Source organism: Amycolatopsis sp. WQ 127309 (assembly GCF_023023025.1).
In the GTDB taxonomy this organism is placed as follows: Bacteria; Actinomycetota; Actinomycetes; order Mycobacteriales; family Pseudonocardiaceae; genus Amycolatopsis.
Genome location: NZ_CP095481.1, coordinates 2,654,158 through 2,883,578, shown reverse-complemented (window position 1 = coordinate 2,883,578; position 229,421 = coordinate 2,654,158). Strand labels below are relative to the sequence as shown.

Annotated in this window: 208 protein-coding genes, 4 tRNA genes and 2 pseudogenes (1 of these 214 running past the window's edge); 82 read left to right on the top strand and 132 right to left on the bottom strand. The window is 70.8% G+C overall.

Annotation, left to right across the window (positions count from 1 at the left end; translation table 11 throughout):
- Both MUY22_RS13215 and MUY22_RS13210 read right to left on the bottom strand, forming a co-directional pair.
- Positions 1-1,055, bottom strand: partial view of a hypothetical protein gene (locus tag MUY22_RS13215; RefSeq protein ID WP_371827611.1) — the 5' portion only. 280 nt of this gene lie to the left of the window's left edge; only the first 1,055 of its 1,335 coding nucleotides appear in the window; the start codon lies at positions 1,053-1,055; the stop codon falls past the left edge of the window.
- An 88-nt stretch (positions 1,056-1,143) separates the two neighbouring features.
- A complete protein-coding gene (locus MUY22_RS13210) occupies positions 1,144-2,076 on the bottom strand; it encodes a nitrate- and nitrite sensing domain-containing protein (RefSeq protein ID WP_247059867.1) in 933 nt (310 codons plus the stop codon).
- Positions 2,077-2,212: 136 nt separating this feature from the next.
- Here MUY22_RS13210 and MUY22_RS13205 point away from each other — a divergent pair, with 136 nt between their 5' ends.
- On the top strand, positions 2,213-2,530 hold the full coding sequence (locus MUY22_RS13205; protein ID WP_247059866.1) for a nucleotide pyrophosphohydrolase: 318 nt from the start codon (positions 2,213-2,215) through the stop codon (positions 2,528-2,530).
- Here MUY22_RS13205 and MUY22_RS13200 read toward each other — a convergent pair.
- Both MUY22_RS13200 and MUY22_RS13195 read right to left on the bottom strand, forming a co-directional pair.
- A complete protein-coding gene (locus MUY22_RS13200) occupies positions 2,527-2,865 on the bottom strand; it encodes a DUF3024 domain-containing protein (RefSeq protein ID WP_247059865.1) in 339 nt (112 codons plus the stop codon). The genes MUY22_RS13205 and MUY22_RS13200 overlap by 4 nt on opposite strands.
- A gap of 61 nt (positions 2,866-2,926) precedes the next feature.
- Complete coding sequence (locus MUY22_RS13195; protein ID WP_247059864.1) at positions 2,927-4,312, bottom strand: 3'-5' exonuclease; 1,386 nt, start codon at positions 4,310-4,312, stop codon at positions 2,927-2,929.
- A gap of 192 nt (positions 4,313-4,504) precedes the next feature.
- On the opposite strand from MUY22_RS13195, the gene MUY22_RS13190 reads away from it, so the two are divergent.
- Positions 4,505-5,308, top strand: coding sequence for a thermonuclease family protein (locus tag MUY22_RS13190; RefSeq protein ID WP_247059863.1), 804 nt, complete (start codon positions 4,505-4,507; stop codon positions 5,306-5,308).
- 14 nt (positions 5,309-5,322) lie between these two features.
- Complete coding sequence (locus MUY22_RS13185; RefSeq protein WP_247059862.1) at positions 5,323-7,605, top strand: helicase-associated domain-containing protein; 2,283 nt, start codon at positions 5,323-5,325, stop codon at positions 7,603-7,605.
- Here the strand turns inward: MUY22_RS13185 and MUY22_RS13180 are convergent.
- Positions 7,602-8,255: a class F sortase gene (locus MUY22_RS13180; RefSeq protein ID WP_247059861.1), complete on the bottom strand. Its 654-nt coding sequence runs from the start codon at positions 8,253-8,255 to the stop codon at positions 7,602-7,604. The genes MUY22_RS13185 and MUY22_RS13180 overlap by 4 nt on opposite strands.
- Positions 8,252-8,749 (bottom strand): excalibur calcium-binding domain-containing protein, encoded by a 498-nt coding sequence (locus MUY22_RS13175; protein WP_247059860.1) that lies wholly within the window; start codon positions 8,747-8,749, stop codon positions 8,252-8,254. The genes MUY22_RS13180 and MUY22_RS13175 overlap by 4 nt, the downstream gene beginning before the upstream one ends.
- A gap of 302 nt (positions 8,750-9,051) precedes the next feature.
- On the opposite strand from MUY22_RS13175, the gene MUY22_RS13170 reads away from it, so the two are divergent.
- Positions 9,052-9,678 (top strand): response regulator transcription factor, encoded by a 627-nt coding sequence (locus MUY22_RS13170; RefSeq protein WP_247059859.1) that lies wholly within the window; start codon positions 9,052-9,054, stop codon positions 9,676-9,678.
- A 6-nt stretch (positions 9,679-9,684) separates the two neighbouring features.
- On the opposite strand, the gene MUY22_RS13165 is transcribed toward MUY22_RS13170, so the two are convergent.
- From MUY22_RS13165 to MUY22_RS13140, 6 genes are all read right to left on the bottom strand, one after another.
- The gene (locus tag MUY22_RS13165) at positions 9,685-10,881 is read right to left on the bottom strand and encodes a hypothetical protein (RefSeq protein WP_247059858.1); all 1,197 of its coding nucleotides are present in this window, start codon (positions 10,879-10,881) and stop codon (positions 9,685-9,687) included.
- Between the two features lie 276 nt (positions 10,882-11,157).
- Positions 11,158-12,588 carry a GAF domain-containing protein gene (locus tag MUY22_RS13160; protein ID WP_256475992.1) on the bottom strand — a complete coding sequence of 477 codons (1,431 nt, stop codon included), beginning with the start codon at positions 12,586-12,588 and terminating at the stop codon, positions 11,158-11,160.
- 64 nt (positions 12,589-12,652) lie between these two features.
- On the bottom strand, positions 12,653-15,961 hold the full coding sequence (gene cydC / locus MUY22_RS13155; RefSeq protein WP_247059857.1) for a thiol reductant ABC exporter subunit CydC: 3,309 nt from the start codon (positions 15,959-15,961) through the stop codon (positions 12,653-12,655).
- A gap of 44 nt (positions 15,962-16,005) precedes the next feature.
- Positions 16,006-17,013 carry a cytochrome d ubiquinol oxidase subunit II gene (gene cydB / locus MUY22_RS13150; RefSeq protein ID WP_247059855.1) on the bottom strand — a complete coding sequence of 336 codons (1,008 nt, stop codon included), beginning with the start codon at positions 17,011-17,013 and terminating at the stop codon, positions 16,006-16,008.
- A gap of 252 nt (positions 17,014-17,265) precedes the next feature.
- Positions 17,266-18,738 (bottom strand): cytochrome ubiquinol oxidase subunit I, encoded by a 1,473-nt coding sequence (locus MUY22_RS13145; RefSeq protein ID WP_247059852.1) that lies wholly within the window; start codon positions 18,736-18,738, stop codon positions 17,266-17,268.
- Positions 18,739-18,826: 88 nt separating this feature from the next.
- Positions 18,827-19,792: a S41 family peptidase gene (locus MUY22_RS13140; RefSeq protein ID WP_247059850.1), complete on the bottom strand. Its 966-nt coding sequence runs from the start codon at positions 19,790-19,792 to the stop codon at positions 18,827-18,829.
- Between the two features lie 184 nt (positions 19,793-19,976).
- Between MUY22_RS13140 and MUY22_RS13135 the strand changes: the two genes are divergently transcribed.
- Together MUY22_RS13135 and MUY22_RS13130 are read left to right on the top strand one after the other, a co-directional pair.
- Positions 19,977-20,564 (top strand): TMEM165/GDT1 family protein, encoded by a 588-nt coding sequence (locus MUY22_RS13135; protein WP_247063852.1) that lies wholly within the window; start codon positions 19,977-19,979, stop codon positions 20,562-20,564.
- A 116-nt stretch (positions 20,565-20,680) separates the two neighbouring features.
- The gene (locus MUY22_RS13130; RefSeq protein WP_247059848.1) at positions 20,681-21,349 is read left to right on the top strand and encodes a DUF998 domain-containing protein; all 669 of its coding nucleotides are present in this window, start codon (positions 20,681-20,683) and stop codon (positions 21,347-21,349) included.
- Here the strand turns inward: MUY22_RS13130 and MUY22_RS13125 are convergent.
- From MUY22_RS13125 to MUY22_RS13115, 3 genes are all read right to left on the bottom strand, one after another.
- Complete coding sequence (locus MUY22_RS13125; protein ID WP_247059846.1) at positions 21,346-21,726, bottom strand: DUF6188 family protein; 381 nt, start codon at positions 21,724-21,726, stop codon at positions 21,346-21,348. The genes MUY22_RS13130 and MUY22_RS13125 overlap by 4 nt on opposite strands.
- An 82-nt stretch (positions 21,727-21,808) precedes the next feature.
- Complete coding sequence (locus MUY22_RS13120; protein ID WP_247059844.1) at positions 21,809-22,450, bottom strand: IclR family transcriptional regulator; 642 nt, start codon at positions 22,448-22,450, stop codon at positions 21,809-21,811.
- Entirely contained in the window at positions 22,447-23,301 is an 855-nt protein-coding gene (locus MUY22_RS13115) for a hypothetical protein (protein WP_305879381.1), read from the bottom strand. Before MUY22_RS13115 ends, MUY22_RS13120 begins: the two co-directional genes overlap by 4 nt.
- An 85-nt stretch (positions 23,302-23,386) precedes the next feature.
- On the opposite strand from MUY22_RS13115, the gene MUY22_RS13110 reads away from it, so the two are divergent.
- The 3 genes from MUY22_RS13110 (at position 23,387) to MUY22_RS13100 (ending at position 27,185) form a co-directional block, all read left to right on the top strand.
- Positions 23,387-24,559, top strand: coding sequence for a homogentisate 1,2-dioxygenase (locus MUY22_RS13110; RefSeq protein WP_247059842.1), 1,173 nt, complete (start codon positions 23,387-23,389; stop codon positions 24,557-24,559).
- Positions 24,560-24,639: 80 nt separating this feature from the next.
- A complete protein-coding gene (locus MUY22_RS13105; RefSeq protein WP_371827610.1) occupies positions 24,640-26,448 on the top strand; it encodes a substrate-binding and VWA domain-containing protein in 1,809 nt (602 codons plus the stop codon).
- Positions 26,448-27,185, top strand: coding sequence for a hypothetical protein (locus tag MUY22_RS13100; RefSeq protein WP_247059838.1), 738 nt, complete (start codon positions 26,448-26,450; stop codon positions 27,183-27,185). The genes MUY22_RS13105 and MUY22_RS13100 overlap by 1 nt, the downstream gene beginning before the upstream one ends.
- A 179-nt stretch (positions 27,186-27,364) precedes the next feature.
- Here the strand turns inward: MUY22_RS13100 and MUY22_RS13095 are convergent.
- Positions 27,365-27,626, bottom strand: a pseudogene (locus tag MUY22_RS13095) (IS110 family transposase); the annotation flags it as partial.
- A 145-nt stretch (positions 27,627-27,771) separates the two neighbouring features.
- Here MUY22_RS13095 and MUY22_RS13090 point away from each other — a divergent pair.
- Positions 27,772-28,245, top strand: a complete 474-nt coding sequence (locus MUY22_RS13090; protein WP_247059836.1) for a DUF4231 domain-containing protein — start codon at positions 27,772-27,774, stop codon at positions 28,243-28,245.
- Here the strand turns inward: MUY22_RS13090 and MUY22_RS13085 are convergent.
- The gene (locus tag MUY22_RS13085) at positions 28,242-29,156 is read right to left on the bottom strand and encodes a LysR family transcriptional regulator (RefSeq protein WP_247059835.1); all 915 of its coding nucleotides are present in this window, start codon (positions 29,154-29,156) and stop codon (positions 28,242-28,244) included. The two genes, MUY22_RS13090 and MUY22_RS13085, sit on opposite strands and share 4 nt — an antisense overlap.
- 95 nt (positions 29,157-29,251) lie before the next feature.
- Between MUY22_RS13085 and MUY22_RS13080 the strand changes: the two genes are divergently transcribed.
- Complete coding sequence (locus MUY22_RS13080) at positions 29,252-30,490, top strand: MFS transporter (protein WP_247059834.1); 1,239 nt, start codon at positions 29,252-29,254, stop codon at positions 30,488-30,490.
- On the opposite strand, the gene MUY22_RS13075 is transcribed toward MUY22_RS13080, so the two are convergent.
- Positions 30,457-31,506 carry a hypothetical protein gene (locus tag MUY22_RS13075; protein ID WP_247059833.1) on the bottom strand — a complete coding sequence of 350 codons (1,050 nt, stop codon included), beginning with the start codon at positions 31,504-31,506 and terminating at the stop codon, positions 30,457-30,459. The two genes, MUY22_RS13080 and MUY22_RS13075, sit on opposite strands and share 34 nt — an antisense overlap.
- Positions 31,507-31,673: 167 nt before the next feature.
- On the opposite strand from MUY22_RS13075, the gene MUY22_RS13070 reads away from it, so the two are divergent.
- Complete coding sequence (locus MUY22_RS13070; RefSeq protein ID WP_247059832.1) at positions 31,674-32,468, top strand: DUF2470 domain-containing protein; 795 nt, start codon at positions 31,674-31,676, stop codon at positions 32,466-32,468.
- Here MUY22_RS13070 and MUY22_RS13065 read toward each other — a convergent pair.
- Positions 32,460-32,921, bottom strand: coding sequence for a PPOX class F420-dependent oxidoreductase (locus tag MUY22_RS13065; protein WP_247059831.1), 462 nt, complete (start codon positions 32,919-32,921; stop codon positions 32,460-32,462). The genes MUY22_RS13070 and MUY22_RS13065 overlap by 9 nt on opposite strands.
- A 22-nt stretch (positions 32,922-32,943) precedes the next feature.
- On the opposite strand from MUY22_RS13065, the gene MUY22_RS13060 reads away from it, so the two are divergent.
- The 3 genes from MUY22_RS13060 (at position 32,944) to MUY22_RS13050 (ending at position 35,686) form a co-directional block, all read left to right on the top strand.
- Positions 32,944-33,756 carry a CPBP family intramembrane glutamic endopeptidase gene (locus MUY22_RS13060; protein ID WP_247059830.1) on the top strand — a complete coding sequence of 271 codons (813 nt, stop codon included), beginning with the start codon at positions 32,944-32,946 and terminating at the stop codon, positions 33,754-33,756.
- Between the two features lie 40 nt (positions 33,757-33,796).
- On the top strand, positions 33,797-34,981 hold the full coding sequence (locus tag MUY22_RS13055; RefSeq protein WP_247063848.1) for an arginine deiminase: 1,185 nt from the start codon (positions 33,797-33,799) through the stop codon (positions 34,979-34,981).
- A gap of 150 nt (positions 34,982-35,131) precedes the next feature.
- Complete coding sequence (locus tag MUY22_RS13050) at positions 35,132-35,686, top strand: ferritin (protein WP_247059829.1); 555 nt, start codon at positions 35,132-35,134, stop codon at positions 35,684-35,686.
- Positions 35,687-35,787: 101 nt separating this feature from the next.
- Here the strand turns inward: MUY22_RS13050 and MUY22_RS13045 are convergent, their stop codons facing one another.
- The 4 genes from MUY22_RS13045 to MUY22_RS13030 form a co-directional block, all read right to left on the bottom strand.
- The gene (locus MUY22_RS13045) at positions 35,788-36,612 is read right to left on the bottom strand and encodes a hypothetical protein (protein ID WP_247059828.1); all 825 of its coding nucleotides are present in this window, start codon (positions 36,610-36,612) and stop codon (positions 35,788-35,790) included.
- Positions 36,609-37,121 (bottom strand): SigE family RNA polymerase sigma factor, encoded by a 513-nt coding sequence (locus MUY22_RS13040; RefSeq protein WP_247063846.1) that lies wholly within the window; start codon positions 37,119-37,121, stop codon positions 36,609-36,611. Before MUY22_RS13040 ends, MUY22_RS13045 begins: the two co-directional genes overlap by 4 nt.
- 202 nt (positions 37,122-37,323) lie before the next feature.
- Positions 37,324-37,677, bottom strand: coding sequence for a DUF952 domain-containing protein (locus tag MUY22_RS13035; RefSeq protein ID WP_247059826.1), 354 nt, complete (start codon positions 37,675-37,677; stop codon positions 37,324-37,326).
- A gap of 176 nt (positions 37,678-37,853) precedes the next feature.
- Positions 37,854-38,735 carry a DUF5926 family protein gene (locus tag MUY22_RS13030; RefSeq protein ID WP_247059825.1) on the bottom strand — a complete coding sequence of 294 codons (882 nt, stop codon included), beginning with the start codon at positions 38,733-38,735 and terminating at the stop codon, positions 37,854-37,856.
- Between the two features lie 53 nt (positions 38,736-38,788).
- Here MUY22_RS13030 and MUY22_RS13025 point away from each other — a divergent pair, with 53 nt between their 5' ends.
- A complete protein-coding gene (locus MUY22_RS13025; protein ID WP_247059824.1) occupies positions 38,789-39,955 on the top strand; it encodes a cytochrome P450 in 1,167 nt (388 codons plus the stop codon).
- A 512-nt stretch (positions 39,956-40,467) separates the two neighbouring features.
- Here the strand turns inward: MUY22_RS13025 and mca are convergent.
- Positions 40,468-41,307, bottom strand: coding sequence for a mycothiol conjugate amidase Mca (gene mca, locus MUY22_RS13020; protein WP_247059823.1), 840 nt, complete (start codon positions 41,305-41,307; stop codon positions 40,468-40,470).
- Positions 41,304-42,665: a DHA2 family efflux MFS transporter permease subunit gene (locus MUY22_RS13015; RefSeq protein WP_247059821.1), complete on the bottom strand. Its 1,362-nt coding sequence runs from the start codon at positions 42,663-42,665 to the stop codon at positions 41,304-41,306. Before MUY22_RS13015 ends, mca begins: the two co-directional genes overlap by 4 nt.
- Positions 42,666-42,759: 94 nt before the next feature.
- Between MUY22_RS13015 and MUY22_RS13010 the strand changes: the two genes are divergently transcribed.
- Complete coding sequence (locus tag MUY22_RS13010; protein ID WP_247059820.1) at positions 42,760-43,356, top strand: TetR/AcrR family transcriptional regulator; 597 nt, start codon at positions 42,760-42,762, stop codon at positions 43,354-43,356.
- Here MUY22_RS13010 and MUY22_RS13005 read toward each other — a convergent pair.
- From MUY22_RS13005 to MUY22_RS12925, 17 genes are all read right to left on the bottom strand, one after another.
- Positions 43,353-44,393, bottom strand: a complete 1,041-nt coding sequence (locus tag MUY22_RS13005) for a DUF4328 domain-containing protein (RefSeq protein ID WP_247059819.1) — start codon at positions 44,391-44,393, stop codon at positions 43,353-43,355. The genes MUY22_RS13010 and MUY22_RS13005 overlap by 4 nt on opposite strands.
- A 2-nt stretch (positions 44,394-44,395) precedes the next feature.
- Positions 44,396-44,755, bottom strand: coding sequence for a rhodanese-like domain-containing protein (locus MUY22_RS13000; protein ID WP_247059818.1), 360 nt, complete (start codon positions 44,753-44,755; stop codon positions 44,396-44,398).
- 246 nt (positions 44,756-45,001) lie between these two features.
- Positions 45,002-46,630: a cation acetate symporter gene (locus MUY22_RS12995; RefSeq protein ID WP_247059817.1), complete on the bottom strand. Its 1,629-nt coding sequence runs from the start codon at positions 46,628-46,630 to the stop codon at positions 45,002-45,004.
- The gene (locus MUY22_RS12990; RefSeq protein ID WP_247059816.1) at positions 46,627-46,977 is read right to left on the bottom strand and encodes a DUF485 domain-containing protein; all 351 of its coding nucleotides are present in this window, start codon (positions 46,975-46,977) and stop codon (positions 46,627-46,629) included. Before MUY22_RS12990 ends, MUY22_RS12995 begins: the two co-directional genes overlap by 4 nt.
- A 206-nt stretch (positions 46,978-47,183) precedes the next feature.
- Positions 47,184-48,974 (bottom strand): cation acetate symporter, encoded by a 1,791-nt coding sequence (locus MUY22_RS12985; RefSeq protein WP_247059815.1) that lies wholly within the window; start codon positions 48,972-48,974, stop codon positions 47,184-47,186.
- A gap of 30 nt (positions 48,975-49,004) precedes the next feature.
- A complete protein-coding gene (locus MUY22_RS12980; RefSeq protein WP_247059814.1) occupies positions 49,005-49,526 on the bottom strand; it encodes a hypothetical protein in 522 nt (173 codons plus the stop codon).
- Positions 49,527-49,539: 13 nt separating this feature from the next.
- Entirely contained in the window at positions 49,540-50,376 is an 837-nt protein-coding gene (locus tag MUY22_RS12975) for a LytTR family DNA-binding domain-containing protein (RefSeq protein WP_247059813.1), read from the bottom strand.
- Between the two features lie 89 nt (positions 50,377-50,465).
- Entirely contained in the window at positions 50,466-51,881 is a 1,416-nt protein-coding gene (locus MUY22_RS12970; RefSeq protein ID WP_247059812.1) for a carbohydrate-binding protein, read from the bottom strand.
- A 117-nt stretch (positions 51,882-51,998) separates the two neighbouring features.
- Entirely contained in the window at positions 51,999-53,111 is a 1,113-nt protein-coding gene (locus MUY22_RS12965; RefSeq protein ID WP_247059811.1) for a TetR/AcrR family transcriptional regulator, read from the bottom strand.
- Position 53,112: 1 nt separating this feature from the next.
- Positions 53,113-54,711, bottom strand: coding sequence for a long-chain-fatty-acid--CoA ligase (locus MUY22_RS12960; RefSeq protein ID WP_256475991.1), 1,599 nt, complete (start codon positions 54,709-54,711; stop codon positions 53,113-53,115).
- 49 nt (positions 54,712-54,760) lie between these two features.
- The gene (locus tag MUY22_RS12955) at positions 54,761-55,114 is read right to left on the bottom strand and encodes a hypothetical protein (protein ID WP_247059809.1); all 354 of its coding nucleotides are present in this window, start codon (positions 55,112-55,114) and stop codon (positions 54,761-54,763) included.
- Positions 55,115-55,117: 3 nt separating this feature from the next.
- Complete coding sequence (locus tag MUY22_RS12950) at positions 55,118-55,579, bottom strand: hypothetical protein (RefSeq protein ID WP_247059807.1); 462 nt, start codon at positions 55,577-55,579, stop codon at positions 55,118-55,120.
- Between the two features lie 69 nt (positions 55,580-55,648).
- A complete protein-coding gene (locus tag MUY22_RS12945; protein ID WP_247059805.1) occupies positions 55,649-56,494 on the bottom strand; it encodes a S49 family peptidase in 846 nt (281 codons plus the stop codon).
- A gap of 19 nt (positions 56,495-56,513) precedes the next feature.
- On the bottom strand, positions 56,514-57,833 hold the full coding sequence (locus tag MUY22_RS12940; RefSeq protein WP_247059804.1) for a histidine kinase: 1,320 nt from the start codon (positions 57,831-57,833) through the stop codon (positions 56,514-56,516).
- A 299-nt stretch (positions 57,834-58,132) separates the two neighbouring features.
- Positions 58,133-58,993, bottom strand: coding sequence for an Fpg/Nei family DNA glycosylase (locus tag MUY22_RS12935; protein WP_247059803.1), 861 nt, complete (start codon positions 58,991-58,993; stop codon positions 58,133-58,135).
- Positions 58,994-59,032: 39 nt separating this feature from the next.
- A complete protein-coding gene (locus MUY22_RS12930; RefSeq protein WP_247059802.1) occupies positions 59,033-59,473 on the bottom strand; it encodes a DUF983 domain-containing protein in 441 nt (146 codons plus the stop codon).
- A gap of 113 nt (positions 59,474-59,586) precedes the next feature.
- On the bottom strand, positions 59,587-61,167 hold the full coding sequence (locus MUY22_RS12925) for a sigma-70 family RNA polymerase sigma factor (RefSeq protein WP_247059801.1): 1,581 nt from the start codon (positions 61,165-61,167) through the stop codon (positions 59,587-59,589).
- 198 nt (positions 61,168-61,365) lie between these two features.
- Between MUY22_RS12925 and MUY22_RS12920 the strand changes: the two genes are divergently transcribed.
- The 3 genes from MUY22_RS12920 to MUY22_RS12910 all read left to right on the top strand — a co-directional run bounded on the left by MUY22_RS12920 (position 61,366) and on the right by MUY22_RS12910 (position 63,891).
- Positions 61,366-61,438 (top strand) — tRNA-Gly (locus MUY22_RS12920).
- A 300-nt stretch (positions 61,439-61,738) separates the two neighbouring features.
- Positions 61,739-62,323 (top strand): lytic polysaccharide monooxygenase, encoded by a 585-nt coding sequence (locus MUY22_RS12915; protein WP_247059800.1) that lies wholly within the window; start codon positions 61,739-61,741, stop codon positions 62,321-62,323.
- A 101-nt stretch (positions 62,324-62,424) separates the two neighbouring features.
- A complete protein-coding gene (locus tag MUY22_RS12910) occupies positions 62,425-63,891 on the top strand; it encodes a phosphocholine-specific phospholipase C (RefSeq protein WP_247059799.1) in 1,467 nt (488 codons plus the stop codon).
- Between the two features lie 46 nt (positions 63,892-63,937).
- Here the strand turns inward: MUY22_RS12910 and MUY22_RS12905 are convergent, their stop codons facing one another.
- The 5 genes from MUY22_RS12905 to MUY22_RS12885 all read right to left on the bottom strand — a co-directional run bounded on the left by MUY22_RS12905 (position 63,938) and on the right by MUY22_RS12885 (position 67,904).
- Positions 63,938-64,234, bottom strand: a complete 297-nt coding sequence (locus MUY22_RS12905; protein WP_247059797.1) for a YiaA/YiaB family inner membrane protein — start codon at positions 64,232-64,234, stop codon at positions 63,938-63,940.
- 260 nt (positions 64,235-64,494) lie between these two features.
- Complete coding sequence (locus MUY22_RS12900) at positions 64,495-64,896, bottom strand: immunity 7 family protein (protein WP_247059795.1); 402 nt, start codon at positions 64,894-64,896, stop codon at positions 64,495-64,497.
- 43 nt (positions 64,897-64,939) lie between these two features.
- The gene (locus tag MUY22_RS12895) at positions 64,940-65,479 is read right to left on the bottom strand and encodes a DUF2716 domain-containing protein (protein ID WP_247059794.1); all 540 of its coding nucleotides are present in this window, start codon (positions 65,477-65,479) and stop codon (positions 64,940-64,942) included.
- A gap of 193 nt (positions 65,480-65,672) precedes the next feature.
- The gene (locus tag MUY22_RS12890; RefSeq protein WP_247059793.1) at positions 65,673-67,166 is read right to left on the bottom strand and encodes a serine/threonine-protein kinase; all 1,494 of its coding nucleotides are present in this window, start codon (positions 67,164-67,166) and stop codon (positions 65,673-65,675) included.
- Positions 67,167-67,298: 132 nt separating this feature from the next.
- Positions 67,299-67,904 carry a hypothetical protein gene (locus MUY22_RS12885; protein WP_371827671.1) on the bottom strand — a complete coding sequence of 202 codons (606 nt, stop codon included), beginning with the start codon at positions 67,902-67,904 and terminating at the stop codon, positions 67,299-67,301.
- A 242-nt stretch (positions 67,905-68,146) separates the two neighbouring features.
- Between MUY22_RS12885 and MUY22_RS12880 the strand changes: the two genes are divergently transcribed.
- Positions 68,147-69,310, top strand: coding sequence for a hypothetical protein (locus MUY22_RS12880; RefSeq protein ID WP_247059791.1), 1,164 nt, complete (start codon positions 68,147-68,149; stop codon positions 69,308-69,310).
- Here the strand turns inward: MUY22_RS12880 and MUY22_RS12875 are convergent, their stop codons facing one another.
- Both MUY22_RS12875 and MUY22_RS12870 read right to left on the bottom strand, forming a co-directional pair.
- Complete coding sequence (locus MUY22_RS12875) at positions 69,311-72,487, bottom strand: glycosyltransferase (RefSeq protein WP_247059790.1); 3,177 nt, start codon at positions 72,485-72,487, stop codon at positions 69,311-69,313.
- Positions 72,488-72,530: 43 nt separating this feature from the next.
- Positions 72,531-73,952: a trans-aconitate 2-methyltransferase gene (locus tag MUY22_RS12870; protein ID WP_247059789.1), complete on the bottom strand. Its 1,422-nt coding sequence runs from the start codon at positions 73,950-73,952 to the stop codon at positions 72,531-72,533.
- Positions 73,953-74,017: 65 nt separating this feature from the next.
- On the opposite strand from MUY22_RS12870, the gene MUY22_RS12865 reads away from it, so the two are divergent.
- The 3 genes from MUY22_RS12865 (at position 74,018) to MUY22_RS12855 (ending at position 77,524) form a co-directional block, all read left to right on the top strand.
- Positions 74,018-75,334, top strand: a complete 1,317-nt coding sequence (locus tag MUY22_RS12865) for a hypothetical protein (protein WP_371827609.1) — start codon at positions 74,018-74,020, stop codon at positions 75,332-75,334.
- A gap of 154 nt (positions 75,335-75,488) precedes the next feature.
- Positions 75,489-76,718, top strand: a complete 1,230-nt coding sequence (locus MUY22_RS12860) for a DUF1707 domain-containing protein (protein ID WP_247059787.1) — start codon at positions 75,489-75,491, stop codon at positions 76,716-76,718.
- A 212-nt stretch (positions 76,719-76,930) separates the two neighbouring features.
- Positions 76,931-77,524 (top strand): hypothetical protein, encoded by a 594-nt coding sequence (locus MUY22_RS12855; RefSeq protein ID WP_247059785.1) that lies wholly within the window; start codon positions 76,931-76,933, stop codon positions 77,522-77,524.
- Here the strand turns inward: MUY22_RS12855 and MUY22_RS12850 are convergent.
- The 3 genes from MUY22_RS12850 to MUY22_RS12840 all read right to left on the bottom strand — a co-directional run bounded on the left by MUY22_RS12850 (position 77,505) and on the right by MUY22_RS12840 (position 80,201).
- Entirely contained in the window at positions 77,505-78,170 is a 666-nt protein-coding gene (locus tag MUY22_RS12850) for a response regulator transcription factor (protein WP_247059782.1), read from the bottom strand. The genes MUY22_RS12855 and MUY22_RS12850 overlap by 20 nt on opposite strands.
- Positions 78,167-79,291, bottom strand: coding sequence for a sensor histidine kinase (locus MUY22_RS12845; protein ID WP_247059780.1), 1,125 nt, complete (start codon positions 79,289-79,291; stop codon positions 78,167-78,169). Before MUY22_RS12845 ends, MUY22_RS12850 begins: the two co-directional genes overlap by 4 nt.
- Before the next feature lie 76 nt (positions 79,292-79,367).
- Complete coding sequence (locus MUY22_RS12840) at positions 79,368-80,201, bottom strand: helix-turn-helix transcriptional regulator (protein ID WP_247059778.1); 834 nt, start codon at positions 80,199-80,201, stop codon at positions 79,368-79,370.
- 101 nt (positions 80,202-80,302) lie between these two features.
- Here MUY22_RS12840 and MUY22_RS12835 point away from each other — a divergent pair, with 101 nt between their 5' ends.
- Positions 80,303-81,733: an MFS transporter gene (locus MUY22_RS12835; RefSeq protein WP_247059776.1), complete on the top strand. Its 1,431-nt coding sequence runs from the start codon at positions 80,303-80,305 to the stop codon at positions 81,731-81,733.
- Here MUY22_RS12835 and MUY22_RS12830 read toward each other — a convergent pair whose 3' ends face one another.
- The 5 genes from MUY22_RS12830 to MUY22_RS12810 form a co-directional block, all read right to left on the bottom strand.
- Positions 81,734-82,612, bottom strand: coding sequence for a VOC family protein (locus MUY22_RS12830; protein ID WP_247059774.1), 879 nt, complete (start codon positions 82,610-82,612; stop codon positions 81,734-81,736).
- Complete coding sequence (locus tag MUY22_RS12825) at positions 82,605-83,126, bottom strand: RNA polymerase sigma factor (protein WP_247059772.1); 522 nt, start codon at positions 83,124-83,126, stop codon at positions 82,605-82,607. Before MUY22_RS12825 ends, MUY22_RS12830 begins: the two co-directional genes overlap by 8 nt.
- Positions 83,127-83,190: 64 nt before the next feature.
- The gene (locus MUY22_RS12820; protein WP_247059770.1) at positions 83,191-84,957 is read right to left on the bottom strand and encodes a gamma-glutamyltransferase family protein; all 1,767 of its coding nucleotides are present in this window, start codon (positions 84,955-84,957) and stop codon (positions 83,191-83,193) included.
- 63 nt (positions 84,958-85,020) lie between these two features.
- The gene (locus MUY22_RS12815; RefSeq protein ID WP_247059769.1) at positions 85,021-85,404 is read right to left on the bottom strand and encodes a VOC family protein; all 384 of its coding nucleotides are present in this window, start codon (positions 85,402-85,404) and stop codon (positions 85,021-85,023) included.
- Between the two features lie 133 nt (positions 85,405-85,537).
- Positions 85,538-86,842 carry a UDP-glucose/GDP-mannose dehydrogenase family protein gene (locus MUY22_RS12810; RefSeq protein ID WP_247059768.1) on the bottom strand — a complete coding sequence of 435 codons (1,305 nt, stop codon included), beginning with the start codon at positions 86,840-86,842 and terminating at the stop codon, positions 85,538-85,540.
- Positions 86,843-86,983: 141 nt separating this feature from the next.
- On the opposite strand from MUY22_RS12810, the gene MUY22_RS12805 reads away from it, so the two are divergent.
- Positions 86,984-87,742, top strand: a complete 759-nt coding sequence (locus MUY22_RS12805) for an SDR family NAD(P)-dependent oxidoreductase (protein ID WP_247059767.1) — start codon at positions 86,984-86,986, stop codon at positions 87,740-87,742.
- A 78-nt stretch (positions 87,743-87,820) separates the two neighbouring features.
- On the opposite strand, the gene MUY22_RS12800 is transcribed toward MUY22_RS12805, so the two are convergent.
- The 3 genes from MUY22_RS12800 to MUY22_RS12790 all read right to left on the bottom strand — a co-directional run bounded on the left by MUY22_RS12800 (position 87,821) and on the right by MUY22_RS12790 (position 90,978).
- Positions 87,821-88,480 carry a class I SAM-dependent methyltransferase gene (locus MUY22_RS12800; protein ID WP_247059766.1) on the bottom strand — a complete coding sequence of 220 codons (660 nt, stop codon included), beginning with the start codon at positions 88,478-88,480 and terminating at the stop codon, positions 87,821-87,823.
- Between the two features lie 133 nt (positions 88,481-88,613).
- The gene (locus tag MUY22_RS12795) at positions 88,614-89,249 is read right to left on the bottom strand and encodes a PadR family transcriptional regulator (protein WP_247059765.1); all 636 of its coding nucleotides are present in this window, start codon (positions 89,247-89,249) and stop codon (positions 88,614-88,616) included.
- Positions 89,250-89,331: 82 nt separating this feature from the next.
- A complete protein-coding gene (locus MUY22_RS12790) occupies positions 89,332-90,978 on the bottom strand; it encodes a TM0106 family RecB-like putative nuclease (RefSeq protein WP_247059764.1) in 1,647 nt (548 codons plus the stop codon).
- Between MUY22_RS12790 and MUY22_RS12785 the strand changes: the two genes are divergently transcribed.
- Entirely contained in the window at positions 90,910-91,530 is a 621-nt protein-coding gene (locus MUY22_RS12785; protein WP_371827608.1) for a DUF6474 family protein, read from the top strand. The genes MUY22_RS12790 and MUY22_RS12785 overlap by 69 nt on opposite strands.
- 4 nt (positions 91,531-91,534) lie before the next feature.
- On the opposite strand, the gene MUY22_RS12780 is transcribed toward MUY22_RS12785, so the two are convergent.
- Both MUY22_RS12780 and MUY22_RS12775 read right to left on the bottom strand, forming a co-directional pair.
- Positions 91,535-91,918, bottom strand: coding sequence for a PPOX class F420-dependent oxidoreductase (locus MUY22_RS12780; RefSeq protein ID WP_247059762.1), 384 nt, complete (start codon positions 91,916-91,918; stop codon positions 91,535-91,537).
- 13 nt (positions 91,919-91,931) lie between these two features.
- Positions 91,932-92,525 (bottom strand): dihydrofolate reductase family protein, encoded by a 594-nt coding sequence (locus tag MUY22_RS12775; RefSeq protein WP_247063843.1) that lies wholly within the window; start codon positions 92,523-92,525, stop codon positions 91,932-91,934.
- Between the two features lie 89 nt (positions 92,526-92,614).
- Here MUY22_RS12775 and MUY22_RS12770 point away from each other — a divergent pair, with 89 nt between their 5' ends.
- Positions 92,615-93,067, top strand: coding sequence for a helix-turn-helix domain-containing protein (locus MUY22_RS12770; RefSeq protein WP_247059760.1), 453 nt, complete (start codon positions 92,615-92,617; stop codon positions 93,065-93,067).
- Between the two features lie 55 nt (positions 93,068-93,122).
- Here MUY22_RS12770 and MUY22_RS12765 read toward each other — a convergent pair whose 3' ends face one another.
- From MUY22_RS12765 to MUY22_RS12750, 4 genes are read right to left on the bottom strand one after another with little or no spacing between them, the layout of a single operon-like run.
- Positions 93,123-94,091, bottom strand: coding sequence for a glycine betaine ABC transporter substrate-binding protein (locus tag MUY22_RS12765; protein ID WP_247059759.1), 969 nt, complete (start codon positions 94,089-94,091; stop codon positions 93,123-93,125).
- Positions 94,088-94,867, bottom strand: coding sequence for an ABC transporter permease (locus tag MUY22_RS12760; protein WP_247059758.1), 780 nt, complete (start codon positions 94,865-94,867; stop codon positions 94,088-94,090). Before MUY22_RS12760 ends, MUY22_RS12765 begins: the two co-directional genes overlap by 4 nt.
- The gene (locus MUY22_RS12755; protein ID WP_247059757.1) at positions 94,864-96,051 is read right to left on the bottom strand and encodes an ABC transporter ATP-binding protein; all 1,188 of its coding nucleotides are present in this window, start codon (positions 96,049-96,051) and stop codon (positions 94,864-94,866) included. Before MUY22_RS12755 ends, MUY22_RS12760 begins: the two co-directional genes overlap by 4 nt.
- Positions 96,038-96,685 carry an ABC transporter permease gene (locus MUY22_RS12750; RefSeq protein ID WP_247059756.1) on the bottom strand — a complete coding sequence of 216 codons (648 nt, stop codon included), beginning with the start codon at positions 96,683-96,685 and terminating at the stop codon, positions 96,038-96,040. The genes MUY22_RS12755 and MUY22_RS12750 overlap by 14 nt, the downstream gene beginning before the upstream one ends.
- 371 nt (positions 96,686-97,056) lie before the next feature.
- Here MUY22_RS12750 and MUY22_RS12745 point away from each other — a divergent pair, with 371 nt between their 5' ends.
- From MUY22_RS12745 to MUY22_RS12730, 4 genes are all read left to right on the top strand, one after another.
- A complete protein-coding gene (locus MUY22_RS12745; protein ID WP_247063841.1) occupies positions 97,057-97,551 on the top strand; it encodes a hypothetical protein in 495 nt (164 codons plus the stop codon).
- A 74-nt stretch (positions 97,552-97,625) separates the two neighbouring features.
- Complete coding sequence (locus MUY22_RS12740; protein WP_247059755.1) at positions 97,626-98,390, top strand: YcnI family protein; 765 nt, start codon at positions 97,626-97,628, stop codon at positions 98,388-98,390.
- On the top strand, positions 98,391-98,942 hold the full coding sequence (locus MUY22_RS12735) for a copper resistance CopC family protein (RefSeq protein ID WP_247059754.1): 552 nt from the start codon (positions 98,391-98,393) through the stop codon (positions 98,940-98,942).
- A 4-nt stretch (positions 98,943-98,946) separates the two neighbouring features.
- A complete protein-coding gene (locus tag MUY22_RS12730) occupies positions 98,947-99,975 on the top strand; it encodes a copper resistance D family protein (RefSeq protein WP_247059753.1) in 1,029 nt (342 codons plus the stop codon).
- 211 nt (positions 99,976-100,186) lie between these two features.
- Here the strand turns inward: MUY22_RS12730 and MUY22_RS12725 are convergent, their stop codons facing one another.
- Positions 100,187-101,074 carry a phosphotransferase family protein gene (locus tag MUY22_RS12725; RefSeq protein WP_247059752.1) on the bottom strand — a complete coding sequence of 296 codons (888 nt, stop codon included), beginning with the start codon at positions 101,072-101,074 and terminating at the stop codon, positions 100,187-100,189.
- A 13-nt stretch (positions 101,075-101,087) separates the two neighbouring features.
- Positions 101,088-102,473, bottom strand: a complete 1,386-nt coding sequence (locus MUY22_RS12720) for a helix-turn-helix transcriptional regulator (RefSeq protein ID WP_247059750.1) — start codon at positions 102,471-102,473, stop codon at positions 101,088-101,090.
- Between the two features lie 328 nt (positions 102,474-102,801).
- Between MUY22_RS12720 and MUY22_RS12715 the strand changes: the two genes are divergently transcribed.
- Together MUY22_RS12715 and MUY22_RS12710 are read left to right on the top strand one after the other, a co-directional pair.
- Entirely contained in the window at positions 102,802-103,137 is a 336-nt protein-coding gene (locus tag MUY22_RS12715; protein ID WP_247059747.1) for a hypothetical protein, read from the top strand.
- A gap of 13 nt (positions 103,138-103,150) precedes the next feature.
- Positions 103,151-103,573 (top strand): hypothetical protein, encoded by a 423-nt coding sequence (locus MUY22_RS12710; RefSeq protein WP_247059745.1) that lies wholly within the window; start codon positions 103,151-103,153, stop codon positions 103,571-103,573.
- 338 nt (positions 103,574-103,911) lie between these two features.
- Here MUY22_RS12710 and MUY22_RS12705 read toward each other — a convergent pair whose 3' ends face one another.
- Complete coding sequence (locus tag MUY22_RS12705) at positions 103,912-105,180, bottom strand: MFS transporter (protein WP_247059743.1); 1,269 nt, start codon at positions 105,178-105,180, stop codon at positions 103,912-103,914.
- Complete coding sequence (locus MUY22_RS12700; RefSeq protein WP_247059741.1) at positions 105,170-106,495, bottom strand: GH1 family beta-glucosidase; 1,326 nt, start codon at positions 106,493-106,495, stop codon at positions 105,170-105,172. Before MUY22_RS12700 ends, MUY22_RS12705 begins: the two co-directional genes overlap by 11 nt.
- Positions 106,496-106,625: 130 nt before the next feature.
- Here MUY22_RS12700 and MUY22_RS12695 point away from each other — a divergent pair, with 130 nt between their 5' ends.
- Positions 106,626-107,273 (top strand): TetR/AcrR family transcriptional regulator, encoded by a 648-nt coding sequence (locus MUY22_RS12695; protein WP_247059740.1) that lies wholly within the window; start codon positions 106,626-106,628, stop codon positions 107,271-107,273.
- A gap of 434 nt (positions 107,274-107,707) precedes the next feature.
- Here MUY22_RS12695 and MUY22_RS12690 read toward each other — a convergent pair whose 3' ends face one another.
- The gene (locus tag MUY22_RS12690) at positions 107,708-108,892 is read right to left on the bottom strand and encodes an amino acid deaminase/aldolase (RefSeq protein ID WP_247059739.1); all 1,185 of its coding nucleotides are present in this window, start codon (positions 108,890-108,892) and stop codon (positions 107,708-107,710) included.
- Between the two features lie 85 nt (positions 108,893-108,977).
- Between MUY22_RS12690 and MUY22_RS12685 the strand changes: the two genes are divergently transcribed.
- The gene (locus MUY22_RS12685; protein WP_247059738.1) at positions 108,978-110,276 is read left to right on the top strand and encodes a D-arabinono-1,4-lactone oxidase; all 1,299 of its coding nucleotides are present in this window, start codon (positions 108,978-108,980) and stop codon (positions 110,274-110,276) included.
- A gap of 3 nt (positions 110,277-110,279) precedes the next feature.
- Here MUY22_RS12685 and MUY22_RS12680 read toward each other — a convergent pair whose 3' ends face one another.
- Genes MUY22_RS12680 through MUY22_RS12670 form a run of 3 tightly spaced genes read right to left on the bottom strand, consistent with a single transcriptional unit; the run spans position 110,280 to position 112,561 of the window.
- On the bottom strand, positions 110,280-111,227 hold the full coding sequence (locus tag MUY22_RS12680; protein WP_247059737.1) for a ribose-phosphate pyrophosphokinase: 948 nt from the start codon (positions 111,225-111,227) through the stop codon (positions 110,280-110,282).
- Entirely contained in the window at positions 111,224-111,874 is a 651-nt protein-coding gene (locus tag MUY22_RS12675) for an SDR family oxidoreductase (RefSeq protein ID WP_247059736.1), read from the bottom strand. Before MUY22_RS12675 ends, MUY22_RS12680 begins: the two co-directional genes overlap by 4 nt.
- 33 nt (positions 111,875-111,907) lie before the next feature.
- Complete coding sequence (locus MUY22_RS12670) at positions 111,908-112,561, bottom strand: hypothetical protein (protein WP_247059735.1); 654 nt, start codon at positions 112,559-112,561, stop codon at positions 111,908-111,910.
- A 432-nt stretch (positions 112,562-112,993) separates the two neighbouring features.
- On the opposite strand from MUY22_RS12670, the gene MUY22_RS12665 reads away from it, so the two are divergent.
- Complete coding sequence (locus MUY22_RS12665; protein ID WP_247059734.1) at positions 112,994-114,064, top strand: CoA ester lyase; 1,071 nt, start codon at positions 112,994-112,996, stop codon at positions 114,062-114,064.
- Positions 114,061-114,915 (top strand): CoA ester lyase, encoded by an 855-nt coding sequence (locus MUY22_RS12660; RefSeq protein WP_247059733.1) that lies wholly within the window; start codon positions 114,061-114,063, stop codon positions 114,913-114,915. Before MUY22_RS12665 ends, MUY22_RS12660 begins: the two co-directional genes overlap by 4 nt.
- Before the next feature lie 42 nt (positions 114,916-114,957).
- Here the strand turns inward: MUY22_RS12660 and MUY22_RS12655 are convergent, their stop codons facing one another.
- The 10 genes from MUY22_RS12655 to MUY22_RS12610 all read right to left on the bottom strand — a co-directional run bounded on the left by MUY22_RS12655 (position 114,958) and on the right by MUY22_RS12610 (position 124,717).
- Entirely contained in the window at positions 114,958-115,836 is an 879-nt protein-coding gene (locus MUY22_RS12655) for a CU044_5270 family protein (RefSeq protein WP_247059732.1), read from the bottom strand.
- The gene (locus MUY22_RS12650) at positions 115,829-116,341 is read right to left on the bottom strand and encodes an RNA polymerase sigma factor (RefSeq protein WP_247059731.1); all 513 of its coding nucleotides are present in this window, start codon (positions 116,339-116,341) and stop codon (positions 115,829-115,831) included. Before MUY22_RS12650 ends, MUY22_RS12655 begins: the two co-directional genes overlap by 8 nt.
- Before the next feature lie 87 nt (positions 116,342-116,428).
- Positions 116,429-117,814, bottom strand: coding sequence for an amidase (locus MUY22_RS12645; RefSeq protein ID WP_247059730.1), 1,386 nt, complete (start codon positions 117,812-117,814; stop codon positions 116,429-116,431).
- A 10-nt stretch (positions 117,815-117,824) separates the two neighbouring features.
- Positions 117,825-118,583 carry an SDR family NAD(P)-dependent oxidoreductase gene (locus MUY22_RS12640; protein ID WP_247059729.1) on the bottom strand — a complete coding sequence of 253 codons (759 nt, stop codon included), beginning with the start codon at positions 118,581-118,583 and terminating at the stop codon, positions 117,825-117,827.
- Positions 118,580-119,992: an aldehyde dehydrogenase family protein gene (locus MUY22_RS12635; RefSeq protein WP_247059728.1), complete on the bottom strand. Its 1,413-nt coding sequence runs from the start codon at positions 119,990-119,992 to the stop codon at positions 118,580-118,582. The genes MUY22_RS12640 and MUY22_RS12635 overlap by 4 nt, the downstream gene beginning before the upstream one ends.
- Positions 119,985-120,755 carry an ABC transporter ATP-binding protein gene (locus MUY22_RS12630; RefSeq protein ID WP_247059727.1) on the bottom strand — a complete coding sequence of 257 codons (771 nt, stop codon included), beginning with the start codon at positions 120,753-120,755 and terminating at the stop codon, positions 119,985-119,987. Before MUY22_RS12630 ends, MUY22_RS12635 begins: the two co-directional genes overlap by 8 nt.
- A complete protein-coding gene (locus MUY22_RS12625) occupies positions 120,752-121,483 on the bottom strand; it encodes an ABC transporter ATP-binding protein (RefSeq protein WP_247059726.1) in 732 nt (243 codons plus the stop codon). The genes MUY22_RS12630 and MUY22_RS12625 overlap by 4 nt, the downstream gene beginning before the upstream one ends.
- Positions 121,480-122,286: an ABC transporter permease gene (locus MUY22_RS12620; protein ID WP_247059725.1), complete on the bottom strand. Its 807-nt coding sequence runs from the start codon at positions 122,284-122,286 to the stop codon at positions 121,480-121,482. The genes MUY22_RS12625 and MUY22_RS12620 overlap by 4 nt, the downstream gene beginning before the upstream one ends.
- Positions 122,286-123,230, bottom strand: coding sequence for an ABC transporter permease (locus MUY22_RS12615; RefSeq protein ID WP_247059724.1), 945 nt, complete (start codon positions 123,228-123,230; stop codon positions 122,286-122,288). The genes MUY22_RS12620 and MUY22_RS12615 overlap by 1 nt, the downstream gene beginning before the upstream one ends.
- Positions 123,227-124,717, bottom strand: a complete 1,491-nt coding sequence (locus MUY22_RS12610) for an ABC transporter substrate-binding protein (RefSeq protein ID WP_247059722.1) — start codon at positions 124,715-124,717, stop codon at positions 123,227-123,229. The genes MUY22_RS12615 and MUY22_RS12610 overlap by 4 nt, the downstream gene beginning before the upstream one ends.
- Positions 124,718-124,782: 65 nt before the next feature.
- Here MUY22_RS12610 and MUY22_RS12605 point away from each other — a divergent pair, with 65 nt between their 5' ends.
- Positions 124,783-125,526, top strand: coding sequence for a FadR/GntR family transcriptional regulator (locus MUY22_RS12605; RefSeq protein ID WP_247059720.1), 744 nt, complete (start codon positions 124,783-124,785; stop codon positions 125,524-125,526).
- A gap of 13 nt (positions 125,527-125,539) precedes the next feature.
- On the top strand, positions 125,540-126,580 hold the full coding sequence (locus tag MUY22_RS12600) for a patatin-like phospholipase family protein (protein ID WP_256475887.1): 1,041 nt from the start codon (positions 125,540-125,542) through the stop codon (positions 126,578-126,580).
- Here MUY22_RS12600 and MUY22_RS12595 read toward each other — a convergent pair.
- The 4 genes from MUY22_RS12595 to MUY22_RS12580 form a co-directional block, all read right to left on the bottom strand.
- Positions 126,566-127,156 (bottom strand): class F sortase, encoded by a 591-nt coding sequence (locus tag MUY22_RS12595; RefSeq protein WP_247059718.1) that lies wholly within the window; start codon positions 127,154-127,156, stop codon positions 126,566-126,568. The genes MUY22_RS12600 and MUY22_RS12595 overlap by 15 nt on opposite strands.
- A complete protein-coding gene (locus MUY22_RS12590; protein ID WP_247059717.1) occupies positions 127,153-127,917 on the bottom strand; it encodes a hypothetical protein in 765 nt (254 codons plus the stop codon). Before MUY22_RS12590 ends, MUY22_RS12595 begins: the two co-directional genes overlap by 4 nt.
- Before the next feature lie 62 nt (positions 127,918-127,979).
- On the bottom strand, positions 127,980-129,020 hold the full coding sequence (locus MUY22_RS12585) for a PLP-dependent aspartate aminotransferase family protein (RefSeq protein ID WP_247059716.1): 1,041 nt from the start codon (positions 129,018-129,020) through the stop codon (positions 127,980-127,982).
- Positions 129,021-129,108: 88 nt separating this feature from the next.
- On the bottom strand, positions 129,109-132,327 hold the full coding sequence (locus tag MUY22_RS12580; RefSeq protein WP_247059715.1) for a penicillin acylase family protein: 3,219 nt from the start codon (positions 132,325-132,327) through the stop codon (positions 129,109-129,111).
- Positions 132,328-132,468: 141 nt separating this feature from the next.
- Here MUY22_RS12580 and MUY22_RS12575 point away from each other — a divergent pair, with 141 nt between their 5' ends.
- The 5 genes from MUY22_RS12575 to MUY22_RS49455 all read left to right on the top strand — a co-directional run bounded on the left by MUY22_RS12575 (position 132,469) and on the right by MUY22_RS49455 (position 135,839).
- Positions 132,469-132,843, top strand: a complete 375-nt coding sequence (locus tag MUY22_RS12575; protein ID WP_247059714.1) for an FKBP-type peptidyl-prolyl cis-trans isomerase — start codon at positions 132,469-132,471, stop codon at positions 132,841-132,843.
- Positions 132,844-132,942: 99 nt separating this feature from the next.
- On the top strand, positions 132,943-133,698 hold the full coding sequence (locus MUY22_RS12570; protein WP_247059713.1) for a trypsin-like serine protease: 756 nt from the start codon (positions 132,943-132,945) through the stop codon (positions 133,696-133,698).
- Positions 133,699-133,838: 140 nt separating this feature from the next.
- Positions 133,839-134,591 (top strand): trypsin-like serine protease, encoded by a 753-nt coding sequence (locus tag MUY22_RS12565; RefSeq protein WP_247059712.1) that lies wholly within the window; start codon positions 133,839-133,841, stop codon positions 134,589-134,591.
- Positions 134,592-134,706: 115 nt separating this feature from the next.
- On the top strand, positions 134,707-135,447 hold the full coding sequence (locus tag MUY22_RS12560) for a trypsin-like serine protease (RefSeq protein WP_247059710.1): 741 nt from the start codon (positions 134,707-134,709) through the stop codon (positions 135,445-135,447).
- Positions 135,372-135,839 carry a helix-turn-helix transcriptional regulator gene (locus MUY22_RS49455; RefSeq protein WP_256475990.1) on the top strand — a complete coding sequence of 156 codons (468 nt, stop codon included), beginning with the start codon at positions 135,372-135,374 and terminating at the stop codon, positions 135,837-135,839. The genes MUY22_RS12560 and MUY22_RS49455 overlap by 76 nt, the downstream gene beginning before the upstream one ends.
- Before the next feature lie 240 nt (positions 135,840-136,079).
- Here the strand turns inward: MUY22_RS49455 and MUY22_RS12550 are convergent.
- Positions 136,080-136,162: transfer RNA gene (locus MUY22_RS12550), tRNA-Leu, on the bottom strand.
- Between the two features lie 130 nt (positions 136,163-136,292).
- Here MUY22_RS12550 and MUY22_RS12545 point away from each other — a divergent pair.
- The 7 genes from MUY22_RS12545 (at position 136,293) to pknB (ending at position 145,748) form a co-directional block, all read left to right on the top strand.
- Entirely contained in the window at positions 136,293-137,540 is a 1,248-nt protein-coding gene (locus MUY22_RS12545) for a DUF3662 and FHA domain-containing protein (RefSeq protein WP_247059706.1), read from the top strand.
- 100 nt (positions 137,541-137,640) lie between these two features.
- Positions 137,641-138,102, top strand: coding sequence for an FHA domain-containing protein (locus MUY22_RS12540; RefSeq protein WP_247059705.1), 462 nt, complete (start codon positions 137,641-137,643; stop codon positions 138,100-138,102).
- Positions 138,099-139,496, top strand: a complete 1,398-nt coding sequence (locus MUY22_RS12535; protein ID WP_247059703.1) for a PP2C family serine/threonine-protein phosphatase — start codon at positions 138,099-138,101, stop codon at positions 139,494-139,496. The genes MUY22_RS12540 and MUY22_RS12535 overlap by 4 nt, the downstream gene beginning before the upstream one ends.
- Positions 139,496-140,980: an FtsW/RodA/SpoVE family cell cycle protein gene (locus MUY22_RS12530; protein ID WP_247059701.1), complete on the top strand. Its 1,485-nt coding sequence runs from the start codon at positions 139,496-139,498 to the stop codon at positions 140,978-140,980. Before MUY22_RS12535 ends, MUY22_RS12530 begins: the two co-directional genes overlap by 1 nt.
- Positions 140,977-142,446, top strand: coding sequence for a penicillin-binding protein 2 (locus MUY22_RS12525; RefSeq protein WP_247059700.1), 1,470 nt, complete (start codon positions 140,977-140,979; stop codon positions 142,444-142,446). Before MUY22_RS12530 ends, MUY22_RS12525 begins: the two co-directional genes overlap by 4 nt.
- A 3-nt stretch (positions 142,447-142,449) precedes the next feature.
- Entirely contained in the window at positions 142,450-143,781 is a 1,332-nt protein-coding gene (locus tag MUY22_RS12520; RefSeq protein ID WP_247059699.1) for a serine/threonine-protein kinase, read from the top strand.
- Positions 143,778-145,748 carry a Stk1 family PASTA domain-containing Ser/Thr kinase gene (gene pknB / locus MUY22_RS12515; protein ID WP_247059698.1) on the top strand — a complete coding sequence of 657 codons (1,971 nt, stop codon included), beginning with the start codon at positions 143,778-143,780 and terminating at the stop codon, positions 145,746-145,748. Before MUY22_RS12520 ends, pknB begins: the two co-directional genes overlap by 4 nt.
- 52 nt (positions 145,749-145,800) lie before the next feature.
- Here the strand turns inward: pknB and MUY22_RS12510 are convergent, their stop codons facing one another.
- The 6 genes from MUY22_RS12510 to MUY22_RS12485 all read right to left on the bottom strand — a co-directional run bounded on the left by MUY22_RS12510 (position 145,801) and on the right by MUY22_RS12485 (position 150,266).
- Complete coding sequence (locus MUY22_RS12510) at positions 145,801-146,115, bottom strand: hypothetical protein (protein ID WP_247059697.1); 315 nt, start codon at positions 146,113-146,115, stop codon at positions 145,801-145,803.
- Positions 146,116-146,215: 100 nt separating this feature from the next.
- Positions 146,216-147,706 (bottom strand): caspase family protein, encoded by a 1,491-nt coding sequence (locus tag MUY22_RS12505; protein ID WP_247059696.1) that lies wholly within the window; start codon positions 147,704-147,706, stop codon positions 146,216-146,218.
- 6 nt (positions 147,707-147,712) lie between these two features.
- Positions 147,713-148,072: a hypothetical protein gene (locus MUY22_RS12500; protein WP_247059694.1), complete on the bottom strand. Its 360-nt coding sequence runs from the start codon at positions 148,070-148,072 to the stop codon at positions 147,713-147,715.
- Positions 148,073-148,195: 123 nt separating this feature from the next.
- Positions 148,196-148,837 carry a hypothetical protein gene (locus MUY22_RS12495; protein WP_247059693.1) on the bottom strand — a complete coding sequence of 214 codons (642 nt, stop codon included), beginning with the start codon at positions 148,835-148,837 and terminating at the stop codon, positions 148,196-148,198.
- Positions 148,825-149,625, bottom strand: coding sequence for an ABC transporter ATP-binding protein (locus MUY22_RS12490; protein ID WP_247059692.1), 801 nt, complete (start codon positions 149,623-149,625; stop codon positions 148,825-148,827). The genes MUY22_RS12495 and MUY22_RS12490 overlap by 13 nt, the downstream gene beginning before the upstream one ends.
- Positions 149,622-150,266 (bottom strand): aminodeoxychorismate/anthranilate synthase component II, encoded by a 645-nt coding sequence (locus MUY22_RS12485; RefSeq protein ID WP_247059691.1) that lies wholly within the window; start codon positions 150,264-150,266, stop codon positions 149,622-149,624. The genes MUY22_RS12490 and MUY22_RS12485 overlap by 4 nt, the downstream gene beginning before the upstream one ends.
- A 111-nt stretch (positions 150,267-150,377) precedes the next feature.
- Between MUY22_RS12485 and MUY22_RS12480 the strand changes: the two genes are divergently transcribed.
- Positions 150,378-151,697 carry an FAD-dependent oxidoreductase gene (locus MUY22_RS12480; RefSeq protein ID WP_247063837.1) on the top strand — a complete coding sequence of 440 codons (1,320 nt, stop codon included), beginning with the start codon at positions 150,378-150,380 and terminating at the stop codon, positions 151,695-151,697.
- A 217-nt stretch (positions 151,698-151,914) separates the two neighbouring features.
- On the opposite strand, the gene MUY22_RS12475 is transcribed toward MUY22_RS12480, so the two are convergent.
- Together MUY22_RS12475 and MUY22_RS12470 are read right to left on the bottom strand one after the other, a co-directional pair.
- On the bottom strand, positions 151,915-152,571 hold the full coding sequence (locus MUY22_RS12475) for a response regulator transcription factor (protein ID WP_247059690.1): 657 nt from the start codon (positions 152,569-152,571) through the stop codon (positions 151,915-151,917).
- Positions 152,511-154,346 carry a histidine kinase gene (locus MUY22_RS12470; RefSeq protein ID WP_247059689.1) on the bottom strand — a complete coding sequence of 612 codons (1,836 nt, stop codon included), beginning with the start codon at positions 154,344-154,346 and terminating at the stop codon, positions 152,511-152,513. Before MUY22_RS12470 ends, MUY22_RS12475 begins: the two co-directional genes overlap by 61 nt.
- A gap of 168 nt (positions 154,347-154,514) precedes the next feature.
- On the opposite strand from MUY22_RS12470, the gene MUY22_RS12465 reads away from it, so the two are divergent.
- The 3 genes from MUY22_RS12465 to MUY22_RS12455 all read left to right on the top strand — a co-directional run bounded on the left by MUY22_RS12465 (position 154,515) and on the right by MUY22_RS12455 (position 156,452).
- Positions 154,515-155,228, top strand: a complete 714-nt coding sequence (locus tag MUY22_RS12465; protein WP_247059688.1) for an ABC transporter ATP-binding protein — start codon at positions 154,515-154,517, stop codon at positions 155,226-155,228.
- A complete protein-coding gene (locus tag MUY22_RS12460; protein WP_247059686.1) occupies positions 155,225-155,959 on the top strand; it encodes an ABC transporter permease in 735 nt (244 codons plus the stop codon). Before MUY22_RS12465 ends, MUY22_RS12460 begins: the two co-directional genes overlap by 4 nt.
- Positions 155,960-156,059: 100 nt before the next feature.
- Positions 156,060-156,452, top strand: coding sequence for an SCO5389 family protein (locus tag MUY22_RS12455; RefSeq protein WP_247059684.1), 393 nt, complete (start codon positions 156,060-156,062; stop codon positions 156,450-156,452).
- On the opposite strand, the gene MUY22_RS12450 is transcribed toward MUY22_RS12455, so the two are convergent.
- The 3 genes from MUY22_RS12450 to MUY22_RS12440 are packed head-to-tail and all read right to left on the bottom strand — an operon-like array spanning position 156,421 to position 158,626.
- Complete coding sequence (locus MUY22_RS12450) at positions 156,421-157,440, bottom strand: LLM class flavin-dependent oxidoreductase (protein WP_247059683.1); 1,020 nt, start codon at positions 157,438-157,440, stop codon at positions 156,421-156,423. The genes MUY22_RS12455 and MUY22_RS12450 overlap by 32 nt on opposite strands.
- Positions 157,413-157,568, bottom strand: coding sequence for a hypothetical protein (locus MUY22_RS12445; RefSeq protein WP_247059681.1), 156 nt, complete (start codon positions 157,566-157,568; stop codon positions 157,413-157,415). The genes MUY22_RS12450 and MUY22_RS12445 overlap by 28 nt, the downstream gene beginning before the upstream one ends.
- Positions 157,568-158,626, bottom strand: coding sequence for a class E sortase (locus MUY22_RS12440; protein WP_371827607.1), 1,059 nt, complete (start codon positions 158,624-158,626; stop codon positions 157,568-157,570). The genes MUY22_RS12445 and MUY22_RS12440 overlap by 1 nt, the downstream gene beginning before the upstream one ends.
- A gap of 186 nt (positions 158,627-158,812) precedes the next feature.
- On the opposite strand from MUY22_RS12440, the gene crgA reads away from it, so the two are divergent.
- Positions 158,813-159,079, top strand: coding sequence for a cell division protein CrgA (gene crgA / locus MUY22_RS12435; protein ID WP_176173814.1), 267 nt, complete (start codon positions 158,813-158,815; stop codon positions 159,077-159,079).
- 112 nt (positions 159,080-159,191) lie between these two features.
- On the top strand, positions 159,192-159,569 hold the full coding sequence (locus tag MUY22_RS12430) for a PH domain-containing protein (RefSeq protein WP_247059680.1): 378 nt from the start codon (positions 159,192-159,194) through the stop codon (positions 159,567-159,569).
- Here MUY22_RS12430 and MUY22_RS12425 read toward each other — a convergent pair.
- Together MUY22_RS12425 and MUY22_RS12420 are read right to left on the bottom strand one after the other, a co-directional pair.
- Entirely contained in the window at positions 159,566-160,360 is a 795-nt protein-coding gene (locus tag MUY22_RS12425) for a rhomboid family intramembrane serine protease (protein ID WP_247059679.1), read from the bottom strand. The genes MUY22_RS12430 and MUY22_RS12425 overlap by 4 nt on opposite strands.
- A gap of 195 nt (positions 160,361-160,555) precedes the next feature.
- On the bottom strand, positions 160,556-161,080 hold the full coding sequence (locus tag MUY22_RS12420) for a peptidylprolyl isomerase (protein WP_247059678.1): 525 nt from the start codon (positions 161,078-161,080) through the stop codon (positions 160,556-160,558).
- A gap of 89 nt (positions 161,081-161,169) precedes the next feature.
- Between MUY22_RS12420 and MUY22_RS12415 the strand changes: the two genes are divergently transcribed.
- Positions 161,170-161,733 carry a hypothetical protein gene (locus MUY22_RS12415; protein WP_247063832.1) on the top strand — a complete coding sequence of 188 codons (564 nt, stop codon included), beginning with the start codon at positions 161,170-161,172 and terminating at the stop codon, positions 161,731-161,733.
- 63 nt (positions 161,734-161,796) lie between these two features.
- On the opposite strand, the gene MUY22_RS12410 is transcribed toward MUY22_RS12415, so the two are convergent.
- Complete coding sequence (locus MUY22_RS12410; protein WP_247059677.1) at positions 161,797-162,249, bottom strand: hypothetical protein; 453 nt, start codon at positions 162,247-162,249, stop codon at positions 161,797-161,799.
- Positions 162,250-162,396: 147 nt separating this feature from the next.
- Positions 162,397-162,930 (bottom strand): DUF2020 domain-containing protein, encoded by a 534-nt coding sequence (locus MUY22_RS12405; protein WP_247059676.1) that lies wholly within the window; start codon positions 162,928-162,930, stop codon positions 162,397-162,399.
- Positions 162,931-163,091: 161 nt separating this feature from the next.
- Between MUY22_RS12405 and MUY22_RS12400 the strand changes: the two genes are divergently transcribed.
- The 5 genes from MUY22_RS12400 to MUY22_RS12380 all read left to right on the top strand — a co-directional run bounded on the left by MUY22_RS12400 (position 163,092) and on the right by MUY22_RS12380 (position 167,490).
- Entirely contained in the window at positions 163,092-163,502 is a 411-nt protein-coding gene (locus MUY22_RS12400) for a DoxX family protein (RefSeq protein WP_247059675.1), read from the top strand.
- 94 nt (positions 163,503-163,596) lie between these two features.
- The gene (locus tag MUY22_RS12395; protein ID WP_247059674.1) at positions 163,597-164,211 is read left to right on the top strand and encodes a hypothetical protein; all 615 of its coding nucleotides are present in this window, start codon (positions 163,597-163,599) and stop codon (positions 164,209-164,211) included.
- A gap of 1 nt (position 164,212) precedes the next feature.
- Complete coding sequence (locus tag MUY22_RS12390) at positions 164,213-164,851, top strand: pyridoxal 5'-phosphate synthase (RefSeq protein ID WP_247059673.1); 639 nt, start codon at positions 164,213-164,215, stop codon at positions 164,849-164,851.
- A gap of 66 nt (positions 164,852-164,917) precedes the next feature.
- Positions 164,918-166,045, top strand: a complete 1,128-nt coding sequence (locus MUY22_RS12385; RefSeq protein ID WP_247059671.1) for an SMP-30/gluconolactonase/LRE family protein — start codon at positions 164,918-164,920, stop codon at positions 166,043-166,045.
- A 53-nt stretch (positions 166,046-166,098) separates the two neighbouring features.
- On the top strand, positions 166,099-167,490 hold the full coding sequence (locus tag MUY22_RS12380) for an alpha/beta fold hydrolase (protein WP_247059669.1): 1,392 nt from the start codon (positions 166,099-166,101) through the stop codon (positions 167,488-167,490).
- Between the two features lie 46 nt (positions 167,491-167,536).
- Here MUY22_RS12380 and MUY22_RS12375 read toward each other — a convergent pair.
- A tRNA-Ala gene (locus MUY22_RS12375) sits at positions 167,537-167,609 on the bottom strand.
- Between the two features lie 32 nt (positions 167,610-167,641).
- Positions 167,642-167,809, bottom strand: coding sequence for a DLW-39 family protein (locus MUY22_RS12370; protein ID WP_086679331.1), 168 nt, complete (start codon positions 167,807-167,809; stop codon positions 167,642-167,644).
- 341 nt (positions 167,810-168,150) lie between these two features.
- Here MUY22_RS12370 and MUY22_RS12365 point away from each other — a divergent pair, with 341 nt between their 5' ends.
- From MUY22_RS12365 to MUY22_RS12340, 6 genes and pseudogenes are all read left to right on the top strand, one after another.
- Complete coding sequence (locus MUY22_RS12365) at positions 168,151-168,954, top strand: SDR family oxidoreductase (RefSeq protein ID WP_247059668.1); 804 nt, start codon at positions 168,151-168,153, stop codon at positions 168,952-168,954.
- A gap of 58 nt (positions 168,955-169,012) precedes the next feature.
- A complete protein-coding gene (locus MUY22_RS12360) occupies positions 169,013-169,885 on the top strand; it encodes a helix-turn-helix domain-containing protein (protein WP_247059666.1) in 873 nt (290 codons plus the stop codon).
- Positions 169,886-169,959: 74 nt separating this feature from the next.
- Positions 169,960-171,018, top strand: a pseudogene (locus MUY22_RS12355) (DUF3631 domain-containing protein); the annotation flags it as partial.
- Positions 171,015-171,245, top strand: coding sequence for a helix-turn-helix domain-containing protein (locus tag MUY22_RS12350; protein WP_247059664.1), 231 nt, complete (start codon positions 171,015-171,017; stop codon positions 171,243-171,245). The pseudogene MUY22_RS12355 and the gene MUY22_RS12350, both read left to right, overlap by 4 nt.
- Positions 171,229-172,416 (top strand): tyrosine recombinase XerC, encoded by a 1,188-nt coding sequence (xerC, locus tag MUY22_RS12345; protein ID WP_247059662.1) that lies wholly within the window; start codon positions 171,229-171,231, stop codon positions 172,414-172,416. The genes MUY22_RS12350 and xerC overlap by 17 nt, the downstream gene beginning before the upstream one ends.
- Before the next feature lie 136 nt (positions 172,417-172,552).
- Complete coding sequence (locus MUY22_RS12340) at positions 172,553-174,148, top strand: pentapeptide repeat-containing protein (RefSeq protein ID WP_247059660.1); 1,596 nt, start codon at positions 172,553-172,555, stop codon at positions 174,146-174,148.
- 73 nt (positions 174,149-174,221) lie between these two features.
- Here MUY22_RS12340 and MUY22_RS12335 read toward each other — a convergent pair.
- The 9 genes from MUY22_RS12335 to dnaA form a co-directional block, all read right to left on the bottom strand.
- Positions 174,222-174,295 (bottom strand) — tRNA-Ile (locus MUY22_RS12335).
- A 49-nt stretch (positions 174,296-174,344) separates the two neighbouring features.
- Positions 174,345-175,019, bottom strand: coding sequence for a DUF3566 domain-containing protein (locus tag MUY22_RS12330; RefSeq protein ID WP_247059658.1), 675 nt, complete (start codon positions 175,017-175,019; stop codon positions 174,345-174,347).
- A 38-nt stretch (positions 175,020-175,057) separates the two neighbouring features.
- The gene (gene gyrA / locus MUY22_RS12325; RefSeq protein WP_247059656.1) at positions 175,058-177,652 is read right to left on the bottom strand and encodes a DNA gyrase subunit A; all 2,595 of its coding nucleotides are present in this window, start codon (positions 177,650-177,652) and stop codon (positions 175,058-175,060) included.
- 51 nt (positions 177,653-177,703) lie between these two features.
- Positions 177,704-179,671, bottom strand: coding sequence for a DNA topoisomerase (ATP-hydrolyzing) subunit B (gene gyrB / locus MUY22_RS12320; protein WP_247059654.1), 1,968 nt, complete (start codon positions 179,669-179,671; stop codon positions 177,704-177,706).
- Between the two features lie 197 nt (positions 179,672-179,868).
- Complete coding sequence (locus MUY22_RS12315; RefSeq protein ID WP_247059652.1) at positions 179,869-180,372, bottom strand: DciA family protein; 504 nt, start codon at positions 180,370-180,372, stop codon at positions 179,869-179,871.
- A gap of 244 nt (positions 180,373-180,616) precedes the next feature.
- Complete coding sequence (gene recF, locus MUY22_RS12310; RefSeq protein ID WP_247059651.1) at positions 180,617-181,771, bottom strand: DNA replication/repair protein RecF; 1,155 nt, start codon at positions 181,769-181,771, stop codon at positions 180,617-180,619.
- 22 nt (positions 181,772-181,793) lie between these two features.
- A complete protein-coding gene (gnd, locus tag MUY22_RS12305; RefSeq protein WP_247059649.1) occupies positions 181,794-182,684 on the bottom strand; it encodes a phosphogluconate dehydrogenase (NAD(+)-dependent, decarboxylating) in 891 nt (296 codons plus the stop codon).
- A 34-nt stretch (positions 182,685-182,718) separates the two neighbouring features.
- Positions 182,719-183,852, bottom strand: a complete 1,134-nt coding sequence (dnaN, locus tag MUY22_RS12300; RefSeq protein ID WP_247059647.1) for a DNA polymerase III subunit beta — start codon at positions 183,850-183,852, stop codon at positions 182,719-182,721.
- Positions 183,853-184,719: 867 nt separating this feature from the next.
- Positions 184,720-186,330, bottom strand: coding sequence for a chromosomal replication initiator protein DnaA (dnaA, locus tag MUY22_RS12295; RefSeq protein WP_247059645.1), 1,611 nt, complete (start codon positions 186,328-186,330; stop codon positions 184,720-184,722).
- A 606-nt stretch (positions 186,331-186,936) separates the two neighbouring features.
- Between dnaA and rpmH the strand changes: the two genes are divergently transcribed.
- From rpmH to MUY22_RS12255, 8 genes are all read left to right on the top strand, one after another.
- Entirely contained in the window at positions 186,937-187,080 is a 144-nt protein-coding gene (gene rpmH, locus MUY22_RS12290) for a 50S ribosomal protein L34 (protein WP_247059643.1), read from the top strand.
- Positions 187,081-187,101: 21 nt separating this feature from the next.
- Positions 187,102-187,536 (top strand): ribonuclease P protein component, encoded by a 435-nt coding sequence (rnpA, locus tag MUY22_RS12285; RefSeq protein WP_247059642.1) that lies wholly within the window; start codon positions 187,102-187,104, stop codon positions 187,534-187,536.
- 5 nt (positions 187,537-187,541) lie between these two features.
- Positions 187,542-187,877, top strand: a complete 336-nt coding sequence (gene yidD, locus MUY22_RS12280; RefSeq protein ID WP_247059641.1) for a membrane protein insertion efficiency factor YidD — start codon at positions 187,542-187,544, stop codon at positions 187,875-187,877.
- A gap of 5 nt (positions 187,878-187,882) precedes the next feature.
- Positions 187,883-189,046 carry a membrane protein insertase YidC gene (gene yidC / locus MUY22_RS12275; RefSeq protein WP_247059640.1) on the top strand — a complete coding sequence of 388 codons (1,164 nt, stop codon included), beginning with the start codon at positions 187,883-187,885 and terminating at the stop codon, positions 189,044-189,046.
- A gap of 30 nt (positions 189,047-189,076) precedes the next feature.
- Positions 189,077-189,637 (top strand): R3H domain-containing nucleic acid-binding protein, encoded by a 561-nt coding sequence (locus MUY22_RS12270; protein ID WP_247059639.1) that lies wholly within the window; start codon positions 189,077-189,079, stop codon positions 189,635-189,637.
- A 3,257-nt stretch (positions 189,638-192,894) separates the two neighbouring features.
- Positions 192,895-193,575 carry a 16S rRNA (guanine(527)-N(7))-methyltransferase RsmG gene (gene rsmG, locus MUY22_RS12265; protein WP_247059638.1) on the top strand — a complete coding sequence of 227 codons (681 nt, stop codon included), beginning with the start codon at positions 192,895-192,897 and terminating at the stop codon, positions 193,573-193,575.
- Positions 193,576-193,661: 86 nt separating this feature from the next.
- Positions 193,662-194,585, top strand: a complete 924-nt coding sequence (locus tag MUY22_RS12260) for a ParA family protein (RefSeq protein ID WP_371827606.1) — start codon at positions 193,662-193,664, stop codon at positions 194,583-194,585.
- Positions 194,582-195,580, top strand: coding sequence for a ParB/RepB/Spo0J family partition protein (locus MUY22_RS12255; RefSeq protein WP_247059636.1), 999 nt, complete (start codon positions 194,582-194,584; stop codon positions 195,578-195,580). The genes MUY22_RS12260 and MUY22_RS12255 overlap by 4 nt, the downstream gene beginning before the upstream one ends.
- 132 nt (positions 195,581-195,712) lie before the next feature.
- On the opposite strand, the gene MUY22_RS12250 is transcribed toward MUY22_RS12255, so the two are convergent.
- Both MUY22_RS12250 and MUY22_RS12245 read right to left on the bottom strand, forming a co-directional pair.
- A complete protein-coding gene (locus MUY22_RS12250) occupies positions 195,713-196,657 on the bottom strand; it encodes a D-alanine--D-alanine ligase (protein WP_247059635.1) in 945 nt (314 codons plus the stop codon).
- 33 nt (positions 196,658-196,690) lie between these two features.
- Entirely contained in the window at positions 196,691-198,010 is a 1,320-nt protein-coding gene (locus tag MUY22_RS12245; protein ID WP_247059633.1) for a PLP-dependent aminotransferase family protein, read from the bottom strand.
- 212 nt (positions 198,011-198,222) lie between these two features.
- Here MUY22_RS12245 and MUY22_RS12240 point away from each other — a divergent pair, with 212 nt between their 5' ends.
- The gene (locus MUY22_RS12240) at positions 198,223-198,867 is read left to right on the top strand and encodes a GNAT family N-acetyltransferase (RefSeq protein ID WP_247059631.1); all 645 of its coding nucleotides are present in this window, start codon (positions 198,223-198,225) and stop codon (positions 198,865-198,867) included.
- Positions 198,868-199,083: 216 nt separating this feature from the next.
- Here MUY22_RS12240 and MUY22_RS12235 read toward each other — a convergent pair whose 3' ends face one another.
- From MUY22_RS12235 to MUY22_RS12190, 9 genes are all read right to left on the bottom strand, one after another.
- Entirely contained in the window at positions 199,084-200,232 is a 1,149-nt protein-coding gene (locus tag MUY22_RS12235; RefSeq protein WP_247059629.1) for an N-acetylmuramoyl-L-alanine amidase, read from the bottom strand.
- A 280-nt stretch (positions 200,233-200,512) separates the two neighbouring features.
- Positions 200,513-200,836: a thioredoxin gene (trxA, locus tag MUY22_RS12230; RefSeq protein ID WP_020642536.1), complete on the bottom strand. Its 324-nt coding sequence runs from the start codon at positions 200,834-200,836 to the stop codon at positions 200,513-200,515.
- Positions 200,837-200,870: 34 nt separating this feature from the next.
- On the bottom strand, positions 200,871-201,863 hold the full coding sequence (trxB, locus tag MUY22_RS12225; RefSeq protein ID WP_247059627.1) for a thioredoxin-disulfide reductase: 993 nt from the start codon (positions 201,861-201,863) through the stop codon (positions 200,871-200,873).
- 77 nt (positions 201,864-201,940) lie between these two features.
- Positions 201,941-202,747, bottom strand: a complete 807-nt coding sequence (locus MUY22_RS12220) for a hypothetical protein (RefSeq protein ID WP_247059625.1) — start codon at positions 202,745-202,747, stop codon at positions 201,941-201,943.
- Positions 202,744-203,367, bottom strand: coding sequence for an RNA polymerase sigma factor SigM (gene sigM, locus MUY22_RS12215; protein ID WP_247059624.1), 624 nt, complete (start codon positions 203,365-203,367; stop codon positions 202,744-202,746). Before sigM ends, MUY22_RS12220 begins: the two co-directional genes overlap by 4 nt.
- Positions 203,368-203,398: 31 nt before the next feature.
- Entirely contained in the window at positions 203,399-204,991 is a 1,593-nt protein-coding gene (locus MUY22_RS12210) for a hypothetical protein (protein WP_371827605.1), read from the bottom strand.
- 79 nt (positions 204,992-205,070) lie between these two features.
- The gene (gene murJ / locus MUY22_RS12205) at positions 205,071-206,942 is read right to left on the bottom strand and encodes a murein biosynthesis integral membrane protein MurJ (protein ID WP_247063830.1); all 1,872 of its coding nucleotides are present in this window, start codon (positions 206,940-206,942) and stop codon (positions 205,071-205,073) included.
- Positions 206,943-207,803: 861 nt separating this feature from the next.
- Positions 207,804-209,957, bottom strand: a complete 2,154-nt coding sequence (locus tag MUY22_RS12195) for a DUF6049 family protein (RefSeq protein WP_247059622.1) — start codon at positions 209,955-209,957, stop codon at positions 207,804-207,806.
- The gene (locus MUY22_RS12190; protein ID WP_247059621.1) at positions 209,954-210,496 is read right to left on the bottom strand and encodes an NUDIX hydrolase; all 543 of its coding nucleotides are present in this window, start codon (positions 210,494-210,496) and stop codon (positions 209,954-209,956) included. The genes MUY22_RS12195 and MUY22_RS12190 overlap by 4 nt, the downstream gene beginning before the upstream one ends.
- A gap of 99 nt (positions 210,497-210,595) precedes the next feature.
- Between MUY22_RS12190 and MUY22_RS12185 the strand changes: the two genes are divergently transcribed.
- The 3 genes from MUY22_RS12185 to MUY22_RS12175 all read left to right on the top strand — a co-directional run bounded on the left by MUY22_RS12185 (position 210,596) and on the right by MUY22_RS12175 (position 214,339).
- Positions 210,596-212,038 carry a CCA tRNA nucleotidyltransferase gene (locus MUY22_RS12185; protein ID WP_247059620.1) on the top strand — a complete coding sequence of 481 codons (1,443 nt, stop codon included), beginning with the start codon at positions 210,596-210,598 and terminating at the stop codon, positions 212,036-212,038.
- 101 nt (positions 212,039-212,139) lie between these two features.
- Positions 212,140-213,474: a sensor histidine kinase gene (locus MUY22_RS12180; RefSeq protein WP_247059618.1), complete on the top strand. Its 1,335-nt coding sequence runs from the start codon at positions 212,140-212,142 to the stop codon at positions 213,472-213,474.
- Between the two features lie 13 nt (positions 213,475-213,487).
- Positions 213,488-214,339 (top strand): class I SAM-dependent methyltransferase, encoded by an 852-nt coding sequence (locus MUY22_RS12175; protein ID WP_247059616.1) that lies wholly within the window; start codon positions 213,488-213,490, stop codon positions 214,337-214,339.
- A gap of 14 nt (positions 214,340-214,353) precedes the next feature.
- Here MUY22_RS12175 and MUY22_RS12170 read toward each other — a convergent pair whose 3' ends face one another.
- Genes MUY22_RS12170 through MUY22_RS12145 form a run of 6 tightly spaced genes read right to left on the bottom strand, consistent with a single transcriptional unit; the run spans position 214,354 to position 228,218 of the window.
- Positions 214,354-216,261: a TNT domain-containing protein gene (locus tag MUY22_RS12170; protein WP_247059614.1), complete on the bottom strand. Its 1,908-nt coding sequence runs from the start codon at positions 216,259-216,261 to the stop codon at positions 214,354-214,356.
- A gap of 36 nt (positions 216,262-216,297) precedes the next feature.
- Positions 216,298-219,204, bottom strand: a complete 2,907-nt coding sequence (locus MUY22_RS12165) for an ADP-ribosylglycohydrolase family protein (protein WP_247059612.1) — start codon at positions 219,202-219,204, stop codon at positions 216,298-216,300.
- Positions 219,205-219,220: 16 nt separating this feature from the next.
- Entirely contained in the window at positions 219,221-221,461 is a 2,241-nt protein-coding gene (locus MUY22_RS12160) for an ADP-ribosylglycohydrolase family protein (RefSeq protein ID WP_247059610.1), read from the bottom strand.
- On the bottom strand, positions 221,462-222,865 hold the full coding sequence (locus MUY22_RS12155; RefSeq protein ID WP_247059608.1) for a TNT domain-containing protein: 1,404 nt from the start codon (positions 222,863-222,865) through the stop codon (positions 221,462-221,464).
- Positions 222,862-223,308: a hypothetical protein gene (locus MUY22_RS12150; RefSeq protein WP_247059606.1), complete on the bottom strand. Its 447-nt coding sequence runs from the start codon at positions 223,306-223,308 to the stop codon at positions 222,862-222,864. Before MUY22_RS12150 ends, MUY22_RS12155 begins: the two co-directional genes overlap by 4 nt.
- Positions 223,308-228,218, bottom strand: a complete 4,911-nt coding sequence (locus MUY22_RS12145) for a toxin glutamine deamidase domain-containing protein (protein ID WP_247059605.1) — start codon at positions 228,216-228,218, stop codon at positions 223,308-223,310. The genes MUY22_RS12150 and MUY22_RS12145 overlap by 1 nt, the downstream gene beginning before the upstream one ends.
- Between the last annotated feature and the right edge of the window lie 1,203 nt (positions 228,219-229,421).

Genomic DNA, 229,421 nt, shown 5'->3' with positions numbered 1-229,421 from the left:
TCGGCCAGGTCGAGCCGGACCTGCGGCGATGCCTCGAACCGGACGCAGGCGCGCCAGGCCTCGTCGGGCCTGCCGTCCTCGAGCAGGACGCGCGCCAGCTCGTCGGCGCGCTCGACGCCGTCAGCGGCCAGCTCGCGCAGGCGGGCCAGCGCGGCCCGCCGCTGGACCGGCCACTTCCCGGCGTCCGCCGCGGCTTCGCGCAGCGCGGTGTAGGTCTCGCGGCCGGGCCGCTCGTCGAACTCCTTGCGGCGCCGCGAAACGTCGTCGTCCTGCTCCTGCGGGGGCGGCTGGACGACGTGCTTGTGCGGGGTGAGCGCGCGGGCGGCGTGCGCGATGGCCTCGCTGTGCCGGCCCGCGGCCCGCAGCACGCGCACGATCTTGAGGCTGACGTCGACGCGCGGCGGCTTGGCCGACAGGATCGCGACCAGCCCGTCGACGTCGCCGAGCACCTCGGCCAGCTGCTCCTGCAGGCGCTCGGCCACGTCGCGCCGGTGGCCGGGCCCGCTCGCGGCGAGTACGTCGTCCACAGTGGACTTGATCCGGCGGAGGCCGGGTTCGCCCAGCGCCGTCGCGAACTCGGCGAGGTCGATCACCGGGCGGCCGGGGCCGTCGAACTCGACCTCGATGATCCAGTCGGCCAGCTTCTCCGGGTCCGGCGGCCGGGCGGTGCACGCGCGGGCGTAGATCTCGACGGCCCGGTCCAGCCGGTCGCCGAGGTCGCCGGGGTGGTCGCCGGCCTGCTCGTACATCGCGCTGATGTCGTCGACCGTGCGCCGGGCCAGCGGCGCGAGATCGGCGCGGCTGCCGGCGTCGAGCATCCGCCGCAGGGTGTCGAGGACCGCGCCGACTTTCGCGGTGTATTCGACGTTCCCGTCGGACACCGCGGTGTCCAGGAGCCGGTGCGCCTCACTGACGTCACCGGATTGGGTCGCGGCCCGCAGTTCGAGTGAATGGCGTAGCTCAGGGTCACGCTCGGCCTGGGCGTGCAACAGGTCCGCCAACGTCTCCGCGTCCAAAGTGCGCAGGTAGGGGCGAAGATCCGAGGGGGGACTCACGCGCACCAGTCTGCCCCACGGCGACAAGGTGGCGTGTGGGCCAACCGCGTGCTCTTTTCGGAGTAGCCGATGACGTTCGGTGAGCGCCTCATCGGCGTCGCAGGCCTTCGAACACGGCTTTCATCGGCCACGGCTCGGGTTCCCGCGGCACCGGTGACCGTGTGTGGCGGGGCCGCGGGATCGCCGCGTGGGCCGCCGGGTGGATCGTCGGCACCATGATCGGCACGACCGGCACCGGCACCCGCGCCACCAACCGCCGGACGACGAGCAGCAGGAGCACGGCGCAGAGCAGGATCCCGGTGCTCGCCGCGAGCGCGCCGGCGAGGGTCCGGCGGCCGTCGTCGAGGGTCAGCTGCACGGCGTACTGGCTCTGCCGGGTGTAGAGCTGACCGAGCTGCAGCGAGACGGTGTAGGCGGCCCCGCGCCACGTGGATTCGGGGATGGGCAACGGTTCGGCGGCCGCGAGCGCGTCTTCGGCGGCGGCCAGCCTGCTCCAGTCGGCGCTGCGGGTGACGGCCTCGTAGGCCTCCCGGCCGGTCTCGGTGAGCTGCCCGGAGACCTGCGCGAGCTCGGCCCGGTAGGCGGCGACGGCCAGGACGAACGACCGCCGCGTCACGTCGTCGAGCCCCGCCAGCGCGAGGGAATCGGCGCGGTACATGCCTTCGGCCACGGAGAGCAGCTGGATCGCGGTGGTCTGCTGGTACCCGGATTCCGCGTCCGGCGCGCGTCGCGCGTAGTCGCGGAGCCCGGCGATCGTGGTGTCGATCCGCTGGGTGAAAATCGCGTACGCCGAGGACCGGTGGTCGGGCGTCGCCATCGCGGCCGCCCGCTGGCCCTGCAGGGAGACCACCGCCCGAGCCGTCCGATCGGCCGCGGCGGCCGTGTCCATCGCCTGCTCACGCGTCCGGACCGCTTGGTGGACCAGGAAACCCGCGATCACCAAAGCGACGACGACGAGAGCTGACCCGGGGATGAACGCGATGCCCAGCATGCGTCCACGCACGGATCGCAGGTACTTCAAGTACGTTCCCTTCCCAGCACCTGGCCCCGCAACCATCCCGACGGTGGTCAACCTATTGAGTGAGAGATTCACCGGTCAACGCCAGTCCGCCATACGGCCGTTAGCGGTCCGTGACCGCCCGGGGACAATCACCCCGGTGACCTTCGACGACGTGACCCAGCGCCTCCGCGACTTCGCGGCCGCCCGCTCCTGGGAGCCGTTCCACACCCCGAAGAACCTGGCGATGGCCTTGTCGGGCGAGGTGGGCGAGCTGACCTCGCTGTTCCAGTGGCTGACACCGGAGGAATCCGACGCGTGGCGCGCGGATCCCGCGCTGGAGAAGAACGTCCTGGACGAGATCGCCGACGTCACGCTGTACCTGCTCCAGCTGGCGGACCGCCTGGGCGTCGACCTCGCGGCGGCGGCGCACGCGAAGATCGACCGCAACGAGCTGCGCTTCCCCCCGCCGGCCTAACCCCAGAAGATCCCGTCGGGATTGCGATCGATCTCGGCCAGCAGGGGCGGCGGCGTACTGGCGACCGGCGCGTCCGGGTAGGTCAGCCACTTGCCGTTGCGATCGGCCCAGCGCACCGACCAGATCCCGTGCTCGTCGAGACGCAGCTGCGCGATCTTCTGTTCGGTCCACTCCGGCCCGGCTTCCGGCGACCAGGGCGCGCGGCACTCCAGGATCGTGACCGTCCGGCCCCGGGTCCGGCACTCGACCCGGACCTGGTCCAGGACCCGCTCGGGTACCCGCTGAGCGCACCACCGCTCGATCTGCCGCAGGGCCAGTTCCGGAATCGCCGCCATGGACCCAGTGAACCAGGCAGGACACTCGTTCAACCGAGCCGGTTCCGGCACCGGACCGAGGCTACCGAGTCTGCGGCTGCGCGAGCCACCAGCCGCCGAGCAGGGCGCCGACCCCGAAGATCGCGAAGAAGATCCCGGCGACCAGCGGAGTACCACCGAACATCGCGATGACGACGATGAACATCAGCAGCAGTCCGACGCCCATCAGGACCCGCCCGCCGACCCGCTTTCCCTGGACCGCCACGATCGGACGGGCCGCCGGCGGCGGCTCGAACCCGAGCGCGACCGGCGCTTCCCGGACGCCGAGCACCACGACGCCCAGTTCGCCGGCCCGCCCCAGCCGCGGCTCGTTCGACGCGACAGTCGTGTCCGCCACCAGGTGCGTGACGCTCCCGGTCAGCTTCTTCGCCAGCTGGACGCCTTCCGCGAGCACGCGGGCCCGCAGCTGGTCGGCCGCGGCCGTCGTGCCGAGCACGAGCACCCGCGTCGGCTTGCCGGCCGCAGTGGGCTGCAGGTCGCGGACGGTTTCCGCGACCCCGAGCGCCGTCGCGACCTGACGCAGTTCGCGTGCCTCCGCCGCGGTCACCACGCCGTCCCCTTCGGCGACCGCCCGCAACGCCGTCACGAACCGCTCGTGCGTCGCGCGCACGCTCTCGCCGTCCCAGCCCGCTTCGTCCGCCAGCGCGGCCAAGGCCGACACCTCGGGCGGCGACAGGTGCTGGTCGGCGACGACGCCGGCGAGCAGGTCCAGGTACGCGTCCTCGCCGGTCCGAGCGGCGACGACCCGCTCGACGGCTTCGGCCATCCAGCCCGGCTCGGCCGCCGGGACGTCTTCGCGTGGCCGCAACGGGCCCGCGGCGAACGTCGGCAGCGTGGGCAGCACCGGCCGCGCCGCGAAGGTGAAGCCGTGCCGTCCGAACAGGCCGGTCGCCAGCTGCGCGACGGTCCGCGCGCCGCTCAACGCGGACGGCCCGGGCCGCGGCACCCCGAACGCGGGAGCCACCGTCGCGAGCCGGTAGTTGGGCAGCCGGACGGCGGACCGCGCGGCCGTCAGCACGTCGACGCCCGGCAGCACCGGCACCCGGGCGCCGAGCCGCTCGGCCTCGCTGCCCAGGAACGCCGTGAGGAACGGCAGGTCGTGGGCGACGACGACGCTGCCGCGGCACAGGTTGAGCAGTGACCCCAGCACGGCGCCGAACGACGGCGCGGCGTCCAGCTCTTCCCGCGTGATGCCGTGCAGGACGACCGGGCCGGGCGGCACGCCGGGCCCCGGGTTCACCAGTGTCGTCAGCTCACCGGCGAGCACGCCGTCGGCGCGGACCCGCACCGCGGCCAGCTCGACCACGCGCCCGGGGCGCAGGCCGGTCGTCCGGATCTCGAGGGCGGTGAAGTCGACGCCCTGCGCGGGGTAGCCGCCGGCCCCGAGCAGCGGGAGGGATTCGATCACGTCCGCCAGGTCGCTCGACCGCGCGCCGTTGTGACGGTTTTCGCGACGAAAAGGGTGTTCGTGACGCGATCGTGACGGTTACATTCCGCCGGATAACGACTGGTGGTCGATCACGGTCCGCGGCGTAACAACGGCGGGAGATTTCCCGAGTACACCGTCGGCACGTCGCGTCGAAGAGCAAGGAAATCCGCCATGAAGCGCCTACCGAATTGGCTGAAGATCGTCCTGGCCGCTTTCGGCGTCCTGTTCGTGCTCGGCGCCGTCTTCGGGAAGGCGCCCGAGCCGAAGCTCACGGCCGCCGCACCGACGACCACGGCTCCCACCAGCACGACCAGCGCGACGCCGACCCCCACGCCGGTCGCCGTGACCTACACGGTGGAGACCGTGACGGACGGCGCGAACGTCGTGGTGAACGGCAGCGACGGCACCCGGAAAACGGTGCGCGTGCTCGGTGTCATCGCCCCCGTCACCACCGTCGGCTGTTACGCGGCGGAATCGCTGGCCTGGGCCGCGACGACCCTTTCCGGGAAAACCGTCCAGCTCGGCGCGGAAACCGTCGACGGCATCACCGTGACGCTGGCCGGCGGGCAGGATTACGCGACACTGGCGCTCCAAAACGGCTATCTCAAGTACGCGACGAGTGCCGCGGCGCCGGCACTGGCCGCCGCCGAAAACACGGCGCACCAGGCCGTCAGCGGACTGTGGGCGGCGCCGTGCAACGGCACGATCGACGTCCCGGCGCCGACCCCGACCCCGACACCGAGCCCGACGCCGATCCCGCAGCCGCCGGCCCCGGTGGCCACCAAGGCGGCCCCGAAGCCGCCGCCCGCGCCGGTGACCACCCAGGACGCACCGGCGCCGGAGCAGGATTCCGCCGCGTACTACAAGAACTGCACCGCCGCCAAGGCCGCCGGCGCCGCACCGCTGTACCGCGGCGAGCCCGGCTACCGGGCCGCGCTCGACCGTGACGGCGACGGCGTGGCCTGCGAACGGTGATCTAGCCTGGGCCGATGACCACCGCCGACGGATTGCTCGGGCGGCTCGCGGAGCTCGACCGGGGGCGCCTGGCGACGGTGCTGGCCCACCGGCCGGACGTGCTCGGGGAGCCGTGGCCGCGGCGGCTGGACGTCGTCGCCGCCCGGCTCGGCACCGCCGCCTCCCTGAACGAGGCCCTGCTCGGGTTGCCGACGCCGCACGCGCAGGTCGTGCGGGCCCTGCAGCTCTGTCACGCGCTGGGCACCGGACCCGCGCCGATCGCCGACGTCGCGCGGCTGCTCGGTACCGGTCCCGCCGTCGCCGAGTCCTTTGTGGACGAACTGGCGGACCGGGCGCTGGTCTGGCGCGAGCCCGGCGGCGTCACGCTGCCGGAGCTGCTGCACCGGACGAACTTCCGGGCGGACGGCCTCGGCGAACCGGCCGCGCACCTGCTCGGCGAGCTCGGCACGACGCGGCTCGCGCAGCTGTCGCGGGCCGTCGGCCTGCCGGACGACGTGCGCCGGACCGAGCTGCTGAGCGGCCTCGTGGAGTTCTTCCGGGACGCCGACGGCCTGCGCGAGCTGGCCGGCACAGCACCCGAGCCCGTCCAGAAACTGTTGCGGGACATGGCCGACGGCGTTCCCGAGATCAACGCCGTGACGCCGCTGCCGGGCACGCCGGAGGCCTGGGCGTTCGAGCGCGGCTTCCTGTTCGGGACGTACTACGGCAGCGCCGCCATGCCCGTCGAGGTGTCGCTGGCCCTGCGCGGCCCGGACCACCCCCTGCCGTTCACGCCGGTGGAGCCCGAAACCCCCGTCGTCCACATCGGCGCCGAGTCGGCCGAAGCCGCGTCGTCGGCCGCCGCGTTGCGGCTGCTCGACCGCGTCTCGGCGGTGCTCGAACTCGCCGCCGCCGAGCCGTTTCCGCTGCTCAAGGACGGCACGATCGGGTCGCGGCTGATCAAGAAGGTGGCCAAGGAGGTCCGCGCGACGCCCGCGGAGATCGAGCTGGCCATCGACCTCGCCGTGCAGACCGGGCTGCTGCTCGCCGAGGAGCCCAACCCGCCGCGCCGGGGCCAGAAGGCGCCGCCGCCCACGCTCGAACCGGACCCCGACGTCGTCCGCCCCGGCCCGGCGCTGCTCCACCGCCTGCTGCTCACGACCTGGTGGGAACCCGCGCCGCCGGTGGAAGGCCCGGGCCACGGCGCGCAGGTGCGACGGCTGGTCGTGCGGTTGCTGGCCCGGCTGGCACCCGGCACCGGGATCACCGACGTCGACGCGCTGACGCGGCTCGCCGAGTGGCACGCACCGATGCTGGCGGCCGAGGACTTCGCCGGGCACGTGCAGGCCGCGCTCGCCGAGGGCGAGCTGCTCGGCGCCGTCGCGCACGGCGCCGTCACCAAGGCCGGGCGCGCGCTGCTCGACCCGGGCAAGCTCGTGGCCGTCACCGAAGAACTGGTGGCCCACGCCCGCACGACGGCGTTGTTCGGCACCGACCTGACCGCGATCGTGCCCGGCTCCCCCGACGCCCGCCTCGCCGCGCAGCTGGACCGCGCCGCCGATCGCGAGACCCAGGGCACGGCGACGAGCTGGCGGTTCTCGCCGTCGACCGTCCGGCGGGCCTTCGACCAGGGCGCGACGGCGGCCGAGCTGCTCGGCGAACTGGGAGCGATCGCCGGCGGCGAGCTGCCGCAGCCGTTGGTGTACCTGGTCAACGACGTCGCGCGGCGGCACGGCGAGGCGCAGGTGTTCGACGTCGCGAGCGTCGTCACCGGTGAACCCGCGGTGCTCGCCGAAATCGCGGCGCACCGCAAGCTCGTGAAACTCGGCCTGCGCTCAGTGGCTCCGACGGTGTTGACGTCCACAGTGGACGCCTCACGCACGCTCGAAGCGTTGCGCGACGCCGGTTACGCGCCGACGCACCACGCCGCCGACGGGAGCGTCGTGCTGCCGGCGCGGGAGCAGGGCGAGCCGAAGGTCGCCATCCGCGATCCCGAAGCCGCCGACCGGAAACCCGACCCGCTGGACCACGCGGACCGGCTGCTGGCGGCCCCGCCGAGCGGCCCGAGCCTGCTGCGCGGGCAGCTCGCGCGGGCGATGAGCGACCGCTACGCGGGGCGGCTCACGCCGAAGCAGCAGCAACTCTGCTGGCAGCTCGAAGCCGGCATCCCGGTGGACGTCGTCTACCGCGCGGACGGCGCCGAGCCCGCGCGGCTCGTCATCGCGTACCCGGAGCTGGACGACGACGTCCTCGACGTCTGGTCGCTCCACGATCGCGCCTACCGCCGGCTCGAGCTGGCGCGGATCGACCTGGCTTAGGCCTCGACGGCGGTGAGCTTCGCGAAGGCCACGACGTTGTCGAGGTAGTTCCCGCTCGACCGGTCGAACGCGCCGCCGCAGGTGATGAGCCGCAGCTCGGGCTCGGTCGTGTCGCCGTAGACCTCGTCCGTCGGGAAGTCGGCCTTGGCGTAGCGGTCGACGCGGTAGACGGTGAAGACCGCCGTCCGGCCGTCGGTGCGGCCCACCCGCACCAGCTCGCCGGAGCGCAGGTCCTTCAGCTTGCCGAACGCGCCGGGCACGTGCTTGTAGTCGACGTGCGCGGCCAGCACCGCCGGCCCGACCTCGCCGGGCGACGGGGCGCCGGTGAACCAGCCGACGGTCGTCGCGTCGGGCGGGACCTGCAGCTCACCGCCGGGCGTGAGCCCGAGATCGGCGATCGACCCGGCGCGCACCCCGATCGCCGGGATGCTCAGCGACGCCGGTTTCGCCGCCGGGAGCCCGCCGTGCGGCGGGGCGGTCGTGGTGCCGGCGCTCCCCGCGGCGCTCGTGTAGGGCGGCGACGGCGGCGGCGCGACCTCGTCCGTCGCCGGAGAGGAGAAGGCCAGGACGAGTGCCACGACCACGACCACGCCGAGCGCGGCGGCCACCGCCGCGATCGCCGGCCACAGCGGTGGGTGCGGCCGCCTCAACTCGCGCGCCGGCGCAGGTAGAGCACCATCCCGCCGGACGTCGCCGCGGCCAGCAGCGCGCCGCTGAGCAGGAGGAACCCGGGGGTGCCTTCGTCGGGCTCGCCGCCGCCGGTGGCCACGCCGCCGACCGGCTTGACCTTGACCTGGCCGCCCGTCGTGGCCTTCTTGATGGTCGTCGACTTCGGGGTGGTGTGGGTCTTCGTCGAGGTCGACGGCTGTGCCGAGGTGGGCACGGGCTTGGTGGTGTTCTGCACCGGGCGGTGCGGCAGGGACTCGCAGGCGATGCCGTCCTTGTCGGAGTCCAGGTTGTTGGGGTCACCCGGCGTCGCGTCGAGGACCGCCTGCGCCTCCTCCTGGTACGTGAAGTTGCCGCAGTCCACGTCGCCGACCGCGAGGGGCGTCGCGAGTTGCGCGGAGGCGAGGGAGACGGGGCCGAGGAGAGCGAGCCCGGCGACGGCTGCGGCCGTCGTCAGGGCACGACGAAATAAGGACAACGGAAGTCCTTCCGGGGAAGAATCGGAGTCGAACACGGCTCTGGCGCCGCGATGCGTGGTTAATATCGCGGCGCCGTCGACGCCGTTACGGACATTTCCGAAATTCGTGCGGCCGCCGGGAAACGCCAGGGCTCAACCAAAAGCCGGGCGCCTCGTGATTCTTCGCCGGATTGATGATCGAATCGCGTTGACCAGCGTTTTCGGCCGTCCGGAAATTCGTCGCAATACGTACCGGTCGGAATGTCGGACGATCTCCGTCACCTCTTCGAGCGAATTGGCCGTCCACCCCGTAACCTGGGGGTATGCCGATCCAGGTACTGCTCGTCGACGACCACGAACTGGTCCGCCGCGGGCTCCGCGACCTCCTCGGCGACGAGCCCGACATCGAGGTCGTCGCCGAAGCGGGCAGCGTCGAAGAGGCGTTGGCGGTCGCGATGCACGTCGAGCCGGAGGTCGCGGTGGTCGACGTCCGCCTCGGCGACGGCGACGGCATCACGCTCTGCCGCGAGCTGCGGTCGAAACCGAACCCGCCGGCGTGCCTGATGCTCACGGCGTTCGACGACGAAGAGGCGATGGTCGGCGCGATCATGGCCGGCGCGGCGGGCTACCTGCTGAAACAGGTGCGCGGGCAGGACGTGGTGAACGCGGTCCGCGAAGTCGCGGCCGGCCGGTCGCTGCTGGACCCGGTGAGCACCGCGCGGGTGCTGGACAAGATGCGCCACCCGCCGACGGACGAGCTGGCCGCGCTGACCGAGCGCGAGCGGGACGTGCTCGAGCTGATCGGCCAGGGCCTGTCGAACCGGGAGATCGCGGAGCGGCTGTTCCTCGCCGAGAAGACGGTCAAGAACTACGTCACGTCGGTGCTGGCGAAGCTCGGCATGCAGCGCCGCACGCAGGCCGCCGCCTGGGTCGCGCGCCGGGAGAAGTAAACGCGGCTACTTCACCAAACCGCCAAGGGACGACCACTGCCCCGTCACCGCGAAGACGATGGCAAGAATCACGACGATGAGCAAGCTGATCGTCTTCCACCCGTTCTGCACGAAGGCATTGAACGCCTCGTAGCGCCGCCGCCCCGCCGAGCTGCGATCGGGTTGCTGCAGCACGTCGGCCACAAGCGGTTCGACCCGAGCGGGCAGAGAAGCTGGATCCTCGACCGTGAGCAGAGCGAGAGATGCCACGACGAGCTGCCGATAACCGAGAGTGCGTTCCTGATCGAATCCCGCTTTGATCGCGTGACTACGCAGCTCGCCAGTCACTCCGCGATAAGCAGCAGTGACCCTTTCGTGGTCACGGGGAGTCAACGTGTCGGCCATCCCCCGCGCACAGCGGTCCGTGTAGTGAGCCAACCCGAATCCGACACGGTGCGTGTAGTTCCGCCAGCGCGCAGCGATGAACGATCGCGGCAGTTGCGCGCCACGGATCGGTCGCTCCGAGAGGCGACGCTCGTCCAGGTACCACAACAGCCGGAACGCGTCGTGGATCAGCGTCCGATGCGGGAACACGTATCGCAGAGCCGACTGCACCAGGTACAACCCGAACACGGCCAGCCCGAGACTTGCGACCGTCCCAGCCTGGCTGAAGTCACTGACCTTGCCCGCGTCTGCGCGCGCCGGGAAAGTCACGACAGTGATCGTCCCCCCGGCCCACACCATTCCCGGCAAGAGAGCGGCCAGCAGTGTGAGACCGCTCATGCGGTTCGCCGTATAGGAAGCCGCCAGATCACGCAGGGTCTCGTCCCGATCGTGGTCGTCCAGGAGTGACCAGTCGCCCGCCTGATGTTTCGAGGCAGCGCGGAACGTACGGCTGCCCATGACCAGATAGCAGGCGATGTAGAACGGGGCGAAAAGGAATACGACCCAGACTGTGACCGCACCCATACCGACCCTGTACGCGACGAGCCCGAGAGTCTCGGCGACCAGTACGACGAAGAACACGCTGAAGCTCAGCCTGAGGAGACGAGTCCAGTGCGCGCGGCAGCTCCCGTCATGGAATCGCCGCCGGTACCGGACCCGCAGGAACCCTCGCAGCAGGCCGTCATGCTGGATGATCCGGCAACCGACGTGGCACCACGCCACCAAGGCCGCGAACAAGACCAAGCGAGCCGCGAATCCACGCATCATCGTCTCGAGCATTGGCCCCCCTCAACTCTTGATCGATCAGTCTAGGCCACGAACTCGCCGATTGGGGCAACATGAGCAAAGGTGCCGCAAGCCGCCGTTCGCTGCGTACTTTTCACGGCCGTGTCACCGAGCGCCACGTCAAGCGGGGTTTGCGGACTCCGGATTCACTCGAACGTGAGTCGAATATATGTTCGAGAATTCGATAAGATCCTTCCTGAGGACGTGGGAAGGAGGCTTGGATGACCCGAGAAGGGTGAGGCCGAGTCTTGTCGGTCGTGTGTGCCGGTTTCAGTCGAGTGGCAGGTCGAACGCGACGAGCGTGCCGAGGCTGGGCGAGGAGTTCAGGAAGAACTTCCCGCCCGCGGCGTCCGCGCGTTCGGCGAGGTGGCGCAGGCCACGGGTGGCGACACCTTGGGGGACCCCGGAACCGTTGTCCCGGACGCGGAGCTTCACGCCGTGCGAGTCCCGGGCCAAGGTGACGCGGGTTTCGCTCGCACCCGAGTGTCTGACCACATTGGACAGTGCTTCACGCAGGGCGGCCCGGATGTGGTCGGCCCGTTCGGCGGGGACGTCGGCGAACTCACCAGACAGCTCCAGGGTCGGCGGGTAACCGAGCAGCTCCCCCGCGATACGGACCTCGCCGCGCGCCGATTCGGCAAGATCGGCAGGCGTGCCGGTGTCGTGGCGAGGTTCTGCGGACCGCAGCGCGCGCACGGTCCCGCGGATCTCCTCGATGGTCTGGTCGAGCTGGTCGATCGCGTCGGACAGGCGAACACCGTCGGCCTGGGCGAACCGCTTGCGCATGTTGCGCCGCACCCGGTCGAGCTGCATCCCGGCGCCGTAGAGCCGTTGGACGATGACGTCGTGGAGCTCGCGAGCAATCCGCTCCCGCTCCTCGTACAGCGCGACGCGGTGGCGAGCATTGGCGCCCTCGGCAAGCGCGAGCACCACCCCGGCTTGCGCGGCGAAAGCGACGAGCATTTCGACGGTTCCCGCGGAGAAGGGCTCACGCCCCTGCTTCCGGTAGACGGTGAGAGCACCCAGCACGCGCCCCCCGGACCCAAAGGGAGCGGCGGCGAAGGGCCCATAGCCGTGAAGCTCGGCCGGGACGTAGGGCGCGGTCCGCGGATCAACGGTGAAGTCATCACTGGCGATCGGCTCACCACCCCGAGCCACCCGCCCGGCGGCGGAGTCGGCGGAGAGCGAAAGCCCACGAAGCGACTCACCGACGACGGGGCCAGCACCACCACTGTCAGCGGCTGACGCCGATTCAATGCCGCGCACGCCTGGCGCCGACGCGACTGGCGCCATTGCGCTTGGCGCCGGCACGGCTGCTGCCGTCGCGCCTAGCTCAGGCGTGCCTGGCGACATGCCGGGCGCCGCGGCGGGGTCGTCGCCCGACGCACCTGGCTCACCCACACGTCCGGCCTCACCCGGCGACCCGGCCCCTGAAGCGTCGGGGGCCGCATCGACATCGGTGGCTCCCGCACGCGTCGGCGCGGCGACCTCGCTCGGGTGCGGCGTCGCGTAGTGCGCGGCTTCGACGACGACGCGGCCGTCGTCGGCGCTGACCATGGCCAGGCCCAGGTCGGCGTCGGCGAGTTCGGCGGCGCGGGCGACGACCGTGTCCAGCACCGCGCCCGGGTCGTCGCCGGACAGGGCGGTGCTGGTGATCTCGGTGGCGGCGGACAGTGCCCGCGCGGCAAGCGTCGGATCCATGAGTTCCGTCATTATCGCGCGGCGCGGCGGCGGCGCGGCAAGGACACAGCGGGAATCGATCACGTCACCCCGCCACCGGCACTCGCGTGACGACCCGGCCGTCCCGGACCTCGAGCACCACGTCCGCGTGTTCGGCCTCGTCGGCGCGGTGGGTCACGTGCACCACGGTCCGCCCCGCGAGCACCGCACGCAGCTGTTCCCGCACGGCGCGCGCGGTCGGCTCGTCGAGGTGCGCGGTGGGCTCGTCGAGCAGGACGAGCCCCGCCGAAGACGCCCCGAGCAAGGCCCGCGACACTGCCACTCGCTGCGCCTGCCCACCGGAAAGCCCACTGCCACCACTGCCGAGCACGGTCTCCGGCCCGACGTCGTCGAGCGCGGCCTGGTGCAAGGCGTCCCGCAGTTCGTCCTCGGTGGCGGTCGGCCGCGCCAGCCGAAGGTTTTCGCCCACGGTGGTGGCGGCCAACATCGGCTCCTGCGGCGCCCAGGCGACACCATCGGGCACGTTGACGACGCCTCGCGAAGGCGAAAGAAAGCCGAGAAGCGCGGCAACCAGCGTCGACTTGCCGGCCCCACTGGGCCCGACGACGGCGGCATAGGTCCCGGGAGCAAGAGCCAGATCAACCCCACGAAGCACGACGGGCCCATCCGGCCAGCCGAGGTCAGCCCCACACAGTTCAACGGACGGCCGCTCGCCACCCCCGAACGCGCCCTGGTGCAACCCGCCGACCGCCACTTCGGTCCGGGGCCGAGCAGCATCGATCTCGGCCGGGCGCTGTTCGGTCTGGTGCGACCCCGCGGCCACCAGCCCGACCTGCGGCTTGGTTGGCACCATGTGGCCGGCCGTGGCTGGGGTGTCGGCCAGGCGGTGGCGGGCCTGCTTCAGCGTGTCCCAGTGCTGGGCCACCGGTGGCAGCAGCGCCAGCACTTCCGCCAGCGCCAGCGGCACCAGCGCCAACAGTGGCGCCAGCACCGGGTCGAGACGGCCGACCGCGACCGCTTGAGACGCGAATGCCATGCTCACGATCGCCGCCGTGCCGCAGGCTAGCGTCACCAAGGCTTCTGCCGCGCCGGCTCCGAATGCCTGGCGGCGGGCCTGGGTCACCAATCGGGTGTCCGCCTCGGCCAGGGCATGGCGACGATCGTGAGCACGGCCGAATGCCAGCAGCTCGGCCGCCGCGTCGAAGAGCACCAAGACCCGGGTAGCGACGTCGCGTCGGCCGGTTGCCAAGGCTGACGTTGCTCGGCGTTCGGCTCGCAGGGCGACCAGTGGGGCGCACAACCCCAGGGCGACCGCCGCCGCGAGGGTCCAGCCTGCCGCGGGGAGGACCCACGCCTCGACGGCGATCGCTCCGGCCGCGACCAGCGCGACCACCAGTGGCGGCGAAACCACCCGGGGCAGCAGGTCGCGCACCGTGTCGACGTCGGCGACCAAGCGCTGCTGGCCCTCGCCCGCTCGCAGGCTTCGCGCCGGTCCTAGGCGAACAAGGGACTTCCACAGCCTCACCCGAAGGCGGCCCGCGATGCGGAACGCGGCGTCGTGCGTGACCAGGCGTTCCACGTACCGGAGGCCGGCTCGGCCCAGGCCGAACGCGCGGACGCCGACCACCGCGACCGTCAGTGTCAGGATCGGCGGCTGCTGGGACGCCTTGGCGATCAGCCAGCCGGACGTCGCGGTCAGCGCGACGCCGGCCAGCAGCGCGACCGCGCCAAGCGCAGCGCCGCCGAAGAGCCGTCCGTCCAGCAGGGCACGCCAGGGCAGGCGCGAGCCAGAAGAGTCCACTGTGGACGCCTCAGGTGCGTCCACAAAAGAAATCGACATATCGACCGCTGCCGTGCGCTCGTGGGCCGCGATCACCGCCGCGGCTCCGTGGTCGACGGCGCGCTGCACCGCGTCCAGCACCAGGCATGCGTTGGCCTCGTCGAGGTGGGCCGTCGGCTCGTCCAGCAGGAGGAGCCAGGCGCCGTCGCGGACCCGCAGCAGTGCCCGCGCCACCGCGACGCGCTGTCGTTGGCCCAGGGAAAGCTTCGCCACCGGACGGTCCGCCAGCCCGGCCAGGCCGAGTTCGGCGAGGACGACGTCCGAGCCGACCTCTTCGCGGACCGTGCCGCCGGTGAACACCGGCGACTGCGGCACCCACGCGACCTGCTCCCGCCAGCGCGCGAGGTCGGCGTCGGCGAGGTTCGTCGTGCCGATCGTGATGCTTCCGTCGTGTGCGGGGACGAAGCCGAGGAGCGCCGAGAGCGTCGTCGACTTGCCGCCGCCGCTGGGGGCGCGCAACCAGACCGTCTCGCCGGGGCGGATCGCGAACGTTTCGCCGTCCGGGGCGAAACCGCCGCGCCGCGCCACCCGCAGAGCGGAAACTCGCAGGTCACGACCGTCGATAAGCGCGCTGCCGCGGGAAGGCGCGGGCACCGCCAGCAGGTCGACGACCCGGCGGACCGCTTCGACGCCGTCTTCGCTGGAGTGGAACGCCGCGCCGACCGCGCGCAGGGGCTGGTAGCACTCCGGCGCGAGGATCAGCACGCCGAGCCCGATGGCCAGCGGCAGGTGGCCGCCCGCGAGGCGGACGCCGATCACCACCGCGACGAGCGCGACCGACAGCGTCGCGATCAGTTCGAGCACGAACGCCGAGGAGAAGGCGACCTTCAACGTCTTGAGCGTCGCGCGGCGGTGGCGTTCGGAGAGCTTCCGGACCGTCTCGGCCTGGGCGTCCGCGCGGCGGAACGCGGTCAGCACCGGCAGCACGCGCACCAGTTCGAGGAGCCGCTCGGACATCCGGTGCGTCGCGTCGGTGGCGCCGGCGACGCGGCCGGCGGTGTACTTGCCGACCAGGATCGCGAACATCGGCAGCAGCGGCACGGTCAGCGCGACGATCACGCCCGACGGCCAGTCGGCGAACAGGATCGCCGCGCCGGCGCCGAGCGGGACGACGGCCGCCGTCACCAGCGCGGGCAGGTACTCGCGGAAGTACGCGTCGAGCGCGTCGAGGCCGCGGGTCGTCAACGCCGTCAGCTCGCCGTGGCCGCGGCGGGCGATCCACTCCGGACCGAGGCGCAACGCGTGGTCGACGGCTTTCGCGCGCAGTTCGCGTTGCGCCGTCGCGGCCGCGCGGGCGGCGACCGTGCGCACCGCCCAGCCGGTCAGCGCGCGCGTCGCGACGAGCGCGAGCAGCGCGGCCAGCTGGGCGGTGCGTCCCCCGAACCCTGCTCCGACGATCGCCGCGAGGACGTCGGCGAGCAGGAATGCCTGGGCCACCAGCGCGGCGGCGTTGAGGAAAGAGAGGATCCCCACCAGGGCCAGCGCTCGGCGCACGGCCGGCACGAGGGCCGGCAGTGCGCCGAGCGGGCCCTTTCCCGGCCGCGCCGAGTCCATTGTGGACTCCGAGGCGAGAAGAGGAGCGCGCCCGGGAAGCTGCGTCATGGTGCGTGGACCGCCGGGATGTGCTGGGTGCCGATGCGCTTGCGGAACACCCAGTACGTCCAGCCCTGGTAGATCAGCACGGCGGGAGCCCCGAAGACGGCGACCCAGGTCATCACCGTCAGCGTGTACGGGCTCGACGCCGTGTCGGCGATGGTCAGCGTGTTGGCGGCGTCGAGGGTCGAGGGCAGGACGTTCGGGAAGAGCGAGCCGAACATCGTGACGGCGGCCCCGGCGATGACGACGCCGAGCGCGGCGAACGCCTGGCCGTCGCGGTCGGCGCGCAGCTTCAGCCAGGCGACTACCGCGGCGAGAGCACTGATCCCAAACGCGAGCAGTGTCCACAGCGTGCCTTCGCGCCACTGGACGACGGCCAGGAAGGCGACGACCGGCACCATCGCGAGCGGCAACACGCGCAGCGCCAAGGTCCGGGCGCGTTCCCGGAGGTCACCGGTGGTTTTGAGGGCGAGGAACGCGGCGCCGTGGGTGATCGAGAAGGCGGCGACGGCGACCGCGCCGAGCAGGGTGTCCCAGCGGAACGCGGCGAACGCGGAGCCCACGCGGTTGCCTTCGGCGTCGAGGGGCAGGCCGAGGACGGTCGTCGCGAGGATCAGCCCGACGCCGAGCGGCGGGATCCACGAGCCGGCCACGATCACGCGGTCCCACGCGCGGCGCCAGCGGTCGGAGTCGACCTTGCCGCGGTATTCGAAGGCGACGCCGCGGCCGATCAAGGCGAGCAGCAGGAGGAGAAGCGGCAGGTAGGCGGCGGAAAAGAGGCTGGCGTACCACCCGGGGAAGGCGGCGAACATCGCCCCGCCGGCGACGATCACCCAGACTTCGTTGCCGTCCCAGACGGGCCCGATGGTGTTGACCATGACGCGGCGCTCGGTGTTGTCGCGCGCGAGCACCGGCAGCAGCATGCCGACGCCGAAGTCGAAGCCTTCGAGGAACAGGTAGCCGGCCCAGAAGAAGGCGATGACGCAGAACCAGATCGTCGGGAGGGTCATCGGACGCCGCCTAGCACGTCGGCCCGACGTTCGGCCGTGATCGAGCCTCGATCGCCGTGAGTTATCCACAAGTGGTCGAGTTGTCCACAGATTTGCTGTGGGTAACCCGTGAGAGTGACCAAGCCGATACGCTGGGTTCGGGGCCGCCCCCCGGGACGGGTGGGGGCTGCTTTGCGGGAGGTTGGGCCCGCAGCAGGGGGTTTTGCCTGGTCAGCGGGCTTGGGGTGGGTCAGGGTGCTCATCGTCGCCGCCTCAGTAGGCGAACGCGAGCGTGTCGCCCGGTTCGTTGTCGTCGTCTTGCTTCTTCGGGGGCATCACCGCGTCGACGCCGCCGCGGATGTACTTGCGCATCAGGTACAGCTCCACCACGCCCAGCACGGCGTACACCGTGGTCAGGGCGATGAGGGACGTCCAGACCTCGCCCGTCGACAACCGCGAGACCGCCTGGGCGGTGAACATCCAGACGCCGTCGACGCCCGACGGGTTCGGGGCCACCACGAACGGCTGACGGCCCATCTCCGTGAAGATCCAGCCCGCGCTGTTGCCCAGGAACGGGGTGGCCACGCCGGCCAGGACCAGCCACGGGAACCAGCGTGAGCCGGGGATCCGGTCGCGGCGGGTCAGCCACAGGGCCAGCAGGCCGATGCCCGCCGACACCGCGCCGAAGCCGATCATCATGCGGAAGCCCCAGTACGTCACCGGGAGGTTCGGGACGTAGTCGATCGGCTTTCCCGCGAGCGAGCCCAGGTCCGGGTCATTCGGGTAGTTCGTGCCGTACTTCGCCTGGTACTCCCCGATCAGGTCCTCGACGCCCTTGACCTCGGTCTTGAAGTCGTTGTGCGCCAAGAACGAGAGCAGCGCCGGCACGTTGAACGTCTTGACGTCTTCGCAGTTCGAGCCCGCGACGTCGCCGATCGCGATGATCGAGAAGCTCGCCGGTTGTTCCGTGTGGCACAACGCTTCCGCAGACGCCATCTTCATCGGCTGCTGCTCGAACATCAGCTTGCCCTGCGTGTCACCGGTGATCGCGAGGACGGCGAACGCGGCGATGCCGACCCAGCCGCCGAGGCGCAGCGACGTCCGCCAGACGTCCTGGTGGTCGCCGCGGCGCCAGAGGTGCCAGCCGGCGATGCCGACCAGGAAGGCCGCCGCCACCGAGAACGCGCCGGCCAGTGTGTGCGGGATCGCGGCCAGCGCCGTGTTGTTCGTCAGCACCGCCCAGATCGAGTTCATCGTCGGCTTGCCGTTCTCGAACGTGACGCCGACCGGGTGCTGCATCCACGAGTTCGCGGCCAGGATGAAGTACGCCGAAGCCATCGTGGCCAGCGAAAACGCCCACGCGCACGCCAGGTGCACCTTCTTCGGCAGCCGGTCCCAGCCGAAGATCCACAGGCCGAGGAACGTCGACTCGACGAAGAACGCGAGGAGCCCTTCCATGGCCAGCGGCGCGCCGAAGACGTCGCCGACGAAGCGGGAGTACGCGCTCCACGTCATCCCGAACTGGAACTCCTGGACGATGCCGGTCACCACGCCCATGGCGAAGTTGACCAGCAGCAGCTTGCCCCAGAACTTCGTCATCTTCAGGTGCCGCAGCTCGCCGGTGCGGACCCAGCGGGTCTGCATCGCCGCGACCAGGATCGACAGCCCGATGGTCAACGGGACCATCAGGAAGTGGTAGACGGTGGTGATGCCGAACTGCCACCGCGCTAGCTCAAGGACCTCCACGTAGCCCAGCGTGCTCCGGGCCCGGCGGCGCGACCAGTTCAACTGGTCCCGATGTGCCCAGGACCAACGTCCTGGGTGACTACATCCACTACATCCGGTCGAGCGCCGCCCGCGCTTCCTCGGCGACGGCCCGCCGCGGGCCGGTGTCGCCGAGGTCGAGCACGTGCTCCAGCGCCAGCGCGTACGCCGTGTCGAACGCCTTGTCCGCGTCGACCGGGATGTCCGGGCGGACGCCGGTGCCTTCCCAGTTGTCGCCGGTCACCGGGTGGAAGCCGCGCGCGATCGACACCGTCACGTCGAGGTGGGTGTCCACTTTGAACTGGTTGCGCGGGTGCGCGCCGCCCCGGGTCGCCGTGCCGACCGTCTTCGCGCGGCCCAGCCGCTGCAGCGAGAAGCTGACGTCCTCGCCGCCGGAGAACGTGTCCGGCCCGGTCAGCACCCACACCGGCTTGCCCGCGCCGAACAGCGTGCCCGGCACGTACGGCCAGGTCCACATCTCGCTGGTCTTGTTGCCTTCGCGCTCGTAGATGCTCAGGTAGTGCGTCGGCTCGTCGACGAGGTAGCTGATCAGCATCGCGACCGTGCGCGGGTCGCCGCCGCGGTTGCGGCGGACGTCGAGCAGCAGCGCGTCGGTGCCGGAGAGCAGCGTCATCGCCCCCGCGACCGCGTCCCGCACGATCTCCGCCGGGTAGAACATCGTCGTGTCGAGGTAACCGACGTTGCCCGCGAGCCGCCTCGCGGCCGCGAGGCCGTAACCCGAGAGCTGGGCTTCGAGGCGGTACGCCTCCATGTCGAAGGCCTCGTCGTCGCCTTCGGCGTCCGGGACCGGGTCGACGTGGTGGCGCAGCCGCACGTGCTTGTCGCCGTTCACCGACTGCAGATCCACTGTGACGACCGTCGCGAACTCGATGTCGTCGAGGTCCGCGTACGCGCCTTCGTCGAGACGCCGGCGAAGCACCTCCGCCAGCTTCGCCGCGACGTCCGGGAAGACGTAGTGCGCGTCCAGCCGGCGGATGACCTCGTTGACCTGCGCAGTACGCGCTTCCGTCCCCATGACCGCAATCTACCGCAGGCCACAACCGGAAATTCGGCGTGCCGAAGAAAATTGTGCAACCGACCGCGATGACAAATTCATGGGTACCGATTCGGCAATTTCGCAGAAGCCATCAGCTTGCGACTCGCTGAACCGCCCCTTTATCGTTGCAGCGAAAGGGGCGAGAATACTCATGACTACCGCGATGGTGGCGTTGATCAGCGCGTTCGGCCTGGTCCTCGCCGTGGAGCTGCCGGACAAGACGCTGGTCGCGACCTTGGTGCTGACCACCCGTTTCCGGGGCTGGCCGGTATTCGCCGGGGTGTGCGCCGCGTTCGCCGTGCAATGCGTCATCGCGGTCGCGTTCGGCAGTGTGTTGACGCTGTTGCCGGACGTCGTGCTTTCCCTGGTCGTCGCCACGATGTTCGGTCTCGGCTCTTTCATGCTCCTTCGCGAGGGATTCAGTGACGCGGACGAAGCGGGCGAAGACGCTTCGCGCACGGGCCCCTCGCCGGCGACCTTCTGGCGCTCCGCGCTGACGTCGTTCGGCGTGCTCTTCGCCGCCGAGTGGGGTGACGCCTCGCAGCTCGCGACGGCGAGCCTCGCCGCCCGGATCGGCAACCCGATCGCGGTCGGCGTCGGCTCGTTCGCCGCGCTCGTCGTGGTGGCCGGGCTCGCGGTGTTCATCGGCGGCAAGATCCGCGGCAAGATCCGGCCGAAGCTGATCCAGCGCGTCGCCGGGTTCGCGTTCGCCGGTTTCGCGGCGTTCGCCCTGCTCCAGCTGGCCTTCTGACCTGGACGTACGAGTTCTTCACAGGATCACGCGGTAACCTTTCGGGAACGAAAGGGTGAGGGCAAGGTGAACACCACCTTGCCCTTCTCCATGCCTCGACCAGCAGGAGACCGCAGGTGACCGCTCCGAAGCCGCAGACCGCCGTCTCGCCGGTGCACGGCAGGCTCGCGCTGGGCGGCATCGGCCTGGCCGTGGCCATCTCGATCGACCTGCACCTGCGCCTGTCCGGCCAGGTCAGCCCGATCTGGCAGACGCTGTCGGAGTACGTCTACGGCAAGCTCGGCGGCTCGTCGGCCGCGCCGCTGTTCAGCGCGATGTGCCTGGCGCTGGCCCTCGGCTCGGTCGCGCTGCTCACCGGCATCGCCAAGGCGCGCCGCCCGGGCACCACCGCCGTCTGCGTGCTGCTCGGCGTCTGGTCGGCCGGGCTGCTGGTGTGCGGGCTCGTGCCCGTCGACCCGGACGGCGAAGCGCGTTCGCTGTCCGGACAGGTGCACAACATCGCCGCGCTGACGGCGTTCGTCGCGCTGCCCGCGGCCGCGTTCGTGCTGACCCGCAGGGGCCGCGAGCGCTGCCCGTGGGAGCCGCGCCGCACCACGATCCGGCGCTTGGCCACGGCGAGCTTCGCCAGTGTCGGCGTCGTGCTCGGCGGCTTCGTCGTGACGCTGATCGTCGGCCCGGCGCACCAGGAGGTCACGCTCGGGCTGTTCGAGCGGCTCCTGTTCACCGTCGACGTCGCGCTGCTGCTGAGCATGGTCCGGCCGCTCGTGGCCGCGTCGCGGCGCTAGTTCGACTCCCCCGGCCCGACCAGGATCGGCTCGATGCCGTGCCCGGTCAGCCACCACGACTCGTACGCCGGATCCGGCCAGACGGACAGCTCGGCGCCGTTGTCGAACGTCAGCGCGAGGCTGCCGGACCGCAGCCGGACGGCCGTCACCGTGTGGCCGAACAGGTCGAGCACGGGCGCCAGCGCGGCCCCGGTCGCCGGTCTGAGGTCGTGGCAGCGGCCGTCGGCGTCACGCAGCCGGAACGACGTCTCGACGACGAGTTCGGCGTCGACGCGCGGCTCGTCGTCCTCCGGCTCGTCGACGAGTTCGAGACGCACCTGGAAGTCGAACGCGGTCCGGCGGACCGCGCAGCCGACGAGCTCTTCGGGAATCTTCACCGCACCCCCGGCCGGGTCACGACGGCTCCCCGCTGAGCCGCCTCTGACACCACGAGATCACATCCCAGCGCCGATGCGCCAACTACGCGTCCGTTCGGAGCACCTCGGTCAGCCGGGCGGCGGCCGCAACGACCTGCGGCCCGACCTCGGCGGCCTTGAGGGGTTCGAGGGAGACGACGCCGACGCTCGCCCGCAGCCCGGGCACCCCGCGCACCGGCGCGGCGACGCCGGACGCGCCCGCTTCCAGCTCGCCGGCCGAGGTCACCCAGCCGTCGCCGCCGGGGCGCAGGGTCATCGCCTTGCCGGCCGCGCCCGAGTTGAGCGCGTGCCGGCTGCCGACGCGGTAGGCGACGTGGAAACTCGTCCAGGACGGCTCCACGACGGCCACCGCAAGCGCTTGCGCCCCCTGTTCGACCGACAGGTGCGCGGTCGCGCCGACCTTCTCGGCCAGCTCGCGCAGCACCGGGCCGGCCGCGTCCCGCAGCTGCGGCAGGACCTGCCCGGCCAGCCGGAGCAGGCCGACGCCGAGCCGGACCTTGGTGCCGTCGCGCCAGACCAGCCCGCGCTCGGACAGTGGCACGAGCAGCCGGTAGACGGCCGCGCGGCTGGCCCCGATGGACACGGCCAGCTCGGAGATGGTCGCCGCGTCACCGCCGGCGTCGGCCACCGCTTGCAGCAGCGCCAAGCCCCGGTCGAGCGTCAGCGACCCCTCCCGGCCGGTCACAGCAAGCCGAGTTCGCCCATGTCGGCGACCGGCTCGTCGAACGAGGCCGCCGCGTACGACGCGAAGAGCTCTCGCACGGCCTTCGCGGCCGGCTCGGGCAGCGCGCGGGCCTCGTCGGCCAGCGCCTGGCCGTCGGTCTCCTCCAGAGCCGCCCGGACGTCCCCGCCGGACAGGCTGCGCGCGGACGCCACGAGCAGGTTGAGGAAGCCGTGGTGGACGAAGCCGGTGCCGGGGTCGGCGTGCCGGACCGCGCGGTGCAGGCTGTTCGTCGCCTTGAACGAGGCGCCGGCGGACCCGCTGACGACGGCCAGGAAGTCCGCCACCTCGTCGACGCTCGGGAAGTTCTCACCCGCCTTGCCGCCGCAGCGGATCTTCGGCCAGCTGCCGTGCTCGATCACCTTGCGGACACCCTCGAGCCAGCCGACGCCGCGCCGCGGCTCGACGACCCGGATGACGTCCTCGGGGACGAACTCCGAGACGCGTTCCAGCCACACCTCGTCGACGTCGGACGGCGCGGGCATCTCGACCATCCGCAGCGCGAGCAGCTCACTGCGCGACTCGACGATGGAGATCGCCTTCGGCACGCCGCCGAGCCCGGTGTCGATGATCAAGGAAAGCGGCAGCGGCTGCTTCGGCTTGATCTTGATCAACTCGGTGATCAGCTCGGGCAGACGGGACGCCTGGCAGAGAAAAACCCCCAGTACACCCGCGTGTTCGGACTCCCGGCTCGCGAAGTGCGCGCGCAGGGCTTCGGGCATGGCCGCATCGCCCGGCGGGAACAGCGCCGAGTCGTCGACGAGCCTCGCGAACAGGGGAGGGATCCCACGGGGGCCGGGGGGCGTGAGTTCCACAGCGCTTGACACGAATGACACGCTAGTAGCGTACGACATGAGGACAAAATCGTTCGCATAACGGACACGTCAGGAGGGGACATCGATGCCTTACTACCGGCGAGTAGGCGAGATCCCGCACAAGCGGCACACGGCCTTCCGCAAGCCGGACGGCGGGCTCTACGCCGAAGAGCTGATGGGCGTCGAAGGCTTCTCCGCCGACTCCGCGCTGCTCTACCACCGCGGGCTGCCGACGGCGATCGTCGACGCCGTGGCCGTCGAGGAGGACCGCGGGACGCTCACCCCGAACCACCCGCTCAAGCCGCGGGCCTACAAGACCGGCGAGCTCAAGTTCGGTGGTGACGCCGACGCGGTGACCGGCAGGCGGCGGCTGTTCGGCAACGCCGACGTCGCCATCGGGTTCGTCACGGCGACCGCGCCCAGCCCGCTGTACCGCAACGCGGCCGGCGACGAGCTGTTCTACGTCCAGGGCGGCTCCGCGACCGTCGAGACGATCTACGGCAGCCTCGAGATCGGCGACGGCGACTACCTGGTCATCCCGACGTCGTGCACCTACCGCGTCCTCCCCCACGGCGAGGTCGGCCTCTTCACGCTGGAAGCGCGCGGGCACATCGGGCCGCCGAAGCGCTACCTGTCCGCGAAGGGCCAGTTCCTGGAGCACTCGCCGTACTGCGAGCGCGACGTCCGCGGGCCCAGCGAGCCACTGCTGGCCGACGGCGAAGACGTCGAGGTGCTCGTCCGCCACCGCGCCGGGCTGACCCGCTACACGTACGCGACGCACCCCTTCGACGTCGTCGGCTGGGACGGCTGCCTGTACCCGTGGGTGTTCAACATCGACGACTTCGAGCCCATCACCGGCCGCGTGCACCAGCCGCCGCCCGTGCACCAGACGTTCGAGGGCCCGAACTTCGTGGTCTGCTCCTTCTGCCCGCGGAAGGTCGACTACCACCAGGATTCGATCCCGGTGCCGTACAACCACGCGAACGTCGACTCCGACGAGCTGATGTTCTACGTGCGCGGCAACTACGAGGCCCGCAAGGGCTCGGGGATCGGCGTCGGCTCACTGTCGCTGCACCCGTCCGGTTTCACGCACGGCCCGCAGCCGGGCGCGGCGGAGGCGTCGATCGGCGCGGAGTTCTTCGACGAGACCGCCGTCATGGTCGACACTTTCGCCCCGCTGGAACTGGGCGAAGCCGCCGACGCGTCCGAAGACCCCGGTTACGCGTGGACGTGGTCGCGCCGCGGCCCTAAGGGTTAGTCAAGTTTCGGCAACGCGCCCCCGGTGCTCCCCCGCCGACCGGATAATGGACTTTCCGGTCGGCGGAGGGGGCAATTTCGATGATCAATTCCCAGCCAGCGCGAAGAAAGCGGAAAATTCTTCCCTTCATCGCCGCGATTGTCGTGGCCGCGGGGTTGATCATCGGGATCCGGGCCTGGACCAGCAGCTCGGACGACGCGGCCGACGCGCCGAAGTGCACCGGCTCGGACGCGATCGCGTTGCACGTCGCGTCGTCGCCGGAAAAGGTCGGCATCGTCCAGGAAGCCGCGAAGGCCTACTCCGGGCGGTCGGTGGCCGGGCATTGCGTCGACGTCGTCGTGCAGTCGAAATCGTCGGGCGTCGCGATGCAGGCGCTGGCCAACGGCTGGAACGAAGCCACCGACGGCGCGCGCCCCGACGTCTGGACGCCGGCCGCGAGCGGCTGGGTCAACCTCCTGCGCGTCAACGCCAAGGGCGACAGCGCGTCGATCGTGCCGGACGGCGACACACAGTCGATCGCGAACTCGCCGCTGACCATCGCGATGCCGAAGCCGATGGCCGAGGCGCTCGGCTGGCCGGGCAAGCCGATCGGCTGGAAGGACCTGGCCGCGCTGGCCACGGACCCGGCGGGCTGGGCGAAGTTCGGGCACCCGGAGTGGGGCAAGTTCCGGCTGGGCAAGACGAACCCGAACATCTCCACGGCCGGCCTGAACGCCACGATCGGCGCGTACTACGCCGCGACCGGGACGTCGTCGGACCTCACCGCCGCCGCGCTCGAGAAGCCCCAGGCGAAGCAGTTCGTCACGAACATCGAGCAGGCGATCGTGCACTACGGCGACAACACGCTGACGTTCCTGACGAACCTGCAGAAGGCCGACGACAAGGGCGCGGCGCTGTCGTACGTCTCGGCGGTGACCGTCGAGGAGAGTTCGCTGATCGGCTACAACCAGGGCAACCCGACGAACGACCCGGCGAAGGTCGGCCAGCACGCGCCGCCGAAGGTGCCGATCGTCGCGATCTACCCGTCGGACGGCACGCTCAACTCCGACCACCCGTTCGTCACGCTGAACTGGGCCGACCCGACGCGCAAGCAGATCGCCACGGACTTCCTCGGCTACCTGCGCGGGCCGGAGACGCAGCAGAAGTTCGCCGCGCTGGGGTTCCGTTCCTTCGAAGGCAAGCCGGGCCCGCAGGTGACCACGGCCAACGGCGCGCAGCCGGACGCGAAGATCAGCTTCCTGCAGCCGCCGTCGCCGTCGGTGCTCTCGAAGCTGCTGACGACGTGGACCGAGCTGCGCAAGAAGGCGAACGTGCTGCTGGTCGTGGACGTTTCGGGCTCGATGGGTGACGAGGTCAAGGGCACCGGCAAGAGCAAGATCGACCTGGCCAAGCAGGCCGCGATCGACGCGCTCGGCCAGTTCGTGCCGCGCGACCAGGTCGGGCTCTGGCAGTTCTCGACCCAGCTCGACGGCGACCGGGACTACCAGGAGCTGCTCCCGGTGCAGGCGCTCGGGAACAGCGGCAAGGAGACGCTGGCGCAGCGGCTGAGCGGGCTGACGCCGCAGGCGGGCACGGGGCTGTACGACTCGTCGCTGGCCGCCTACGAGTACATGAAGGCGCACCTCGACCCGGCCGCCATCAACGCCGTGGTCGTGCTCACCGACGGCCGCAACGAGGACTCCGGCGGTGTCGACCTCGACCACCTGCTGCCGCAGCTGCGGCCCGAGGGCAACGCGGAGACGGTCCGGCTGTTCACCATCGCCTACGGCGGCGACGCCGACCAGGACGTGCTCAAGCAGATCGCCGAGTCGACCGAGGGGTCGGAATACGATTCGTCCAAACCGGACTCGATCAACCAGGTCTTCACGTCCGTGATCTCGAACTTCTGATGAGATTCGTCCGCGAGCTGGCCGAACCGTGGGGGCTGCTGCTCGGCGCCACGTCGGCCGGCGTGGCGTGGGCCGTGCAGCTGCCGGTGGTCGCCGCGCTCGGCGTCGGCGTCGCGGTACTGGCCGCCCGGGCCGGCGTCGCGCTCGCAACCCGCGAGAAGGAGCCTCAGCCGCGCGAAGCACGGGTCCTGGACGTCACGCCGGGGTCGGCGGAGGCCAACTGGCTGCAACGCGCCGAGCACGCCGCCGACGGGTTCGTTTCGCTGAGCGACTCCCTAAGCGCGGGCCCGCTGGCCGACCGCGTCGCGGACATGGAACCGGTGGTCCGCGAGACGCTGTCGACACTGGAACGGTTGGCAGGCCGCGCCTCGGCGACGGGAAAGGCGCTGTCCCGCGTCGACCTAGAGGCCGTCGCGCGGGAAAAGCGCCGGCTGCAAGGAGAGGTGAAGTCGGCCCACGAGGACGTCCGGGGTGACTTGGAGTCGGCGTTGAGCGCGGTCCAGGCCCAGGCGGACGTCCACGCGCGGCTGTCGGGGGCGCGGGACAAGCTGCTGGCGCAGCTGCAGTCGGGCGCGCTGGGCCTGGACAGCCTGGTGGCCCGGGTAGCGGAACTGACGGCGGCGACGACGGACTTCGCGGTGGACACGGGCGCGGTCCGCGAGCTGAGCGACCAGCTGGAGGGAATCCGCCAGGGAGTCCTGGAGACGGAACAGGCAACGCGCCGATCGCTGGGCTAGCCAGAATTTTGCCGGCCGCCCGGCCTAAGAGGGTCCAGACATCCCCCACCACTCCCAGGGGGGCGACCCCGGGACCAGTCTATCGGCGCCGACCGACCGGAAGGCCGGAAATCGTTCTGGCCCACGAAGTTGTCCACAACCTGCGCCGGGTGTGGACAACTGTGGCGGCCGGGTGAGACCGCGGCTGCGGTGCCCGGGACGGTGACGGTCTGCTCGGCCGGCGCGGTCATGATCGAGTCGATGAGCTTGTCGCCCACGCGAGGCGCGTGAACCTTCGCGATCGCGGTGAGGTGCGCCGCCCGGCCTTGGCGATCCCGGCGGGGCCGCCGCAGCGGGAGAGGATCTCCAGCACGGCCGGTGGCTGACCCGCGAGCCGAGGGCGTGGTCGAGGGCATGGTCGAGGGCGTGGTGAATGCCGGTGAGCAGGCCGCGGATCCGGCTGACCGGAAGGCCGGAAATCGTTCTGACCAAAGGAGTTGTCCACAACCTGCGCCGGGTGTGGACAAACGCCGCAACCGGGTGAGACCGCCGCCGAGCAGGCCCCGCGTGTTTGACCGGATCACCCGCTGGTGTGAACTTCCGTCCCATGAAGGCAGAGTCGCGAAGTCAGTGGGTCCTGGACGCGAAGGGCGTCGACGACGAGCCCGTGCCGCCGTCGGTGCTGGCCGAGTGGCGGCGCTACCAGCGGAACTCGTGGGCCGCGCGGCGCCGGCACTCCGTGGTCGAGATGTCGAGCCTGGTCGTCACCGCCACGATCCCCGTGCTGGCGGCCTTCGCCATCGACGCGCGGCTCATCGCCGCTGTCGGGTCGCTCGCGGTGCTGATCAACGGTGTCCGGGCGCTGGGCGGCTACAAGGAGAACTGGACCAGCCGGACGCGGGCGCGGTACGCGATCGAGAAGGAGATCGCGCTCTTCGCCGCCCACCACGGCACCTACGCCACCTCCGGTGCGGCCGCCGTCCTGGTGGAGACCGTCGAGGAGATCTGCGCCGGGGAGCGCGACGGCTGGGTCGCGCTCCGGCTCTCCTACGGCAGCTCCCGGGCGGCGAAGACGACCTAGCCGGCCCAGCTCGGCCGCCACGTCGTGGCGGCTCGGGCGCCCGGGCGCAGGTGCGCGCGCAGCCGGGCCAGCGCGGGGTGCGCGTTGTCGGCCCGCCAGATCAGCGAGTGCGGGTAGACCGGCGTCGGGTCTTCGAGCGGGACGCGGCGCAGGTCGAGGCCGGGCGGCCACGACAGGCGGATCTCCGCGCCGACCAGGGTGGCGACGTCGGGGGCGTCGGCGATGGTTTCGAGGAGGACCTCGGTGCCGAAGTTCGGGCCGAGCGCGTCGATCGAGAGGCCGAACGCGCTGGCCAGCTCGGCGTAGTAGGCGGTCCACTCGGCGCCGGGCACCAGGCCGGGCATCCAGATCCGGTGCCCGGCCAGCTGGTCGAGCCGCAGGACAGCAGCGTCCGCCAGCGGGTGCGCGGGGCCGGTGAGCAGCTGGAGCGGCTCGTCGAGGACCAAGGTCGCCTCGACGCCGTCGGGCAGCTCCCCGACGGCCACCGCGCGGAACGACGCGTCGATCGAGCCGTCCCGGACCGCCGCGACCGCCGCGTCGGCGTCGGACAACGTCGCGACTTCGAGGGCGACGTCCGGGTGCGCGCGGTGGAAGCCGCGCAGCAGTGTCGCCGTCCCCAGCCGCCGGCCGATGACGTCGACGCGCAGCGCGCGGCGGCCGGACCGCACGGAAGCCACCGCGCGCGCCTCGGCCAGCAGCAGCTCGCGGGCGTGCGGCAGGAACGCCTCGCCGTCGCCGGTCAGCCGCGCGCCGCGGGCGGTGCGCGTGAACAGCCGCACACCAAGGGTTTTCTCGAGCGCGGCGATGCGTTTGGAGACGGCCTGCTGGGTGACCGCGAGGTCGGTCGCGGCGTCCTGGAAGCGGCCCGCGTCCGCGGCGGCGACGAACGTGCGCACGGCATCGAGGTCCACGACAGCCGACTCTAGAACCACAACGCGCCGTTGTGGCTCGCCGCCACGGCGGTTGTTTGCCCCGCGGACGTCTTCTTCGCTTTGCTCTCCGGGTGATGCGCAGGCGGTCGCTGGGGCCGCGGTTCAGATGGCTGTGGACGGCTTACGCCGTCAGCACGCTCGGCACGTGGCTCGGGTTCGGCGCTTTTCCCCTGCTGGCGATCCTCGTGCTCCACAGCGGGCCGACGGCGGTTTCGGTGCTGGCCGCCGTCGGGCCCGCGGTGGGGGCGCTCGTGGCGGTGCCGCTGGGGCCGTGGATCGAGTTCCGGCCGAAGCGGCCGGTCATGGTGCTGATGGACGTGGTCCGGTTCGCCGCCCTGATGACCGTGCCGGTGGCCTACGCGCTCGGCTGGCTCGGTTTCACGCAGCTGCTTCTCGTGTCGGTCGTCGTCGCCTCCGCCGACATCGCCTTCACCGCGGCGAGCGGCGCTTTCCTGAAGGCGCTGGTGCCGCCGGAAGACCTGCTCGTCGCGAACGGGCGGTTCGAGTCGACGACCTGGACGGCCACCGCGCTCGGCCCGCCACTCGGCGGCGCGGCGTTCGGGCTGCTCGGGCCGGTGACGACGGTGGTCGCCAACGCCGTCAGCTTTTTGCTTTCGGCGCTGGGGATCCGGGCGATCGGCGGGACGGAACCGCCGCCCGCGCGCACGGCGTCGCGGCTGCGGGCGAGCGATCTGGCCGCGGGGTGGCGCTTCCTGCTGACGCACCCGGGCTTGCGGCCGCTGCTCCTCAACACGTTGCTGTTCAACGGCCTGATCATGGGGACCGAGCCGCTGCTGGCCGTGCTCATGCTCGGACAGCTCGGGTTCACGCCGTGGCAGTACGGGCTCGCGTTCGCGGTGCCGTGCCTCGGCGGACTCGTCGGCTCGCGGCTGACCCCGCGGCTCGTCGCGCGGTTCGGCCGGCACAACGTGCTGTGGACGTCGGGAGTGCTGCGCGCGTTCTGGCTGCTCGGGCTGGCTTTCCTGCCCGCGGGGCCCGGCGGGCTCGCCTTCGTGATGGCCATCGAGTTCGGCCTGATCTTCTTCTGCAGCGTCTACAACCCGGTCCTGGCCACCTACCGGCTCGACCAGATCCCCGCCGACCGCGTCGCGCGGGCGCTGTCGGCGTGGTCGGTCAGCACCCGGGCGAGCATCGCGGCGATGACCGCGCTCTGGGGTGTGCTCGCCGGCGTCACCGGCCCGCGCGTCGCGATCGGCGTCGCCGGCGTGCTGATCCTGGCGACGCCGTTCCTGCTGCCCCGCCGCGACCGCACGCCCGCTCAGCCGAGCCGGACCGTCCCCAGCACCGGGTAGCCGGGCACACCGGTGGCGGCCCGGCCCGGGCGCGGAACGCCGGCGATCCACAGCCGGCCGGTCGTCGCGACGTTCGCGGCCATCGACGCGTCGACGTCGCGCAGCCGGAACGGGACGACCCGGCCGTCGGCGAGCATCGTCAGGCCGCTCACCCGGGCAGAGCCGTGCGCGCTGATCCGCACCGGGCCGTCCAGCACCGCGCGCAGCTCGGTCCAGTGCTCCGCCGGCTGCGGCCGGAGGTAGCCGACCGAGCGCGTCAGCACGGCGATCGCGCCCGCCAGCGCGGCCACCGCGAACCCGGTGGCCGTCGAGACGGCGAACCCGGTCAGCCGGTCGTCCGCCGGGAAGTCGAGCCGCACCCAGGTCGCGAACCCGGCCAGGGCCAGCAGGAACGCGGCGGCTTCCCACAGCTCGCGGGCGAGCCGGCGCCGGTGCGCGGCGAGCACAGGGTCGAGCCGCGGCGAGCCGGACCACGCCGTGGGCGCGACGGCGACCGCGCCCGCGGGCGGCGCGTCGTGGATCCGGGCGCGGCGAACGCGCACGACGCCGGGGAAGCCGACGAACACCTTCGGGCCCGAGCCCAGCAGCCACACCCGCCGGTGCCCGGCCAGCAGCAGCCGGTACGCCTCGGTGAGCCGGATCCGCAGCCAGCGACCGTCCGGCAGCCGGACGCCGACCGTCCGGCCGACGGCGACCAGGCCGTCCGCGGTGATGTCGACCGGCCGGAACGGCACGCGCTTCAGCCGCGTCTCGGGCACCCAGGCGCGGCCGCGGTAGATCCAGAACAGCTCGAAGACGCCGAAGAGCGCGACGATGGACACCGGCAGCGCGATGCCCGTCCCGGTGAAGAACTGGGTGACGCCGAGGAACACGAACGGCAGGCCCACCAGCCGCTGGTTCGCGGTGCTGCGGCCGATCCGGTCGAGGTACTCGCCGAAGATCGGCACCGCGCCGGACGGCGTGGCGGGGTCGAACTCGAACGCGCGCACGCGTTCGGGAACCGGGACGATCTGCACGCTGGGCCCCCACCGTGTCGGCACTGGTCACCGACCCTTTCGGCAAACCGGTCATCGGCGTTACCGGATACTCCGTTCAGCGGAACGGCCCCGTGCGGCCCGCCGCAAACGAGCGACTACCCAGACCGGAGAATTCAGGTTAGGCTCACCTAAGTAGGAGGTGAGCCGTGACCGAAGCACCGACATCCATCCGCCGCCCGCCGGCCCCGAACCCCGCCGAGCGCGCGAAGACGATCGCGACTCGCAACGGCCCGGCGTCACTGATGCCCACCTGCGAACGCGCCGGACTAGAGTCCGAGCGCGTCGTCCCGGTCCTGCACCACGTGCACCACAGCGGCAGCGTGAGCGTGCTGCTGCCCGACGAGCACCCGATGGTCCGCGCGAGCAAGGAAACCCAGCGCGGCGAGCTGGCCGTGATGGTGGAGCTCGCCGACCAGGCGCCGGTCGACCTGCGCGAGCCGATCCGCGGCCTGCTCTGGATCACCGGCTGGCTGCGGCCGCTGTCGCCGGTCTCGGCCCGCGCGCGGGCGGTGGCGATCGCCGAAAGCCGGCCGGACGAGCGGCTCCTCGACGTCGGCCACGGCCTGACGCTGCTGCGGCTCACCCCCGCGTCACTCGTGCTCGCCGACGCCGAAGGCACGCACTCGCTGAGGCCGCACATGTTCAGCGCCGCGCCGCCGGACCCGTTCCACGACTACGAGGCCCAGTGGCTGCGGCACCTGGAAAGCGACCACTCCGACGTCGTCGAGCAGCTGGCCAAGCACCTGCCGGCAGACCTGCGCGGCGGCCGGATCCGGCCGCTCGGGCTGGACCGGTTCGGGCTGCGGCTGCGCGTCGAGTCCGACGCCGGCGACCACGACGTGCGGCTGGCGTTCTCGAAGTCCGTGGACAGCCCGCCGCAGCTCGCGGTGGAGCTGCGGCGGCTCGTCGGCTGCCCGTTCCTGCGGGGCGCGTCAGGCTAGTTCAGCGGGGAAGCCGCCCTTCGCGAGCGGACCCCAGCTCTCGATCGTCACGCGGATGATGCTCTTGCCCTGCTTGACCATGGCTTCGCGGTATTCGTCCCAGTCCGGGTGTTCGCCCGAAATGCTGCGGAAGTAGTCGACGAGCGGTTCGACCGAGTCCGGGATGTCCAGCACCTCGGCGGTGCCGTTGAGCTGGACCCACCGGTCGTTCCACTCGTCGGACAGGATGCAGGCCGACACCTGCGGGTTCCGCTTGATGTTCACGATCTTCGCGCGCTTCGGGTAGGTCGAGATGACCAGCCGGCCCTCGGCGTCGACGCCGCAGGTGACGGGCGAGAGCTGCGCGCCGCCGTCGGCCTTCGCGGTCAGCAGGATCGCGCGGTGGCGGGTGGACAGGAACTCGACCAGCTCGGCGCGGTCGACGGTCTCGTTGGTGGCGATAGTCCTGGGCATACGTCGAAGGTAGCGTGCGCGCATGACCTTCACCGCGCGATCGTGGCTGGCCCCGGCCCGCCCGGACTTCCCGGACGCGATCGAGGACCCGCGCGAGCGCAAGGCGATCAAGATCGAGCTGCTGATCGTCTTCGGGATCACACTCGGCCTGTCCGGGGTGCGCAGCCTGCTGTCCCTTGTGGACTCCCTGCTGCAGCCCGCACCGCTGGCGCAGCAGCAGGTGCAGCTCAACGTGCCCCAGGCCGCGGCGAGCCTGATCGACCTGCTCAAACAGCTGCTCTCGGCCGCGCAGCTGGTCGGCTGGGGCGCGCTCGGGCTGTACCTGCTGTGGCGCGCGGGCGTGAAGATCACCCAGGTGGGGCTGGACCGCCGCGCCCCCGGCCGCGACGCGCTGCTGACCGTCGCGCTCGCCGCCGTCATCGGGATTCCCGGGCTGGCGCTGTACTTCATCTCCTACCACCTCGGCTTCAGCCTGGCGGTGCAACCGTCCACTTTGAACGACACGTGGTGGCGGCCGATCTCGCTGACGCTCTCGGCGTTCGGCAACGCCTTCGCCGAGGAAGTGCTGGTGATCGGGTACCTGCTGACCCGGCTGCGCCAGCTCGGCGTCCGCGAGAACAACGCGCTGTTCGGCGCGGCCGTGCTGCGCGGTTCGTACCACCTCTACCAAGGCTTCGGCGGGTTCGTCGGCAACCTGATCATGGGCCTGGTGTTCGGGCGGCTGTGGCAGAAGACCAATCGCCTGTGGCCGCTCGTCGCCGCGCACACGCTGTTCGACTTCGTGTCCTTCGTCGGGTATGCCCTGTTGAAGGGTCACGTTTCCTGGTTGCCCTGACTAGAGTCGGGGGGTGATCGACGAAACGACACCTCCCCGGGTGGACAGCGAAGTCGGACCTCTGCGCGCGGTGCTGCTGCACCGGCCCGGCAACGAGCTCAAAAGGCTGACGCCCCGCAACAACGACCAGCTCCTGTTCGACTCGATCCCCTGGGTCGACCGGGCCCAGGCGGAGCACGACGCGTTCGCCGAAGTGCTGCGCGGCCGCGACGTCGAAGTCCTGCTGCTGGCCGACGCGCTCCGCACCGCCCTCGAGGACACCCGCGCGCACGCGTCGGGCGTCCACGCGGCGGTCGACGACCGGCGCCTCGGCGGCGACCTGGCCGACTCGCTGCGGTCGCACCTTTCGGGCGTCGACGCGGCCGGCCTCGCCGAGGTGCTGATGGCCGGGATGACGTTCGAGGAGCTGCCGTCGGCCGAAGGCGCGTCGCTGGTGCGGATGATGAACCACCCGCACGACTTCGCCGTCGACCCGCTGCCGAACCTGCTGTTCACGCGCGACTCGTCGGCGTGGATCGGCGACCGGGTGGCCATCTCGTCGCTGACCATGCCCGCACGGCGTCGCGAAACGGCCGTGCTGGACCTGATCTACGCCTACCACCCGTACTTCCGGCACGCCGCCCGCGCGTACGGCGCGCATTCGGCGCCCATCGAGGGCGGCGACGTCATGCTGCTGGCGCCGGGCGTGCTCGCCATCGGCGTCGGCGAGCGCACGACCGCGGCCGGCGCCGAGTCGCTGGCCCGCTCGGTGTTCGCCGACGGCATCGCGCACACCGTGCTGGCGGTGCCGATCGAGCAGTCCCGCGCGACCATGCACCTGGACACGGTGTGCACGATGGTCGACGCCGACGCGGTGGTGATGTACCCGCTGGCCCGCGACTCGCTGATGGCGTTCACCATCCGCCCGACCGGCGACGGCGGCGTCAAGGTGGCCGGCCCGACGCCGTTCCTGGCCGCCGCGGCCGAGGCGATGGAGATCGACCGGCTGCGCGTCATCGACACCGGCCTCGACCCGGTCACGGCCGAGCGCGAGCAGTGGGACGACGGCAACAACACGCTGGCCCTGGCGCCGGGCGTGGTCGTCGGCTACGAGCGGAACGTCGAGACGAACGAGCGTCTCGAGGCGGCCGGCATCGAGGTGCTGCCGATCGCCGGGTCCGAGCTGGGCTCCGGCCGGGGTGGCCCGCGCTGCATGTCCTGCCCGGTGCGCCGCGACCCTCTGTGAATGAAAGTAAGCCTTCCCTAAATGGCGTCGACAGTTTAGGGAAGGCTTACCAAAATTAGGTTCGTCTTTCTTTAGGAATGGTAACCTAATAGGGGGTAGATCACCACTCTGAAGTGGCATTGAATCGCATTCTGACGTACCGTAAGAGGCATGGCCCTCATCAACAAGAAAGAACCGCGCTCCAAGTTCTACGAACTGCTGCAGGCGCAGATCCACAACGAGTTCAACGCGTCCCAGCAGTACATCGCGCTCGCGGTGTGGTTCGACGCCGAGGACCTGCCGCAGCTGGCGAAGCACTTCTACAAGCAGTCGGTCGAAGAGCGCAACCACGCGATGGCGCTCGTGCAGTTCATGCTCGACCGCGACCACCACGTCGACATCCCCGGCACCGGGGAGGTGCGCAACGACTTCTCCGGCGTCACCGAGCTCATCGAGCTCGCGCTCGAGCAGGAGAAGGAGGTCGCCACCGACATCTCCACGATGGCCAAGGCGGCGCGCGCCGAAGAGGACTACATCAGCGAGCAGTTCACGCAGTGGTTCCTCAAGGAGCAGGTCGAAGAGATCTCGCAGATGAACACGCTGCTGACGATCGTCAAGCGCGCGAACGGCAACCTGTTCGAGGTCGAGGCGCACCTGCACCGCGAATCCGTCGGCGACGCCGGCGCGGACGCGCAGATGCCGCCGGTGGCCGGCGGGGCGCTCTGACGGCTCTTACTGACTTCCCACCACACTGCGCCCATTGCAAAAGCGCGAAAACCCGGGCTCTCCCCCTGTGGACAGCCCGGGTTTTCGCTGTGCGGCGCCGGTCAGCCGGCGCAGTCCTGGTTGAGGCTCATCAGACTGGTCTGCACGACCCCGGTGTCGTCGAGCCGGAAGTGGTACTCCGAAGTGCCGCGGGCCGGGGCGACGATGCCGCCCGGCTCGGGTTTGGCCTCGGGGTAGGTGGCGAGCACCTGCTCCTTCGTGGACCCGGCGCCGACGCCCTCGGCGGTGTGCGCCGCCTGTTCCGGCGTGACGACGGTGAGCCCGACGGCCTTCGAGATGACGACGGTCGCCGCAGCCGGCACTCCGCTGCCCTGCGCGGTGTACGTGGAGCAGCTCGCGCCGGCCTGCTCGTCGCTGAACGTGACCCCCTGGGCCGTCAGCTCGGCCTCGGACATCCCCAGCTTGAGGGCGCCGAAGCCGTCCGAGGCGAGCAGTGGCCCGCTCAGGACGGCCGGGAGCTTCGACGGCGGCTGGGCCGACGACGGCGGCGCCGTCCGCGAGGGCGACGACCCCGCCGGCGGGGAGACGTCGATGTCCTGCGTGCTGGTCGGCGCGGGGGCCGGCGGCTGGGGCTGCCGGCCGGGCGTGAGGTTCTCCGGCGGTTTGACGCTGATCGAGGCGCCGTCGGCGGACATCACCGCGGTGCCTTCGTCCGTGTGGAGCCGCACCACGGTGAGCCCCCCGGCGACGAACACCACGGCGGCCGCGACGCCGACCGCGGTCAGCGCGCCTTGACGACGGTGACGACGACGGCGCGCACCGGCGACGATGACCGTGCCGGCGTCGGGTGGCGGGGGCAAGTCGAGCCGCTCATCGGCGAACAGGGCGCGCAGGCGCTGCTCCAGTTCGTCCTCGGAGATGTTCAACCCGCGTCACTCCCTTCGCCTTCGCCGTCGGCCGCCTTGAGTTTCATCCGCAGCGACGCGATCGCCTTGCTGGCCTGGCTCTTGACGGTGCCCTGCGTGACACCGAGCGCACCGGCGATCTCCGCTTCCGAGAGACCTTCGTAGTAACGCAGCACCATCACGGCGCGTTGCCGCGGCGGCAGCGTTCGTAACGCGCGCCACAGCGGCTCGTGCTCGAACGGGTCGTCCGGGACGTGCGGATCGGTGTCCGGCAGGTCGGCCACCAGGTTCTCGCGGCGCGTGCGGCGCCAGCGGCTGACGTGCGCGTTCGCCATCGAGCGGCGGACGTAGGCCAGCGGGTCACCGGTCTTCTCGTGCACGTAGGTCCAGCGTGAACCCATCTTCTCGAGCACGGTCTGGACCAGGTCCGCCGCGTCGTGCGGGTTGCCGGTCAGCGCGTGGCCGTAGCGCAGCAACCCCGGCAGCACGGCCTGCACGAAGTCCCCGAAGTCGGCGAGCTCACCCGGCAACGTCGCGGCCCTCCCTCGGCCTGCGCTGGTCACCCAGGTATCTCCCCCGGTGAAGACGGGTGCCGCAGCGGTCACCGTATCGCCTCCCATCGGGGTCGGGTAGCCAGAAGCCGAGTCACCTTCCTCCCCAACACGCATCACAGCCCCCTCAGGTTGCCCGCGTCCCCGAACGAATGTCGGAGACGCTCTGACGTGCTCCGCGTCAGCGGAGCGCGAGCGACTCCGGCAGCCGGAAGCCGCCGTCCGCCACTTCGGTGAACTCGTGGACGTCCACGACGGCGGCACGCGGGATCGGGCCGTACACGTGCGGGAACCAGACCCCGGCCGGATGCGGCGGCTCGCCGTCCTCCCAGCGGACCGGGACGCCCAGCTTCGCCGGGTCGATCTCGAGCAGCACCAGGTCGGTACGGCCCTGGTAGAGCGCGTTGGCCGGCAGGTGCGCCGTACCGAAGTCGGAGCAGTGGATGAACCCGACGTCATCCAGCGACGGCGCCCGGTATTCACCGCCCTCGACGGCCTCGGCCCAGTCGGCCGCCCCGCAGATGTGGAGTATCACGCCGAGAATGGTCCCACCAGCGCGATCCGGCGGCGGTGTCTCGTGCGCCACATAATGCCTGGTTGAACGCTCATCGAGCGTGTGGAAGAGCACCCGGTGAAACCGGCAGTCCGGTGCCGGATGACGAAGGGCCGCCCCGTGTGGGACGGCCCTTTCGTGGCTTTCGTGGCTCCCGGTCAGCGCAGGGTGAGCTGACGGCCGATCAGGCCGTCGCGCGCCCGCCGCTCGGCGGCGTTCAGCGGCTCGGCGTCGAGGGACTTGAGCGCCGTGTCGAGACGGGCACCCAGGGCGTCCTTCGCGTCCGCCCACTCGCGGGCGTGGGCCTCGGAGTCGAGGTCCCAGACCGGGACGAGCAGGCCGTGCGCCCGGAACGAGCCCGCGTAGCGCGAGCCCTCACCGAGGCCCAGCTCACCGGCCGCGGACAGCCGCGCCAGGGCCTGGAGCAGCAGGTTCTCCGACTCGGGCCGGACCCAGCGCAGGTGCGCCTTCTCGCCGGCGAGCACCCAGTAGGCGCCGAAGCCGAGCCGCTCGGTCGGCATGATCGCGGCGTTGGCGCGCTCGAGGGACACCGCGACGTCACCGGTGGCGTCCGCGTCCTCGGGCAGCCACCACGCGAAGTCGCTGTGCAGCGTGACGTCGAGCTCGGCGCCCGGCGTCAGCAGGTCCTGCAGCCGGGTGTGCTCGTCGGCCTCCGGCGGGGTGGTGGTGTCCGGCACGCCGAGGACGTCGCCCTCCTTGGCGTCCAGCAGCCACTTCAGCGAGCGGCCGAGGTCGCGGCTGATGTCGGAGGACCGGGTCTGCACCTGCAGGCCGAGGTAGCGCTCGCCGTCGGAACGGACGAACGCGGCCGCGGCCATCGGCAGCACGGTGGCGATGGTGACGTCCCCGCCGTCGGCGAGGGTGAGCTTGGCCGTCGCGGACGGCACGAACTCACGCAGCGCGATCAGCTCGGGCTCCGCCGCCAGCCCTTCGAACGGCTGCCCGACGAAGACGTCGCGCACCTTCGGCTTGCGGTCCGACGCCTGCTTGGGACCCTTCTTGCGCGCGCCCTTGCCCACGGCTGCCTCCTCTGGCTCGGCCTGGAACGCTATCGAAGGGTTAGTCTCGCGACGTGTTCGACCCCCGCGATCCTGACTTCCTCGAAGACCCGTACCCCGCCTTCGCCGCCCTTCGCGCACAAGGCGACGTCCATTTCCACGAGGAGCTCGGCTTGGCGCTGGCGGTGTCGCACGCCGCGTCGTCGGCCGTGTTGCGCCACCGCGGGCTGGGCCGGATCTGGCAGGACGCCCAGCCGCTCGAACGGTTCGCCTCGTTCAACCTGCTGCACCGCAACTCGCTGCTGGAGAACGAGCCACCGGCCCACACCCGGCTGCGCCGCCTGATCGCGGGCGCGTTCGGCCGCGGCCACGTGCAGCGCCTGCGCCCGATGGTCGCGACGCTCGCCGCCAAGATGGTCGACGACCTGGCCGCGGCCATCGCCACCGACGGCGGCGCGGATCTGCTGGAGCACCTCGCCCAGCCGCTGCCGGTCGCGGTGATCGCCGAGCTGCTCGGCGTCCCGGGCACCGACGGGCCGCGGATGGTGCAGCTGTCCAACGCGATCGTGAAGATGTACGAGTACGACCTGCCCGAAGAGGGCCGCGACGCCGCCGAACAGGCCGCCGGCGAGTTCGTCTCGTACGTCCGCTCGGTCGCAGCTTCCCGGGCCGCCGCGCCCGGTGACGACATCATCAGTGACCTCCTGCGAAGTGAGCTGACGCCCGACGAGCTCGTCGCGACGGCGGTGCTGCTGCTGATGGCCGGCCACGAGGCGACGGTCAACGTGCTCGGTAACGGCATCACGGCCCTCCTCACCCATCGGGACCAATGGGATCGGCTGCTGGCGACGCCGACGTTGCTAGATCCGTGCGTCGAGGAGCTGATCCGGTTCGACGCGCCCCTGCAGCTGTTCGAGCGGACGGCGACCGAGGACGTCTCGATCTCCGGCTTCGAAGTGAAGCGCGGCCAGAAGATCGGCGCGCTGCTGGGCGCCGCGGCTCGCGACCCGAAGGTGTTCGAGGAGCCGGACCGCCTCGACATCGGCCGGACCCCGAACGCGCACCTCGGCTTCGGCATGGGGATTCACTACTGCGTGGGCGCTCCTCTCGCTCGGGTGGAGATCGCGGCGGCGCTGACCGCGTTGACAGAAAAGTTGCCGGGGCTGCGACTGGTGGAGACACCGCCGCGACGGCCGGAGTTCGTGATCCGCGGGTTGCGGGAGTTGCGGGTCACGGCCTGAGCTGCCGGACGCGGGCCTGGGACTGGGTGAGCCGCAGCTTGTACGGGCCCGCGGCTGCGGTGGTGCTCGTGTTGCCCGCGGCGCCGGTCCAGCCGGTGGCTGACCTGCTGCGGTGGTCGCCACGGTCGGCGGCGTGAGCCGCGGTCTGCGAGGGCGGTCGTCGTAGCGGGTTGGGGAGACCCGCGTGACGAACGCAGTGGCCCGACTGAAAGAACCTCCAGCCTGCATGGACAGGCGCCGCAGCGGGCTGGGAGACCCGCGCGGCGAACGCAGTGGGCCGACTGCAGAAACCTCCGGCCTGCGCGGACGGTCGGCGTAGCGAGGGGCGGAGGCCCGCGGGGCGAACGCGGTGCCTCGACTGCAGGAACCTCCGGTCTGCGTGGGCGGTCGTCGTAGCGGGCTGGGAGGCCTGCGTGGCGAACGTGGCGGCTCGGCTGGAGGAACCCTTGGCCTGCGTGGACAGTCGCCGTCGTGGGGTGGGCGAGCCGCGGCAGGTGGGCGTGGGTGGCGGGTCATGGGGTGAGTCCTGCGAACAGGTCTGTCTCCAGCTCCGGGCCCGGCGCTGGGTGGGCTCGGTGGTAGTCCTCGAAGGGCCAGGCCTCTCGCTCGATTTCGCGGGAGTGGCTAAAGAACGGGTGCGCCGGGTCGACCTGGGTGGTGTGGGCCAGGAGCGCACGGTCTCGGGTTGCGAAGTGCTTCTCGCAGCGGATTTGCGTGGTGATCGGCAGCTTGTCCTCGGGCGGTAGTTCGTCCAGGACTGGGCCCATGGCCGATGTGAGGCCTGCGGCGAGGGTGGCTTTGTGGATGGCCTCGAACCACGCTCGGCTCAGGGTTGCCTGGTAGTAGAGCTTTTGCGGTCGCCACGGGTTGCCGGGGTAGCGGGTGGGGTCAGCCGCCGCGGTGAGTGCCTCGATCGTCACCTCGTGGGTGCGGATGTGGTCCGGGTGGGGGTAGCCGCCCGTTTCGTCATATGTGATCACCACGTGCGGGCGGAACTCCCGGATCAGTGCGACCAGCGGGGCGGCCGCCTCGTCGAGTGGGAGGGCGGCGAACGAGCCTTCGGGTGGTGGCTCGCCTTCGGCCGGGAGGCCGGAGTCCGGGTGGCCCAGGAACTGCTGGCGGACGCCCAGGATCTCGGCCGCCGCGGCCATTTCCCGGCGGCGGATGGCCGGGAGGTCGGCGCGGGTTTCGGGGGTGTCGAGGGCCGGGTTGAGGACGTCGCCGCGTTCGCCGCCGGTGCAGGTTGCCACCAGGACGTCGACGCCTTCGGTGGCGTAGCGGGCGAGGGTTGCCGCGCCTTTGCTGGACTCGTCGTCGGGGTGGGCGTGGACGCTCAGGAGGCGGAAGGTCATGCCAGGCTCCTCTTCGGACTCGAGGACTTCGGGAAGAACGCTGCGGGGACGAGGGTCAAGGCCGACAACGCCAAGGTCCACGTGAAGGTGGTGCCGAACGCCGTGGGGGCGGCGGTTCCGGCCAGTTCGTGGTGGAGGATCGCCGCCAGGAGTGCGGTGCCCAGGGAACCGCCGATGCGGTTGACCACGTTGAACGCGCTCGCCGCTCGGGGGATGCGGGATCGCTCCAGGGAGCCGTAAAGCGTGGTCATGCCTGGGGTTGTCGCCGCGCCCAGGCCCGCGCCGCGGATCAGGAGCGACACGGTCAGCAGGACGCCGCCGGGCGACGAACCCAGCTGCGTGAACGCGATCGTGCCCAGCAGGGACAACGTGATCCCGGCCAGCATCATCGTGCGGGGGCCGAAGCGCGCCAGGAGCCGGCCACCTATGAGCAGCGCCGCTGCCGAGCCCACAGCTTGCGGGGCCAGGAGCAGGCCCGCCTGCAACGCGCTCGCGTGGTCCACCTGCTGGTAGTACAGCGGGAGCAGCAACATCGAGCTGTACAGCGACGCGCCCAGCAGGAACGTGCTCGCGCTGGCGACCGCGAAACCCTTGTCTCGGAACAATTTCAGGTCCAGCACCGCCGATCGGGCCCGGGCCGCGTGGACGCCGTACGCCAGCAGCAACGCCGCTCCGGCGACCGCGGCCACGATGACGCCTTCGGCCAAGCCGTACACGAACGCGCCCAGCCCTGGGGACAGCAGCGCGATCCCCCGGACGTCGAGTGGTTCGCGCACGCCACCAGGTGCTGGGGCCGGGAGCAGGCGGCGGGCGCACACGAACGTCGCCACGCCCAGCGGGACGATGCCGAAGAACATCCAGCGCCAGCCGAAGCCGGCGACGAGGGCGCCGCCGAGCATCGGGCCGAGGGCCGGGGCGACCGTGGCCGGCAGCGTGATCACGCCGATCATCCGCCCCAGCGCCGGGCCCGCTTCCTGCGCGAACACCGCCTGGCCGACCGGCTGCATCAGGCCGCCGCCCAGGCCGTGGAGCACCCGGAATCCGATCAGCGCGGGTGCCGACCACGCGAAGCCGCACAGCAGCGTGCCCGCCGTGAAGAGCGCGACCGCAGTCAGCCAGACCGCGCGGCCGCCGAACCGGTCGGTCAGCCAGCCCGACAGCGGGATCGCCGCCGAAGCCGCCAGCAGGTACGCGCTGGCGACCCACTGCACGGTCGTCAGCGGGCTGCGCAGGTCACGGGCGATCGAGTCGATCCCGACGGTCACGATCGTCGCGTCGAGGATCGACAGCACCGCGCCCATGATCAGCACACCGCCGAGCCGCCAGAGCGCTTTGTCCGGCCGGACTGCCGTGGTCATGCTCACCCCCATTCACTAGGTCCGACCTCAGATTAGGTCGAACCCACTCGATGGGTCAAGCACAAGTTTGGGTCCGACCCAGTAGGGTGACGGCATGAGCGAGGGACTCCGGGCCCAAAAGAAGCACGAGACCAGGAGGAACATCTCCGACGTCGCGACCGGCCTGTTCATCCGGAACGGCTTCGAGGACGTGACGATCGCGGAGATCGCCGCCGAGGCGCGGGTGGCCAAGATGACCGTGACGAACCACTTCCCGCGCAAGGAGGACCTGGTCTTCGACATTCGCGCGGACTTCGCGGCCTGGCCCGCGTCCCTGATCCACGACAGCGCCTTCCACGACACGCGTGAGATCTACTTCGAGGCCCTGGGTGCCGAACACGCGCTCGTCGGCTTTTCGGGCCGGGGGTTCGCGCGGATGATCAAGGAGAGCCAGGTCCTGACGAACGCGCTGCACGAGATGCACCGCGAGCGCGAGGAGGCGCTCACGCACCTCCTGATCGGCCGGCACCCCGAGCGGGAGCTCGGGCCGGTGCTGGCCGCCGCGCACCTCGCGACCGTGCTGCGGGTGCTCTTCCAGGAGGTCTTCGACCGGACGCTCGAAGACGAGCCCGCGAAGCAGATCGCCGACGCCGTGTGGCCCCTCGCCGAACAAGCCTTCGACCAGCTCGAACCGGTCTTCGGGACCTACTAGCGCGCCGCGCCGGCCGGGCGCTTGGTCCGCAGCTCGGGCTCGGGCGCGCCGTCGACCTTCAGCACGCGCAGCTCGCGCACGCCCATCGCGTCCGACGGCGCCAGCAACGCCGTGAACCGCCGCACGACCAGCGCCGTCACGACCGCGAGCGCGGCCGCCGCGAGGTCGGTCAGCGCGACCAGGACGACGCTGTCCGCCATCGACTGCACGTCGGTGCGGAAGCGCCAGACGATCGTCACGCCCAGCATGATCCAGTTCAGCAGCCAGGCGCCCCACCAGACGAGCACCTGACGGGACGGCTTCGGCCGGACGTCACGCGCGCGGCCCAGCACCGCGTGCTCCAGCTCGCCGACGATCGACAGCGCCATCGGCAGGTTTGCGATCGGCACCAGGATGCCGACCAGCACCTGCCACACCGGGCGCGGCGGGTCGTCGCCCGAGGCGTCCGCGGCCGCGTGCCGGGCGACCAGCAGCCACCAGACGGACAGCCCCGCCGGCAGCAGCGCGAGGATCGAGGCGAGCAGGCCCGCGGTGAGCACGAACCCGTCGGAGAAGGCGACGACCGAGCGGGTCAGCGCGGAGTCACGGCCCTGGACGAGCAGCACGTACCGCCAGACCTCGGCGCCGGCGGCGACCACCGTGAGCACGGCGAACGCGAAGAGGATGCCGACGAGGCTGCGGCTGAGCACGCGCACGCGGTCGATCGGGCGGACCGCGTCGGAGGCCGTGCCCGGGACCGACGTCGGCCGGCGCCAGACCAGGTTCGGGAAGCCCCAGCGCGGCGGCACCGGGTAGGACGGCGGGCCGTAGTAGCGCTCGGGGGCCACCGCCCGCCGACGCGGCCAGGCGCCGGGCGGCGGGGTGGCCACCCAGCGCAGCTTCGGCCGGTGGACCGGACGGCGGTGGTACGGGTACGGCTCCGGGTGCGCGGCGAGCGCGCGGCCCTGCAGCTGCTGCGGGTTCGGCGGCGGCACGGCCGGGCGCGGCCAGTACCCGGGTGGGTACGGCTGTCCCGCCGGAGGCTGACCCGGATGCAAGGCTAGATCACTTCGGGATCGATGCCGGGGTGCTCGCCGACCATCGGCCGCCCTTCGCGGTGCCACGCGCCCATGCCGCCGGCGACGTTCACCGCGTCCCAGCCGCTCTGGTTCAGCCACGCTGCCGCGCGGGCGGACCGGCCGCCGCTGCGGCAGATCACGTGGATCGGCTGGTCGTCGGGCAGGTCGGTCAGCTCGCCGACGCGGGCCGGGAGCTCCCCCATCGGGATGTGCACGGCGCCGGGCGCGTGCCCGGCGGCCCACTCGTCGTCCTCGCGGACGTCAAGCAGCACGAGACCGTCTTGGGGCAGGTCGCGGACCTCGGCGGTCGGCAGTTCAGCGGGGCTCACCACGTTGACCATGCTGCCATGTCAGGGCGTTGCCCGCGTGTGAGGTGTGCGTACGAACGGTCCGTTCGCGACGGAAGAGGCACGAACGGGCCGTTCGTGCCGGAAAGCGCGGCCGGATCCGGGTGCGGGAACCCGGATCTCGCGTGATCAGAGACGGATCTCGCGTGATTGGGGGCGGATCTCGCGTGATTGGCGGGGTCGACACGGCGAAGGGGGCCTTCCGCACGCCAGTGCGGAAGGCCCCTTCGTGACGTGGAGCTAGTGCGAGACGGCTTTTTCGGCGCCCGCGCCCGTCAAGGCCCGGACCTCCATCTCGGCGTACTTCTTCTTGTTGTGCTCCTTCGACAGGACCGTGCCCAGCCAGCCGAGGAAGAACGCGATCGGGATCGAGAACAGCCCCGGGTTGTCGAGCGGGAACCAGTGGAAGTCGACGCCCTGGATCATCGACGCGCTCTTGCCCGTCTTGGCGTCCACCGGCTTCCCGGAGACCGCCGGCGAGAACACGATCAGCACGATCGTCACCAGCAGACCGCCGTAGATCGACCACAGCGCGCCCTGGGTGTTGAACCGCTTCCAGAACAGCGAGTAGAGGATCGTCGGCAGGTTCGCCGACGCCGCCACCGCGAACGCCAGGGCCACGAGGAACGCCACGTTCTGCGTCTTCGCCAGGATGCCGCCGACGATCGCGACCGCGCCGATCACCAGCGCGGTGATCCGCGCGACGCGCACCTCCGAGCCCGGCGCCGGCTTGCCCCGCTTCACCACGCTGGCGTAGACGTCGTGCGCGAAGGACGCCGACGCCGTGATCGTCAGGCCCGCCACCACCGCGAGGATCGTGGCGAACGCGACGGCGGAGATGAACCCGAGCAGCACCGGGCCGCCCAGCTCCAGCGCCAGCAGCGGCGCCGCGGAGTTCGTCGTGCCCGGGGCCTTCGCGATCTTCTCCGGCCCGACGATCGCGCCGGCGCCGTAGCCCAGCACCAGCGTGAACAGGTAGAAGATGCCGATCAGCACGATGGCCCAGACCACCGAGCGCCGCGCGTCCTTGGCCGTGGGGACGGTGTAGAAGCGCATCAGCACGTGCGGCAGACCGGCGGTGCCCAGCACCAGCGCGACGCCGAGCGACAGGAAGTCCAGCTTGGTCGTGCCGGTCTTGCCGTACTGCTTGCCCGGGTCGAGCAGCGCCGCGCCGCCCTTGCCGCCCTTGTCGACGGCGGCCTGGAACAGGTCGGACAGGTTGAAGCCGTACTTCCCCAGCACCCACAGCGTCATCGCGAACGCGCCGACGATCAGCAGCGCGGCCTTGATGATCTGCACCCAGGTGGTGCCCTTCATGCCGCCGATCAAGACGTACAGGATCATGATCACGCCGACCACGGCGATCACCAGGTCCTGCCCGAGCTCGCTGTCGATGCCGAGCAGCAGGTTGACCAGACCACCCGCGCCCGCCATCTGCGCGAGCAGGTAGAAGAACGAAACGGCCAGCGTCGAGACGGCCGCGGCGGCGCGCACCGGACGTTGTTTCATCCGGAACGCGAGCACGTCGCCCATCGTGAACTTGCCGGTGTTGCGCAGCAGTTCCGCGACCAGCAGCAGCGCGACGAGCCAAGCGACCAGGAAGCCGATCGAATAGAGGAAGCCGTCGTAGCCGTTGACCGCGATCGCGCCCGCGATGCCGAGGAACGACGCCGCCGAAAGATAGTCACCGGAAATCGCGATGCCGTTCTGCGGGCCGGTGAACGCTCGCCCGGCGGCGTAGTAGTCGGACGCCGTCTTGGTGTTGCGGCTGGCCCGGAACACGATCACCAGCGTGATCGCGACGAAGACCAGGAAGATGATGATGTTGAGGGTGGAGTTGGAACCCTCCACGCCCGCGGCGAGGTTCATCGGCCGGGGTCTCCTTCGATGCTCGCGCGGATCTCGTCGGCCACCGGGTCGAGCTTCCGGTTGGCGTAGCGCACGTACAGGCCCGTGATGACGAACGTCGACACGAACTGCAGCAGGCCGAAGACCAGCCCGACGGTGATGTTGCCGGACAACCTGGTGCTCATGAACCCGTGCGCGTAGTCGGCGAGCAGGACGTAGAGCAGGTACCAGAGCAGGAACAACGCCGTCATCGGGAACACGAAGACGCGCAACCGCCGGCGCAGGCCGGTGAACTCGGGGCTTTCCTGGATCCTCTCCCACTCGGTCTGCGACTCCGCGCCACCGACGTCTTCCTCGGTGCTGCTCACAGAAGATCTCCACCTTTCCCGTTGTTTCGTACTGTCCGTACTGTTTGAAGCCAACGGACCGTAAAGAGTTAACGGCGTGGTTGGTAAGCCCCCAATCGGGCGCTTGACCTTCTGTAGAAAATCCGCTTGAGATTCGTGCAGGATGTCCGTTTAGCGGACGGGTGATCACTCGATCGGGTAATGCGTTCTCACGGCGAGTCAGCGAATTACTTGCGGTGTCGTCCCCGACCGGCGACCCGGGTCTTCTCCTCGGCTTGACCGAATCGGGCGACAGCGCGGTCGTGCATGAAGCCGAGCGGGTCCGGAGCGTGTAGGCGCAGCATGATGTCGTGCACGTGGTCCGGGCGGCCGTAGCCCGTGACGCGGCTGACGAGGTACGTCGTGACGAACGCGACCGGCACGGTGATCAGCGCCGGCTGGGCGGCGAACCACGGCGCCCAGCCCCCGGTGTAGCCGCTCACGATGTTGACGACCAGCGCGGCCAGCACCAGGCCGCCGCCGACGAACATCCCGGCCAGCGCGCCGGGCCAGGACAGCTTGCGCCACCAGATGCCCAGCACCAGCAGCGGGCTGAACGTCGACGCCGCGAGCGCGAACGTCATCCCCACCGACAGCGAGAGGTCCTCCGGCCGCAACAGCACGGCCAGGGCGACCGGGAACAGCGCGACCAGCACGGTCGCCACGCGGAAGTCGCGCACCCGGCCGGGCAGCAGGTCCGTCGACACCACGCCGGCCACGCTCACCAGCAGCCCGGACGTGCTGGACAGGAACGCCGCGAACGCACCGGCCGCGGTGACCGCGCCGAGGATCTGGCCGCTGACGCCCGGCAGCATCGCCGAGGGCAGCCGCAGGATCGCCGCGTCCGTCTTGCCGGTGACCAGCAGCTCCGGCACGTACATCCGGGACAGCGCGCCCAGCAGCGTCGGGAACAGGTAGAACAGGCCGAGCAGCAGCAGGACGTGCACGGTGGTCCGGCGGGCGGCCTTGCCGTCGGGGTTGGTGTAGAAGCGGACCAGCACGTGCGGCAGGCCCATGGTGCCGAGGAACGTCGCGAACATCAGCGAGTACGTCTGGAGCAGGTCGGTCAGGCTGCCCGACCCCGGGTGCAGCCAGTTCCCGTTGTCGGCGACGGCGTCGGTGACCACCGGCACCGGCGTGCCGGCCAGGAACTTCAGCTTGGTGCCTTCGGCGACCGTGTGCGGGGCCAGCGGGGTCCAGTGCGTCGGCCCGGCGGCCGGGCCGTTGTCCGCGAAGCCGTACGCGTAGAGGAACGTGTCGGAGGTGACGTGCACGGTGACGTCGGTCTGGACGTCGACCGTGGTGTCGGTGGTGAACACCGGCGGGGCGGCCGTGCCGAGCGGGCGGAAGCCGTCCGGGCCGCCGCCGGAGAAGAACACCATGCACAGCACGAACGCGGGCACCGAGATCGCGAACAGCTTGAGCCAGTACTGGAACGCCTGGACGACGGTGATCGCGCGCATCCCGCCGGCGATCACGTTGAACGCCACCAGGACCATCACCACGACCGCGCCCGCCCAGGCCGGCACGGGCAGGATCGTCGCGAGCGTCAGCCCGGCGCCCTGCAGCTGCGGAACCATGTAGAGGATCCCGATGAACACGACGAACGCCGTGGAGAACCGGCGCAGGCCGATCGAGCCGAGCCGCATCTCGAGGAAGTCCGGCAGCGTGTACGCGCCGGACCGCCGCAGCGGCGCGGCGACGAAGAGCATCAGCGCGAGGTAACCGGCGGTGAAGCCGATCGGGAACCACAGCGCGTCGGCGCCCTCCTTGAGCACGATGCCGGCGATGCCGAGGAACGACGCCGCGGACAGGTACTCACCGGAGATGGCGGCGGCGTTGCGCCGCGACCGCACGGTGCGCCGCGCGACCAGGAAGTCGTGCGTGCTGATGGCGGACCGCGAAGAGCGGTGACCGAGGTAGAACGTCACCACGGCGACCAGCACGATGCCGGTCAACGCCCACGGGTTCAGCTGCACGGAGGAATCCTCGCACGGGGAGGCGCGAAACTAGTTTTCGATCATGTCCACGAAAGCGCGCTCGTTGCGCTCGGCCAGCCGGTTGTACCAGAGGCCGACGCCGAACAGGAACGGGAACGGCAGCACGCCGAGGATCAGCCACGCCACCGGGATGCCGGCCAGGCTCAGCCGGGAGAACCCGGGGAGCAGGTAGAACAGCACCGGCAGCGAGCCGAACACCACGACGACCAGCAGGGACAGCAGCAACGCCGTCCGCAGCTGCACCTTCACCAGGTGGTCCCGGACGAGCAGCTTCCCCCAGCTGGTCTGTTCCTCCAGCTCGACGCGGGCCCGCAGGGTGCCGGCGCCGCGCTTCGGGTCGCTGAGGATCACGCGTTCACGCTTGGGTTTCGCGTGCTGCTCGTGCTTCGCCGGCTCGTCCGGCGCGGGTGGCAACGGCTCGACGACGGCCTGCTCGCTCGGCTGCGGCAGCGGCCGCTGCGGGCGCCGACCGAGCGTCGGATCGGGCTCGCGCACGCCGTTCGCGCGGCGGTCGTAGAAGTCTTCGGTCATGACCGGTCCCGGCTCAGCCGTTCCGGCCCGAACCGACCAGCCGGTCCTTCAGGGCCCGGGTGTGCCGCCGGCTGACCGGCAGCACCTTCTCCTCGTTGCCGATCACGACCTGGTAGCCACCCTGGCCCATCCGCAGCTCGGTGATGAGCGGCAGCGCGACCAGGAACGACCGGTGGATCCGGACGAACCCGGCCTTCTCCCAGCGCTCCTCGAGCTGCGCCAGCGGGATGCGGACCAGGTGGCTGCCTTCGGTGGTGAACAACCGCGCGTAGTCGCCCTGGGCCTCGACCCAGCGGACCGAGGAGCGCGGGATGAGCTTGGTGGTGCCGGCCAGCTCGACCGGGATGACCTCGTCGTCGTTCTTGACGCCGGGCTCGCCGCCGACGGCACCGGCGGCCGGCGCCGAGGCCGAGGCCAGCTTTTCGATGACGCGCGTGATCGCGCGGTCGAGGCGGTCCTGCTGGTACGGCTTGAGCACGTAGTCGAGCGCGCCGAGGTCGAAGGCGTTGACGGCCTCTTCGGCGTGCCCGGTGACGAACACCAGCGCGGGCGAGGGCCGGAGCGCGGCGAACACCCGCGACATCTCCATCCCGGACAACCCGGGCATGTCGATGTCCGCGAAGACGGCGTCGACGATCGGCAGGCCGCGCTCCTTGCGCTCGCGCAGCCTCGGGTCGTCGGTCGACAGCAGCCTCAGTGCCTCCGACGCGTCGATCGCCGGGAACACCTTCGCCACGTGCGGGCTGTTGCGCAGGCAGTGGACGAGTTCGTCCAGACCTCGAGGCTCGTCGTCCACAGCCAGGACCACGAGCTTCCGGGTGTCATCGTGAGCACTCACAGTGAAACGCATCCTGCCCATTGCCGAGTGCAATGTCCAGCCCCCGTCCGCCTGAAGTGGGGACCCGCGGGCGACAAGCGCCGCCCGCGGGTCCCCTCGTCTCAATGCACGAAGGTGAACCAGTTGAGGTTCACGAAGTCGGCGGGCTGGCCGCTCGTGAACGTCAGGTACACGTTGTGCACGCCCGTCACGGCGCTGGTGTTCGCCGGGACCGTCCGCCAGCTCTGCCAGCCGCCCGTGTTACCGACAGCGAAGCTGCCGATGGGCGCGTTCGACAAGCTGTCCAGCCGGACTTCCACCAATCCGCTGACCCCGTTCGCGGCACCGGACGCCACGCGCGCCTGGAAGTTCGTCGCCGCACTGCTGCCGAAGTCAACGCCCGGGTAGAGCGCCCAGTCGCCGTTGCCCGCCGGGCCGATGTTCTGGCCGCCGCCGGTGTCGGTGGTCGTCTGCTTGGCCAGGCCGTTCTGCTGGGTGTACGACTCGGCCTGGATGGTGCTGTACGCGCTGCTCCCACCGGACGGCGGAGTGGTCGTCGTCGTTGGCGGTGTCGTCGGGGTGGTGGTGCCGCCACCGCCGGAGCCGCGGGTGCTCACGGTGACGTAGTCGACGACCATCGGGTGCCCCGGCACGATCCCCGCGCCCGGCGTCGTGGTGCCGGAGTTGTTGTTGGGGAACGCGCCGCCGATGGCGACGTTCAGCAGCACGAAGTAGCCGGCGTGGCCGGTCATGTTGGCCCAGGTCGTGGCGTCGACCTGGTTCTGGCCGACCGAGTGGAACTGCTGCCCGTCGACGAACCAGCGGAACACCTGCGGGCTGACGCTCGCGTCCCATTCGAAGCGGTAGGTGTGGAACCCGGCCTGGCAGGTCGCGCCCGGGCAGGCCCGGTTGTTGACGATGCCGGTGGTCTCGTTGCACGGGCCGCCGGGGTTAACGCCGCAGTGCATGACGCCCCAGACGGAGTTGATCCCGTTGACGTTCTCCATGATGTCGAACTCGCCGATGGCGGGCCAGTTCCACCAGTTGCCGCGGTAGGGCCCGCCGAGCGCCCAGAAGGCCGGCCAGTAGCCGAGCGCGGCGGCGCCGGTAACGTTGGGCATCTGGATGCGGCTCTCGATCCGCATCACCCCGCCCGACGGCGGCTTGAAGTCGGTGCGCTGGGTTTCGATCCGCCCGGACGTCCAGTTGCCCGCGCCGTCGCGCAACGGCGTGATGCGAAGGTTGCCTGAGCCGTCGAGCGCGAGGTTGGACGTGCTCGACGTGTAGTTCTGGATCTCGCCGGTGCCCCAGTTGCCGGGGCCGCCGGGGTAGGCCTGGCCGGTGTCGATGATCCAGTTCGAACCGGATGACAAGGCGCCGGAGCCGCCGGTGAAGTCGTCGGCGAACACCGTCGTCCAGCCGGATTCCGGTGGCGGGATGGACGCCGACGCGGGCAAGGTGAGCGGGATGGCGATGAGCGCGGCGCCGGCCAGGGCGCCGAGGGCCAACCGTGTCGAGGTGCGGGAGAGGTGGGGCATCGGGGACGACCTCCTCGTCGAACCGGATTTGTTGCGGGTCACAACAAAGCCCGTGACGAGGAGACCTCCCCGGGCGGAGTGATCGCTAGGGGCGTTACGAAGCAAGAGTGATACAGGTCACAAAGTCTGCCCTGAAGTACTCGAAACGGACAGTCCAAGCAGGGCCGATCCGATGACGCAGAGAGCGTCCTCGACGCCCGGGAGCGTGCGCAGGTGCAGGGTCCGGGCGACGTCGTTGACCACCGTGAGCGCGGCTTGGACCCGCACGCGTGCCAGGTCCGGGTGGATGTCACCCAACAGCCGGACCCAGGCCTCGACGTACTCGCGCTGGGTGCGGCGCAGCTCGTGCCGCTCGGGTTCCGGCAGCAGCCCGACCTCGGTGATCAGCAGGTCGACGACGTCGTGGTGGGCCAGCGAGTACCCGGCGTACGACCGCAGCAGGGCGGGCAGCGACGCCGTCCGCAAGCCGTCGCCGAGTGCGTCGGCCCCGGTGCGCAGGGCCGTCATCAGCAGCTCGGCCTTGCTCTCGAAGTGGTGGTAGACGCTCGGCCCGGTGATCCCGGCCGCCGCGCCGACCTCCTCGATGGACACGCTGTGGAAGCCGCGCTCGGCGAAGAGCCGGGTCGCGGTCGTCAGCAGCAGCTCACGCCGGTTCGCGGGCTCGACGACCCGTTCCGGTGCTCGTTCGCCCAGGTCCGGGAGCCGGACGGTGGCAACCGCGCCGGCCAGCGACGTCATCAGCTCGTCGTAGGCCGGGCGCGGCAGGTCGACGCGCTGGAAGGAGACGCTGACCAGCACCGCGAGCACCGACCAGGCCAGCAGCCCGGCCTGGTCGGCGGTCAGCTCCCGGCGCCGGTCGCGCAGCTGCCCGGTGAGCTGGCCGGCCAGCCGCCGCAAGGGTTCGCCGACGCGGTGGCGTTCGGCCGGTTCGAGGTGGCGGGACTCGCGTTGCCACAGGATCCCGACGTCGCGCCGGTCGAGCGCACCGGCCGCCAGGTCGGCGAAGTCGGTGACGGCGAGCGCGGTCAACGCGTCCTCGACCACCGCGGCGAGCAGTTCCTGCTTGCCGCGGAAGTGCCGGTACAGCGCCGACGGGCCGATCGCGACGGCGTCGGCGATGTCGCCCATCGCGACGTGCGGGTAGCCGCGGCGGACGAACAGCTCCGCGGCCGCGGCCACGATCAGCGCGCGGCGGTTGCGCGGCCGGGTGCCGCGAGCGGGTGCGGACAACTCAGTGGACCCCGCGGTCGTCGTCGGTCCAGTGGCGCTTGCGCAGCTCGCGCTTGAGGATCTTGCCCGCGCCGGACATCGGGAGGGCGCCGGTGAACTCGAACGTGCGCGGCACCTTGTAGCCCGCGATCGCCTCGCGGCAGAAGTCGCGCAGCTCGTCGCCGGTCGCCTCCCGGCCGTCGAGCAGCACGACGACGGCGTGCACCCGCTCGCCCCACCGCTCGTCCGGCACGCCGATCACCGCGCACGCGGCGACGGACGGGTGCTTCGCGAGCGCGTTCTCCACCTCGGCCGAGTACACGTTCTCGCCGCCGGACACGATCATGTCCTTGATCCGGTCGACGACGAAGACGTAGCCGCGCTCGTCCATGTAGCCGCCGTCGCCGGTGTGCATCCAGCCGCCGCGCAACGCGGTCGCCGTCTCCTCCGGCCGGTTCCAGTAGCCGAGCATCACGTGGTCGCCACGGCAGACGATCTCGCCGACCGAGCCGCGCGGCACCTCGACGTCGTCGACGTCGACGATCCGGACCTCGGCGTGCGGCGCGGCCCGGCCGGCGGCCCGGCGCAGCGCCGGGTCGTCGTGGTCCTCGGCAGACAGCAGCGTCGCGACCGGCGAGAGCTCCGTCATGCCGTACGCCTGCACGAAACCCGCGCCGGGAAAGGCTTTCCGGGCGCGGTCGAGCACGGCTTCGGAGATCGGCGAAGCGCCGTAGACGACGTGCTTCATCGACGTCAGGTCGTGCTTCGCGACGTCCGGGTGGTCGACGAGCAGCTGGATCATCGTCGGCACCAGCAGCGTGTCCGTGACGCCCCGGCCGCTGATCGCCTCGAGCACGCCGGCCGGGGTGAACATCGGGACGATCACGTGCGTGGCGCCGACGAGCTGCCCGGCCGCCCAGGCCGCGCCGTCGGCCAGGTGGAACATCGGCGCGGCGTGCAGCAGCTTGCCGCGGGCGGTGAGGAACCGGCCGGTGGCGAGGCTGCCCAGCGCCGACGTCAGCAGGTTGCGGTGGCTGAGCATGACGCCCTTGGGCGTGCCCGTGGTGCCGCCGGTGTAGTAGACGCCGAGCAGGTCGTCACCCCCGCGGCGCGCGTCGTCCACCGGATCGGCGCCGGCGACGAGGTCCTCGTAGCCCAGCATCCCGTCCGGCGTCGGCGTCTCGCCGATGTGGACGACCGTGGTCACGCCGGCTTCGCGCAGCTTCGGCACCATCGGGACGAAGGCGTCGTCGACGAGCAGCACGCGCGTGTCGGATTCGGTGAGCGAGTAGGCGATCTCCGCCGGGCTCCAGCGGATGTTGATCGGGTTGAGCACGGCGTTCGCCCACGGCGTCGCCAAGAGGTACTCGTGGTAACGATCGGAGTTGAGGGCGAGGATCCCGACGCGGTCACCGGCGCCGACACCGAGCTCCTTGAGCGCCCCGGCGAAACGGGCGACCCGCCCGGCGACCTCGCCGACGGTCCGGACCCGCTCGCCGAACTCGGTCATCGGCCGGTCCGGCCCTTGCTGCACGGCCTGGTGAAGGGTCTGCGTGAGGTGCATCCGCCGCTCCTTTGCGGTCCGGTCCCCTAGCGCTGATTCACATAGCCTAGCGCTGATTCACTTAGGGGACCAGACCTCGACGGCTACGAGAGCACCGGCGACGCGGCTACTCGGTGCCTTTCGGGTGCCCGGTGCTCGCCAAGACCACCCAGACGGTCCGCCTGCTCGGATCGGGGCAGTACCAGATCCGGCCGCCCGCAGTTACTTCGTACTGCCACTGATCGAGTGCCCGGCCACCGATCTCACGCGTGGCGAAGGCACCCTTCAGCTTGTGCTGGCGCGCCGGATTCTCCGGAGCCGTCGGCCGTTCGGTGAGGACGATCCACGCTTCCCACGTATTGGACTTCGCAGCCTGACAGAGGACTTCCCAGCCCTTCGCCGCTTCGGAGGTCGCGAAGCGGGCCTCCCAGCCACCAGGTCGCGCCGGCGGAGCAACGCGATCGCCGCGTTTTGCGGGCATCGCTCAGACGTCCGTGGGGCCCGGGACGGGACCGAAGTCCTCCTCGATCGGGCCGCTGAGCTTGCCGGCGAGTACCGGATCGGCGTGAATGGCGGCGGTGCTGCGCCACTCCGTGATCGTCTGGGCGAGGACCGACCACTGCCCGAGCTCCGCGGAAGCCTGAAAGGCGCGCGCGAAGTCGTGGACGAACTGCGCCTGCTCCGCCTCCGGAAGGACGTCCACCCACGGAAACTCTTCGAGAAGAGCCATCGCCGCCACGTCGTGCGGCAGGTGCGCCAGCACGTTGCGCAGCGCACGCGCCGCCGCCACCGAGCCTTCCGACGCCGAGTTCGCCCGGTCCTCCCTGGTCAGGAGCAGGGCAGCACCATCGCGACGACGAACCCTCACGTCGCCCTCGTCGGCGAGCGCAGCGACGCTCTTGGGATCACGCTGCAGCTCACTCCACTGCACCTCGGTGGTGGCCATGGCTCAATTCTGAACTTTTTCAGAAGTCTTCGCAAGCCCTATGCCCGAGGCCGGTGAGCTGAAGCTCGGTCAGAGACCGAAGCGGGACCAGGCGGCCTTCTGCGTCACGGCGTCGAGCACCGCGGATGCGGCGGCCGGGGCGCCGATGCCGAGGCGGGCCAGCAGGGGGCGCTTCGGTTCGGCCACCGAGATGTCGGCCTCCGGGTAGCGCTCGGTGATGATCTGGCGGAGGCTGCCGAGGCCGTCGATCAGGCCCAGCTCGACGGCCTTCGCGCCGAGCCAGACGTCGCCGGTGAAGAGGTCCTCGGTGTCGGTCAGGCGGTCGCCGCGGCGGTCCTTCACCCAGCTGACGAACAGGTCGTGGAGCTGGGTGTGCATCTTCTTCAGCCACTCGACGTCTTCGGGCTTCTCCGGCGAGAACGGGTCGAGGCGCGACTTGTTCGCGCCCGCCGTGTGCAGCCGGCGCTCGATGCCGAAGCGCTCCAGCAGCCCGGTGAAGCCGAAGCCGCCGCTGATCACGCCGATCGAGCCGACCATCGACGTCCGGTGCGCGTAGATCTCGTCGGCCGCGCAGGCCAGCCAGTAGCCGCCGGAAGCGGCGACGTCCTCGCAGAACGCCAGGACCGGCACGCCCTTCTCGTCGGCCAGCTGCCGGATCCGCTCGGCGACCAGGCCGGACTGCGTCGGCGCGCCACCCGGCGAGTTGATCAGCAGCGCGACGGCCTTGAGCCGCTCGTGGCCGAACGCCCTGGTCAGTGCGGACTCGACCGCGTTGAGGTTGATCGCGCCCCTGGCCAGCGGTGACGGCGACGGCGTGATCACCCCGTGCAGCTTCACCACGGCCACGACGTCCTTGCGCTCGACCCGGTCGGCCAGACCCGGGATCCGCGAAGCCAGCTTGTCCGTAACGCTCATAAGGCCAGGCTAGCCGGATTCAGCCCATGGGGAGGATGCCGGACCGGGTGCCGTTGACGCCGTTCGCCTCGGCGCCGTTGAGCTGCGCCGGAACGCCCTGCGACGGGACGTCGGCGCTGTCGTTGTCGGAGCTGTAGTCCGGCATGTTCGGGCGGACGCCGGGGACGAACTTCGGCACCCGCAGCGTCACCTTCATGCCGGCGCCGGGCGCCGTCTCGACCATCACCGCGTAGTCGCTGCCGAACACCTGCTGCATCCGCTGGCTGATGTTGCCGAGCCCGACGTGGGCGCCGGCGCTGTGCGCGTTCTTGACGTCCTTCAGCCGCCGCGGGTCCATGCCGATGCCGTCGTCCTCGACGCTGATCAGCGCCTCGGTGCCGTAGTCCTGCGCGATCACCGTGACGCAGCCGCCGCTGGGCTTGCTGGCCAGGCCGTGCTTGACCGCGTTCTCGACCAGCGGCTGGATGATCAGGAACGGCACGACGACGCTGAGCACCTCGGGCGCGATCTTCATCCGCACCTCGAGCCGGCCGCCGAAGCGGGCGTTCTCGATGGTCAGGTAGCGGTCGATGTTGCGCAGCTCCTCGGCGAGCGAGGTGAACATGCCCGACGAACGGAACGAGTAGCGCGTGAAGTCGGCGAAGTCCTGAAGCAGCTCTCGCGCCTCTTCCGGGTCCGTGCGGATCAGCGCGGAGATGGTGTTCAGCGCGTTGTAGACGAAGTGCGGCGAGATCTGCGCGCGCAGCGCCTTGATCTCGGCCTGCTGCAGCTGCTGCTTCGACTCGTCGAGCCGGGACAGCTCGAACTGCGTGCAGACGAACTGCGCGACGGCGTCGGCCATCTGCACCAGCCGCCCGCGGGTCCGGCCGACGACGATCAGCGCCGCCTCGGTCTCGCCCTCCACCAGCAGCGGCACGATCACGGCGGTCTTCATCCGGCAGGTGCCGCGGTGGTTGCAGGGCATCCGGTCGTGCGCGACGACCTCCCGGCGGTGCTTGCGGATGGCCGCGCTGATCGCGTCGACGAGGTCGACGTAGTGCTCGTTCGCCTCGCCGTCCCACGACAGCAGCGTGCCCTCGCTGTCGGTGATGCCGACGGCGACGCAGTCGAGCATCTGCAGCAGCTGGGTGGTGATCTTGTCGGCGGCGTCCTCGTCCAGGCCCGAGCGGAGGTTCGGCGCGGCTTTCGACATCCGGTGGACCGCCTGCAGCATGGCGTCCTCGACGACGCTGGCCGGCTTCCGCTGCTTGAACAGCAGCACGATCACCGCGATGCCGAGCAGCACCGCGAGGCCCCACGGAACGATCTGCGCAAGCGGAAACCCGGACACGGCGTCCATGCTCTGCGCTCGACCAACCGGGTGCAAGGCCTGATCCCACTTTCTGTTCAAACGTGACGACCGAGGGTGGGGACGACCCTACTAAGAGTCGGACAACGGCCACCCCGGTCACCGTGCGCAACACGCGGACGCGGCGTCTTGTTCCACCACATCCGGGGATATGACCAGGAAGAACGCCCTTTCGGCGGGCACCGGCCGACGGGCCGCCGAGATCGCACGCGCGGTGGCGCAGCACGTGCGGCCGAACGGGGGAATCCGGACCGTGACGCCGTGACCACACGTGTCACGCGCCGCCGGCGCTACTTCAGCAGGCGGGACATCCGGCGGTCGGCCAGCGGCTTGCCGCCGGTCTGGCAGGTCGGGCAGTACTGGAACGACTTGTCGGCGAAGGAGATCTCGCGGATCGTGTCGCCGCAGACCGGGCACGGCAGCCCGGTGCGGGCGTGCACGCGCAGACCCGACCGCTTCTCGCCCTTGAGCCGCGCCGCCTTCTGGCCGACCGAGCGCTCGACGGCGTCGGACTCGATCTCGTGGATCGCCTCGGCGAGGACCTCCAGCGCGCCTTCGTCGAGCTTGCCGATCGTGGCGTACGGCGAGAGCTTCGCGCGGTGCATGATCTCGTCGGAGTAGGCGTTGCCGATGCCGGCGAGCAGCGACTGGTCGGTCAGCGCCCACTTCAGCCGGGTGTTCCTCCCGGCGAACAGCTCCCGCAGCTGCGTGGCGTCCAGCGCCAGCGCGTCCGGGCCGAGGCGGGCGACGCTCGCGATCTCCTGCGGGTCCTTGACGATCCACACCGCGAGGCCCTTCTTGGTGCCGGCCTCGGTCAGGTCGAACCCCGGCCCGGTGGCGGACTCGAGGTGCACGCGCAGCGAGATCGGGCCCTTGCCCGGCTTGAGCGGGGTCGCGGACAGCCCGTCCGACCAGCGCAGCCAGCCCGCGCGGGCCAGGTGGACGACCAGGTGCAGGTCACCGGCGACGACGTCGAGGTGCTTGCCGTGCCGGGTCGCGCCCGTGATCTCGCGGCCGTGCAGGTCGGTCCACGGCGGGGTCGCCGTCTTCAGCACGCTCAACGATGCGACATCGATCCGGAAGATCGTCCGGCCGACCGCGTTCTCCCGCAGGAAGTGGGCCAGCGCTTCGACCTCGGGTAGCTCGGGCATGCCCCCAGTCTCACCCTTTCGGCCGCAAACCGGTACCGGCTACTCGACCGGGTGCAGCGGCCCGTCGAAGTCCGGCAGCGAGTGCCGCTGGATGGTCTTGGAGATCTTCTTGACCTCGCCCTGCACGGTGAACATGCCGCGGATGGTGCCGACCCAGCGCTCGGACGGCCGGTCGCCGGTCATGTCGCCCTCGGTCTCCGCGACGACCGTCCACGGCCGGCGCAGGATCCACCGCAGGGGGAAGAACAGCATGATCAGCAGCAGTCCGAGCAGCACCCACGCCGGCACGCTGACCTGGTCAGGCGTCCAGACCACGAGGATCACGGCCAGCAGCACGGTCACGACGATCATCGCGATGCCGGGGCCGTAGCTGCCCGCGACGTCGTGCTCGAAGTCGTCGGCCGTGGCCGGGGCCCGCCATTCCATCTGGGCACGGACCACCCAGTCGCGGCCGTCTTCGCCGCGCACCAGCCGGTTCATTCAGTAGCCTCCCGGGCCGCCCGCAAGATGAGCAGCACAACGGTACCTTGCGCGGCCACACCCGCGCGAGAGCGGAATCGGACATCCCGCCGCGCGGAGTTGATCACCGCTGTTCAGGAGCCCGACGATGTGAACGCGGTCGAATCCGACGATTCGCCCGAATCGGTGACTTCGGTGCTGCTGCTCGGGCACGGCTTCCCCGACGTCGGCGTCACCGAGGTCGAGGGTTCCGCGGTCGCGGAGTCGCCGCCGGAGGGCTCCGGCTTGGTCGTCACGGTCGGCGAACCCGTCGGGCGGTCCGTCGACGACAGCTCGGGCGCGTCGGCGCTCTCCGGCTCGTCCGGGTCGTCGGGGTCACTCGACTCGGTGATGGTCAGGTCCGGGCTCGGCGTCTCCGTGTCGAGCCGCGGCGACGTCGAGGAGTGGTCGGGCGCGCTGAACGTCGAGGGGGCTTCCTCGTCGTCGCGCGGGGCGACGAGCCCGCCGGTCCCGTTGCCGGTGTCCCCGGAGGTGGTACCGCCCGGGACGTCGCCGCCGCCCGGCACGCTCGGCACCTCGTTCGCGCCGAGCTGCCGGTGCCCGGTGCTGCGGGCCGCCCGGCCCGGGACGGTGATCCCGGTACCGCGGCCGTTGAGCACGCCGATGCCGATCCGCGGGTCCTGCTGCGGCTGGGGCGGCGGCTGCTGGTGCGTCTCGCTCGGCGGCGCGACCACGAGCTCCGGCGCGCCGCCGGTCAGCCCGACGTCCTGCACCGGCGTCGAGCCGAACAGCACCGGCCCGGCGGCGACGCCGACGGCCCCCACGGCCGCGGTCGACGCCAGCGCGAGCCCGATCTTGACCTTCGAGCCGACCAGGACGCCCTTGACGGTGGCGCCGAGCCCGGCCAGCACGCCGCTGCCGCTGACCGCGGCACCCGCGGCCGGCACCAGCAGCACCAGCACGCCGGCGTGCGCGCGCAGCGACGAGCAGACGTCGCGCAGCTCGTCCTGGGTGGCGCGGCACGACGGGCAGCCGTGCAGGTGCGCCTTGATCCGCTCGGCCTCGGCCCCGGTGACGCTGCCCGCGGTGAAGCCGCCGAGCTTCTCGACGACCGCGCGGCACGAGTCCGGCCCGCGGTTCACCGAAAGGTGGGCCTGCAGGTAGGCGGCGCGCAGCCCCTGGCGGGCCCGGCGGGCCAGCGCCGCGGTGGCGTTGGCGCTCAGCCCGAAGTGGGTGGCGACCATGGCGGGCTGCTCGCCCTCGACCTCGGTCTGCCACAGCACGGTTCGCCAGCGCTCGGGCAGGCTGGTGAACGCCGTCGTGATCAGCGTGTGCTCGGCGGTGCGGGCGTGGGTGTCCGCCCCGGCGCCGGCGCGGAAGTTCAGCTCGTCGTCGGAGACCGGGACGTCGCGGCGGGCGCCGTGCCACTCCCACGACACCCGGCGGGCGACGGTGAGCAGGTAGGCGCGGACGTAGTCCCGGGGACCGGACCCGCGGCGCAGTGCCTGCAGCACGCGGAAGAACGTCTCCGCGGTGATGTCCTCGGCCTCGGACCGGTCGGACGCCAGGCTCTGCGCGAGTCTCCGGACGGCGGCGGCGTGCAGCTCGAACAACTCCCCGAACGCGGCGTCCTCACCGTTTCGAAGTCGATGCAGCAGCGCTTGCTCGTCGGATTCCGAGGCCGCTGGTGGCGGCACAGTGCCCAGCTCGGTCATCCGGCCCGGCACCTCCTCCCCGAAGGTCTCCCCATTCGGTCGAATGGGGACACCATACGGAGGGAATCAGCCGTCGTCACCCCTTGTACGCCAGCTGTGACACCGAAGCACCGGGTCAGGGCACCGGGGGACCCGCTCATCGGAGCAATTCAGGCAGGGTATAGAGTTCATCTCACAGCAGCCGCAAGGATGCTGTACGCGGATGTAGCGCAGCTGGTAGCGCATCACCTTGCCAAGGTGAGGGTCGCGGGTTCGAATCCCGTCATCCGCTCGAGTGCGAGAGGGCTGTATCGGCAGAAAGCGCCGATACAGCCCTCTCGCCGTTTCACCCGGGGGCCGAGCCCCCGGACCCCCACGGTGCCTTCCTTGGACTTACGGGGCTACCGCGCTCTCTCGGGCTCCCCTGTCGCTGCCCTCCGGTGTTCCGGTGGGTGCTACTCCTTGCGTCTTTCGGTCCATTGTCTGGACCAATGGCACCAGTACCCCGCCTGCGAAGTTCGGCCGGACAGTGGTCTGAACCATTGCCGTGAATTCTTCACACTTCTGGGGTACCTGTTGTGAGAGGAGTCACATGGTCAAGAAGCTCGTCCTCGCCGTCGCAGCCGCTCTCGCCCTTCCGCTCCTGTTCACCGGTGTCGCCTGGGGCCACGGCTACACCACCACCCCGCCCAGCCGGGCGTACAAGTGCAGCACCGGCGCCGTCACGAACTGCGGCGCCATCCAGTACGAACCGCAGAGCACCGAAGGCCCGAAGAACTTCCCCAGCGGCGGCCCCGCCGACGGGAAGCTCTGCTCCGCCGGCGTCTCGCGCTTCGCCGAACTCGACGACCAGCGCGGTGGCACCTGGCCGGCCACGAAGCTCACCAGCGGGGCGACCTACACGTTCAAGTGGACGCTGACCGCGTCCCACGCGACGACGTCGTTCCGGTACTTCGTCACCAAGAACGGCTGGAACCCCTCGGCGCCGCTCACCCGGGCGCAGCTGGACACCACGCCGTTCCTGACCGTGCCCTTCAACGGGCAGCGGCCCGGCAGCTCGGTGTCGCACAGCGGCAAGCTGCCGTCCGGCAAGAGCGGGCGGCACATGATCCTCGCCGTCTGGGACATCGCCGACACGGCCAACGCGTTCTACCAGTGCTCGGACGTTACTTTCTGACCTGGTTCGTACCGGTTCGGCAGCGGTTTTCACTTCGTGTTCCGCTCGCGTTCCCGGTTGCCACCTTTTCGGGTGACAACCGGGAAACGAAGGTGTCAGCCATGACCGAACTGACTCGTCGTCGTCTTCTCGGATCTGCTGCCGGGGTCGCCGCCACCGCGGCCGCGGCCACCCTGATGCCCCCGAACGTCCAGCGCGCGCTCGCCCAGGGCGCCCCGAAGCACGGCTCGCTGCGCGACATCGAGCACGTCGTGCTGCTGATGCAGGAGAACCGCTCGTTCGACCACTACTTCGGCACGCTGTCGGGTGTCCGCGGGTTCGGCGACCCGCACGCCGCGCGGCTGCCGAACGGCAAGCCGGTGTTCTACCAGCCGGACGCCGAGAACCCGGCGGGTTACGCGCTGCCGTTCCACCTCGACACGCACGCGACCAACGCGCAGAAGATCCCGTCGACGTCGCACGCCTGGCAGGTCCAGCACGACGCCTGGAACGGCGGCAAGATGGACGGCTGGCTGCCGGCGCACCGCAAGGCCGACGGCAAGAACGGCCCGTACGTGATGGGCTACCACACCCGCGCGGACCTGCCGTTCCAGTTCGCGCTCGCCGAGGCGTTCACCATCTGCGACAGCTACCACTGCTCGGTGTTCGGCCCGACCTGGCCGAACCGGATGATGTGGATGACCGGCACGATCGACCCGGACGGCGAGTACGGCGGCCCGATCCTCGACAACAAGGCGCCGGCCGGCGGCTACACCTGGACGACGTACGCGGAGCGGCTGCAGGCGGCCGGCGTCAGCTGGAAGGTGTACGAGCAGACCGACACCTACGGCTGCAACATGCTGGAGAACTTCGCGAACTTCAAGAACGCGCCCGCCGGCTCGCCGCTGGCGGTCAACGGCCTCACGCACCGCCCCGAAGGCCAGTTCGAGTACGACGCGCGCAACGACAAGCTGCCGACGGTCTCCTGGATCATCTGCACCTCGACGGCGTCGGAGCACCCGCAGTACACGCCGGCCGAGGGCGCGGCGTTCGTCGCGTCGAAGATCGACGCGATCGCGGCGAACCCGGAAGTCTGGGCCAAGACGGTCTTCATCCTCAACTACGACGAGAACGACGGCCTGTTCGACCACGTCGTCCCGCCGACGCCGCCCGCGGGCACGCCGGGCGAGTTCGTCACCAAGACCTCGCCCGGCGGCACCCCGGGCAACGGCCTCCCGGTCGGCGCGGGCTACCGCGTCCCGGCGATCGTCATCTCGCCCTGGACCGCGGGCGGCTGGGTGTGCAGCGAGAACTTCGACCACACGTCGACGCTGCAGTTCCTGGAGAAGGTGACGGGCGTGGCGGAGCCGAACATCTCGCAGTGGCGCCGTCGCACCTTCGGCGACATGACTTCGGCGTTCCGCTTCAACGACCACAAGGCCCAGCCGCCGGTGCTGCCGGACACGTCGGGCCCGCTGACGCTGTCGCGCTACGAGGCGGCGAACCTGCCGGCGCCGACGTTCCCGGGCACCGGCCAGAAGCCGCCGAAGCAGGAGCCGGGCGGCCGGCCGCGGGTACCGCGCCACTGAGTTTTGCGGACGGCCACCCTCTTTCGCGAGGGTGGCCGTTCCCCGTTTAGACGGTGGTCTTGTAGGGATCGTGCTCGGCGAGCAGCTTGTCGAGCCGCGCCTGATCGACGCGGGAGACGACCGAGGTCTCGTCCTGTCTGTCCCGCACGCACTTGGCGAGGGTGAAGGCCGAGGTGACCAGGTAGAGCATGCCGAGGGCGAGGAACCCGCGAACCCAGCCGTTGACGGGCAGGTACACGATCCCGCCGGTGACGGCGGCCAGGGCGAGCCCGAAGGAGAGGGCGGCCTGCGCGTAGAACGCGGTGGTGGTGGGTGACGCTGCGGACGAACCGGACTTGGTCATGCGACCACGGTCTCGCCACGGGGCCACGGGTGTCTTGAGCAGTACTACTCAGCCCGCATTGCGATGCGGCTACACAACCCCCGCGCGCGTAAGCAGCCCCCACCCTCCCTGGGGGGCGGCCCCGCTTCCAGCGTATCGGGGGCCGCCGACAAAGCCGGGGGACGAGACGGGATCCGGCGGGCTTGTCCACATTCGAGCGGGCCTGTGGACAGCGGCGCCGTGCAAGCGGATCCGGCGGCGGCGCTGGGCGAGGACTGCGGCTACAGCTCGTAGACGTCCAGGACTGTCGGGGCCACCGGGGTCAGGTGTGGGTCTTCGCGCTCCGTCACCTGGCCTCGGGCCATGCGGTAGACGCGGAAGTCGTTGTCGTGCTCGGTGTCCTGGTCGTCCCAGACGTGGAGGAGGCCGTACGAGCCCGCGGCCAGCTCGCCGACCCTGGTGAACATCTCCAGGAGGTCCGGGGCCAGCTCGCCGCCGTGTTTGTCGAAGCCGCCGAAGTGGAGCATCGGCATGCCCGCGCTCCAGCGGAGGTCGACCAGGTCGAAGTCGCCCGCGTCGCGGATGGCGCGGTGCACGCGGTCGACCAGGCGCTCCAGGAGCGCCGCGTCGTCATCGCCGCTCGCGGTCGCCTGGATGGTCACCCAGCCGTGGTATTCGAACACCTGCACAACGGTAGCAAGAGATCAACCAGCGCAGATGCCGGGCTCAGCGGGCCAGCGCGGACGGCTTCCCGTCGCGGCGCAGGACGTTGCCCAGCGCGCCTTCGCCGAGGCGCTCGAACGCCGAGACCAGGGGCTCGCCGAACACGCAGAGCGTGCGCTCCCACGGGTGGCCGAGGGTGCCGTAGGAGAAGTCCGGGGCCAGGAACAGGTGGTAGTCCGCACGCGGGAACACCGGCACCGGCCAGCGCGCGCCCGGGGTCATCCGGTGCGGGCGGACGCGGTAGGACTGGTGCTGCCAGTGCAGCGCCCACAGCCAGTCTTCCGGGCCGCAGACCTCGCGGAACGCGGCCAGCGCGATGCTCGCGACCTGGTGCTCGTCGACCGCGTACGGGCCGAGGCGGAACTCCGCCGACCCGCGGTCCAGGTCGCCGGGCGACAGGTCCCACGTGCGCGACGGCGCCGGCTCGCGGAACCCGGGCCAGGCGTGGGCGTAGGTGCTCGGCAAGAACGCCAGCTTGTCGTACACCCAGTACCAGGCGGGCTCGTCGGCGACGCGGGAGACGGCTTCCCAGGCTGCATTCACTTTTCGACCTCTGACTTGGCCAGGCACGAAAGAACACGCGAAAGCTTCGTGTTCGGCCTCCGGTTTGTCCAGTCCTCGTCCGCTCCTCGCGAACTGTGTCACTCGACCGGGTGGGTTCTGTCAGGTTGTCACCATACGGGTCGTCCCTGTGCATGGGGCCTGCGTCGGCGACGGCGAGTGGTGGCGAGCCGGCTCAGACGACGACGTAGCCCAGCAGGAATTCCTTCTTCTTGCCTTCGCAGCCGGCGTCCAGCGAGTCGAAGTGGCTCGCGCCCGCGTTGCAGCGGTAGAGCGCCCGCGAACCGGACCACGTCGGCGGGTCGGCGTAGACGTAGCCGAGCAGGCCGAGCGCCTGCTGGCCCTCGCACTTGCCGCTCTGGTCCGGCGAGGTGAACCAGTCCTTCTTGTCCTTCACCTTGCAGGCGAACAGCTTCCGCGTGCCGGGCTCGGCCGACGCGACCAGCTCCCCGAAGAGGCCTTCCTTGGTGAAGCCGGCCGGCGCACCGACCTTCTTCGTCCCGCTGAAGTGGCCGCCTTCCGGGTGGTGGAAGCGGACCAGCGGCACCTTGACCGGCTCCGGCTTCCCCGCGGTCGACGACGGCGTGGTGGAACTCGCGGACGGCGTGGGTTTCTTGCTGCTGCTGTGTTTTGTGGTCGTCGGCGGCGCGGACAACGTCGGCGTGGGGCCCGGCGCGCCCGCGACCACCGGCGTCGAGCTGTCCGGCTTGAAGAGGAAGATCGCGCCGAGCGCGGCGATCACCGCGACCGCCACCCCGGTCAGCACCAGCGGCAGCCGCCGCTTCCGGTCCGCGGTGGCCGGCACCGCCTGGAAGGTGGTCGTCGGCAGGTCGGCCGGCTCCACGACCCGGGTCTGCGCAACGACCCGGGTCTGCGTGCCGGTGCGCGCGGATTCCAGCAGGCGCCGCGTTCCGGCCGCGGTCAACCGGTCCGAAGTGGACTGGGTGAGCAGCCCGAGGACGGCGTCGGCGAGCGGGCCGCGGCAGCGTTCGAGCACCGGCCGGTCGTACATGATCGCGTGCAGCGTCGCGGCCGTTGTCGTGCGCTGGAACGGCGCCCGGCCTTCGGCGGCGTGGAACAGCGTCGCGCCGAGCGACCAGAGGTCGGACGCCGGTGACGGGCCGGCGCCGGCGAACAGCTCGGGCGGCATGTAACCGGGCGAGCCCATGATGCCGCCGGTCTGGGTCAGGCCCGGGTCGTCCATCGCCCGCGCGATGCCGAAGTCGGCGAGCTTCACGCGGTCGCCGGGCAGCACCATGATGTTGCTGGGCTTGACGTCCCGGTGCACGATCCCGGCCGCGTGCGCGCTTTCCAGCGCGCTCAGCACCTGCAGGCCGAGCGCGGCGACGCGCTCGTTCGCCAGCGGCCCCTCGCGGCCGACGACGTCGGCCAGCGTCGGCGCGATCACCAGCTCCATCACGATGAACGTGGCGCCGTCTTCGCTGACGACGTCGTACACCGTGACGACGCCGGAATGGGTGAGCCGCGCGGCCGTGCGGGCCTCGCGCAGGACGCGCTCGAGGTGCACCGGCGACGCGCCCGGCGGCGTGGCCAGCTCCTTCAGCGCCACCGGCCGCCCGAGGAACTGGTCCTCGCCGCGCCAGACGACGCCCATTCCGCCCCGGCCCAGTTCGGCCGAAATCGCGTACCTGCCCGCGACAAGTCTCATTCGTCGCCCCCCTGAGCTCGGGGCGATGCTGTCATATCCGAGGCTTCGCCCCGGCCGGGGGCTCCGCCACCCGGAACCCCCGAAAGACGCGTGCGAGGGAGGCACTGAGCGAAACCAGCGCCTCCCCCGCTCTCAGGCGACGTCCCAGAGGGTCAGGAACGCCGAGGCCTCGCTGCGGGCCCAGGGCCGCAGCCGTTCGCGGTCGCGCGGGGTCAGCTGGAACTCCTTCGCCCGGCGGACGTCGATGACCAGCGCCTCGCCGCCCGGCAGGATGTCCGGCATCGCCTGCTCCAGCACCCACAACGCGAGCTGGGCCGACGACTTGGTCAGCGTTTCCTCCTTGAAGTACAGCCAGGTCGCGTAGCGCCGGCCGTCGCTCTTGCGGAGCCCGATCTGCGGGCTGACACCGATCTCCAGGTCACCCAGCCGGCAGCGGCCGCGGCCGACCTCGATGAGCCGGGGCGACTTGCGGCCGAGGTAGCGCAGCCAGCCCTCTGCGATGGCGCTGTAGTGCGGCTTCGTCCGTTCGTCCGCCGCGTTGACGAGCGCCCGGAGCGCCACTTCGTCCTGGTTCGCCGCGCGTCCCGACCGCACGGCGTTGGCCGCCCGCCGGTAGTAGTTGAACGCGGCTCGCGCCGGGTCCTCGTACAACCGCCGCTGGCGCCGCACGAACGACGACCGCGACGGACCGGAACTGGCGCTGTAGCCCACGAATGTGGGCAGGGTGATGTAGGCCATGGCCCTGCCTTCCTCCATCACACCACCCGCGGTTGCGAGCGGCATCTCCCCTGTACAACGCCAATTTTAGAACATACGTACGACAGTTTCGGGGGCCTGACGGGTGACGCGGTGAGGTTGGCCGGCGGGACTCCCGAAATCCGGCGACTTGCGCTACGTTGCCGATCAACCTCAAACCGCAACCTCGCTGGTCGGCAGCCCGTGCCAGACTGATGCCCCGAATGGTGGATGGGGGTCCAAGGATGAGCTGGCAGGAAGAGCTTCGCCGCCTCGACGCGGAGCTTGCCGAAGGTCGGATCGAGCCCGCTGACCACCGCAAACAGCGGGACGAGCTGCTCGCACAGGCCTCCGGTTCGACGGTTCCGTCACCGGTTCCGTCCCCGCTACGCCGTCCGGGTGAAGCCTGGCGGAGCACCAACCCCGCCGGCCACCCCGCACCGGCCCCGCAGGGCCCGCCGCCGCAGCGCATGGAGTCGCCGCGGCCGATGGTGCCGCACGCGCACGCGCAGCGGCCGCACCCGCCGTGGCAGCGCACCGGGCTGCCGAAGGCGATGTCGACCAGCAGCGTGCCGGCCCTGCCGGACCACATGACCACCGCGCCGAGCCCGGCCGACATCACCCCGACCCGCTACCTGCGGGTCGACGGCCAGGTCGAGCAGCCGCCCGGCAGCCGGTTCCCGCCGATCACGCCGCCGGGCGGCGAGACCCAGCAGCACGAGACCGAGCCGGACGACGAGGGCCCCGGTAAGCACCGGTGGGGCGTCGACGACGAGGAGTCGTCCGGGCGGACCTGGACGACGTGGCCGTTCATCGCCCTCGGCGTGCTGGTCGTGCTCGGCATGATCATCGGCGGGACGATGTGGCTCGGGAAGGACGACCCGGCGCCGAACGCGCTGACGACGTTCACGCCGAGCGTGACGCAGCCGCCGGCCGCAGCGGCCCAGCCGCAGCTGGAGGACCAGGTCCCGCCGCTGCCCGGCGTGCAGCACCCGGAGAGCTCGACGATGTCGCTGGCCAAGGGCCTCGACCTGAACCTCTACCCCAAGGAGACCGCGCAGGTCTTCTCGCAGCACGGCGTCACGCAGCTCGTCTACCGCGCGTCGAACTCCGGCGACACCGGCTTCCTCGCCTACGCGATCCCGACGGAGAACGAGGACGGCGCGAAGGCCGTCGTCGACTACCTCCGCGCCGCCGCCGACGCCGGCGGGTTCAAGCCGCTCGCCGCCGACGGGAAGATCGTCAGCGGCCGCAGCGGCGAGCAGCGGATGGACGGCACCTGGTACACCTCGGGCAAGGTCGCCGTCGTGCTCTGGGCGTCCCTGCCGTTCGACCAGGACAAGGCCGGGCTGAAGACCAGCCTGGACAACGCGCTCGCCGTGTTCCAGAAGGCGTTGCCGCCCAGCTGATCACGACCCGTCGAGCACGCCTTCCAGGGTGCGGCGGGCGACGTCCGCGCCGAACAGGCGGTCCACCACGGTCTTGCCCTCTTCGGACAGCCGCTGCCACAGCTTGTCGTCGTCGAGCAAGGTGACGATCTCCTCGGCGAGCTCCTCGGCCGTGCTGCCGACGAGGACGTCCCGGCCGTGCGTCAGGTGCATGCCCTCGGTGGCGAGCGGAGTGGCGACCACGGGAACGCCGTACCCGAGGCTCTCCCCCAGCTTTCCCTTGACGCCGGCGCCGAAGCGCAGCGGCGCGACGACGGCCCGGGCCTCGCGGTAGGCGCCGTCCAGGTGCTGCACCCAGCCGCGGACGACGACGCCGTCACGCTCGAGGTCGAACACCTCCTGCGGCGGGTTGCTGCCGACGATCTGCGCGACCGCGTCCGGCCGGCGGCGCCGCACGAGCGGCATGATCTCGGTCGCCAGCCAGCGCGCCGCGTCCCGGTTGGGCAGGTGGTCGAAGCTGCCGACGAACAGCACCCCCGACCGTCCTTCCGGGACGGCCACCGAGCCGTCGGCGTGGTGCACGTTGGACAGCACCTCGACCCGCGCCGACGGCACGAGCTCGCCCAGGAGCGCACGCTCCACATCGGACACGACGAAGGTGACGTCGGTGGCGCGGGTCAGGCCCAGCTCGGACTCCCGCAGCACCTCGGCGCGGCGCCGCAGCGTCAGCTCCTCGCGGGTGTCGCCGAGCCGCGCGGCCAGGTCGGCCTGCCGGTTGAGCCGGACGAAGTGCAGGTCGACGGTGTCGTAGGCGATGAGGCAGTCCGGCGCGTGCTCGCGGACCTGCTCCAGCAGCTGCCACGCGACGTGCGGCCGCGACAGGATGGTCAGCTTCAGGTCGGCGCCGGCCTCGCGCAGGAACTCCTGCTGCTCGCCGAGCCCGGTGACGACCGTGACGCCCGCGCGGTACAGCGCGCCGGCGTACGGCTCGGGGAGCGCGTTGTTGAGCGGCATGAACACGACGCGGTGGCCGAGCCCGACGAGCAGCTCGAGGATCCGGAACATCCGCACCGAGCCGGAGTCCTTGTCCGGCATGGGCACCTGGTGGTCGGCGACGAGCACGGTGCCGCCGCGGTGGCCGTCCTTCGTGCGCTGCCGCCCGGCCCACACCGCGCGCGGGCTCGCCTCGGGGAAGTGGTCGCGCAGCTGGACGCTCCACTTGTCGACGAAGACGCCGCGGTTGAGCTCCTGGTGGCGCTTCACGCCGGAGGAGACGTCCGTGCCGTTGGTGATGCCTTCGTGGTGCACGACGACCGACGCGGGCTGGACCATCGTCCGGTACCCGGCCGCCCGCACGGCGAACGCGAGGTCGGTGTCCTCGTAGTAGGCGGGCGAGAAGCGCGTGTCGAAGCCGCCGACGCGCTCGAACAGGTCGCGGCGGACCAGCAGGGCCGCGCCGGAGCAGTAGTCGACGTCGCGCAGGGCCTGGTACCAGGGCGCGTCCGGTGACTGCAGCCTGCCGTAGTTCCAGCCGGTGCCGTCGGCCCAGATGATGCCGCCGCACTCCTGCAGCCGGCCGTCCGGGTAGACGAGCTTCGAGCCGACGAGCCCGACGTCCGGGCGGGTCTCGACGACGCCGACGAGCTCGTCGAGCCAGCCCGCCGTGACCTCGGTGTCGTTGTTCAGGAAGAAGATGAAGTCGCCGCGGGCGTTCTCGGCGCCGAGGTTGCAGGCGCCGACGAACCCGAGGTTCTTCGGCGCGCGGACCAGCCGGATCCCGGCGCAGCCGGCGACGCGGTCGGCGGAGTCGTCGCGCGAGGCGTCGTCGACGACGATGACCTCGAACGGCGTCGAGGGCAGGTGCCGCTGGATCGAGTCGAGGCAGCCGCGGGTGAACGGCCAGTTGCCGTAGACCGGGATGACGACGCTGACGATCGGCTGGTCGCTGATGGTCACCGCGACCGGGCCGGGCACCGCGGCGGGCTGGCCGGGCAGGACGCCGGCCGGGCGGCCGAGCGTCGTCTCGTAGAGGTCGCGACGGCGGGTGCCGCGGGGCGCGAACTTCTCGATCGAGCCGCGGTACTTGCCGATCGCGCGCTGCACGAGCGCGGACGTCTCGGAGCGCAGCTTCTCGTTCTCCGCGGCGAGCCGGCCGATGGTCTCGGAGAGGCCGGAGTTGTTGCTCGCCAGCCACTCCAGCCGTTCGCTGTCGTAACCGGACTTGCGCTGCAGGCGGCTCAGCTCGCCGGCCGCGCGCTGCCGGTCTTCGCGGGCGCGCTCGGCCTGGCGCAGCGCCTCGTCGCGTTCGGTCGCGGTCAGCCGCTCGGCGGCGGTGACCTCCGACAGCCGGGCGGTCAGCTCGGCGACGGACGCGCTCGCCTGCGCGCGCTCGGCCTCGGTGCGGCCCAGCGCGTCACGCAGCCGGCCGGCCTCGGCGGCGGCTCGCGCGACGAGCGTCAGCTTCGGGTCGACCATGGCGGACGTCGAGGGCACGTCGATCGGCTTCGCGGAGGCGACCGAGACGAAGTAGGTGTGCGGCGCGCCGGTTTCGACGACCCAGCCGTCGGCGTCGTCCTGCTGGACGGTGAGGACCTCGGCGCCGGAGCCGGCCCCGCCGTCGTGGATCAGCGAGCCGACGGCGACGTTCTGGCGCAGCACCACGACGTGCTCGAAGCTGCCGGCGAGCAGCGAGCGGAACGCGGACTCGGTCAGCTCGTGCACGTGGTACGGGTTCTCGTTGCCGTGGTCGTGCGTGTAGACCTCGATGTCCGGCGTGCTGCAGAGGAAGACCCCGCCCGGCGCGAGCCGGGCCGTCACCAGCTCCATCAGCTTGTCCTGCGCGTCGACGTGCTCGATCGCCTCGAAGCAGGTGATGACGTCGAACGTCTCGCCGTCGAGGGCCTTCGGGTCGGTGATCGAGCCGACCTCGAAGCGCGAGCCCGGGTAGCGGGTCCGGGCGTGCTCGACGGTCCGCGGGTCGATCTCGAGGCCGACGACCTCGGCGGCCGTGCGCGCCAGCAGCGCGCCGCCGTAGCCCTCGCCGCTGGCCAGGTCGAGGACGCGCTTGCCGGCGACGAACCGGGCCGCGAACGCGTAGCGGTGGTAGTGCTCGTAGATCACCTGGAGGTCGTCGGTCCACGGCACGCACCGCTCGCCGGTCCAGTCGATCAGCCGCTCGGCGCCAGTCCCCTTGCCCATGCCGGGCAGATTAGCGGCCCGACCAGCACCGCCGGGCCGGACCTCAGTTTTCGATCCGTTCGAGCAGCGACAGCCCGACGAGGATGTAGGACAGCGTCCGCCGGTCGCCGCCGAGCCCGGCGGTCAGCGACCAGTCGGCGTCGACGGACAGCCGCACCTGGCGGTGGGCGTCGAGCCGGACCGGCAGGACCTGCTCGACCAGCCCCGGTCCGACGTCGGCCTTCGCGACCGGGACGCCGTCCACGGAGACGGTGACGCCGCCGTGCTCGGTGGCGTCGTCCGGCAGGTAGGTGCGCAGTTCCAGGGCACCGACGGCGGTGGTCGGCAGCAGCGGGAACTCGATCGACGGCGCCGCCCAGTCGTCGTGGTAGAGCCCGTTGATCCGGCCGGTGACGATCCCCGCGCCGCGCACGAGCCGCTCACCACCCGTGCCGCCGGGGCGGAACGACGCGCGACCCGCCGGATCGACGACGCGGGTGTCGCGAACGGACCGTTCGGGCGTCCGGGTGCCGTGCACGCGCAGCGGCTGCGGCGTCGGGTGGAACAGCGCGGTCAGCCGCGTCCCGGTGACGACCCCGAGGTCGAGCAGGGCGTCGTCGAGCACGCCGACCTGGTCGAGCAGCTCGACGTGCCCCGGGTTGTCCAGGTCGACGTTGTGGCCGTAGATCCGGTCGACGAACGGGTCGATCACGTTGCCGTAGGGCAGGAACAGGCTCGGGTGCAGGTGGTCGAGCAGCACCGGCAGGACGTCCTGGGCGCGGATGCCCTCGAAGCCGTCGGCCGCGCAGTCGATGTCGACGAACTGCTCGTCGACCTGCCCGGTCAGCGCGTTGCGGCGCAGTTCCGGCGGCAGCGTCGCCCAGATCCGGTCGACGACCTCCAGGGCCTCCGGCCACCGGCGGTGCCCGTTGCGGCCGATCATGTCGTGCACGACCAGGACGCCGTCCCGCGTGAGGCTGCTCGTGATCTGCGCGTAGAGGTGTTCGAGGTCGAGCACGTGGTGCAGGGCCTGGAACCCGACGACGACGTCGTGCTCGGCGTCGGCCCGCCAGGTGTTGAAGTCCGCGGTGATCAGCTCGACGCGGTCGGCCACGCCCTGCTCGCGGGCGGCCGCCTCGGCCCGGGCCTGCATGTCCGGGTTCAGCTCCAGCAGCCGCAGCCGGACGTTGTCCAGCCCGGCCTCGGCCAGCCCGCGCAGCCAGCCGAGCTCCTGGTCGCCGTTGCCGCTGCCCAGCGACAGCACGACGGTGTCGCGGTCGAGCCGCTGAGCGCGTTCGGCGATCTGGCCGACGATCAGCTCGTCGATGCCCGGCACGCCGAGCGCGTCGAGCTTCGGCCGCACGTGCTTGTTGGACCAGCGGTGCGCCGACGGCGGCAGGTTGCCGTGGATGTCCTCCTGGTCGGCGAAGGTGTCCCGTTCCCGGGCCAGCCGCTGGTCGTAGCCCGGCCCTCGGCCACCGTTCATCGCACGTCCCCTCGCGTTCACCTGTTCGGGGCCGCCACGCTCCGGCCCGGCGCTAGGATACGGCCGTGTCCTCCCGTCCTCCGTCGCAGTTGCCCACCGACCCGGGCCTGCCGAGGACCCCGGAGTCCTGGCTGCCGAAGGAGCACAACCTCTACCGGCCCCGGCACAGCAAACGCCAGCGCACGGCCCTCGCCTGCGCGGCCTTCTTCTTCGTGACGCCGCTGCTGCTCTCCGCGGTCGGCGTCCACCCCACCGCCTTCGAGAACCGGCCGCTGCGGGACTTCCCCAGCCTGGGCGACGGCTGGGGCTTCTTCACCGGCATGGCCGGCTGGGCCACCGACCACCTGCCGCTGCGCCAGGCCGGCGTCCAGGCCGCCGACGGCATCAGCACCGGCGTCTTCGGCGACCCGCCCGGGTCCGGCCAGGGCACCAGCCACGAGGGCGGCACCGTCGGCGTCGACCAGGGCCAGCCCAGCACCGGCGACGTCCCGGGTTACGTCTACCCGACCGTGCTCCCGGGCAAGGACGGCTGGATGTACCTCGGCGAGGACGTCAACGCCCGCTGCCGGCCGGTGATGGACACCGACCACGTCGTCGCGGCGCTGCGGAAGCTGCGCGCCGCCGTCGAGAACTCGGGGCGGAAGTTCGAGCTGGTCATCGCGCCCGACAAGTACAGCGAAGAGCCGTCGCACCTGCCGGACAACTACGTCGGTAAGCCGTGCGCCCAGGCCCGCACCGCCGAGTTCTGGAACCGCGTGCCCCGCGAGGCGGGCGCGATCGACCTGCGGCCCGCCCTGGCCGACGCCGAGAAGCGCACCGGCCATTCGCTGTACGACCCGAACGACACGCACTGGTCGTTCGACGGCGGCCTGGTCATGACGTACGCGCTGGGGCAGTCCATCCAGCCCGGCAGCACGGTCCGCTGGCAGGCGGCGCCGAACGGCACCCGGCCGTGGCCGGCGGACCTGGCCCGGGTGCTCGGCCGCGACGAACAGCGGAAGCTGACGACCTACAGCCTCTCCACCGACGGCGGCGCCGACCGCACCCGCTACATCGCCAGCGACTTCAAGACGCCGCTGCACCTGACCCAGCCGGACGGCGCCAAACCGGCCGGTTCGATCGGGCAGAACACCGCCGTCGTGGCCGACTCGTTCACCCAGTTCGCGAGCCCGTTCCTGGCCGCGACCTGCCAGGACGTCACCATCGTGCACGCCGAGACGACGGCGCAGAGCAACGCGCAGGAACTCACCGGGTTGTTCGCCGACCGGGACGTGATCACGTTCGAACTGGTCGAACGGAGCGTGATCGGCGGATCGTCCCCGCTGCTGCGGAACCAGACCATCGACCAGCTCGCCGCCGTGCTCGCGCAACACCCCAGGTGACCTGGGAAGCGGGATGCGCCACCCGAAGGTAACGACGGGGTGGTGGGCGACGAACAGGTGAGCACACCCGTGCACAATGACTCCGTGCGGTCACGCGGCTGCACCCATACACTCGCACGATTTCGCAGGCGATCTACCCGAAGGGGGTACCGGGGTGACCTGGCAGGAAGAGCTGCGCAGGCTTGACGAGGAGCTGGCGGCGGGAAACCTGACGGCCGACGAATACCGGACGCGGCGTGATCGGGTGCTGTCCATGGCCGTCACGACCGGCGACAGCCAGGCCGCCCCCGCTCAGCCCGCGCAGCAGCCGATGGGCGACAGCGCCTCCGAGACCCAGATCATCGCACCGGTGAGCCCGCCCGCGCCGCAGCAGCAGGCCGACGCGGCCGAGGCGACGCAGGTCGTCTCCGCCACCGACGCCGGGGGCGGCGAGCGGACCCAGGTCGTCCCGCAGTGGCAGCAGCAACAGCAGCCGCAGTACAGCCAGCAGTCCCCGGCCGGTGGGTTCCCCCAGCAGCAGTACGGCCAGCAGTCCCCGGCCGGCGGCTTCCAGCGCCCGCCGCAGCAGAGCCAGCAGAACCCGTGGGGCGCGCAGCAGCAGGACGTCAGCCCGCCGTGGGGCGGCTCGGACTTCCCGCCGATGTCGCAGTCGGGCAACGCGGACTGGATCAGCCAGGGCCCGGAGAGCTTCCAGACGCAGCCGTCGTCCGGCAAGGGCAAGAAGATCGCCTTCGCCGTGATCGCCGTCCTGGTCGTGGCCGGCCTCGGCTACGGCGTCTGGGCGCTGTTCATCAAGGACAACGGCACCACCCCGCCGGTCGCCCAGCAGAGCACCACCCAGCAGCCGCCGCCGGCCCCGACGGTGAAGCCGCTGCCGGAGCCGCCCGCGGCCAAGCCCGAGCCGAGCGACAACTCCGCCGCGCTGGTCACCCCGGCCGGCACGACCCGCGCCGGCGGTGGCGAGTTCGACCTGGACAAGCTGCAGTCGGCCAAGTACCTGCCGACCACGGTCATCGAGAAGCTCAAGTCCGGCGGCATGACCGACGGCCTGCTCAAGACGACCAAGGACGGCGACGTCACGCTCGGCCTGTTCGCGCTCGAGCTGCCGAACGCGCAGGCCGCGTCCGCGGTGGCGGCGGAGTACGCGAACGCCGAGCAGGAGGGCGGCCTGACCGCCAACCGCAACCTGTCCCTGCACGGGGTCCAGGTGTTCTCGGCGGCGGACAGCAGCCAGCAGGTCTACCGCGCGGTCTACGTCCTCTACAACCGCGTCGTCATCGTGGACTCGTTCGGCCCGTCGAAGGACGCGACGCTCGCCTCGTTCAAGACGCTGCTGACCGCCCAGGTCCAGAAGGCGCCGCCGACGGAGCGCACGAACAACTGATCGGCTTCGGGCCTAGCCCGAAGGTGTGACTTAGGCCGTGTCGATGAACCCCCTCCCCCTCCCGGACGCCCTCTGAACAGAGCATCGTCCGGGAGAGGAGGGGCCGTGATCTGGATCTGCCTGGTGGCCGTCCTCGCCGTCGTGTTCCTGGTGCGGGCGGTTCGCCTGGTCCGGCGGGTCAAGCGCGGCTGAGCTGTGGTTGGGTCGTCGGCGTGCCCAAGCTCGTGACGCGCCGGATCACCCCCGCCGGTTTCCTGCTCGCTTTGCTGCTCTTCCTGTTCCTGCCGTGCCTGGCCGCGTCCTGCGACGCGCCGGACGGCACCCGGGCCGCGGTGACCTACTCCGGCGCCGATCTGGCCTCCGGCCAGGAGAAGTTCACCGGGATCGACGGCCTCGGCCTGACCCCGGCGCAGCAGACGGCCGTGGCGGACAAGTTCGACATGCCGGGCCTGGTCCAGGTCCTCGCGATCGTCGCCGCGGTGCTGCTGGTCCTCGGCATCGCAACGGCGTTGCCGCGGACGCCGAAGGTCCGCGCGCTGACGGCGGTCGTCGTCGCCGGCGCGGCCGCCGCGCTGCTCGTGGTGACCGAGGTGTTCGCGCTGCGGAACCTCACCGACTACACCCGGACGATCGCGGCCACCGTCTCGACGCTGTCGACGAGCCAGGCCAACCTCGACGACGAAGCCACCGCCGCCGTCGACCTGCGGCTCGGGTTCTGGCTGTCCGCCGGCCTGGTGCTCGTCGTCTTCGTGCTGAACGTCTTCGTCGCGCTGCGCCGCTCCGGCGTCACGGCCGACGTGGACTGACCAGGCCGGACTCGTAGGCGAGCACCACGAGCTGGGCGCGGTCGCGGGCGCCGATCTTCGTCATGATGCGGCTGACGTGGGTGCGCGCGGTGGCCGTCGAGATCACCAGGTGGGCGGCGATCTCGTCGTTCGACATCCCGCCCGCGACCAGGCCGAGGACCTCGCGTTCGCGGTCGGTGATCTCCCGGACGGCGCTGGTGTCGATCCGCCGGTTCTCCGGGCGGCCGACGAACTCCTGGATCAGCCGGCGCGTGACGGTCGGCGCCAGCAGCGCCTCCCCGCTCGTGACGACGCGCAGCGCGCGCAGCAGCTCTACCGGCTCGGTGTCCTTCAGGAGGAACCCGCTGGCACCCGCGCGAAGAGCCTCGTAGACGTACTCGTCGATGTCGAAGGTGGTCAGGACCAGCACCTTCGACCCGGCGAGCTCGGGGTTCGCGGAGATCCGGCGGGTGGCTTCGAGGCCGTCGACGCCCGGCATCCGGATGTCCATCACGACGATGTCCGGCTTGTGTGCGATGGCGAGCGCGACGGCCTGTTCGCCGTCACCCGCCTCGCCGCAGACGTCGAAGCCGTCCTCGGTCTCCAGCAGCACCCGGAACCCGGCGCGGACCAGCACCTGGTCATCGGCCAGCAGGACGCGGATCATGCGTCTCCCTCGATCGGTAGCTCGACGAACACTTCGAAACCGTCGCCGAGCGGCTGGGCCGTGAAGCGCCCGCCGAGCGCCGCGGCGCGTTCGGCCATGCCCCGCAGGCCGTGGCCCGGCGTCGGTGTCACCGTGCCGCGGCCGTCGTCGCGCACCCGGAGCGTGAAGGCGCCCGCCGGCCGGCCGAACCGGACGTCGACGTGGCGCGCCTGGTCGGCGTGCCGGACGACGTTGGTCAGCGACTCCTGCAGGATCCGGTACCCGGCCGCGTCGACCGGCGCCGGGAGCTCGCCGACCTCGCCGTGGACGTCGACCGTGAGCCCGGCGTCACGCGCGTGGGCCAGCAGCTCGGCGGCCTGGGCGAGGCTCGGCGCGGGCGCCTTGTCCTCCCCCGACCGCAGGACGGCGAGGGTCGCACGCAGGTCCTTGAGGGCGGACGCGCTGGCCTCCTTGATGTTGAGCAACGCCTCCTTCGCCTGCTCGGGCCGCCGGTCGGCGACGTGCGCGGCGACGCCGGCCTGGACATTGATCATGGCGAGGCTGTGCGCGACGACGTCGTGCACCTCGCGCGCGATCCGCAGCCGCTCCTGCTCGGCGAGCCGGTGCCGGTGCTCGTCGGCCTGCTCGCGCCGGGCCGCGACGGCGGCGAACTGGTACCGGACGGCGGTGCCGATCCCGATCACCGCGACCAGCCAGACGACGAGGAAACCGGCGCCGACGGCCAGCACGAACGACCCTGACGTGACGATGTGGCCCAGGTAGAGCACGGCCAGCGCGCCGGCGCCGGTGATCCCGGCGACGAGCGGGCCGCGCTGCCGGGTGAGCACGAACAACGCGATGGTCGGCACGACGATGACCGGCCCGCCGGGAAAGCCCGAGGCGTAGTAGCCGAACGCGGACGCCGTCGTGATCAGGAAGAGCGTCAGCGGGAAGCGGTGGACGAGCAGCAGCGTCAGCGTGGTGGCGACGAGCCAGGCGCCGGCGACCGGCGTCATCGGCGGCGAACCGGGCTGCCAGCGTGACGCACCGCTGGTCGCGCCGAGCACGAAGACCGTGACGACGACCGTGCGCACCACCCGCCCCACCCACGGGGACAGGCTTGACTGCGGCGGCCGTCTCATACCGCGAAAGCTACCGGTCGGCGGCGACGCCCGCGTCCGTCCTGAAGCGACTCTCCGCGTACGTCGGGTGCCGTAGTCAGCCGGCCATGAGCGGCAGCTTCGCCGCCGTCTCCGCGTCGGCCGGGGTGTAGGTCGACACGGTGATCTCCGAGCGGCGGCCGAAGTAGAGGTAGGTGAAGTTGAAGCACAGCAGGCCGACGTCCGGGTGCAGGTAGCGCTTGGTGCGGATCGGCTCGGAGTTGACGTCGTGGTGCGGCCAGAGCTCGGCGAACAGCGGCGACTCCGCCTTCAGCCGCTTGACCAGCTGCTTCCACGCCGGCTCGGCGACGTGCTCGGCCATCGCCGCGCGGAACGACGCGATGACGCGCGGGATGTTCGTGTCCCAGTCGAGCATCCGCTCGCGCCACTGCGGGTTGAGCAGGCACTGGACGAGGGTGTTGCGGTCCTCGAACGGGATGGCGTCGACGTCGCCCATCAGCCAGCTGTAACCGCGGTTGTAGCCCAGCAGGTCGCAGCGGGCGTTGCGCACCGCGACCGGGTACGGCTCGAGCTTCTTCAGCATCATTTCCAGCTGCGGCGAGAGGACCTGGCAGTCCTTCCCGCTCTCCGGCTCGGGCGCGCCGGCCAGCCGGAACAGGTGCGTGTGCTCGTGCGGGTCGAGGCGCAGGGTGCGCGCGATCGCCAGCAGGACCTGCTCGGACGCGTTGATGTCGCGGCCCTGTTCGAGCCACGTGTACCAGGTGACCCCGACCCCGGCGAGCTGCGCGACCTCTTCGCGGCGCAGCCCCGGCGTCCGGCGGCGGCCCAGCAGCGGCAGGCCGACCTGCTCGGGCGTGATCCGCTCACGCCGGCTGCGCAGGAACCGCGCCAGCTCCTGGCGGCGGAGTTCGGATTCGACGGCGGCGGTCATGGTGCCAGGATCGCACGCCATCGAAACTGGTACCAGGTAGTGGCGGTACCCGGATAAACAACAACTGGTACCAGGTTAGCTCGAGGTCGATCGTAGTAGCCATGACCACGACCCAACTCGCGCCGAGCACCCCCGGCGCCCCGGCCACGCCGGGACTGACCCCCGCCGGCCTGGTCACCGTGCTGCTGGGGGCGGCACTCCCGATCATCGACTTCTTCATCGTCAACGTCGCCCTGCCCACGATCGACGCCGACCTCCACGCGTCCACGGCCACGCTGGAGCTGGTGGTCGCCGCCTACGGCATCGCGTACGCGGTGCTGCTGGTGGTCGGCGGCCGCCTCGGCGACTCGTTCGGCCGCCGCCGGCTGTTCTTCGCGGGCCTCTGGCTGTTCACGCTGACGTCCCTGGCCTGCGGAATCGCCCCGACGGCGACCACGCTGGTGATCGCCCGCGCCGCGCAGGGGGCGGCGTCGGCGTTGCTGCTGCCGCAGGTGCTCTCGATCATCCAGGCGACGACGTCCGGCGAAGAGCGGTCCCGTGCCCTCGGGCTGTTCGGGGCGACGGGCGGCCTCTCGACGGTCGTCGGCCAGCTCGCCGGCGGCGCCCTGGTGGCGGCGAACCTGTTCGGCACCGGCTGGCGTCCGATCTTCCTGGTGAACGTCCCGATCGGGCTGGTCGTGCTGCTGCTGGCGCGCCGCCTGCCGGAAAGCCGCGCGCACAACCCGCTGGGCGTCGACCGGCTCGGGACGACGTTGCTGGCCGTGACGCTCCTGTCGTTCCTGGTCCCGCTGATGGAAGGCCGCGCGCTGGGCTGGCCGGTGTGGACGATCGCGCTGCTGGCGCTGTCCCCGTTCGCCGCGGCCGCGTTCGTGCACGTCGAGCGACGTCTCGAGCGGCTCGGCGGGACGCCGTTGCTGCCGCCGTCGGTGATGCGGCTGCCGAGCGTCCGCCGTGGGCTGCTGGTGGGGGTCCCGTTCTTCTGCGCGTTCGGCTCGTTCATGTTCGTCTACGCGATGACGCTGCAGGAGGGCCTGCACTTCGGGCCGCTCGGCGCGGGCGCGGCGCTGACGCCGATGGCCGTCGCGTACTTCACGGTGTCGATGCTGAGCAGCCGCCTGGTGACGCGGTACGGCCAGAAGGTCGTCGCGGTCGGTGGCGCGATCAACGCGGTCGGCATGGTGGCGCTGCTCTGCACGTCGCTGGCGCAGTGGCCGAACCTGACGATCCTCGACCTGGCGCCGTCGATGGTGGCGATCGGCGTGGGCAACGCGCTCGCGATGACGACGTTGTTCCGGATCGTGTTGTCCCACGTCCCGACGGACCTGGCCGGCGTCGGCTCGGGCGTCATGACGACGACCCAGCAGACGTCGCTGGCGCTCGGCATCGCGACGCTCGGGAGCCTGTACGCGGCCCTGTCGGCGCCGGGCGTGCTGGGCGTCCGGGACGCGTTCGCGCTGGTCATCGGCCTGATCGCGGTGCTGGCGGTGGTCGTCGCGATCACCGCCAGGCGGCTGCCGGACCCGCGAGCGTGATCAGCTGCCCGGCTGCTCCCAGAGCCAGAACTCGATGCCCTGGTTGTCGGTGCAGTCCGCCGTGAAGCCGTACGGGTGGTTCTCGACTTCGCCCGCTTGGCCGCCCTGGTCACGCACCCGGGTGAGCGCGGCTTCCAGGTCGTCCACCGCGAACATCAGCTTCCAGCCGATCTGGCGGCCGGGCCCGCCCCACAGGCCGCCAGGCCGGCCGTCGCCCTCGAGGTTCCAGGCGCCTTCGACCGAGCCGGGGGTGAACTGCCAGCCGAGCACCGCGCCGTAGAACGCCTTCGCGGGTTCGGCGTCCGGGACCTGGAACGTGAAGTACATCGACTCGCCCGGCTGGGGCTGCGGTTCCGGCTTCGGGACGCTCTGCGACACCAGCCAGCGCTGGCCGAACGGGTCGCGGAACGAGCCGCCGCGGCCGTACGGCGAGTCGCTCACCGCGCGGATCAGCGTCGCGCCGAGTTCGAGGGCGCGGGTGACGCTGACGTCCGGGTCCGGCACCTCGACCCGCACCGACGCGCCACCCTCGGCAGTGACGTGCCCGATCTCCGGGTACTCCTCGGCGAGCATCAGCACGGCGTCACCGATGGCCAGCTCGGCGTGCCCGATCCGGCCGTCGTCCATCAGGTACGGCTCACCGCGCCGGGTCGCGCCGAAGACGTCGACGTAGAAGTCGAGCGCGGCGCGGGCGTCGGACACGGCGAGGTAAGGCGTCAGCGACCGCAGTTCGGCGGTCGTCGCCGGTGTCTCGGTGGTGGTCATGTCGGCTCCGTTCAAGATCACGCGACGCAGGTTGTCGCGCAGTTCGGCGGCGAAGTCCGGGTCGGGGTCGACCCGGTCGGAGGGCCGGCGGAGCGCGTCGAACGGCTCAGGCATCGCGACCCCCCTTCTCGTAGGAACGCCGGAACGCGGCGCGGGCCCGCACGAGCAGCGCCTCGGTGGCGTGCACGCTGCGGCCCAGGTGGCCGGCGACCTCGGGGACGCCGAGGCCGTCGACGTAGCGCAGGGTCAGGGCCGCTTGGTGGTGGGGCCCGAGGGATCCGAGCACCTGTCGCGCGCGCAACGCGTCGAGCTGCTCGTCCCAGGGATCCTCGACGTCCGGCTCACTGTCGTGAACCAGGCGCAGTCCGCGTTCCTCACGTTCTTTGCGCCGCCAGTGGTCGGCGAGCTTGTGCCGGGCGACGCCGATCAGCCACCCGGTGCTCACTGGCGGTGCGTACTCCTTGCGACAGGCGGCGACCGCCCCGAGGAAGGTCTCGGAAGTGAGCTCCTCGGCGAGCGTCCGGTCACCGCACCGGGACAGCAGGTACCCGTAGACCTCCGGCAGCGCGGTCTCGTAGAGCCCGAGCAGCGCGAAGGCCGGGTCCGGTTGCACCCGAGGTTCCGTCACACCCTCATCGTCGCTCGGGGGCGAGGTTTTCCGACGGGTGAATCCCGGATTTCTTCGATCGGCGCTACCGGCCCGCCGCGTACCCCTGCATGCCGCGGGCGTTGGCCCCCGCGCGGAGCACGCCTTCGGACCGGGAGACCGCCGCGAGACGGCCCAGCGCCCAGTCGCCGGCGTCGATCAGCTCGTGGCCGCGGTTTCGCAAACCGTCCAGGGTGGCCGCGCCCAGGCGCGACTCGACCACCAGCTCGCGCGGGTTCCACGAGCGCGGGTAGAACGAGCTGGGGAACGCCGTCGTGTGCCAGGCCGGCGCGTCGATCGCCTCCTGGAGGTTCAGGCCGCCGTAGACGTGGGCGAGCCAGAAGCACAGCTGCCACTGGTCCTGCTGGTCACCACCCGGGGTGCCGAACGCCAGCGTCGGGACGCCGTCACGTAGCGCCAGCGACGGCGACAGCGTGATGCGCGGGCGCTTGCCCGGGGCCAGGGAGTTCGGCAGGCCCTGCTCCAGCCAGAACATCTGGCCGCGCGAGTCGAGGCAGAAGCCCAGCTCGGGGATCGTCGGGCTGGACTGCAGCCAGCCGCCGGACGGCGTCAGCGACACCAGGTTGCCCGCCGCGTCGACGACGTCGAGGTGGACCGTGTCGCCGCGGGTCTGGCCCTGGGGACCGACCGTCGGCTCGCCCGTCGCGCCACCTTCCGCACGCACGCCCTGCAGCGAGTCCAGGATCGCCGGGAGCCGGGCGGGCCCGCGGGCGTCGCCGGGCCGCAGGTCCGCGGACGCCGTGTCGGTGATCAACGCGCGCCGGGCGTCGGTGTACGACGCCGAGAGCAGCACGTCCAGCGGGACGTCGGTGTCGCCGTACCAGGCCTCGCGGTCCGCGAAGGCGAGCTTCGCCGCTTCGACCGACAGGTGCACCGTGCGCTCCGACGCCACTCCGTCCACAAAGGACAGCTCGTCGCGGAAACCGTGCAGCAGCAACGCCTGCTGCAACAACGCCGGGCCCTGCGTCCAGCCGCCCAGCTTGACCAGGCGCCAGTCGTCGACGTCCACCGAGACGGGGTCTTCGTAGCTCGCCGACCACGACGCGAGGTCTTCGCCGGTGAGCAGGCCCGCGTGGTCGCGGCCCGAGTCGTCGCGGAACGCCGTGCGGCTGAACGCGTCGATCGCTTCGGCGACAAACCCTTGCGACCAGGCACGACGGCCGGCGTCGAGCTGCGCTTCGCGGCCGGAGACGGCCTCGGCCTCACGCAGGAGACGCTCCCACGTGTCCGCCAGCGCGGGGTTCTTGTGCAGGCCCGCCGCGGGCTTGCCGTCCGGCAGCCAGAGCGCCGCCGACGTCGGCCAGTGCTCGACGAACAGCCCTTCGACGGCGCGGATCGTGTCGCCGACCCGCGAGACCAGCGGCGTGCCGTTGCGCGCGTAGCCGATCGCGTAGCGCAGCACCTCGCGAAGCGACTTCGTGCCGTAGTCGCGAAGCAGGAGGAGCCAGCCGTCCCAGGCGCCCGGGACGGTCGCCGGGAGCAGGCCGCTGCCCGGGATCAGGTCGAGACCCAGGTCGGCGAAGTGCCCGGGCGTCGCGGCCGCGGGCGACGGGCCCTGGCTCGCGAGCGCGCGGGGTGTCGGGTCGCCCGCCGTCACGAAGATGCCGGGCACCTGGCCCGCCGGCCCGCACAGGTGCGGCTCGGCGACCTGCAGGACGAACCCGGCGGCGACCGCCGCGTCGAACGCGTTGCCGCCGTCCTCCAGCACCGCCATCCCGGTGGCCGAAGCCAGCCAGTGCGTCGACGCGACCATCCCGAAGGTGCCGGCCAGCTCGGGCCTCGTCGTGAACATGCCCCGATAGTACGCATTGCTAAGGACCCCGCGCGCCCCTCGGGACGCACGGGGTCCGGACAGCTACCAGGAAGCCGGGCGTTGCCGCTCCGGCTCGTACGGCTGCGTGATGATTTCCATCCCGTTCCCGCCGGGATCGAGGAAATAGACGCCACGGCCGCCGTGGTTGTGGTTGATTTCGCCGACCTGCTTGCCCATCGGATCGGCGTGGTAGGTCACGCCGGTTTCGACGAGCCGCGCGAAGACGGCGTCGAAGTCGTCCTCCGGGATCAGGAAACAGTAGTGCTGCAGGCGGAGGTCCTGCTCGGGGATGGTCGCGAAGTCCAGGCGGACGCCGTTGCGGACCTCGACCGGGATGAACGGGCCCCATTCCTCCCCGACCTCGAGGCCGAGCAGGTGCGCCAGGAATTCGGCGGATTCCCGGTTGTTCCGGGACGGGACGATCAAGTGGTTCAATTCAACGGAAACTGATGCTGACACGGGTGAAATGCCTCCGGGGCACTCCCGCCACCTCCATGCCTCACCCAGCCGGTGACCGACACGCGATGCCGTGCCGACGATCTTAGCCAGGCGGTCGCCGTCAGGAAACCTTGATTCGCGCCGCCGCCCGCGGCCGGCCGACACCCTGCCAGGACAGCCCCGCGTCGACGATCACCCGCGGGTCCAGCAGGTTGCGCGTGTCGACGACGTCGACGCCGTCCATCAGCTCGGCCATCGCGGCCCAGTCGAGGCGCTTGAACTCGGCCCACTCGGTCAGCACGACGACGACGTCCGCGTCCTTCGCGACCTGGTAGGCGTCGTCGACCACGGTCATCCCGGGCAGCTCGCTGCCGACCGCCGGGTCGTAGGCGATCAGCTCGGCGCCGAGCGCGCCCAGCACCGAGCACACGGCGAGCGCCGGCGAGTCGCGCAGGTCGTTGGTGCCCGCCTTGAAGGCCAGGCCCAGCACGCCGATCCGGGCCCCGGCGAGCGTGCCGCCGACCGCGCCGGCGATCTTCGCGACGATCCGGTCGCGCTGGGCGATGTTCTCGTCGATGGCCGACGTCAGCATCTTGAAGTCGTAGTTCACCGACTCGGCCACCTTGACCAGCGCGCTGGTGTCCTTCGGCAGGCACGAGCCGCCCCAGCCCGGGCCGGGCTTGAGGAACGTCCGCCCGATCCGCCGGTCGTGGCCCATGCCCTCGGTGACGAGGTCGATGTCCGCGCCGAGGCGCTCGCACAGCTCGGCGATCGAGTTCACGTAGGACAGCTTGAGCGCGAGGTAGCAGTTCGCGGCGTACTTCACGAGCTCCGCGCTCGCCGCGTCGGAGACGACGACCGGCGCCGCGAGGTCGGCGTACAGCTCGCCGACCCAGCGCGCGGCGGCGAGGTCGTCCGAGCCGACGACGATCCGGTCCGGGCCCAGGAAGTCCGCGACCGCGGTGCCCTCGCGCAGGAACTCGGGGTTCGACACCACCGGGACGCCGGTGCGGCCCAGCATCGCCTCGATCCGCTGCGCCGTGCCGACCGGCACGGTCGACTTGGTGACCAGCGCGCACCCGTCGGGCAGGACGTCGCCGATCTCGGCGACCACCGCCTCCACCGCGCGCAGGTCCGCGGAGCCGCCGGCCCCCATCGGCGTCGGGACGCAGAGGAACACGGCTTCGGCGTCACGGACGGCGTCCCGCGCACCGACGACGAACTGGAGCCGTCCGGCCGCGACGCCGCGGCCGACCAGCTCGGCCAGGCCCGGTTCGAGGATGTCCACGCGCCCGGCACGCAGTCTCGACACCTTCGCGCGGTCGACGTCCACGCACGTGACGTAATGCCCCAGGCTGGCCAGGCAAGCGCCCGTGGTCAGTCCGACGTAACCCGTTCCCACCACCACGATCCGAGCAGGCGTCATGGTGCTGAAGGTGACAGCCGGAGTTGGCCACCGCGCTAACGGAACCGGTCGCCTCCGGGAGCGGTGAGCGAAGACACGAATCGCGCCGATGCGAACGAGCGTTAACCTGGGGCGAATCGAAGGACGAAGGGAACGGCACAGATGCAGATCACCGACACCGCGGCGCTCGTCACCGGGGGTGCGTCCGGCCTCGGCGGGGCGACGGCGAAGGCCCTCGCGGCCAAGGGCGCGCGGGTGTTCGCACTCGACCTCGCCGCCTCGATCGAGAAGGCCGAGCAGGTCGACGGCATCACCTACGTCGAGGCCGACGTGACCGACGTCGACCAGGTCGAGGCCGCCGTCGCGACCGCCGCCGGCTCGGGGGTGCCGCTGCGGACCGTCGTGAACTGCGCCGGCATCGGGCCGTCCGCGCGGATCCTGTCCAAGAAGGGCCGCCACGACCTCGCGCTCTACGCGAAGGTCGTCCAGATCAACCTGATCGGCAGCTTCAACGTGCTCACGGTCGCGGCCGAGGCGATCGCGAAGACCGAGCCGCTCGAAGACGACGCCCGCGGCGTCATCATCAACACCGCGTCCATCGCCGCCTTCGACGGCCAGATCGGGCAGGTCGCCTACGCGTCGTCCAAGGGCGGCATCGTCGGCATGACCCTGCCCGCGGCCCGCGACCTGGCCTCGCAGGGCATCCGCGTGCTGACCATCGCACCCGGCATCGTCGACACCCCGATGCTCGCCACCGTCAGCGACGACTTCCGCGCGTCGCTCGCCGCCGGCGTCCCGTTCCCCAAGCGCCTCGCGCGCCCGGACGAGTACGCGCAGCTCGCGCTGTCCCTGATCGACCACGACTACCTCAACGGCGAAGTCGTCCGCATGGACGGCTCCCTGCGCATGGCCCCGCGCTGACGCCCAAGGGCGCCACTTTCTCCGGGAAAGATGCGTCCGAGGGGCCCTCGGACGCATCTTTCCTAGGGAAAGCTCGTCTCAGCGGGTGAGACGGACCTCCAGGCCGATGCCGGCCTGGGTGACCGAGCAGCCGCCGAACTCGCTTTCGGCGGCCAGCTCCTCGAACTGCGCCGGGGTGAACGCGCGGCGCCGCAGCCAGCCGAGCGTCTGCCGCACGGTGAAGCCGCTGAGCACGCCCACGTCCATCGAGTCGACCTCACGCTGGATGTCGGCGCCGGTGGCCTGGTGGTTCAGGTCGTGGATCACCGCGAACCCGCCCGGCCGCAGCACCCGGTGCATCTCGTTCAACGCCGTCACCGGCTGCCGGAAGTTCTTGAACGCGGCCTGGCAGACCAGCAGGTCGAACGACTCGTCGGCGAACGGCGCCCTCGTGACGTCGCCCTGCCGGAAGTCGACGGCCATCCCGGCGCGCGCGGCCTCTTCGAGCGCGATCTCGACCATCGTGTGGCTGATGTCGAGCCCGGTGACGCGGAAGCCGAGCTTCGCCAGCTCGATGGCGAAGAACCCGGGACCGGGCGCCACCTCCAGGATCTCGGCGCCGGCCGCCAGCCCGGCCACCACTTCCGCCGCCTGCCGCCGGTACTGCTTCAGCTGCGCCTCGGTCCCCCGGTTCTTGGCGTACCAGCGAGCCTGACGGCCCTCCATCTCGGGCACTTTGTGCTTGCGGGTCGTTTCCATGGATCTCTCCTCTTCGGGTGAGCCGAACCGAAGAGCCGCCCGGTTATCCTTACCGGTGCCACCTCGTGACCGGGCGTGCTCGGTTCGGGGTCGAGGACCCCGGGCGGTGTGCCAGCACTGCCCGGGGTCCGTGCTACTTCTCTTTTTCCACGAGCTCCCCCAGGTCAGCAGGGAGTTCACCGGTCTCGTAGTAACGCCGCCAGGCCTCGATGCCGGGCACGGCGCCACTGGTCAGCTCGCCCAGGAAGGCCCTGGTCCACTCCACTTCGGCGAGCGTCATCGCCAGGTCGTACTCGACCTCCACCAGGAACAGCCGCGGCATCATCGGACGCAGCTGCTCGAGCGACGCCCGTTGCGCCTCGACGTGGTCTTCGAGCTGCTCGATGCGCTGCCGCAGCAGGCTGACCGTCTGGTCCGGGCCGAGAACGCCCATCATCGACAGCCCGGACTGGAACCGCGGCGGCTCCCGTTCGACCGTGCCGACGAGCTCGCGGACCCAGTCCTCGAACTCCTCGTGCCCGGCCTTCGTGATCCGGTAGACGGTCCGCTCGGGCCGGCCGCCGTCCTTGACGCTGCCGACGGCCTCGAGGAAGCCGTGCTTCTGGAGGTTCGCGACGACCGTGTAGAGCGAGCCCCACTTGATCGGCAGGTCGGCTTCCTTGCCGCGGTACTTGAGCACGGCCGCCATCTCGTAGGGGTGCATCGGGCGTTCCAGCACGACGGACAGCACGGCCAGCCCGAGCAGGTTGCCGACCTTCCGTCGCTTCATCCCGCACTCCTCGTAGCCGAATACTCGTGGACGAGTATACGCAAGACACGACAGCAGGCAAGTGTCTTGGCCGGTGAAACAATCAGAGGTCGAACATGTACGGGACCTCGACCTGGGCCCGCTCGCGAATCCAGCCACGCAGGGCGTGCGTCGCGAGGACGTCGTCCTCGTTGTAGCGCAGGAGCCGCTCGCGCTGGGTGTCGTCCGGCGTCTCGCCGTCCATCCCGACGGCGTCGCGGTACCAGCGCATCGACGCCTCGCCGCCCGCCTCCGGGTCGCGCCAGGAGAAGCCGGCGGCCGGGGCGATCACCTTCAGGCCCTTGCCCTGGGAGCACAGGAACTGGTCGGTGACGCTGCGGAAGAGGTCGACCCACTCCTCGGAGTCCACAAAGGACTGGACTTCCTTCTTGGCAGGGATGCCCGGGTGGTCGCCGAAGCGCTCGACCGAGCCGAAGAGCCAGCGGTTCTCGGCGAGCGCGTTGTAGCAGTAGGCGCGGAAGGTCAGCCCCGCCGCTTCGGTGCGCTCACGGACGTCGGTCAGCCAGGCCCAGAACTCGGCGAACGAGCGGGCTTCGTCGCCGGTCGGCAGCGGGTCCCACGTCGCGAACGCGCGGTAGCCCGGCTCCAGGCCGATGTCGGCGCCGCTGAGCAGGCAGCCCCAGAGGTACGCGCCGGCGTCGCCGAAGCTCTCCATGTCGACGTCGACCTCGACGTCGCCGCGCGGTACGTCGACCCGGTCGACGCGGCGGACGAGCGTGAGGCCGGCCAGCCAGGCGCGGGCGAGCACGACGGCGTCCGGGAACGTCACGCCGGTCCAGTTGATCACCGGCGCCTCGCCCGCCGGGTCGAGCGCGGCCAGGTTGTCCACAGTGGACACGCCGGCGCGGCGCAGCTCCATCGCGTCCTCACCGCGCACCACGAGGCTGACGTCCCGGGTCTCGGTGAGCAGCGCTTCGCACGTCGGCCACCAGGGACAGCCGCGGCACTCCAGCACCCGCGACGGCTCGGCCAGCGGCTCCTCGCCGTTCGCCGCCGCGTTGGCGATGGCGAGCCGGTCGGCGAACCGGGCCTGGTACTCGGTGATCGCGCTGCGCCCGTTCGGCCAGGTGCCCGCGGTGAGGTCGTGCCAGACGACGACGTCGGCGTCGAGGCCGATCACGCCGCCGAGGACGAGGCCTTCGTCGGCCTGCCCGAGCGTCTGCAGCATCCGGCGGATGTGCACCAGCCGGAGCTGGTCACGCGGCTGCGAACGGACCTTGCGGCCGCTGTCGGAGGCGCGGTTGGCCGGGTCGAGGTCGGTCATCTCGGTGACGATCGCGCCGGCGCCGCGGTCGGTGATGCGGTGGCGCACCACGAGCACCGGCACGTACCCGCGGCCGGTGCGGACGAGCAGGTCGATGCCGCCGCGCCGGTGCCCGGCCGGGTCGACCGGCAGCAACGCGCCCCAGATGTAGCGCGCTTCGGCGGCGAAGGCCTGCTCGGTGCGTTCGACGCGCTCGCCCGCCGGGAGGTCGCGGTCGATCTTCACCCACTGCTCAGGTCCGCCGGACGCGGCCATCAGCCGGGTGACGATGTCGTCCCGATGCGCTGCGGCGTCGGCGATCCGCTGCTGCGCCGTCGGATCCGGCGGCGACAGCGGCACCCCGCGCATCAGCGGATCGTGCTCGAGGTGCACCCGGCGGCGGCAGCGGCTGACCGCTCCCGCGTCGAGTACCACCTCGCCCTTCATGGAGATCACTCTAGAGGCCACCGCCGAGCCGCCATGCCCGCCACGGGCAAGACCAGTAAGTTCGGACTTCGACACGTCGCAGGAGGTGCCATGGCGCGCAAGGCCAAGGTCGAGGGTGAAGGCCGATTCACCCCCAAGAAGACGAAGAACGCGATCGCGGTGGCCAAGGTGCTCGGCCCCGTCGTGATTCCCGTGGTCGCGCCGTACGCGGTGCGCGCGGCGGGCGCCGCCCGGGAGGTGTACGACCGCTACCAGGCGCGGAAGCTCGGGGTCGAGGTCGACCAGCTCGGCAGCTACACCGGCCGCGGCGCGGCGCTGCACGCGCGGATCGCGGGCATCGCCGAAGGCTGCCGGGACCTGCAGAAGTCCGAGAAAGCGACGCCCGCCGACGTCGAGTTCGTGAAGGACTCGCTCGGGACGCTGGAGCAGCTGTCGGCGACGGTCCGTGCCGCCGAGCGGATGCCGGCGGCGCGCCGGAAGTCGGCGCACCGCGCGGTCGCCGGCGAGCTGGAGCGGTTGGAGGGTCAGCTGCTGCACCGCCTGGGCATCTAGGCGCTCAGCGCATCCCCACCTGCTGGCTGGTGGGCTCGATGAGCACGGCGAAGCGTTCCTGCTCACGCGGGTACGGGCCGCCGGTGTACTTCTTCGCGATGGTGTCGACGATGTCCCAGCCGGCGTCGCCGTCGATCCGTTCGACGACCGTGCCGCGGATGATCACCGGCTGGTACGGGTTGTCGGACGGCGTCAGGGAGATCGCGACGCGGGGGTCGCGGTCCCAGTTGCGGGCCTTGCGGGCGCCCGGGCCGGTGAAGACGGCGATGTGGTCGCCGTGGGTGCCGATCCAGACCGGGACGGCGTGCGGGCCGCCGTCGGGCAGCACGGTGGCGATGTGGGCGATCGGGGTGCCGTTGAGGATCTCGCGCAGGTCGTCGTTGATCATGTGAGCTGCTCCTTCAGTTTTCGACTGCGTATCGAAGATGGGTGACACCGGGCGCCGGGACAACTTCGAGAAGGCGGAGGCGCACGTGCTGGGGCAGCGCTTGGAAGAACGGACGCCCGCCGCCGAGCAGGACCGGCACCTGGTGCAGGACGACTTCGTCGACGAGCCCCGCCTTGAGCCCTTCGGTCAGCACACCGCCACCCATCAGGGTGACGTCCTTGTCGCCGGCGATCCCGCGCGCCGCCGCGACGGCGTCCTCGATCCCGGTGGTGACGAGCGTCTGCCGGTCGGTGATCCCGGGCGCCGGGCGGTGGCTGAGCAGGACGAGCGGCGCCGTCGGGTGCGGGCTGCCGCCGCCGAAGCGGTCGGAGTCCTCGTAGGTGTTGCGGCCCGCGACGACCGCGCCGACGCGGCCGGCGACGTCGTCGAAGACCCGCGCGCTCGGCTCGCTCAGCTTGAAGCCGTCGAACACCGCGCTGGGCGTGTCGCCGGCGAAGTACCAGTCGAAGAGCGAACCGCCGTCGCCGAGCCCGTGACCGGGGCCGGGTCCGGCGCCGGTGATGTACCCGTCGACCGACACCGCGTGTGCGCCGAAGACCTTGCCCATCTCGTCATCCTCCCAGAGTTCCTTCAAGAGACTCCAGAACCGTAGCAGTCAGAGTTCCCTGAGGGAACCCCAAGGCGTAAGCTGGGCTCATGCAGCGCACGAACTTCGGCGAAATGGCGTGCTCGATCGCGCGCACGCTCGTCGTCATCGGCGAGCCGTGGTCACCGCTGATCCTGCGGGACGTCTGGGTCGGCTTCACCCGGTTCGAGCAGCTCCAGGCCGACCTCGGCATCTCGCGCAAGGTCCTGACCGAGCGGCTGAACCACCTCGTCGAGCACGGCGTGCTCGACCGGCGGCCCTACGACCAGCGGCCGCGCTACGAGTACGTCCTGACGGAGAAGGGCACCGACCTCGTCGACCTGCTCATGGTGATGGCCGGCTGGGGTGACAAGTGGCTCGCCGGCGCGGCCGGGCCGCCGGTGGTCTACCGCCACCGCGGGTGCGGCGAGATCAGCGCGGCCGGCGTGCGGTGCACCCACTGCGGCGAGCCGATGCACGCCCGCGACGTCGACCCGCTGCCCGGTCCCGGCGCGGCCGCCTGAGACAGCGAAACGGCCGGGCAGCGTGTGCTGCCCGGCCGTTCCCCGTCGTGGCGGGCTACTTCACGAAGCCCTTCTTGACCATCCAGTCGTGGGCCACCTTGCCCGCGTCCTGGCCGTCGACGTCGACCTGCTTGCAGAGCTGGACCATCTGCTCGTTGTCGATCGCCGCGCTGATCTTCTCCAGCGGGCCGCGGATGTCCGGGTGCGCCTTGATGAAGTCCGTGCGCAGCGTCGCGACCGCGTTGTACTGCGGGAACGCCTTCTTGTCGTCCTCGAGCACCCGCAGGTTGAGCCCGGAGATCCGGCCGTCGGTGGTGAACACCTCGCCGACCGGGCACGTGCCGCCCGCGACCGCCGAGTAGATCGTGCCGATGCCGAAGTTCTCGATCTTCGGGTTCTGGAAGCCGTAGGCCTTCACCGCGGCCGGGAACCCGTCCTGGCGGCTGGTGAACTCCGTCTCCAGGCAGAACACCGCCTGGTCCGGCTTCTGCTTGATGAACGCCGCGAGGTCCGACGTCGTCTTCAGGTTGTTCTGCGCGCCGTACGCCTCGGTGACGGCGAAGGCGTACTGGTCGTTGAGCGGCGAGTAGTTCAGCCAGGTGACACCGAACTTCTCTTCGTCGGCCTTGGCCGTCGCCTCGTACTGGGCCTTCTCGCCGCCGGGCACCGGGAGCTCGTTGCCCTGGTAGTTGATCCAGCCCGTGCCGGTGTACTCCCAGGTGACGTCGGTCTGCCCGGAGAGCAGCGCCTGCCGCGACGAGTTGGACCCCTTGATGTCCGACAGGTCGACGACGTCCGCGCCCGACGCGGTCAGGGCCATCTCGGCCATGTACGCCAGGATGATGTTCTCGGTGAAGTCCTTCGACCCCACCGTGACCTTCAGGCCCTGCAGCGACGGGATCGGCTGGATCGTGCCCGGCTGGATGTCGTAGGGCACGGCCTGGTTGACCGTCAGCCCGCACGCCGAGAGCGTCGCGCCCAGCACCGCCGCGCCGAAGACTGCCGTAAAACGCCGGAGTTTCATCGCAGCCCCTTCGGTCCGAAGAACTGTTCGGCGACCGCGCCGAGCCAGTCGACCAGCAGCGCGAGCGCCACGGCCAGCACCGAACCGGTGACCAGCACCGAGGTCAGGTTCAGCTTGTACCCGGTGTCGATGAGCAGCCCGAACCCGCCGGCGTTGACGAACATGCCGAACGTCGCGGTGCCGACCGCCAGCACCAGTGAGGTGCGCAGGCCGGCCAGGATCAGCGGGACGGCCAGCGGCATCTCGACGCGGAACAGCACCGCGCTCGCCGACATCCCGATGCCGCGGCCCGCGTCGATCAGCGACTCGTCGACCTGCTGGATGCCGACCATCGTGTTCCGCAGCACCGGCAGCAGCGAGTAGAAGGCCAGCGGCAGCGCCGCCACCCACAGCCCGCCGGTCGCGCCGGTGACGATGAACCACAGCACCAGCACGCCGAGCGCGGGCGCGGCCTGGCCGATGTTCGCGATCGCCAGGAAGATCGGCGCGAGGAACCGCGCCCACGGCCGCGTCACGATCACCCCGAGCGGCACCGCGACCAGTACGACGATCGCGGTCACCACCAGCGTCATCAAGACGTGGTCACCCAGCGCTGTGAACAGCGAAGAGGCGTTGAGCGTCTCCTTCTCGGTCGCGGTCAAGCCGCTCGAGAACACCCAGATCAGGGTCACGGCGACGATCACCAGCACCACGGCGGGCTGCGCGAACAGCCGGACGCGTTCCGCGCGCTTGGAGCCGGACTCGGTGGAAAAACCGGTATCGACGGCAGCGGTCATGCGGACACCTCCTCACCGTTCGTGTGCTCTTCACGCAGGTGCTGGATGGTCGCGATCACGGTGTCCAGCTGGATGGTGCCCGCGTACTCCCCGCGCGCACCGGTCACCGGCACCGAACCGCCCTCGGCGAGCATCGCCTCGAGCGCGTCCTGCAGCGTCGACTGCAGGCTGACGATGTCTCGCAGCGGCCGGCCGGCGGTCGCCAGTGACGACGCCGACGTCAGCTCGCGCACGTGCGCCCAGCGGATCGGCCGCTTGCGCTGGTCGAGGACCAGTGCGAAGTGCTTGCGCTGGTCTTCGAGCTTCTTGCGGACCTCGGCCGGGTCGTCGTCGACCGTCGCGGTCAGCGCGTCCTGCTGGAGCTCGACGTCGCGGACCCGCAGCAGCGTCAGCTGCTTCAGCGACGCTCCGGCGCCGACGAACCCGGCGACCGTGTCGTTGGCCGGGTTCGCCAGGATCGCCTCGGGCGTGTCGTACTGCAGGATCGACGACTGGTTGCCCAGCACCGCGATCTTGTCGCCGAGCTTCACGGCCTCGTCGAAGTCGTGCGTGACGAAGACGATGGTCTTCTTCAGCTCCGTCTGCAGCCGCAGGAGCTCGTCCTGGAGGTTGCCGCGGGTGATCGGGTCGACCGCGCCGAACGGCTCGTCCATCAGCAGCACCGGCGGGTCGGCCGCCAGCGCGCGGGCGACGCCGACACGCTGCTGCTGACCACCGGAGAGCTGCCGCGGGAAGCGGTCGCGGAAGTCGGCCGCGTCGAGGCCGACCAGGTCCATCATCTCCTCGACCCGGTCGTTGACCTTCTGCTTGTCCCAGCCGAGCAGGCCCGGCACGACCCCGATGTTCTGCGCGACGGTGAAGTGCGGGAAGAGCCCGGCCTGCTGGATCGCGTAGCCGATCCGGCGGCGCAGGGTGTCGACGTCCAGCTTGAGCGCGTCGTCGCCGCCGATGGTGATCCGGCCGGACGTCGGCTCGATCAGCCGGTTGATCATCCGCATCGTGGTGGTCTTGCCGCAGCCGGACGGGCCGACGAAGACGACGATCTTGCCGGCGGGCACGACCATGGAGAAGTCGTCGACGGCGGCTTCGCGGGTCCCGGCGTACTTCTTGGTGACGTGCTCCAGTTCGATCTCGACGCCGGAGACGCCGTTTTCTTCGGTCACAGCGTTCTCAGCCACGGACACCCCTCGAGATGGTGAAGCGCTTGATCAGGACGTAGACGCCGTCGAGGATCAGGGCGAGGATGACGACCCCGACCGTGCCGGTGACGGCTTGGTTCAGGGAGTTCGTGCTCCCCGCGTTCGTGAGCCCGGAGAAGACCTCGGCGCCGAGGCCGGGGCCCTTCGCGTAGGCCGAGATCACCGCGATGCCCATCAGCATCTGCGTGGAGACCCGCATCCCGGTGAGGATCGCCGGCCAGGCCAGGCGCAGCTCGACCCGGGTCAGCACGCCGAACCGGCTCATCCCGATGCCGCGCGCGGCATCGGTGATCGCGGGGTCGACGCCGTCGAGCCCCACGATGGTGTTACGGACGATCGGCAGGAGGCCGTAGAGCACCAGCGCGATGACAGCGGTCGTCGGACCGAGCCCGGAGATCGGGATCAGCAGCCCCAGGAGGGCGAAGGACGGCACCGTCAGGATCGTGCTGGCCAGTGCGGTGGCGAGCGCCGAACCGATCGGGCTGCGGTAGACCGCCACCCCGATCAGCACGCCGAGCACCGCCGCGAGGATCGTGCACTGCACCACCAGGCTGGTGTGCAGGTAGGCCTCCAACCACAACTTGCTCGCCCGGTCCGAGATGTACTCGAAGAGATTCATCCGTGTCCGCACTCCCGCCCGCGTCCGTGAGGCTTCACCCGAACGGGCTAGCTCCTGACCGACGGCTCAGTACCCACCGTGCGCCGAAGCCAAACCCCCGTTCCAGGCCTCATTGATTCCGACACCGTTCCGTATCCGGACGTGATCGGCAACAAAAGGCCGGTTTTTTCGGGGGTTCCGGGTGGCGGAGCCCCCGGCCCGGGGCGGAGCCCGGCGATGGCACCGTTGAACCGATCACGTTCGGGAGCCGTGAACTCCACGTGTGCTCAGTTGACGGGATCACCAAATCACCCGTCGGGGAGTCGCTTAGAGTGTTCGCCATGAGCACTTCAGGACGGCGTCCCGCCGTGCTGGGTGCTACTCGCGGCGTGTTGCTCGCGGTGACCGCGGGTGCGCTCACCGTTACCGCGCACCGGCTCGCCGACGGCGGGCTGCCGGATCCGGCGATGACCGTGCTGCTCAGCGGCCTGTTCGGCTGGACGGCGACCGCGCTGGCCCGCAAGGCCCGCGGCCCGCTCGCCACCATCGGCCTCCTGGGCGCGGCCCAGCTCGTGATGCACCTGCTGCTCACGACGCTCGCCGAGCACCACGACATGTACGCCATGCCGGGCACCGAAAGCCTCGGCATGGTCACCGCGCACGCCGTCGCGACCGTGGTCACGGCGCTCCTGCTCGCCCGCGCGGACGAGACGCTGGTCGCCCTGCTGGCCGCGTTGCGGGCGATCCTGCCGCGGCTGCTCGGCCCGCTGCCGGTGCCGGTCGCGGCCGCCTCGCTCGTCCCGGCCCGCACCGCGGCGCCGAGCCACCTCGTCGGCGTCGACCTGCGCCGGATCCGCGGGCGGCGCGGCCCGCCCGCCCACTCCTGAACCGAGCTTCTTCCCCCGCACCAGCGAACCCCCGAGTTCGCTGTCCCCTTTTTGAGTTCATCAGGAGTGAACGCATGTCCCAGCACGTCTTCAAGCGCGCCGGTTTCCTCGCCGCCACCATCGGTGTCGCCGGTCTCCTCGGCACCGGCGTCGCCTCCGCGCACGTCACCGCCAACGTCTACGGCGCCCAGCCGACGAAGGGCGGCTACGCGGCGATCGTGTTCCGCGTGCCGAGCGAAGAGCCGACCACGATGACCACCAAGGTCGCCGTCGACTTCAAGGCGGACTACGGCATCGGCTCGGTGCGCACCAAGCCGGTGCCCGGCTGGACCGCGAACGTGACCAAGTCGAAGCTGCCGACCCCGATCACCAAGGACAACGGCACGCAGATCACCGAGGCCGTCACCGCGGTGACGTGGACCGCGGCGCCGGGCAGCGAGCTCAAGTCCACCGACTACCAGGAGTTCGAGGTCAGCTTCGGCCCGCTGCCGTCCAACGTGGACGAGGTCGAGTTCCCGGCCCACCAGACCTACAGCGACGGCAAGGTCGTCGACTGGAACCAGCCGACCCCGGCCAGTGGCGAAGAACCGGAGCACCCGGCGCCGGTCGTCAAGCTGGCCGCGAAGGCCGCCGACGGCGACGAGCACGCCGGGATGGGCGCGAACACCGCGTCGACCACCGGCGAGCACACTGAAGCCGCGGCGTCGTCGACGTCGGACAGCACCGCGCGCTGGCTCGGCGGGGCCGGCCTGCTCGTGGGCGCGATCGGTCTCGGTGTCGGGGCCGGCGCGACCATCCGGGCCCGCAAGGCCACAGCGAAGCCGGGAGGCGCCAGCTAAATGCGGAAAGCGCTCGTGGCGCTGGCGTTGACGGTGGTGGCCGTGCTCGGCACGGCCACCCCGGCGCTGGCGCACAACGTGCTGATCTCCGCGGACCCGGCGAACGGCTCGTCCGTCGCCGCCGGGCCGCAGAAGGTCAGCTTGACGTTCGACCAGTACGTGCAGGGCGCGGACGTCAACCAGATCGCGGTGACCGGACCCGGCGGCGGCCAGTGGGCCGAGGGACCGATCAGCGTGGTGAACAACGTCATCAGCGCGCCGCTGCGGCCGCTCGGACCGGCCGGGAAGTACACGATCGGCTACCGGGTGCTGTCCGCGGACGGCCACCCGGTGACCGGCGAGCTGACGTTCACCCTCACCGCCGCGGGCACCGGCACGCCGGCGACCGTGGACGCGGCGAAGTCGCCCGGCGGCTCCTCCTCGCAGGCGACGTCGCAGTCGTCGTCCACCGGGGTGCCGATCTGGGTGTGGATCGCCGGCGCGGTCGTCCTGCTGGCGATCGGGCTGGTCGTCGCCCTGCGGTCGGGCCGGGCCGTGGAAGAGAAGAACTGACGCGATGACTCAGGCCGAGACCACCACCAAGCCCCGCTACGTCACGCTGCTCTGCATGGTGACGGCGGGGCTGCTCGGCGCCCTCATCGGCGTCGCGCTCACCGCCAGCACCCCGGTCCCCGGCGTGGTGGAACCCAGCGCGGTGGTCTCGGCCGGCATCCCGATCGTCCGCGTGCTGCTCGACCTGTCCGCGGTCACGACGATCGGGCTCGCGCTGCTGTCGGTGCTCGTCGGGTACGACCGGCCGAAGCTCACCGAGCCGATCATGCGGCTGGCCCGCCCGGCCGGCGTCGCGGCCGCGCTCGTCTGGGCCACGACCGCCGTCGTCACGCTGATCCTGCAGACCGCGGAGTACAAACCGGGCACCTCGACGCTCACGGCGTCCGACATCGGCGGCTACATCGCGAACGTCGGCGCCGGGAAGGCGCTCGTCATCGTCGCCGTGCTGGCCCTGGCGCACGCCGGGATCGGCGCGCTCGCCCTGCGCTACGGCGAGAAGATCCCCGCCGAGGTCCGCGTCGGGCTCGGCCTGTTCGCGCTGCTGCCGCTGCCGGTCACCGGGCACGCGTCGAACTGGAGCTACCACGACTACACGATGATCTCGATGGAGCTGCACGTCATGAGCGCCGTCGCCTGGACCGGCGGCCTCGGCGCGATGGCCGTGCTGCTCGTCGCGAACCGGACGCTGCTGGCGCACGCGATGCCCCGGTTCTCGAAGCTGGCGACGCTCTGCCTGATCATCTCGGCGGCGACCGGCCTGTTCAACGGCCTCATCGAGATCTCGCTCAACCCGACCATCGGGTTCTGGGCGGCGATCTTCACGACGCCGTACGGGCAGCTGCTCATCCTCAAGCTCGCCTGCACCGGGGTGATCGCGCTGCTCGGCGCGAACGTCCGCTGGCGGCTGATGCCCCAGATCGTCCGGCACAACCGGACGGCGCTCGCCTCGTGGGCGACGCTCGAGCTGACCGTCATGGGATTGGCGTTCGGCTTCGCCGTCGTGCTCACGCGCGCACCGGTCGTCGCGTCTTGAACGCGTGCCAATGCAGGTAGAACCGATGCGGAGTCACGGCGTGTAGCTGCAACTTGCGCATTGGAATGACTGGGCATCCATTGGAGGTGACCGGTCGGGCAGAACTTTCTACCGTGAGCAGACGACATTCCGTAAGCGACGAACGGTCATCCGCGGTCGTCGAATGCACGTGCAGGGTGTGGCGCCGGTCACATGATGTGACAGCGTCCGCTCAGCGGTAACGCGTCCACCGGACGTCCGTCCGGCCGTGCCGGAGATCGTCCAACCGGCGGAAGAGCTCCGGCCGCACCTGGGGCCGGCTGCGCAGGATGGGCAGCACGCTGGTCGTCAGCTTCAGTTCGCGGATCCCCCGCAGCACGGCGAAACCGGGCCAGGACGTCACGTCGAAGCCGTAGGCCGCGGCGAACGTCCGGTACTGCACCGGCGGGTCCCCGAACCGCTCACGGCCGACGGCGAGCGGCGTCAGGTCCCATTCCGGCGGGCCGACGCACGAGGAGTCGAAGTCGCAGAGCACCGGCCCGTCCGGGCCCGGGATGACGTTGCCGGGGTACGCGTCGCCGTGGACCAGGCCCCGGGGCAGCGGGAACTCCAGGCCGGCCAGCGCGGCCTCGAGCTCGGCGCAGCGGTCCAGCAGGAACGCGCGGTCGGCGGCGCTGATCTCCTCGGCGTCGGACACCCGGGCCCGCACGGCGGCGAACGGCGCCCACCCGGCGAGGCCGTCGGGCGCGGGGAGGGCGTGCACCTGGCTCAGCAGGCGAGCCAGGTCGGCCGGGGACGCCGGCCGGCCGATGCTCGACACCTGGTGCCACACGGTCACGAGGTGCTCGCCGACCGCCATCGGCTGCTCGACGCCGCCGAGCAGCCGGATTGCCGGGACGCCGTGCTCTTCGAAGTGGCGGGCGACGGTGACCACGGTCCCGACGCGGTGCCGAAGCCGGGTCGAGCCGACGATCCGAACCACGACGGGGGCCGTGACCAGCGCGTACACCGCGTTGTTGGTGAACCGCAGCAGCCGCGCGCCGGTGGGGTCGAGGCCGAGCAGCGCGCAGGTCTCCGCCAGCACGCCGCGCAGCTTCTCCGGGGTGAACCGTCCGTCCAAGACGGTTCCGGCGTTACGCGGCGTAGAAAGCGTGGAGGCGATCGGCGAGGTCACGGGCGTCGGCGTTGTTGCGGCGGCGCTCGGCCTCTTCCTGCAGGGGCCGCATCCGGTCCTTCACGCGCTCGGACTTGATGCCCTCGGCGCAGTCGATGGCCTTGCCGCCGACCTTGGAGCCGTGGTCGAGGTCGCCGTCCAGCAGGTGGTTCGTGGCCAGCGCGCTCAGCATGAACGTCTTGGAGCGGGCCATCTCGTCGTCGTAGGAGTCGACGGCCCTGGTCAGCGCGGGGATCGCGAACTTGGTGTGCTCGGCGTTCTTCTGCGCGAGGACCGTGTGGACGGTACCGACCATGGCGTAGACGTCGGTCTCGGTGAAGAACTTCACCCACGACTCGGCTTCGGCCAGGTTGGCGCGCTCGAACTCGTCCTTGCTCCGGCCGAGCAGCTTCACCGCCTGCTCCTCGTTGCCCATCATCGCGTAGGCCCAGGCCTCGTTCGCGCAGAGCACGGAGACCGCCAGCTCGGAGCCCGATTCCTGGGCGGCGATCTGGCCGAGCTGGAACAGCTTCAGCGCGTCGTTCGGGGCGTCCTGGTGCAGGTAGACGCGGCCCATGCGGTAGAGCACGTTGGCCACCAGCGGGTGGTTCTCGCCCTGCTTGGCCAGGTCCAGCGCGTTCGCGAAGTGGCCGCGGGCGGAGTCCATCAGCCCGGTGTCGAACGACGTCCAGCCGGCCAGCGAGTGCAGGTCGGCGAGCGCCACGTAGAGCCGGTTCTTGACCAGGTCGGTGCCGTTGGACTCCAGCATCTGCTGGCCCCAGGACAGCTGCGCCACGACGGCGTCGCGGCAGAACCCGCCGCCGTACTGGTAGTCCAGGGCGCGCAGCGCGCGCGTCGCGGCTTCCACCTGGCGCACGTCGGTCATCCCGATGCGCCCGGGAGCGGGCGTTCGCGCCGGTCCCGCCGACCACGTGCCCGATTCCGGACCGAACACCGCCGCACCCATCGTGACCTGGGCGGCGTGCGCGAGGAACCTCCGTCGCTTCACGGACTCGTCCTCCTCAGCCTGCTGGCCGTCGGCGGAGCCGACGACGCGTATCGCCGTGGCCTCGTCGTAGGCGAGGCCCATGTATCCACGCGGGACACCCAGGCCGTCGGCGATCCTGGTGAGGACGTCGTAGGCCATGACCTGGCGACCCTTGAGGATCTCCGACACCTCGGACTGGGACTGGCCGGTCATCGCGGCGATCTGGCGCTGCGAGACACCGTGCTTGCGAAGGAGCCGGTAGACGGCGCTGATCTCACGGGCGGCGAGCGCAGCTCTCATCTCGGGCTGCTCCCACGCGTCAGCGGGAACGGCGTGGCTCTGCCGGGCATCGGCACTGCCACCGTTACTGGCGTCCATCGCGCCCCCTCCACTGTCCGGTCGGGCGTCTGTGAATCAGCGTAAGCAAAGCTGCCGAACCTTGTGAACCAGGCGAACTGCGCCCTGATCGGTCCGGGCGAAGTCCGTTGACCGCTTACCGTGGAACCGAGTCCGGTCACCGCTATGACGCCATTTCGACCTTCTATCGCACCCGGTTTCACCTCACTGTAGTTGTCAGATCTCCGTCACCGCCCGGACACCGGTTGCGATCACGGAGAGCTACGAAAACCGCAGCGCTGTGACAACGCGAAGACGAAGCGATGCCGCAGAAGGCAGTTTCGAAGAGGACGACAGAGCGGAGAAGGGCGTGGAGTTCGTGGACTCGTTCGCAGGGGGACATGTCGGTACGGCCACTCGTGCCGTGCGGCCGGCGGTCTCTCCCATCTCCCCTGTCCGTCCGGTCACCCCCGCCGCCGCGGTGGACCCCCGCACCGCGGCCGTCCGCCACTACGAAGGCGGTCAGCTCGTGTGGCGGGTGCAGTGCGGAGACCTCATCGAGCGCGAACGCGCGGTGACGGTCTTCGTCGAGGACAACCAGGTGGTACTGGTCTCGCCCCCCGGCGAGACCGCGCGGTTGACGTCCGGCCAGCTCGGACAGCTGCGCGCCGCGCTCAACGAAGCCGCCAAGATGGCGGAAAGGTAACGGTGAGCTGATCATGGATCAGGTACTCGGGCAGGTCCTCCGCAATGCGGTCTGGGAGCGCCTCGACATGCTGACCGACCTGGCGAACCGCGCCGACGCCCAGTCGCTCGTCTCGGTCGCGCGCTCCGAACTCCCCCGCCTCACGGAGGCGTGGCGCGCGATGCTGAAGATGCACGAGCCCGACGAGCGCGGCGACTGCCCCACCTGCTCGACCCGGTGGCACCGCTGCAAGGCGCCGTGCTCGGTCTGGCAGGTCGCGCACGAGCACCTGGTGGCCGGCGGCCTCGCCCCGCAGCAGGCCTCGACGGCCCGCGGTCTGACGGGCCGGCGCACGAGCCCGGTGCCGACGCAGGGCCGTCCGGTGCCCGCTCCGTCCGCGGCCGAGACCACCGGGCGGCACGCCCTGGTGAACCCGCGCCGCGCGCTCACCGCCTGATCCACCCCGGTCCGGGAGCGCGGCCGACCGATCGCCCCATCGGAACCGCGCCCGCTCTCGCCTTGGCCGGGGACTGTTTCGCCCGCACCCCCGAGCAGCGCGAACCAGTCCCCGGTCAACCTCCCGGTCCCCATCGCGATTAATCGAAAAAAATACGCGTTAGCCCTAGCCCGGGCGGTAATCGCCCGCTAGATTGATCATCAAGCGCAGCGTGATCATGGAGTTGGTCCGCAGCGCGCCCGCCCCACACGTGCGGCCCCGAATTCCGCGGGCCGGTGCCGTTGCACTCCCCTCCCCCGACCGGCACCGGCCCGCGGTTCCACGTCTGCGTCCGGTCGCTAACGGACCGCCTTCACCCGCAGGACCAGCACCGCGGCCAGCAGCGTCGCGACGGCCGAAGCGGCGAAGAGCCCCGCATAGCCGCCGAGGTACGCGAGCACCAGCGGCGTCAGCAGCGGGGCGACCACCTGCGGCAGCGAGTTCGCGATGTTGATGACACCCAGGTCCTTCGCGCGGTCCTGCGCCGTCGGCAGCACCTGCGTCAGCATCGCCAGCGCGACGGCCATGTACGCACCGAAACCGACGCCCAGCAGCGGCGACGCGGCGAGCGCGACCGGCCAGCTCTGCCAGATCACCAGCAGCAAAGCGGCCAACGCCATCACACCGGAGGCCGCAAGGACGTACGGCTTACGCCGTCCGGACTTGTCGGAGAAGTGCCCGGCGAGCACGGCCCCGATCACGAGCGCCACGCCGTAGAGCCCCATCATGATCAACAGGCCCGTGTCGGGGTCCGGGTAGTGCACCGCGTCCTTGAGGAAGAACAGCAAGTAGAGCGTCCCGAACGCGTTGCCGAGGTTGATCATGAAGTGGCACGACCAGGCCCACGCGAAGTCCGGGTGCCGCCGCGGCGAGACCCAGAGGTTGCGCAGCACCTCACCGGCCGCCGACGACGGGCGGTGCTCGACCGGCAGCCGCGCGTCCGGCGTCCGGAGCACGAAGAACGCGGCCCCGGCCAGGACGATCCCCGCGCAGACCGCGTAGGCCAGCGGGATCCCGGCGATGCCGAGCATCACGACGACCACCACCGCGCCCAGCACCGTGCCGAGCATCTGCGCGATGCCGACCAGCCCGCCGACCTGCGCGCGCTGCCCGACCGGCACCCGGTCGGCGATGGCGGACATCAGGGTGGCGAGCATGCCGTTGAGCCCGGCCTGCACCAGGCACCAGCCGGCGATCAGCAGCGCGACGTCCGGCGCGAACCCCAGCACCAGCAGGCCCACCGCGGCGACAACCGCACCGACGACCGTCCACGGGTGGCGGCGGCCGAAGCGCGAGCACGTCCGGTCCGACAGCAGCCCGACCGCCGGGTTGACGATCAGGGCCACGATCGCGCCGGCACCCATCACGATGCCGAGCACGAACTCCTTGTTCACCTGGTCGAGCAGCTCCGCCTGCTGCGGCAGCAGCACCTGGATGGGCGCGTAGATCCCCAGCCAGAGCGCGATGTTCGCGAAGAACAGCAGGCTCATCCAGCCGGGCCGCACCCGCACGACGGGCTCGGCGAGGGCTTCGGGCAGGCCCGTGGCCTCGGTCGTCTCACTGCTCATCCCGCACCAGCTTCCGGTACCAGTGGAACGAGTCCTTCGGCGTGCGCCGGAGGGTCTCGTAGTCGACGTGCACCAGGCCGAAGCGCGGCGCGTAGCCCTTGGACCACTCGAAATTGTCCATCAAGGACCAGCAGAAGTACCCCCGGACGTCGACTCCGGCGTCCATCGCCTCGCGCACCCCGACGAGGTGGCTGTGCAGGAAGTCGATCCGCTCGGGGTCGTGCACGCCGCCGTCCTCGGCGACGACGTCGGCGAAGCTGCAGCCGTTCTCGGTGATCTGAATGGGCGGCAGCTTGTCGCGGTAGCGCCGGTGGAAGTCCAGCAGCAGCTCACGCAGGGCGTGCGGGACGATCGGCGAGTCGTTGGTCGTCATCGGGTAGCCCTCGATCGGGCGGAGGTCGAACGGCAGCGGGTTGCCCGGGCTGGGCTTCGCGACGCCCTGGGGCTCGTAGTAGTTGACGCCGTAGAAGTCGAGCGGCTGAGCGATCGTCGGCAGGTCGTCGGCGAACCCGGCCGGCAGGTGCTCGTGGAGCTGCCCGGGGTAGGTGCCGAGCAGAACGGGATCCGCGAAGAGCCGGTTGAGCAGCGCGTCGAGCCACACCGCGGCCGCGTCGTCCTCCAGACTGTCTTCGACCGGCCAGATCGGCGAGTGGTTGTTGGCCGTGCCGATGTTCGTGGCGCCGGCCGCGCGCAGCGCCTGGACGGCGAGGCCGTGCGCGAGGTTCTGGTGGTGCGCGGTCGGGATGGCGTCGAGCAGGAGGGTCTTTCCGGGTGCGTACTCGCCGATCGCGTAACCGAAGATGGACATCACCATCGGCTCGTTCAACGGGATCCACAGCTTCACCCGATCGGCGAAACGTTCGCCGAGGATGTGGGCGTACTCGGCGAAGCGCCCAGCGGTCCCCCGGGCGAGCCAGCCGCCTTCGTCTTCGACGGCCTGCGGGGTGTCCCAGTGGTAGAGCGTGACCGCGGGCGCGATGCCGGCCTCGCACACGGCGTCGATGAGCTTGTCGTAGAACCCGAGACCCTCGGCGTTCGGCGCGCCTTTCCCGTCGGGCTGGATTCGGGGCCAGGCGATGGACATCCGGTAGGCGCCGACGCCGAGTTCCGCCATCAGCGCGATGTCTTCGGGGTAGCGGTGGTAGTGGTCGGCGGCTACGTTTGCCTCTTCACCGCGAGCGATCTTGCCTTCCGTCGCGGTGAACGTGTCCCAGATGGACGGACCGCGCCCGCCTTCGGTGGTGGCGCCTTCGATCTGGAACGCCGAGGTCGAAACACCCCAAAGGAAGTCTGGCGGGAAGTTCGGGTTCTGCACCGGCTGCTGACCCCTTCGTCAGGCCACCCGTACGGGTGAACATGAAAAGTTCTCATATACTAGGTCTTCACTCGTCCGTGGGGAAGCCCGTCGGCGCGATAAAGTCCCAGATCAGACGAGGAGGAGTGCCGTGTCCGACATCCAGGCCGCGAAGGTGCCGGCAGAAGCGACCCCCCTACGCCGGCAGCCGGTCCAGCAACGCAGCGCGAAACGGGTCGAGCAGATGCTCGACGCGAGCGCGGCGCTGATCGACGAGCTCGGCTACGACGCCCTGACGACCACCCTGATAGCCAAACGAGCAGGGGTCGCCGTCGGTTCGCTGTACCAGTTCTTCCCCGACAAGCGCGCGGTCGTGCAAGCGCTTACCGCCCGGAACCTCGAACGGTTCGTCGGCGCGGTCAACGAGCGCCTCAACCAGCTCGGCCCGGAACACTGGTGGGACGTCGTCGACTCGATCCTCGACATCTACCTGGAGATGCACCGCTCGGTGCCCGGCTTTTCGAAGGTCCACTTCGGCGACATCATCGACCGCCAGCTGCTGGACGAGACCCGCGACAACAACGCGGTGATCGTGGACTCCCTGACGGACCTCCTGGCCTCCCAGGTCGACCGCCCGGTGGAGGACCTCCGCTTCGCGATCACGATCGCCAACGAGGTCGCGGACGCACTCCTGAAGCTGGCCTTCCGCAAGGAACCGAGCGGCGACGAGAAGTTCGTGGCCGAGGCGAAGTACGTGGTGAAGGGCTACTTGGCGGCGCGGTTCGGGGAGAAGTCCTAGCTGTCCACAGAAGTTGTCCACAGGCTTCCCCAGTTGTGGACAACCCTGGGGCCTTGCCCGCTTTCGGCGGGGTTCGTCCGGGGGCGTCGATAGACTGGACGTGGGGACGCCCCCCTTGGGAGTGGCGGGGGATGCTTTCCGGGCGGGGGCGCTGGTGGAAGCAGGTACTGCGGCTGTTTCCGGGCCTGCGGGGGTCTTGATCGGCGATCGAGTCTTGTCGGCCTCTGGTCGCGAGTGCGCCGGACCGGCGATCGGCTGGCGGAGCCGCGGAGCTGACGCGGTGCGCCGCGTTGATCCGGATGCTCGCCGGGCGAGCTGCGAGCAGGATTCGCCCGTCCGGGGTTGGGGACAAAACCGAGGACGGGGCCGAAATCAGTGTTCGGCCGCACGGACGCGGTACCCGGGGCGCCGGGCCCGCGTCGGAGCGGCGTTGGTCAGCCGAAGTTCTGGTGCTCGCCCCGGTACGTCGGGACCGTGCGCTCCACCCGGTCACCCAGTACCAGGTGGTAGTGCGTGAAGCGCTCCGCCAGCTCCCCCGCCTTCGCGTGGCGCAGCCATACCCGGTCGCCCAGTTGCAGGGTTCGGGCGGCTCGGCCTGTCACCGGGGTCTGGACCTCTCCCGCGCCTTCGAAGCCGAGGAACTTCAGGCCCGTCGGGAGGTACGGCTTCGGCTGGCGTGATGGGCCCGTGGGGCCCGAGGCGATGTAGCCGCCGGAGTACAGGGTGGCGATCTTGCGTGTGGGGCGGCGGACCACCGGGAGCGCGAAGAGCGCCGCCGGGCGGGGGTGGAAACGGGTGTACGCGTCGAACAGCGTCGGGCCGATCAGGCCCGAGCCCGCGGCGATCTCCGTGACCACGGCGTCCGCGCCCGTCGACTCGATGCTGCCGGTGCCGCCGCCGTTGACGAACTCCAGGTCCGCCACCTCGCGGACCGCGCGGACCACCGCGCCGCGGCGGCGGGCCAGTTCGGCCGCCGAACGGCGTTGCATCCAGCCGACCACCAGCTGGTTCGCGCGACGACCGGCCGCGTCGCCCAGGCCGGCGATCTGGCCTTCGTACGCCATGACGCCGACCAGCCGGAAGCCGGCGCGCGCCACGATCTGGCGGGCGAACGTCGAGGCCTGCTTCGGCGTGAAGATCGGGGACCGCCGGGTGCCGACGTGGAGCCCTGGGACCGGGCGCCACGACGCGTCCAGTTCGAGGCAGACGCGGATTTCCGGGTGGCCGTGGCCGAGAGCGGCGTCCACCAGGTCCAGGTGCTCGGGCGAGTCGACCATGATCGTGATCGCCGCGCGGGCACGCTCTGACGCGGCCAGGCGGCGGAGGGCGTCGTGGTCGGCCGTCGGGTAGGCGACGACGACGTCGTCGGTCGTGCCCTGCTCGACGTGCCAGATGGCCTCGGCCAGCGAGTAGCACATCAGGCCTTCGAAGCCCGGCATCGCGAGCACGCGCTCCAACAACGCCCGGCAGCGGACCGACTTGCTCACGACGCGAATGGGCTTGCCGCCCGCGCGCCGGTGGAGGTCGTCGGCGTTCGCGTCGAAGGCAGCCAAGTCGACGACGGCCAAGGGTGGATCGAGGTCCTTGGTCGCCAAGTCGTACACCGTCGCACTGGTCACGAGGTCTAAAGTACGACAACAAAGCTTGAAACGCGAATACTATTCACTTACTGTCTCGGACATTCGACCGATGGAGGGGGCGCACATGACCCGGTGGACCAACTGGGCGGGCACGGCGTCCGCCTCGCCACAGCACGTTCACCAGCCGCGGAGCGCGGCGGAGATCGCGGCAACCGTCGCGAGCATCGCCGCGGCCGGCCGGACCGTGCGCGCCTGGGGCAGCGGCCACTCGTTCACCGCGATCGCCGTCGCCGACTCCGACGCGCTCGACCTGCGCGGCTGGACCGGCATCGAGCGCGCCGACCTCGAAACCGGCCACGTCACCGTCCGCGCGGGCACCACGATCAAGCAGCTCAACGCCGCGCTCGACACACTCGGGCTGGCCATGACCAACCTCGGCGACATCGACGCGCAGACCATCGCCGGCGCGATCTCCACCGGCACGCACGGCACCGGCGCCCGTCTCGGCGGCATCGCCACCCAGATCGTCGCCCTCGAACTGGTCCTGGCGGACGGCTCGGTCGTCACCTGCTCGGCCGGCGAGCGCCCCGACCTCTTCGCCGCGGCCCGCGTCGGCCTCGGCGCGCTCGGCGTGATCACCACCGTGACCCTGCAGTGCGAGCCGTCGTTCGTGCTGCGCGCGCAGGAACGGCCGGAGCCGCTGGAGCAGGTCCTCGAAGGCTTCGACGACTCCGCCGCGAACAACGAGCACTTCGAGTTCTACTGGTTCCCCTACGGCAAGAGTGCGCTGGTCAAGCGCAACAACCGGTGCGAGACGGCCGAGCCGTTGAGCAGGGTCCGCGAGTTCGTCGACTACCAGGTCATGGAGAACGTCGCGTTCGGCGGCCTCTGCCGGACGGGCCGGCTGATGCCGCGGCTCGTGCCGTCGCTCAACAGCTTCGCGTCGAACATGCTCTCGGCGCGCGAGTACAGCGACCTCTCGCACCGCGTCTTCGTCACCGCCCGGAACGTCCGGTTCACCGAGACCGAGTACGCGGTTCCACGTGAATCACTGCACGACGTCCTCGCCGAGCTGCGTGCCCTGGTGCCCAAGCTGAAGGACCCGGTGATGTTCCCGGTCGAGGTCCGCGTCGCGGCCGCCGATGACATCTGGCTCTCGACCGCGCAGGGCCGCGACTCGGCCTACATCGCGATCCACCAGTTCACCGGCATGCCGTACCGCGAGTACTTCAGCGCGTTCGAGAAGATCGCCGGCGCGGTCGGCGGCCGCCCGCACTGGGGCAAGATGCACGACCTCGACGCCGGCGTCCTCCGCTCGCGCTACCCGCACTTCGACGACTTCCTGCGTGTGCGCAAGGAAACCGACCCGAGCGGCGTCTTCACCAACACGTACCTGGACCGGGTGCTCGGGCCCGTCGGCTAGAAGCTAGAAGAGCGCCGACACCGATTCGCCGTTGTGGATCCGGCGGATCGCCTCGGCCAGGGCCGGCGCGATCGAGAGGATCTTCAGCTTCTCGGTGCGTTCCTCTTCGGGCACCGGGACGGTGTTGGTGCAGACGATCTCCAGCACCTCCGGCCGGTCGCCGATGCGCTCGATGGCCTTCGCCGCGAACAGGCCGTGCGTGCAGGCGACGCGGATCGACCGCGGCTTCAGCTCGGCCAGCCTGTCGAGCAGCTCGAGGACCGTGCTGCCCTTGGCGATCTCGTCGTCGAGCACGATCACGTCGCGGCCGGTGACCTCGCCGATCACCGAGGTGATCTGGACGCGGTCGTCGGGGAACCGCTCCTTCGCGCCGGCCGCGACCTGGACGCCGAGGAGCCGCGCGAAGTGCGACGCCTCCTTCGCGTTGCCCAGGTCGGGCGAGACGACGGTGGTGCGCGAGAGGTCGTACTGCCGGAAGTGCTTGGCCAGCTCCTGCAGCGCGTGCAGGTGGTCGACCGGGACGCTGAAGAAGCCGTGCACCTGCGGCGAGTGCAGCGTCATCGCGAGCACGCGGCTCGCGCCGGCCGTCACCAGCAGGTCGGCGACCAGGCGGCCGCCGATCGAGATGCGCGGCGCGTCCTTCTTGTCCGAGCGCGCGTACGAGTAGTGCGGCATCACCGCGGTGATCCGGGACGCCGACGCGCCGCGGGCGGCGTCGAGCATCAGCAGCAGCTCGACGAGGTGTTCCTGCACCGGCTTCACCAGCGGCTGGATGATGAAGACGTCCCGCTCGCGGCAGTTCGCCTGCAGCTGGACCTCGAGGCAGTCGTTCGCGAAGCGCTGGATCTCGACGGGCCGCAGCGGCACGCCGAGGTTGCTGCAGATCTCTTCGGCCAGCTCCGGGTGCGCGCTTCCGCTGAAGACGGCGATTTCCCTCGATGCCTCGTTCACAGCGCCGAGATCGCCGTGTCGATCGCCGTCTCGCCGGAGATCAGTTCCAGTGTCCGGCGCGCGGACGCGGGGGTGTCGAGCAGCGCGAGGAGCACCGCGGCGACGTCGTCACGCGGGATCGGGCCGCGGCCGGTCTTGTCGGCCAGCAGGACCTGGCCGGTGCCGGGGTCGTCGGTCAGCGCGCCGGGCCGCAGGATCGTCCAGTCGAGGTCGCGGGCCTTGAGGTCGTCCTCGGCCGCGCGCTTGGCGCGCAGGTAGACGCGGAAGTCCTCGGTGGCGTCGGGGTTCTCCGGGTTGTCGGCACCCATGGAGCCGACCTGGATGTGGCGCCGCACGCCGGCCTGCACGGCGGCGTCGGCGAACAGGGCCGCGGCGCCACGGTCCACAGTGTCCTTGCGCGCGGATCCGCTGCCCGGCCCGGCGCCCGCTGCGAATACCGCAGCGTCGGCGCCCTTCAGCGCCTCGGCGACGGTGTCCACATCGGAGCTTTCCAGGTCGAGCACGACGGCTTGGGCGCCGGCGGCTTCGAGGTCCGCCGTGTGGGCGGGATTCCGGATGATCCCGACCCCTTCGTCACCGCGCGCGGCGAGCAGCCGCTCGAGCCGCAACGCGATCTGACCGTGTCCACCAGCAATGACGACTCGCATGCCACCGACCCTAATGGGGATCGATCAAGGCCGTCAGTCGAGCTCGGCGGGGACTTCGGCGGTGCGCAGCAGGTGGTCGTAGACGACCTCGTTCACCAGCCGGGAAACCGGGTCCTCCGCCAGCACGACGCGCTCGGTGCGGCCCTCGAGGTCGAGGTCGACGACCGCGTTCGGGTCGGCCGAGACGATCGCGAGGCCGTACGCGCGGGCCCGCGGCAGGCAGTTGCCGACGTAGTCCTCGGTCAGCACGGCCGGCGACGGCAGCACCATCGCGGCCTCGCCGTAGCGGGCGAACGGAACCGCGGAGGCCATCGCGGTGCGCCAGTGGCGCGCGACGGCCAGGACGCCGATGATCTCGGCGGCCGGGGCGGGGGCGGTTCCGGCCAGCTCCGGCCAGGTCCAGGTGTCGACAGTGGCCCGATCGGCCACCGGGCCGGCACCCATCGCGATGCGCTCGGCGTGCACGTCGGTGCGAAGCTTGGCGACGACGCAGACCTTGCGGCCCAGGATCGTGATCTCGGGGAGGACGACGCCGTTCCAGCCCAGCTGGGCGGCGGCGGTGCGGGCGAGTTCGTCGACGCTCGCGGGGAGCTCGATCGGCGGCACCACTCGGCTCGGCATCGACCGGCTGCGCTTCGCGCCACCGGCGACCGTCGAGCGCTCGGTGTTCTGAGGTGTAGCCGCCACGAGTCCGCCTCCTTCAAACCTGCACTGCTTCGTGACCGGGGAAAACCGGCACCTCACTTGTCTAACAGCGCGGCGGCGCGGCGTCGCCGGGTAGCGCGAGTGGCTGCGATCGGCGGCGGCCAGCGGTCGATGACCGGTCGGTAGGCGGTCATGGGACTTCGGTCGAACGGTGCGGCCAACCGAGTGATCGCGGGGTGAGTGGCACTACGGTCCGCCCGCGAACGATTACCCAGGGCGCGAATCCGGACTTGTGGATCACTCCGGTCCGACTAGCCCGTTCGGCGCAACCCGGGAAGAATCCACAGTGGACGCAGGCCGCTGAGCTGCGGTTGTCCGCCGTCACCCACATGGCGGTGAGCTGCACCGCAGCGCTCACGCGCGCCCGCGACTAAAGTTACCGACCAGTCACTTAGTCGTCGCCGTGGAGGACCGATGCGCTCCCCGAAGGACTTCTTCGCCCCGCTCGCCCTGGGCGCGCCCGCCCCCGTGCGGGAGATCCCGGTGACGCCGTCCCGGATGATCCACTTCTTCGACCCGAGCAACGAGAAGATGGCGGCCAAGGCGCCGGACATCGCCAAGAAAGTCGATGTCCTCCTGGGAAACCTCGAGGACGCCGTGCGCGCCGACCGCAAGGAGGCCGCGCGCGCCGGGCTCGTCGCCATCGCCAAGGCGAACGACTTCGGGAAGACGCAGCTGTGGACCCGGGTCAACAGCCTGGACTCGCCGTGGGTGCTCGACGACCTGGTGACGCTCGTCACCGAGATCGGCGACAAGCTCGACGTGATCATGGTGCCGAAGGTCGAGGGCGCGCCGGACATCCACTACGTCGACCGGCTGCTGGCCCAGCTCGAAGCGCGCGCCGGCCTGACGAAGCCGTTGCTGGTGCACGCGATCCTCGAGACGGCGAGCGGCGTGGCCAATGTGGAGGAGATCGCCGGCGCGAGCCCGCGGATGCAGGGCATCTCCCTCGGCCCGGCCGACCTGGCCGCGAGCCGCCGGATGAAGACCACCCGCGTCGGCGGCGGCCACCCCGGTTACCTGGTGCGGACCGACCCGGCCGGCGACGACCTGACCGAAGGCCGGACGACCTACCAGCAGGACCTCTGGCACTACACGGTGGCGCGGATGGTCGACGCCTGTGCGATGCACGGGATCCTGCCGTACTACGGGCCGTTCGGGGACATCCGCGACGTCGTCGCGTGCGAGGACCAGTTCCGGAACGCGTTCCTGCTGGGTTGTGTGGGCGCGTGGAGCCTGCACCCCGTGCAGATCGACATCGCGAAGAAGGTGTTCTCGCCTTCGCCGTCCGATGTGGCCTGGGCGCGCAAGGTGATCGCCGAGATGGGCGACGGCACCGGCGCGGTGATGATCGACGGGAAGATGCAGGACGACGCGTCGGTGAAGCAGTGCCGCGTGGTCGCCGAACTGGCCGACGCCCTCGCGGCGGACGACCCCGAGCTCGCGAGCGCGTACGACGCCGCCACCAAGGAGGTCCTCGGATGACCGAGCCGAAGCCGAGACGCTCTGTGCTCTACATGCCCGGCGCCAACGAGCGCGCGCTGGAGAAGGCCAAGACCATCCCGGCCGACGCGCTGATCCTCGACCTCGAGGACGCCGTCGCGCCGGACGCCAAGGAGGCCGCCCGCGAACGCGTCTGCGCCGCCGCGTCTTCGGGCGACTACGGCGACCGCGAGGTGACCATCCGCGTCAACGGCCTCGACACCGAGTGGCACGACGCCGACCTGCGCGCGGCGGCGTCCGCCGGACCGGCCGCGGTGGTCATGCCGAAGGTGAACTCGGCGGCCGAGGTGCACAACATCGAGCGTGCGCTGGAGCTGGGCGGCGCCCCGGACCACACGAAGATCTGGGCGATGGTCGAGACGCCGGTCGCGATGCTGCACGCCGAGGAGATCGCGGCGGCGTCCGAGCGGCTGACCGTGCTGGTGATGGGCACGAACGACCTCGCCAAGGAGCTCCACGCGGAGTTCGTCCCGGGCCGCGGCCCGCTGCTGGGCGGGCTTTCGCTGTGCCTGCTGGCCGCGCGCGCGACCGGCAAGGTGATCCTCGACGGCGTCTACAACGACGTGAAGGACCTTTCCGGGTTCGAAGCGGAGTGCGTCCAGGGCCGCCAGTACGGCTTCGACGGCAAGACGCTCATCCACCCCGGCCAGGTCGAGCCGTGCAACCGGATCTTCGCGCCGTCCGAAGAGGAGATCGACCGGTCGCGGCGGATCATCGAGGCGTTCGAGAAGGCCGGCAGCGGCGTGGTCACTGTGGACGGTCGGATGATCGAAAACCTGCACGTCGACAACGCGCGGCGGGTGCTCGCGCTGGCCGAGGCCGTCAAGAGCTGAGCCCCGGTGGCCGGGCTACCCCACGGCCCGGCCACCGGAGGGTCACTGCGGCAGGCTGTTCGTCCACTCGGCACCGACCGTGATGGTTTCCGTGTCCTTGGTGCCGCTCATCACCGCGCCGTCCGGAGTCACGTACATCGATGTCCGGTTCACCCGGCCGGTCGCCGGGTCGACGACGAGCCGCTCGTTGCCCGGCAGCAGCAGGCCTTGACCGCCCGGGACCGCGCCGAGCGCGCGCACCCCCGGGTACGCGGCGATCGCCCGGAACGCCGCCGCGCGGACCGCCGGGGGCGCCGGCAGGGTGGACACCAGCGAAACCAGGGCCTGGGGCAGCAGCTGCTGCCGCTCGCTCGAGCTCATGGGGCCCGCACTCGTCCGGACTTCGCTGCGCTCCAGCGCGTTCGAGATCCAGTCCCGCAACGCCGCCGGTTCGGTGGGCAACGCCAGGAGCTGGTCGAGGGTCACCTCGACGACGCTCAGATGGAAGGGCGAGTCCACAACCAGCCGGATGACCCGGCCCCCGGTCTTCGCGCCGCGGAACCACTGGTGGCCCTCGGCCGTGGTCCAGTACTCGTAGGTCTCCGACTCGGCGATCTTGAGGTGCCAGTACTTGCCGGTGCCCGCCGGTGCCTTCGCGGCCACCGTGGCCGCCGCCAGCAGGACCTCCTGGCCGGTGACGGCGACCGGCGCCGCGGCCTGCGGGGCCGGGGCCGGGGCCGGGGTGCCGGGCACGGTCGCCACCACGACGGCGGCCGCGGCCGCGACGGCGACGAGGCCGGTGCCGATCGCGAGCGGGCGGACGTGCCGGCGACGGCGGCCGGTCAGCATGTGGTTCCGCAGCCGGTGCCGGCTGCGGTCGACGACGTCCTGGGTGGGCTCTTCGGGGGTCAGCGCCGCGCGCAGCGTCTGCAGGTCATTCATCACGGGCCTCCTGGGCGAGAACGGGGGTGAGCTTCTTGCGGGCACGCGTCAGCCGGGAGCCGACCGTGCCCGGGGAGATGCCGAGGGCCTGCGCGACTTCCGCGTAGCCGAGGTCGGCCAGGGCCACGAGCAGCAGCACGTCACGCTCACCCGAGGACAACCGCGACAACGCTTTTCCCAGCCGGCCGGCGTCGAGGACGCGGTTTTCGTGGCCCTCGGCGGGCCGGGGTGTCTCGAGCCGCGCGAGGGCCCGGTAGTGCCGGGCCTCCTTGCGGCGGTGCCGGGACACGAGGTTCGTCGCGATGCCGAACAGCCAGGCCCGCAGGTCGCCGCGGGTGGCGTCGAACGTCTTCCGGCGGTCGAAGGCGACGAGGAACGTCTCGGCGGCGACGTCCTCCGCGACCTGGGCGCCGAGCCGGCCGGCGACGTACCGGTAGACGGCCGCGAAGTGCTGGTCGTGCACCTCGGTGAACAGCTCGGTGCCGAGCACCGGGGCCGCCGTCATGGGGCTGCCTCTGTCATGCGGATCCTTCCCGTCGGCGACAGCTTCACCACCACTTCGCCGCGGGCCCGGATCTTCTTCCCTCGTTCGCTAGCCCACCGGCCAGGGCCGCTGCGGCGGGCGGACGCGCTCGTACGCCGCGGCGGCGCGCAGGACGCCGACGTCGTCGAAGCGGCGGCCGCTGATCTGGAGGCCGATCGGCCGGCCGTCGTCGGTGTACCCGCAGTTCAGGGACACCGCGGGCTGGCCGGACATGTTGTAGGGCACGGTGAAGCCGATGTGCTCGAACGGCCTGGCGGGGTCGTTCGTCGGGGACGCCCATTCCGCCGGCGGCGCCGCGACCGGGCAGGTCGGCGACAGGACGACGTCGAACCCCGAAGTCGCGCGGAGGGTCGCGACGCTGATCGCGTCGATCTGGGCGAAGCCGCGGTAGACGTCCACTCCGGACAGATCCGCGCCGCCCGCGGCCCACTCCGCGATGTACGGCAGCACCTTCGCGCGCCGGTCGAGCGGCAGCCCCGCCATGTCCGACCAGGCGCGGGTGCGCCAGAAGACGTCCAGGCCGTCGAGCATGCTCCGGTCCAGGAACGGCGCGACCGGCGCGACGATCGCGCCCGCGGCCTCGAAGGCCCGGGCCGCCGCGGCGACGGCGTCACGCGTGGCCGGGTCCACCGGGAGGCCGGGGCCGGACTCGAGCTGCAGCCCGACGCGCAGGCCGTCGAGCGTGCCGTCGAGCGATGACCACGGCAGGTCGGCCGGCGGCAGGCTCAGGTGGTCACGCGGGTCGGGCGCGGACAGCACGCTCATCAGCAACGCCGTGTCGGCGACCGTGCGCGTCATCGGACCGGCGACGCGGCCGAGGAACGGCGGGTCGACCGGCACCCGGCCGAAGCTCGGCTTCAGCCCGACCAGGCCGCACCAGCCCGCGGGCAGCCGGATCGAGCCGCCGATGTCGGTGCCGACGTGCAGCGGGCCGTACCCGGCGGCGCCCGCCGCGCCGGCGCCCGCGCTCGACCCACCCGGGCTCGCCGACGGCTGCCACGGGTTGCGCGCGGTGGTGTGGAAGCTCGACAGGCCGGACGTCAGCATCCCGTAGTCCGGCATGGTCGTCTTGGCCAGCAGGACGCCGCCGGACTCGCGGACGCGCGCCGCCGCCGGGGCGTCTTCGGCCGCCGGGACGAGCGCGGTCGCCGCGGTGCCCAGCGGGACCGGCGTGCCGCGGGTCGCGACGTTCTCCTTGAGCGTCAACGGGACGCCGTCGATCGGGCCCAGCGGTTCGCCCGCGTGCCACCGCGCTTCGGCGGCCTTCGCGTCGTCACGCGCGCTCGACGGGTCGTACGCGTACAACGCGTGCAGCTCGGGCTCCCGCGCTTCGATGCGTTCGAGAACGGCTTCGGTCACCTCGACCGGCGAGAGCGTCTTCGCGCGGTACTGCGCGACGAGTTCGACGGCGGTCAGGTCGGGCAGCTCGGTCATGAGCCCTCCTTCACGAAGCGGGCGGTTCGAAGCGGCCGTCGACGGCGGTCCAGCCACCGTCCACCGCCAGCACCGAGCCGGTGACGAACGTCGACGCGTCCGAAGCGAGGTAGACGACGGCGCCGGCGAGCTCGTCGGGACGCGCCCAGCGGCCCAGCGCGCCCTTCCGCGCGTAGGCGTCGTACCACTCCGGATTCGCCTTGATCTGCGCGGTCAGCGGGGTCTCGACGACGCCGGGGGCGATCGCGTTGACCCGGACGCCGGCCGGCCCGAACTCCGCGGCGGCCGTCCGGAACAGCTGGACGAGCCCGGCTTTGGTTGCCGCGTAAGGGCCCTGACCAGGCTCGACGGTCGTGCCGCGGATGGACGAGAAGCCGATGATGCTCCCCCGCCCGTGCGCGACCATGTCGGCGCCGAACGCGCGGACGACCTCGAACGTCACGCCGAGGTTGAGCGCGAGGACGCGGTCGAACTCGTCACGGGTGTAGTCGAGCAAGCGCTTGCGGACGTTGGTCGCGGCCGTCAGGACAACGACGTCGAGCGGCCCGAGGTCGGACGCCGCGCGGTCGACGGCGCCGGGTTCGAGCAGGTCGATCTCGTACGCCTCGCCGACGCCGGTTTCGCGGGCCGCGGTGATGTCGCGGTCCGCCACCACCACTGCGGCGCCGTGCGCGGCCAGGGCTCGCGCGGCTTCGCGGCCGATCCCGCTGCCGCCGCCGAGCACGACGGCACGCCGTCCGTCCAGCCGGAACAGGTTCTCGTAGTTCACGGTCGCAGCACCGCCATCCTCGTCACGGTCAGCTCTTCGACGGCGAAGCGCGGGCCCTCGCGGCCGATGCCGGAGTCCTTCACCCCGCCGTACGGCATGGTGTCCGAGCGGAACCCGGGCACCTCGTTGACGACGACCCCGCCGACGTCCAGCTCGTCCAACGCGCGGAAAGCCGTGCGCAGCGACTGACTGTAGACGCTGGCGTGGAGGCCGTAGCGCGACGCGTTGACCGCGGCGAAGGCTTCGTCCACATCGGACACCGTGCGCAGGCAGACGACCGGGCCGAAGATCTCCTCGTCCCAGGCTTCGACGCCGTCCGGGACGTCGAGCAGGACCGTCGGGCGCAGCACCGTGCCGTCGACTCCCCCGCCGACCTGCCGGGCGCCGGACTGCTCAATCCACGCCTGGACGCGTTCCGTGGACGCGGGGTCGATCAGCGCCGACACCCGCGTCTTCTCGTCACGCGGATCGCCGGTGACGACCTCGTCGAGCCGGGCCAGCAGCCGTTCGGTGAAGTCCGCCGCGACCGACTGGACGACCAGCACGCGCTGCACCGAGATGCACGCCTGACCGGACGCGTAGAACCCGCCGCGCAGCACGGCGTCCGCTGCGGCGTCCAGATCCGCATCGGAAGCGACGACGAGCGCCGCGTTGGAACCCAGTTCCAGCAACGTCTTCGTGGGCGCCGCGTCACGGGCGATGCGGTGGCCGACGGCGGCGGAGCCGGTGAACGACACCGCGCCGATCCGGCGGTCGGTCGTCAGCGCGGCGCCGACGGACGCGTCGCCGGTGACCAGCTGGACCATGGCGGCGAGCGGGGCCATCGTACGCACGAGGTGGACCAGCCACAGCGTAGCCAGTGGTGTCTGCGGCGCGGGCTTGATGATCACCGGGCAGCCCGCGGCGATCGCGGGGGCGATCTTGTGCGACGCCAGCAGCAACGGGTAGTTGAAGCCCGCGATGCCGACGACCACGCCGATCGGCTTGCGCTTCCAGAACCCGACCAGCCCGTCGCCCGAAGGCAGCAGGTCCAGCGGGACGGTCTCGCCGTGCAGCCGCGACACCTCTTCGGCGGCGGCTTCCCACGTGACGATCGTGCGGGCGACCTCGACGCGGCAGTCGACCAGCGGCTTGCCGGTCTCCAGCACAAGCAGGTTCTCGAACTCCTCACGGCGTTCGGTCAACGCCGCGGCGACGTCGTTCAGTAAAGAACGACGAGTCCGTGAAGGCAGCGAAGCCACTTCGCGCGCGACGGCGACGGCCTCGTCGACCGCTCGAGTAGCCAGCTCAGGCGTGCCGATGGGCGCGGTCCCGATGACGCTCCCGTCGTACGGGAACACGACGTCCGACGTGTCCACAGTGGACATCCAGCCCGCGCCGATCGGCAGGCCGTCCGGGTGGTCAGGCATCCTCGCCTCCGCTCAACCGGGCCAGCTCCGCGCGCAGGTTCGGCGCGGCGGCCAGGAGTTCCCGGGTGTACTCGTGCCGCGGTGCGTCGTAGACCTGCTCGACGTCGCCGAGTTCGACGATCTCGCCGCGGCGCATCACCGCGACGCGGTCGCAGACGTGCCGGACGACGCCGAGGTCGTGCGACACGAAGATCAGCGTCAACGCGAACTGCTCGACGAGCGAAGCGAGCAGTTCGAGGATCTGGCCGCGCACGGAGACGTCGAGGGCGCTGACGGGCTCGTCCGCGATGAGCACGCTGGGGTTCGGCGCGAGCGCACGCGCGATGGAGATCCGCTGCCGCTGGCCGCCGGAGAACTGGTGCGGGTACCGCCCTGCCGCGTCCGCGGGGAGCCCGACCGCCGCCAGCAGCTCGGCGACACGCTGCGGGTTTCGACGACCCAGCGGTTCGGAAATGATGTCGGCGACGCGCATCCGCGGGTCGAGCGAACCCATCGGGTCCTGGAAGACGATCTGCAGCTCGGACCGCAGGAAACCGAGGCGACGTTCCGGCAGGTTGTCGATGCGCCGGCCCTGGAACAACACCGTGCCCGCGGTCGGCTTGTCGAGCGCGGCCAGCAGCCGGACCAGTGTGGACTTCCCGGAACCGGACTCGCCGACGATGCCGAACCGCCGGCCGGCCTCCACGTCGAAGCTGACGCCGCGCAGCGCGTGCACGTCCCGGCGGGCGTACCGGCGTTCCAGGTCGCGGACTTCGATGATCATCGGCGCGCCTCCAGGTCCGACGCGTCCAGGAGCTTGCGGGTGTACTCGTGCTTCGGCGACGTCAGCACTTCGCGGGTCGAGCCCGCTTCGACGATCTCGCCGTCGAGCATCACCAGCACGCGCTCGCACACCGACGCCACCACCGCGAGGTCGTGCGTGATGAACAGCAACGCGCTCTCGGCGGGCAACGACGTCTTGACGAGCGTGAGGATCTGGGCCTGGACGGTGACGTCGAGGGCGGTCGTCGGCTCGTCGCAGATCAGCAGCGACGGCTCGTTGGCCAGCGCCATCGCGAGCACGACGCGTTGCCGCTGGCCGCCGGACAGCTGGTGCGGGTACGCGCGAGCCGTGTCCGGCAGGCCGACGGCGGCGAGCAGCTCCTCGGCGCGGTGACGACGGCCGTGGATCCGGCCCGGCTCGGTGACCTGACGGCCGACGCGCATGGCCGGGTTCAACGCCGTCATCGGCTCCTGGAACACCATCGCCAGCTCGTCACCACGCAGCCGCGAGAGGTCCTTTTCGGACATGCCCAGCAGCTCGCGGTCGCCGAGGCGCACCGAGCCGGACGCGTGCAGCTCGTCGGGCAGCAGGCCCATGATCGCCAGCGCCGTCAACGACTTCCCGGAGCCGGACTCGCCGATCAGGCCGACGCGCTCGCCGGCGCCGATCTCGAACGAGACGTCCCGGACCAGCGCGTTCACGCTGAGCCCCGTGACCGAGAGAGTCATACGCGGGCCGCCAATCGGGGGTCGAGGCGGTCGCGCAGGCCGTCACCGAGGAGGTTGAACCCGAGGACGGCGACGGCGATCGCGATGCCCGGCACCAGCGCCAGCCGCGGCTGGACCGTCAGCAACTCTTGGGATTCCTGCAGCATCCGACCCCACGACGGCGTCGGCGGCCGCGTACCGAAACCGAGGAACGACAGCGCCGCCTCGGCCAGCACGGCGATCGCGAACGACACCGACGCCTGCACGATCAGCAGGCCCGAGATGTTCGGCAGCACGTGCCGCACCGCGATGGTCAGCCGCGACCGGCCGCCGGCGCGGGCGGCGAGCACGAACTCGGTGCTCATCACCTGCAGCGTGCCGGACCGGGCGATCCGCGCGAACGACGGGATCGTGGCGATGCCGATCGCGACCATCGCGGTGAGCGTGTCCGCGCCGAACACCGCGCCGAACATGATCGCCAGCAGCAGCGCGGGAAACGCGAGCACCAGGTCGTTGACCCGCATGACGAACTCGCCGAGCCACCGCGGCGACATCCCGGCGAGGATCCCGAGCGGCGTCCCGATCACCGCGGCGATGCCGACCGCGACCACGCCGACGTACAGCGTCGTCCGCGCGCCGACCATGAGCTGGCTGAGCAGGTCACGCCCGAACTTGTCCGTGCCGAAGACGTTCTCTCCCCCGAAGCCGAGCAATCGATGGGCCGCGTCGACCTTCACCGGGTCGAACGGCGTCCAGAAGAACGACAGCACGGCGGCCAGCACGACCAGGCCGACGAGCACCCCGCCGATCACCAGATTGCGCATCACGAACCTCGCAATCGCGGGTCGAGCACGGTGTAGAGGACGTCGACGACGAAGTTGACGAGTAGAACGCCGACGACCAGCACGAGCACGATCCCCTGCACGGTCAGCAGGTCACGCGACGCGACGGCGTCCAGCAGCATCGAGCCCAGCCCCGGCAGCACGAACACGCGCTCGACCACGACCGCGCCGATCAGCAGCGTCGCGAGCTGCAGGCCCAGCACGGTGACGACCGGGACGGACGCGTTACGCAGGCCGTGGCGCACCAGCGCCTGCCCGGGACGCAGGCCCTTGGACCGCGCGGTGCGCAGGTAGTCCTGGCCGAGCGTGTCCAGCACGGCCGTGCGCACATAACGCGTGAGCACCGCGCCTTGCACCAGTCCTAGGGACAAAGCAGGCAGGACGAGCCCACGGAGGAACTCGCCGGCGTCCTGGTCGGGCGGCGTCCACCCACCCGAGGGCAGCCAGCGCAGCTGCACCGCGAAGATCTGCACCAGGATGATCCCGGCGAGGAACGCGGGGATCGCGACGCCGATCTGCGACAGCCCGGAAACGCCCGCGCCGGAGGCTTTCCGGTGCTTCACCGCGGCGAACGTGCCCGCGGGGATGGCGATCACCAGCGCCACCAGCATCCCGGCGCCGACCAGCCAGAGCGTGACGCCGAGGCGGTCGAGCAGCTGCGGGCCGATGGTGTCGCGCGTGACGTACGAGCGGCCGAAGTCGCCGTGCAGCACGCCGCCGATCCAGTCGAAGTACTGCGTGACCAGCGGCCGGTCGATGCCGAACTCGGCGCGGGTCTTGGCGAGCAGCTCCGGCGTCGCGTTGACGCCGAGCGCGACCTGCGCCGGATCACCCGGCAGCACGGCCATGAAGAGGAACACGACGATCGACGTGACCAGCACGCTGACCACGAAGATCGCCACCCGGCGCAGCACCTTGGCGGTCATCGCGGCGCCAGCCCGGTCAGGTCGAACGACTCGCTGACCTGGTTGGCCGCGAACCCGCCGACCTTGGCCTTCGCCACGATCACGTTGGGGAACAGGAAGAGCCAGTCCGCGGCGGCGTCCGTGTTGAGCTGCTCGGCCACGAGTTTCATGTCCGCGACCTGCTGCTCCGGCGTCCCGCTGTCGGCTTCGGCGAGCAGCTGCTGGACGCGCTTGTTGTCGTAGCCCCAGTAGTACGTCGGCTTGCCGAACGTCGTGATGTCGCGCGCCTCGACGTGCTGGATGATCGACAGGTCGTAGTCGTGGTCGGTGAAGACCTGCTTCAGCCAGACGGCCGGGAAGTCCAGGGGCTCGATCGTCGTCCGGACGCCGACGTCGGCCAGCTGCGACTGGACGACCTGCGCGGCCGACACGGCGTACGGCAGGTTCGGGATCCGCATCCGCAGGTTCAGGTTCGTCGCGCCCGCCTCGCTCAGCAGCGCCCTCGCCTTGCCGGGATCGAACGGGTGGACGTTCGACAGGTCTTCGTACCAGGGGTCGGTCGGCGGGACCATGCTGCCGATCAACGTGCCGCGTCCGGCCCACGCCGTGTCCAGCAACGCCTTCCGGTCGATCGCGTACGTCAGCGCCTGGCGCACCCGCGGGTCGGTCAGCGGCGCGCGTTTGTTGTTGAACGCCAGCGTGACCTCGCTGTTCGACGTGCCCTGCACCACCTGGAACCGGTCGTCGGCCTGGAACTGCGGGATCGAGTCGGGCGCGGTGATCGTGGAGATGACGTCGATGCCGTTGCTATACAGCGCGTTGTTCAACGCGGTCGGGTCCTTGATGTACTTCAGCACAACTGTCCGGTACGCCGGTTTCCGGCCCCAGTACGACGGATTCGCCTTGAGCACGACGGAGTCACCGCGCTTGCGGGCCGCCACGACGTACGGCCCGGTGCCGATCGGCTTGTTCGCCAGGTCGGCGACGCCGGTCGGGCTGAACATCGCGCCGAGCCGGCTCGTGAGGCTGAACAGCCAGCCGTTCGACGGCTTCGACAGCACGACCCGCGCGTGGTCCGGCGCCACGACGTCGACGTGGTCGACGACGTCCATTGTGGACTTGATCGAGATCGTCCAGTCGGTCTTCACACGCAGCAGCGAGAACTTGACGTCCTCGGCGGTGAACGGCGCGCCGTTGCTGAACTCGACCCCTTGCTGCAACTGGAAGTCGTAGGTCTTCCGGTCCGGGCTGATGGTCCACGACTTCGCGAGCAACGGCACGACGCGACCCTGCGAGTCGAGCTTCACCAGGCCTTCGTAGACGTTGTAGAGCAACGCCTGCGGGATCGCGGCACCGTCGGTCTTGGTGAAGTCGAAGTTGGCCGGCTCCGCCGTGAACCCGACGGAAAGGGTGTCCGGACCAGCGGAAACGCTCGCCGACGAGCCGGCTGAGCAGCCGGACACCACGAGCAGCAGCGCCGCTGCCAGCACGGGAATCCGGGCTTTCATCTGGCCTCCAGGTGGGTACACTGGTCTGACCAGTAGCCTGCACGCGACGGACGTCGAGGTCAAGGATGCGGTTCGAACCGGTGGCTCCGGTCCGCGCGTACGAGCGGGTCGTCGAGCAGATCGAGCAGGCCGTGGTCAGCGGGGCGCTCAAACCGGGAGAACGCCTGCCCAGCGAGCGCGAGCTGATGATCCAGTTCGGCGTCGGGCGCTCGACGATCCGGGAAGCCCTGCGGGTGCTGCAGGCCGCCGAAATGGTCCGCTCGCGGCCCGGTGATCCGCGCGGGCCCGAGGTGCTGGCCGCGTCCCCGGTGGCGTTGCACCGCTCGATGCACCGGCTCGCGCGCGCCGACCACGTCGGGCTCGCGGAGCTGTTGCAGTTCCGGATGATCCTCGACGGCTCGGCGCACCTGCTGGCCGCGGAACTGCGCACGGACGACGACCTGACCGGCCTGGCCGAAGCCCTCGACGCCATGCGCGAAGGCGTCTCACGCGGGTACGCCGAGTTCAGCCGCGCGGACGTCGCGTTCCACGAAGTCATCGCGCGGAGCTCGCGGAACCCGTTGCTGGTGGTCAGCGAGGAAGTCGTCCGCGGGGTCGTGCTGGAACTGATCGAGGACAAGCTGGAGCACGCCAGCAACCGGACGTCGCTGATGCACACCTGGCTCGCCCACCACGCCGAAGTCCTCGACGCGGTCCGCGCGGCCGACGGCGCCGGCGCGTCGCAGCTGGCCAAACAGGCGTTGTACGACAACTACGCCGAATACGTCCCGGCCGGGCAACGCCCGCTGCTGACCCCCTTGCTGCGGTAATACACTCGGCCGGGTGGATTCCACGGAACGCAGCGGCGTCGGCTTGGCCCTGTCCGGCGGCGGCTACCGCGCGATGCTCTTCCACACCGGCGCGCTCTGGCGCCTCAACGAACTCGGCTGGCTGCCGAAACTGACCACCGTCTCCAGCGTGTCCGGCGGCTCGATCGCGGCCGGCGTCCTGGCCCACGCGTGGCACCGGCTGTCCTTCGGCGACGACGGCATCGCGGACAACTTCGGCAAGTTCGTCGTGGAGCCGATCCGGAAGCTGGCCCGGACGAACCTCGACGTCCCGGTGACGCTCAAGGCGATGTTCATCCCGTGGCGCAGTGCGGGCGAAGAACTCGCGCGCGTCTACGCGAAGCACCTCTTCGACGACTTCCGCCTCGACCAGCTCGACCCCGCGGGCCCGCACTTCGTGTTCACCGCGACCAGCTTGCAGGACGGCTCGCTGTGGTGGTTCTTCCGGCAGGACGGCCCGCACGGGCAGATCCCGCTGGCCACCGCCGTCGCCGCGTCGTCGGCGTTCCCGCCGCTGCTCTCGCCGGTCGTGATCCCCGACCCGAACGAGGCCGGCCGCAAGATCGTGCTCAGCGACGCGGGCGTGTACGACAACCTCGGCCTGGACCCGATCGAGAACCAGCGCGCGGTCGTCCTGGTCAGCGACGCCGGCAAGAAGATGCTGCACGAGGACAACCCGAAGCGGAACTGGCCGATGCAGCTGCTGCGCGTGCTGACCGTGATGGACAACCAGGTCCGCGAGCTGCGCACCGGCACGCTGCTGAAGTCGTACCAGGACAAGACGTACGCCGGGACGTACTGGGCGACCTACAGCGACATCGAGCACTTCGAGCTGCCGGACGCGCTGCCCGCGCCGGTCGAGCAGACCCACGCGCTGGCCGTGACGAGCACCCGGCTGACGCGCACCTCGGAGCGGCTGCAGGACCAGCTGATCAACTGGGGTTACGCCGCCTGCGACGCGGGCATGCGCAAGTGGGTCGACCCGTCGGCGGTCGCGCCGAAGTCGTTCCCGTACAAGGGATCAGGCGTTGGCTAGGTTCGCGTAGACGACGATGTTGTCCTCGTAGCTGTGCGCGGCGTGGTCGAACACCCCGCCGCACGTGATCAGCCGCAGTTCCGGCTTGTCGCTGTTGCCGTACACCGCGTCCTTCGGGAACGTGTCCTTCGGGACCTGCGTGACGCGGTCCACGACGAACTTCAGCTTCTTGCCGTCGCTGCGGTCGACGTCCACCTCGTCACCGGGCGCGAGGTCCTTGAGCTTGTAGAAGATGCCGGGCTTCTTGTCGCCGTCGACGTGGCCGAGCACGATCGCCGGGCCGACGTCGCCGGGCACCGGCGAGAGCTTGTACCAAGCCGCCTGCATCGGCGTGTGCACCGACGGGACGGAGATCGAGCCGTCCGTCTTGACGGCGACCGCGAGCAGGCTGGACTCCGCGCCGATCTTGGGGATCTTCACCGACGTCGGGCGCAGGCCCTTGAACGGCGCGGTCACCGGGACCGACGACGGCACCGGCGCGGGTGCCGCTTTCGGCGGCTCGCCGGAGCCGCAAGCGGCCAGCGTCAGCGCGAGGGCGACCGCGGCGACCGCCGCGCCCGCCCGGCGGACGGTCACCAGGCCGTGCCGCCGAAGCCCGTCTCGACCCCGCCGTGGGGCGTGACCTTGACCTGGGCCTTCGGTGCGGCGTTGCCGGGGGTGCTGGTGGTGGTCGACGTGCTCGGCCCGCTCGACGTCGTGATCGGCGCGCTGGTCGTGGTGCCGCTGCTCGTGGTCGGCGCGCTGGTCGTCGTGCTGGTCTCCGGCGGCGGCGCCTGCTCGAAGTCGACGACTCCTTCGCCTTCGACGCCGGCGCAGGTCCAGCTGAACTTGCCGGTGGTCGTGCCCGGGGGCAGGCCGTTGACGCGCACGGAGTAGTTCCAGATCCGGCCGTCGGACTCGTCCTGGTCCGGGCCGCCGGTGACGTCGAGGTACTGGGTCGCCACGTTGCCGGGCGCGCCCGCCGCGCAGTTGATGACCAGGACGCCTTCGCCGCCGACGCCGACGAAGCCGTGGCCGGTGTTGTCCTGGTAGCCGTCAGAGGGCGGCCCGGCCGTCGTGGTCGTGGTCTCCGGCGTCGTCGTCTTGGTGACGTCGGTCGTCGGGTCGGCCGGGGTCGTCCCGGTGGTCGTCACCGAGGTGGTCGGGGCGGTCGTGGTCTCCGAGGTGCTCGGGACCGTCGTCGTGGTGGTCGTCTCCGAGGTGGAGGTGGTCGTCTCCGTGGTCGACGGCGCGGTCGTCGTCTCGTCCGTCTGCGCGAATGCGGCCGGCGCGGCGGCGAAGGTGATCAGCGCGCCCGCGGAAACGATCCCCGCGACTCGGTTCAGCGTTCTACCCACGGTCAGACTCCCAACGGCATTGAACTGCGATGCCGCGACTATCGACGATTCCGCCGTTGGTGTTACTCCGCGAGGGCGATGGACAGATCGCGCCAGAGGTCTTCCGGATCTTCGAGGCCGACGCTGAACCGGACCAAACCGGCGGGCACGCGCTCCTCACCCGGCAGCCACGCCCGCCGTTCGACCAGGCTTTCCACCCCGCCGAGGCTGGTCGCGGGCCGGATCAGCCGGACCGTCGAGCAGAGCTTGTCCGCGGCCTCGGCCCCGGCCAGCTCGAACGCGACCATCATCCCGAAACCCGGGTAGCGCACCCGCGTCACCGCGGGGTGCTCGCGGAGGCGCTCGACGAGCAGCGCGGCGGTCCGGGACTGCTCGGCGAGCCGCACCGGCATGGTCCGCAGCCCCCGCAGCGCGAGCCATGCTTCGAGGGCACCCGGCGTCGACCCGACGCGGGTCCGCGCGCCGCGCAGCTCGTCGGCCACCGCCGGGTCCTTGGCCACGGTGATCCCCAGCAGCAGGTCACTGTGCCCGCCGATGAGCTTGGTCGCGCTGTGCACGACGACGTCGGCGCCGAGTTCGAGCGGCCGCTGCCGCAACGGCGTCGCGAAGGTGTTGTCGACGACGACCCGGCCGCGCGCGGCGGCGGCGATGGTCTCGATCTCCATGACGTCGAGCGTCGGGTTGGTCGGCGACTCCAGCCAGACCAGGTCGGACGTCGCCGCCTCGGCCACCCAGGCGGCCGTGTCGGTCGGTTCGAGCTCGGTGACGGCGAGCTTGCCGAGCTTCTGCGCGTGGGCGAGCACCCCGCGCGTCACGGCGTAGCTGAACGTCGGGACGACCACCCGCGACCCGACCGGCAACAGGTCCAGGACCGCCGACAGGGTGGCGACGCCGGACGCGAACGCCGTCGCGTGACCGCCTTCGAGCGCCCCGATGGTCTCCTCGAGCGCGTGCCAGGTGGGCGTGCCGTCGCTGCGCGCGTACACGAAATCGCCACCGGCCTGGTACGTGCTGGTGGCGACGAGCGGGGTGTTCAGCGGCTCGCCGGGACCGTGCGGCCGGCCGGCGGCGATGGCCTTGGTGCGGGGCGTCCAGTCGTCCATGTGATCACCGTAACCGCAGGTCACCCGCTGGTCACTGTGACGAAGACGGCCGGCCCGCCCGCGCGTCCGCGGGCGAGCCGACCTGGTCTCAGTGGGCGTAGACCTCGAACTCGTAGAGCGAGTAGCCGTACTTCGTGCCGCGCTGGACGCCCTGCAGCTTCACGAACCGGGCCTGCGTCGGCGCGAAGGACACGTTGTCCTGCCCGCCGTCCCCGTTGGTGACGACCGCCGAGTCCGTCCAGTGCACGGCGTCCGGCGAGGTCTGGATCTTGTAACCCTTGCCGTACGCCGATTCCCACCTGAGCTGCACCCGCGAGACCGGCTGCACCGACCCGAGGTCGACGGTGATCGCCTGGTCGTCGCTCCAGTCGCTGGCCCAGCGGGTCGAGGCGTTCCCGTCGATCGCGTTCGACGCCGGCGAGGGATAGAAGCCGGTTTCGGCGCTGGTGGCGCTGACCGTCTTCCCCGGCGCGAGGTTGGCGATGTTGTCGCCGCGGTGCGCGGTGTACTCGACGACCTGCTGGAACGTCGGGCGGTTCTGCCAGCTGATCTTGTCCTGCGTGATGCCGCCCAGCGCGTTGTGCACGATGGTGTCGGCACACCACTGGTCGCCCGCGGCGCAGCTCGCGTCACCGGGGTAGACGGTGTTCGCGGCCTGGCCCGCGGCGCTGGTCAGCGAGTCGACGAGCGCCTGGCGGCACGTGGTGACGTTGCCGCCGCCGCAGAACGTGCTGCCGAGCGGGCCGGCCACCGGCTGGCCGAGCACCTGCCGGATGTCCTTGCTGACGTACCCCCACCAGCCGAACTGGAACGACGAGCCCTTGTGCGGCTGGCCGGTGTGCTGGCCGTTGCCGTTCTGGAAGCCGGACGGGCTTTCGTTGATGCCGAGCACACCCGTCATCGCGTTGTAGGCGTTGTCGCCCATACCCGGCTTGAACTCGGCCTGGACCAGCAGCGGCCACCAGGCGTCGAAGATCCGGATCGCGTCGGCGTCGGCGTACGCCTTGCTGCCGGCCGTGGTTTCCGTCCGCTGGTGGCCGTTGGCCATCCACGTCTTCAGCTTCGCCTCGGCGTCGGCGGCCGCACCGGTGGTCGGCGTCTTGTCGAGCACCTGCAGCAGCAGCGGCAGGACCCGCTCGGCACGCAGGTCGGCCAGCGCGGCGTCCTCCATCGCCTGGGTCAGGTTGACCCGGGTGACCTTGGTGCCGGTGAGGATCATCGTCTTGACGCGCGTGTCGAGCAGGTCGGCGCGGTGCACGGCGGACTTGTCGGCGCCGGCGGCCGCGTAGCCGTTGGCCTGCGCGTTGTTCCAGCTGACGTAGTAGTCCTGGTTGACCGACTGCGGGTGCTGCGACGCCGGGGTGTAGGTCGCGACGTTGCCCGCCGGGTTCCAGCCGGTCCAGTCGTGCCCCTGGTCACCCCACACCGGCATGTTCGGGTCCACATTGGACTGCCGGGCCGGGTTGGCACCGGAGTTGAAGTACGCGACGTCCTTCGAGTCGGCGTAGAACCAGTTGAACGTGAAGTTGATGTCGGCCGCGGCCTTCTGGAAGTCCGCCGCGGACTTGACGTAGCCCGGGTCGTTCAGCTCCTGGAAGCCGATCAGCGAGTCGGCCTCGTGGAAGAGCGAGGACCGCAGCTGCGCGTACGCCACGGGCTTGCCGCCGACCGTCGCCCGGCTGAGCACCGGGCCGTACTTCGTGCGGTAGCTGCGCAACGTGTACGAGCCGGCCGCGGTGCCGTCGGCCACCGTCGGGTTCCAGGAGTTCTTGACCTCCACGGTCTCCATCGGGAGGCACTGGCCCTTGTAGGTGTAGTAGTTCGAGTCCTTCGTCGGCGCCTTGCCGCTCGGGTCGCACAGGTTCAGCGCGTAGGTGTCGATGATGTCCTGCGCCGACGTCGTCGCGCTCCACGAGTAGTCCTGGCCGCGGCCCAGCAGCACGTACATGCTCAGCCCGGCGAAGGCCGCGCCGCGGGCGCTGATGCCCGGGCCCTGAAGTTCCTGCAGCATGAGCAGCTGCGGCGCGAAGTACCCGGTCTGCGGGCCGAAGACGGCGACCGGGTGACCGCTGGCGGTCTTCGAGCCGGACACGACGAGCGCGTTCGACATGCCGTGCTTGTCGGTCAGCATGTCGCCCGGCAGCACGCCGTTGTCGAACATCCCGCGGGCGGGCTCCTGCGCGGCCGGGGCCGGGACGTCCACAGTGGACGGAGTCGCGGTCGACGCCGAGCCGGTCTGGTCGAACACCAGCTGCTGCGGGGTCACCGAACCCTTGTCCGGCAGGGCCTGGCCGACGGCGTTGGCCGGGGTCTTGCCGTACGGGAACGTCTGCCCGTCGTGCAGCGTCTTGACGGCCTCGGGGTCGTCCTCGGACCGCAGGCTCTGCCAGACCTTCTCGCCCTGCACCGCGCCGTACTGCTCCTGCAGCGCCAGCTTCGCGACGGCGTTCTGCACCTCGCCGCCACCGCCGGCGCCGAACTCGGCCCCGACCAGCGAGGCGAGCGCGACCAGGTCGGTCAGCTTGAACGGGTCGATGGTGCCGGCGTTGGTGATCGCGTCGACGTGCCCGGTGAGCACGTACTCGCCCGGGAAGTAGCGGCCGCTGTGGGAGTCGGCGATGTACTTGTTGATGCCGTCGACGTACGCCTGCGCGTCGGCGAGGCCCTGCGCGCCGCGCGGGCCCTTCGCGGCGACGTTGTCGATCTGCTGCTGCAGCTCGGCTTCGGTGTAGGGCGCGTTCGCGAAGAAGCTCTGCTCCAGCTCGCGGTTGGCCGCGGCGCCGCCGGCGAACGACGTCACCTGGCCGCGGGCGGCGTGGCGCAGGACGTCCATCAGCCACAGCCGGTCCTGCCCGGCCGCGTACCCGGCGCCGAACTCGGTGCCGGCGCGGGTGGTGCCGGTGATGTGCGGGACGCCGAGCGCCTTGTCGCGCACGATCGTCACGTCGGAGCGCGGCTGGGTCGTGCTGGCGACCTGGTCGGCGGCGACGCCGAACGACGAGTCGTTGAAGTACTGGTTGATCGTCCCGGTGGTCAGCGTCTGGTAGCCGCCGGCCAGCGAGGAGTACTTGCCGAGCTGGTCGGCCGCGTGCGCCGGGCGGGTGCCGAGCACCTTGTGCGCCAGGATGTCCGCGAGGGTGGCGTTGCCGTTCTCACCGGGCGGCAGGATGTCGCTGCACTGCCCGCCGCAGTAGTCGTTGGGTGCCGCGGCCGCCTCGGCGGCCGGAGCGGTGACAGCGACCTGGGTGAGCCCGGCGACCAAGCCCGCCAAAGCCGTCAAGGTCAGGGTACGGATGCCGCGTCGCATCAGGGCTCCCTCGCAGGTCAAGGAGAGTAACGAAGCGCACGCTACCGAGCAGTAGCACACATGTGAAGAGTTTTCGCGTTTTTCAGCCCTTGGGCGTAGTCCGAACGGCGCAGCCTCGCGCGCGTGGGTACGGTGGCTGCCATGACCTTGGAAAAGCCCCAGATCGACCGCCCGGACGGCACCCCGCCGGCCGACCTCGAGATCACCGACATCACCGTCGGCGACGGCGTCGAGGCCACGCCCGGCAAGTCCGTCACCGTGCACTACGTCGGTGTCGCGCACTCGACCGGCGAAGAGTTCGACGCCTCTTGGAACCGCAACGAGCCCCTGCGCTTCGGCCTCGGCGCCGGCCAGGTCATCTCCGGCTGGGACCAGGGTGTCGCGGGGATGAAGATCGGTGGCCGGCGCAAGCTCGTCATCCCGCCGCACCTCGGCTACGGCGACCGCGGCGCGGGCGGCGTCATCAAGCCCGGCGAGACCCTCATCTTCGTCGTCGACCTGGTCGGCGTGAACTGATTCCCCGGCGGTGGCGGGACTTCCCGCCACCGCCGCACCGGGTTTCGCTACCCTCGCCCCCATCGCCGGCCGGACGCCGGCCCAACCAGGGGGTTGAGAATGCGCATCCGCGCTTTGCTTTCCGCAGGTCTGTTCGCGCTCGCCGCGGCGGTCGTCACCGCGGCGCCGGCATCGGCCGTGGCCAACGGCGCCGACGTCCCGCAGGGGACGTTCAAGTTCGCCGCGAAGCTGACCATGACGGACATCCCGCGCACCGACGGCACGAAGTACAACAGCGCGTGCTCGGGTTCGCTGATCGCCAAGAAGTGGATCGTCACCGCCGGCCACTGCTTCCACGACGCGGCCCGCAACCCGGTCTCCGGCCCGGTCCCGTACCCGACGTCGGTGCTGCTGGGCACCACCACCGTCGACAAGCCGGGGATCACGCGCAACGTCGTGACGGTGTACCAGTCACCGAGCAACGACATCGCGATCGCCGAGCTCGACAAGCCCGTCTTCGGCGTCGAACCGCTTTCGGTCAGCCACAAGGCGCCGGTCGTGGGCCAGAAGGTCGTGCTCGCCGGCTGGGGCAGCCTGACGTCGGTCGACCCGACGCCGGGCACGAAGCTGCAGCAGGGCCTGATGAAGGTCGCGACGGTCGACCCGCTCTACACCGGCGTGACGGGCTTCGCCCCGACGTCGACGACGAGCGCGTGCACCTACGACTCGGGCGCCCCGTACTTCGTGCCGACGGGCAAGAGCGGCGGCCGCCTGGTCTCCATCGAGAGCGACGGCCCGGACTGCCCCCACGACCAGGCCGAGACCACCGCGCGCGTCGACGTCGTCGCGGACTGGATCGCCTCGCACACCGGCTGATTCCCGGCAAACGGCCCCGACGCGAGGCGTCGGGGCCGTTTTCTTACTCCGTGCAGCGCATTCCGACCCCGCGCACCGTCGCTACGCTCGAAGGTGATCACCGGCGCGAGCCGCCGGTGCGTGACAAGGGGGATCCACCGATGCGCGTCCGCGCTGTGCTTTCCGCTGCCCTGCTCACCCTCGCCGCCGGTCTCGCGACCGCGGGCCCGGCTTCGGCCGTGGCCAACGGATCCGACGTCCCGGCGGGCCAGTTCAAGTTCGCCGCGAAACTCACGATGACGAACATCCCGAAGCCCGACGGCACGAAGTACAACAGCGCCTGCTCGGGCGCGTTGATCGCGGCGAAGTGGATCATCACCGCCGGCCACTGCTTCCACGACGCGAACCGCGTCCGCGTCTCCGGCCCGGTGCCGTACCCGACGTCGGTGCTGCTCGGCACGGTCAACCAGAGCACGCCGGGCGTGACGCGCAACGTGGTGACCGTCTACCAGGCCGCCGCGAACGACATCGCCATCGCCACCCTCGACGCCGACGTCACCGGCATCACGCCGCTGACGGTCAACCGGCTCACGCCGTCGCTCGGGCAGCAGCTGACGCTCGCCGGCTGGGGCAGCCTCACGGCCACCAACCCGACGCCGTCGACGAAGCTGCAGCAGGGCACCGTGAAGGTCGGCCAGGTCGCCACCTCGACGCTGGGCGTGCAGGGCGTGGCTCCGACGTCGACGACGAGCGCCTGCGTGTACGACTCGGGCGCGCCGTACTTCGCCGCGGCCGGCACCGGCGGCCAGCTGGTGTCCGTAGAGTCGTCCGGCCCGGACTGCCCCCACAACCAGCTCGAGACGACGTCGCGGGTGGACGTCGTCGCGGATTGGATCTCTTCGCACACGGGCTGACCCCTTCCGGGCGTCACCCGGTGGGCCAACGGGTGACGCCCGGCCAGGGAATTCCCCCCAGCCCGGCGGCGGCAATAACCTCGAACGTCGATCATCGATTCGACGAAGGGGAAGAATGCGCCTGCGCGCCCTGCTAGCCGCTGTTGTCCTGACCATCACCACCGCCCCTGCCGCCTTGGCCGCGCCAGGGATCGCCAACGGTTCAGACGTCCCCCAGGGTCAGTTCGGGTTCGTCGCGAAGCTCGCGATGACGAAGATCCCCCGCCCGGACGGTTCGACGTACAGCAGCTACTGCACGGGCGCGCTGGTCGCGCCCGGATGGCTCCTCACGACAGGCCACTGCTTCCACGACGCGGCCCGCAACCGCGTCTCGGGAAAGGTCCCCTACCCGACGACGGCGACGCTGGGCCTCACGGACGAAGGCATCGAGTCCGGAGTGGCCCGCAAGGTGACCGAGGTGATCCAGGCGAAGGAGAACGACGTCGCGCTGGCCCGCCTGGACACCCCGGTGAGCACGGTGAAGCCCCTGCCGCTCAACCGCGCGCTCCCCAAGGTGGGCGACCAGCTGACCTTGGCGGGCTGGGGCAGCCTGACCGGCACGAACCCCAAGCCGGCCACCCGCATGCAGCAGGGCACGGTAGCGGTGGCCACGGTGGCCCCGACCACGCTCGGAGTCCGCGGCGCGGCCCCGCAGATCACGACGAGCGCCTGCACGTACGACTCGGGAGCCCCGTACTTCACCCCGGCAGGCCTGGTGGCCCTGGAGGCAACGGGCCCAGGCTGCCCCCACGCGGGCATCGAAACAACATCCCGGACGGACGTCCTGGCGGACTGGATCACCAAGACAACGACCTGAGAAGCCGACGAAGGCGCGCTTGGCTGAGAAGTCCGACCGAGAACGATTCAGCCAAGCCGCCGGCCTCAACCGCGCCGTCGGCCAAGCACGGCCCCTCCGCTGGCAGCAGCTGCAAGAAAGCGCCGAGACCAGCACTTTCGCCTCCGAGAACAGCGAGCCAGACGGGCCTGGCTTACGACGGAGCGCGACTGGCTTTCGATCTGGGAGCCGAGGTGCGAACGTTGCGCGAGCAGCGCAACTGGACGCAGACGCAGCTGGCCGAACGCGCCGGGATGACACAGTCGGCCATCGCCAGGTTCGAGGCAGGCGGCACAACCCCGACACTGCCGGTGCTGGAGCGCATAGCCGCAGCGCTGCAGATGCGCCTGTCGATAGCCCCGACCCCAGCCTGACACGGTCTAAATACACCGCCACACAAGCCACGAGCGAACACCACGCAGAGCCAAACGGGTGATATTCACCACCAAACCAAACCCCAAAACCCCCCGCAACGAGCCCACAACGACCCCACTCAGCCACGCTGGAAGGTGAGAGAAGGCACCGTGGGGGGTCCGGGGGGCTCGGCCCCCCGGGAGACACAAGGACAACGGGAAGAGGCCCCGACGCGCTAGCGTCGGGGCCTCTGAACAGCGTGGGCGAGGAGGGAGTTGAACCCTCACGTCCTTTCGGACACACGGACCTGAACCGTGCGCGTCTGCCATTCCGCCACTCGCCCGAGTGCTTCCTTGCGGCAGCGAGGAGAACACTAGCAGGTCGTTCGCACCGGTTTCACCGGGGGCCGTGTCGAGGCTCGCTCACCCGGATAGGATCGGGGCGCAAGCACAAGTGTGAGGAGGTTTTCCCCGGTGGGCCGCGCTGAGAGATTCGACAGGCGACTCGAGAACCTGGTGGGGAACACTTTCGCGCGCATGTTCGGTGGCAACGTCGTCACGCAGGAAGTGGCGATCGCACTCGAGCGGGAGAGTGAGGAGAACGTTCGTGAGCTGGCAGGCGGTCGGCAGCTCGCCCCGAATCACTACATCGTGTCCTTGGGGACGGCTGACCACGAGCGCATGGCCGGTGACGAACAACGCGTCACCCAGGTGCTGGCCAAGGCGGTGGCCGAACACCTCGCCGCCGAAGGCCTGGACACCTATGGTGACGTCGTCGTATCACTCGAGCGCAACGAGGCGCTGCATACTGGACAGTTCAAGACCCGTTCGTCCGTCGATCCCGACGCCCGCCCCACAGGCGCCGGTTCACCGCGGTCGGCACGACCCAGCAACGCAGGAGACCCAGCAATGAGCCAGCCCCCCGGCTACGGCCAATACGACCAGGGTGACCCGTACGGCCAGCAGGGCCAGTACGGCTACGGACAGCAGGGTGGCCAGCAGCCCGGGTACGACCAGGGTTACGGCCAGCAGCAGGGCGGCTACGAGCAGGGCGGCTACGGTCAGCAGCCCCCGGCCGGTGGCTATGAGCAGGGCGGTTACCAGCAGGGTGGCTATGAGCAGGGCGGTTACGCCCAGCAGCCCCCGCAGGGTGGCTACGACCAGGGTTACGCCCAGCCCCCCCAGGGTGGTGGCTACGACCAGGGCGGTTACGCGCAGCCCCAGCAGGGCGGCGGGTACGACCAGGGCGGCTACCAGCAGGGTGGCTACGACCAGTACGGCGGCCAGCAGCAGCAGCCCGGGTACGACCAGTACGGCGGCCAGCAGCAGGGCGGCTACGACCAGTACGGCCAGCAGCAGGCGTACGGCCAGCCGGCCGGCGACCCGTACGCGCAGCAGCAGGGTGGCTACGGCGCCCCCGCGGCGGCGCGTCAGCTCGCGGCGAGCCTGCAGCTGGACGACGGCTCGAACCGGACGTACTCCCTGAAGCAGGGTGGCAACGTCGTGGGCCGTGGCCAGGACGCGGACTTCCGGCTCCCCGACACCGGTGTCTCGCGCCGTCACCTGGAGATCACCTGGGACGGCCAGAGCGCGACGCTCGCCGACATCGGGTCGACGAACGGCACGACCGTGAACGGCACCCCGGTGCAGACCTGGCAGCTCGCGGACGGTGACGTCATCCGAGTGGGGCATTCGTCCTTGGTGTTCCGTACACAGGGCTGACTCCGGGCGCGAAATACTGTTCCCGCAGAATTGACGTGCGGGGGGACCGCGGCGTACCCGCGTCGCGGCTGCACGGAAGAGTCGGGAGCGGACACACCAAGTGCCAGAGCTGGTCGTACAACTCACCAGGGTGGGCTTCCTCGTGCTGCTCTGGCTCTTCGTGTTCGCCGCGCTCAGAGTCGTCCGCTCGGACCTCTACGCGGCGTCGGGCATGCGTGTCCAGGTGCCGACGTTCGGCCGCAAGAAGGAGAAGAAGCCGCGCGGCGGGAAGTCGCCGCAGCAGCTGCTGGTGACCCACGGGGCGCTCGCCGGGACCCGCATCGCGCTGGACGGCAGGCCGATCCTGATCGGCCGCGCCGACGACTCCACGTTGGTGCTCGACGACGACTACGCGTCGACCCGGCACGCCCGGATCGCCCAGCGCGGTGAGGACTGGTACGTGGAAGATCTGGGCTCGACCAACGGCACTTATCTGGACCGGGCTAAGGTCACTGCACCCCTCCGGGTCCCGCTCGGAGTCCCCATCCGGATCGGCAAGACGGTGATCGAGCTTCGCCCATGACTCTCGTCCTCCGCTATGCAGCCCGCAGCGACCGGGGCCTGGTGCGTTCGAGCAACCAGGACTCCGTGTACGCCGGCCCTCGCCTGCTCGCGCTCGCCGACGGCATGGGTGGGCATGCGGCGGGCGAAGTGGCCAGCAAGGTCGTCATCGCCTCCCTCGCCCCGCTCGACGACGACGAGCCGGGTGACGACCTCCTCGCCCAGCTGCGCGAGGCGGTGGCGAACGGCAACGCCGCGATCGCCGAGCTCGTCTCGCAGGACCCGGACCTCGACGGGATGGGCACCACGCTCACCGCCGTGCTGTTCGCCGGGACCCGGCTGGGCCTCGTGCACGTCGGCGACTCGCGCGCCTACCTGTTCCGGGGCAGCCAGTTCGCGCAGATCACGCGCGACGACAGCTTCGTCAACGAACTGCTCGAACAAGGCCGGATCACGCCCGAAGAGGCGGCGGTGCACCCCCAGCGGTCGCTGCTGCTGAAGGCGCTGACCGGGCACGAGGTCGAGCCGAGCCTCACCGTGCGTGAAGCGCGCCCAGGCGATCGGTACCTGATCTGCTCGGACGGCTTGTCCGGCATGGTCAGCGACGAGACGCTCGCGGAGGCCGTGCAGATCCCGGACCCGCAGCAGTGCGCGGACCGGATGATCGAACTGGCGCTCAAGGGCGGCGGCACCGACAACGTCACGGTGATCATCGCCGACGTCGTCGACGTCGACTTCGGCGAGGACGCGCCCATCGTGGGCGGCGCCGCCGGGGACGGCAGCGACGAGCGGCACCAGGGCGACTCGCCCGCGGCGCGCGCCCGGGCGCTGACCCAGCCCCCGCCGCAGCCGCGCCAGGAGCTGCCGCAGCCCACCGTGGACCCCAAGGCCAAGCGCCGGAAGCGGTTCCGCTGGCTGGCCGGCGCTCTCGTGGTGCTCGTGGTGCTCGCCGCGGCCGCCATCGCCACCCGCTACTTCGTGCTGAGTCAGTACTATGTCGGCGAAGGTGCGGACCAGGAGGTCGTGATCTACCGCGGCGTCCCCGGCAGCATCCTCGGCATCGACCTGCACACCTACGAGCAGGGCTCGTGCCCGCCGAACCAGGTGTGCACGGACAAGCTGCGCGTCAACCAGCTCCAGGAGGACGCTCGGCTGGCGGTGCAGAACGGCGTCAAGAAGGACAGCCTCGACGACGCCCGGAAGTACATCGACGACTTCCTGCAGCTGCACAAGCGCTTGAACAACTGCGCGCCGGCGGGGACCCAGCCGTCCTCGACGCCGACGCCTTCGGTCACGCCGACGACGACTCCGTCGGCACCGGCCGGATCCACTGCTCCGTCGTCGGCGAACCAGCCTGCGGGGAGGGACTGCTCGACGCCGAGTTCGACGGCACCGACGACGGGAGGCGGTAACTGATGAGCCAGCCTGCCGCGAACACCGCCGAGCCGCTGGCGGCGCAGTTCCAGACGAACCCGCCGCGCGACGTGCCGACCCGGCGCAACACCGAACTGGTGCTGCTGGGGTTCGCGGCCTTCATCGTGACCATCGCGCTGGTCCTGGTGGAGGCGAACCAGGAGCAGGAACTCACCGCGTCGATCCTCTGGCTCGGGCTCGCCTACCTCGGCGTGCTGACCGGGGCGCACCTCGCGGTGCGCAAGTGGGCGCCCTACGCGGACCCGGTGCTGCTCCCCTGCGTCGCGCTGCTCAACGGCATCGGCCTGGTGATGATCCACCGGATCGACCTGGCCCAGGCCGAGAAGGCGCTGCAGAACGGCAAGGACTTCTCGCCGGACGTCACCAAGCAGGTGCTGTTCACGGTCGTCTCGCTGGCGTTGTTCATCGTGGTGCTGGTGGTCGTCAACGACCACCGCACGCTGACCCGCTACGGCTACACCGCCGGCTTGATCGGCATCGTCGCGCTCGCGCTGCCCGCACTGCTGCCGTCGAGCCTGTCCGAGGTCAACGGCGCCAAGGTGTGGCTGAAGCTGCCGGGCTTCTCGATCCAGCCGGGCGAGTTCGCGAAGATCCTGCTGATGATCTTCTTCGCCTCGTTCCTGGTGTCGAAGCGCGACCTGTTCATGGTGGCGGGCAAGAAGTTCCTCGGCGTCGAGCTGCCGCGAGCCCGTGACCTGGGCCCGATCCTGATCTCCGCCGTCGTCTGCATCGGCGTCCTGGTGTTCGAGAAGGACCTCGGCACGTCGCTGCTGTTCTTCAGCGTCATCCTGGTGATGCTCTACGTGGCGACCGAGCGGGCCATCTGGGTCGTGCTCGGGCTGAGCTTCTTCGTCGTCGGCTGCGTGATCGCCTACAACCTCTTCGGGCACGTGCAGCAGCGCGTGGCCAACTGGCTGGACCCGCTGGCCACCTACGACGACGCCGGCGGCGGTTACCAGCTGGCGCAGGGCCTGTTCGGGCTCGGCACCGGCGGCGTCGGCGGCACCGGCCTCGGCGCGGGCCGGCCGGACATGGTGCCCGAGGCCGCCACCGACTTCATCACCGCGTCGATCGGCGAAGAGCTCGGCTTCATCGGGCTCGCCGCAGTCCTGATGCTGTACCTGCTGGTGGCGATGCGCGGCATGCGGAGCGCGCTCGCCGTGCGCGACACGTTCGGCAAGCTGCTCGGCGGCGGGCTGGCGTTCACCATGGTCATGCAGATCTTCGTCGTCGTCGGCGGCGTCACGAAACTCATCCCGGAGACCGGTATCACCGCCCCCTTCCTCTCCAAGGGTGGTTCGTCGCTGCTCGCGAACTACATCCTGGTCGCGCTGCTGCTGCGGATCTCCGACGCCGCCCGCAGGCCCGGCGCCCGGCCGAAGCCGCAGCAACCGCAGGCGCCGATCGCCGAAGCGCACACGGTGCTCGTGCAGCGCCCGCCGGCGAACGGGGGCGCCCAGGCATGAACACCCCGCTCCGCAAGGTCGGCATGGCGATGCTCGTGATGGTCGTCCTGCTGCTGGCCAACGCCACCTACATCCAGGTGGTGAAGGCCGACGACTACCGCACCGACTCCCGCAACGCCCGCGTGCTCTACGACGAGTTCGCGCGCCGGCGCGGCCAGATCGTGTCGCAGGCGAACGGCGAGGTGCTGGCGAAGGTCGACCCGTCGAACGACAAGTACAAGTACATCCGGTCCTACGTCGACGGCCCGATGTACGCGCCGGTCACCGGCTACTACTCGATCAACTACGGCTCCGGCGGCCTCGAGCGCGCCGAGGACGACGTGCTGAACGGCTCGGACCCGCGGCTGTTCGTCCGGCGGCTGTCGGACATGGTCACCGGCCGCGACCCGAGTGGCGGCAACGTCCGGCTGACCATCGACCCGGCCGTGCAGAAGGCCGCGTACGACCTGATGACGCAGCGGAACTACACCGGCGCCGTCGTCGCGCTGGAGCCCAGCACCGGCCGGATCCTGGCGATGGTCTCGACGCCGTCGTACGACCCGAACCAGCTCGCGTCCCACACGTCGAAGACGCAGATCGACGCCTGGAACGCGAACATCAAGAACGACAAGAACCCCATGCTGAACCGGGCGATCTCGGAGACCTACCCGCCGGGCTCGACGTTCAAGCTGGTCACCGCCGCCGCCGCGCTCGAAGACGGCAAGGGCCCGGACACCCCGGTCAACCCGGCGCCGAACACGAAGCTGCCCGGCACGAGCATCACGCTGGAGAACTACGCCGGCGAGGCCTGCCCCGGCGCCACGTTCAAGGACGCGCTCGCGCACTCCTGCAACGTGCCGTTCGCGGAGTTCGCCGGTCAGCTCGGCGCGGACAAGATGAAGGAGACCGCGGCGAACTACGGCATCGGCCAGACGGACCTGACCGTGCCGATGAAGGTGGCGCCGTCCACGGTCGGGCCACTGGACTCCCAGGGCGCGCTGTACCAGAGTGGCATCGGCCAGCGCGACGTGCGGCTCACCCCGCTGCAGGACTGCCTGCTCGCCGCGACCGTGGCCAACAACGGGATGGCGATGAAACCGCAGCTGGTGCAGTCGGTGCTGGCACCGGACCTGTCCACCATCGAGGACTACAGCCCCACCGAGCTCACCGGCACACCGGCGCTGTCGTCGTCGAATGCCGCGATCCTCAAGGACATGATGATCGCTTCCGAGGGCTTCACCAAGGGCGGCGGCAAGCGCCCGGACATCCAGATCGCGTCGAAGACCGGCACCGCCGAGCACGGCACGGACTCCAAGAACACCGCCCCGCACGCCTGGTACACCGCGTTCGCCCCGGCGAACGACCCGAAGATCGCGGTTGCCGTGATCGTCGAGGACGGCGGTAACCGCGGGCTCGCGGCCACCGGCGGCTCGGTCGCCGCGGAAATCGGCCGCGCGGCGATCAACGCCAAACTCGGGGGTGGATAGCGCATGCTGTCCTCCGGTCAGCTACTGGCCGAGCGCTACAAGCTGACGAGCCGGATCGCCGTCGGCGGGATGGGCGAGGTCTGGCAGGCCAGCGACACCCGGCTGGACCGGACCGTGGCCGTCAAGATCCTCAAGGCCGAGCTCTCCGGCGACGCCGAGTTCCTCCACCGCTTCCGCACCGAGGCGCGGATGACGGCGTCCTTGAACCACCCCGGCATCGCCGCGGTGCACGACTACGGCGAGACCCTCTTCGACGGCGACCTGTCGATCGCGTACCTGGTGATGGAGCTCGTCGACGGCGACCCGCTGGCCGGGTTGCTCGCCAAGCACGGCCGGCTGTCGGCGGAGTTCACGCTCGACATGCTGGAGCAGGCGGGCAACGCGCTGCAGGCCGCGCACGAGCGGGGCCTGGTCCACCGCGACGTCAAGCCGGGCAACATCCTGGTGACGCCGGCGGGTCAGGTGAAGATCACCGACTTCGGCGTGGCGAAGGCGGCCGACGCGGCGCCGGTCACCCGGTCCGGCATGGTCATGGGCACGGCGCACTACATCGCGCCGGAGCAGGCGCTCGGGCACCCGGCGGAACCGGCGTCCGACGTCTACTCGCTGGCGGTGTGCGGTTACGAGTGCCTCGCCGGGCACCGGCCGTTCCTGTCCGAGAACGCCGTGACGGTCGCGATGATGCACATCCGCGACATCGCGCCGCCGCTGCCGCCGGACGTCCCGCCCGCCGCGCGCGCGGTGATCGAGGCGACGCTGGTGAAGGACCCGCGGCAGCGCTACAGCAGCGGCGGCGAGTTCGCGGCCGCCGTCGCCGCGGTGCGCGCCGGGATGCCGCTGCCGGCGCCGTCCGGGCTGGTCAACGCGTCCTACTCGACCGGTCAGCAACCGGTCCAGCAGCAGCCGGTTCAGCCGCAACAGCCGATCTCGCAGCAGATTCCGCAGCAGCAGCCGCACATGCCGATCGGGCCGCCGTCGCCCGCGATGAACCCGATGCCGGTCATCGGCCCGCCGTCCCGGCCCGCGATGCGTCCGCTGATGGTGCCGGCCGCCCGCAAGAAGTCCCAGTGGGGCTGGTGGGCGCTGCTGGCCGCGATCCTGCTCGTCGTCCTGGTGGCGGGCATCGTGCTGATCGCGAAGATGATCGGCGGTTCCGGCTCGCCGCCGCACGGTGGCCAGACGACGAGCCAGGTGGTCCCGGGCAGACAGCCGCCCGCGGAGGATCCGCCCGCGTCTTCGAGCGCCTACCCGGCGGACACTCCCGGCACGACCGACGATGGCCAGCAAGGCATCATGAACACACCTTGGACGGAATGGAACGGCACCCAGAGATGAGCACACCCAGACTGCTCTCCAACCGGTACGAGCTGGGCGAAACGCTCGGCTACGGAGGCATGTCCGAGGTCCATCACGGCCAGGACGTGCGTCTCGGCCGGGAAGTCGCGATCAAGATCCTCCGTGCCGACCTCGCCAGGGACCCGCAGTTCCAGGAGCGCTTCCGCCGGGAAGCGCAGAACTCCGCCGCGCTCAACCACCCGGCGATCGTCGCGGTCTACGACACCGGCGAAGCGAACACCGAGTTCGGTCAGCTGCCGTACATCGTCATGGAGTTCGTCGAAGGCCGGACGCTGCGCGACATCGTCAAGACCGAGGGCCCGATGTCCCAGAAGCGGGCGATGGAGGTCATGGCCGACGTCTGCGCGGCGCTCGACTTCTCGCACCGCCACGGCATCGTCCACCGCGACGTCAAGCCGGCCAACGTGATGATCACGAAGAACGGCGCCGTCAAGGTGATGGACTTCGGCATCGCGCGCGCGATGCACGACGGCCAGTCCGCGATGACCCAGACCGCCGCGGTGATCGGCACGGCGCAGTACCTGTCGCCGGAGCAGGCCCGCGGTGAGTCCGTCGACGCCCGGTCCGACGTCTACGCCGCCGGTTGCGTGCTGTACGAACTGATCACCGGCGAGCCGCCGTTCACCGGCGACTCCCCGGTCGCGGTGGCCTACCAGCACGTCCGCGAGGACCCGAACCCGCCGTCGTCGGTCAACCCGGCGGTCGCGCCCGAGCTGGACGCCGTCGTGCTGAAGGCGCTGGCGAAGGGCCCGGCGAACCGCTACCAGTCGGCCGCGGAGATGCGCTCGGACCTGGTGCGCACGCTTTCGGGACAGCGCCCGGCCGCGCCGATGGTGATGTCCGAAGACGAGCGCACGCAGGTGATGAACAACGACCGGCGGCAGCCGCAGCGCTACGAGGAGTACGCCGAGCCGGACGACGAGGACCCGAAGGCCAAGCGCCGGCGGCGCACGATCCTGGCGGTGCTGGCGGCGGTGTTCGTGCTGGGCGCGGTGCTGCTGATCATGTGGCTGTCGGGCTCGTTCAAGAGCACGCCGGGCACGGTCGCGATCCCCGACGTGGTGCACCAGACGGTCCCGCAGGCGCGGGAAACCCTGACGGGCGCCGGGTTCAACTCGATCGGGACCAAGAACGTCACCTGCGGGGTGCAGCCGACCGACGGCAGCCCGCAGTGCGAGCAGGGTGACGTCAACCGGGTCATCAAGATCGACCCCGCGTCCGGGACGCCGGTGAGCACCGACGCGAAGATCACGCTGTACGTGGGGGTCGCGCCGGGCAAGGCCCGCGTACCGGACCTCAAGGGCAAGACGCGTGACGCGGCACAGCAGGCGCTGACCGACGCGAAGCTGACGCTGGACACGAACGTCGCGGAGGTCGAGGTCGACGACCCGAACCAGGCCGGCTTGGTGCAGCAGCAGACTCCGACCGCGGATTCCGAGGTCGACGAGGGCACCGCTGTGAAGATCACGATCGCGAAGTCCAAGGAACTGAAGCAGGTCCAGGACTTCACGGGCAAGCCGTACTCGCAGGCCGACTCGGCGCTGCGGGGCCAGGGCTTCAAGACGAAGCGCGTCGACCAGGCTTCGGACAGCGTCCCGAAGGACAGCGTCATCACCCAGAACCCGAACGGCGGTTCGGTGATCGCGGGCACCACGATCACCCTCACGGTGTCGACGGGTCCGGAGCAGACCGACAAGATCGAGATGCCGAACCTGAGCGGCATGACGACCGACGAGGCGCAGTCGAAGCTGCAGAGCATGGGCTGGACCGGAAACCTCCGGCAGCAGTCCGACAAGACGAGCAAGGAACCGGAAGGCACGATCACCAAGCAGAACGTGACGCCGGGCACCCAGATCGACAAGGACCAGGCGATCACCGTGGGCGTGTCGGAGGGCAACGGCGGCTTCCCGTTCCCGACGACCACACCGGGCACCCCCGGCGGCTGACGGATCCACGAGAAAGGCCCGCACGGTTCACACCGTGCGGGCCTTCTTCGTTTCAGGCTTTGTCGAGAAACCCTTGGACGGCGCCGAGAACCTGCTCGGCGTCGCTGCCGGCGCCGCAGTCGATGTCCAGCTCTTCGGCGGCCCCCGAGCGTTTGACCTTCAGGGAGACGCCGGACTGGCAGCGGCGCAGCCACCCGAACAGCGAGCGGCAGAAGACGCCGGCGGAGTTGCTCGTCACGCCGACGAGGACGGTGTCGAAGAGCTGGACCCGGCCGCGGAGCTCGTCCTCGCCGCGCAACCACGCCGCGAGGTCCCGGAGCTCACCATCGGAGTTCGGGACGGTGATCGCTACGATCCCAGCCGTCACCCGGTCTCCCTTCACCCAGAACCGGAGAGGACCCGAACCTTAGTCGTGTTCGAGGACCGCCGGGAAGTCTCGCCGGGCAATTGAAGATTGCAAATTGCACTCAGCTGAGACCGGCGAGGGGAACTCTTGGAGACTTGACTGGCCGGTAGACGCGGAAAAGCTTGTACGCGCTCGTGCCGGCGAACGAAGCGAAGAGAACGACACCCCACCAGCTCGACATCAGGTTGCTGATCACCATGCCGGTTTGGGTCGTGGCAGGCGCCCCTCTCGTCGACGTAGCCGCCATGGCAGCCGCGAAGATCACGGAGACAATCAAGATGACACCGAGCCACGCCACTCGCGCCTTCGACAAGCCTGAGGACCACGATGGGAACACGTCCTCGAGCCGGACAACCTTCGTCTCCCTACGTGCCTGAACTCGGCGGCGGATGAAAAACCCGCATGCACTGCCGACTACCAACATGGCCAGGCCGAACGGGAAATCAGCAGACGTACGTCCTGCCGGCACCTCACCGAAGAACGCACCCACGATCCCGGCGATTCCCATGCTGCCGCCCGCATAGAACCCCGTCCACAACAACACGGAGCCGGTTGCACCGACCAACCACCTGGCAAAGGCCTTCCCTAGCTCTCGCGACTCAGGCTGATTCGTTGACACGGCAGACGGCTGCGGCTGCGGCTGCGGCTGCGGCTGCGGCTGCGGCTGCGGCTGCGGCTGCGGACCAAAGTATTGATCCGCAGCCAGCACAACCGGGTGGCGCACGAGAGGCGGCGAAACAGGAGAGCGCTTGGCAGTCGGCGCATCCGGATCTTGGCCCACCTGCCGTTTCTGAGGCGCCGGTTCCGGCAGAACCGGCTTCGGGTCCCTCCGGAGCAAGAGACTCCCGCTCGTGTTGCCGGTCTGGGTTTGGGGCTGAGGAAGGCCTCGTTTCGCCATGGCCGCCCTCAGTGACCGAATCAGCTGGCTGACGTCGAGCTGCTGACCGGGCACGGGTGAGCCTCGGGTCAGCAGAGAAAGCAGTTCTGTGGTGAACGCTGTGTTCCGCTCATCCGCCGGCGAGTGTGAAATCGAGTTCCTGGGCGACGAAGCGATCACCGTCGTGCCGCTCACCTCAAGGTCCCGCGCGTCCACGCCACTGCCAGACATCGCCCCGATGGCCATGCCTGAGTAGCAGCAGTCCAAGACGAGGAGACGGGTCTGAGCGGGACTGTCTTCGATGATTTCCCGCACTGCCTCGAACGAGACAGCAGTGGCCTCGAGTTCGTCCGGATCAGTCTCCCTCGTGCTGAGGTACAGCTTGTCCTTGTAGTGGTGCCGAATGCCGTGTCCGGCGTAGTAGACCAGCAGGAGATCCTCGGCCTGCTGAGCCGCCTTGCGCAGTCGGGCCAGGAAGCTACGCGGGGAATCCGGCGTATCGACGACCGTGCACTGGGCCCAGCTGACGATTCCGACGAGCTGATCTGTCAGCACACCTCGCAGGTCAGCGAGGTTGTGATGCACTGCGGGAAGGTCAGGGAGCCGGCTTGCCTGGAACTCTCCGCTTCCCATGAGGATGACGCGTGAGAGTTCGGCGACGGGTAAGGCGCTCACCCCGGCTCAGACTCCTTCACCAAGGACATTCCGCAACGCTCGGAGGATCTGATCTGCGTCGTCAGCCGAACCGCAACTGAGCACCAGTTCTTCACCCTTGGGACTCTTGACCTTCAGATCGACCTTCGACGCATCTCGCCGGTGCTTCAGCCAACTGAACAGGCCATTGCAGAACGCCGTGGCTGTGCCGCTGGTCGCGACAACCACCAGGGACTCGAGCGTGCCACCCATCTGTCCTGGGAGCGGGGGCGCCTCCGAGAGCTGGACTCTTCCACGAAGGCCTTCTTCCGCGCGCAGCCACGATCCGAGCTGGCGCAACTCGTTCTGCGCATCCGGTATCGAGATCTCGATCATTCCTGCCGGCACTTGCCATCCCCTCACCCGCGCCTCAGTCGACTCGGCCAAACAGAGTAACCCAGTGACACACATCACGGGAAGTTCGAGCGAAGGATATGCCTTTTGCAAATTGCCACCGCAGAGCACCTGCACTCAGGAACGACGGTGCACGAGCCGGGAGACGACCACGAAGCTGACGGCCAGCACCACCGCCGACGTCACCACCGCCAGCACCAGCGGACCGCCGACCGGATCTTCGTTCGTCAAAGCCTGCAGCAGCGGGTGGACCAGCGGGATCTTCGCCAGCAGCACGACGACCAGGGTGATCACCGCGGCGAGCACCGTCCAGCCGATCCGGTTCACCAGCAGCCGCGAGCACGGCAGCGCGATCGCGATCCCCAGCAGCGCGCACGCGATGTGCGCCAGCAGGCCGATGCCCAGCGCGGCCGGCTGGACCTTGAACGACTTGAGCGCCGACCACGCCTCGGTGATCACCGTCAGGACCAGCGAGCAGCCCAGCACGGTCAGCACCGCGGCGGTGATCAGCCGCCGCCACTGCCGCGCGTGGCTCAGGGTCACCAGGCGCTGCACCGGGTCTTCGATGTCGAGCAGCGCGATCGTCAGCCAGCACGACACGACCAGCAGCCCGCCGGCGCTCACCCCGAACAGCGGCAGCGGCGGCGAGTGCGGGTCGGCGTAGAGGATCACGCAGAGCGCGAGGTAGGCCAGCAGCGCGGGCAGGTACCGCTGCGAATGGCCCAGCAGCGCCAGGTAGTACCGCGTCAACGCGAGCACGGCGCGACCTCTCGGACCGACCAGCCGTCCTTCAGCGCGCGCAGCAGCACGGCGTCGACGGAATCGACGTCGACGGTGAGCACGACTTGCGCGCCTTCGACGACCGCGTGCCGCACGCCGGGCTCGTCCGCCCAGTCGGTGCCGTGCCCGCGCAACACGATCCGGGTGGCCGGCGCGGTGGTTTCGGGGTTTTCTTCGGTGAGCCGCCCGGCGGCCATCAGGTGCACGACGTCGGCGTGGTCGTGCACCACCTGCGGCCGGTGGTCGGTGAACACGACGCTCGCGCCGCGCGCCCGCGTCTCGTCGACGAGCTCGCCGAGGATCGCGTGCGTGGCGACGTCGAGCCCGGACCACGGCTCGTCGAGGATCAGCAGGTCCGGCCGCACCAGCACGGCCTGGGCGAGCCCGACCTTCTGCGCGTTGCCCTTGGACAGCGTCCGCAGCGGCGCCGTCGGGCCGCCGACGAGCGCGAGCCGCTCGAGCAGCGGGTCGATCGCCGACAGGTCGGTGAGATCGCGGATGCGGCCCATGTGCCGCAGGTAGGCGCGCGCGCTCATCCGCTGGCCGGCCGGGAAGCGGTCCGGCAGGTAGCCGATCCGCGGGCTGCCGGTGACGGTGCCGGTGGTGGCGTGCGAGACGCCGGCCATGATCCGCAGCAGCGTCGACTTGCCGGAGCCGTTGGTGCCGAGGATGCCCACGACCCGCCCGGGTTCGACGCTCAGGTCGACGTCGTGGAGGACGAAGTTCCCGCGTCCGTACCGCTTACCGACGCCCTTGAGCCGGATCACGCAACGGCGGCCTTCTGCAGCGCCTTCGTCGCGCGCTCGAGCTCGGCCACACGCTTCGGGTCGACGGGGTGCCCGGCCGTGGCCATCCAGTTGGCCAGCATCCGGTGGCCGCCCTCGGTGAGCACGGACTCGGGGTGGAACTGGACGCCTTCGAGCGGCAGCTCGCGGTGGCGCATGCCCATCACGATGCCGGTCGCGGTGCGGCCGGTGACCTCGAAGACGTCGTCCGGGATCGTCTCCGGGAGCACCGTCAAGGAGTGGTAGCGGGTGGCCGTGAATTCTTCCGGCAGGCCTTTCAGGACGCCGACGCCGGCGTGGCGCACCTGGCTCGTCTTGCCGTGCAGCAGTTCGGGAGCGCGGTCGACGGTCGCGCCGTAGACGACGCCGAGCGCTTGGTGGCCGAGGCAGACGCCGAGCATCGGGGTCGACGTCTCGGCGCACTTGCGGATGACGTCCATGCTCTGACCAGCGCGTTCGGGGGTGCCGGGGCCGGGTGAGACGAGCACGGCGTCGAACTCGGAGACGCGGTCGAGGTCCACGACGTCGTTGCGCCAGACCGTGCAGTCGGCGCCGAGCTGGGCCAAGTACTGGACCAGGTTGTAGACGAAGCTGTCGTAGTTGTCGACGACCAAGACGCGCATGCGGCGAGCTTACCGGCTCCCACTGGCTGGACCGTACCGCAAATCACATTTTAGGTTAGGGCAACCTAACTTACCGTGGTAGACGTGAGCCGATCCCTTCGCGTAGCCATCGTGGGCGCCGGTCCTGCCGGCATCTACGCCGCCGACATCCTGGACAAGTCCGACGCCGACGTCACGATCGATCTGTTCGAACGGATGCCCGCGCCCTTCGGGCTGATCCGCTACGGCGTCGCGCCCGACCACCCGCGGATCAAGGGCATCGTGACCGCGCTGCACAAGGTGCTGGACAAGCCGAACATCCGGCTGCTGGGCAACATCGACTACGGCACCGACATCAAGCTCGAAGAGCTGCGCGAGTTCTACGACGCGGTCATCTTCTCGACGGGCGCGTCCGCCGACCGCGCGCTGGACATCCCGGGCGTCGACCTCGACGGCAGCTACGGCGCCGCCGACTTCGTCTCCTGGTACGACGGCCACCCGGACGTCCCGCGCACCTGGCCGCTGAACGCGTCTTCGGTCGCGGTGCTCGGCGTCGGCAACGTCGCGCTCGACGTCGCGCGCATCCTCGCGAAGACGGCCGACGAGCTGCTGACCACGGACATCCCGGACAACGTCCACCAGGGCCTCACGGCGAGCCCGGTGACGGACGTCCACGTGTTCGGCCGCCGCGGCCCGGCGCAGGCGAAGTTCACGCCGCTGGAGCTGCGCGAACTGGACCACTCGCCGAACGTCGAGGTCATCGTCCAACCCGAGGACATCGAGTTCGACGAGGGCAGCATCACCGCGCTGCGGGCGTCGAAGCAGATCGACATGGTCGTGAAGACGTTGCAGGAGTGGGCGATCCGCGACCCGGGTTCCCGCCCTCGCCGCTTGCACCTGCACTTCTTCCACTCGCCGTCGGAGGTCCTGGGCGCCGACGGCCGCGTGACGGGCCTCCGCACGGAACGCACGGAACTGACGGGAGACGGAAACGTCCGCGGCACGGGCGAGTTCCACGACTGGGACGTCCAGGCGGTGTACCGCGCGGTGGGCTACCTGTCGTCGCACCTGCCGGAGCTGCCGTTCGACCACGTGAACGGCGTGGTCCCGAACCAGGCGGGCCGCGTGCTGGACCTGGACGAGAACCAGCTCCCGGGCGTCTACGTGACGGGCTGGATCAAACGCGGCCCGATCGGCCTGATCGGCCACACGAAGGGCGACGCCGCGGAGACGATCACCAGCCTCCTGACCGACGCCGACACCCTGACGGCCCCGAAGCACCAAGCACCGGACGCGATCCTGGACTTCCTGGCCGCCCGCGGAATCCCGTTCACGACCTGGCAAGGCTGGGCCAAGCTGGACGCCCACGAGAAGTCCCTGGGGCTCGCAGCCGGCCGAGAGCGGATCAAGGTGGTGGAGCGCGAGGAGATGACCCGGGTCTCGCGCGGCTGAGCTCCCCCAACGCCGTGGCGGCCACCTCCGGACTGGCCGGAACGGCCGCCACGGACCAGCCCCAACACCCCGATTTTCGGCCCACTCACCTCACAAGACAGCCCCCACCCATCCCTGGGGGGCGTCCCCTGTCCAGCGTATCGGGACCCGGTCGCTCAAAGGGGTGACGCGGGGAATCTGTGGACAACTCGCGCCCTGTGGATGGTTTTGTTGCGCGTCAGCTCGCGCCGAGGTAGGCGAGGACCGCCAGGACGCGACGGTTCGTGTCGTCCGAGGCCGTGATGGTCAGCTTGGCGAAGATGTTCGCGGTGTGTTTGCCGACCGCTCCTTCGCTGAAGTGCAGCCGTGCGGCGATCGCCGCGTTCGAACAGCCTTCCGCCATCAGGCCCAGGACTTCGCGTTCGCGTGCGGTCAAAGCCGCCAGTGGGTCGGATGGGTTGCCCGCCAACAGCTTGGCGATCACCTCCGGGTCCATCACCGTGCCGCCGGCGGCGACGCGGCGGACCGCGTCGATGAACTGGTCCGCGTTGAACACGCGGTCCTTCAACAGGTAGCCGATCGCGCCCGTGCCGTCGGCGAGCAGCTCGCGCGCGTACAGCTGCTCGACGTGCTGGGACAGCACCAAGATCGGCAAACCCGGAAGGTCGCGGCGGACCGCCAGCGCCACCTGGATGCCTTCGTCCGTGTTCGTCGGCGGCATCCGGACGTCCACAATGGACACGTCGGGCCGGTGGGAACGCAACGCCGACTCCAGTTCCGGGCCGGTGCCGACCGCCGCTACGACGTCGAAGCCGTGCGCGGCCAAGAGGTGCGTCAGGCCGTCTCGGAGGAGGTACTGGTCTTCGGCGATGACGGCTCTGGGTCGAGCTGGCACGGGATCTCCACGGTCGCCCTCGTCGGCCCGCCGGTCGGGCTGGTCAGCGTCAACCTACCGTCGAAGCCGCCGAGCCGGCGCTCGATCCCGCGCAGGCCCGAGCCGCGCGCCGGGTTCGCGCCGCCGGGGCCGTCGTCGGTCACCGTCAGCGTCAGCACGCTGTCCTCGAATGCGACGCCGATGGTCGCGCGGCGCGAGCCGTGTTTGGCCGCGTTGCCCAGCAGCTCCGACACCGCGAAGTACGCGCACGCCTCCACCGGCTCCTCGACGCGCCCGGGCAGCGAGCCGGTGACTTCCGCTTTGACCGGGCTGTCCAGCGCGATCGCGCGCACCGCGTCCAGCAGCCCGCGCTCGGACAGCACCGGCGGGTGGATGCCGCGGATCAGCACCCGCAGCTCGGCGAGCGCTTCCGCCGACGCCGACCGCAGCTCGGCCGCCAGCCGTTTCGCCGCCGCCGGGTCGTGGTCCACCAGCGCTTCGACCGCGCCGAGCTTCATCCCCATGGCGACCAGCCGCGACTGGATCCCGTCGTGCAGGTCGCGCTCGATCCGCCGCAGCTCCGCGGCCTGCGCGACGGTGACGTCCGTGCGCGTCTGCTTCAGCCGTTCGACGCGCTGCGCGAGCCGGGACGCCTCGGTCGGCCCCAGCAGCAGCCGCGCGAACTTGCCCGCCTCCGTCGCCAGGAACGTCGTCGGGACCAGCCCGAGGACGAACGCGGCGAGCGCGAGCGGGGTCAGCACGAGCGCGTGCGCGGTGTCCGACGGCACGCCGAAGAACCCCGGCCAGGTGACGTCCCACGTCGCCATGATCGGCCGCCAGATCCACAGGTCGAGCAGGCCGAGGAAACCGCCGAACACCAGCACGGCCGTCGGCAGCGCCAGCAGCGCCGAACCCAGCGGCAGGACGACGGCCGCGAGCACGTCGCGCCAGGTCGCGCGGTCGCGCAGCACCCACCGCGTGCGCGAGAGCTGCATCGGCCACCACGGCTCTTCGTAGAGTTGCTGGCCCACCTGGAAAAGCCCGTCGGGCCGGGGTGTCGGCAAGGGCGGCGGCGGCAGGTACGGGGACAGGATCCGCACGCCCGTCCAGTTGCCGACTTCGCGGCGCAGGGTGTTCGCGATGTCCCGGCTCCACCGCACCACCGGTGCCGCCATCGGCGGGGCCACGAGCAGCAGGGCCACCGGCCACACCGCGAACGCCGTGAGCACCAGCGAAAGCGCGAAGATCCCCAGCTGGTGGCCGAGCGAATCCAGCCGCCGGTGCATCCACCGCAGGGCGCCGATCTTCGACGCCGCACCGGGACGGCGGCCGAGCCACCAGCGCGTCCAGCGGCCGTAACCGCGCAGCACCACCGGCCCGCCGAGCAGCGCGAACACCGGCAGCAACAGCGTGGCCGGCGGGTTCACCAGCTGCCAGCTGAACTCGCGCTGCGCCGCCGGGTCCTCCATCACCCACGTGAGCCGGCGGCTCCAGCTGATCCAGAACGCGCGCTTGTAGAGCGTGTTGCCGTCGCGGTACCAGCCGTCGCGTTCCCGTTCCGGTGCCGGCGGCTCGGGTCGGTACGGCGGCTCGACCTCGACGCCGCACCAGCGCGCGGACAGCGTCCGGATCGTCGCCGAGCGGTGCCGGGCCCACTCGATCGCGGGGCCCAGGAAGAAGACCAAGCCGAGGCACAGCAACGCGAAGGCGACCAGCTCGATCAGGACGTCGAACCAGCTCAGCAACGCAAACGCCGCGAGCGCGAACGCCCGGCCGACCGCACGCACGTAGGCCATCTCCCACCTCCTGTCCCGTGATCCTCGCCGATCGACACGCACCCGCGCACTGCCCGCAGCTCCCCGGCCGGGGTGGGCCCAGCCCCACCCCGGCGTCAGCAAAACCCTACTTGAGCTGGGGATTCAGCAGGATTCTCCGGACGCTCCCGAGTTCGTAGCGTTTGCGCCATGCCCCTCATCGAAGTCACCGACCTCCACAAGCGCTACGGCGACCGGGTCGCGGTCGACGGCGTTTCGTTCGCCGTCGACCGCGGCGAGGTCTTCGGCATCCTCGGCACGAACGGCGCCGGGAAGACCACCACGGTCGAATGCCTCCAGGGCCTGCGCCAGGCCGACGCCGGCACGCTGTCGGTGCTCGGCCTGAACCCCGCGACCGACCGGGCGGCGCTGACCCGCCGCGTCGGCGTCCAGCTCCAGGAGAGCCGGCTGCCCGCGAAGCTGCGGGTGCGCGAGGCGCTGGAGCTGTTCGCCTCCTTCTACGCCGAGCCGGCCGACGTCGACGTCCTGCTCGACCGGCTCGACCTGCGGGAGCACGCCCGCAGCTACTTCGGCAAGCTCTCCGGCGGCCAGAAGCAGCGCGTCTCGATCGCGCTCGCGCTGGTCGGGAACCCGGAGCTGGCGATCCTCGACGAGCTGACCACCGGCCTCGACCCGCACGCCCGCCGCGACACCTGGAAGCTCGTCGAAGCCATCCGCGACGCCGGGGTCACGGTCCTGCTCGTCACGCACTTCATGGACGAGGCCGAGCGCCTCTGCGACCGCGTCGCGATCTTCGACGCCGGGCGCGTGGTCGCCACCGGCACCCCCGCCGAACTCCGCGCCGCCGCCGGAGAATCCACTTTGGACGACGCGTTCGTCTCGCTCACGAGGAGTGCCCGGTGAAGACCTTCGCGAAGATCACCGCCACCGAAGCGAAACTGTTCCTGCGCACGCCGATGTGGGCCGTGACCGGGTTGCTGCTGCCGACGGGTGTCCTGCTCGCCGTCGGCCTCATCCCGGGCATGACCGAGCCGAGCGAGATCACCGGCGGGTACCGGTTCATCGACCTGTGGGTGCCGTCGCTGATCGTCATCAGCATCGGCATCCTCGCGCTGCAGTCCATCCCCGCCGCCGTCGCGACCTACCGCGAACAGGGCGTGCTGAGACGCCTGGCCACGACGCCGGTGCACCCGGCGTACCTGCTCGGCGCGCAACTGCTCGTCCACGTCGTGGTCGCGCTGGCCGGCATCGCGCTGACCCTGGGTCTCGCCGCCGCCGTGTTCGACGTCCCGCTGCCGAAGCACCCGCCGGCGTTCGCGGTGACCCTGCTCCTCGGCATCGTCTCGGTGTTCGCGCTCGGCCTGCTCGCCGCGGCGGTCGCCCGGACGGCGAAGAGCGCCGGCGGCATCGCGGCGATCGCGTTCCTGCCGATCATGTTCTTCGGCGGCGTCTACCTGCCGCGGCCGCTGCTGCCCGAGGTGCTGCGCCGGATCGGCGACTACCTCCCGCCGGGCGCGCAGCCGCTGCAGGACGCCTGGGTCGGCCCCGGCGTCCAGCCGCTGCAGCTGGTGGTGCTCGCGGCATTCGCCGTAATCGGTACGGCATCGGCCGCACGGCTCTTCCGCTGGGAGTGACCGGCCCTTCCGCCATAATGGTGATGATCATCGTTTTCTCTTGTGGCCGGGCCACCCGGCCGGTAGCCAAGAGGGTGGCCCTGCTCAAACTGGAGGTTCGATGTCCCTGGACGTGTCACCCGCGCTGCTGGAGAAGGCCGAGCGCGGGGAGGTCTCCGACGCCGAGTTCGTCACCTGCGTCAAGGAATCCCTGCCCTACGCCTGGGAAGTCATCACCGGCGTCATCGCCGACGCCGAGGGCGCCGCGGACGGCTTCGCCGACAACGAGACGCCGCCGCCGAGCGAGGCCGCCCGCGGCCAGCTGCTGCGGGCGCTGGCGTCGGACGCGATCCGCGGCGGCCTGGAGCGGCACTTCGGCGTCAAGCTGGCGTTCCAGAACTGCCACCGGATCGCCGTGTTCAAGAATTCCGAGCTCGACGGAGACCGCTACCGCGCGTTCGTCTCGCCGCGCGGGCAGCTGCTCAACCAGAGCCCGGAGCTGCGGGACTGCTAGCCCGCAGCGCGGGCAGCACCTCGGTGCCGATCCGCGCGATGTTCGCGCAAGTCCCCTCCGGCGTACCGGACGCCTCCACGAGCATCAGCACGTGGGCGACGCCGGTGCGCCGGAGGCTCGTTTCCAGCGTCCGCACGCAGTGCCCGGCGTCGCCGACGGGGTGGATCGCGCAGAGCCGTTCGGTGTACTCCCCCGGGTCCCGCGCGGGGCCGGGCCGCCCGTCGACCGTGACGTGCGCGCCGAGCCCGTCCGCCAGCCAGCCGGGCAGCGCCGCGCGGACGACGTCGACGGCGTCGGCGCCCACCTGGCAGAGCACGGTCGAGACGTGCTTGGCCTCGGCTCCGTAGGCCGCGACGGTCGCCGCCTTCTCCGCGTCGCCCGCGTGCAGGCCGAGCAGCATCGGCAACCCGCGCCGAGCGGCCACGCGCACCGCGTCCGACGCCGGCCCGCCGACCGCCACGACGACGTCCGGCCGCCGTTCCGGCGCGGGCACCACCGGGACCTCCCGGAAGCCGAAGTGCCGCCCGGCCGCGCCCACCCGGCCGGTCGCGGCGCGCAGGAAGACGTCGAGGCTCTCTTCGAAACCGGTCTCGTAGCGGTCCAGCCCGGTGCCGAACACCTCGAGGTCCTGCCACGGGCCGCCGCGCCCGACGCCGAGCCGCAGCCGGCCGCCGGAGACGGCGTCGAGCATCGACCACTGCTCCGCGAGCGCCACCGGGTGCGTCGTCGACAGCACGCTCACCGCGGTGCCGACGCCGATCCGCGACGTCCGCCCGAGCACGTGCGCGGCCAGCGTGATCGCCGACGGGCACACGCCGTAGGGCGTGAAGTGGTGCTCGGCGAACCAGACGTCGTCGAACCCGGCCCGCTCCGCCGCCTCGGCGGCCCGGACCGAGCGGCGCAGCACGTCGCCGTCCGCCTGGCCCGGGAACCGGCCGCTGACCAGGAAGATCCCGAACCTCAGTTGACCGCGACCTCGTTGAACCACAGCCGCGGCTCGAGCCACGGGAACACGATGAACATCAGCAGGGCGACCACACCGAGCGCGAGGACGACGGACACCGTCAGCTTCGCCGCGAACGGGCCCGGCAGCTTCCGCCAGAGCCAGCCGTACATCAGGCCTCCCCGATCTTCGAGAGCAGGTCGCCGTAGTCCTTGACCTGGTTCTTCGGCACCTGCTGGGTGAGCACCGAGGTGATGATGAGCCGCTGCTGGGCGGAGAACTGCGGGTGGCACGTCGTGAGCGTGAGCAGCGCGGCCTGCTGGGCCTTCGGCAGCGTCTCGGCGTCCTTGTACGGGACCGGGTTCACCGCGGTGCCCTGGCTGGGCAGCACGACCTTGCGGCCGAAGGTCTCGCTGTACGCACCGCCCTCTTCGGCGTTCGTGTCGCGCAGCGTCGAGACGCCTTTGCACCGCGGGTCGGCGCCCTTGCCGCCGGCCCAGTCCTTCATCTCGTCGTCGTACGGGAGGACCTTGTAGATGTAGAAGTCGGTCGAAGTCTCGATCACGATCTGGTCACAAGATGAGAGGTTGTCCAGATCGTTGAACGGGGCGCCCTTGCCGACGCGGTGGCCGGCGACGGCGAAGTTGCCGGGCTCGCCGGGCAGCGCCGTGCCCTTGTAGTGGCCGGGACCGACTTCGAGCGAGGCGTCGTCGGTGCCTTCCTGGATGGTGAAGTTGTAGTCGACGCCGAACGTCGGGATGTGGATCCGGGCGAACGCCTTGCCGTCGACCAGCTCGGGGTGCAGCGTCCGGTCGTGCGCCCACTCGCCGTTGAGCTGGTCGCTCGCCTCGGACTGCTTGCCGGCCGAGAACAGGTCGGTCACGTACAGCTCGTAGACCATGAACAGCAGCACGACCAGGCCGAGCGTGATGAGGACTTCGCCGGCCGTGCGGATGGCGACGCCGCCCTTGCCCAGCGGGGCCGGGGCGGGTTTCTCCTTGGTCGCGGTGCCGCCCTTGCCGACCGGGGCGAAGACGACGGTCTCCTCGGCCGAGCCCGGCGGCGGGACGGGGCCGGTGTAGCGGCGGGGCGGCGGGCCCTGCGGACGCCGTGGCGGGGGCCCCTGCGGGGCCTGGCCGCGCGGCGGCGTCGGGGGCTGGCGGCGTTGGGGCACGGGCCGCTGTCCGGGGTGTCTGCGCCGGTCGTCATCCGGTCCTTCGCGCGTAGCCACGCAAGCTCCTCTCAAGCCGCGTCGAACCCTGGGTGACGCATGCGTCACGGTCCGGGAAATCCGACCACTCCTGGACGCTGCTTTACTGCGGTCGTTTACGTTAACGTGTGCGGGTGGCGCTGGTTGCGCACCCTAAGCGGGACAGCGCCACCAGACGAGCCCGAAGAGCACCGCGAGGAACACACGATGCCCAAGTCCAAGGTCCGCAAGAAGACTGCTTACACCCCGCCTGCCGACCGGCGCACGCCGGTGAAGGTGCGGGCCGCAGGCCCTACCGGCCTCGCCTGGAAGATCCCGATGTTCGGGTTGATGATCCTGGGCCTGGTGTGGCTGCTGGTGAACTACATCGCCGGGGACAAGATCTCCTGGATGGCCGACCTCGGCAACTGGAACTTCGCCGGCGGGTTCGCGCTGATGATCGCGGGTCTGCTGATGACGATGCGCTGGCGCTGATTATTACTCCGAATGGCGGCTTGACGCCGAATTACACCGGTGTGACTCATCCCCAGTGTGGATAACCCCTGTGGATAACTACCCCACCTCGTGGGCGCCGCGGCGAGCCCTTGTGGTATCCGCGTGGGCCGTCACGGCGCTGCTGGTGCTCGGCGTGGTCGTCGACGCCTTGACCGACGACCGCGGCGGCTTGGTGCTGTTCGCCCTGGCGGCGGTGGCTGTCGGCGCCTTCGCGACGCACGCCACGATCGTCCGGCCCCGGCTGGCCGCCGACGCCGAAGGCCTGCTGACCAGGACGCTCGGCGGCACGCAGCGGCTGCCGTGGGCCCAGACCCGGACCCGGCTGCGCACCACGCGCCGGCTGGGCCGCGACGGCGTCACCCTCGAGATCGAGCACGACGACCAGCTGTACGTCTTCGGGTGGCTGGAGCTCGGCGAGGACCCGCGGGACGTCCTGGACGTCCTCAGCTCCCTGCGTGCGCGCGGCTAGACGCAGTTGTAGAGCTGCAACCCGCGGTACGGGACGAGGCCGCACGTCTGGGCGGCGAACTGGCTGTCCTTGTAGACCAGCAGGCCGGCGATCGCGACGACGATGATCGCGAGCCCGGTGATCTGCCAGCGCCGCTGGTCGGCCTCCGGCGCGTAGAGCAGCGCGACGGCCACCAGCGCCCCCGTCACCAGGCCGCCGACGTGCGCGTAGATCGAGATGCCCGGGATGCCGAACGTGATGAAGGCGTTCAGGGCGAGGGTGATGATCAGCCCGGTCGGGTTCAGCCGCAGCTTCAGCACGATCACCGCGTACGCGCCCATCAGGCCGAACAGCGCGCCGGACGCGCCGGCGGTCGACTTCTGCGGGTCGTCGAACAGCAGCACCGCCGCGGACGCGCCGAGCATCGAGATGAAGTAGAGCGCCAGGTAGCGGCCGCGGCCGCAGACCTGCTCCAGGGACCGGCCCATCATCCAGAGCGAGAACATGTTGACCGCGACGTGGATCGGCCCGAAGTGCAGGAACCCGCTGGTCAGGACCCGCCACCACTCGCCGCCGCCGAGGGTCGCGCTGCCGTACAGCTCGCCGTACTGGAAGAAGCTCGAGTAGTCGTTGTTCGTGAGGCTCTTCGCCTGGAACGCCGTGAACAGGAAGACCAGGACGTTCACCGCGAGGATGACCTGCGTGACGAGCACCGACTGGGACAGCCGCGCGCCGAAGACGGTGCGCTGGCCGAAGCCGGCTTCCTGGTAGCTGCGTTGCTGGCGGCGCTGCTGCTGGCTGCCGGCGTGCACGCAGTCGGTGCACTGGAAGCCGACCGGGGCCTCCTGGAGGCAATCCGGGCACGCCGGACGCCCGCACCGGGAACAGCTCAGCCCGGTCGGGCGGTTCGGGTGCCACCAGCACCCGGGCAGTGCGGCCTGGGGATGTGCGGCGGGGTTCGGCGGTTGGCTCACGATAGGAACCAACCTACCGAAACTCCCCGCAGCTCAGCCCTCGTGGTCGATCGTGACCTTCTCGATGACGACGTCGGACAGCGGACGGTCCGCCGGCCCGGTGGAGGCACGGCCGATCGCGTCGACGACGTTGCGCGACTCCTGGTCGGCCACCTCGCCGAAGATCGTGTGCTTGAAGTTCAGGTGGGTGGTCGGCGCCACGGTGATGAAGAACTGCGAGCCGTTGGTGCCGGGCCCGGCGTTCGCCATGGCCAGCAGGTACGGCTTGCTGAACTGCAGCTCCGGGTGGAACTCGTCGCCGAACTTGTAGCCCGGGCCGCCGCGGCCGGTCCCGGTCGGGTCGCCGCCCTGCAGCATGAAGCCGTCGATGACGCGGTGGAAGATCGAGCCGTCGTAGAACGGGCCGGAGTTCGTGCCCGCCGCGTTCGGCTGGGTGTACTCCTTGGTGCCCTCCGCGAGACCGACGAAGTTCGCGACCGTCTTGGGCGCGTGGTCGGGGAGCAGGATCAGGTTGATGTCACCCTGGTTGGTGTGCAGCGTCGCTTTCACGCGCTTCATGGTGCCATCTGCGGCGGGCGCGTGGAAAAAGGGGCACGATAGGTTACGGGCAACAGAGCAGTGTCAAAACGATTGATGAGGTGAAGGCCATGTCCCGGGCGACAGCCCAGGCCGTCGATGCCGCCGACAAGCTTGTCTCCGAAGGAGCCAAGACCGGCCGCCGCGTGCAGAAGCAGCTCGCGAAGAAGACGGAACTGACCCGCAAGGAGCTCAAGAAGAGCTCGAAGGCCGCCCGCAAGGAGGCCCTCGCCCGGCTCTCCGAGCTGCGCAAGCCTGGTCGCAAGGCGAAGAAGGCCGCCATCAAGGCCGCGAAGGCGGCCGGTGACTCGAAGCGTCGCGGCAAGAAGGACTTCAAGTCCGCGAAGAAGGACTTCGCCGCTGCCGTCGTCGAGGCGAAGGCTGCTGCCAAGGGCACCCGCAGCCGTCGTCGCTGGCCGTGGCTGCTCGGACTGGTCGTGATCGGCGCCGGTGCCGCCTACGTGCTGCGCTCGAAGCAGGAGCCGCCGGTCGCCCCGGCGCCGCCGAAGGCCACCCCGCCGGCTCCGCCGAAGCCGGCTGAAGCAGTGAAGCCCGCCGCGGCTCCGGCTCCCAAGCCGGCTCCGCAGGCGAACGGCAAGGCGCCGTCCTCGTCGCCTGCCGAAAAGAAGAACTGAAGACGACGCGAAGAGGCCCCCGGGGGTGCACCGGGGGCCTCTTCAGTCGTGCTCAGGTGCCGCTCAGACCGCGGCGGCGTGCTTGTCGACCAGCTGGCCGAGACGGGGCAGCGCCTCTTCGACGTTCTTCTTGCCGTTCGGGCGGAGCTTGCCGTAGACCTTCTTGATGCTGTCGCGGCTGCTGCGCTCCGCGCGCGAGTCGGTGACGCTCAGCAGCGCGTCGGACGCCTCGTCCGAGCGGCTGGTCAGGTAGGCACCGAAGTCGCTGCCGCCCTTGGCGCGGAAGTCGCCGTAGAACGGCTCGAGCGCGCCGACGAAGTCGGGCAGCAGCGTGTCGACGGCCGAGGGGATGATGCCCGGCTTGATCTTCTTGACCGCGGCGAAGCCGGTCTTGACGACGGCACCCGAAACGCCGCCCTTGTCCGAGACCTCAGCGTCCACGAGGCCTTCGAAGTCGCTCACGACAGCCGGGCGACGGCTGGAGTCGAGCAGGATGTCCTTGAGGGTGTCAGCCACGAATCTAGTCCTTTGTCGTTGCAGAGTTGGTGCCCCGCCCCGGGGTGGGGATTCCCCGGCGGCTGCGGTGCGCGAGTCCACGAAGCCTGCGCGTGACGCACAGGGTAATACAAGATCAACTTCACTCACCCGTGTGGCTACGACTACCTAGAGCTTCAGGGCCGTGATGGCCTTCCTCACCACGGAGCGTGCCTTCACGCTCTGCTTCTGATTGGTCGTCGCGACGATGGCCGCGGTCCCTTTCGAGACCGCGTAGACGGCGCCGTCGTCGGTCGACTGGTAGCCGCCCTTCCACCCCGTCGGGTCGTTGGCCGGGTTGGACGTCTCGACCGGCGCCGCCCTGTTGACCAGCGCCGTTGCGACGCTCGCCGCCCCGACGTACACCTGGACGGTCAGCTGCACCTTGCCGTCCGGCCGGTAGAAGAAGCACGCCGGATGGGGCTGGTCGGCGGACACGCGTACCTTCGAAACGTGCTGCCCGTTCGCGTCGGCCACGAACTGGCTGTCGAGGTACGGGCAGTCCTCGGTCGCCCCCGGCTGGGGATCCGGTGGCAGTTCGGTGCCCGCCGCCGCACCGGCGGACTTGGACGGCGGACTGGGAGTCGCGGTCCCGGACACGATGGTGGCGCTGCAGCCGGCGAGGAGAGCCACGGCGGGCGCGAGAAGTACGAGTCGTCGCATAGCGCGCTCAGTCAATCATGTCCAGTCACACGAGTGAGTGCGGTCGAACGTTCAAGTACCGCTCAGTATCGGACCAATCACACATTGTGTTCCTTGGAGGCTTAGGGGCTCCTAACCTGGCTGTCACGTTTCTTTCCAACAGCCAGCCCGGGAGACGACGAATGAAGCTGTTCGACAAGGGTCGAGACCACGTGATGGCGCTCTTCCGCATTGTGTTCGGTTTTCTGTTCCTGTGCCACGGCGCTTCACGGCTTTTCGGCCTCTTCGGGGCCAAAGCGGCGGAATTCGGGTCCTGGCCGACGTGGTGGGCCTCGCTGATCCAGGTGGTGGGCGGGGTGCTGGTGACGATCGGGGTCGCCACCCGGCCCGCCGCGGTGCTCTGCTCCGGCTCGATGGCGTTCGCGTACTTCACCGTGCACCAGAGCGGCGGGCTGCTGCCGGTCGAGAACGGCGGCGAAGCGGCCGTTCTGTTCTGCTGGGGCTTCCTGGTCATCGCGTTCGCCGACCGCGGCCTCTGGTCGGTCGCGGGCGCGTTCCGCCGGGCCCCCGCCCAGCTGGAACCCGCAGCTTGACGCGGCCGGCCTGACGGCGTCGGCACCGCCCGGCATGGGAGCATGACCGGGCGGTGTCCGGCCGTGTCCGTCTTCGGCGAGGGAGGTCTCCCGCGTGCTCACCTCCGAGCAGTACCTCGGTGCGGTGGCCGAGCGCATCCAGCGCTCCGGTGGCCGGCTGAACTCCGTGCAGTTCGGGCCCGCGGTCGCCGTGGTCGGCCTGTTCACCGAGTCGGTGATGCTCTCCACGATGAACTACTGCGTGGTCGCCTGCGCCGTCCCGGAGGTCACCGCCGCCGCGCTGTACGACTTCACCAGCCGCGCGACGCAGCACGCCCGCGCGAACGTCATGGGCACCGTCGGCTGGACGGCGGCTTCGGTCGTCATCGCCGGGCTCATCGGGCAGCGCGTCTACCCGGACGCCGCGCAGGCCGCGTCGGCGAAGTCGGGCAACCAGTTCGGCGGCGAGACGCGGATGGTCGCCGTCGACGTCTCGGCCGGGCAGATGTACGCGTTCGTCGGCGGGAAGTTCTGGGGCGCCGCGGTGCAGGGCTCGGTCAACGCGAAGCTGACGTACTGCTTCCCGCAGCCCGCCGAGGTCTACCAGCAGGTGCAGTGGCAAGCGCAGCAACAACAACAGCAGCAGCTGCCGCCCGCACAGCCGGGCCAGCTGCCGCCGCCGGGCTGGCAGCAGCAACAGCCGCAGCACCAGCCCCCGTACGGTTACTGACATGGTCGCGTTGCGCGGATGGCCGTCGTTCCCCGAAGAGCTCCCGGCGTTCACGCCGGAAACGGCGTCGCCGGAGCCCCGGGAGCTGTTCCTGGAGTGGCTGACCGAAGCCGGTGAGCACGTGCTGGCGCCGCACGCCGTCACACTGTCTACTGTGGACGCCGATGGCGCGCCGGACGCCCGCGTGGTGATCCTCAAGGACGTCGGCCCCGGCGGCTGGGCGGTCGCCACCAGCTCGGAAAGCCCGAAAGGCCTGCAGCTGCGCAAGGATCCGCGCGCGGCGCTGACGTTCTTCTGGCCCGGCCGCGGCCGCCAGGTGCGGCTGCGCGGGCCGGTCTCCCCCGCCGCGCCCGAGGTGTCCGCCGAAGATTTCCTGGCGCGGCCGCCGGCCTCGCGCGTCGAGGCGTTCATCGGGCACCAGTCGCAGGTGCTGCGCGACCCGGCCGAACTCGACACAGCGGCCGCGGAAGCCGAGCGTTGGGTGGAAGAAAACCCCGGCGTCGCCCCGGAAACGTGGACGCGCTACCTCGTCGACCCGGACGAAGTCGAGTTCTGGCAGGCGAGCCACGACCGCCGGCACGTGCGGCTGCGGTACCGGAAGGCCGACGGCGCATGGGTCCGCGAACGGCTGTGGCCCTGACACCTGGGCCTTGACGCACCGGGGGCGGCGCGGGTAGGCAGGAAATCCGACAAAACGGAGGCCCTGATGCGCCGAACCGTCGTCCTCGCCGCCACCGCCGCGTTGTCCGCCGGGCTGTTGTCCGGCGCGTCCGCCGGTGAAGTGCCCTCATCGCAGCGTCCCGCCGTCTTCGAGACGGTGTTCGCGTCACCGCTCGGCCTCGAAGGCCTCACCACCGATGGCCGCGGAAACCTCTACACGCCCGCGCGCGGCGCCGATCCCTGCCCGGTCTACCGCGTCGCGGCCACCGGCGGCCCGGCCGCGGTCGTCGGCACGATCCCCGCGCCGTGCGGCCCGGCCGGGCTGACCTTCGACCGCCACGGGCGGCTGTACGTCGCGAACGCCGACACCGTCGTGTCGTTCGTGCCGGACGCCGCGAACCCGCCGGCCGCGACGGTGTTCGCCCGCGGCGTCCCCGGCGCGAACGGCCTGGCGTTCGACCGGGCCGGCGCGCTGTGGATCTCCGACGGCGGCACCGGCCAGGGCCGGGTGTGGCGGGCGGGCAGCGACGGCGTCGCCGCCGAGATGTTCCGCGTCCAGCCGCTGGTCAGCGACGTCATCGCGGGTGGCGTCGGCCGGGACGTACGCGGCTTGCCGCCCGGCACCGTGACGATCACCCCGGCCGGCCGGACCGCCGCGGACACCGCCGGCTCGCAGCACATCGTCGCGAACGGCCTGGCGTTCACCGAAGACGGCACGCTCCTGGTCGCGGACACCGCGCGCGGCGCGCTCTGGCGCGTCCCGATGGACCGCGCGGGCCGGCCGCGCGCGGCGACCGGCTGCGACGCCGCGTTCCCCGCGAACACGCTCTGCCTGGACGACGTCGACGTCCAGCACCCGTACCTCGAGGGCGCCGACGGGATCGCCATCGACCGCGCGGGCAACGTCTGGACAGCGGCGAACGAGCGCAACGCGATCGTGCTGGCCCGGCGCGACGGCCGCGTCGTCGAGTACTTCCGCAACCCGGCCGACGCGGCGACGAAGCTGCGCAACGGCGGGCCGCTGGAGTTCCCGACCAGCCCGGTGCTGCTGCCGGACGGCCGCTTGTGCGTCACCCAGTCCGACGGCAACCGGCGGGACAACTCGCCGAACACGGCGGGCGAGGCCGGGCCCGGGAAAGCCGCGCTGGCGAAGGTTTCCTGCGTCAGCCGGTGAGACGGTCCGTTCGGGGGTTTACGGCGCCGGGGCCGGTGGGGCCATGATGGATCATGCGTTCGAAACTGCTGACCGCCGGGCTGGTCCTGGCGCTGACCGCCGCACTCGGGGGTGTGGCCGCGGCCGACACGCGTCCCGGGGGACGACCGACGCTGACGGACTCGCACCCGTGCCCGGGCCAACCGGGCTTCACGTGCTCGACCCTGACCGTCCCGCTCGACCACACCGGCCGCGTCCCGGGCACGCTGAAGCTGCCGATCGCGGCCGCGGACAACGTCGACGCGCCGAAGGGCGTGCTCCTGTTCCTCACCGGCGGCCCCGGCCAGGGCGGCGTCGGCACCATCACGCGGATCGCCACCCAGCGGCTGCCGGAGGTCGCGAAGGACTACCGGTTCGTCATGCTGGACCAGCGCGGCACCGGCCCGTCGGGGGCGCTCCTGTGCCCGGGCCTGCAGGCGCAGATGGGCAGTTCGGACATCGCGACGCCGACACCGGACGCCGTCACCGAATGCGCCCGCATCCTCGGTGACACGGCACCGCTCTACTCGACGGACCAGACGGTCGCCGACTTCGACCAGCTGCGGCAGGCGCTGAACGTGCCGAAGATGGTCGTCGACGGCGTCTCGTACGGTTCCTTCACGGCGGCGCGGTACGCGATCGCACACCCGGGCAACGTCAGCAAGGTCGTGCTGGATTCGGTGCTCCCGCACCACGCGACGGCGTCGGCCTCGCTGTACCTGACCGGCCTCCAGGCCGAGGCCCGCGTCCTGCGGCTGGCCTGCGCGTCGCCGCCGGCGTGCGGCTACGACCCGGCCGAGGACCTCGCGTGGGTGGTCCGCCACCGGAGCACAGCGGACGGCGTGAAGATCTTCGACACGATCGTCTCGTACGAGTTCAGCGACCCGTCGTACCGAAACCCGGAGGCGGGCGACATCATCGGCGCCCTCCACCAGGCCCGCGGCGGCTCGAGCGGGCCCCTGAACGACCTGCTGGAGGCGTACAAGTCGGGCGGCGACAACCCGGCGTCGTTCAGCGCCGGCCTCCACGCGGCGACGCTCTGCGCGGACCAGCGCTTCCCCTGGGGCTCGGCGGCGACACCGGTCTCCCTGCGCCAACCCCTGCTCTCGCTGACGGCGCGGGCGTTGCCACCGCAGGCGACGTGGCCGTACACCACGGCGGTGGCGACGCAGCAGGGGTTCATCCAGAGCTGCCTCCCGTGGCCGGCCGAGCGTCCGGGCTCGAACCCGACGTCAAGGCTGCCGAACGTCCCGGTCCTGCTGCTGAACGGCGACCACGACCTGTCGACGCCGCTGGAGTGGGCGAAGGAGGAGGCTCGCCAGGCACCGCGGGGGAAGCTGGTGGTGGTCCCGGGAGCATCGCACTCGATCCAGAACCGCGAGCTGGGCCACGCGGGCCGCGACGCGGTGATCGCCTTCCTCGGCTGAACGACCTCAGGGCCAGGTCACCGGATGACCTGGCCCTGAGGGGTTGTGGAGCTGAGGGGAATCGAACCCCTGACCCCCGCCTTGCAAAGGCGGTGCTCTACCAATTGAGCTACAGCCCCGAGCGCGGACGGCGGACCGTCCGCACGAAGACTCAGTTGTGGGACGCGCCCGCCGGCTTGGCCGGGGTGGTTCCGTTGTTGGAGGGGACCGGAGCGGTCGCCTCGCGCCAGAGGTCGGCCTCGGCCTTCGCCGCCTTGTTGCGCTTGACCACGAACAGGACGCCGCCCGCGATAACCGCGAGTGCCAGCAGCTTCTTCACCGAAGCCCCCTTCTCAGCTTGCTTCCCTTACCCCGCGATGTTACCGGACTCGCCCAGCGCGAGATCGACCGGTGCCGCAGCGCCGTGTTCCACGTGGAACCACTGGAAACACCAGTAACCCACGTCACACCCGGCCGGAAATACCGCACCGAGCGCCGTCGTTGTACAAGGTGGTCGACCACCAACTCAGCCCTGCCGGCACTTCTCTTCCCGGCAGGGCTGACCTGTACCCAGGATCGTGGCTCTCGCAGTACCTGGATCACCAGGCTCTCCCAGCCGTCCAGAACGCCTGCCAACCTGGTTGAGCACTGCGGTTTCCACGACAAAAGGAATGACGACCAATGGCGGACGGCCAATTCACCACTCACGCAGACCTTTTCGACCTGAGTGGGAAGAACGCACTTGTCACCGGCGGCACCAGGGGCATCGGGATGATGATCGCGCGCGGCCTTCTGCAGGCGGGCGCCCGCGTCGTCATCAGCTCACGCAATGCGGACTCGTGCGCGGAGGCCCAGAATCTGCTGTCCGAATTCGGCGACGTTCGAGCAATTCCCGCCGACCTTTCCAAGCACGACGAATGTCAACGCCTCGCCGATCTTGTCGAGGCCGGCTCGGAACGCCTGGACATCCTCGTCAACAACGCGGGAGCGATGTGGCGCGAGCCGCTGGAGACGTTCCCGGACGAGGCCTGGGACTCGGTGATCGACCTCAACCTCAAGTCGCCGTTCTGGCTGGTGCAGGCGCTGCTCCCCGCACTTCGCAGGGCGGGCACCGCCGACGATCCCGCGCGGATCGTCAACATCGGCAGTATCGCCGCCATCCACGTCGCCGCGTCGCCCAACTACTCGTACGCCAGCAGCAAAGCGGGACTCCACCAGCTCACCAGGGTGCTCGCCCGGGAACTGGGCCCGCAGCACGTCACGGTGAACGCGGTGGCCCCAGGACCGTTCCCGTCGCAGATGATGGCGTCCACGCTCGACGCCATCGGCGACACGATCGCGGCGAAGGCCCCACTGCGCCGGCTCGGCCGCGACGACGACATGGCGGGCATCGCCGTGTTCCTGGCCAGCCGGGCCGCGTCCTACCTCACGGGCACCATCATCCCGGTCGACGGCGGCATCGCCACGACCGCAACAGGTACCTAGGCGTCGGGGGTACCAGCAGAACCTCCCTTCGCCTGCGGACAGGGCCTACCGTGACGAGGTGGCCACGATCGATCTGCGCACCGAGATCAAGGAATTCCTGAGCTCCCGCCGCGCGCGGATCACGCCCGAGCGGGCCGGACTGCCGGCCTACGGCGGCAACCGCCGGGTCAAAGGCCTGCGTCGCGAAGAGGTAGCTCTGCTGGCCGGGGTATCGGTCGACTACTACGTGCGCATGGAGCGCGGCGGCCTCGCCGGCACCTCCGACGGGGTGCTCGACGCGCTGGCCGCCGCCTTGCAACTCGACGAGGCCGAGCGCGATCACCTGCTCCACCTCGCGCGGCAGTCCAGGTCCCCCGGCGTTCCACGCCGCCGACGGCCCGTGGTGACGGTGCGTCCGGCTCTTCACCAGGTGCTCAACGCCATCACCGATGCGCCGGCGTGGATTTGCAACGGCCGTTATGACGTCCTGGCCGTGAATCACCTCGCCCGCGCGCTCTATTCACCGGTGCTCGCCGACCCGCGCCGACCGGCGAACACCGCGCGGTTCTTGTACCTGGATCCCGAACCAGCAAGAAAGTTCTTCGTCGACTACGACCGAATCGCCCGCGATACGGCCGCGAAGCTCCGCATGGAAGCCGGCCGCAACCCGCACGACGAGGAGCTGATCACCCTGGTCGGCGAATTGTCGACGCGCAGCGAACTATTCCGGCAGCGGTGGGCATCTCAGGACGTTCGACTACACCGGTCCGGACGCAAGCGTCTGCACCACCCGGTAGTGGGCCAGCTCGACCTGGACGTCGAGTCGATGGAGCTGCCTGCCGAACCGGGCTTGCACCTGACCGTCTACACCGCCCCCGCCGGCACGCCGACCGCGGACGGTCTGGCCCTGTTGGCATCGTGGGCGGCCAGCCAGGAGAACCTGGTGCGGTGACCTTCAAGGATCACCGGGATTTGTAACAGTCACCCAGGTCACGCGAAGCTCGGCTCACACATTGCGAACCGGACGTCACGCCGGCTGCGATCTTCCGGATGCTCGCCGACGGCCCGATGACACTCCTATTCGACGAGATCGACGCGGTGTTCAACCCGAAGACGGGCGGGAACAACGAGGACCTCCGCGCGCTGCTGAACGCGGGCTACAAGCGCTCGGCGACCGTGACGCGGTGCGTCGGCGACGCCAAGAGCATGAACGTGACCCGCTTCCCCGTCTACGCGCCGGTCGCGCTCGCCGGGATCGCCGGCGGCATGCCCGACACGATCACCACGCGGGCAATCACCGTGCATATGCGCAAGCGCCGGTTCGACGAGGTCGTCGAGGAGTTCATCGAAGAGGACGTCGAACGCGAGTCGGCGCCGGTGCGCGCCGAACTGGCGGGCTGGGTCGGACGCGTCGGCGACGAGGTGAGCCGCGCGCGACCCGACCGACCGGCCGGCGTGCGCGACCGCGCCGCGGAGATCTGGCGTCCGCTCCTGGCCATCGCGGACGCAGCCGGCGGGCACTGGCCGGAGACAGCACGGCGAGCATGCCGGCACTTCGTGCTCGAAGCCAACGCGCAACCCGTCTCGATCGGCGTGCGGCTGCTGGCGGACGTCCGGCAGATCTTCGCCGCGGAGAACACCGACCGCATGGTCACCGCCGAGCTGATCCGCGAGCTGCACGCCATCGAAGACGGGCCGTGGACGGACCTGCAGGGCAAACCGCTCGACAGCCGCCGTCTCGCGAAGGAACTCGACCGGTACTTGGTCCGGCCGAAAGACCTCAAGGTCAGCGGCAAGACGCTGAAGGGCTATCGCATCGACGGCGACGGCGGCCTGGCCGACGCCTGGAGCCGCTACCTCCCGCCGCTCGAAACGGGCGCGACCTCCGCGACCAGCGCAACCCCGCAGGTCACCGCCACACCGGACGCCGCGGAGTCGCGGAGCTTGGCCGCGACCTCCGCAACCCGGGTCGCGGACGGTCGCGGCACCCAACAGCCGCTCGCACCCGTGCTGACCAGCCCGGTCGCGGACGTCGCGGACGTCGCGCCCGCCAAGCCGGATCACGACAACGAGGGGGATCGATGAACGCCGTACCCATGCCGGTCGCGGTGCCCGAACGGCATCTCTACCGGATCACGGAAGCGATGCGGCTGCTCTCGATGAGCCGCTCGGTCATCTACGAGCAGTTGCGCTCGGGGCGCTTGCGCTCGGTCAAGCAGGGACGCGCCCGGCTCGTGCCGGCGGTCGCCATCCAGCAGTACGTCGAGTTGCTCATGAAGGAAGCGGAGGTCAGCTATGGCGAGTCGGCGTAGCCGCGGAGACGGCGGCCTGTACTGGTCCGAAGCCCGACAACGATGGATCGCTGAGCTGACGATCGGCTACCGACCGAACGGAAAGCGTATTACCCGCAAGGCTGCCGGCAAGACGAAGACGGAGGCAAAGGCTGCGCTCGACCGGCTCGTGGAGCGCAGGAAGGAGGGGACGGCCACGGCAGTCGGCGGGCTTAAGGTGGAGAAGGCTGTTCGAGACTGGCTGCGACACGGCCTCAACGGTCGCAGCACCGCGACCGTTGAGAAGCTGACCATCCTGGCCGAGACGCACATCATCCCTTCACTCGGCGCAAGGGTGCTGCTGGACCCGAAGCAGTCGAAGGAACTAACGGCTGACGACGTCGACGCCTGGCTGGAGGAAAAGGCCGAGGTTCTCGCCACGCGCACGCTACAAGACCTCCGTTCGATTCTCCGGCGCGCGATCAACCGATCGGCAAAGCGGAACAAGGGCATCCGGAACGTGGTGCTGCTGTGCGACGAACTGCCGGTTGGTCGCGACGGCCGTCCGTCGAAGTCGCTTACCTTCGCCCAGGCTGTGTCGGTACTCGCCGCTGCGGAGGCGGAGGACTCCACGTACGGCGACTACACGGTGGTCTCCCTCCTGACCGGCGCGCGGACCGAGGAGGCTCGCCCGCTGGCGTGGCCGGAGGTCGACGTGGTCGGAAAACCGGAAGCGAAGCCGCCGATCCCACCGCACGTCAACGTGTGGCGGTCGGTACGGGCGGGTGGGGACACGAAGACTAAGAAGTCACGACGTTCACTCGCGCTTTCAGGTCGGGCTGTCGACGCCCTGGAGCGCCAGAAGCTCCGACAGAAGCGTCAGCGCGAGTCGGTCGGCGACCGGTGGCAAGAACTCGGAATCGTGTTCGCATCGGACGTCGGGACGCAGCTCGACGCGGCCAACGTCCGACGCGGCTTCCGGCGCATCTTGAAGCTCGCCGGGCTCGAACCGAAGGACTGGACGCCGCGCGAACTGCGCCACAGCTTCGTGTCGTTGCTCTCGGACAGCGGGCTCACCATCGAGGAGATCTCACGGCTGGTGGGGCACTCGGACACGAAGGTGACCGAGTTGGTCTACCGCCACCAGCTGCGGCCGGTGATCCAAGACGGAGCGAAGGCGATGGACGCGATCTTCCCGGATTCGGCGGCATAGTCTCTCAATCGATCACCAGGTTACGGGCTGGTTCACCGTCGCGACCAGCCCGTGACCTGCGTGGCCCGTCGCCGCAAATCGATTACTGGCTAGTCCCTGATGTAGCACCGGGTCGGTCGGCGGCGACTGACCGTGCGTGACGAACTGGAAGCCAACGCTGCCCCGCCTCTCCGAGCTGAGCTGGGCGCCGGCGCGCGGAGCGCTCGTGCTCAGCGGGGCCGCGCTGCTTGCCGGAATGACGGTGCTGTTCGGGTGGATCGACTGGCTGGCGCTGGGCCAGTGGGCACGCCCTCACGCCGTGCCGATAGCCCTGTTCGCTGCCGCCGGAATAGGCGTGACCGCCGCCGGTTGGCGGTTGCGTGGGCAGCGTGCGCCGCGGACACGGGCCTCGGGGATGAGCTGGTGGGTCGTCGTCGGTGCGGCGATCGTAGTGGTCGTCGTGGCCTGGGTCGCGACCAATTGGCTGCTGGGTGAGGCCGCCGCGGCAAAAGACCCCGGCGCCGCGCGGGTCGACGCGATCAAGACCGGGCTCGGCATCGGCGCCGGCACCACGGGCATCTTCGCGCTCCTGCTGGCGGTGCGGCGGCAGTGGCACAGTGAGAGTGACGCAATCGAGAAGAACGTCACTGAGCTGTATGCCAAGGCCGCCGATCAGCTCGGCTCAGCTGAAGCCCCAGTGCGCCTGGCCGGCCTCTACGCTCTCGAACGCCTCGCCCACAACAATCCAGGGCAGCGGCAGAGCATCGTCAACGTTATCTGCGCTTACCTGCGCATGCCTTATACACCGCCCGGCGCTGCACTGACGACCGACAGCGTGGAACATCAGGAACGAACCCAGGAACGCGAGGTCCGACTTGCTTTCCAGCGCATCCTCACCGATCACCTCGACCCAGAGAATCTCCGGAGTTTCTGGAACGACCTCGACCTCGACCTGAGCAATGCGCACCTAGTGGCCTTCACTCTAGAGAACTGCCGTACTCGAGATGTTCGCTTCGATGGCACGACCTTCACCGGCTACACCTCGTTCGACGGCGCGACCTTCACCGCCAACGCCTCGTTCGACGGCGCGACCTTCACCCATATTGCCTGGTTCACCGGCGCGACCTTCACCGCCAACGCCTCGTTCGACGGCGCGACCTTCACCCATAGTGCCTTGTTCAACCGCGCGACCTTCAGCGGCAGCACCTGGTTTGGCAAGACGTACTTCGCCGACGGCGCCTCGTTCGACGATGCAACTTTCACCGGCATTACCCTATTCAGCAGCGCGACCTTCACTGGCTTCTTGTTGAACAGCATGGCCCTCGCTACCGGCGCCTCGTTCGACAACGCGAACTTCAGCGCCGTCGCCTCCTTTGACAACACGAACTTCTCCACCGGCGCCTCGTTCGATGGGGTGACCTTCACCACCGGCGTCTCGTTCAGCAACGCGGCCTTCACCGGCAACACCTCGTTCGACAACGCGAACTTCATCACCGGCGCCTCCTTCGATGGAGCGACCTTCACCGACGACGTCTCATTCAGCGATGCGACCTTCACCGGTGGTGTCTCATTCAATGAGGCGACCTTCACCGGCGCCCTCCCGACGATCGATAGGCGACTTGCCGGGAAAGTTGCCTTCACCAACGTCATCCTCACCACGTACTTGCCGGACCGTACGAGCATCGCGGGCATCATCGTGGATATGCATGAGGTACGGGAAGCCAACGGAGAGACTGAGGCTTCCTGGGAGTGACAGTCACCCAGTTTGTCACTCCAGGTCACGCAAAAGCCCGGTTCGCGAGACGCGAACCGGGCTTTGACCTGCGTGGGCCTACCAGGACTTGAACCTGGGACCTCTTCGTTATCAGCGAAGCGCTCTAACCACCTGAGCTATAGGCCCTTGAACGAGGAGAACTTTACAGGACCCCCGAGGGGGCCCTGCAACCGGGTTACTCCCGTTCCGACAGCGTGACTTCCAGGCCTCCGGCGAGGTCGGCCGACACGTTGTAGATGAACGCGCTGACCGTGGCCAGTGCCGACACCAGGACGATGTTGATCGCGCCCAGGATGGCCGCGATGCCGAAGACGCGGCCCGCGCTGATCAGCGGTTCGGAGGACGCGTTCGCGCCTTCGCCGCCGACCAGGGAGGAGTACGTGCCGTTCAGCTTGTCCCAGACGCCCATGCCGTCGAGGACCGTGTAGAGGACGCCGACCGCGACCAGCCAGACGAAGAACATCGCGACGCCCAGCACGAGCGACAGCTTCAGGACCGACCACGGGTCGAACCGCTTGACCTGCAGGCTCGCCCGTCGCGGGCCTCGGCCCGGGCGGCGGAGGGCGCTGGGGCGGGCGCGCTGGGTCGACGCCGACGGGATGGCGGCCGCGGACGGCTCGCCTCCCGGCGGGGTGTCGCCGCCGCCGAAGAGGCGGGGGGCGGCGCTGCCGGTCACCACTGGGTGCTCGGCCGGCGAGACGGTTTGCGTCTCGCCGGCCGGGCGCACCTCGTCCGTGGCCAGCCCGACCGTCGCCTCGGCGTCGCCGCCGTCCTTGCCGACCCGCTGCCAGGGCGGGCTCGACGGAGTCCCGTTCGAACCCGCTGCCTCGGGATTCTCGGATGGTGTCACGAAGAGTCAGTCCTTACCCGTGCCGTGGTGGCGCCGTCTCACTGCTCCGGCGGCGCCGTCGTTTCTTCATCCGCGTCTGTCGCTTCGGCCACTGCTTCCGACACGGCTTCCGCAGTGTCGTCCACCGTGACGTCCGCTTCCACGGTGTCGTCACCGTTGGCGACGTCCGAGGGCTCGTCCGCGTTGCGTGCGACCGCGAGAAGAGTGGTGCCTTCGCCGAGATTCATCAGCCGCACCCCCTTCGTCTGCCGCCCCGCCTTGCGCACGTCGACCGCCGGCGTGCGGATCACGCCGCCGCTCGAGGTGATCGCGTACAGCTCGTCCTCGGCGTCGACGATGAGCGCCCCCACCAGCCTCCCACGTTTGCGGTCGTGCTGGATGGTGAGCACACCCTTGCCACCGCGACCCTGCACCGGGTAGTCCTCGATCGGCGTGCGCTTCGAGTATCCGCCGTCGGTCGCGACCAGCAGGAACTTGTCCGGCTTGACCACGCTGATGCCGAGCAGCTCGTCGCCGTCGTTGAACCGCATGCCGAGCACGCCGGACGTCGGGCGGCCCATCGGCCGCAGCGCCTCGTCGGTCGCGTGGAAGCGGATCGACTGGCCTTCGGCCGACACCAGGAGCAGGTCGTCCTCGGCCGCCGCCAGGACCGCGCCGACCAGTTCGTCGCCCTCGCGCAGGTTGATCGCGATGAGGCCGCCGGAGCGGTTGGAGTCGAAGTCGGTGAGCTTGGTCTTCTTCACCAGGCCGCGCTTGGTGGCGAGCACCAGGTACGGCGCGACCTCGTAGTTCTTGATCTCGATGACCTGGGCGATCTTCTCGTCCGGCTGGAACGCCATGAGGTTCGCCACGTGCTGCCCGCGCGCGTTGCGGTTGGCCTCGGGCAGGTCGTACGTCTTGGTCCGGTAGACGCGGCCCTTGTTCGTGAAGAACAGGATCCAGTCGTGCGTCGAGCAGACGAAGAAGTGCTGGACGATGTCGTCCTGCTTCAGCGTCGCGCCCTGCACGCCCTTGCCGCCGCGCTTCTGCGAGCGGTACAGATCCGTCTTCGTCCGCTTCGCGTACCCCGTGCGGGTGATCGTGACGACGACGTCCTCGACAGCGATGAGCTCTTCGTCGGTGACGTCGCCGTTGAAGGCGATGATCTTCGTGCGCCGGTCGTCGCCGTACTTCTCGACGATCGCCATCAGCTCGTCGCGGATGATCGATCGCTGCCGCTCGGGCTTCTCGAGGATGTCCTTGAGGTCGGCGATCTCCAGCTCGATCTCGGCCAGCTGGTCGATGATCCGCTGCCGCTCGAGGGCGGCCAGGCGCCGCAGCTGCATGTCGAGGATCGCGGTGGCCTGGATCTCGTCGACGTCCAGGAGCTCCATCAGGGCCGGCCGGGCCTCGTCCGCGGACGGCGACCGCCGGATCAGCGCGATGACCTCGTCGAGCGCGTCGAGCGCCTTGACGTAACCCCGCAGGATGTGGGCCCGTTCCTCGGCCTTCTTCAGGCGGAAGCGGGTCCGCCGGACGATGACCTCGACCTGGTGCTTCACGTAGTGCCGGATGATCTGGTCGAGCCGCAGCGTGCGCGGCACGCCGTCGACCAGCGCCAGCATGTTGACGCCGAAGTTCTGCTGCAGCTGGGTGTGCTTGAACAGGTTGTTCAGCACGACCTTCGCGACGGCGTCGCGCTTGACCGTGACGACGATCCGCATGCCGGAGCGGCTGTTGGACTCGTCGGCGATGTCGGAGATGCCGGTGAGCTTGCCGTCGCGGACCAGGTTCGCGATGTTCTCGACCAGGTTGTCCGGGTTGACCTGGTACGGCAGCTCGGACACGACCAGGATCGTGCGGCCCTTGACGTCTTCCTCGACCTCGACGACCGCGCGCATCCGGACCGAGCCGCGGCCGGTGCGGTAGGCGTCCTCGATGCCGGACGTGCCGAGGATCATCGCCTTGGTCGGGAAGTCCGGGCCCTTGATCCGCACCAGGAGCGCGGCCAGCAGCTCGTCGTCGTCCGCTTCGGGGTTCTCGAGCGCCCAGACGACGCCCTCGGACACCTCGCGCAGGTTGTGCGGCGGGATGTTCGTCGCCATCCCGACCGCGATCCCGGAGCCGCCGTTGACCAGCAGGTTCGGGAAGCGCGACGGCAGGACGTCGGGCTCCTGCGTGCGGCCGTCGTAGTTGTCGCGGAAGTCGACGGTGTCTTCTTCGATGTCGGCCAGCATCTGCATGGCCAGCGGCGCGAGCCGGGACTCGGTGTACCGCATCGCGGCGGCGGGGTCGTTGCCCGACGAGCCGAAGTTGCCCTGGCCGTCGATCAGCGGGTACCGCAGCGACCACGGCTGGGCGAGCCGGACGAGCGCGTCGTAGATCGCCGAGTCACCGTGCGGGTGGTAGTTGCCCATGACGTCGCCGACGACGCGGGAGCACTTGTTGTACCCGCGGTCCGGCCGGAAGCCGGAGTCGAACATCGAGTACAGGATCCGGCGGGCGACCGGCTTGAGGCCGTCGCGCACGTCCGGCAGCGCGCGCGACACGATCACGCTCATCGCGTAGTCGATGTACGAGCGCTGCATCTCCTGCTGGATGTCGACCGGTTCGATCCGGTCGTGGTCCGGAGCCGGCGGCAGAGTTTCCGTCATGGGTCCTTCTCGAGTGCGGGGGTCCTAGCGGGACAAACGAACGGGGGACGCCTACACGTCCAAGAAGCGCACGTCCTTGGCGTTGCGCGTGATGAACGAGCGGCGGGCCTCGACGTCCTCGCCCATCAGGACGGAGAACAGGTCGTCGGCCTGGGCGGCGTCGTCCATCGTGACGCGCCCCAGCAGCCGGTTGGCCGGGTCCATCGTGGTCTCCCACAGCTCTTCGGCGTTCATCTCGCCGAGACCCTTGTACCGCTGGATCGCGTCGTCCTTCGGCAGCCGCTTGCCGGCCTCGACGCCCGCGCGGATGACGGCGTCGCGCTCGTTGTCGGAGTACACGTACTCCGGTTCGGCCCGCGGCCACTTGATCTTGTACAGCGGCGGCCGCGACAGGAAGACGTGGCCGTGCTCGATCAGCGGCTTCATGAACCGGAACAGCAGGGTGAGCAGCAGCGTGGTGATGTGCTGGCCGTCGACGTCGGCGTCGGCCATCAGCACGATCTTGTGGTACCGCAGCTTCTCGAGGTCGAACTCGTCGTGGATGCCGGTGCCCAGCGCGGTGATCAGCGACTGGACCTCGGTGTTCTTGAGGACGCGGTCGATGCGGGCCTTCTCGACGTTGATGATCTTGCCGCGGATCGGCAGGATCGCCTGGTACATCGAGTCCCGGCCCTCCTTGGCCGAGCCGCCGGCCGAGTCACCCTCGACGATGTAGAGCTCGCACTCCTCCGGCTTGGTGGAGCGGCAGTCCTTCAGCTTGCCGGGCAGGCCGCCGATGTCGAGCGCGCCCTTGCGGCGGACGAGGTCACGCGCCTTGCGGGCGGCCATCCGGGCCTGCGCCGAGGAGATCGACTTGTTGATGATCGTCTTCGCCTCGGCCGGGTTGCGCTCGAACCAGTCGGCCAGCCACTCGTTCGACTGCTGCTGCACGAACGTCTTCGCCTCGCTGTTGCCCAGCTTGGTCTTCGTCTGGCCCTCGAACTGCGGCTCGCTCAGCTTGATCGAGACGATCGCGGCGAGACCCTCGCGCACGTCGTCACCGGTCAGGTTGGTGTCCTTCTCCTTGAGCAGCTTCTTGTCGCGCGCGTACGTGTTGACGACGCGGGTCAGCGCGGCGCGGAAGCCCTCTTCGTGGGTGCCGCCCTCGTGGGTGTTGATCGTGTTGGCGAACGTGTAGACCGACGGCGTGAACCCGGTGTTCCACTGCATCGCGACCTCGACCTCGAGGCCGGGACCCTTGGCGTCGAAGGAGATCACGCTGGCGTGGATCGGGTCCTTGCTGCCGTTGATGTGCTTGACGAAGTCTTCGAGCCCGCCCGGGTAGCAGTAGACCTTCTCCTTGACCCGGGCGACCTTGCCCTCGGCGTCCGCCTCGGCCTCCTCGTCGGCGACGCGCTCGTCGCGCAGGGACAGCGTCAGTCCCTTGTTGAGGAACGCCATCTCCTGGAGGCGGCGCGAGATCGTCTCGAAGTTGAAGGTGGTGGTCTCGAAGATGCCGCCGTCGGGCCAGAAGGTGATCGTGGTGCCGGTCTCGGACGCCGGGCCGAGGTCGTCGAGCGGACCCGGGATCTGGTCCGTGTACAGCTGGCGCCAGTCGCGGCCGCCGTACTTGACCTCCGCCAGCAGCCGCGTCGACAGCGCGTTCACCACGGAGATGCCGACGCCGTGCAGGCCGCCGGACACCGCGTAGGAGTCGCTGTCGAACTTGCCGCCCGCGTGCAGCTGGGTGAGCACGACCTCGATGGTCGGCTTGTGCTCCTTGGGGTGCATGTCGACCGGGATGCCGCGGCCGTCGTCGACTACCCGCACCCCACCGTCGGCGAGGAGGGTAACCTCGACCTTGGTGGCGTGCCCCGCCATCGCTTCGTCGACCGAGTTGTCGACGACCTCCTGGACGAGGTGGTGCAGCCCGCGCTCACCGGTGGAACCGATGTACATACCGGGGCGCTTGCGGACCGCTTCAAGGCCTTCGAGCACCGTGATCGATGACGCGTTGTACTCGCTCTTGTTCTCGGTCACAGGCCTTGTTTCTCCTCGTCTCGCCCGAGCGGACGCTCGCTCCCCTCCAGTGTACTTGGCCGCGTCTGCTGACATGCGGCAAGGACACCCCTGAACGCGTCACAGACGGACGAAATCGGTCCGAGCCGAGTCTTGACGTATTTCAGCGCGTCTGGATGCGTTCTCGGGGCATTCAACCGAGCAACGCGCAACCCGGGTCAGCCGTACGTGTCACGCGGGCCGCGACCCGACACGTGCCGGGGCCCTTTCCGCCAGCTCGGGGCCATCGGACCCTGGATCCGCATGCGCTTGACCACGCCGTTTCCGACTCCCGCCGCGATCTTGGCCAGCAACTTCCCCTGCAGCAACCGCAGCTGGGTGGCCCACGCCGTGGAGCTGGCACGGACCGTGAGCTCGCCGTCTTTCAGCGCGACCGGCTGGGCGTGTTCCGCGACGTCTTCGCCGACCAGGCGCGCCCACTGCGCGAAGACGCGCGCGCCGGAGACGCTCTCGTTCCAGCCGCGGTCACTGACGAGCCGCGAAACGAGCCGGCCGAGTGGCTGGGGATCACGCGCGTCCGCACCCGGTCCCGACCAGCGGCGGCGCCGGGGGTTCTGTCCGCTGCTGGCCACGCGGCGGCGCTGCCCCGGCGGGACGCCCCGCTCCTTGGCCTTGGCTTTTGCGGCCTCGAGCGCGGCGTGCGCGAGGTCCCGGCCCGTCATCGCCGCCCCGTTCGGAGCAGTGGGGTTCTCACTCTGCGTACTCGGCGTGGCGTTCCCGGCCGGGTTAACCCCTTTGTGGGGGGTGTCAAGCGGCCGATCCGGCCTTTTGGTCACGCGCGGCGATAACCCGGGCACGGGTTTATCCACACTGTCCACAGGTTTGTCCCCAGATCGGTGGGTAACTCCTGTGTCAGCGGTCACACCGGGTGGTCGAGTCGATCTTGGCGCGCCTGGTTTGCGCTGTTCAGCCACGCGTGACCTCACCATCCGCCACCACGAACCGGCTCCCCGCCAGCTCGCTGGGCACGTCTTCGTCGACCGCGGCCGTCACCAGCACCTGCTCGGCGCTCGCGGCCACCTCCGCCAGCCGGGCCCGGCGCTTGCGGTCCAGCTCGGCGAACACGTCGTCGAGCAGGAGCACCGGCTCACCCGCTTCCCCGCGCAGCAGCTCGTAGCTGCCGAGCCGGAGAGCGAGCGCGAACGACCACGACTCGCCGTGGCTCGCGTAACCCTTGGCCGGCGCCTCGCCCAGGATCAGCTCCAGCTCGTCCCGGTGCGGGCCGACCAAGCTGATCCCCCGCTCCAGCTCGGCTTTGCGAGCTTCCCCGAGCGCCTTCAGCAAGACGTCCTTCAGGACTTCGGGTTGCGCCCGTTCGCCATCGGGTACGCCGTACGTCGACGGCAGGCCTTCACCCAGCGAAGACTTGTACGAGATCTTCGCCGGCCGGGAGTCCGGAGCGACGCCCATGTACGCCGCGGCCGCGTACGGCCCGAGGTCGGCGACGAGGTTCAGGCGCGCGGCCAGCAGCTCCGCGCCCGCCACCGCGAGGTGGTCGTCCCAGACTTCGAGCGTCGACAGCGCGTACGGGTCCTCACGTCCGGTCCGGCGCTTGCCCGCCGTTTTGAGGAGGGCGTTGCGCTGTTTCAGCACCTTCTCGTAGTCCGCGCGAACCCCGGCGTACCGCGGCGCGCGCAGCACCAGCAGCTCGTCGAGGAACCGGCGTCGCTCACCAGGGTCACCCCGCACGAGCGCCAGGTCCTCCGGGGAGAACAGCACCGTGCGCAGGATGCCGAGCACGTCCCGCGGCCGGCCGACCGCGCCGCGGTTGACCCGGGCGCGGTTCGCCCGGCCGGCGGTGATCTCGAGCTCGACGGTCAGCTCGCGGTCGTCGTTGACCACCGCGACCCGCACCAGCGCGCGCTCACAGCCGTGCCGGATGAGCGGCGCGTCCGTCGCGACGCGGTGCGAGCCCAGCGTCGCGACGTACCCGATCGCTTCCAGCAGGTTGGTCTTGCCACGACCGTTCTGGCCGACCAGCACGGTCGGCCCCGGTTCGAGGGCGAGATCGGCCTGGGGCCAGGAGCGGAAGTCGGTGACCTGCAGGTGGCGCAGATACACGTGGTTCCTTCCCGGACGGGACCTACCCGCCGACCTTCTTCACGGCGTGCCCGCCGAACTGGTTGCGCAACGCGGCGACCGCGCGCATCGCGGCCGAGTGCTCCTGGCGGGAGGCGAACCGGGCGAACAGCGCGGCCGAGATGACCGGCGCCGGCACCGCGTTGTTGATCGCCTCTTCGAGCGTCCACCGGCCTTCGCCGGAATCCTCGACGTAACCCTCGAGGTCGTCCAGCTCCGGGTCCTCGTCGAGCGCGCGCACGAGCAGGTCGAGCAGCCAGGACCGGACGACGGTGCCGCGCTGCCAGCCCTTGATCACGGCGGGCACGTCGTCGACGACCTTCGCGGCCTCGAGCAGCTCGAAGCCTTCGGCGAAGGCCTGCATCATGCCGTACTCGATGCCGTTGTGGATCATCTTCGCGTAGTGGCCGGCGCCGACGCTGCCCGCGTGCGAGAAGCCTTCCTCACGCGGGCCTTCCGGGCGCAGCGCGTCGAAGATCGGCATCGCGCGCTCGACATCGGCGGCCGTGCCGCCGACCATCAGGCCGTAGCCGTTTTCCTTGCCCCACACGCCACCGGAGACACCGCAGTCGGCGTAGCCGATCTTCTTCGCGGCGAGCAGCTCGGCGTTCAGCTTGTCGTCGGTGTACTTCGAGTTGCCGCCGTCGATGACCATGTCACCTTCGGCGAGCAGGTTGCCCAGCTCGGTGATGGTCTGCCGCGTCGGGTCGCCGGCGGGAACCATGATCCAGACGATCCGCGGAGCGTCCAGTTTGGACACCAGGTCCTCGAGCGACGTCGTGTCGCTGACGTCCGGGTTGCGGTCGTAGCCGACCACTTCGTGACCGGCCGCGCGCAGCCGCTCACGCATGTTGAAGCCCATCTTGCCCAGGCCGATCAGACCGAGCTGAACCATGAGATCCCCTTACGTACTAACGAAAAATTGCGAGTCAGCCCGGAAGACGGACGGGCATCAGGAGGTAGAGGTAGCCGGGGATGAGGTTGCCCTCGGCGTCGGCCGGCTTGATGAGGGCGGGGCGGTTCGGCGTGGTGAACGTCAGCTCCGCCCGGTCGCTGTGGAGGGCGCCGAGACCGTCGACGAGGTAACCCGGGTTGAACGCGATCGTCACCGGCTCACCTTCGTAGTCGACCTGGAGCTCTTCCTCGGCGCTTCCCTCGTCGTCGCCGCCCGCGGACAGCCGCAGCGTGTTGTCCCCGAACTCCAGTCGTACCTGAGTCCCCCGCTCCGCGACCAGCGAAACTCGCTTGATCGACTCCGTGAGAGCCGACACCTCGATGACCGCGCGCGACGTGTGCGTCGCGGGCAGCAGCTGGCGGTAGGGCGGGAACTCGGCGTCGAGCAGCCGGGTCGTCGTGTAGCGCCCGGAGCCGGACAGGCCGAGCAGGCCCTCGCCGCTGGCGAGCGCGAGCCGGATCGTGGCGCCGCTCGCGCCGAGCGTCTTGGCCGCCTCGGCGAGCGTGCGCGCCGGGACGAGCACCGCGGCGTCGGCCAGGCCCTCGGCGGGCTGCCAGGTGAACTCGCGCATGGCGAGCCGGAACCGGTCGGTCGCGACGAGGGTCAGCGAGCTGCCGGAGATCTCGAGCCGCATGCCGGTCAGCATCGGCAGCGTGTCGTCCTTGCCCGCGGCGACGACGACCTGGGTGACGGCCTGGCCGAACGCGTCGCCGGCGAGCTCACCCGCGAAGGCGGGCTGGGACGGCAGCTGCGGGTAGTCCTCGACCGGCATGGTCGGCAGGGAGAAGCGCGCGCTGCCGCACGTGATCGTGGCGCGGGCGCCGTCGACGGCGATCTCGACCGGCTGGTTCGGCAGGGACTTGGTGATGTCGGCGAGGAGCCTGCCGGACACCAGCAGGCGGCCGCCGTCGGCGATCGTCGCCGGGACGCCCACGGTCGCGGACACCTCGTAGTCGAAACCCGACACGGTCAGCGCGTCGGAGTCGCCGTCGGAACCGGCGTCGAGCAGGACTCCGCCCAGTACCGGCACAGGAGGCCGGGAGGGGAGGCTTCTCGCCACCCACGCGACGGCGTCGGCGAGCCCGTCACGCTCGACGCGGATCTTCATGCGCGCATCCTTTCGACGACCCGAGCCACTCGGCTCGGACAGGGCGACGGGGCCGGCCCGGCCTCGCTCTGGCTTGGGGCAGTGACCGGCTGCCCGCTCCGGCCGGTCCGCCCTCCGCGTCAGCGGCCGGAGCACGGACCAGGTGCAGACATCCACGGTAGGCCGTCGCGGGGGCAGCCGTCACTTCGGCCTCCCCTTGACTTTGTCGACTTGGCGACAGTCTCTCGCGGTTGTCCCCAGATTCGTCCGCCGCCTGTTTTTATCTTTTTCTCTCTTAGAAGAGATCTAAAAGGCAGTAGCAGTAGTAAGTCCTGTGGATTGTGTGGATTGAGGTCGTTCGCGCAGGTGGGAGTGCTCGCGGGCATGTGGAGAACCATGGTGGTGGATCTGGGGACAGATCGGGCCGTCCGTGGACAACTTCGAGCGGCCCCGGATCCGTCCACAGTTGTCCCCAGTTATCCCCACGGTTGTCCCCAGGTGTGGGGCCTTCTGTACCCAGGGTCTGGGGGTGCGCGGCACGGTCTGGATCGCTCTTCCGGGTGACCGGGCCCTCCTGTGCACACAATGTGGGCAACCTGTGGAATCAGCGTGGACAACGGTGTGGATTTCTTGTGGATCACCTGTGGGCGGGGTGTGGACGGATTCCGGGTCGTCGCTGGTGGGAGATCCGCGGACGCTGTGGGCAAACTGCCCACACCATGGGGAAACTTCCTTGTGTACAAACAATTTTCGCGACTTTGCGAAGCGCGCGTACGCACACTTCGCTGCTTCGCGGGCGTAGGCGTGCTTCAGGCAGTCCAAAGACGACTCAAGGGCGCCCACATCGCGTGGACGCCCCTGAGTCGTTGGGAGGTAAGGAAAGCCGGGCTACTGGCGGGCGCGCTGCTTGATGCGCGACGTCAGCTCCTGCACCTGGTCGTAGATGCGCCGGCGCTCGGCCATCTCCTTGCGGATCTTCTTGTCCGCGTGCATGACGGTCGTGTGGTCGCGGCCGCCGAACGTCTGCCCGATCTTCGGCAGCGACATGTCGGTCAGCTCGCGGCAGAGGTACATCGCGATCTGGCGGGACGTGGCGAGCGCCTTCGTCTTGCCCGGGCCGCACAGGTCGTCGAGCGAGACGTCGAAGAACTCGGAGATGACGCCCATGATGGTGGGCGCGGTGATCTCCGGGGCGTGCGAGTCGGGGATGAGGTCGCGCAGCACGATCTCGGCCAGCCCGGCGTCGACCGGCTGCTGGTTCAGCGACGCGAACGCCGTGACCCGGATCAGCGCGCCTTCGAGCTCCCGGATGTTCGCCTCGACGCGCGAGGCGATGAACTCCAGGACGTCACCCGGCACCGCGAGCCGGTCCTGCGCCGCCTTCTTGCGGAGGATCGCGATGCGCGTCTCGAGCTCGGGCGGCTGGATGTCGGTGATCAGGCCCCACTCGAACCGCGTCCGCAGCCGGTCCTCCAGCGTTTCGAGGCGCTTGGGCGGGCGGTCGGAGCTGACGACGATCTGCTTGTTCGCGTTGTGGAGGGTGTTGAAGGTGTGGAAGAACTCTTCCTGCGTACCTTCTTTGCCCTCCAAGAACTGGATGTCGTCGACGAGCAGGATGTCGATGTCGCGGTAGCGGCGCTGGAAGGCGACCTTGCGGTCGTCGCGCAGCGAGTTGATGAAGTCGTTCGTGAACTCTTCGGTCGAGACGTACCGCACGCGCATGCCCGGGAAGAGCCGTTGCGCGTAGTGGCCGACCGCGTGCAGCAGGTGCGTCTTGCCGAGCCCGGACTCGCCCCAGATGAAGAGCGGGTTGTACGCGCGGGCCGGCGCTTCGGCGACAGCGACCGCGGCCGCGTGCGCGAACCGGTTGGACGCGCCGATGACGAACGTGTCGAACGTGTACTTCTCGTTGAGCTTCGTCTTCGACGTCTGCGGCTGCGCCGGCGCGGTGTAGGGCTGGCCGGCGATCGGCTGCCCGGAGAACGTGGGCCAGATCTCGTGGACGGCGGCGAGCGCTTCGCCCTCTTCGTCGACTTCCTCGTCGGTGTCGTCACCGTCGTCGGGCTTCGGCCCGGCGGACTGGTGGGCCGGCATCGGCGGCGCGGGCTCGGGACGCTGCGGCGGCATCATCGGGCCGGGGCCCGGCATCGGCGCGGGGGCCGGCTCGGCGCTCACGCCGTTTTCCACCCGGGCGGGTGACGGGACGTAGCGCGGCGCGGCGACCGGGGCGAGGGTCTCGGCGGTGTCGACCTTCACGGCCAGCGAGATGGCGCGGCCGAGCCGCCGGGAGAGCGCGTCGGTGATCGCGCCGCGGAGCCCGCGCTCGATCGCTTCCTTCGCGAAGTCACTGGGGGCCGCGAGCAGCGCGGTGCCGTCGAGCAGCCCGATGGGGCGGGTCACGCGCATCCAGGCACGCTGCTGGGGGGACAGGGTCCCGTCGGACAGTTCGCGTACCACCTGTTCCCAGATGACACCCAGGTTGTGCTGGTGCTCCGACACCTGGCTGGCTCCCCTCCCCTCGACGGCGCGTACGGCCGGATCGGCCCGGGAACGCCCCTGGTCACACCGCCCTATGACCCCCTGCGGACCTGACCGGGTACCGGCACAGCGAATATCCACATAGTTGTCCACAGCTGTGCACTAATGTACGGCGACCCGCGGCGACGCCACCTGCGGGCTCGTCGTAAGCCGGTGGGCACTCCACCACCCGGATACTCGGACACCTCGACCGGTGACCCGAGAGAGGCACGCTAACAAGCCCCGCTCGCTGCCACAAGGCATCCTGGGCCACCAGCATTTCATGGTGTACGGCGTGTTGCCAGCCGATGCCGCGGCGTCGACGAAGGGGCCTCGCGCGGCCCGTCACCGGCGGTGGCGGAGGGGGTGCTTACCGGGCGCCGGGCGGGGGTGCGTACCCTCGTAAGGTCTCCCGTATGCGACGGGCGCGTTTCGCGTGCCCTAGTTGTCGTCGCTCGTCGTGACGAGGCCACACGTTGGTAGGAGACACCAGAGACTGCCGTGCGCCCGCACGACACGCCAGGTGAGAGGGATGACCGTTCCTCTCCGGCGGGTGGGCAGACGACACAGCGACACACAGGAGAAGCAGTGAGCAAGGGTAAGCGGACCTTCCAGCCGAACAACCGCCGTCGCGCCAAGACCCACGGGTTCCGGCTGCGCATGCGGACCCGGGCAGGCCGGGGCATCCTGGCGGCTCGCCGTCGCAAGGGCCGCGAAGCGCTGTCGGCCTGATCCGGCACGTCGGGGCGCGCCGTGCTGCCGGCTGCCGCACGTTTGCGGCGGAGTGAGGATTTCCGCGTGGTTCTCCGTCGCGGATCCAAGGCAGGCAGGCGCCGCCTCGTCGTCCACGCGTTGACCACGGACCCGTCCATGGCCGCCGATGCTTCGTCGGCGACCAGGGCGGGTTTTGTGGTGAGCAAGGCCGTGGGGAACTCGGTGGTCCGCCACCGGGTGTCCCGCAAGCTGCGCCATCTCGTTTCGGCCCGGCTCGGAACCCTGCCCGCCGGCAGTGCGTTGGTCGTACGGGCATTGCCGCCGTCCGCGTCCGCGTCCAGCGCGGAGCTCGGGGCCGATCTCGACGCCGCGCTGCGGCGGCTCGGACTACTGTCGTCGCGCCGTCCGGCCGGGGATGTCCCCAGCCCGACGCGTCCCGCGGACGCGGCCCCCGACCACGGATCAGCGGTGTGACCGGTATGCGAGCCACCCCCGAGCACTCAGTGCACGACGAGCACGACCACGACGACGAGCCAGGGCCCGCCCGGCCCGGTCCGGTCGCGTGGGTCCTGTTGCTCCCCATCAAGCTCTACCGCAAGGCGATTTCGCCCTTCCTGCCGCCGGCGTGCCGGTTCTACCCGAGCTGCAGCGCGTACGCGGTCGAAGCCCTCACCCGGCACGGCGCCGGCCGCGGCTCCTACCTCGCGGCGCGCCGCCTGCTGCGTTGCGGCCCGTGGACCATGCCCGGCCGCGACCCCGTGCCCGAGACGTTCTCGTGGCGGCACCGACGACCTGAAACACCGATCGAGGAGTAGCAGCAGTGCTCGATTTCATCTACTACCCCGTGTCCTTCATCCTCTGGTGTTGGCACAAGGTCTTCGGGCTCGTCTTCGGGGAGTCGACGGCGATCGCCTGGATCCTCGGCATCATCTTCCTGACGTTCACGGTCCGCGGCATCATGTTCAAGCCGTTCGTGAACCAGGTCCGGTCGATGAAGAAGATGCAGGACTTCGCGCCGGAGATGAAGAAGCTCCAGAAGAAGTACGCGAACGACAAGCAGCGCCAGGCGCAGGAGATGCAGAAGCTCCAGAAGGAGCACGGCGTCAACCCGCTGGGCAGCTGCCTGCCGATGCTGCTGCAGATCCCGGTGTTCATCGGCCTGAACCACGTCCTGCGCGCGTTCTCGATCATGCCGGCGGACGGCAAGCCGAAGACCGAGAACTACTTCTTCACCCAGCACGACGTCGAGTCGTACGTCAACGCGAAGCTCTTCGGCGTCAACCTCGGCGAGGCCGTCTACAACGGTGTCGGCGTCGTCAGCGGGGGCAACGCCGCGAACGTCGGCTTCCACTGGAGCGTGCTCCCGGTCGCTCTGCCCCTCATGATCATCGCGTCGATCGCCACGCACCTCACCGCGCGGCACTCGGTGGCCCGCCAGAACGCCGCGTCGGCCACCTCGCAGACCGCGATCATGAACAAGCTGACGATGTACATCTTCCCGCTCGGTGTCCTCGTCTTCGGTGCGCTGTTCCCGCTCGGCCTCCTCTTCTACTGGCTGGCGAACAACGGCTGGACCCTGATGCAGCAGCGCCTCGTCTACACGAAGATCGACAAGGAAGAGGCGGCTCGCAAGGTGGAGGCCGCGGAGAAGCGCGCGTCGCTCGGCCCGAAGCCCGGGCAGAAGCCGACCGCGCCGAAGGTGGGCCAGAAGCCCGTCCAGCAGAAGAAGAACCAGCCCGCCCAGACCGGCTCGCAGAAGAAGGTCACCAAGGCCGGCTCGGCCCACGGCTTCGCGCAGACCACGCCGGCGGAGGCCGCCGCGGCCAAGGCCGCCGAGGCCGCTGCGGCCAAGACGGACGGCGCGACGGTGGCGGAGGCCACCCCGGTCGCCACGAACGGCCAGAACGGCTCATCGGAGAACGGCACGGGAGTGCCCGGGCTCCTCAAAGACTCGACCAGGAAGTCGGGCCGGAAGCGCCGCTGAGGCGCGACCGGTTCGGAGAGGAGACGAATGATGTCGGAGACGATCGACACGATCGACGCCGATCAGGACGACGCGGCCGCGGGCGCGACCACCGAAGAGGAGAGCGAGCAGAAGGCAGGAGGTGGCGACGACGTCCTCGTCCAGGAGGGCGACATCGCCGGCGACTACCTCGAGCGGCTGCTGGACCTGCTCGACTACGACGGTGACATCGACCTGGACGTGGAGGCCGGCCGCGCGATCGTGAGCATCGACGGCGGCGAAGACCTCGAGAAGCTCGTCGGCCCCCGCGGCACGGTGCTCGAAGCGCTGCAGGAACTGACCCGCCTGGCGGTCCAGCAGGAGACGGGCTCGCGCAGCCGCCTCATGCTGGACATCGCGGGCTGGCGCGCGGACCGCCGCGAGGAACTCCGCGAACTCGGCCGTTCGACGGCGGAGTCGGTCCTTTCGAGCGGCGAGCGGGTGCGACTGCAGCCGATGAGCCCGTTCGAACGCAAGGTGGTCCACGACGCGGTGGCGACGGTCTCGGGCGTCACGAGCGAGAGCGAGGGCGAAGACCCCAAGCGTCGCGTGGTGATCTTCCCGGAGTCCTGACGGACTTCGTTTCAGCGGCCCGCCGGACTTCGGTCCGGCGGGCCGCTTTTTGTTGCCCTTGTGGGGGGTAGGTCTGGGCGGATCGAACCTGCCTTGGCGGCGACCGCGGGTGCTGCCCGGCTCGGCATCGGCTGCGGTGGGAGGAGGCGGTCATCCTGTCGCAGGTGGGGCACGCCCGGGCTTCAACGGAATCCGTCTCCTGCGGGCCGCACCCGCGCTGACGTCCGGGAGGCGTGGCGCCTTAGTCCGGCGCGACTCACCCCGGACTCCGCTGGGCGGTCGCCCGCCGGCAGGCAAGCCGACGAAGTCGGCGGTCGCCGATGACTCGCGATCGCGGCCTTCCTGGACGGATAGAGAGCCCGGCCGTTCGGCCCTGCCTCACGGCTACCAGTCCTCTGGCCTCAGCCCAGCCCAGCCCAGCCCAGCTCAGCCCAGCCCAGCCCAGCCCAGCCCAGCCCGGCTCGGCTCGGCTCGGCTCGGTCCGGCTCGGTCCGGCTCGGTCCGGCTCGGTCCGGCTCGGTCCGGCTCGGTCCGGCTCGGCTCGGCTCGGCTCGGCCCGGCTCGGCCCGGCTCGGCTCGGCCCGGCTCGGCTCGGCTCGGCTCGGCTCGGTCCGGCTCGGTCCGGTCCGGTCCGGCTCGGTCCGGCCCGGCACCGCCTGCCCCGCATCGCCCGCGCCGCTGGAGCCGTACCGTCCTGCCCTACCGCCACTTACCGCGGTGGCCTCCGCTCCACCTGCTGCGGCCGTCGCGGTCGTGGAAGGGCCGCCGTTCCGTACTCCGTGCGCCCGCGGGCAAGCTGACCGGCAGGCAATACGCCCAGCTGACCCTCGGCCTCGCGCTGGCACCATTCCGCTGCCGCGCACCGCGACCACCACCGTGCACTTCACCACCGCGCGGCCCCGCCTGACATGACAGTCAGGCGCTGCCGCTGTGGGGCGGCTCTCGCCTGCTTGGTGCGACCACCGCGGGCCGTTACCGCGAGGCTGCGGGGCGCCGTGTGCCAGCAGCGGGCGCGACCACCACTCCCACGGGCTGCTGCCGCGGCAGCTATGGCCGCCACCTCTTGCCGCGTCAGCCACGCCCTCCACCTCGTGGCGCAGCCACGCTCGCCGCCTGCCACAGCGACATCTCGCTCTGCCCGGTGCCGCCCGTGGCGTCTCGCTCCGCCCTGCTGCCTCGGCAGCGACTGCCTCACCGTGCACCATGCGTCGGCACCGGCCGCCGCGATCGCCGCCCCGGCACCCCGAGGCCACGGTCTCCCGCTTCGCGTCACAGTCGCGTGAGCGACTGTGGCCGTTCATGTGCCGGTCCCCTCCGCTGCTGCTGTGTGCCGTGACCATCGCTGGGGCTCAATCACCCTGCCGCTGTGACCATCGCCGCGGCTGCAGTCGCCCGCTGCCGTATGGAGTGCCGTTGCCGCAGCGGTAGGTCGCTGCGCGGCTGTCATCGGCCCAGGATCGCTCTGCTGCGCCTCGCCCGTTGTGCTGTTGGGTCTGGACGATCGGCGTGGCTGGTCCACCAGTCGCACACGCCAGACCGCGACCTGCCCCTCCTCGACTGGTTGCGCGCGACCGTCACATCTGCTGCGGTCGCCGCTGTGCCCCGGCACATCACCCTGCCGCCACGTCGTCTCCTGGGGGTGGCCCTCCGCCTGCGTGGCCGCTGCTGCCGTGGCTCCCGCTGCTGTGGCGGAGTGCGGTCGTCGCCGGCCTTGACCCGCCAGCCTCGCCTGCCTTCACCGCGGTGACTGGCCGTGTGACTGTCGCATCTGCCAGGAGCATGCGGTCAGGCCACGCCGCCGCGTGGTTGCCGCCGCCGGGAGTGCGATCCGCCGCCACTGCCCACCGCTAGTGCCACGGCTGCGTCCGATCGTGGCCGCAGCCGGCTCGCCTTGCCGGGCGCGCCGCTGCCCTGGCTGGTCGCCTGCATGACTGCGGCCGTCGCGGGCGTGTGCTGACCGCGCAGCGGCTGCGGTCATCCCGCCACCGTGCGAGCCGTCGCCCACCACGCCGCCACAGTGGTGAGTGTGCGGGCTGTCTGCCCGGGCGGTCGCGGCTGCGCCCTGACTGGTCGCGTGCCGCGGCGGTCGCATTTGCTGTAGGCGCCGTGGTCGCCGCGCCACGGGCTGCCGTCCCGCCGCTGCGGTGTGCCTCGCGACCCACGGCCGCGCTGCCGCCGCTGCGGCGACACGGCTGTCGCCGGCTTGCCTCGCCAGTCGCGCCTCCGCTCTGGCGGGCCGTGCGCCGCGACCACGTACCCCGTCGCCCCGGCTTTGCCACGGCGGCCGCTACTCCGCTGCCGCGCCTCAGTGTGGCTCGCCACCGTCTCGCTGCCGCTGCTCTTCCGTCGTTGCCTCGGTTGCCGCCCCGCCCCGCCGCGCCCGCCCCGCCCTGCCGCGCCCGCCCCGCCCTGCCGCGCCCGCCCCGCCCCGCCGCGCCCGCCGCGCCCGCCGGGCCTGGCCGCGCCCCGCCCCGCCCCGCTTCGCCGCGCCGGGCCGGGCCGGGCCAGGCCGCCCCGCCCCGCGCCCGCCGCGCCCCGCCCCGCGCCGCGCCGCGCCGCGCCGCGCCGCGCCCGCCGGGCCGCGGCCCGCCGCGCCGGGCCGCGCACTGCCGCGCTGCTGCCGCCATCACTGCTCCGCCACCACCGCTGCCGCCGCTGCCACCACCGCTGCCGCCGCTGCCGCTGCCGCTGCCGCTGCTGCGCTGCGGGCCACGACCGCCGTCCCGTGACTGCCGCGCTTCTGTCGCCGCTTTGGGGCGTCGGCTGCTGTGGCTTACAGGCCGCCGTGACTGGGTCGTGTGCTGTTTTGGCGGGCTGGGTGACGTTGCCGATGTTGTCGTGGTCGGTCGCTGTCGTGGCTCCGGCGGGCCGCGTGCTGCGCAGCCGTTATCCGTGGTCGGTCGCCTGGCGAGACTGGCGGCGGAGGCGCGGCGCCGGTTGCCGCGATGCCGTGGTCGGCCGTCGTTGCGGGGGTGATCGTTGAGACTGTCGCCGTCCTGTCCCGGTCGCCTGGCGTCTTGCTGGGCGCGGCCGCCCGGCTTGGGTTGGGGGTGGCGCGGGGCGAATTACAGCCGTGATGTTTCACGTGGAACGCGCGCCGGGGCCGGCGGCGGTGGGGTGGTGTTTCACGTGGAACGCGCCGCTGGGTGAGTGGAGTTGTCCACATCTGCGGTCTGTCGGCTCGTTTTCGCGTCGACATCAGGGACAATCGCTGGAGCGCCGTTTCACGTGAAACGCGCGGACTAGGAGTAGCCGGAGTGAGCTTGGAGCAGGCCGCGGGTGCGGTGCGGACCGCGGCGGAGCGAGTGTTCGGTGCTCACGTCGACCAAGCGGCTGGGTATGTGGAGCTCCTCGCGAGCCATGGGGTTGAGCGTGGGCTGATCGGTCCGCGGGAGGTCGAACGGCTTTGGGAACGGCACGTGCTCAACTCGGCGGTGATCGGCGAGCAGATGCCTGAGGGGGCTCGCGTCGTCGATGTCGGGTCCGGGGCGGGGCTTCCGGGTGTGCCGCTCGCCATCGCTCGGCCGGACCTCGATATCGTCTTGCTCGAACCTATGGCCCGCCGGGTGGACTGGCTGGCCGAGGTGGCCGAGAAGCTGGAACTCCCGATCACCATCGTCCGTGGACGCGCGGAGGAGCGGCCTGTGCGTGAGCAGCTCGGTGGCGCTGACATCGTCACCGCTCGCGCGGTCGCCCCGCTGGCCCGGCTTGCGGACTGGTGCTTGCCGCTGGTTCGTCCTGACGGCTTCCTGGTCGCTCTCAAAGGCGCCAGTGCGGCGGACGAGATCGAGCGGGACGGCGCTGCCATCAGGAAGGCGGGCGGTGCCGACCCGATGATCGTGGAGTGCGGTGTGGCAGTACTAGAGGTCCCCAGCACGGTCGTGAAGATCCGTCGCCAGTCGTCGAAGACGGCTCAGGCGCGGAGCAGGAAGCGCTAGCGCAGACAACGGGCCGCGGTGTTCCACGTGAAACGACGCGACTCGTCCATCGACCAGACGTCTATATGGAGGAGGTGTCGAGACCGGTGAATCCCCCGCCGTCCGACTCCACGGAGACCAGCCACGACGTGGGCTGGACGCCGATCGCCGAAGAAGCCACCCGCGCCGCTCGGCTGCTGCACCCGGATGGGTCGCTGCCGCGGCCTGGCCGTCGCCGCGTGATGACCGTGGCCAACCAGAAGGGCGGCGTTGGCAAGACCACCAGCACGGTCAACCTCGCCGCCGCGCTCGCCGTTCACGGGCTCAAGACGCTCGTCGTCGACCTCGACCCGCAGGGCAACGCGAGCACCGCGCTCGACGTCGACCACCGGTCCGGGACGCCCTCCATCTACGAAGTGCTCATCGGCGAGGTGACGCTCGCCGAGGCGGCGCAGCCGACCGAGCAGTCCCCCAACCTCTTCTGCGTCCCCGCCACGATCGACCTCGCCGGCGCCGAGATCGAGCTCGTCTCGATGGCGTCGCGCGAGTCGCGGCTCAAGGAGGCCATCTCTTCGGAGATCCTCGACGAGATCGGTGTCGACTACGTCTTCATCGACTGCCCGCCGTCGCTCGGCCTCCTGACGGTCAACGCGATGGTCGCCGCGCAGGAGGTGCTCATCCCGATCCAGTGCGAGTACTACGCGCTGGAGGGGCTCGGGCAGCTGCTGAGCAACATCGAGCTCGTGCAGCAGCACCTCAACCGCGAACTCCGCGTCTCGACGATCCTGCTCACCATGTACGACGGCCGGACCAAGCTGGCCGACCAGGTGACGAACGAGGTGCGGAACCACTTCGGCGACACCGTCCTGAAGACCGTCATCCCCCGCAGCGTGAAGGTGTCGGAGGCGCCCGGGTACGGCCAGACCGTGCTCGCCTACGACCCCGGTTCGCGCGGGGCACTGAGCTACGTCGACGCGGCGAAGGAGATCGCCGAGCGAGGTGCACTCATGGAAAGGGGTAGTTCCACATGACCGAGCGCAGAGGAGGGCTGGGGCGCGGCCTCGCCGCCCTCATCCCCACCGGGCCCACCGGCGGCCCCCTCCCCGCGCCCAGTGACGGGTCGGCGGCGGACAAGAAGGCGGCCGACGAGAAGGGCTGGTTCGCGGCGAACGGCCAAGCGAAGCAGCACAGCGGCGAGGTCGCCGGGGCGGTCTACCGCGAGATCCCGGTCGGCTCGATCAAGCCCAACCCGAAGCAGCCGCGGCTGGCCTTCGACGAAGAGGCGCTCGCCGAACTCGAGCACTCGATCCGCGAGTTCGGGCTCATGCAGCCCATCGTGGTTCGCGAGCTCGGGAACGACGAGTACGAGCTCGTCATGGGCGAGCGGCGGCTCCGGGCGTCGCAGCAGGCGGAGCTCGAAGCGATCCCGGCGATCGTCCGGCAGACTGCCGACGAGTCGATGCTGCGCGACGCGCTCTTGGAGAACATCCACCGCGTCCAGCTGAACCCGCTCGAAGAGGCGGCGGCGTACCAGCAGCTGCTCGACGAGTTCGCGGTCACGCACGAGGAGCTGGCGAGCCGGATCGGCCGCAGCCGGCCGGTCATCACCAACACCATCCGGCTCCTCAAGCTCCCCCTGCCGGTGCAGCGCCGGGTCGCCGCGGGCGTCCTGTCCGCCGGGCACGCGCGTGCGTTGCTGTCGCTGGAGGACGCCGACAGTCAGGAAGAGCTCGCCGCGCGCATCATCGCGGAGGGCATGTCGGTCCGGGCGACCGAGGAAGCCGTCACGCTCAAGAAGAGCGAGAAGCCGGCCAAGCCGAAGCCCGCGCCGCGCAAGCCGATCCAGGCCCCCGGGCTCCAGGATCTCGCCAACCGGCTTTCGGACCGGTTCGACACCCGCGTGAAGGTCGATCTCGGCCGGCGCAAGGGGCGGATCGTGCTCGAGTTCGGCTCGGTCGACGATCTCGAGCGCATCGTCTCGATCATCGATGCGAATGGGGCGAATCAGACACCGGAAACCGATTAGGGATCACCCCAGGGTGTTTCGTCACGGTGATGATTGCTCGACGCAGTCGCGACGACCACATCCAGTGATGATCGTCAGCGGCACGAAAAAGGCCACCGCGGAGAACCGAGGTGGCCTTTCGTGTGCGAAAAGTCAGCGGGAGATCGCGCGCCCGATCAGGTCGGCGAACACCGTGCCGAGCGACTTGCCCGCCGCGTCGATCGCCATCGGGACCGTCGACGTCTCGGTGAGCCCGGGTGACGGGTTCACCTCGAGGAAGTGGACCGTGCCGTCTTCGGCGACGATCGCGTCGGTCCGGGAGATGTCCCGCAGTCCGAGGACGCGGTGTGCGGCGACGGCGAGTTCGGCCGCCGCCTTGGCCGCGGCGTCGTCGAGGCGGGCCGGGGTGAAGAAGTCCGTCAGGCCGGCGGTGTAGCGGGCCGTGTAGTCGTAGACGCCGCTCTCCGGCACGATCTCGACCGCGGGCAGGGCTTCGGGACCGTTCTCGCCCTCGATGACCGTCACGGCCACCTCGACGCCGGCCACGAACCGCTCGGCGAGAACCGTGTCGCCGTAAGCGAAGCAGCCGACCATCGCCGCGGGCAGTTCCGCCGCTTCGCGCACCACCTGCGTGCCGAGCGCCGAGCCACCCTGGTCCGGCTTGAGGATCAGCGGCAGGCCGAGCTGCTCCACCATCGCGTCGAGCACCGCCTGGGCGCCGAGCTCGCGGAACGTGCTGTGCGGCAACACGACCCAGCCCGGCGTCACGAAGCCGGCGTTCTCGATGAGCGCCTTGGCCGTCGGCTTGTCCCACGCGCGGCGGCAGCCCTGGGAACCGGTGCCGACGAACGGCACGTCCAGCATTTCCAGCACCGTCTGCACCGAGCCGTTTTCGCCCTCACCGCCGTGCAGCGCGACGACCACGGCGTCCGGGCGCTGCGTGCGCAGGCGCTCCAGCAACCCCGCGTCGGTGTCCCACTCCTCGATGCCGAGGCCTTCGGACTTGAGCGCCGCGGAGAGCCGTCGCCCGGACCTCAGCGAGACGTCGCGTTCGTGCGAAAGCCCGCCGGCGAGCACGGCAACGGTACGGTCGACCACCGTGGAAACTCCTTAGCTGGATTGAGAAAAGACTCAGACCGTGTCGGGAGACGGGTTCTGCGGTCCCTGGATCTGGCGCGCGCTCACGTTACCGAAGGTGCGCGCGAGGTCCATTTCGGACTCCAGCACGGCGGCCAGCCGCCGGACGCCTTCCCGGATGCGCTCCGGTGTCGGGTAGCAGTAGGACAACCGCATCTGGCGGCTGCCGAAACCGTCGGCGTAGAAGCCGGTTCCGGACGCGTACGCCACCCGCGCGGTCACCGCGCGCGGCAGCATCGCCTTGGTGTCGACGCCCTCCGGCACTGTCACCCAGACGTAGAACCCGCCGTCCGGCTTCGTCCACGAGCAGCCCGGCGGCAGGTACTGGTCGAGCGCGGACAGGATCGCGTCGCGCCGCTCGCGGTAGTTCTCGCGGAACTTCTTGATCTGGCCCTTCCAGTCGTGCGTGGCCAGGTAGCGCGACACGATCAGCTGGTTGAGGGTCGGCGGGCACAGCGTCGCCGACTCCGCGGCCAGCACGAGCTTTTCGCGGACGGCGTGCGGCGCCAGCACCCAGCCGACGCGCAGACCGGACGCGAACGTCTTCGAGAACGAGCCGAGGTACACGACGTTGTCGGGGTCCGTCGAGCGCAGCGCCGGGTACGTCTGCCCGTCGAAACCGAGTAACCCGTACGGGTTGTCTTCGACGACCAGGACGCCGTGCTCGCGGCAGATCTCCAGGATCTCCGCGCGGCGCTCGACGGCCAGCGTGACGCCGGCGGGGTTGTGGAAGTTCGGGATCGTGTAGAGGAACTTGACGCGCCGGCCGGCCTTCTCCGTCTGACTCAGCGCCTCGCGCAGCAGTTCCGGCACCAGGCCGTTTTCGTCCATCGCCACGTGCACGACCTGCGCCTGGTACGCGGCGAAGGAGCCCAGGGCACCGACGTAGGACGGGCCCTCGGCGATGACGACGTCACCCGGGTCGCAGAACAGCCGCGTGACCATGTCCAGGCCCATCTGGGAGCCGACGGTCACCACGACGTCGTCCGGGTGCGCCTTGATGCCCTCCAGCGCCATGATTTCGCAGATCTGCTCGCGCAGCGCCGGGACGCCGTGCGCCGAGCCGTACTGCAGGGCCACCAGGCCGTCTTCGGCGATGATCTCCGCCACCTGCGCCGAGAGCGTGTCGAGCGGGAGCGCGGCCAGGTTCGGCATGCCACCGGCGAGGGAGACCACCTCGGGCCGGCTGGCGACCGCGAACAGTGCCCGGATCTCGGAGGCGGTCATCCCGGCGGTGCGCGCGGCATACCGCTCGAGGTGCGGGTCGAGGTTCTGACGGCCGCTGTGCGGCTTGCTGGGGCGGTTCTCGGTCATCGACGATTCACCCGGGGGTCGGTGGACACGGTCCGCTCCCGCGCGGGAGCGGTAGATCCATCGAGTGTAACCGGGGCCTGTCGAGGACCCCTGACCTTTCGGTGCTTCTCACATCGGCCTACCATCGACCATGGCTCCCGTGTTCGTGCTGTGGTTCCGCGCGGCTTGACGGCGGAGGAGCCCACCGGGAGCGCAGGTCAGGGAGGTCGCGGGTGTCGCGTCGCGTCGTGGGCGTCACACTGGACAACCTCGAGCATCTGCCGAAGAGCTGTCGCAGGTGCGTGTACTGGGAACTGGCTCCGCACCTGAAGAACCAGGCCGAGGAGTTCGGCGCCACCGAGGTCGAGAAGGAAGCCTGGGTCTCGAGCGTGCTGCTCGAGTGGGGTTCCTGCGGCCGCATCGTCTACAGCGACACGCTGCCGGTCGGGTTCGTGCTGTACGCCCCGCCGAACGCCGTCCCGCGCTCGCTGGCCTTCCCGACGTCCCCGCCGAGCGCGGACGCGGTGTTGCTGACGGCCTTCCAGATCCTCCCGGAGTTCCGCGGCGGCGGCCTCGGCCGGATGCTCGTCCAGGCGGTCGCGAAGGACCTCACCAAGCGCGGAGTCCGCGCCATCGAGGCGTTCGGCGACGCGCGTCCCGACGAGTCGGACCCGGACGGCGGCCACAGCTGCGTGCTGCCGTCGGCCTTCCTGCAGAGCGTCGGCTTCAAGACCGTCCGTCCCCACCAGAAGTGGCCGCGCCTGCGCCTCGAGCTGCGTTCGGCGATCACCTGGAAGGAAGACGTCGAGGCGGCGCTGGAGCGGCTGCTCGGCCAGGTGACGATCACCACGGCCGAGCCGGTCCTCGGCCGCGCCTGACCTGCCGCAAACGTTTGCGCCGGAGCTCCGGCGCGGCTGGAACACGGATTCCGTCGTGTGTGCACAGCTGTGGAAGAAGTGCCGAGTTATCCACAGAGCCCTGATAGGCGCGGTGGAAAAGCTGTGGATGACTGCACCGAAACCTGGGGACGGCGCGTGCGCGTCCCCAGGTGTGGTGGAGCAGGTGAAGATGAGCCGCTAGGGGTTGTGGTCGCCCTACTCGGCCTTCGCGAGTTCGTGCGCGAGGACGTCCGCGAAGGTGAACGTGCCCGTCGGCTGGTCGCCCTCGCCGAGCAGGTACAGGCGCTTGACGGCGATCAGGATGCCTTCGGCGACGATGTCGCGGAAGGCCGGGTCGCCCAGCTTGCGGCTGTCGTCCGGGTTCGTCAGGTAGCCGATCTCGACCCGGACGGCCGGGCAGCGGGTGCGGGTGAAGATGTCCCACGACTTGTAGTGCGTGCGGTTGTCCTGCAGGCCCGTGCGGGCCGCGACCTCACGCTGGATGAAGCCGGCCAGCAGCTCGCCCACGGTCGACGTCGTGCCGTTGCCGTTGCCGAAGTGGAAGCTCGCGACGCCCTGCGCCCGCGGCGACGGGTTCTTGTCGCTGTGCAGCGAGAGGAACAGGTCGGCGCCGGCGTCGTTCGCGAACTTCGCCCGCTCCAGCTCGGTGGGGCTGTGGTTCGGGCCGCGGGAGATCAGCGCCTCCATGCCGGTGGCCTTCATCCGGCCTTCCAGGCGGCGCGCGAGGTCCCACGCGATGTCGGCCTCGCGGAGACCGCCGGCGACCACGCCGAGGTCGTCGCCGCCGTGGCCGGGGTCGATCACGATGCGCTTGCCGCGCAGCCGGGGACCGGCCTGGCGCACCTGCTCCTGCTCGCGCAGGAACACGGGGCGGCCGCCCCGGGCCCGCGGCGAGGACAGGCGGTGCAGCTCTCGGATGGTCGCGGGGCCGCACATGCCGTCCGGCGTCAGGCGCATGTCGCGCTGGAACGTCTTGAGGGCGCGCTCGGTCGCCGCGCCGAAGTAGCCGTCCGGGCGACCGGCGTCGAAGCCGAGTTCGGTCAGCCGCTCCTGCAGCGTGAAGACGTCGTCACCCTGGATCGGGGCCGCGATCGTGTACGACAGCAGCCGGCTGCCCAGGTGGTAGCTGGCGCCCTTGAGCGCCTGGAAGGTGGCCTGACCCACGATGCCGTCGGTCATCAGCCCACGGCTCTGCTGGAAGGCCCGTACGGCGTTCTCGACGGCGACATCGAACGTGTCGTAGGCGTCGGTACCGGTGACCGGCGGGAGCAGGTCCATCCCGGCCAGGATCGACCTGATCTCGGCGACGTCCGGACCGGCGTCACCGCGGCGGAGTACCCGCATGCACTCCTCGCTCTTCCTCAGGCACCGATTGGGGGTTCGGTGCGTGGCAAAACTTCGGGGAAAACCATCACTGGGACGGGCCCAGGTCCTCTATTGTGCCTTGCGAACTCTCGGTGACACCGCAGGCCCGGTCGGTTCGTCAAGAGCCCGTTCGTGGCGTCCCGGTGGTGGCCCTCGTCACGCAGGATTCACCCACACCGGTGAGATTCCCCCGAACGACGAGAACCCGGAGCCCACGGGAGGGTTCCCGCAGGCCCCGGGTTCGCCGGGCTTGTTCGGTTCAGAGAACGTCGGCGAGGTCCGACAGCAGCGCGGCCTTCGGCTTGGCGCCCACGATCTGCTTCACCGGCTTGCCGCCCTGGAACAGGATCAGCGTCGGGATGGACATCACCTGGTAGTCACGCGGCGTGTTCGGGTTCTCGTCGATGTCGATCTTGGCGATGGTCAGCTTCTCGCCGTTCTCCGCCGCGATCTCCTCGAGCACCGGGGCGACCATCTTGCACGGCCCGCACCAGGTGGCCCAGAAGTCGACCAGAACGGGCTTCTCGCTGGTCAGGACCTCGTCGACGAACGTCGCGTCGGTCACCTTCACGGTGTTGGACATGGTTTCTCCTTCAGGTGGGTGTTACGCCGGAAAGTCAGTTGGTGCCCGCGCCGTAGCCGCCGCCGACCAGCTCGGCCGCCTCGTGCGCGTCCGAGTCGCCGTGCTCCGCGAGCCAGCGTTCCGCGTCGATCGCGGCGCTGCAGCCGGAGCCGGACGCGGTGATCGCCTGCCGGTAGGTGCGGTCCACCAGGTCACCGGCGGCGAAGACGCCGTCCAGGTTCGTGTAGGAGCTGCGGCCCTGGGTGATGACGTAGCCGTCCTCGTCCAGGTCGACCTGCCCGCGCACCAGCGCGCTGCGGGGGTCGTGCCCGATCGCGACGAAGAAGCCCGACACGTCCAGGGTCGACTCGGAGCCGTCCTGGGTGTCCTTCAGCTTCAGGCCCTCGACCTTGTTGTCCCCGACGACGCCGGTGATCTGCGAGTTCAGCTTCCACTTGATCTTCTCGTTCGCGCGGGCGCGCTCGAGCATGATCTTCGAGGCCCGGAACTCCTCACGGCGGTGCACCACGGTGACGGACTTCGCGAACTTCGTCAGGAAGGTCGCCTCCTCCATCGCCGAGTCGCCACCACCGGCGACCACGATGTCGTGGTCGCGGAAGAAGAAACCGTCACAGGTCGCACACGCCGACACGCCACGCCCGAGCAGCTCCTGCTCACCCGGCACGTTCAGGTACCGCGCCGCCGCGCCCATCGCGAGGACGACCGCGCGGGCGGCGTACCGCTTGCCGTTCGCGGTCACGTACTTGACCTCGCCGGTCAGCTCGACCGACTCGACGTCCTCCGCGCGCAGCTCGGCGCCGAAGCGCTCGGCCTGCTTGCGCATCTCCTCCATCAGGTCCGGACCCATGATGCCGTCGCGAAACCCGGGGAAGTTCTCGACCTCGGTCGTCGTCATCAGCGCGCCACCGAACTGCGTGCCCTCGAACACCAGCGGTTCGAGTTGCGCCCGCGCCGCGTAAACGGCAGCGGTGTATCCGGCAGGACCCGATCCGACGATGATCAGGTTCCTGATGTCTTCGGCAGCCACCCGTGACCTCCGCTCGTAGTGACCCTGTACCAGGCTCAACACGATCGTAGGTGGCGGTGTTCCCGGGGTGACAGGCGCTACTTCTCCCCGACGACCTTGTCGAACAGCACCGCCGGATTGCCCGGTCCGCAGTCCGCGCCGAAGGCGACCAAGCGGAACTGGGCGAGCTTGCCGGTGGTCAGGATGATCATCACGCCGGCCTTGCCGCCGACGTTGACGGGGCGGATGCCCTCGGGCCGCACCTTCGCGTCCAGGCCGGCGGCCGTGATGCAGGCGTCCAGCCGGTCTTCGGTGCCCAGCGGGCCGAAGTCGCGGACGCCGACCGCCTTGCCGACCAGGGCCTGGGCGCCGCTGCCGTCGGCGCCGACCGTCGGGCCGGACGGTGCCGGGGCCGCGACGTTCGGGGTGCCGCTCTGCTGAGGCGTGCTCGGGATCGCGACCGTCACCGCGACGACCGCCGCGGCGGCCGCGGTCAGGACGCCGGCGGCCCAGCCGAGCCGCTTGTTCCGGCGCCGCCGGGCGGCCGCGAGGTCCACCACCTGGGCGTCCCCGGTCCCGGTCTGCTCCGGTGCCGGCGCGGTCCGCTGCTTCGACTGTGCTTGTCCAGGAAAGGCGGCGGCCACTTCCGCGGCCAGGGCCGCGTCGAGCCGTGCCGCGAACTCCGCCGGCATCGGCGGCGCGGGTGCCTCGGCGAGTGAGGCCAGGTCGGCCTGCGTCGCGTCGAGGGCGTCCAGGATCGCGCGGGCCTCCGGGTCGGCGTTGACGACCGGCCACAGCTGCGCGGCCCGGTCGTCGTCCAGCACGCCGGCGTGGAGATCGGCGAGCACGTCGACAGACCAGGGCGGACCGACGGTCCCCCCGATCCCCCGGCTTTCGTCCGTCATCGTCCCTCCCCGCTACCCGGCTGGCGCCCGGCCCGTTTGCTTTCGTGAGTTGGGACGTTCGCAATCGCATCGGGGTTCCGCAGGTGTCCGAGAACCTTGGCGAGTTTTCCGCGCCCCCGGGCACATCGGCTCTTCACCGTGCCCTCGGCGATGCCGAGCATCTTCGCCGTCTCGGCCACGGAATAGCCCTCGACGTCGACGAGCAGGATGGGCGCGCGCTGGTCTTCCGGCAGCTGGGCGAGCGCTTCGCGCACCAGCAAGCTGGTCTCGCGCTCGGCCATCGAATCGCGCGGGGTGGCCGGCTCGTTGAAGCCGGTTTCCGGCAGCGGGACGGTCGGGCGGGCCTGGCGGCGGCGGATCCGGTCGAGGCAGGCGTTCACCACGATCCGGTGCAGCCACGTCGTGACCTGCGACTCGGCGCGGAACTTGCCGGCGGCCCGGAACGCCGAGATGAACGCGTCCTGCAGCGCGTCGGCGGCTTCCTCCGGGTCGCGGACCGTGCGCAGGGCGACCGCCCACATGCGGTCGCGATGTCGCTGGACGAGTTCGCTGAACGCATGAGGGTCCCCCGCGGCGTGAGCCGCTATCAGATCCGCATCCGTGGGAGCTGCAGCTGTCACCCGCGAGAGCCTACTGACCCTGTCGGGTGCGTCACCCCGCAGGCAGGAAGGACAGGTCCGCGATCTGGGTCAGGAACTGGCCATCCTCGCCGCCCAGCTGGGTGATCCAGACGATGAAGTACTCACCCTGGGTGGGCTGAGCCAGCGGGATCGTCGTGTCGCCGTCCTGCAGGTCGCCGTTGCCGACCACCTTCGTGTCGGCCAGGTCCGGGTTCTTCTCGGTCGCCGAACGGATCTCGACCTTGGTGCCCGCGGTGCCCCCGGAGACCTTGACCTGGCTCAGGTTGATCGGGTCCTTGAAGGTGACGACCAGCCCGACGCCCGACTTGATGACGGGGAACTGCTGCTTGTACTTCTCGGTCCGCCACACCGTCTCGGGCTTGCCGTCGGTCGCGTACCGCGCCCGGGCGGTGTTGTCGCCCTTGCCGTCCGGGTTGTAGACGGCGATCGCCTGCGGGGCCACCGCGGCACCGACCGTCGGCGACGGCGGGGGCGCGGGCTGGCTCGACGCGGGCGGCTGCCCGGCCGGCTGGCTCGACGCGGGCGGCGCCGCGACGTTGATCGTCGGCCCGGTCGCCTTGGAGTCGCCCTGGAAGACGTTGATCAGCATCAGCCCGCCCCAGGCGAGGATGACGACCGTGGCGACCACCAGCACGGTGACGCCGAGCGCGAGCTTGCGCCGCCGGGCGACGTCCTTGACCGGCTTCTTCGTGGTCCAGACGGTGCCCTCGGTCTCGGCGGCCGGGTCACCGCCGACGGCCTTGATCAGCTGGGTGCGCTCTTCCTCCTCGGCCACCTGCTCGAGCATGCGGAGGATGGCCGCGCTGGTGCGGATGCCGCCGTTGCCGCCGTCCTCGATCGTGCGGACGGCCAGCGACGACAGGTCGGCGGGCACGGTCGGGATGAGCTGCCGGGGCGGGACGATCCGGCCCTGCGGGTTCAGCGGCGCCGCCGGGATGGCGGGCGGGCCGCCGGGCAGCGCCCAGCGGCCGGTGAGCAGCAGGTACAGCACCGCGCCGAGCGCCTTGACGTCGTCGCGCAGCGTCGCCTCCGGCAGCGGGCCGGGGAACGCGAGCTTCAGCGCGCCATTCGGCGTCAGCCGGAGCCGCTGGGGGTGGTCGAGGCCGAGGACCAGACCGTTCTGGTGGGCCTGCTCGACCGCTTCGGCCAGCGCCTGCACCATCCGGGCCGCCGCGCCGGGCGCCACCGGGCGCTGCGCGACGAGGTCGACCAGGTCGCTGCCCTTGGTCCACTCCGCGACGACGACGCCGAGCAGGCCCTCGCTCGACGTGATCCCGCTGCCGAGCGCGAGCACGTCGAGCACGCGGGCGACGCCGCCGTGGCCGAACTTCGACGCGTGCGTCGCGCGTTCGAGGGTGCGCCGCGCGAGCCGCGCGGCTTCCGGGTCCGCCGGGTCGCCGACCAGCAGGGTCAGCGCGACGTCCCGCTTCAGCTGGCCGTCCCGCGCGCGCCACAGGTGCGCGTCACCCCGCTCGTCCACACCGAACTGTGCGAGGAGGCGGTAGCGGCCGTCGCCGACCACACGTCCGGGGGCCAGCGATCCGACCTGGGCCTTGCCCACGTGGTTCGCACCCCCTGCCTGTTCGCTGCGCCTCGTATCCACCCGCACTCTCCCGTTAGCTCCCCGCGTCGAGGGTACCCAGAATACGACGCGGGAGTCGTCGGCAGCCGTACCGGAATCGTTACCCCCGCTTGATCAACCGGGTGAACCTGCTCGTGGCCGGCTGCAGCTCCTCCACCTTGAGCGCCATCAGCACGCCGAACGAGACCACGATGCCGACGACGCTTTGCAGCAGAAGCTTCACCCAGGCCCCGAAAGTCGGCCCGAACGAGTCCGGGACGACCTTGCCGACGACCCACGCCGCGGCCACCCCGAGCCCGCTCGCCACGACCGTGAACAGGATCACGCCGATGATGCGCTTGCTCCGCAGGTTGCCCAGCGTCACCCAGAGCCACACCTGGCCGAGGATCGCGCCGACGACGAACGTCAGCGCGTTGACCATCATGACGCCCAGCACGACGTTGTCCGGCGTCAGCAGCACCGGGCACAGGTACAGCAGCGGCACCTTGACCAGCGTCATCACGATCATGATCAGCGTCGGCGTCCGCGCGTCCTTCATCGCGTAGAACACCCGCATCTGGAGCATGACCAGCGCGTACGGCAGCAGCGCGAACGCCGAGATGGCGAGCGCGTCGCCGAGCCGCTCGGCGGTCTCGACCGTGCCCTTGCCGAACGTGAACAGCGCGATGCCGATCGAGCCGCCGACCACGGTCATCACCGCGGAGATCGGCACGAGCATCACCGTCGAGATCCGCGACGCGTAGGACAGGTCGCCGATCAGCTTCTTGTGGTCGCCGTCGGCGGCCGCGCGGCTCATCCGCGGCATGATCGCCGTCAGCAGCGAGACGCCGATGACGCCGTACGGCAGCTGGAAGAGCAGCCACGCGTTGCTGTACGCCGTCACACCGCCGGGAGAACCGCTGGTCAGGACGCGGGTGTTGATCGTGTAGCCGATCTGGCTGACCGCGACGTAGCCGAGGATCCAGAGCGCGAGACCGCCGAACTCCTTCATCTGCTTGTCGAAGCCCCAGCGCCACTTGAACCGGAAGCCCGACCGCAGCAGCGGCGGGACCAGCAGGATCGCCTGGGCGACGATGCCGGCGGTGACGCCGATGCCCAGCGTCAGCACCTTCGGGTCGGTGAGCGACGGGTGCACGGTGTCGATGTCGCCCGGCATGACCCAGACGACCAGGATCGTGAAGATGACCACCAGGTTGTTGATCACCGGCGCCCAGGCCGTCGGCCCGAAGATCTGCTTGGCGTTCAGCACCGCCGAGAGCAGCGCGAACACGCCGTAGAAGAAGATCTCCGGCAGCAGCAGGTAGGCGAACGCCGTGGTCAGCCCGGAGCTGGCCTTGCCGGAACCGTCGACGTAGAGGCTCGTGAACGCCGGCGCCGCGACGACCGCGACCGCCGTGCCGACCAGCAGCAGCGAGAACGCGACCGTGATCAGCCGCTGGGTGTAGGCCGCGCCGCCGTCGGCCTCGTCCTGCGCGCGCACCAGCAGCGGCACCACCACGCTGGCGAGCACGCCACCCATCAGCAGCTCGAAGATGATGTTCGGCATCGTGTTCGCGACGTTGAACGAGTCGTTCGCGATGCCCTGGCCGATCGCGCCGACCAGCAGCAGCTTCCACAGGAAGCCGGTGATCCGGCTGATCAGCGACGCGATGGCCATCCGGCCGGACGCCTTCGCGAGCGACGGCGCCTTCGCCGGGGCCGCGGCCTCCGTGCCGGGTTCGACCGGCTTGACGAGCGGCGTCTTGATCGCCGGCATGACCTGGGTGGCCAGCGCGTCGTAGGGCCGCATGACGTCGGGGTCGGCGACCGGCCAGCGGGAGGCCATCGGGACGCCGGCGGTGCGCGGGATGAACCGCGTCGCCTCCGGGTCGACGGGCCGCTGGGCCTCCTCCTGCCACGGCCGGACCGGCGCCGGACGGCGGGGCGCGCGGCCGCGCGGCGGCACCGGGATGCCCGGGGGCGGGGTGCCCATGGCCGGGTTGCCCGCGGCCGGCGTGCCTGGCGGCGGGGTCGACGGCGGTACGGCGACCGGCGGCGTCACCGGCGGGGCCGACTGCGGCAGCCGGCCCTGGTGCGACGGCGGGCCCTGCGGTGGCGGGCCCGGCGGGTTCTGCGGCGGTAGCGGCGGTACCGGCTGGACGCGGGTGGGTGCCGGACCGGCGGCGGCGCGCGGCGGTTGCCCACCACGCGGCGGCTGGGGCGGTGGCCCCTGCGGCGGCGGGCCCTGCGGCGGCGGGACGCGGCGCGGCGGCCGGTCGTCCCGCGGCGGGTGGTCGTCGCGCGGCGGGCGTTCGCGGACCGGGCGCTCGTCGTGGACCGGCCGGTCGTCCCGGGGCGGGCGCTGGCGGTCGTCCTGGACCGGTGGCTTGCCGCGGGCCGGGCGCCCCTCGCGCGGTTCCTCGCGCAGGGCGCGGTCGTCCCGGGGCGGACGGCCGTCGCGCGGTTCGTCACGCGGCGGGCGGCCTTCGCGGACCGGCCGGTCGTCGCGCGGCGGACGCCCCTCGCGGACCGGCTGGTCCTCGCGGGGCATCTGGCGGGTCTGGCCGTTGCGGGGCGGCTGGCGGCGGCCGCGCTCCGGTGGCGGAGGCGGCTGCTGCTTCGGCGGCGGCTGGCGGCGGCCCGGTTGCGCCGCTCGTGGCGGCCCGTCTCCCCGCTGCGGGGGCGGGGCGCCTTCGCGCCGAGGACGACTCGCACGCTCGGGGGGTAAGCCCGGCTCTCTCTCCAACGCGTGCCCAATCCTCAGTGCTCGGTCCCCGGTGCCGCGGCCCGTTCGCCGCGCACGTGCGGACCCAGGGTAATCGGGAACCGCCCGGAACACTCGAAGGCCGAGAGATCAGTCCACTGCGTCCCGGCCGGCCTTCGCGTCCTTCACCCGCCGGTAGATGCGCCGGGAGGCGAGCAGAAGCAGGGCCGCACCTGCGGCGACGGTCGCGATGATGGTGATCGCGCCGTACTCCGTGGACGTCAGTTCGAACCGCGCGGATGACCCGAGCGGGGTATCCGTGGGGGTGCGCAACGACACATCCACGCTGAACCGGCCGGCCCGCAGCGCCTCGACGGGGAGGAAGTAGTTCTTGCCGCCGCCCGCCGGGAAGAACCAGGCCTTGGCGTCGTCGGAGCGCAGGCCGGTGTTGTTGGTCAGGACGAACCGGGCGTTGATCCCGACCGGCAGGTCGTTGCTGACGTACACCGGCAGCGGCGAGTTGCCCGAGGCCAGCGCGATCGTCTGCTTCGGCTGCGAGACGGACACCTGCTCGCTGATCGCGGCCAGGTCGGCGCGCGCGTTCGCCGTCGCCGCGTCGGCGGGCAGGCCCCGCCACGCGGTGGACGCGCCCCGCAGCTCGGCCAGCCGGACCGGCGCGACGACGTCGTCCGGTTTCACCCGTTTGGTGGGATCCAGCTGCATCGCGGCGGCCAGGCCGGTCGTCTTGTCGTCGAGGGTCGACAGCGTCGAGACGAGGGCGGGGTCGGCCGCCGCGGCCGGGTCCTGGCCGCCGTCGCCGACCGGGCCGGAGCCCTCCGGGTCCGCGGCCAGCAGCGTCGGGAGCGAGGTCGCCGTGACGAGCCCGGCGTCGAGGTAGTTGCCGACCTGCTGCAGGTACGCGGTGAGCTCGGCGGCCGGGGCGGCCCAGCGGCGCGGCGGCGCGACCAGCAGGTGGTCCGGCCGCTGCTGCCCGGCGGTCAGGCCGAGGCCGGCGCGGAAGGCGAGCGCGCCGAGGCCGTTCTGGCTCGCGACGGCCGCCTCGGTGGTGGCCGGCATGGTGACCGAGTCCGGCACGGTCGGCACGCCCGTCATGGCCGAGGAGATGAGCGAGTCGGTCGGCTGCGCGCGGACGGTGCTGCCCTGCACGGTGACGCCGCCGCCGGCCGCGGCGGGCGCGAGCTTGCCCGCGTCGGTGAGCACCGTGCGGATCCCGGCCTGCGACAGCGCGGTGAGGACGGCGTCGCCCGGCGTGCCGTCCGGCCAGAGCACGCCGGTCTGCGGCGTGGCGCCGGTCAGCTGCTGGATCACGGCCGCGCCGGAAGCCGCCTTGGTGACCAGCGCGGGGTCGCCCGGGCGGATCCGCGAGACGGCGTTCAGGTCGGCGTCGGCGAAGGGCAGGGCCACCACGCACCGGGTGCCGGCCAGCGAGCGCAGCGCGGCCAGCCACGTCTGCGCGGTCCCGGCGCCCTTGCCGTCGACGTTCCCGGCGTCGGTGTGCACCTGGTAACCGCGGCTCATCGCGTCGACGGTCGCCAGCAGGTCCGGGTCGAGCGCGAAACACATCGACTTGGCCAGGTTCGAGTCGCCCTGCACGGCCGTGTGCGCGGCCGTGACCAGCGCGTTCAGCCGGCCGTCCGGCCCGATCTCGTCGGCCAGGCGGTCGTCGGCCAGCACCGGCCTGCCGCCGAGCGGCGCCGCGTAGACGTGCGGGACGCTGCTGGTCAGCGGCCAGAGCAGCGTCATGCTCGGCGCGCCGGACGCGTGCGTCGTCTGCTTGCCCGGGCCGGCCAGCACCGGCATCAGCATGCTGACCGCGCCCAGCCGGGCCGGGCCGCCGAACTCGGGCGTGCCGTTGACGTTCACCAGCAGCGGGTAGACGCCGGGCTTGCCGAACTGCGCCGCGCGCTGGCCGGTCAGGGTCACCGAGATGTTCAGCGGCGCGGTCTGCCCGGGCTCCAGCGCGTCGGCGACGGCGGTGAAGTCCGTCAGCGGGCTGTCCTTGATGACCGCGCCCGACAGGACCTCGCCGATCCCGCGTTCGGTCGTCTGCCGCTCGCCGACCTGCAGCCGCACCTGCGGCCGGTTGACCTTGCGGTCGCCGGTGTTGGTGACGCTGCCGGCGACGGTCAGCGTCGTCGTCGAGCCGGTGATCACCCGCGGGTTGAGCTCGTCGAGCTCCACGCGCAGGCGGGCGCCCTCTTCCGCGTGGGCCACCGTGGCGCCGGCCAGGGCGGGGACGGCCAGGAAGAGGACGGAAAGGAAGGCTGCGGCGAACCGCTTCACTCGGGGGCTCCCTCAGGGGCGTGCTCGTCTCGTCCGTGGACGTCCGGGCGCGCTAAAAGTTCCTTGGCTTTCCGGACGAGCTTCCGCTCGTCGGAATACGCGAGTTTGGTCTCCAGCTCGGCCAGCGGGACCCAGGCCACCTCGGTGACCTCGACGTCTTCGTCGGACAGCTCACCGCCGAGCGCTTCGAGCAGGAAGTGGTGCACGGTCTTGTGGATCCGCCGCTTCTCGGCGACGAACCAGTAGTCGATGGTCCCCAGTGGCCGCAGGACCCGCGCGGAGATGCCGGTCTCCTCCTTCACCTCGCGCACGGCCGTCTGTTCCACTGTCTCACCGTCCTCGATGTGGCCCTTGGGCAGCGACCAGAGCAGTCTGCCGTGCCGGTCGAGCCGGCCGATCAGCGCCGCCTGTTCGCGCGCCGCGTCCAGCACGAGGCCACCGGCCGACGTCTCGTCGACCGTGGTCAGGCGCCTGCCGCGCTGCCGCCTCCGCCGCCTCCGCGGCTTCGAGGCGCCGGGGCGGCCGGCTGATCCAGACATGCTGCGATGCTAGAGCAAACGGTTGCCCCGGTAGGCTGGCTCTCCGTGTCCTGTCCGGTGGTGCCTGTAGTAATCGCACCCGAAAGTAGTGGGTTTTCCGTGAACGACGTGGTCGCCAAGCAGAACGCGGTGGTGGAGCGGATGCAGGTCCCTCCCCTGGCGGAAGAGCTGGCGGAAAGGTTCGCCAGGGCCGGTCACCGCCTGTACCTCGTCGGCGGCAGCGTGCGCGACATGCTGCTCGACCGGCGGTCCGGTGATCTCGACTTCACGACGGACGCGCGGCCGGACCGCGTGCTCAAGATCGTCAGCGACTGGGGCGACGCCGTCTGGGACGTCGGGATCGCCTTCGGCACGGTCGGCGTGACGAAGAAGGGCATGCAGCTCGAGATCACGACGTTCCGCGCGGACACCTACGACCGCGTCGGCCGCAACCCCGAGGTCACCTTCGGCGACACCATCGAGGGCGACCTCCTGCGCCGTGACTTCACGGTGAACGCGATGGCCATCGAGCTGGCGGCCAAGACGTTCATCGACCCGCACGACGGCCTGCACGCGCTGGCCGAGCGGGTGCTCGACACGCCCGCGACGCCGCAGGAGTCGTTCGCCGACGACCCGCTGCGGATGCTGCGAGCCGCCCGCTTCGCCGCCCAGCTCGGCTTCACCGCCGCGCCGCGGGTGGTCGACGCGATGACGTCGATGGCCGAGGAGATCGACCGGATCACCGCCGAGCGGGTGCAGGCCGAGCTGGCGAAGTTGCTGCTGGCGGCCGACCCGCAACCGGGCCTGGAGCTGCTGGTCGACACCGGGCTGGCCGAGCGGGTGCTGCCCGAGGTGCCCGGGATGCGGCTGGCGATCGACGAGCACCACCAGCACAAGGACGTCTACCAGCACTCGCTGACCGTGCTGGCCCAGGCGATCGACCTGGAGTCCTCGCACGAACCGACGTCGGAGCCGGACCTGATCCTGCGGCTGGCGGCGCTGCTGCACGACGTCGGCAAGCCGGCGACGCGGGAGTTCCAGGCCGGCGGCGGCGTGAGCTTCCACCACCACGAGGTGGTCGGCGCGCGGATGGCCCGCAAACGTTTGCGGGCGCTGAAGTTCTCCAAGGAGATCATCGACGACGTCTCCCAGCTCGTGTTCCTCCACCTGCGGTTCCACGGCTACGGCAAGGGCGAGTGGACGGACTCGGCGGTCCGCCGGTACGTCACCGACGCCGGCCCGCTGCTGAGCCGGCTGCACAAGCTCGTCCGCGCCGACTGCACCACGCGCAACCGCAAGAAGGCGGCCGCGCTGCAGGCGACCTACGACGACCTCGAGGCCCGGATCACCGCGCTCAAGGCCAAGGAGGACCTCGACCGCGTGCGGCCGGACCTCAACGGCGAGCAGATCATGGAACTGCTCGGCCTCCGGCCGGGGCCGGACGTCGGCAAGGCGTGGAAGTTCCTCAAGGAGCTGCGGCTGGACCGCGGACCGCTGGAGCACGACGACGCCGTGGCGGAGTTGAAGAAGTGGGCGCAGGCAGAGGGAATCGGAAACGCCTGACCAATTCACGATGAATTCCGTGGAACGCTGGACCTCGCGGCCACGGATTGGGGATACTCCGGACCTCGGCTCACCGATGTGACCAGGGAGTTGTCTGCGCGATGTCCACTGAAGCGCCCGACTCGCCGAAAGCGGTGGGCGGCGGGAGCTTCTTCGTGGCGCTCCTGCGGCAGGGCGCGCCGGCCATCGCGACGGCCACCAGCGAGCTGTCGGAGGAGATCGGCGACCCGACCCCGATCCACGCGCTGAAGCGGATCTCGAAGATGGCCGGGCCGATCGACCCGGCCCAGCGCGACGGCCTGCTGCTGCGCGCCACCCGGTACGTCGTGCTCATCCCGCTCGCGTACCGGCTGCTCGCCGTGCCGGGCCAGTTCGGCGTCCACGTCATCGAGCACGGGACGACCGGGTTGCTGCCGGTCGGTGTGTTCACGCTGCTCTCGGTCGTGCTGAACGTCGTCGGCTTCCGCTGGATGCTCCGCTCGGCGCCCTTCCACGGCCGCGACGCGGGCAAGCTGCTCGCCGTCGACATCGCGTTCACCGTGCTTTCGCCGCTGGTCCTCGCGCTGACCGTGCCGCGGGAGGCGTACTTCGACGCGCTCGCGGTCAGCAGCGTCCACCTCTTCGGCGAGGCCGGGCTGCTGACGCTCGCCCTCGGCGTCCCGGCCGGCCTGGTCTTCGCGCTGATCAGCTTCCCGCTGCGGATGCTGGCCAACTGGCTCAACACCGGCCAGTTCCACGTCGACGCCGCGTTCTCGACGTACTCCGCGCTGCTCGCGCTGATGTTCCTGGCCACCGCCGGGCTGGTGCTCACCGGGCTCGGCACCCGGCTGGCGCTGGCCTACGGCACCCGCAACGGCCGGCTCGCCGAGCGCGCCCAGCAGCACCGGATGCTGCACGACACCGTGCTGCAGACCCTCGAGGCGATGGCGCTGTCCGGCACCACGAACCCGCAGGAGCGGCTGGTCGAGATCCAGCGGCTCGCCCGGGCGCAGGCGATGGAGATCCGCCAGGAGATCGAGTCGGCGGCGTCGGAACGCGCCGAGGCCGGCGCGCGGCCACTCGGCGAGAAGCTCGCCACGCTGGCCGCCGAGATGGCGCGCGACGGGCTGCGCGCCCAGCTCGTGGTGGCCGAGCTGGACGACGACACGCTGTCGGAGGTCCGGCAGATCGCCATCCGCGACGCCGTCCGCGAGGCCCTGCGGAACACGATGAAGCACTCCGGCACCGACCGGGTCGTCGTGCGCGTCGAGGCGCGCGACGGCGGGATCGCGGTCATCACCCGCGACCACGGCACCGGCTTCAGCCCGGCCGACCGCCCAGCCGGCTTCGGTATCAGCGAGTCGATCACCGCGCGGCTGGCCGAGGTCGGCGGGACGTCCTTGGTGGAATCCAGCCCCGGCGGGGGCACTCGGGTGACGCTCTGGGTCCCCTTCTGATATCTCCTGAACCATGACCTCGATCGAGCTGCTCGCCGACGCCCTCGCCGCCTACCGCGCCGGTGACCGCGAGCGGGCCACCGACCTCGCCGGCCAAGCCGGCCGCGACGGCTCCTCACTGGCCGACGAGCTGCGGACCCACCTCGCCGGCGACGGCTCCGCGCCGGTGTACGACGCGCCGAGCGCGTTCACGGCGTTCATCCGCGGCGGCGGCAACGTGGGCCTCTACCGGGCGCTGAGCGCCGCGCTCGCGGCCCGCTACGACACCGGGAAGCCGGAGTCGCTGCTCGACCTCGGCTGTGGTGACGGCCTGGCCGTCGTGCCCGCGCTGGAGCAGGCGACGCACGTGCCGAGCCGGATCGACCTGGTCGAGCCGTCGGCCGCGCTGCTCGAAGGCGTCCACGAACGGGTGCCCGCGGCCCAGTGCTGGCAGTCGACCGCGCAGGAGTTCCTGGCCCGCGACGACCTCGGCTGGGACTTCGTCCAGTCGACGTTCGCGCTGCAGTCCATCGAGCCGGAGCAGCGCGCGGAGGTGCTCCGCGCGATCCAGCTGCGCGCCGGGACGCTCGTGCTCGCCGAGTTCGACGTCCCGGAGTTCACCGAAGGATCGCCGGAGCACCTGCGCTCGCTCGTCGAGCGCTACGAGCGTGGCGTCGCGGAGTACGGCGAAGACGCTTCGCTCGTCGCGCAGGGTTTCCTGCTGCCGGTGCTGCTCGGCCTGGTCGCCGGGCCGGAGCGGACGAACTGGGAGCACCCGGCCGCGGCCTGGGTCGAGCAGCTGAAGACGGCGGGCTTCACCGACGTCGGCGTCGAACCGCTCGCCGACTACTGGTGGTCGCCCGCCGTCCTGATCACGGCTTCCTGATCAAACGCTGCTGATCACACCCGGCTCAGGGAGCCCGTCTCGAGGTGCTGGGCGATCGGCCGCGGCAGCAGGTACGCGACCGCACCGCCCGGCATCCCGCTCCACGGCGCGGTGACGCCGGTCAGCACCCGGGTGGACCGCAGCACCCGGTACTGCCGCTTCTCCCGCTCGCGCTCGAACGCCAGCGACGTCTCGACGAACCGCGTCGCGTCGGCGTGCACCAGGTTGCCGGTCTCGTTGCCGAACCGGACGACCTGCGTGCCCGGCGGCAGGACGATCAGGCGCTTGCCGCGGTAGAAGTTCAACGGCGGTTCGCCGCGCATCGGCAGGATCGGCCAGTCGGCGGGCTGGTCGGACTCCTCGGCCGGGCGCGCCGGCAGCATCAGCAGCACGCCGAGCAGGAACCGGGCCGCGTCACCGAGCGAGGTGAACGCCACCGGCTCGTCGGCGGGCGGCCGGGAGACCTCCCAGCCGTTCTCGGCCCGCCGGAGCGTCCAGACGCCCTCGGCCGGCACCTCGTTCGCGCCGATCCGGTAGGTCGCGGCCGGCACGCCGTGCTCGGCGAGCCGCTGCTGGAGCAGCTCCAGTGTCTCGGCGCCCTTCAGGTTCCGCACCTGCTCGCCCTGGGCGACGCGGGTCAGCGCGCGGTCGTCGGGCAGGTCGGCGGCCGTCTGCGGCGGCCGCGGGTGCCCGGCGACCTCCGCCTCCGCCGTCGCCCGGACGAGCTCGCCGACGAACGGCGGCCGGAACCCGGCCGCCCGGACGTGCTCGACCAGCTCCGGCTCCGGCGGCACCCCGTACTTGCGCAGGTAGTGCGGCACGGCGGCGGGCCAGATCCAGGTGCCGTCGGTGTGGAACGCGTTCGGCACCTCCGGCTTCGCGCCCGGCACCCCGAAGATGTCCGGCAGCGGCGTCGGCCGGTGCAGCGCGACCGGCGCCCGGAACAGGTAGTCGAGCACCCCGCGGACCTGGTCCGGCGGCACCGGCGGCCGGTTGACGACCGGGCGTTCGCCCTCGGCGTGCGAGTCGGCCGCCCTGGCGAGCCGGAAGGTCAGGTCGAGCGGGAGCCCGGCGCGCGCGGTGAGCCACGACGGCAGGTGCTTCGCCGACCGCGGGAACGTCGCCAGCTCCAGCTCGTAGGCCGCGGTCGACGGCCGGCCGCCGTCGTTCGGCGGGACCCGCCACTCCGGCTCGCGGTCGGCGTCGAAGTCGAAGTCGAACTGCGAGGCCGAGTCCAGCGTGAACGTCCCCTGGAACCACGTCCCGGACTCGGGCTGGTACATCGACGCGCGCAGCCGCGCGAAGAGCCCGCCGAGCCGCGGGACGGCGGGCAGCGAGACCGAAACCGGGCCGTCCTCGTCGCCGACCGCGCGCAGCTCGATCTCGGCGTAGTCGCCGACCTGCCGGAACTGCGCGCCGACACGCGCCCAGCCGCCCGGCACCGTGTGCAGCAGCGTCCGCCCGATGGCCCGCAGCAGCGCGTTCTGGTCGCCGTCGCCCGGCTTCGGGCGCGCGTCCGGCGCTTCGGTGAAGTCCTGCCGCGCCTGCCAGATCGACTGGACGCGCTTCGCCGGCACGGTCACCGAGAAGTCGGTCAAGCCCAGCTGGGCCGCGCGCGCGGCGTCGTCGCGGACCCAGCGCAGCGTCAGCTCGGGCCGCTCGCCCGGAGCGACCTCGAAGACCTCGTCGTCGTACTCGCAGAAGGTGCGCAGCGTGAACGTCGACGGCACCTCGCTCGCCGGCACCACCCGCGCCGGACGGCCGTCCTGCTCCTTGTCGAAGCCGTCGGGTGCTTCGTCGTCCGGCAGCACGGACAGCAGCACCGTGCCGTCCGTGGTGGAGCGTTGCGCGCGGAAGGTCCCCTCACCCCACGCGGCGTACAGGCCGTCCGGGCGTTCGGCGACCTCGACCCGGTAACGCACGTTTCGTCCTCCCCTGACCCCAGTGACACCGGAAACCTAGTCGAGCGGGTACCGAGCGAACCACCGGTCTTCGTCCGGCGCATCCGCGCCGAACTCGGTGAGCGCGTCGTCCGCCAGCTCGACGATGACATCGCGCAGCTCGAGCTGGTCGAGCCAGCTCCGCCGCAGTGCTTGCTCGCCGTACATCGCGCCGACGAGGTTGCCGCAGACCGAACCGGTCGAATCGCTGTCCCCGCTGTGGTTGACGGACGCGAGCAGCGCCGTGTCGGCGTCCGTCGTGGTCAGCGCGACGTAGACGGACATCGACAGCGCCGTCTCACCGACGTTGCCCTGCCCGAGCGACTCCACCTTCTCCGGCGTCGGCGGCCCCTGCTCCGCCAACGCCAGCGCGGCGTCCAGCGCCGCGCTCTGCTCCTCGTGCGCCGGGTGCTTCACCAGCTCGGCCCGCGCGGTCGCGACGGCGTCGAGGAGTGCCCTTCCGTGCAGCAGTTCGTGCACGATGACCGCGAAGCAGCCCGACGACAAGTACCCGCTCGGGTGACCGTGGGTCAGCGCCGCGCTCTCCGCGCCGAGCCGGAACACCTCGGCGAGGTCGTCCGACCAGAGCGCGATCGGCGCCGCGCGCATCACCCCGCCGCAGCCCTTCGAGTTGTTCACCGGCCGGTCCACGGTGCCGCGGACGCCGGAGCGGCCGTACGCCTCCAGCTCGCCGAAGCACGTCAGCCCCGGCGCGCGGCGGCTGAACAGCTCCTGGTGCGTGACGAGCCAGCCGTCCGGCGCCTCGACGTCGGACCGCGGCCCGCGCGCCCGGTCCCACGCGACGCCCTGGGTGTGCAGCCAGCGCTGGTAGGCCAGCTGCAGCGAGTGCACGACGTCGGCGGAGCCGGTGTGCCGCCGCTGGGCGTGCGCGCGGATCAGCGCTTCGAGCGTGAACAGCGTCATCTGCGTGTCGTCGGTGATTCGGCCGACGCCGCCGTACGCCGGGATGAAGTCGGTGATCCCGGCCGGCCCGGCGATCTCGCGGATCCGGTCGATCGAGTCGAACTCCGTCTTCGCGCCGAGTGCGTCGCCGATCGCGCCGGCCAGCAGGCTGCCGCGCAGCCGTGCGCGCAGGTCCGGTCCCGCCGCGGCCGGCGGGGGTTTCGGGGCGAACCGGCCGCTCGGGTACCGGCGCTCCCACCGCGCGTGCTCGGCCGTCTCCGTCTGGAGGCCGTTGCGGTTGAAGTACCAGAAGACGTCGCTCGCGACGTCGTCGAGCAGCCCGAGGTCGGGCAGCGCCGCCACCCACGCGGCGGGCAGGCCGGGCACGCCGAGCCGGGCGCCGACCATGGCGCCGGCCAGTGCCCCGGCGACCGGGCCGGATCGCGCGGCGAGCGTGATCGCCGCTTCCGGGTCGTAGCCGCGCTTGGCCGCGGCGAACAGCGCGCGGCCCAGCACCGACCGGACGCTCCGGCCGTCGCCGATGCTGTCCAGCTGCGTGACGTCGTCGGCGTCGCGGTCCTCGCGCAGGGCCAGCGTCGACGTCGCCAGCTCGCCGCCCAGCTCCCGCAGCCGCAGGTGCACCGGCAGCGCGAACTCCTCCCGCGTGAGCAGCGCCTGGAACAGGGCCACCAGCAGCTCGACGCCTTCGGTGACCTCCGGCCCGGCCGCACTGCCGGTCAGCTCGCGGGCGACGTCCTTCGCGTACTGCTCGCCGTCGACGTCCGCCAGCGCCACCGCGCCGGCCGGCGTCGCGGCCAGCGCCGTGGCCAGCAGCGCGGAGAACTCCGCGGGCGCGGGGCCCGCGTGCCGGGTCGCGACGGCCAGCCAGCCGACCGGGTCCGGCTCGGGCAGCGTCGCCGGCACCTCGCCGGTGGGCACGGGCGGCAGGCCGCGCAGCACGGCGTCGGTGTGGAACAGCAGGTGCCGTGTCAGGCCGCCCAGCTCCAGCCGGCCGGCGTCGGCACCGCCGCCGAGCGCGTCACCGATCGCGAACCCGACGTACGCGCCGACGATCCGGTGCCACGCGAAGCGCCCGGCGAGCGTGCCCGTGGCGAAGAACTTGCCGGACGTCCACGGCACCGGCCGCGGGCCGGCGTCCTCGCCGACGTGCGCGATCAGCCCGTTCGCGCCCAGGTCGGCCGGCCACTGCGGGTCCTGGCCCGCCCGGCGCCGGACGCCGTTGCGGTGCTGCCAGGCGAACCCGCGCAGGTACCGGACGCACTCCGCCGGCGTCAGCTCGACGCGGTGGTCGCGGGCCTGGTCTACGGCGTAACGCAGGTGGCGGGTCAGCAGGTCCGGTGGCTCGATGCCGAACTCCCCGGCCAGCGCGGCCAGCGCCTCGGCGACCTCCGGCCCGGCTTCGGGCGCCGGCTCGTCGAGCCACGGCCGGGGGGCGGTGTCGTGCCCGGCGTCCGCCAGCTCGGCCGCGGCCAGGCTGCGGACGAGCCCGGTGCCCGGGTCGAGCGTCAGGCCGGTCCCCGGCTGGTACCGCAGCAGCTCGCGCACGACCACCCGCCACCGCTGGGGGTAGCGGCCGGGCACCTTCGCCGACGAGCTGAAGGCGATGACTTCGTGGCCCGAGGCGCCGGGCACCGGCCGCAGCAGCGGCTCGCCGTCCGGCGTCGGCACGAGCACTTCGGTGTCGAGCAGCGCCTGCGCGAACTCGGCGCGGCTGATCCAGTTCGCGCCCAGGTAGTTCAGCAGCTTCTCGGCGTCGGTCGTCGGCTTCGGGAAGCCACGCCAGACCGGCCCCGGGGTGTACCCGTCGTTGTCGCGGCGCGGCCCTGTCGGCTCCCCGAACAGCGTGTACTGCGCCCAGCCGCGGATCGCGCGCACGGGGATGCCGAGGCCGGGGAACGCCGCTTCGTCGAACTCCGGGTCGACGTCCGGGCGCCACTCGACGAAGCCGTCGTCGACCGCCGCGGCCGCGCCGGGACGCGCGACAGCTTCCTCTTCGCTCATTCTCCCCATCCTCGCGCTAATGCCGCGGGTACCGCTCGATCCACCGGTCGCCGAGCGCGCTCAGCGCCGAGTGCCGGTCGAAGTGCCAGTAGGCGTCCGAAGCCACGTTCTCGACCAGGTAGCGCAGCTCCAGCTGGTCGACCCACTTCTGCGGCAGCCCGGGGATGCCGGTCCGCGCGCCGAGCAGGGCGCCGGCGATCGCGCCGGTGAGCGCGCTGCGGCCGGAGTGGTTGACCGCGCGCAGCAGCGCCTGCTCCGGGTAGTTCTCGAAGCCGGACAACGCCGCGAAAGCGCGTCCGAGCACCGAGAGCGTGCTCTTCCCGTCGCCGATCAGCTCCGGCATCCGCAGGTCGGGCAGGCCGTGCTCACCGAAGAACGGCACCGACTCGGCGACCATCTCCTTGATCTCGGTCCACTCCGGACCCTGCTGGAACTGGTTGTCCGGGTTGAGGATCTCCCGGCCGAGGTTCCAGATCGGGAAGCTGAACGCGTCCTTGGTCAGCGCCTGCTCGAACAGCCAGGTCAGGTACGTCGCGGCGGCCAGGTCGGGCTCGCCGGGGTGGGTGACGCCGGCCATCGCGCGCACGGCCTGGCGCGCGCCGCCGCTGAACCCGCTGCCGGGACCGGCCATGGTGAGCGCGGCGGGCAACGCGGGCAGCAGCGCGGCCGCGCCGGACAACGGTGTGCCCCCGGCCCCGGTGGCGAGCTGGTGGTAGGCGTTGAGCTCGGCGTCGTCGGCGTCGCGGCGGGCGTGCAGGTCGGTGACCTGCACGAGCCAGCCGTCCGGGTGGTCCAGCGGCGCGCCCTGCGTCTTCAGCCAGCGCTGCAGTGCGCCGCGGGTGACGTCGGGGAGCAGCTGCTCGGCCTCGCGGGACTCCGGCTGCTCGCGGTGCGGGCTGCGGATCACGGCCTCGGTGTAGAACAGCAGCCGCTGCGTCAGCGAGCCGATCCGGCCCGGCTGGTCGAACGCCGGGAGCAGGTCGGAGACGCCCTCGATGCCGTACTTCGCGTGGATGTCGTGGAGCGGCATCCGGTCGACCGCGGCGCCGAGCGCCTCGCCGAGTGCGAAGCCGACGAACGCGCCGGTGACGCGCTGCCAGCCGTAGCGGAACCCGTCGAGGTCCCGCTCGAAGTACTTGCCGAACGTGTCCAGCCGCGGCACCGGGCGCCCGTCGTTGTCGTACGTCGGCGCCAAGCCGTTCGCGCGCAGGTCGTTGGGCTTGCTGCGCGGCGGCTCGGGCATGGTCATCCGCTTCAGCCACGACTCGCCGAGCACGGTCTTCGCGCACTCCTCGGCGGTGAGCTCGTAGCCGCGCTTGCGGGCCCGCTCGGCCGCGGCGAGCGGCGGCTTGACCGGCGCCGGCAGCGCCATCCGCGACGCGGTGTCGGCGGCGACGCGGATCAGGTCCTCCTCGGCCTCCGGGCAGCGGCCGTGGACGTCGATGCGCGGCTCGTGCCGCGGGAACCGCTTGACGATCTGGGCCAGCTCGTTGCTGGAGACGTCCTCGATGGTCGTCGGGCCGCCGTTGATCACCAGGTTCGGCGGGTGCTCGAACTCGGCCAGCGTGGCGACGTCGACCCGCCACCAGCCGTGCTCGCGCGGGGGCAGGTGCCGCGTCGAGCTGAAGACCTTGAGCTCGTTGCGCTCCTCGGCAAAGTAGAACCGGTCCGTCTTGCCCGTCTCCAGGTCGAGCGGCACGAACACCTCGCACCGGATCAGCCCGATGAGCAGCAGCTCCCGCGTCAGCCAGCCGACGCTGGCGAACGACAGCAGCGTCTCGAGCGTGTTCTCCGGCTTCGGGTAGCCACGGCGGATGGGCCCGGCCTTGTACTCCGGGTTCTCGCGCTCTTCGCCGGTCTGGTTGCCGTCGGCGTCGACCTTCACCCAGCCGGCGACGGCCTGCAGCGGCACGCCCAGCTCGCCGAGCCCGGCCTTCACGTACTCGGGGTCGACGACCTCGCGCCAGTTCTCCTGCCCGGGGAACGCCACCGGGACCGAGAGCCCGCCGGGGTGCGGGTGCGCCTGGCGCAGCTCGCCGTCCGGCTCGCGGACCACCACCGACGGCGGCGGGAAGATCTCCTTGTCCGGCCGGCCCTCGTCGAGGAACGCGATCGTGTTGTAGGGCACCGACCAGCCTTCGGGGATGCGCAGCACCTTCTCGGTGTCCACCCGCAGCCCGGCGGGACCGGAGACGTCCGGGCCGTGCACCGCGCGCAGCCACTGGCCGACCTTGGCAATCGCTTCCGCCGCTTCCACCTACTCGATCCTCTCCAGGCTTCCGTCGGACTCGTGCTCGGCGATCGTCTTCGGCAGCACGTAGGCCACCGCGCCTCCCGGCAGGTTCGCCCACGGCACCGTGATGCCGGTGATCACGTGCACGGGGCGTCTCAGCCGGTAACTTCGCTGCACCCGTTCGCGTTCGAGTGGCAGCGACGTCGTGGCGAACCGTACCTCCCCGTGGTGAACGAGGTTGCCGGGTTCCTCGCCGAAGCGCAGCACGACCGTACCCGCCACCAGCCGGGTGATGCGCTTGTTGCGGAGCAGGGTGAGGGGAGGCTCACCCGGGGCCGGGTGCACCGGCCAGTCGGCCAGCTCCCGAGCCGTTTCCAACGGTGTTTCGTGGCCGGCCGTCATCCGGGCGGGGTGCAGCAGCAACGCGCCCAGGAGCTGCTGCGCGGCGTCCTCGAGCCGGCCGAAGTGCTTCGGCTCGCGAGGTGCGCCGTCGACGTACGCCGCGACCTCCCAGCCGTCCGGCGTGTAGTTGAGGCACCACGTGCCGTCCGCGCGGTCGCCGACGCGGTACGCCTCGGGCCACACCCCGTGCTCACCGAGCCGTTGCACCAGGACGGTCAGCAGCTCTTCGTCGTCCAGCGACGGGTCCGGCGTGGTCTCCAGCGCCGCGACGACGTCACCGCCGGTCGGTTTGCCGTCGGTGCGCCCCGGTTTCGGCCGCGGCTTCCCCAGCAGGTCCGCCTCGGCGGTCCGCCGGACCAGCGGCTCGACGTACGGCGGCTGGAAGTGGTGCCGCCGGATGTGCGCGACCAGGTCCGGTTCGGGCGGCAGGCCGAACTCGGCGAGCAGCCGCGGCACGGCCGCGGACCAGATCCAGGTGCCGTCGGTGTGGAAACCCTCGGTCACGACGGCTTCGCGCTCGAGGTACTGCAGCACGAGCGGCGCCTCGGTGTCGGTCAGCAGCGGCCGTTCGGTCTCCGGGCCCCCGACGTCGGCGATCCGGAAGACGACGCCCAGTGGTAGCTGCGCGCGGATCCGCCACCAGTCCGGGACGTGCTCGTCGGGCCGCGGGAACTCGCCGAGCTCCGCCGGGAACGCCGTCGCCTCCGGCGGGTCCGTCCACACGGGCTCGTCGTCGAGCGCGAAGTCGAAGTCGAAGGTGCCGTCGGGCGCGAGCGTGAACCGCGCCTGCAGCCAGGTCCCGCGCTCCTCGGTGTACATCCCCTGCCGCAGCCGGCCGAAGAGGTCGGCCAGCCCGTCCGGCGTCGCGGCGTTGTGCCCCTCGACCTCGACGTGCTTCCCGACCTGCCGGAAGTCCACGACGGCCGGCCGTGCGGCGTCGGCCCGGTGCTCGCGCAGGAGCTTTCCCAGCTGCACCAGGAGGGTGCGCTGCTCATCGGGCGAAAGTCGTTGTTCCACGTGAATCATTGCCTCGGGTAGCGCGGCTTGGCTTCGAACGTCGGCGCCTCACCGGCCGCACGACGGGTGGCTTCGTCTTCCCACATCTTGAAGGTCCGCTTCCAGAGTGCCTGGACCAACGCGGTCTCCTGCGGGGTCCGGCGGCGTCCTTCTCGGACAGCGACGTCGTCTATACCTTTCACGGTCTCGTAGAGCGCGAAGATCGGGCCGTCGCCCGTCAGGTACCGGCTCCGCAGCTTTTCGGTCTCCCGGACGAAGTCCTCCTCGTTCATCGGACCTTTGATGTTCGAATCGGTGGTGGCCCGCAGGACCTCACGGATGTGGCTGCCGTCCTGGACGAAGAAACCCGTCTGCAGGTCGAGGAGGGTGCCCGCCAGACCGCCGTTGGGCACCTTGTCGATCCGATAGGTCTGGGCGTAGTACCTGTAGAAAGTGGGCTCCTGGATGGCCATCAGCTGCTCCCCTCGGATGACAGTCCCTGCCGGAACGCTTCCTCGAAACGGCCTCGGACCTGTTCGGTCAACGCCGCGTCGAGAGCCGCCTCTTCCGGCGAAAGGAAGCCCTCGTGGCCGTCCTTCTTGCTGAAGGTCTCGAAGTCGCGGCGGACCTCGTACAGCGCGTGCTCGTATGACGCGACGTCGTCGATGTGCGTCAGGTGCAGCCGCAGCTCGGCCACGTGCCCGTTCGGCAGCCGGACGTTGAGCTGCAGGTCCCGGTAGCCGCTGTCCTGCGGGTTGGCCAGCCGGTCCGAGAAGTCGACGATCGTGAGTTCGGGATCGTTGCGTACCGCGTCCAGCGCGCGGTACATGTCCGCCACCTGCTCGAACTGGATCTTGGTGCCGACGAGGTCGTGCAGCAGCGAACCGTCCCAGTTGCGCTTCTCGATCTTCGCCAGAGCCCGCACGTCGTCCTTCGGTTCCGGCCGGAACCCCGCGTGGCCGTCGGTCTCACCCGCGATCCGCTCGGTGATCCGGTTCAGCGTGCCTTGGGTCTCGGGCCAGCGCGCACGTTCTTCGGCGACCCACTGCTGGCAGTACTCCGGATCGCCGATTCTGCTTTGGTCGAAGCTTTCGTGCTGCAGCTGCTCTTCCGGGGCTTCGTGGGCGATCGCCGCCACGTCGGCGGAGATCTCCGCCTGTTCCGGAGTCGGGTCGAACGGCTCGACTCCCTGGTGCTCGACGTCGTCGACCACGCTGTACCCGCGCTCGTTCACCTCGTGGACGGCGTCCTCCAGGATCGGGATCGCCTCGGGGTGCTTGAGCAGGCTGGCCAGCGTCTTCGGGTTGTCGAGCAGCGAGCGCGTCAGGTAGTCGTTGGCCGGGTCGGCGAGCATCCTGGCCAGCTCGGGGTGTTCCGGCAGGTGGGCGCGGATGTAGTCGGCGTCCGGGTGGCCGTCGAGCGCCGCGGCGACGTCGTCGCGGGCCAGGAAACCGTCTTCGGAAATGCCGTAGCCGCCGTGGGTTTCGGTGTGCACGTGCTCGGTCTGGACGTGCTCGGTGCCCGGCGTCCCGACGTGCAGCAGCTTGATGTCCTTTGGCGGGTGCGGCAGGTGCATCAGGTCGCCGGACTGCGGGTCGATGAACGCGACGCCCTCGCGGGTGTGCACGACCATCGCGACGTGCCCGTACTCGACGCCGCCGCGGCCCTCGTACTTCACCGCGACCACGGCGTGGTGGTCCACCGGCCGCTCGCGCATCTCGCGGATGACGTCGTCGTAGCTCGCGCGATCGGAGAACGTCTCGCCGAACCGGCTCTCGATGTGCTCGAGCGTGCCGCGGGTGCCCATCTCGTGCAGCGGGATCGGCTCGGCCGTCGCGTCGCCGCCGTGCAGCCGGTCCCAGTACGCCTCGGGGCCGCGGGTGCAGTTGGAGACGTAGCCGTTCTCCAGCGCGCCCGGCTCGTGGAAGCCGGGGTTGACCTCGCGCAGGTGCGGGTGGCGGTCCTGGACGTAGGCCGCGCGCTCCGCCGGCGTCGCCGCGCCGGCGTGGATGGCGGGCTCGGCGGGCGGGTTCGTCGCGCGCGCCAGCGAGGAGTAGTCCGGTTGTGGTGCTGTTTCGACGTGCGGCTCGGCCGGGCTGTCGAGGACGTCGCTGACCTTCGGCTGGTGGTGCTCCACCACCGGCTCGTTGAGCCCGCCCAGGCGTTCGGCGATCGACTCCTGCTTGCGCCGGTCGAACTCGGCCGCGTTGTGCTCGTTCTCGGCGCGCCGCTCGGCCATCCTCCGCTGCGCGGCCTCGGGGTCGAGGTAGCGCGGGTGGCCGGGCCCGATCTCCTCGGCCTCGACAACCCACTTGCGGCGGCCCTCGGGCGTGATCTCAAGCCGCTTGTCGTGCACCAGCAGCTGCGTCCCGGGCGGCGACAGCGACTCGCGCTCACCCGGGTTCTCGGCGAGCTTCGAGATGTCGCGGACGTTGTCCGACCGGACGTGCAGCTCGACGTCGTCACCGAACTTCGACGTCGACAGCTCGCCGGTCTTGATGGACGCGCTGGAGAACGCGGGCTCGACGACCACCGCACCCGGCTCGTACGGCCCGGCGACCAGCTCGGCCAGCCGCGGATCGCCGCCGACGTCAATACCGCGGACGGTCTCGCCGGACGTCCGCGGCACCTGGCCGAGGCCGTCGACGATCGCGCGGGTGTTCTCCTGCGCGAGGTCGAACCCGGGGTGGCCGGGGCCGCGGCGCAGGGCGTCGTTGACGTCGTAGGCGTACTCGCCGCGGGTGTAGCCGTGGACCGCGACGGCGCCCTCGTCGGTCAGCGGCAGTCCGGCGGCGTCCCGGCGGGCAAGCGCGCGGTCGTGGACGTCCTGGTAGACGTCGTCGTCGCCGACGGCCCGGCGGATGCTCTCGTGGTCGGCTGGGGTGGCGTGGTGCTCGCCGTCGAAGAGGTAGCTCTCGTCGTGCGGCACGCGCTCGGGCGTGGGGTTGAGCCGATCCGCGATCCCGGGCGCCGCGTCTCCGCCGCCCAGCGGCATCTCGTGGATCCCGGTGGCGTCGTGCGGCAGCTCGGCCAGACGGCCGGTGACCGGATCGGCGAAGACGACACCGTGCTCGGTGTGCACGCCGGCGACCAGGTGCGTCTCGCCGCCGGCTTCGAAGGCCACGGCCGTCCGCGCGCCGACCGGACGTTCGCCCAGGTCACGGGCGACGTCACCGAAGCCGTCCCGGCTGTGCCACTGCCCGCCGAGCTGCTCGCTGACGTGCGCGGGGCCCTGGTGCGTCCCCGGCCCGGCGACGACGTCTTCGCCGTTCATCCGCCGTTCGAAAGCGACCATCGATTCGGCGGAGTTGGTCCGGAAGCCGTGTTCGAGCGCGTCCGGGCCGTAGTGGTTGCGCGTGTTGACCGCGGCGAGCTCGGGAACGGCGTCCCGGACGAGCCGCGCGTGCTGCTGCGGGCTCTCGACGGACCCGGCGTGCAGCACGGGCGCACCACCCGGCGTGAGCGGCTCGGCGAGCCGCGACCAGCCACCGTCGGGCTCCCGCGTCGCCGGCACCCGCCGCTCGGCCGCGGGCGGCTCGGCGTCGTCCCCGCCCAGCAGCTTGAACAGGTTGCCGCTCGGCTTGAGCTCGGGGTGTTCGGCGTAGAACTTCTCGGTCTCGGCGTCGGCCTCACGCTGGAACCGCTCGTCGTCGGCCCGCTCCTGCGCCCGCCGCTCGTCGATCGCACGCTGGGCGTCGGCGTCCCCGAGGTACCGCGGATCACCGGCGGTGACCTCCTCGGCGTGCACAACCCACTGCGGCTGGTCCATGGTGCCGCCGGAGCCGTGGACGTAGTCGGGGTGCTCGGGGTGGCCAGGCCCCTTCTCGATACCCGTGATCTCGAACTGCGACCCGGCCTTGAACAGCACCTCGCGTTCGCGCCCGATGCTGGCCATGGACTCGACGTCCCGGCCGGTCTTGGAGTCGATCCGCATCTCGACCTCACCGGGGAAGATGCTCCGAGGGTGCCCGGAGTCGACCTTCGACGAGCTGAGGAAAGACGGCTCGGTGATGTGCGCACCCTCGTGGAACCGCCCGAGGAAGGCCTGGACCCGCGCAGGATCGCCCTGGAAGTCGATCCGCCGAGAGACGGTCCCGACATGCGGCGGCATCTCGTTCAGTCCAGAGACGAGCGCCCCGGCCTGCGGAGCGATGTCCGCAAGCTCCGGACTGCCGAACCGCAGAGCCCGGTTGAGCGGCCCGACCATCTCGTGCCGCGTGTAGGCGTGCACGGCGAAGGCCCCGTCGTCGGACATGCCGGGGTAGAACTCGTCGCGCTTGAGGAGCGCCTCGCGCCGGACCTGCTCGTGCCGCCACTCACCGGTCTCAGAGCTTTGCCGCCCAGAGTCGATGAAGGTGTCCTCGATCCGCCGAACCCCGGCGGGATCATCGGTGTGAAACCGCTCATCGGTCAGGTAGGGCTCATCAGCACGCCCCTGCTGCGGTCCCGGAACAGCCGAGTCGTCGCCATCACCGTGCTGTTCGGCAGGCGCCTGCTCAGCGGGGTGTTCTGCGAGCTGCTGCTCCGCGGGGTGCGCGCCAGGCGGTTGTTCAGCGGATTGTTCGGCGGGCACTTGCTCCGCGGGTGTGTGCTCGGCGGGTGCCTGCTCGGTGGGCCTTTGCTCGGAGCGTGCCTGTTCGGAGGCCGTCTGCTCAGCGGAGCGTTCGGCGGCCGGTTGCTCCGTGGGTGCGTGCTCAGCAGATGCGTGCTCGGTAGGCCCTTGCTCAGAGCGTGCCTGCTCAGCGGAGTGTTCGGTGAGCGGTCGCTCTTCGGGGTGCTTGGCGGGCGGCTGCTCGGCGGCGTGCTCGCCCGGCGGTTGCTCAGCGGGGCGTTCTGCAGCCGGCTGCTCGGCGGAATGCTCGCCAGGCGGTTGCTCCACGGGTACATGCTCGGTGGGCCCTTGCTCAGAACGTGCCTGTTCGGCAACCGCCTGCTCAGCGGCATGCGATTGCTGGCCGGAGCGCTCGGCCGGTACCTGCTCGCCCGGCCGTTCCTCGGCGGTTGCCCGCTCACCACCGGGTTGCCCGGCCGCCTGCTCAGCAGGCCGTTCAGCCGCACGGTCCTGCTCAGCAGCCGACGGTTCGGCGGGCCGCTCGGCCGCAGACCCGTGCTGCTCAGCCACGTGGTCGGAGGTGGCCGATTGCTCGTCGACGGGCTGCCGGACCGCCCGCTCGGCGGGCTCAGCCGCGTGGCCACGCGTGGCCGGCGCCGCCTCAGCGGCGTGTTCCCGGGCAGGCGCCTGTTCGACCGGTCGCTGAGGAGCGGTCGGTTCCGCCGGACGCGCGGGCTGAGCCGGTCCGGCGAACCGCTCCGTCGCCGGCGCGACGGGCGGAGCTTGGTCAGCCGGACGATGCACCGGCGGCTGCTCCGGGGCGCGATCCACCGGCCGAGGCTGCTCGAAACCCCTGGGCGGCTGGTTGTGCGGACCGCGAGGAAGGTTTTCCTGCGGCGGCCCGAAGCGCGGCGGCGGCACCACACGCGGATCATGCGACGGCATCGGCGGCCGCCCACCAGGCGGCGGTGGCGGCATCGAAGGCCGCCCACCCGGTCCCTGCAGGCCCCGCGGCTGGTTCGGATACCCCGCAGGACGCTGCCCACTCTGCGACGGCCACCCACCCGGCGGCATCCGCCGAGGATCATTCGGATGCGGCCCACCCTGCGATGGATGCCCCTGCGGAGGCAGCCCCCCATGAGACGGCGGCCCCGAACGCCCACCCTGCGCCGGCCCCCCACCCTGCGGACCCTGCGACGGCAGCCCACCTTGCCGCGGCAGCTCACCCGGTGTCGACGACCCCCCATGCGACGACCGCCCACCTTGCTGCGGCAGCCCACCCTGCGTCGACGGCCCCCCATGCAACGGCTGTCCACCCTGCGGCGGCTGCCCACTGTGCGGAGCCTGCCCGCCCTGTTGCGGCTGCCCGCCACGCGGCGCTTGCCCACTGTGCGACGGCTGTTGCCCCTGCGACGGCTGCCCGCCACCACTGTGCGGCGGCTGTCCACCGTGCGGTGCTTGCCCACCGTGCGGCGGCTGTCCACCGTGCGGTGCTTGCCCACCGTGCGGCGGCTGTCCACCTTGCTGCGCTTGCCCGCCGTGCGGCGCTTGCCCACCGTGCGGCGGCTGTCCACCTTGCTGCGCTTGCCCGCTGTGCAGACCCTGCCCGCTGTGCGGCGGCAGCCCGCTCTGCTGCGTCCGCCCGCTGTGCGAAGCCTGCTCACCGTGAGAGGGCGGCCCACCCTGGGGCGGCTGTCCACCGGGGCGGGCTTGCCCCCCGTGCTGCGCCGGTCCACCCTGCGTCGGCTGCCCACCGAGCGGTGCCTGTCCACCGTGCTGCGGCTGCCCGCCCTGTGGTGGCTGTCCACCCTGCTGGACCCGTCCAGCGTAAGGCTGTTGCCCACCACGCGGTGCCTGCCCGGTTTGTGGCGGCTGCCCCCCGTGAGTTGGTTGCCCAGTCTGCGGCGATTGCCCACCGTGAGGCGGCTGCCCACCTGGCTGCGGCTGCCCGCTGTGGGGCGGCTGGCCGCCTGGCTGCGGCTGTCCGCCGTGCGGGGCCTGCCCACCCTGGGGCGGCCGACCGCCCTGCGGCGT

Coding starts and splice junctions, on each gene's coding strand:
- MUY22_RS13200 (WP_247059865.1), bottom strand. CDS start 2,865: ATGGCGGCGATTCCGGAACTGGCCCTGCGGCAGATCGAGCGGTGGTGC.
- MUY22_RS13190 (WP_247059863.1), top strand. CDS start 4,505: ATGAAGCGCCTACCGAATTGGCTGAAGATCGTCCTGGCCGCTTTCGGC.
- MUY22_RS13185 (WP_247059862.1), top strand. CDS start 5,323: ATGACCACCGCCGACGGATTGCTCGGGCGGCTCGCGGAGCTCGACCGG.
- MUY22_RS13170 (WP_247059859.1), top strand. CDS start 9,052: ATGCCGATCCAGGTACTGCTCGTCGACGACCACGAACTGGTCCGCCGC.
- MUY22_RS13165 (WP_247059858.1), bottom strand. CDS start 10,881: ATGCTCGAGACGATGATGCGTGGATTCGCGGCTCGCTTGGTCTTGTTC.
- MUY22_RS13160 (WP_256475992.1), bottom strand. CDS start 12,588: ATGGATCCGACGCTTGCCGCGCGGGCACTGTCCGCCGCCACCGAGATC.
- cydC (WP_247059857.1), bottom strand. CDS start 15,961: ATGGACTCGGCGCGGCCGGGAAAGGGCCCGCTCGGCGCACTGCCGGCC.
- cydB (WP_247059855.1), bottom strand. CDS start 17,013: ATGACCCTCCCGACGATCTGGTTCTGCGTCATCGCCTTCTTCTGGGCC.
- MUY22_RS13140 (WP_247059850.1), bottom strand. CDS start 19,792: ATGGGGACGGAAGCGCGTACTGCGCAGGTCAACGAGGTCATCCGCCGG.
- MUY22_RS13135 (WP_247063852.1), top strand. CDS start 19,977: ATGGTGGCGTTGATCAGCGCGTTCGGCCTGGTCCTCGCCGTGGAGCTG.
- MUY22_RS13110 (WP_247059842.1), top strand. CDS start 23,387: ATGCCTTACTACCGGCGAGTAGGCGAGATCCCGCACAAGCGGCACACG.
- MUY22_RS13105 (WP_371827610.1), top strand. CDS start 24,640: ATGATCAATTCCCAGCCAGCGCGAAGAAAGCGGAAAATTCTTCCCTTC.
- MUY22_RS13100 (WP_247059838.1), top strand. CDS start 26,448: ATGAGATTCGTCCGCGAGCTGGCCGAACCGTGGGGGCTGCTGCTCGGC.
- MUY22_RS13090 (WP_247059836.1), top strand. CDS start 27,772: ATGAAGGCAGAGTCGCGAAGTCAGTGGGTCCTGGACGCGAAGGGCGTC.
- MUY22_RS13080 (WP_247059834.1), top strand. CDS start 29,252: ATGCGCAGGCGGTCGCTGGGGCCGCGGTTCAGATGGCTGTGGACGGCT.
- MUY22_RS13065 (WP_247059831.1), bottom strand. CDS start 32,921: ATGCCCAGGACTATCGCCACCAACGAGACCGTCGACCGCGCCGAGCTG.
- MUY22_RS13060 (WP_247059830.1), top strand. CDS start 32,944: ATGACCTTCACCGCGCGATCGTGGCTGGCCCCGGCCCGCCCGGACTTC.
- MUY22_RS13050 (WP_247059829.1), top strand. CDS start 35,132: ATGGCCCTCATCAACAAGAAAGAACCGCGCTCCAAGTTCTACGAACTG.
- mca (WP_247059823.1), bottom strand. CDS start 41,307: ATGACCTTCCGCCTCCTGAGCGTCCACGCCCACCCCGACGACGAGTCC.
- MUY22_RS13015 (WP_247059821.1), bottom strand. CDS start 42,665: ATGACCACGGCAGTCCGGCCGGACAAAGCGCTCTGGCGGCTCGGCGGT.
- MUY22_RS13010 (WP_247059820.1), top strand. CDS start 42,760: ATGAGCGAGGGACTCCGGGCCCAAAAGAAGCACGAGACCAGGAGGAAC.
- MUY22_RS13000 (WP_247059818.1), bottom strand. CDS start 44,755: ATGGTCAACGTGGTGAGCCCCGCTGAACTGCCGACCGCCGAGGTCCGC.
- MUY22_RS12995 (WP_247059817.1), bottom strand. CDS start 46,630: ATGAACCTCGCCGCGGGCGTGGAGGGTTCCAACTCCACCCTCAACATC.
- MUY22_RS12980 (WP_247059814.1), bottom strand. CDS start 49,526: ATGACCGAAGACTTCTACGACCGCCGCGCGAACGGCGTGCGCGAGCCC.
- MUY22_RS12975 (WP_247059813.1), bottom strand. CDS start 50,376: ATGCGTTTCACTGTGAGTGCTCACGATGACACCCGGAAGCTCGTGGTC.
- MUY22_RS12970 (WP_247059812.1), bottom strand. CDS start 51,881: ATGCCCCACCTCTCCCGCACCTCGACACGGTTGGCCCTCGGCGCCCTG.
- MUY22_RS12955 (WP_247059809.1), bottom strand. CDS start 55,114: ATGCCCGCAAAACGCGGCGATCGCGTTGCTCCGCCGGCGCGACCTGGT.
- MUY22_RS12950 (WP_247059807.1), bottom strand. CDS start 55,579: ATGGCCACCACCGAGGTGCAGTGGAGTGAGCTGCAGCGTGATCCCAAG.
- MUY22_RS12945 (WP_247059805.1), bottom strand. CDS start 56,494: ATGAGCGTTACGGACAAGCTGGCTTCGCGGATCCCGGGTCTGGCCGAC.
- MUY22_RS12940 (WP_247059804.1), bottom strand. CDS start 57,833: ATGGACGCCGTGTCCGGGTTTCCGCTTGCGCAGATCGTTCCGTGGGGC.
- MUY22_RS12935 (WP_247059803.1), bottom strand. CDS start 58,993: ATGCCCGAGCTACCCGAGGTCGAAGCGCTGGCCCACTTCCTGCGGGAG.
- MUY22_RS12930 (WP_247059802.1), bottom strand. CDS start 59,473: ATGAACCGGCTGGTGCGCGGCGAAGACGGCCGCGACTGGGTGGTCCGT.
- MUY22_RS12925 (WP_247059801.1), bottom strand. CDS start 61,167: ATGACCGAGCTGGGCACTGTGCCGCCACCAGCGGCCTCGGAATCCGAC.
- MUY22_RS12915 (WP_247059800.1), top strand. CDS start 61,739: ATGGTCAAGAAGCTCGTCCTCGCCGTCGCAGCCGCTCTCGCCCTTCCG.
- MUY22_RS12910 (WP_247059799.1), top strand. CDS start 62,425: ATGACCGAACTGACTCGTCGTCGTCTTCTCGGATCTGCTGCCGGGGTC.
- MUY22_RS12905 (WP_247059797.1), bottom strand. CDS start 64,234: ATGACCAAGTCCGGTTCGTCCGCAGCGTCACCCACCACCACCGCGTTC.
- MUY22_RS12890 (WP_247059793.1), bottom strand. CDS start 67,166: ATGAGACTTGTCGCGGGCAGGTACGCGATTTCGGCCGAACTGGGCCGG.
- MUY22_RS12885 (WP_371827671.1), bottom strand. CDS start 67,904: ATGGCCTACATCACCCTGCCCACATTCGTGGGCTACAGCGCCAGTTCC.
- MUY22_RS12880 (WP_247059791.1), top strand. CDS start 68,147: ATGAGCTGGCAGGAAGAGCTTCGCCGCCTCGACGCGGAGCTTGCCGAA.
- MUY22_RS12875 (WP_247059790.1), bottom strand. CDS start 72,487: ATGGGCAAGGGGACTGGCGCCGAGCGGCTGATCGACTGGACCGGCGAG.
- MUY22_RS12870 (WP_247059789.1), bottom strand. CDS start 73,952: ATGAACGGTGGCCGAGGGCCGGGCTACGACCAGCGGCTGGCCCGGGAA.
- MUY22_RS12850 (WP_247059782.1), bottom strand. CDS start 78,170: ATGATCCGCGTCCTGCTGGCCGATGACCAGGTGCTGGTCCGCGCCGGG.
- MUY22_RS12845 (WP_247059780.1), bottom strand. CDS start 79,291: ATGAGACGGCCGCCGCAGTCAAGCCTGTCCCCGTGGGTGGGGCGGGTG.
- MUY22_RS12840 (WP_247059778.1), bottom strand. CDS start 80,201: ATGACCGCCGCCGTCGAATCCGAACTCCGCCGCCAGGAGCTGGCGCGG.
- MUY22_RS12835 (WP_247059776.1), top strand. CDS start 80,303: ATGACCACGACCCAACTCGCGCCGAGCACCCCCGGCGCCCCGGCCACG.
- MUY22_RS12830 (WP_247059774.1), bottom strand. CDS start 82,612: ATGCCTGAGCCGTTCGACGCGCTCCGCCGGCCCTCCGACCGGGTCGAC.
- MUY22_RS12820 (WP_247059770.1), bottom strand. CDS start 84,957: ATGTTCACGACGAGGCCCGAGCTGGCCGGCACCTTCGGGATGGTCGCG.
- MUY22_RS12810 (WP_247059768.1), bottom strand. CDS start 86,842: ATGACGCCTGCTCGGATCGTGGTGGTGGGAACGGGTTACGTCGGACTG.
- MUY22_RS12805 (WP_247059767.1), top strand. CDS start 86,984: ATGCAGATCACCGACACCGCGGCGCTCGTCACCGGGGGTGCGTCCGGC.
- MUY22_RS12800 (WP_247059766.1), bottom strand. CDS start 88,480: ATGGAAACGACCCGCAAGCACAAAGTGCCCGAGATGGAGGGCCGTCAG.
- MUY22_RS12795 (WP_247059765.1), bottom strand. CDS start 89,249: ATGAAGCGACGGAAGGTCGGCAACCTGCTCGGGCTGGCCGTGCTGTCC.
- MUY22_RS12790 (WP_247059764.1), bottom strand. CDS start 90,978: ATGAAGGGCGAGGTGGTACTCGACGCGGGAGCGGTCAGCCGCTGCCGC.
- MUY22_RS12780 (WP_247059762.1), bottom strand. CDS start 91,918: ATGATCAACGACGACCTGCGCGAGATCCTCAACGGCACCCCGATCGCC.
- MUY22_RS12775 (WP_247063843.1), bottom strand. CDS start 92,525: ATGGGCAAGGTCTTCGGCGCACACGCGGTGTCGGTCGACGGGTACATC.
- MUY22_RS12770 (WP_247059760.1), top strand. CDS start 92,615: ATGCAGCGCACGAACTTCGGCGAAATGGCGTGCTCGATCGCGCGCACG.
- MUY22_RS12765 (WP_247059759.1), bottom strand. CDS start 94,091: ATGAAACTCCGGCGTTTTACGGCAGTCTTCGGCGCGGCGGTGCTGGGC.
- MUY22_RS12760 (WP_247059758.1), bottom strand. CDS start 94,867: ATGACCGCTGCCGTCGATACCGGTTTTTCCACCGAGTCCGGCTCCAAG.
- MUY22_RS12750 (WP_247059756.1), bottom strand. CDS start 96,685: ATGAATCTCTTCGAGTACATCTCGGACCGGGCGAGCAAGTTGTGGTTG.
- MUY22_RS12740 (WP_247059755.1), top strand. CDS start 97,626: ATGTCCCAGCACGTCTTCAAGCGCGCCGGTTTCCTCGCCGCCACCATC.
- MUY22_RS12735 (WP_247059754.1), top strand. CDS start 98,391: ATGCGGAAAGCGCTCGTGGCGCTGGCGTTGACGGTGGTGGCCGTGCTC.
- MUY22_RS12730 (WP_247059753.1), top strand. CDS start 98,947: ATGACTCAGGCCGAGACCACCACCAAGCCCCGCTACGTCACGCTGCTC.
- MUY22_RS12720 (WP_247059750.1), bottom strand. CDS start 102,473: ATGGACGCCAGTAACGGTGGCAGTGCCGATGCCCGGCAGAGCCACGCC.
- MUY22_RS12710 (WP_247059745.1), top strand. CDS start 103,151: ATGGATCAGGTACTCGGGCAGGTCCTCCGCAATGCGGTCTGGGAGCGC.
- MUY22_RS12705 (WP_247059743.1), bottom strand. CDS start 105,180: ATGAGCAGTGAGACGACCGAGGCCACGGGCCTGCCCGAAGCCCTCGCC.
- MUY22_RS12685 (WP_247059738.1), top strand. CDS start 108,978: ATGACCCGGTGGACCAACTGGGCGGGCACGGCGTCCGCCTCGCCACAG.
- MUY22_RS12675 (WP_247059736.1), bottom strand. CDS start 111,874: ATGCGAGTCGTCATTGCTGGTGGACACGGTCAGATCGCGTTGCGGCTC.
- MUY22_RS12665 (WP_247059734.1), top strand. CDS start 112,994: ATGCGCTCCCCGAAGGACTTCTTCGCCCCGCTCGCCCTGGGCGCGCCC.
- MUY22_RS12660 (WP_247059733.1), top strand. CDS start 114,061: ATGACCGAGCCGAAGCCGAGACGCTCTGTGCTCTACATGCCCGGCGCC.
- MUY22_RS12655 (WP_247059732.1), bottom strand. CDS start 115,836: ATGAATGACCTGCAGACGCTGCGCGCGGCGCTGACCCCCGAAGAGCCC.
- MUY22_RS12650 (WP_247059731.1), bottom strand. CDS start 116,341: ATGACGGCGGCCCCGGTGCTCGGCACCGAGCTGTTCACCGAGGTGCAC.
- MUY22_RS12645 (WP_247059730.1), bottom strand. CDS start 117,814: ATGACCGAGCTGCCCGACCTGACCGCCGTCGAACTCGTCGCGCAGTAC.
- MUY22_RS12635 (WP_247059728.1), bottom strand. CDS start 119,992: ATGCCTGACCACCCGGACGGCCTGCCGATCGGCGCGGGCTGGATGTCC.
- MUY22_RS12630 (WP_247059727.1), bottom strand. CDS start 120,755: ATGATCATCGAAGTCCGCGACCTGGAACGCCGGTACGCCCGCCGGGAC.
- MUY22_RS12625 (WP_247059726.1), bottom strand. CDS start 121,483: ATGACTCTCTCGGTCACGGGGCTCAGCGTGAACGCGCTGGTCCGGGAC.
- MUY22_RS12620 (WP_247059725.1), bottom strand. CDS start 122,286: ATGCGCAATCTGGTGATCGGCGGGGTGCTCGTCGGCCTGGTCGTGCTG.
- MUY22_RS12615 (WP_247059724.1), bottom strand. CDS start 123,230: ATGACCGCCAAGGTGCTGCGCCGGGTGGCGATCTTCGTGGTCAGCGTG.
- MUY22_RS12610 (WP_247059722.1), bottom strand. CDS start 124,717: ATGAAAGCCCGGATTCCCGTGCTGGCAGCGGCGCTGCTGCTCGTGGTG.
- MUY22_RS12605 (WP_247059720.1), top strand. CDS start 124,783: ATGCGGTTCGAACCGGTGGCTCCGGTCCGCGCGTACGAGCGGGTCGTC.
- MUY22_RS12585 (WP_247059716.1), bottom strand. CDS start 129,020: ATGGACGACTGGACGCCCCGCACCAAGGCCATCGCCGCCGGCCGGCCG.
- MUY22_RS12580 (WP_247059715.1), bottom strand. CDS start 132,327: ATGCGACGCGGCATCCGTACCCTGACCTTGACGGCTTTGGCGGGCTTG.
- MUY22_RS12575 (WP_247059714.1), top strand. CDS start 132,469: ATGACCTTGGAAAAGCCCCAGATCGACCGCCCGGACGGCACCCCGCCG.
- MUY22_RS12570 (WP_247059713.1), top strand. CDS start 132,943: ATGCGCATCCGCGCTTTGCTTTCCGCAGGTCTGTTCGCGCTCGCCGCG.
- MUY22_RS12565 (WP_247059712.1), top strand. CDS start 133,839: ATGCGCGTCCGCGCTGTGCTTTCCGCTGCCCTGCTCACCCTCGCCGCC.
- MUY22_RS12560 (WP_247059710.1), top strand. CDS start 134,707: ATGCGCCTGCGCGCCCTGCTAGCCGCTGTTGTCCTGACCATCACCACC.
- MUY22_RS12535 (WP_247059703.1), top strand. CDS start 138,099: ATGACTCTCGTCCTCCGCTATGCAGCCCGCAGCGACCGGGGCCTGGTG.
- MUY22_RS12530 (WP_247059701.1), top strand. CDS start 139,496: ATGAGCCAGCCTGCCGCGAACACCGCCGAGCCGCTGGCGGCGCAGTTC.
- MUY22_RS12525 (WP_247059700.1), top strand. CDS start 140,977: ATGAACACCCCGCTCCGCAAGGTCGGCATGGCGATGCTCGTGATGGTC.
- MUY22_RS12520 (WP_247059699.1), top strand. CDS start 142,450: ATGCTGTCCTCCGGTCAGCTACTGGCCGAGCGCTACAAGCTGACGAGC.
- pknB (WP_247059698.1), top strand. CDS start 143,778: ATGAGCACACCCAGACTGCTCTCCAACCGGTACGAGCTGGGCGAAACG.
- MUY22_RS12485 (WP_247059691.1), bottom strand. CDS start 150,266: ATGCGCGTCTTGGTCGTCGACAACTACGACAGCTTCGTCTACAACCTG.
- MUY22_RS12470 (WP_247059689.1), bottom strand. CDS start 154,346: ATGGCCTACGTGCGTGCGGTCGGCCGGGCGTTCGCGCTCGCGGCGTTT.
- MUY22_RS12465 (WP_247059688.1), top strand. CDS start 154,515: ATGCCCCTCATCGAAGTCACCGACCTCCACAAGCGCTACGGCGACCGG.
- MUY22_RS12455 (WP_247059684.1), top strand. CDS start 156,060: ATGTCCCTGGACGTGTCACCCGCGCTGCTGGAGAAGGCCGAGCGCGGG.
- MUY22_RS12445 (WP_247059681.1), bottom strand. CDS start 157,568: ATGTACGGCTGGCTCTGGCGGAAGCTGCCGGGCCCGTTCGCGGCGAAG.
- crgA (WP_176173814.1), top strand. CDS start 158,813: ATGCCCAAGTCCAAGGTCCGCAAGAAGACTGCTTACACCCCGCCTGCC.
- MUY22_RS12420 (WP_247059678.1), bottom strand. CDS start 161,080: ATGAAGCGCGTGAAAGCGACGCTGCACACCAACCAGGGTGACATCAAC.
- MUY22_RS12415 (WP_247063832.1), top strand. CDS start 161,170: ATGTCCCGGGCGACAGCCCAGGCCGTCGATGCCGCCGACAAGCTTGTC.
- MUY22_RS12405 (WP_247059676.1), bottom strand. CDS start 162,930: ATGCGACGACTCGTACTTCTCGCGCCCGCCGTGGCTCTCCTCGCCGGC.
- MUY22_RS12400 (WP_247059675.1), top strand. CDS start 163,092: ATGAAGCTGTTCGACAAGGGTCGAGACCACGTGATGGCGCTCTTCCGC.
- MUY22_RS12390 (WP_247059673.1), top strand. CDS start 164,213: ATGGTCGCGTTGCGCGGATGGCCGTCGTTCCCCGAAGAGCTCCCGGCG.
- MUY22_RS12385 (WP_247059671.1), top strand. CDS start 164,918: ATGCGCCGAACCGTCGTCCTCGCCGCCACCGCCGCGTTGTCCGCCGGG.
- MUY22_RS12380 (WP_247059669.1), top strand. CDS start 166,099: ATGCGTTCGAAACTGCTGACCGCCGGGCTGGTCCTGGCGCTGACCGCC.
- MUY22_RS12365 (WP_247059668.1), top strand. CDS start 168,151: ATGGCGGACGGCCAATTCACCACTCACGCAGACCTTTTCGACCTGAGT.
- MUY22_RS12350 (WP_247059664.1), top strand. CDS start 171,015: ATGAACGCCGTACCCATGCCGGTCGCGGTGCCCGAACGGCATCTCTAC.
- xerC (WP_247059662.1), top strand. CDS start 171,229: ATGGCGAGTCGGCGTAGCCGCGGAGACGGCGGCCTGTACTGGTCCGAA.
- gyrA (WP_247059656.1), bottom strand. CDS start 177,652: ATGACGGAAACTCTGCCGCCGGCTCCGGACCACGACCGGATCGAACCG.
- MUY22_RS12315 (WP_247059652.1), bottom strand. CDS start 180,372: ATGACGGGCCGGGACCTCGCGCACGCCGCGCTCGAGGCCGCAAAAGCC.
- gnd (WP_247059649.1), bottom strand. CDS start 182,684: ATGGTTCAGCTCGGTCTGATCGGCCTGGGCAAGATGGGCTTCAACATG.
- dnaN (WP_247059647.1), bottom strand. CDS start 183,852: ATGAAGATCCGCGTCGAGCGTGACGGGCTCGCCGACGCCGTCGCGTGG.
- yidD (WP_247059641.1), top strand. CDS start 187,542: ATGCGAGCCACCCCCGAGCACTCAGTGCACGACGAGCACGACCACGAC.
- MUY22_RS12270 (WP_247059639.1), top strand. CDS start 189,077: ATGTCGGAGACGATCGACACGATCGACGCCGATCAGGACGACGCGGCC.
- MUY22_RS12255 (WP_247059636.1), top strand. CDS start 194,582: ATGACCGAGCGCAGAGGAGGGCTGGGGCGCGGCCTCGCCGCCCTCATC.
- MUY22_RS12245 (WP_247059633.1), bottom strand. CDS start 198,010: ATGACCGAGAACCGCCCCAGCAAGCCGCACAGCGGCCGTCAGAACCTC.
- MUY22_RS12235 (WP_247059629.1), bottom strand. CDS start 200,232: ATGCGGGTACTCCGCCGCGGTGACGCCGGTCCGGACGTCGCCGAGATC.
- trxA (WP_020642536.1), bottom strand. CDS start 200,836: ATGTCCAACACCGTGAAGGTGACCGACGCGACGTTCGTCGACGAGGTC.
- MUY22_RS12220 (WP_247059625.1), bottom strand. CDS start 202,747: ATGACGGACGAAAGCCGGGGGATCGGGGGGACCGTCGGTCCGCCCTGG.
- murJ (WP_247063830.1), bottom strand. CDS start 206,942: ATGGGCACCCCGCCCCCGGGCATCCCGGTGCCGCCGCGCGGCCGCGCG.
- MUY22_RS12190 (WP_247059621.1), bottom strand. CDS start 210,496: ATGTCTGGATCAGCCGGCCGCCCCGGCGCCTCGAAGCCGCGGAGGCGG.
- MUY22_RS12180 (WP_247059618.1), top strand. CDS start 212,140: ATGTCCACTGAAGCGCCCGACTCGCCGAAAGCGGTGGGCGGCGGGAGC.
- MUY22_RS12175 (WP_247059616.1), top strand. CDS start 213,488: ATGACCTCGATCGAGCTGCTCGCCGACGCCCTCGCCGCCTACCGCGCC.
- MUY22_RS12165 (WP_247059612.1), bottom strand. CDS start 219,204: ATGAGCGAAGAGGAAGCTGTCGCGCGTCCCGGCGCGGCCGCGGCGGTC.
- MUY22_RS12155 (WP_247059608.1), bottom strand. CDS start 222,865: ATGATTCACGTGGAACAACGACTTTCGCCCGATGAGCAGCGCACCCTC.
- MUY22_RS12150 (WP_247059606.1), bottom strand. CDS start 223,308: ATGGCCATCCAGGAGCCCACTTTCTACAGGTACTACGCCCAGACCTAT.